Here is a 164,449-nt window from a genome sequence, read left to right on the forward strand (position 1 = left end):
TACATAAATAGAGATAAATCACCGCTACCTGTTTCAAACTTAGCAAAGTCTCCACCCTCCCAATCGGTATGAAGTCCTAAGGTATCTCGATAAAATTTGACCATTGTGTCAATGTCACCAACAAGTAACCCTGTTCCTGTTGTAACTTTCTTTCCGTCCAAAATAATTCAGCTCCTTTATCTCTTTTCGCTTATTCCCCCTCAGTATATCATGAAAGCTCTTACCTTTGAGTCCATAAAACCCTGAGTTTATCTACTCCTCTTTTATCCTTTTTAAATGAACAATCACGATCCACTTTTCAAAACCTTTTGTATCCTTAGCAAAGATACACACACCACTATAAGTTGTCCTGCAGTGATGGCATAGCTCAATGGTTCTTGCATTTTGGGTATAAAAATTAATAGTAGCAACATGCCGCCCCCGCTGACAATCAGTAAAAATATGCCTAGCTTGAACCAAATTTTTCCGAGCATTTTTTGAGCGAGGTCCCAATTTTTTTGATTTTTCATGGAAAGTTTTGTGCGATAGCCAAAGGTCTTGTTGATCTCCCGTGGTGGTTCGTTTTTAAAAAGGACACCAAAAATAATCAACAAAACCGGCATAATTAGATTGACCACTAATAAACCAAGCCACTGCAACATTACTTTTCCTCCTTAATAATTTCACTTTGCTTCTCTATTGCCACAGAAATTTTGTCGCCCTACCAAATTTCATAAGTTTCACCTTCATTCACTTCCATAAGAACTCCAAAGGGTTTTGCACTTAGTTACATTTCCAACTGAATCCCCTACTAATAAGAGAGAATTAGCGTATTTTCTCCCAACTGACTTTTAACAATTGGATTGCCTATTTCTGTCAGCAGAGCAGCTGTCAGCTCTTGATCATTAAAGATTAATTTGGTTTGCTGATATTTTATGACAGGCACAATGACTTCCTCATCATTTGTCTCACTAGTCCATTGAACAATCAGCTGACCGTCTTTTACCTGTTTTGAAAATTGTTTTTCATTGAATAAAATATATTCCTCATAAAGATCATAATTGTTTTTCTTCTCAGTGGAATATAACGGCAAATAATCTGGTGTTGATTTTTCAACCAAGGCCAACGACAAGGACAAATCATCACAATAAAACGAAGCTTTAATCTGCTGAAAATCATCTGTTGCTAAAAAAACATGCTGGCCGCTGTTGATAAACGAAGCATCTTCATTGTCCCAATCTGACAAAGTCACCGTGTATAAAATCAACGAATGACTAATACATAGGCCAATCACAACAGGTGCCAGCTTTTGATATTTTTTCAACCAAGTCAGCTGGTCTTCAGAGATTGATAAGGCCAGCCCACTTAACAAACAAATCGTTGCTGGCACAAAAAAACGAAAAGGAAATTGGACTGTCTGCACCATGACAAAATCCATTTCATATAAAAACTTCCAGGGAAATAAATTTGACGACAAAACGGTAAAGAAAACAAACGATAGCGTAAAGAACTTATTTAACGGTGAAAAATTTTTAAATTTTTTGAAGCTAAGCAGCAGAACAAGCAGTATGATAATCGGCAAAATAAATGGATTAATCAACCAATACCAGCTGCTACTCGTAATTGTTTGGTTATAAATCCCCCGATTAATAAAGGGCTGCACAAGCTGATTTTCGCTATAAATCTTTCCCAATGAGTACCAGACGTTTGCCGTCAGCGGCAAAAAAATTACTACAGAGAGTAGCAGTTGGAGCAGTAACCGTTGTTTATTTCCCCTTTTAGAAAAACAATATAGATAGGCAAATAAATACAGTATCGCCAGAAAAACACTAGATAAAAAATGCAACTGAAACATCACTGCCATTGAAAATGCGATTGGCAGCGGTCTAAATTGCTGCGCCTTGATTAAATCAATCAAAGGAATCAAGCACAGCGGCAGCAAAGCCGCTCCCCAGCTCGAATACCCCTGCCGGATAACCCAATAAGAAACTGCGTAGGTTGTCATATAAATTAAACTGAAATTCCGTGCTAGCTGCTCTCTTATTGCCATTTTTCTTAATAAAAAAAACAGCGACAAGCCTGCCGTTAAAAAGAGCAGGAAATTAGTAATAATTTGAAACTTATACCAAGACTGACACAGCAGCAAAATCAGACCAAAGAAATAAGAAAATATCTGTGAATACAAGGGCGTGACTATTCGGCCGGTCTGTTGAAAGCCATAGAGGGAAATGAAAAACTGGAAGTCCTGCTGTTCAATCTGCTGCGCCGTGTCAAAGAAGCGATTGAAATGGAAGAGGGCATCCGACCCGATAATCATCTTACCGGAAATAGTTTGCGGCAACACTAAAATCAGGCTAACAAGAAAAATAATCCCGATATTTTTTGACAATGACTTTTTGAAAAATTTATTCAACCCATTTACTCCTTAAGAATCATAGTCGCTCAGTTTCTATCCTTACTTGATTTATTATACTATAAAGGTGCGTGGGGCTTTTTGATGCTAATACTTTTTTCATATCACATCTGACAGCTTAACGAAATTTATTGGTCTACAAAAAAAGCCCAACGACAATAGCCGCTGGGCTAAAATTTTGACTTGTTTATTAATGATAATTTTATCGAACTTCTTAGGCTAAGCTATTGTATAAGAAAAATAACATTTCGCTCGTAACTGGATGGCTGTATGTTAAATTCGTCAGTGATTCATAAGGCAAATTTTCTCTCATAGCTAAGCTGAGTAAGTTAATAACCTCAGGTGAATTTTCAATATACAACGTTGCGCCTAAAATTTGGTGAGTCTCCTTGTCCACCACCGTTTTCATAAATCCTGTGGTGTCACCGGTAATTCTTGAACGCAGGGTGCCAGATGCCGGTAAAAAGCTCGTTAAAACATTGGCTTTGTCAACTTGTTCTTCATGGACACCGATTGAAGCCACTGGTGTGTTTAAAAACAAAACTAATGGATAGACCGCTTGTTCTTTGGAGACGGTCAATTGCTTTTCACCATATAAAAAGTCCGCAATAATGCGATTATCAGAAAGAGAAATATAGGTGAATTGGCCACCACCTTTGACATCTCCTTCAACAAAGATGTGAGGAATATTAGTCTGCAGGTGGTCGTTGTATTTGATACCTTTGTCATCGTACTCGACACCTGCCGCTGCCAAATTTAAGCCCTCGGTTTGTGGACGCCGGCCGGTAGCAACTAGAATTGCATCGGCTTTAATGCTTAGAGGTTCTTTTTCTCCAAGGGTAAATAGCACCTCAGCATCATGGGAACCATCAACAATTTCTTCAATCGTTGCGCCTGAGAAAATCCGAATGCCTTCTGCAGTCAAATTTGCTAAAATTGCGTCGGCGGTTTCCCGGTCATATTTCGGCAAAAAGCTTGTGTAAGTGTCTAAAACGGTGACTTGCGTACCAAAGTTATTATAAATCGTCGCCATTTCTAAACCGATGGCGCCGCCGCCGATAATAGTTAAACGATCTGGCAAATCAAATAATTCCATAATACTAGTGCTATCATATGCGTATTTACTGTCTTTTAATCCGTTGATTTCTGGATAAGCGGTGGTGGCGCCGGTATTAATAATAATTCGTTTTCCAAATAAGACGGTTTCGTTATCAGCCACATCCGTCACCTTTACATGATGCTCATCAACAAAAGAGCCTTTGCCATTAATAATATCTGCTCCGCCATCAGCAATCATATGGTAACCGACGGAACGTAAATTCTCAACGGTCGCCATTTTTTCTAGCACGGCTTGACGATAATTTTCTTTTTGCGAGAGTGCTTGATCAGGATGTTGTGAAGCATACAAAAGTTCTTTAGAAGGAATACAGCCTATTGTGAAACAGGTACCTCCATAGCGCTCACGACTTGCCTCAATCACAGCCACACTTTCTCCGTGGGCGGTCATGGTATTAGCTAATACTTTAGGTCCTTGGCCGAAGCCGATAATAATATTATCATATTTTTTCATGGGTCATCCTCCTGTCCTGATTCGTGTTGCCAGTATACTACCAAAATAAAAAAGAAGTAACTCATTAGCCTTAGCCAATGAGTTACAGGTGGGTTGAAAAAGGAGACTCCTCTCTCATTTTTTATTTAATAACAGGTCTGATTAGTTCAAGTCATCTTTGACTTCTGTGTAAAGGTCAGCCCGTTTACCAGAGGTTGCCAATGTAGAAAGAGCAGCAGAGGCAGTGTGGTCAAAGCTAGTTTCTTTCATATCAGTTACTTCCCAAACACCAGAAGAGAATGGCGTTTCGTAGTCGCCAGTTGAAGTGTTTTCAACGGTGATTACATACATATCATTTTCCATTGTAACAGTAGCTTTCAAGTAGTTATCAGAAGTGCCATACACTAAATCGCCATCGTTAGCTGTCACAGCGGTTGAGGTTGTTGCATCAGGAGCGGCAAACAAAGCGATTTGATCAGTGATGTCCACTGTGTCAGTATCATCAAACATTGAAGAGCTCAAAGCAATACCATCTTCAGATTCAGGAGCAAAGTACCAGCCTTTTTCACCAGAAGCTGCGTGCATGAAGGCAAAGTGTAAATATTCTTCGCTGCTAGAAACCGGCACTTCAAAAGTTACTGTATCGCCTGGTAATGTAATTTCTTTAGCAGAACCATCTGAACTGGTGTCGCTACCGATAATTTCACCAGCTGTTGCGCTAGTAACAGTTGCTTCACTAGAAGAGCTGGTGCTCATGGAAGAACTCATAGAAGTCGATTCACTTGTGCTGCTTGAGCTGGAAGAAGTTGTGCTTGATCCACAAGCTGCTAATAAAACTGTTAAGGCTGCAAGGCTAACCCCGCTAATAATTGCTTTTTTAAACATAAATAAACATCTCCTTTATTTTTGTACGACTGAGTACGTTCATTAGTCTATTCCCCGGCTCTTTTTTCGTCAAAACCTTGACTTGCATCTGCTTTTTAGCAAATTGGTTTTTTCTTACTCTCTAGATTCAACAGCATAAAAATTATTGAAATATGAAAAAAACAAAGCGGTTTTCTTTAAAAATTTTCGAAAAAGAATAATTCAACTAAAAAATGAAACCTGTTAGTCACCTCTGTCATTTTTAGCTAAATCTATAAAAAAAGTGAACGTATACAACTCGATTCAATGCAATTTAAATAGAAAACGTTTTAATTACGGTCATTATTATTTATTATCCCTTGTTTAAAAGAATACTAATTTTGAATTCAGTTGATTTGATTAACTGATGAGACGATAATTTCTTTTAGCTGCTTAATACTTCATCGTAAAACCAACAGATGTACTTGATTGCAATAACCTTTTATATTCAGACAAGTGGAGCTCATCCTGCCGATATATCAAATAAAATGATTTAAATTTTCAACGTCTAGCAGAGCAACTTAACTCAACACTACAAAGTAAGCGGATTCTATTTTATAATAGAGTTATCAATGAAAGGAGCGTTTGCATGAATACTTTTCCAAAGGATTTTTTATGGGGGGCGTCCACCAGTGCTTATCAAGTGGAGGGGGCTTGGAATGAAGATGGCAAGGAGCCGTCCGTTCAAGATGTTCGGCCGCCAGTTCCGGGGACCACGGATTTTAAGGTTGCCTCTGATCACTATCATCATATGAAAGAAGATGTTCAATTATTTAAAGAGTTGGGCTTGAAGGCTTATCGTTTTTCGATTGCTTGGACGCGAGTGCTGCCAAATGGCAAACTCAATCCTGCCGGGTTGCAATTTTATCAGGACTTAATTGATGAACTGTTAGCTAATGGCATCGAACCTATTCCAACGGTTTTTCATTTTGATTTGCCGGCCTCGCTACAAGCGCAAGGTGGTTGGAGCAATCGGAAAACAATTGATGCTTTTGTCGAATATTGCCAAGTGCTTTTTGATACCTTTGGTGATCGAATCAACTATTGGCAGACCATTAATGAACAAAATATGTTGGTGTTTGCCGGTGCAGCCATCGGCGGAGAGCAAGCCGATTGGAAGGATGTCTTTCAGGGCAATCACCATATGCTAGTAGCGCAAGCCAAAGTGATGAAGCTTTACCATGAGGGCCATTATCCTGGCAAAATTGGCCCAGCGCCAAACATCGCCTGTGTGTATCCCAAAACAGAAGCGCCAGAGGATATGCTGGCGGCAGAATATATGTCGGCTATTCGCAATTGGTTGTTCTTGGATGCAGCTGTTTTTGGCACCTATAATACAATGGCATGGCATATTCTAGAAACGCTCCACGCAGCACCTGAAGTGACCGAAGAAGATCGCGAAATCATGCTGGCGGGCACTGCTGATTTTATCGCTTTTAATTATTATAATTCGATGACCGTTTCCGGAGCGAATACCAAAGGAGGCGGTGCTAAAGATCAGCAATCTGGTTTTTCACTACCGGGCTTTTTCCAAATGGAACAAAACGAGCATCTGCAAACCACGGCTTTTTCTAAATGGGCCATTGATCCAGTGGGCCTGAGAACCACAGCACATCAAATTTATAGCCGTTATCGGCTGCCGTTGTTAATTACAGAAAACGGCTTAGGTCAAGAGGATGTCTTGACTGAAGATGGTCAGGTGCATGATGATTACCGAATTGATTATTTGAATGACCATATCCAACAGGTCTACTTAGCGATTCAAGACGGTGTCGAATTATTCGGCTATTGCCCGTGGAGCGCCCTTGATTTGATTAGTACCCATGAAGGCTACAAAAAACGCTACGGCTTTATTTATGTCAACCGTGATGACTTTGATTTGAAGGATTTAAAACGCTATAAAAAAGATAGCTTCTATTGGTATCAAAAAGTCATTCAGGATAATGGCTTAGCTTAATTTATTAAAATAAAAACCAGCTGCCGCTGTGGAAACCTAAATTGCTTTAGGACCACAGGAGCAGCTGGCTTTTTATTTGCCGGCGTACTTATCGATATTTTCTTCAATTTTCTTTTGCGGCACCGCCCAGATAAGCAGCACCAAAGTATTGATGACAATCACCAGAATTGGCGCCACAAAGTAGCCTAAGAGCAAACCTAAAATATTAGCCCCAATCGAAATAAATAATTTCGTATGGTCGCTATTCAGCACACCAATCGCCGAATTTTTACCATTAGCCTTCACCAGAGTCGTATTTAAAATATAATACGCCACATTAGCGCCAAGGGTAACAAATCCGTAAACAGCTTGCGGCGGCCAAGCGAAAAGGCCTTCTCCTACCCAAGCCGTCGCAAAAGGAAACAGTGACAAGGTGAAAATCAAAAAGTTGTTGGCCCATAAGACTTTGCCGTTGATTCGATGAACAATTTGAAACATGTGGTGGTGATTGTTCCAATAAATGGCTAGGGTGACAAAGCTGATGACATAGACCAAAATCTTATGTTCTGACTCAAAAAAAGCACTCCAAGTTGGCTCGCTGGGGGTAGCAATTTCTAACACCAGCAAAGTCATGACAATTGCAATCACCGCATCGGTAAACGCCTCAATCCGTGTTTTTGACATTTTTATCTCCTCACATCTCTCTCTTATCTAATTTAATATTTTAGGCTTTTTCAGCTTTTTTTGCGAGATTTTACTCTTTTAAGAGGTCTGAGAAGAAAATCAGTCTTTAGATGGATGTCGATAACACTCGTTCTTGTTAAAGTATATATATACTAATTCAAGAGAAATGAGGCAGATTATTATGAGAAGTTCATCCCCTATTGTCAATATATTAAAAGTTATTGGTTTGTTTATCGTAGCAGGTATTGTCTTAAATATCCTCTTTGGTTTAATCGGCGGTATTCTCTGGGTGGCTGTGAAAATTGCTCTGCCAATCGCTCTAGCTATTTGGCTGGTTCGCTGGCTGACAACACCAAAAGATTCCCGCCGCAGATATTATTAAACACTGCGAGCCCGGTTCACATAAAATTTAACTCACATACTTCCTTCTAGCGGGAGTACGTGAGTTTTTTTATTCGCAACAGCCTTTTTGTTTCAGCGAAAAATTCTCAGATTTTGCAAACAACCTAAAATAATTTAAAAAAATGTTTGCGTTTCCAAATAATTGTGCTATGATACATACATATTAATTACAGGCATGTGACTGGTAATGCAGGCAGGACCTAAATAAGTTGTTAGTCTAATTCTCTAGGGATGGACTGTCGATTTATTTAAGTGCTGCCTTTTTTGCGTCCATTCGGCCAAGTGGATGCAAAAAAATTAGAAAAGAGGGATTGTATGAACTACCAAGAAACAGCAAAAGAAATCGTTCAAGAAATTGGCGGGAAAGAAAATGTCTCCCATTTGGAGCACTGCTCCACTAGATTGCGTTTTACATTAAAAGACAGCAAGAAAGCTGATAAAGCGGCGCTGGAAAATATCGACGGTGTGATGGGTGTGCGCCAAAATGTGCAGACCCAAGTTATCATCGGCAATGAAGTTGTCGAAGTTTTTGATGAAGTCAAAAAAATAATCGGTGACACAGTAGACACTGGCGGCTCAGAAAATAATGGCCCCAAAGAAAAACAAAAAATCGGCGCCGTCGTGCTTGATTTTATTATTTCCGTTTTTCAACCTTTGATTCCAGCGATTGCCGGCGGCGGAATTTTACGTTCGCTTTTATTGTTAGCTTCCCTGCTAGGCGTGATGAGCGACCAAAGCTCGACTTATCAAGTCTTGTATCAAGTCGGCGGCGCTCCCCTTTACTTTTTACCGATTCTCGTGGCGATTACGACCGCCAAAAAATTAAAGGTCAATGAACTTGTTGCGGTCTCAGTTGTCGGCGTGATGATTTTACCAAGCTTGACGGCGATGATTTCAGAAGGAACCTCAGTGTTATCCTTTGGTATTGAAAACATTGACTATGGCTCTCAAGTATTTCCAGCCATCTTAACGGTTCTGTTTTATTCTGTTATGGAAAAATTCTTCACCAAATATTCCTTCAAGGCCATTCGGATTTTCTTTGTGCCGATGATGAGCTTGTTGATAACAGCGCCAGTTGCCCTATTGATTTTAGGCCCACTTGGCTTTAATGTCGGAACGGCCTTTTCTAGTGTAATTGTTGCCTTGTATGAAAACTTAGGCTGGGTGGCAACTGGTTTACTGGCTGCCGTTTTACCATTGATGGTCGTAACCGGGATGCACAAAGCGATGATTCCTTATGCGGTTTCTTCTATGAGCGAGCTGGGGATGGAACTGCTTTATCTGCCGGCTTCATTGGCTCATAATATTTCTGAATCTGGTGCCTGTTTTGCTGTCAGTTTGAGAACAAAGGATAAAAAATTACGGGCAACAGCTATCTCAGCCGGAATTTCTGCTTTGTTTGGTATTACTGAACCCGCTTTGTATGGGGTGACAATTCTTCATAAACGTGTGTTATACAGCGTGATGCTTTCCAGTTTAATTGGTGGCGCTGTTGCTGGAATTACAGCTATTCGGGCCTTCGCTTTAGTCGGACCTGGTTTAGCTAGTATCACGATGTACGCTGATCCAAGTAATGCGATGAATCTAGTTTGGGCTTTTGTCGTCTTCGGTCTTTCCTTTGCGCTATCCTTTGTCTTTGTCTTAGTTTCCTTTAAAGATGCCAAAGCAGCAGAAGCTGCGCCGGAAGAAACAACTTTGCCGCAAAATTTAACAGCTGATTATACAGAAACATTGATGAGTCCCGTGACTGGTAAAGTCATTCCCTTGTCAGAAGTCAAAGATGATGTGTTTTCCAGCGGCATGGTCGGCGGCGGTGTCGGCATTGTTCCAGAAGAAGGAAAATTATATGCCCCAGCTGACGGTGAAGTGACGATGGTTTTTGAAACTGGTCATGCCTTAGGTTTACGCTTAGACTGTGGTGCTGAAATTTTATTCCATGTCGGCCTTGATACCGTCCAAATGCAAGGCACTGGCTTTACTCCAAAAGTTCAAGCGGGCGACCGGGTGACCAAAGGCCAATTGCTGATTGAATTTGATATTCAAGCGATTCAAGCAGCCGGCTTTGATGATACAGTCATCTATGTGGTGACCAATCAAGATAAATTTACGGTTGAACCACTGCAGGAAGATACCAATGTCACCAATGAATCAAAATTATTAACGATAAGTTTAGCTTAAAAAAAGAATCTCAATAGTGTAAAATACAAAGGAGAAATATTATGACAAACAATGCATTTCCAAAAGGATTTTTATGGGGTGGCGCCATTGCCGCGAATCAAGTTGAAGGTGGCTGGGATGTTGACGGCAAAGGCATGTCTGTAGCTGATATTGCCTCTTACAAGCCCAATGTTGACAACACCAATTACGCGGCCCACTGGGAAGTGACCACTGAATCAATTGAAGCGGCGATTGCGGATAAAACCGACAAATGGTATCCCAAACGCCGAGGCATTGATTTTTATCATCGCTACCAAGAAGACTTAGCTTTGTTTGCCGAAATTGGCTTTAAAACACTGCGTTTATCAATCGCTTGGACGCGTCTCTTTCCAACTGGCGAAGAATTGGAACCAAATGAAGCCGGTGTTGCTTTTTACGAAAATGTTTTTAAGGAAATGAAGCGGTTAAACATCGAACCGATTGTTACCTTGTCCCATTATGAAATGCCCGTTGCCTTAAGCTTAAATTACAACGGCTGGGTCAATCGTCGGGTGGTTGATGACTTTGTCCGCTTTGCGAATGTTTGTTTTGACCGCTTTGGAAAATATGTAAAATATTGGCTGACCTTTAATGAAATTGACAGCATCCATCGTCATCCCTTCACCACCGCCGGCATTATTCCTGACAAAAGTGCGGCTGGCCAATATGAAGCGGACATTTACCAAGCTTTGCATCATCAATTTGTAGCCAGTGCGCTGGTCACCAAAGATGCCCATGCAAAAATTCCTGGCAGCCAAGTTGGTTGTATGTTGACCAAACTGATGACCTACCCATTAACCTGTGCGCCGCTGGATGTCGAGCTGACATTGAAGAAAAATTTAGAAAATGATTTCTATGCGGACGTACAAGTCTTTGGCGAATATCCAAAAATGATTTTGAAGGACTTGCAAAAGCGCCACGTTATGCCAGAAATGGTTATTGGTGATTTAGAAATACTAAAGGAACACACCGTTGATTTTGTCTCCTTCAGCTATTACATGTCGATGGCTGAATCTGCTGACCCGAATGCGGAAAGAACTCCGGGCAATACAGTATTGGGCGTGAAAAATCCTTATCTGCCTTCCACTGAATGGGGCTGGCAAATTGATCCAAAAGGCTTGAAAATCTCCTTGATTGAATTATACGATCGCTATCATTTGCCGTTAATGATTGTTGAAAATGGTATGGGGGCTGTCGATAAAGTCGAGGATGGTAAAGTTCATGATGATTACCGGATGGAGTATTTCACCGCCCATTTCAAACAGATGAAAGAAGCGATTGATGAAGGTGTTGATTTGGTCGGCTACACTAGCTGGGGCCCGATTGATTTAGTCAGTGCAGGTACATCGCAAATGTCTAAGCGTTATGGTTTCATCTATGTCGATGCCGATGATGAGGGCAATGGTACTTACGACCGACTGCGGAAGGACTCTTTTTACTGGTACCAAAAAGTAATTGAAACAAACGGAGCTTCTTTAGCAGACTAATTTTTTAAAGGAGGTGAACTGGTGAGCGTTATCAAAAAAGTTCTCAACAGCAGTGTGGTCCTCGTCGAAAAAAACGGCCAGGAAATGATTGCGCTGGGCAAAGGTATCGGCTTTGGCAAAAAAGCCGGCGAAGAAATTTCTGATGAACAGGTGGACAAGATTTTTTTGGAGGCCGACGAACAGAAACCTTCCCAACTTGCAGAACTGGTGGGGGAAATTCCCTTTGAGTTTTTTGAATTGACCCGTGACATCATCCAAGATGCCCAAGAAAAGTTGGCAAAGGAGCTAAACAGCAATCTTTATTTAACTTTGACCGACCACCTGCATTTTGCCGTTGAACGGGGCCAAGAAAACTTGCCGATTACCAACCGCCTCCATTGGGAAATTAAAAGCTATTATCCAAAAGAGTTTGCCGTGGCTTTAACCGCCTTGGAAAAACTTAATCAGACCTATCAGATTGACTTGCCAGAAGAAGAGGCCAGCAACATCGCCTTTCATTTGATTAATGCCCAAGTCAGCCAAACTGATGCAGCTGATGGCTTTCGCTATGCCAAGATGACGGGCGAAATCGTCAACCTAGTTCGTTACTCGATTCAAAGGGAATTGGATACAAATTCCCTGCATTACACGCGTTTTATCACCCATGTGCGCTTTTTCGTGGAACGTTTCTTCTCAGAGAGCCTTTTACACGAAGGCGAAACAGCCCTCCACGACCAAATGTGGAATCTATTTCCTGAAGCGGCCGAAATTGCCGTCAAGGTCCGGGACTTTTTGGAGAAGACTTACAAAAAGACGATTCCCAACGAAGAAACATTTTATCTGGCTGTCCATATCAATCGCTTGTTGAAGCATATGGGTTAGTAGATTTATAAAAAACCATCCTAGAACAGATCGGCTAAGCTGAAAGCCAATGTTCTGGGATGGTTTTTTTATGAAATTAAACGTCTGTATTGAAAAACTGTGTAGCTGAATGCAACCAGGCCTGTCATTAGCAAACAGGTTAATAAAAACACCTGCCAGTTGATAGGATTTAGAATAAATAAGAAGGTTAAAAGTGGCATCAATACCATCAAACTTACCGTCGCAATTTTCTGTCCCAAATAATCAGAACGCTCATCATCGCCCATTTTAAATAGCAGGAAAAAAATTGCTAAAACTAACATAACTACCGCAAAGATGATGCCTACAATTAGTAGTCGGTTTTGATTCTGATTAAGTAAACTAATTCCTTGATCAACGTGAGCTATCACTTTTATTTCCTCCCTCGTATTTAAAAATATCATTAATATCCGCTTCAAAAAAAGCTGCTATGCGAAAAGCCAACAATAACGACGGCAAATAATTGCTTTTTTCCATCGATAAAATTGTCTGCTTTGAAACGCCGACTGCTTCTGCTAATTCCCGCTGTGAGAGTCGTGCCAAAACACGGTATTCATAAACTTTATTTTGAATACCATCGCCAAAATCTTTTTTCATAATTTCGCCACCTAATTAATATTACTTTACTATTATACAAGTTTACTTTACCTATGTAAAACTTTATTATATAATTTTGTAAAAAGGAGTCCAATTATGGCTGAATACGAAAAAGATTTTATTTTGCGGCAACACAAGGATTTGGCAAAAGCTTTAAGTGCTTTTTTAGAGGATACTTCGGTGGATGATATTATGCAGTGGGAACAAGAAAATGGACAGAAATACCAGTCTGATACCTCTGAAAAAAGTAAAACTGTTCCTCAGAAAACTGACGAGAAAATCGAATCTGACAAAAACGATTAACTAGGTGAGTTAAGAAAAAAAACCTCCCGAATTGCTTTCACCAACTCGGGAGGTCAACACTAATTCTATTCGACTAAGCATTGATTGCCATTAAAATATCCCGCAGTACATAAATAATAATCAAGTGTAGCGGGTAAAAATAATAAAACAAATTTTTCTGCCACACAGCACCGCTGCCCCCCCGCTGGCCATTGTAGAAATAAATAAATGGCAACACGGTAATCATCATAAATTCATTGTCAAAGGTTAAAACTTGATAGAGACTGCCCATATCTGGCAACGAAAGAAAATTGAAGATGCCATGGGCCAAAAGCAGTCCGCTAAACAAAGAAACGCCAATGGCAATCTTGCCGAATTGCCCTCTAAAGAAATAGAAAATCAGCGCCATCACCAGCTCATAGGGACCGCCTTCGCTAAGCAGTAAAAATGGCAGTATCAAAATCAGTACAAAACTCAGCAGAATTCTTTTTTGCCAACAGAGACCCTTTTTCAAAATGATCTCTAAGAGCCAAATCAGCGCAAACAATAATGCCAGTGTCATAAAAATATTTTGCCCCTGCAGCAATAGGAAAACATCAAACTCACCTGTATAGGGATTAACAAAACTGGTTTGTGTTATCAAATTGTGGGCTATATTGATGCCATACATGCCGATGCCGCCGATAAATAATCGTAGAAAATATCGCTGGCGATTACTGGTATGATGAAAGCCCTCAACAAGCATAAACACAAACAGTGGTGCAACAAAGCGGCCTAGTAATGAAACCCAGAGTGGCCAGCCTAAAAAATTTCCTAAATAACTATTTACATGGTCAATCACCATAAAGATGATGCCAATTATTTTCAAATCAAAACCTGATAAAAACTTCTGCATAAATTTCCTCCTGCTGTTATTTAACTTTCACAGTGTAGCATGAAGTCTCACCTGAAAAATCCTTTTCTCGGCTGATTTTTAAATCAGCCTTAAGATGGAGCTAGCGGAAATACTTTGCTTCAAAGCAAGCGCTGAAAAATCGGCCAAGACAAAAAAAGTCTGGTGAAATGTTGCTATCATTTCACCAGACTTTCTTATTCATTTTTACCCTAAAGCTACATCCAAAATCATCATAATCAAAAAGCCGACCATCACACCAAAGACCGCAAAGTGACGGCGGCTGGTGATGCTTTGTTGGGCTTCGGGAATTAATTCCTCCACCACTACATAAATCATTGCGCCGGCCGCAAAGGCTAAAGCATATGGCAGTAAAACCGTCACTCGGCTGACTAATAAAGCACCAATGACACCGGCAATCGGTTCAACAATACCTGAAGCCTGACCGTAAAGAAATGATTTCCAACGGCTGAGACCTTCTTGTCGTAAGGGAATCGAAACGGCGGCACCTTCTGGAAAGTTTTGAATTCCAATCCCTAAAGCTACTGAGATGGCGGCTAGAACAGCTGCGTTTGGATTATCCGCAGAGGCTGCTGCTCCAAAGGCCACTCCAACGGCCAGCCCTTCAGGAATATTGTGGAGTGTAATCGAAAAAACCAACAAAATGGTTCGTTTTAAATGAGTCGGAATCCCCTCAGTTTCATGATTGGGCCCAAAGTGCATATGGGGAATCGTCTTATCTGAAATATAAAGAAATAATCCGCCAAAGCCAAAGCCGATTGCCACCACTAACCAAGCGATGTCACCATTTTCCTCCGCCCGAGCGATGGCCGGATCAAGAAGTGACCAAAAACTGGCTGCAATCATCACGCCGGAGGCAAAGCCCAACATAAAATTCAAGACTTCTTTTTTGATATTTTTAAAAAAGAAGACCAGCCCCGCTCCAAAAGCGGTCATTAAATAAGTAAAACCTGTCCCCACCAGCGCCTGCTGCCAAGGACTTAACGCAAATAACCATGCTAACATAATTTCCCCTCCTTTTTCATTTTCATTTCTTAAAAATAAAAAGTCAAAATAATCGCTAACCCAAGAGTACCATATTAGAAAACGAATTTCTAGGCTCGCCTAAACTATTCAAGAGCATTTGTTTTCTTTTAAAAATTATCCGCGTTATAATGACCTCAGAAATCCTAAAAAAGATATTGGAGTGATAGAAATGGCAAACAAAATTAATGCCGGTGTCGCAATGATCAAAGTCTTCGAATCTTGGGGAATTGACCATATCTATGGAATACCTGGCGGCTCATTTAATTCAACGATGGACGCTTTGTACAAAGAACGGGAATCAGTTAAATACATTCAAGTACGTCACGAAGAAGTTGGAGCTCTTGCTGCTGCTGCTGATGCCAAATTAACTGGCAAAGTTGGCGCTGTCTTTGGTTCAGCTGGACCAGGCGCTACACATTTAATCAACGGCTTATACGATGCCCAAATGGATCATGTACCAGTCGTTGCTCTATTAGGTCAAGTCGCTTCAACAGCAATGAATTATAATTCCTTCCAAGAATTAAATGAAAATCCAATGTTCGCTGACGTCAGTGTTTACAACCGCACTGTTATGACGCCAGAAAGTCTGCCCCACGTTGTCGATGAAGCCATTAAAGCAGCTTATAAATACAACGGCGTGGCAGTGGTGACCATCCCTGTTGATTACGGCTATGCAGAAATTGACGATTTAGAAATTTCAACTGCTAAAAATCATAAAAAAGGCGTGATTCAACCAGACGATGCTGATTTGAAAGCTGTCTTGCCTTTGATTGAAGCAGCTAAAAAACCTGTCTTGTATGTGGGTCAAGGTGTCCGCGGCGGAGCGGATGCCGTGCAAGCCTTCTCTGAACATTTTTCAATGCCGGTGGCTGCCGCTGTTTTAGCCAAAGGAATTATTCCTGACAGCTACCACAACTTTTTAGGCTTTGCGGCTCGGGTCGCAACCAAACCCGCCAACGAAGCGTTAGCCGATGCTGATTTTATTTTATTTGTCGGCAGTGATTTCCCATTTGCTGCTTACTTCTTTAACCCAGCTGCCAAATTTGTTCAAATTGATATTGATGCTTCCAAATTTGGTCGTCGCCATAAAACTGATTTAACTGTGCTTGGTGATGGCGCAACAGCTTTGCGTAAATTGGTAGAATTTGGTAAAGCTCGACCAGCGGATGCTTGGTTAGCTGCCAATCAACAAAATATTGTCAACTGGCGGGCTTGGTTACAAAGCCGCGCGGATGTGACTGAAGGTGATTTATCACCAGAACCAGTTTACAAACAAGTCAAACGCATCGCTGAAGACAGTGCCGTCTTTGTCACAGATGTTGGTAATTCAACTATTCAATCGATTCGTAATTTAGATTTAAACGGCCAACAATTGCACACGACTTCTGGTTGGTTTGCAACTATGGGAAATGGTGTACCAGGCGGGATTGCCGCTCAATTAAGTTTCCCTGACCGCCAAGTCTTTACCTTTAGTGGTGACGGTGGTTTTGCCATGGTGATGCAAGACATCATCACCCAAGCCAAATACAAATTGCCAATCATCAACATCGTCTTCTCGAATAATTCCTTTGGCTTTATTGAAGCCGAACAAGAAGACAGTGGCCAAAAAGAATTTGGGGTCTTCCTAGAAGGCGCTGACTTTGGTAAAGCCGGCGAAGCCCTCGGCGCAAAAGGCTTCACAATTACCGAAATTTCTCAATTGCCAGCCGCCTTTGATGCAGCTAAAAACAGTGATGGCCCAGTCGTAATAGATGTTAAAATCAAAAACGATCGCCCATTACCGGTGGAAGATTTGCATTTAGACCCTGACAAATTCCCAGCAGACGAAATTGCCGCCTTCAAAGAACGTTATGGCGTGCATGACCTGCCAACATTAAATGAATTCCTAAAATAATTCTCTGAAAATAAAAACAAAGCACAGCGGGTAAAATCGCTGTGCTTTGTTTTTTTATCTATTCTTCAAAATCAAGGCAAACCCGATTTTTTACTACACTACTGGCCCAATTACTCACCCGCACATGCTCCGGATGAATTTGGTAGGCTGCCAATGCCTCAGCACTTTCAAATAAGCTGTAGACTGCCACATCATGATTACTAGTTGGCAATAAATCCAGCACCACCTCAAAGGAAATAATCCCAGGAATAATCGCCTTTAACCCTTCTAAATTCCGCTTCAACTGCTCTGCATTTCGGCGCTTTTCAGCAGCCGAAAATTTCTGTTTTAAATTCCAGCTGACGATGTGTCTGATCATAGTTTTAACTCCCTCCACCACTTGATAATTTATCTTAATTTCCAATGCTTTCACTATACTTAATTTTTAACTGAATGAATAGCTGTGATGCCCTAATGATAGATCTGAATCAATTTCTCAGGGAATTTTCCCGGCCAAATGACACTTATACCAAGAAAAACAGTCGTTTCCCAGAAAGACGGCAAACTATTGTTTCTGACCTTTTTTGGCTCTATACTGCAAATTGTAAACGATCACAAAATAAAAAATCTGTTAACCAAAAAAATAAAAAACAGATTTAAATCAAAGGGGAAATATAATATGGGACTAGTATTAGCAAGAATCGATCAGCGTTTAATTCACGGAATTGTTGTTACCCAGTGGGCCGGTGCTACTAAAGCAAAACGTTTAATGGTGGTGGACGATGAAGTCAGCAAAGATGAAGTCCAAAAGGCAGCCATGCGCATGAGTAAACCAGCTGGCACTGGCATGTCAATCATTGATGTTGAGACTGCGATTACGAATTTTAATAGCGGCAAATACGATAGCCACAATGTCTTTATGATTGTTAGGGAACCGGAAACTTTAATTCGCTTGGCTGAAGGCGGTGTCAAAATTCCTAAAGTCAATATCGGGATTATCTTTGACGGCGAAGGCAAAGAAACCGTGAAAAAAATGGTTTCTGTGGATGAAAAAGAAGTTGCTGATTTGAAAAAATTAGAAGCAATGGGTATTCCTGTGACCTTCCATTTTGTTCCGGGTGATGCAGAAGAAAGTTTAGCAACATATATTAAATAAAAAAGTAAGGTGGCCTTCCCATGGAAATTATACAAGGACTATTAATTATCGCATTATCAATCTGGATGGTCTGGGACCAACAGGGCTTGGTTGTAACAACTTGGTTCCCAATTATGGTAGCGCTCTTTGCAGGCATTATTATGGGGGACATGGCAACGGCTATGGTCATCGGCGGAACTTTCCAGCTAATGGCATTAGGCGTAGCAAATATCGGCGGCTCCTCCGTCCCTAACTGGGGCTTAGCGGCTTTAGTCGGCATTTATGTTGCCATCCGAACAACAAATAATATTGAAGAAGCTAAGGCTGTTGCATTAGCAGTTGGCGTACCGGTTGGGATGTTGGGAATTCAATTAGATGTTTTAGCCAAAATTTTAAATACCTATGTGACTCATGCGGCTCAAACTGCTGCCAATCAAATGAATTTCAAAAAAATGAATCGTATTTTATGGTTGGGCCCCGTTATCTTCGGTTTAACAACCGCTGTACCGACCGCTCTCTGTGTGTTATTCGGTGACCGGATTGTCAATTTGATTTTGAACTTCGTACCAGAATGGTTTACTAACGGCTTGTCAATTGCCGGCAGTATGCTCCCAGTTGTCGGGATTGCATTATTGCTCCAAGTAATGCCAGTCAAAAAATATCTGACGATGCTTTTATTGGGCTTCGTTTTAGCGGCTTACTTGAATCTGCCAATTCTTGGTGTTTCAATTGTCGGTTTCGCTTTGGCCTATTACTTCTTCACGACTGAAATGAAGAAGAGCAGCCCAGAAGCAGCCACAGAAGTCGGCACAGTTGATGAAGGAGATGACTTTGATGAATAATCCCGAAACAAAATTAACTAAAAAAGATATCAATCAAGCCGCTTTTCGCTATATGTTTATGGCTTGTAACATTTTTAATTACGAAAATCAACAAGGTCCGGCTGTTGTTTACGGCTTGGAAAAAGCGTTGCGGAAGATTCATCCTAATGATGAGGATTATGTCGCTTCAATCAACAATCAGTTTAAGTATTTCAACACAACCACTTGGATGGCCAACCTATTATTAGGGGCCAGTTTGGCAATGGAGGAAAAAGACGGTGTCGATTCATTGGAGGCCGTGCAAAACTTTAAAACCGGTATGATGGGGCCATTAGCCGGCGTCGGTGATACCTTAGTTTGGGTCTTGTATCCAACAATCATGGGTTCAATTGCTGCTTACATGGGGCTTGAAGGTAATCCAACAGGAGCGATTATCTGGCTGCTGCTAAACATTTTCTTCTTGTTTTTCCGCTTTAAATTATTTTCTATCGGCTATACATCCGGTATCAAATTGGTAACAGCTTTAGGCGCAAAGATTTCAGTCTTCACCGAAGCGGCATCTATTATGGGGCTGACAGTAGTGGGGGCATTAATTCCCTCAGTTGTTAAAATCAATGTCGGCCTGGTCTTTCAATCTGGTGAAGTCGAATTACCGATTCAATCGCAAATTTTAGACAGCATTATGCCAGCTTTATTGCCAGCCTTGTTAACCTTTGCAGTATACAAGCTGATTGCCACCAAAAAAATGAGTGTCATTCAAATCATTTTCGCCGTGATTATTTTAGCTTTAATTCTGTCGTTCTTCGGTGTCTTAACCGTTTAAAAAAAATTAGGAGCCTGTGACATTAGTCTTTTAACAGTTAACATCCCAAACTATCTTATACATGTCTTTGTGGCCTATGACTCCGCAAGACAGAAAGCACATTTGCTGATGCGGACCCGTGGATTCGTACTGCAAATTGACCATATTTAATGGCTCTTGCCAGAGCTTGTTCAAGAAGTTTGATTCTATTTTAACTAATGGCAATGTCACTTTTCATAAAAGGAGTAGCTTATGCGAAAAATTATTTTAGCCAGCCACCATAATTTAGCGGTGGGAATGAAGGATACTTTAGAATATATTATGCCTAACGTCGGTACAATTACAACCATCGCCGCTTACACCACTAATACGCCGGTTGATCAAGAAATTGCTGATGCATTGGCAGACATCACTGCTGCTGATGAAGCCTTAATTTTTACCGATTTACTCGGCGGGTCCGTCAATCAAAATTTCACTAAATATCTAAACCAACCCAATATCCATGTGATTGCGGGGATGAATTTACCGGTGATTATGTCCTGTTTGCTGCCTCTAAGTGATAGTCCAATTGAGCCTGCTCAGTTGCGGCAAGGGGTCGCAGAAGGTCAGCAGCAAGTTATTTATGTGAATGACTACTTAGCCCAACAAACAATCGATGAGGATGATGAATAATGACAGCTGAATGGTGGAAAAATAGTGTCGTCTATCAAGTTTACCCGCAGAGTTTTAAAGACAGTAACAATGATGGCATTGGCGATTTTCAAGGCATCATCGAAAAATTACCTTATCTAGCACAGTTGGGGATTGATGTGATTTGGTTGAATCCGATTTTTGATTCCCCTTTAATCGACAATGGCTATGACATCGCTGACTATGAAAAAATTTTACCCCAGTATGGCACGATGGCTGACTTTAAAGAATTATTAGCGAAGGCTCATGAATTAAAGATTCGCATTATTTTAGATTTAGTCGTCAATCATACGAGTGATTTACATCAATGGTTTGTCGAATCCAAAAAAGATCAAGACAATCCCTATGCTGACTACTATATTTGGAAGGACCCGCAGCCAGATGGTTCTACGCCAAACAACTGGGGTTCAACCTTTGGCGGCCCTGCCTGGGAATATGTTGAAAGCCGCAACCAATATTATCTCCATTGTTTTGCCAAAGAACAGCCGGATTTAAATTGGGAAAATGAAACACTTCGTCAAGAAATCTATGCTATGATGCGCAAATGGTTTGAATTAGGCATTGACGGCTTCCGCATGGATGTTATCAGTTTAATCAGCAAAGATCCAGCTTATCCCGATGCTCCTGAGACTTTGGCTTACACCAAATCTTATTACGCCGGTGCTTCAAATGGTCCCCGTGTCCATGAATTTTTACATGAGATGCACCAAGAAGTCCTCAGTCATTACGATGTGATGACGGTTGGCGAAACGCCAAACACTAATAGCAGTCAAGCGCAACTTTACACCTTACCTGAGCGGGAAGAATTAAACATGCTTTTCCATTTTGATCATATGCATTTAGACTATGGCAAATACGGCAAGTTTTCTGATATTCGTTTCAAATTAAGCGATTTGCGGGATACTTTAAGCGAATGGCAGGAAAAATTAGCTGACGGCTGGAACTCGCTATATTGGAGTAATCACGATCAACCGCGGGCGGTCACCCGCTTTGGTGATGATGGGGAATATCGGGAAATTTCTGCTAAAATGTTAGCCACGCTACTCCACATGATGAAGGGGACCCCTTTTATTTTTCAAGGGGAGGAATTAGCGATGAAAAACGTGCCCTTCACCGATATTTCTGAGTATCAGGATATTGAAACCAAATATTTTTATCAAGAAATGACTGCCGCTGGTGAAACGCCGGCAGCTATTCAAAAGGCTATCTATCTAAAATCCCGGGACAATGCCCGCACGCCGATGCCTTGGAACAGTGAAGCCAATAGCGGCTTTTCCGACGCCAAACCGTGGATTAATTATTCCCCGGACAATCGTTGGATTAATGTTGAGGACACCTTAGCAGATGCAAATTCTGTCTTTTATTATTACCAAAAATTAATTGTCCTTAGAAAAGAATATCCCATCATTCAAATGGGTGATTATCAGCTGATTAATGACAATGATTCAGCAGTCTATAGTTATCTGAGAACCTATCAAGGGGAAACTTTGTTGGTGCTATGTTCCTTCAGCAAAGAAAAGGTCAACGTCACTGTTCCTCCAGAGTTAATACTTAAAGATGCACAACTATTAATTCATAACTATTCTGACGTTGCCAAAAAGCCAACCGCTACTATGCCCCTTCGACCATATGAAGCGCTTGTTTATCTTTTAAAATAACCCCCTAAAAACCTGTGGGAAATCTGCTTGATTTCTCACAGGTTTTTTTCTAGTATGGAGGTGAGAGGAGCTGAGCGCTGATGAATTTCGACCAACATATTAAAATAAATTACGAAAGCCTATCTGAAAATGAACAAGAAATGGTTTACTACATTCGCAACCATCGTCAAGAAGTGATTAAATTATCGATTGTTGAGCTTGGGGATGTGCTGTTATCTTCCAAAAGCTCGGTTTTACGCCTAGCCAAAAAATTAGGTTTTCGCGGCTTTTCCGAGATGAAATACTCAATTGAGCAATCGCTTTTTCAAGCGACGATTGCGCCGACTGATTTAGTTGCCTCCTTGAAAAAAGAAATTGAGCAAACCTTTCAATACGCTGAGCAAACCAATTTCCAGCCTTTATTGGATAAAATCAAACAGGCCAAGCAGCTGCATCTCTATGCGACTGGCTTCACCCAAAATAATTACACTAAAGATTTTGCTAATGATTTATTTTTATCTGGCCGACCAAATTTTCTGATTTCTGGTGAGACAAATTTCGAAATGATTAGCCAGACGCTCACTGCAGATGATTTAGTGATTGTCACCTCTCTAAGTGGAGAAACGCCGGCCATTAAAGACACCATTCGTAATTTACAGCTGAACAAAGTACCCATTTGCAGTATCACGGCCTTTGGCAAAAGTTTTCTCGGAGAAGCCGCTGACTTTCAACTGTATTATGAAATCACAGACCTGCCTAGTCCGGTAATCGGCGGCGGCAATTCCATGATTGGCTTAAATATTATTTTGACTATTTTAGCCCGAAAATATCGTGAATTTGTCCTATTTGATGAGTAAATGAATAACTGCCTGAACTTACAAAGAACTGCTTTGATCCTGCAAGACTCCTCTTAAAAGTGAGCTTGAGAATCTGTTAGCAGAAGTTTATCTTTGTAAGTTTTTTTACGATTTTCCTCTACTACCCCTTAAATTTCTTGATTTTTCCTTAAGAAAACTTTTCCGCGTTTATTTTCTTCCGTTAAAAATTGTGTTTATTGTGAAGACTAATTTTGAAAGGAATGAAGAAAATGTTAGAACTTCATTTAGAATTTGAAACAGCTAGTGGGGAGTCGGAAACTTTGGTGGTGTATCAGCCAAACCCTGATTTGACGCCTAAGAAAATCATTGAGCGGATGCGGGAAATTTGCGACTGGCATGGCTTCCAGAAAAATTGCCAACCGCTTTTCACCGGTATTATCGGTGCCAAATATGTTGAGCGCAAGGAGGAACCGGTTTTCAGACTGCTGGGTAAAGATTTAGACCTGTGAGGCTAGGCGCCTTGAAAGTTTCCCTTTTCCCCGCTATAATGCTTAGAGGCCCTGTGCCCACTATGAAAAAAAGCGAGGAAAATAATTCATTGATTACTGTAACTGATGTAAGTTTACAATTTCCTGATCGTAAACTTTTTGATGATGTCACGATAAAATTTACTCCCGGCAATTGCTACGGCTTAATCGGTGCCAATGGTGCTGGTAAATCAACCTTTTTAAAAATTCTTTCCGGCGAATTACAACCGACCACCGGTAACATTTCTTTAGGACCAAATGAACGGATGGCGACATTGCGTCAGAATCATTTCGACTATGAAAATGTTCCTGTGATTGAAACGGTGATGATGGGCCACAAGCGCCTCTATGAAGTCATGAAGGAAAAAGATGCCATCTATATGAAGGAAGATTTTTCTGATGAAGACGGCATCAAAGCCGCTGAATTAGAAGGCGAATTTGCGGAATTGAATGGTTGGGAAGCTGAACCAGAAGCAGCTGTCTTGCTGCAAGGTTTGAATATTCCAGAAGACTTGCACCACCAAAACATGAGCGAACTGACAGCTGGTCAAAAAATTAAAGTCCTGCTGGCTCAATCACTTTTCGGCAAACCTGATGTCCTTTTACTAGACGAGCCGACTAACGGCTTGGATATTCAGTCAATCAACTGGTTGGAAGAATTTTTAATTAATTTTGAAAATACGGTCATCGTCGTTTCCCATGACCGCCACTTTTTAAACAAAGTCTGCACCCATATGGCCGACCTTGATTTCAGCAAAATTAAACTCTATGTCGGCAACTATGACTTCTGGTTGGAATCTAGCCAACTGGCAGCTCGCCTGCAAGCTGATTCCAATGCTAAAAAAGAAGAACAGATTAAAGAACTGCAAGACTTTATCGCACGTTTTAGCGCAAACGCTTCGAAGTCAAAACAAGCGACCTCCCGGAAAAAAATGCTGGATAAAATCACCTTGGATGATATTCAACCATCATCCCGCCGCTATCCTTTTGTCGGCTTCAAACCCGAAAGAGAAATCGGCAATGATTTATTGCAGGTGGACAATGTCAGCGTAACGATCGACGGCAAGAAAATCTTGGACAATATTTCCTTCACTTTAAATAAGGATGACAAAGTGGCCTTTGTTGCCGAAAATGATATTGTCACCACGACTTTATTTAAAGTTTTGATGGGGGAAACTACCCCTGACACCGGCTCTGTCCGCTGGGGTGTTACCACCAGCCAAGCTTATTTACCGAAGGATTCGACTAGCGAATTTAATTCTGAGATGACGATTTTAGATTGGCTGCGGCAATTTGCCTCAAAAGAAGAAGATGACAATACTTTCTTGCGCAGTTTCTTAGGTCGCATGTTATTTTCCGGCGATGAAGTCTTGAAACCAGTCAATGTTTTATCCGGTGGCGAAAAAGTTCGCTGTCTATTGTCCAAAATGATGCTGTCAAAAGCTAATGTTTTGGTTTTAGATGACCCGACTAACCACTTGGACTTGGAATCAATCACTGCTTTAAATGATGGCTTAATTGCTTTCACCGGCTCACTGTTGTTTGCATCCCATGACCATCAGTTTATTCAAACTTTGGCCAATCGGATTATTGCCATCTCCGATAAAGGCGTGGTTGACCGGGCGGAAACAACCTATGACGACTTCTTAGAAAATCCTGAAGTCCAAAAACAATTAGCCACAATGAAATAAAAAATAAACGAGGAGTGAAGTTAGCCTAAAAGCTAATTTTCACTCCTCGTTTTTATTTGCTACTGTCTCACAGCACCATAGGAAAATAATGCGATACAACCATACCCCGTATGGCTGGTAATCGTTGGGCCTAATGGATATAAATCAAGGCCTTTGACCGGTAGCTGAGCTAAGACCATCTCTTTGACCTTCTCAGCACTTTCAAGGTCACCGGCATATGCTAATAATAATTGCTGTTGTTCTGGATGTTCAATCAATGCAGTAGTTTCTTCGACAACTTTTTGCAGAGCTTTATTACGCCCGCGTGTTTTGCCGACATTTTGTAATTTTCCAGCAGCATCGACATTAATAATCGGTTTGACGTTCATCAAACCGCCCAGTGTTGCTGCTGTTTTAGAAATCCGGCCGCCCCGATGCAGATGGTCCAAGTCATCAACGGTCACCCAAGATTGCACTGTCATTTTAATTTTTTCAAGTTCTGCCACGATTTCCGCTAAAGCTAAGCCACTATCCCGCAGTTCAGCTGCCTTCAAAACCAACAGGCCCTGCCCTAAACTGGCCGCTAGCGTATCTAAAACATAAACTTGCGGGTCTTTATCATATTCCTCCCGCAGCATCTCTACGGCCTGCAGAGCGCTTTGATAAGAACCGCTCAACCCGGAAGAAAAGCACAGGTACAGCACCGGAATATTTTGATCCACATAGCCTTTAAAAAATTCTAAATAGCGTCCGACATTAATTTGGGAAGTCGTCGGCTGCGAGCCCCGCTGAATCTCCGCCAAAAATTTCGGATAATCAAAGGTTTCCCCTAAGTCATCAGGATATTCATGTCCATCCATCTGCACCAGCATAGGAATAAACGTGACCGCCTTCTCCTGCAGAATTTGATAGGGAATATCACAGCAAGAATCCGTCATAATCTGATACATGGTTTCCCCCCTAAATACTTATTTGTAAATATCATACCATTTTGCAGGTGATTTTACTTCTAAAAAGTTGTTCAACCGTTTGCAGGCGAGCTTCTTTACTAGGAAAATTTTAAAAGCTCTGAAAAGCCGTCTCACGATGACTCTTCAGAGCTTTCTGTTTTAAATCTGTGACCAAACACTTTCCAAAATATTGGTTTGGTTACGGTCAGGTCCGACAGAGAAGGTTGAAATACGGACGCCGACTAATTCAGAAATGCGGCGCACATAGTTACGGGCATTTTCTGGTAATTCACCTAATGTGCGACAGCCGGTGATATCTTCAGACCAGCCAGGCAATTCTTCATAGACAGGTTTACAGCGATTCAATTCCTTCAAGCTCGCAGGGTAATGATAAATCAATTCCCCATCCAAATCATAAGCGGTACAAATTTTGACTTTGTCTAAGCCGCTCAAGACATCGATTGAATTTAAAGAGAGATTGGTAATGCCTGATACCCGTTTAGAGTGACGCATCACAACAGAATCAAACCAACCCACACGCCGCGGACGTCCCGTTGTTGTACCATATTCTTTGCCGACTTCACGAATCTGCTCGCCAGTTTCATCAAATAATTCAGTCGGAAATGGGCCATCTCCTACCCGAGAGGTATAAGCTTTACACACGCCGACCACTTTATTGATTTTCGAAGGGCCAACGCCGCTACCGATAGTTACCCCACCAGCCACTGGATTAGAAGAAGTCACGAAAGGATACGTCCCTTGGTCGATGTCCAACATCACACCTTGGGCCCCTTCAAACAATACACGACGGCCTTCATCTAAAGCATCATTTAAAATCACGGAAGTATCCGTGACATATTTTTTAATTTGTTGACCGTATTCAAAATATTCTTCAAAAATATCGTCAAAATTCATGCCTTCGCAGTCATACATTTTAGTAAACTGGCGATTTTTATCTTCTAAATTCACCTGCAGGCGCTCTGCAAAAATTTCTTTATCTAGTAAATCAGCAATCCGAATCCCCACGCGGGCGGCTTTATCCATGTAAGCCGGTCCAATGCCTTTGATGGTGGTACCGATTTTATTATCACCCTTCGCATCCTCTTGCAGTTGATCCAATTTGATATGATAAGGTAAAATCACATGAGCTCGATCAGAAATTCGTAAGTTTTCTGTTGTCACGCCTTGTTCATGCAAATAAGCCAATTCCTTCACCAACGACTTAGGATTGACCACCACGCCATTACCAATGACACTGATTTTATCTTTGTAAAAAATCCCTGACGGAATCAAATGCAATTTGTAAGTCACGCCATCAAATTTGATAGTATGACCAGCGTTGTCTCCACCTTGATAACGGGCAATCACTTCAGCATTTTCACTGAGGAAGTCAGTAATCTTTCCTTTACCTTCATCTCCCCATTGCGTTCCAACAACTACGACTGATGACATACGAACACCTCGTTCTAATTATTTTGTCCTGCATTATTGTAACAATTCTCTATCCCATAAGCAAATAAAACTCGAAAATTATTCGGATTTTTTTCTTCAAACGGAGTAAAACACGAACAATTTTATTCGTTTCAAATTTTTTTGAAACTTAAAGGTGAACGAGCGTCGGATTTAATAGATTTATTTTAATAAAACGACTAACCCTTTAAAAATTTCTTTAAATCGGTTACAGTTAATGAAAGGAAAAGTTCACTTTAGTGGGCAGTTTAAAGGGGGGAAATCATGCCCAAGGGTAAAAAGAAACCAGCAGCAAGAAAAAAAGCAACGAAGAAAAAAAGAATCATTCGCTGGGTGGCCAACATACTAGCCGTTTTACTATTATTAATTGGCTTAGCTTTGATTTTTAATGATTACATAAAAGATTGGCTGATTCAGCAAAACACGGACAGATATGCGTTAGAAACGGTCACGAGGGAAGATATTTTGCGCAATCAAAATGCCGATGCAACCTTTGATTTCGATGAAGTGATTCCCATCAGTTCCGAAGCGGTCATTCGAGCGCAATTTGAAAATAATGAATTTGCGACATTAGGGGCGATTGCGATTCCTAGCGTCAACATCAATTTGCCAATTTTTAAAGGGACGAATTACGCCGCATTATTTTATGGCGCCGGTACCTTAAGGGAAGATCAAGTAATGGGGGAGCGTAATTATGCTCTGGCCAGTCATAAAGCCGTCAACAATAGTTTATTGTTTGGCCCATTAGAAAATGCCCAACTCGGCGATTTAATTTACCTGACCGATTTAGATCGGGTCTTTACCTACGAAATTTTTTATTCTGAAATAGTATCTCCCTATTCCGGCTACTTAATCGACGACGTGCCGGATGAAACGTTAGTCACTTTGGTAACCTGTAACGCCTCTGGCAGCATGCGGCTAGTGGTCCAAGGACGATTTGTGGAGGCTGTTTCGGTCGATGATGCCTCACAAGCCATGAATGACGCCTTCAGTGTTAGTTTGAACACTTATTAAATGAAAAGCGCCAGCTAGAAGTTAGTTTTTGAAGCTAACTTTCAGCTGGCGCTTTTTTATGCTTAATTATTAAAATTCAACTCTTGGCGAGAGGGAGGAGAATTTATTATATTCCTTGATAAAAAGCAGTTCGACTGTTCCCCTGGCACCGCTCCGGTTTTTTTCAATGATAACCTCGACAATATTGTCATTAGCTGGTGGTTCCGGCACATTGTTGTCGTCCTCGCCACCTTCCCGATCATAATAGTCATCCCGATATAAAAATGCCACGATGTCCGCATCCTGTTCAATCGAACCCGATTCCCGAATATCACTCAAGACCGGCCGTTTGTCCTGTCTTTGTTCCACACCACGAGAAAGCTGAGACAAAGCAATGATGGGCACCTTTAATTCCTTGGCGAGCTTTTTCAACTGCCGAGAAATTTCCGAGACTTCCTGTTGACGATTTTCCCGACCGGTACCTTCAATCAATTGCAGGTAGTCAATTAAAATCAAACCAAGATTGCCCCGCTCTTGAGCTAACTTGCGGCATTTCGCACGAATCTCGGTGATTTTTATCCCAGGAGTATCATCAATGAATATATTGGCTTTTGAGAGGCTTCCCATCGCCATAATCAAATTGGACCACTCTTCCTCTGAAAGCTGTCCTGTCCGCAAATGAGCCGCTTCTATGGAGCCCTCAGCACACAACATCCGATTAACCAGTGACTCTGCTCCCATTTCCAAACTGAAAATGGCTACCGAACGATCCGTCTTCGTGCCGACATTTTGGGCAATGTTCAAGGCAAAGGCCGTTTTACCAACAGCCGGTCGGGCAGCTAAGATAATCAGCTCTTCCGCTTGCAAACCTGCTGTCATTTTATCCAATGCTTGATAACCAGTTGGCAAACCCGTGATTTCTTCATTATTTAAAGACAGGCGTTCAATATTTTGGACAGAGGCGGTTAAAACATCCGCAATTTGTAAAAAACCGCTGCGATTGCGTTTTTCCGCTACTTCCAAAATGCGGGTTTCGGCATCATCTAAAATGGATTGAACATCTTCCCCTTGCTCGAAGCCCTTAGTGACAATAGAGGTTGCTGTTTGAATTAAATTTCTTAAAAGAGATTGTTCTTCAACAATTTTGGCATAATAGCCAATGTTTGCTGCAGTCGGAACACTCATCACTAATTCCGATAAATAATCCAGTCCACCAGCATCTTCTAAAAGATTATTTTGCTCCAGCTGAGCTTTTACCGTCACAAAGTCAATAGCTTCATTGCGATCACTCAACGTGTTCATCGTTTCAAAAATAATCTGATGACTGCGACGGTAAAAATCTTTGGCTTCAATAAATTCTAAAGCATCCGGCAAAGCATCCGCTTCTAAAAAAATGGACCCTAAAACGGCCTGCTCTGCTTCAATATTCTGTGGCGGCATACGATCTTGCCAAACTTCTGCCATTTTAAACGCTCCTACTCAGTACCTTCAAATCGTACTGCAATCTAGTGTACCTATTGTAACGAAAAAAAAAGCAATCCGCAACGAGGCAGGATTGCCGGAATCATTAAGATTTCCTTTACTCTTCGGTCACATGAACCGTGATGGTTGCTGTAACTTGCGGATGTAATTTGACTGGGACTTTTGTATAGCCCAGCGCTTTGATTGGTTCATTCATTTCCATTTTACGTTTGTCTAATTTTAGTCCAAACTGCTTATTGAAGGCATCAGCAATTTGCTTAGAGGGAATGGAGCCGAACAAACGGCCGTCTTCACCAGCCTTAGCTTTTAGTTCAACCACAGTCTCTTCTTTATCAATCACAGCTTTTAATGCTTCTGCTTCTGCTAGAATTTCTGCTTGATGTTTTTCTTGGGCTTTCTTTTGACCGGCAACCTCACTTAAAGCGCTGCGGTTAGCTTCTTTAGCCAAATTATTTTTTAGCAAATAATTTTGCGCATAGCCAGTGGGAACCTCTTTGACTTCCCCTTTTTTCCCTTTGCCTTTTACGTCTTGCAAGAATACTACTTTCATAATCAACTACTCCTCTTCATATAATTCATTGATATTTTCATTAATCGCTTTCAGTAGAACTTCCTTGGCCTGATCAATGGTCATATCACTTAATTGGGTAGCGGCATTGTTAAAATGGCCGCCGCCGTTTAATTTCTCCATAATCATCTGCACATTAATTGTACCAGAACTGCGGGCACTTATGCCAATCAATCCGTCAGTTCGCTTAGTAATTACAAAGGCCGCATTGATTCCGTACATCGAGAGCAACGTATCTGCGGTCTTAGCAGCCGTCACACTGTCGTATTTGGCCGTTTCAGCCCCATTTGCGACAACGATATCAGATGTGACAAACTCGCTCTTAGCAATCAATGAGCTGATTTCTAAATAGTTGCTTAAATCAGTTGAAATCAAATAGCGAATCATCGGAGCATCTGCACCTACACTGCGCAGATAACTGGCAAAATCAAACGTTCGCGCGCTAGTCCGCACTTCAAAACTCTTCGTATCGACCACCATCCCAGCTAACAATAAAGTCGCTTCCATCTTGTCAAGGTAATTTACTTGACTGCTCTGTTGTTGAACCAGTTCAGCAACTAATTCAGAAGCTGAAGAAGCCGAAGATTCGATATATGTCAACAAAGGATTTTCAGGAAACTCCTCGCCTCTGCGGTGGTGATCAATGATGACGATGTTTTGAAATTTCTCATAGAGCTTCTCGGAGATGGATAGCGATGGCTTATGGTAATCAACCATCACCAGCAATGAATTCTCCTTAACATTTTTCATCGCATCCTCTGGCGAAACTAGACGTTGCTCCAATTCAGGGACCTTATGGATTTCCTGCAAACAACGTTGTACATCCGGAATAATTTCCGTTTGATCTAAAACAATCCAGGCTTCCTTCTTTGAAAATTCAGCTAAGGCATAAACGCCATACGCCGAGCCCAAGGCATCCATATCTGGATAACGATGCCCCATGATGTAGATATCTGTTGCCTGTGAAAAAATCCGTTGCAAAGCGGTACTAATTGCCCGACTACGAACACGCGTTCTTTTTGTCTTAGCTGAAGATTTCCCACCAAAATACATTGGCTTCGCATTATCAGCTACATCTTTAATCACAACCTGATCACCGCCCCGTATCAAAGCCATATCCAAGTTATTTTGGGCAACATCACCAATTTTGTCCAAGCTGCCTTCGCCAAAGGAAATCCCGATACTGATAGTTATTGGAAAATTTTGATTCTCAGCTTCTTTTCGCAAGATATCCAGCAGATCAAACTTTTTCTCCTTCATCTTAGTCAGATCTTCATAGCGGCTGATAAAAAAATACTTTTCTGCATTCAGCCTTTTGACATAAACACCGAAGTCCTCCATCCAATCAGAAACCAGCGTGGTCAAAAAGGAATTAAAATAAGAAATTTCTTTGTCATCCATTTTATCTACAGCATCATCATAATTATCAAAGGAAAGCACTCCAACAACTGGCTGGCTGTCATGAATTCGGGCCTTTATAGTTTCTTCCTCAGTAATGTCAAAAAAATAGGCCAATTGCTTTTCCGCGTCAAAACTTACTCGATAAGTGTTTCGACCTAACTTGAAGGTGTCTTTATTGGATTTCAATAACTCAATCAAGGTTGTTGCAAATTCTTTCCCGTCGATATTTTTTTCAGTAAACATTTGATCCGCATAAGAATTCAACCAATCAATTTCTCGTTTATCATTCCAAACAACAATTCCCATCGGCATTTTTGAAGAAACATAGGAAACCGTATCTACCGCCTGCCGATTGGCTTCTTTAATCTTTTCATCATCCTTCAATTGTATTGAACGTGTGACAAAAAAATAGATGACCAGCATCAATATATCTAGTAAGAAGAGAATGCTGGTGATTAAAACCTGATAATTCACAAAGAAAACGTTGACTAAAACCAACTTGAGAATGCATAAGCAAGCCAACAGGATTAAACTATTCTTGATTCTCTTTTTTATTTTATTCATGGCCTCGCCTCTCAAAATATATGCTATATTTTATCATAAAACCTTATCTCTGACGAACTTTACTCTTCAAATGTTTCACGTGAAACATTTGAAGAGTAAAGAGTGGAATTATTTGGTTTTGATTCTTGTTGAAATGAATGTGGATTGTATTTTGGATTCGGTGTTTGTAAGAGTGAATAAGTTGTGTTGGTGAGCTTATCTTTCAAATTCAGCCAAGTTTGTTTGATTTCTTTGTGGAATTCAATTGCCAATTTTGTTTTCCTCTATTGAACGCTTTAGAACTCGAAATCATTTTAAAAAGCCCATAAAAACAAAACTCTTAATCAAATTAGTTTTAATTCTATCTATTTCAATCTACTTTTTTTACTTTTCTTATTGAAGAAAACTTTGATTGCAAAATTTCAATGTAACTTAGATTATGTAAGTAGGATTCCTTGTATAATGCCAACTTACAATGAAAATAATTTATTTACTAAATAATCTAAAATTAACTAATACTTGCTTTATGTGTTAATCTTTCTTTTACAGATAATGAAAAGATTCCCTATTATGCATGTAGTAAAAAATAAAATTATCTAATAATAAACGTTTGTTTGATTTTTATCTTGATGATAATTCTATGACGTTGAGATACATTACTTTACAACTATTAGAGTTGTCGCTTAAATCTTAATATACTTCTCTAAGCTTGTAACAAGTAAGATTGTTTTATACCTCAAGCCTATATTACTTATCTTATAATACTACAAATGCAATGCTACACTATACTATTTTCAAAAAAAAAGAACTTTTGTATTCTTTTTCAAATTGTATCAAATGATCTTTTTCGAACTCGTTTCCACAAATCAGTTTAATCGTTAATAGTAAATTCGACAAATTTTTCCATAAATTGTCGTTACCAAGAACTCTATAAAATCAAAAAGCTTTTGTATGATGCAAATTATTAATAATATCCCGATTCCTTATACCGTCAGTTTCTGTTTATAAATGAGGCTATTCTTTCGAATAAATAAAATTTCAAATATCTCTTTCTTGAGAAAAAGGTATCTGCTATAAAAATATAAAGCAATTACATCAACACATATACTATTTCTAATACTACCAGAGCTGCACCATTCAATTCCTTACAATTAAAATAATCTCCGTACCACAAAAAAAGAACAGAAATTAATTTCTGTTCTAGAAGTATCTTATATTGTTAGAAAAATGAACTATTATTCTTCCCCTACGAAAGGTAAAAGACCCATGATTCTTGCTCTTTTAATTGCAACAGTTAATTTACGTTGGTTTTTAGCGCCAGTACCTGTTACACGACGTGGTAAAATTTTGCCACGTTCAGAGATAAATCTTTTTAATAATTCAGTATCTTTATAATCGATGTATTCAATGTGATTAGCTGCGATATAATCTACTTTACGACGTTTACGTCCGCCTCTTCTTTGTTGTGCCATCCTATTTCCCTCCTATCAAAAATTTTTAGAATGGTAAATCATCATCCGAAATATCAATGCTTGAATTATTTTCAAATGGATCAGCATCGCGGCTGAAGTCCGGCATTGTATTTTGTGGTGATGATCCTTGAGATGTTTGATTAAAACTATTTCCGCTATTGTTAAATTGATTGCTTTGATTACCACCAAAATTAGCATTGCTGCTATTGTTGTTGTAACCGCCACCTGATGAGCCTGAGCCTTGACGCTGCTCAGAAGCATTACGAGATTCTAACAATTGGAAATTGTCTGCGACAACTTCAGTTACATAAACTCTCTGACCTTGTTGATTTTCATAATTGCGGGTTTGAATGCGTCCGGTCACTCCTAAAAGAGTTCCCTTACGGGCATAATTAGCCATTGTTTCCGCAGGCTTACGCCAAATCACACAGTTAATAAAATCTGCTTCACGATTCCCATCTTGGTTTGTAAAATTGCGATTTACTGCTAGAGTAAAAGTCGCAACAGCCGCACCATTTGATGTGTAACGCAAATCAGGGTCTTTGGTGAGTCTACCAACTAGTACAACGTTATTAATCAACTAGTTCATCTCCTTCTCGTAAAAATGAATGTTTCACGTGAAACATTACGCTTCGATTTTAACAATCATATGACGAATGATATCTTCATTGATTTTTGCAAGACGATCAAATTCATTGATTGCATTTGCATCTGAAGCAGCAGAAACGTTCACGATGTGATAGATACCTTCACGGTGACCATCCATTTCATACGCAAGACGACGTTTTTCCCAATCTTTAGATTCTAGAACTTCTGCTCCATTATCTTTTAAGATAGTATCGAAACGTTCAACTAATGCAGTTTTTGCTTCTTCATCAATGTTCGGACGAATAATGTACATAATTTCATACTTCGTAACTTGGCTCATTGATTTTCACCTCCCTATGGACTTTAGGCCTTTATTCTTTGATAAAGGCAAGGAGAGTTTTCTACATTGTAGACTACTCACAATTTATCATTATACACAAAATTCTCCATCATTACAACAAATAAATTTTTTTCTTGCTTATTAATAAATTCGCAATTTGAACTATTTTTCTTGAAGAGCAGCATAAAAAAACTGTGAAATTAGTTTTGCAAAGAAAAGTAATTTTCTGAAATGATCATCCAATTAACAAAATTGCTAATCAATTCTATTTCGAAAATTTTCTTTGCGTTTACTAATCTCACAGCTGTCTTACTTAATGAAGAATAGTTGTGTTACTATTCTTCATTCGTTTCAGTTGTATTTGAATCAGAATCAGTTGCTTCTGTTGACTCAGCCGCTTCTTCTGGTTCAGCAACTTCAGCATCAACAATCGCCATTGTAACAACTTTGGCTTCATTTTCCATCTTCATCACCCGCACGCCTAAAGTAGCTCGTCCCGTTTGAGAAACATTGCTGACGTTAAAGCGAATAATAACACCTTTATCGGTAATCAACATGATGTCTTCGTCGCCGGAAACAGTTGTTAGACCAGCTAAAGGACCATTTTTACTAGTGATATTGGCGGTTTTAATTCCTTTACCACCGCGGCCTTTGACTGGATACTCACTGACAGCAGTGCGCTTGCCATAGCCATTTTCAGTGATCACTAAGACTTCTTGGTTTTCATCCATGATAGCTGCGCCGACAACAAAGTCGCCTTCCCGCAGACGAATACCACGAACACCAGAAGCGGTCCGACCCATATCACGGGCTGCCGTTTCTGCAAAAGTCACAGAATAGCCTAAGTGAGTCCCGATGATAATATTTTTCTCACCGTTTGTCTGGATAACATTTACCAGCTCGTCATCATCCTTCAGACCAATGGCAATTAAACCATTGCTACGGACATTTGCGAAGGCTGTCACACTGGTGCGTTTCACGGTTCCTAATTTAGTAGTAAAGAATAGGTAGTTGCCTTCTTTAGCTTCTCCGGTAACCGCAATGATTGCCTGAATGCTTTCGTTGGAATCAATTCCCAGTAAATTAATAACTGGAATTCCTTTGGCAGTCCGACCGTACTCAGGGATTTCATAACCCTTCGCCCGATAAACTTTCCCAGTGTTGGTGAAGAATAGCAATGTATCATGGGTAGAACAGCTAATCAGATTTTTTACAAAATCATCATCGTGAACACCCATCCCTTGAACTCCACGACCACCGCGTTTTTGCGCTCTGAATTCAGAGTTCGCTAAACGTTTGATGTAGCCGTTGTTAGTTAAGGTAATCACGATATCTTCTTCTTCGATTAAGTCTTCGTCTTCTAGACTCAAGACCTCTCCGACTAATAATTCCGTGCGGCGGGCATCGCCGTACTTGCTATTGATTTCACCTAATTCTGTTTGAATAATTTCAACAACCCGTTGCGGATTGTCCAAAATATCTTTCATGTCGGCAATGAAGGCCAATAATTCTTGGTATTCATTTTCGATTTTTTCCCGTTCCAAGCCGGTTAGACGACGTAAACGCATATCCAAAATGGCTTGCGCTTGCCGATCAGAAAACTCGAAACGCTCAATCATGGTTGATTTAGCTTCATCATCAGAATTTGAACCGCGAATAATTGCGATAATTTCATCGATGTGGTCTAGAGCAATTCTTAAACCTTCTAAAATATGCGCTCTAGCTTCCGCTTTTTGCTTATCAAATTCGGTCCGGCGTACAATAACTTCTTTTTGATGTTCGATGTAATTTTCTAAAATCTGTTTCAAATTTAGAATTTTCGGCACGCCTTTTTCAATGGCTAACATATTGAAGCCAAATGAAGTTTGCAGTGAAGTCATTTTATATAAATTATTCAAGATAACAGAGGCGCTGACATCCCGACGTACATCAATAACAATCCGCATGCCTTCCCGGGAGGATTCATCCCGCAAATCGGTAATGCCTTCAATTCGTTTATCCCGGTGCAGCTCAGAAATCCGTTCAATCAGCCGGGCCTTGTTAACCATGTAAGGCAGTTCCGTCACCAGAATCCGTTCCTTACCGTTAGGCATCTCTGTGACCTCAACACGAGCTCTCAGGGTAATGGAACCTTTACCTGTTTCATAAGCTCGGCGGATACCCGATTTACCCATAACTAAACCAGCTGTTGGAAAATCTGGCCCAGGTAAAACTTCCATCAGTTCAGCAATTGTCGTTTCCGGATTTTCCATTAACAAATCAATAGCGCTGACTACTTCTGATAAATTGTGGGGTGGAATATTGGTGGCCATCCCTACAGCAATCCCGGTCGTTCCATTGACCAAAAGATTTGGGAAACGTGCCGGCAAAACATCCGGCTCCCGCTCAGTATCGTCATAGTTGCCGTGGAAATCAACGGTATTTTTATTGATATCCCGCAGCATTTCCATCGCAATTTTACTCATGCGGGCTTCGGTATACCGCATTGCTGCCGCACCGTCGCCATCGACTGAACCAAAGTTACCGTGACCGTCAACTAATAGATAACGGTAGCTAAAGGTTTGCGCCATCCGCACCATGGATTCATAAATGGCACTGTCGCCGTGGGGGTGATATTTACCCATAACGTCCCCGACAATTCTGGCAGATTTTTTATGGGGTTTATCAGGGGTTACACCTAATTCATTCATTCCGTATAAAATCCGGCGGTGGACCGGTTTCAGACCGTCCCGCACGTCCGGCAAAGCCCGAGCAACAATGACGCTCATGGCATAATCAATGAAGGATTCCCGCATTTCACTGGTTAAATTGACGTCATGAATATTCTCTTTAAACTCTTCACTCACGAAATTCTTCCTCCTATTTCGTTCGCACAATTTGTGATTGTAATTACTGGAAAAAAATTATCCAATTAAAACTTGGAACTGCTCCTTGAAATAAACAGAGCAATTTTTTTGTTAAAATTTTTAAACTTTTTTCCAGCATTGCCAATCACATTTTGCGCAAATTTAAACTTAGACTCTGTCCAAATTAAATATCCAGATTTTTCACGTAGTGGGCATTTTCTTCGATGAAGGCCCGTCGTGGTTCTACCCGATCACCCATCAGCATTTCAAAGACTTGGTCGGCTTCAATCGCATCATCAACACTGACCCGCAGCATCATGCGGTTTTCTGGGTCCATCGTGGTTTCCCATAATTGATGGTCATCCATTTCCCCAAGACCTTTATAGCGCTGTACGTTGGGTTTTGGTGAAGCCGGTAAAGCTTCAATTGTCTGCTGTAAAATTTCCTCAGCCTTTTTCCCTGGTTGCACGTAGGTAATTTTCTTGCCTTGTTTCACCCCATATAAAGGTGGTTGAGCAATGTAAACATAACCGGCTTCCACGATTGGTCGCATGTAGCGGTAGAATAATGTCAACAGCAAGGTCCGAATGTGGGCACCATCGACGTCGGCATCCGTCATAATAACTAATTTATGGTAGCGGGCTTTTGCCACATCAAAATCGGCGCCAAAACCAGTGCCCATTGCGGTGAACAGTGAACGAATTTCTTCGTTGGCCAAAATTTTATCCATGCTAGCTTTTTCAACGTTTAAAATTTTACCGCGAATCGGCAAAATCGCTTGGAATTCCCGGTTACGCCCCTGCTTAGCAGAACCGCCGGCGGAATCTCCTTCGACGATAAACAATTCGCATTTTTCCGGATCGTTTGACGAGCAGTCAGCTAATTTACCTGGTAGATTGCTGATTTCTAGAGCCCCTTTGCGGCGGGTTACTTCCCGCGCCCGTTTAGCTGCTAAGCGGGCTTTTGAGGCTAAAATCCCTTTTTCCACGACTTTGCGGCCAATGGTTGGATTTTCAAATAAGAATTTTGAAAAATATTCAGAGAATAAACGATCAGTAACTGTCCGAACTTCTGAGTTGCCTAACTTAGTCTTGGTTTGTCCTTCAAACTGTGGTTCTGGGTGTTTGATGGAGATGACAGCTGTCAACCCCTCCCGGACATCTTCGCCGGAAAGATTTTCATCATTGTCCTTCATGATTTTTTGCTTGCGGGCGTAATCATTAATCACCCGGGTCAAGGCTGTTTTAAAACCAAATTCATGGGTTCCGCCTTCATAGGTATGGATATTGTTGGCAAAACTCATTAAATTGGTGTGGTAGCCATCGGTATATTGCATGGAAACTTCCACGATAATATCTTGAGATTCCCCTTCAATAAAGATGGGTTCTTCAAACAAGACGTTTTTATTTTGATTTAAAAATTCAACGTAGCTCTTGATTCCGCCTTCGTAATGGTATTCTTTGAATTTTGGTTCAGCTTCCCGTTTGTCGGTAATCGAGATTTTCAAGCCTTTATTTAAAAAGGCTAGTTCTCTGACACGGGTTGCAAGTTTATCAAAATTAAACTCAACACCCTCTTTGAAGATTTCGGGATCTGGTACAAAGTGGACCGTTGTTCCGTGACGATCAGTTTCGCCAATCATTTTTAAATCGGCTACAACTGCGCCTCGTTTGAATTCTTGGTAATAAACTTTTCCTTCTTTATAGACTTTGACGTCTAAATGAGTGGACAGAGCATTTACCACGGAAGCTCCAACACCGTGCAGACCGCCGGAAACTTTATAGCCGCCACCGCCGAATTTCCCACCGGCGTGCAATACGGTAAAGACGGTTTCCACTGCAGGACGACCAGTTTTCGCTTGGATATCAATCGGAATCCCCCGGCCATCATCGATAACGGTAATACTGTTGTCTTCTTCAATTACTAGATCAATTGTTTTAGCAAAACCAGCGAGGGCTTCATCAATACCATTGTCGACAATTTCCCAAACTAGGTGGTGCAGGCCTTCTGTGCTGGTGGAACCGATATACATACCAGGCCGTTTACGCACGGCCTCCAAGCCTTCTAAAACTTGGATTTGACTGGCGTCATATTCTTTTGCTTTATCTAATAAACTTTTTTCTTCTTCTGTCATTCAGACTCTTCCCTTTCTATGCTGCCTTGGGTCACATAAAAAATTTCCGGTGTGACCGCCATCTTCCCTTTAATATGTTCTAGGGTGGTAGTAGTTAAAAATGTTTGAACCTTCCCTTCAATCGTCTCCAGCAATTGCATCTGACGCTGATCATCCAGTTCACTCATCACATCATCTAATAATAAAATCGGGTATTCTCCCGTTTGGGCCTTCATTAAATCAATTTCGGCTAATTTAACGCTGAGAGCAGTTGTTCGTTGTTGGCCTTGAGAACCATAGGCCTGCACATCCTGCTCATTGACGCGAAAAATCAAATCATCTCGATGGGGACCTACCGAAGTGGCGGTTTTAAAGAGTTCCCGTTGCCGATTTTTCGTTAGCGTGGCAAGAAAAATTTCACGAATCTCTTCGGTGCTCTGTCCTTTGGTAATTCCTAGCGAGCTGAGATACTCAATTTTTAAGGTTTCCCTTTGATTGCTGATTTTTTGATGAATTTGGTTCGCCCAAAATTCCAGCTCCTCGATAAATTTTAGCCGCTGAAAAAGAACCTTGCTGCCAAAATCCGCCAGCTGTTCCGACAAAATATCTAAATACAATAAATCCTTTTGCTTTTTATCAGCAAGTTGTTTGAGATATTGATTGCGTTGCTTGAGAATTCCCTGATATTGCACCAAATCATAGAGATATAACGGATTGATTTGACCCAGTTCCATATCGAGGAATTTGCGGCGTAATGCGGGGCTGCCCTTGACTAATGAGAGGTCTTCGGGGGCGAATAAAATCACATTCATCTGGCCAATATAATCGCTTAATTTTTTCTGCTCTAAATAATTGACCTTTGTTTTGCGACCTTTTTTGGATAATTGAATTTCTAAAGGGATTTTGCTGGTTTTCTTTTCGATAACGCCTTTGACGGTGGCTAAATCAGCGCCCCAGCGAATAATCTCCTGCTCGTGACTCGTGCGGTGACTGCGGGTCATGGCTAAAAAATAAATGCTCTCCAATAAATTGGTCTTGCCTTGAGCATTTTCCCCTAAAAAAATAGTGAGGGAACGCTGAAATGTCAGGTCGACTGTCTGATAATTGCGATAATTTTTTAAAGACAGTTCAGTCAGCTTCATTCTCAGCCTGTTCCTTTTTTACCATAAAAAAAGTACCTATTTCAGGTATCTCCACCATCATATTTGGATAGAGTTTGCGGCCCCGGCGATTTTCCGGTTCGCCGTCGACAAAGACAGCTTTCTCCGCTAAAAACCATTTCGCTTGACCGCCGCTGGAAATCACGCTGATTTCCTTTAAGAGTTGGCCTAACGTCATGTACTCAGATTCGAGATAGACATTACTTTTCACAAGCATCCCTCATTTTCATAAATCTTACATATATTATACCATTTTACAGAGAGAAAACCAAATTATCCCGCCATAAAATTGCCTATGAGCAGATTTAATTCATTTAAATAGTTTTTAACCCAAAATAAAAAAAAGGCTTAAAATTGAATTTAAGCCTTTTTAAACGATTTTATTAAAATATCAGCTAGTTCTAACAGGTGTAATCAGCTGTGTAAATTGTTGACTGTCTTCTGTCGGTGTTAACGTGAAGGGACGAATTGGTGAAATAAAATTGACGGTGATATTCATATCGCCAAAAGCCCGCAACGCATCCTTCATATAATCAGGATTGAAGGAAATTTCCAGTGGGTCTCCCGTGACAGCTTCATAGTTTAAAGCTTCTTCAACTTTCCCAATTTCCGGACTATTTCCCGATAAAACTACGGCTTCAGAAGTAATCGATAATTTCACGATGTTATTGCGGCTTTCATGGGACAGTAACGACGCCCGTTCAATGGCCGACAATAAACTTGGAACGGAAAATTCGATGGTCGTATTGAAGCTAGTCGGAATCAAGCGATTGGTATCAGGATAATTCCCTTCTAATAAACGAGAGTAGAAGGATAAGGTCTGGGTTTTAAAGAGCACTTGATTTTCCATGATGGAAATTTCCACCATTTCCTCATCGTTTGCTAAAGAGCGGGATAATTCCGTTAAACTTTTGCCGGGAATCACGATATTAAAATCTTCCCCTTGGTGAATCGGAATAATCCGTTGGCTCATCCGGTGGGAATCCGTAGCGACAGCCAATAAAGAATTATCCGCTAAAACAAAATGCACCCCAGTTAAAATTGGGCGGCTTTCATGCTGTGAAACAGAAAAAACTGTTTCGCTGATTAATTTATTTAAGACATGGACCGGCAATTGCATTTGGTTGGTTGTACTAACTACCGGTAAATGCGGGTAATTGTCAGAGTCCAAGCCGTTGATGGTGAAATTCGCTTTACCGGAAGTAATCGCAACTTGGCGACTTTCTAAAACTTCTAAAGTAAATTGATCCTCTGGCAGCTTGCGGATAATTTCTCCGAAGAAGCGAGACATTAAGACGATTGCGCCAGTCGATTCAATCGTTAAATCAGCTTTTTCAGTTTCGACACTGAGAAAGGTTTCAATGGAAATATCGGCATTGCTCCCGGTTAACGTCAGGCCCTCCGAATCTAAACTAATTTTAACCCCAGTTAAAATCGGAATTGTAGTTTTACTGGAAATTGCCCGTTGAACAGTTTGCAATTCAGCGAGGAAAACATTGCGGGACATAGTAAATTTCATTTTCGACACTCCTTGTTGTAATAAATTCATGATGCAATTAAAGCCACGCTCTGTTTAATGGAACATAGCAAATTTATTGATAGCTTTTTTATTATAAAGAATTTTTCAAGATTAAGCGAATCAAGTTCGTCTGTTTTTTTGGTTTCAATATCCTGCTGACAAGCAGTCTGTTTAGTTAATTAGTATATAAAATAAATAAAAGTAGTAGTAGGCCCTGTTTATATTGTGGAAAACTCTGGAAAGCCTAAGCAGAATCAGATTTATCCGCTGTGGAAAACTTGTGGATAAGATTCAGCAGTTTTCATTACTTTTCCACAGACTAATTGATTAGCAGATTTTTGATTTCGCTGATTTCCCGTTGAATCGCAGGATCTTTGTTTAAGAGCTGTTGAATTTTTTCGTGGGCGTGAATCACAGTTGTGTGATCTTTGCCGCCAAATTCAGCGCCGATTTTCGGCAGCGAATTATCCGTTAGCTCACGGGATAAATACATGGCAATCTGGCGAGGGACTACGATACTTTTGACCCGCTTCTTGCCTTTTAAATCTTTGACTTGCACATGATAGTATTTAGCGACCTCTTCTTGAATATTTTGAATCGTCAGCTGAGCCGAAGTTGTAGTGTTCAATAAGGTTTTCAAAGCTTCAGCTGCTAAACTCGTGGTGATGTCAGAGCTTTTAATAGTAGCATAGGCCTGAACCCGCACCAAAGCCCCCTCCAACTCACGAATATTGGAATCGATTTGACCAGCGATATAACTCAAGGTATCTTCGGGAATTTCCAGACGTTCCCCTTCGGCTTTTTTCCGCAAAATCGCAATCCGCGTTTCTAAATCCGGCGGCGTAATATCAACGGACAATCCTTGGGCGAAACGAGAGACCAACCGATCCTGCAATTTAGGAATTTCATTTGGCAGGCGATCGCTACTTAAAACGATTTGCTTTCGTTCATTATGCAAAGCGTTAAAGGTGTGGAAAAATTCCTCCTGCGTCCCTTCTTTATCCGCAAAAAATTGAATATCATCGACTAATAGCAAGTCGACATAGCGATATTCCTGGCGAAATTCCTCAGACTTCCCATTTTTAATTGAATTGATGTAGTCATTGGTGAAGGTTTCGCTGCTGACATATTTTACTTTGGCATTCGGATTATTGGCCAACATCTGATGGCCAATGGCGTGCATCAAATGGGTTTTTCCTAAACCAACGCCGCCATAAAAGAAAAGAGGATTGTAATCAGAGGCCGGATCTTCCGCAACGACTAAAGCAGCTGCATGGGCGAACTGATTCCCTTTTCCGATGACAAAGGTGTCAAAGGTATATTTGGGATTGAGGAGGGCTTTATGGGCCGAATTATTTAGGACGTCTTCTGCTACTGGCATTTCAGCAGCTTGTTGCTCCATTAAAGCATCCGGCGTCACAAATTGCGGAATAATTTCTTGACCAGAAAGACTAAAACCGACTTCAATTACTTTTGAAGCCAGTTTGGTTTCCCAATAATTTTTATGTACTTCACTAGGTACTTCAATTGTTAATTGATTATTTTTTAATTCTAAAGGCGTAGCCGACTGAATCCACGTGTCATAGCTGGCAGCATTCATTTTTTGCTGATATTCAGCCTTGAGCCGTTCCCATAATTCATCTAAAGTAACCATTCTTTTCTCCTAATTAAAAAGTGTCGCAAACAGATATGTTTAATTTAGCACGTTTAGCAAAAGTTTTCCACAGAAATCAATTAAAAAAATCAAGACTCTAAAAAGATATCCACAAGGGTGAAAAAGTTAAAAAAGACTGTTCACAACTGTGGCAAAAAAATTATCCACAAAGCAACTTTTCGTGTGCATAATTCGCATTTTACACAAGTCTATCTCAGTCGCTTGTGGATAAGAATTCCTGATGCAACAAGCTTTTTTAGAGTTTTTAACACCCTTTTAAAAACCTGTGGAAAACTTATAAAGAGTCTTTTTGCATGTGGATATCTTTTTGGTTAACTAAAATAAAACTTTTTCCACAGAAATTTTTTTCACAGATATCCCCAAGCAATTTTTTCAATCTGTGGATAAACTTTGAAAAATTTTTTTACTTGGAATCAGAAAAGTTGGGGATTTCTAACAAAATTTGATTGACAAAGAACTTTTCTACCTTGTATAATGTCAAGGTATGTCTGTATAGATAGATAGTAGGTATAGTGGAGGTGGATTACAGTGAAAAGAACATACCAACCAAACAAACGTAAACGTCAAAAAGTTCACGGTTTCCGTAAACGTATGAGCACTAAAAACGGCCGTCGCGTCTTAGCAAGCCGTCGTCGTAAGGGCAGAAAAGTTCTTGCAGCCTAAGTCACTGATTATAGTGACTTTTTTTATGCGCTTTTTTCTCTATTAATAAGCAAAAAGGGAATTTCGATGCTGTCATCGAAATTCCTTTTTTTGGTTTAATCTAGCGGCCGTACTTTTTAATCAGGCCGCGGGAAGCATAAATCTGTTGAGCGTAGCTGGGATTTTTACTGATATAGCTGTAAAACAAAATATCCACCAGAAATAATTGTGTGAAAAGTGAATTGGTGGCGGCACTGCGAAAGGCGGTTTCTTTTGGAACAGAGGTGGCCAGCTGGAGGTCACTTAATTTCGCCAGTGAATTAGTGCCAATCTGAGTCAGCGAGATGACGGGCACATGAACTTCTCTAGCAGTCTTGGCTAAATGCAAAATATCTTTGGTTTCGCCAGAATTGGACACCAGCCAAAGAGCAATATTTTTGCGATTGATTAATTGTGGTAACAGGACATGGACGTCCCGCTCAAAAATCATGCTTTTGCCGATGCGAGTCCACTTTTGCTTAATATCTTCGGCAATGATGCTGGAGGCCCCGACACCAAAAACAAAACAGGTGTCCACCTCCTCTAATTGTTGAACAATAGCCATGATTTTTTTCTCGTCTTGCAGATCATTGGATTCATCAAGGGCCAGCTTGGCATTGTTGAGCATTTTTTTGCTCATTAAATGAAAGGGCTCGCCAAAGGCAATGTCGTCGTAGCCACTACTGGTTTCAGCGGATTCTTCTGCTAAAATTGCCAATTTAAAATCCGGCAGGCCGTGATAGCCGATTTTTTTGATAAAACGAATGACTGTGGCGGCACTGACTTCAGCAGCATCGCCGATTTCACTGGCGGTCATTTTAGGAATTTCAAAAATATTCTCGGTCAAAAAGTCAGCAATCTTTTTTTCTACCTTCGTATACTGCTCCTTCATCACATCAATTCGAGCGATTATTTTCATAAAAATCCTTCTTTCTTGAAATGCCATTTCATAAATTTAATTAAATTATTGATTTTTTATTTCTTTTCAATTATTATTATAGCAAATGAAAACACATTCAAAAAGAGGAGAGGCCAGAAAGATGCAAGAAAATTTGAGTCAGCTCTCGACGGAAAAAAGCAATCCCGAAAGCGCAGCTCTTGATTCCCTAACCGTGGAGCAGGCATTGGCGCTGATGAATCACGAGGATCAAAAAGTTGCGCCGGTTATTCAAAAACATTTAGCGGAAATTACACCATTAGTTGAAAAAGTGATTGCTACTTTTAAAGCTGGCGGCCGTTTAATTTATATGGGGGCTGGTACCAGCGGCCGCTTAGGTGTTTTGGACGCAGCCGAATGCGTCCCGACCTTTGGCGTTGAGCCGACGATGGTTGTCGGCTTGTTAGCCGGTGGAGAAAAAGCGATGATTACCGCCGTCGAAGGCGCTGAGGATTCCCCTGAACAAGGTGCAGCGGATTTAAAAAACATTCAGTTGAAGAAAAATGATTTTGTTTTAGGAATTGCTGCCAGTGGCCGCACGCCTTACGTGATTGGCGGCCTGCAATATGCCAAAGAAATTGGTGCCGCTACCGGCAGTTTGGCTTGCAATTTGCAGGCGAAAATCAGTGAAGCTGCCGATTTTCCTATTGAAGTGGATTTTGGTCCTGAGGTGTTGACCGGCTCTACTCGCTTAAAAGCCGCCACCGGACAAAAATTGATTTTAAACATGATTTCAACGATTAGCATGGTGGGCATCGGCAAGGTCTATAAAAATTTGATGGTGGATGTCAAACCCACCAATGAAAAATTGAAAAATCGGGCCCGCCGCATTATTATGGCGGCCACGGATGTCGATTTTGAAACAGCCGATCAAGCTTATCTAGCAGCAGATCGCAATGTTAAAGTCGCGATTATTACCTTATTAACTGGTTTAGACGTGGCAACCGCCGCCGATCATTTAAAAACGGCTGACGGGTACGTCAAAGAAGCTTTAAAACTGTAAAAAAGAGGAGGGGGGACCTATGCTAGCCATTGGTTTAATGTCCGGCACTAGCTTAGATGGTGTTGACGCTGCATTGGTGGAAATTCACGGTGCTGGTCTGACAACGAAAGTCCAGCTGCTTGATTTTTTGACGCTGCCACTGACGGAAGCAACAAAAGCGCAAATTAAACTAGCCTGCGACCCACTTGCTTCGACAACACCTCTAGTCAGTCAGCTAAATTTTAAATTAGGGGAGATTTTTCTAGAGGCCTGTCAAAAACTGATTGAAAAAAATCAGCTCAGCAATCAAGCTATTGATTTTGTCGCCAGTCATGGGCAGACGATTTGGCATCAGCCGCAAAAAACGGTGGACAATATCCCCAACACATTGCAAATCGGTGAAGCTTCCGTGATTGCTTATGGCTTGCAGACGACGGTTGTTTCAGATTTTCGGGTGATGGATGTGGCGGCTGGTGGAGAAGGGGCGCCTTTAGTTCCTTATTCTGAGTATTTGCTGTATCACAATGCCCAGCAAACCCGCCTGCTGCAAAATATCGGCGGCATCGGCAATGTCACCGTCATCCCCAAAGAAAATGATTTTTCAAAAATTAGCGCCTTTGACACCGGACCGGGCAATATGATGATTGACGAAGCGATGGGGCAATTATTTCAAAAGGCCTTCGATGAATCAGGCCAGACAGCCGCTAGCGGTGAAATAATTCCTGCCTTGCAAAAAGAATTACGCAACCATCCTTATCTTAACGAGCTACCCCCCAAAACTACCGGGCGGGAGGTCTTCGGCAAATTTTTTGTCGAGGAACTTTTAAAACGCTATGCAGCAGAAAAACCAGCCGACATTATTAGAACATTGACGGACTTCACGGCCTTTTCAATTGCGGATAGTTATCAAAAATTTATCTTGCCGCAAACGGGTCCAGATGTTGAAGTGATTATCGGTGGCGGTGGCGCCTACAACCAATTTTTATTGGCTTGTCTGCAGACTTATCTGCCAGATATTTCTGTTAAAACCCAAGAATCACTAGGCTTTTCCAGTGAAGCTAAAGAAGCGATTGCCTTTGCAGTTTTAGGCAATGAAACGTTGCAGGGCAATCCTAGTAACGTGCCTTCAGCGACCAATGCTATACGGCCAGTGATTCTCGGCAAAATAATTTACAGTCCATTTTGATTGTGACAGGTCTAAGCGACTAGCTGACTTGAACCAATTTTTAGGAAATATATTTTAGGAGGAAGAAAAAATGTTAGAAAAGTTTACCAATTTTGTTGAACTGCATTTAGGTGGTCCAATGGAAAAGCTAGCGAATCAACGACATTTGCGTGCGATTCGTGATGGGATCATTGCTACTTTGCCATTAATTATTGTTAGTTCTTTTTTCATGATCTTAGCCTTTCCGCCATTGCCGCAAGACTGGGGCATCTACAAGTTCTTGTCTGAAAATGCTGCAACGATTCTCTTGCCATACCGCATGACGATGTACATCATGAGTTTGTACGCCGCCTTTGGGATTGGCCACAGCTTGTCGAAATCTTATAAACTAGATGGCTTGTCTGGTGGGATTTTAGCAACGATTGCCTTTCTATTAACCTTTACACCCGTGAATATTCCCGCAGAAGCGGCCGATGCGGCTGGCGCAGTTGGTTTTGTTTTACCGATGGCCAACTTAGGCGGTTCAGGAATGTTTGTGGCGATTATTACGTCAATTTTAGCGGTTGAAGTCTATCGCTTAACTGACAAATCAAAATTCAAAATTACCATGCCGGAGCAAGTACCACCGGCAGTTGCCCGTTCGTTTGAAGCATTGACGCCTACTTTAGTAATTATTTTAGGTATGGGCATCATCACGTATTACATTGGCTTTGACTGGCATTCATTTATTTCCACTTTAGTGAGTCCTTTAGTGAAGGCCGCTGACTCGTTACCAAGTGTCCTGTTGATTACCTTCTTGACAACTTTCTTCTGGTCCTTTGGGATTCATGGGATGTCAATTATCGGCTCTTTGGCTCGGCCTTTATGGCTGCAGCTTTTAGAAGGCAATACCACAGCTCTAGCCAATGGCGATGTGTTACCAAATATTGCCGCAGAACCTTTTTACCAATGGTTTATCTGGATTGGTGGTGCTGGTTCAACAATTGGTTTGGCTATTTTACTAGCCTTCCGCACCAAATCACAATACGGTTCAAAATTAGGGAAGACGGCTTTAATTCCAGCAATTTTCAATATCAATGAACCGTTAATTTTCGGAACCCCAATCGTTTTAAATCCGATTTTAATTCCGCCATTTATCTTAGCGCCATTAGTAAATGGTACGATTGCTTGGATTGTGACTTCCCTTGGCTGGGTCAGCCGGGTTACCGTCACTGCACCGTGGACACTGCCTGGGCCAATTGGTGCTTACTTGGCAACCGGTGGTGACTGGCGCGCAATTGTTTTAAACGTTGTTTTAATTATTTTATCTATTTTGATTTATTATCCATTTGTTAGAGTGTATGATAAAAATGAATTGGATAAAGAACACAAGTCAGAAACAGTTACTGAATAAGCTAAAGCGGCTGGGTCGATGCAGGGTGCATAGTCCAGCTGCTTTTTTTAAAGAGGTGGAAAAATGTCTTATGTGATTGGAATGGATTGCGGCGGCACCAAGACCAAACTAGTTGCCTATCGAGCCGGAGTGCCTTTTTATTCTTTGACCGGCGGACCGGGAAATATTATTTTGCAGCCGGCAGCCACGCAGGAAGAAATCAAAGGGCTTTTGAAACAGACCTTAGAGGAAATCACAGGTGAATTGTCTGGTGTAGTCATCGGCATTGCCGGTTTGGCAACATATGGTAGACAAGAGGCAGTCAAAGACTATTTATTGCAGGAGCTGCCGCTACCTCCTGCAAAAATGAAGCTGATGAGTGATGCGCAATTGGCATTATTGGCAAACTTTAAAGGTGCTGACGGCATTTCTGTGATTGCCGGCACTGGTTCAGTTGTCTATGGCTATTTAGCAGGTAAATTTTATCGGGTTGGCGGCTGGGGTCATCTATTTGGCGACCAAGGGAGTGCCTATTGGATTGCCAAACAATTGTATCTTGAGTTGACCGCTCAGCTGGATCAAAATTTGCCGCTAAAAGCTTACCAGCAGCTTTTTTTAGATTACCTGGAAGTCGCAACGGCACCACAGGCAATTGCAAAAAGTTATTCATTTTCCAAGGATCAATTTGCTCAAGCCACGCTTTTTTTGGCGACTTTAACTGAGCAGTACCCAGAAATTCAGCAAATTTTTCAGCGAGCCGGCCAAAGTCTGGCCCAGCAAACCCGTCAGCTTTTAAAAAATGCTGACTATCGACACGAGCAGCTTGCCGTTAGTTTCAGCGGCAGTGTGCTGACGAAAAATCCCGTGGTTGCCAAAGCTTATCTGGCTGATTTGCAGCAGGATTTTGTCGTGGAGCAAAAACCAACAGGGACCGATCCGACAAGAGCGGCCTTGGTTTTATTTAAAAATTAAAGAAGATTGCGGCGGCTGGCTAGCATTTTAGCGGTCGCCGCTTTTTTATTGTCTGCGGCGACGGTTAAAGTCAGCGGGCAACTTTAATAAGTTTTTAGCTTCAGCTTTTAAAAAATGCTGAAGCTACCTCTTGAATATGTTATTATTGTGAAGTGAATGCAAGAAAGAAACGAAGGAAATTAAATGAAGAAGGCTTATCGAGTTAAACGTGAAAGTGACTTTCAAAAAGTTTTTAAACAGGGGCAGTCTTGTGCCAACCGTAAGTTTGTCATCTATACCCTTGATAAACCTGACAATCAACATTTTAGAGTTGGTCTTTCTGTCGGGAAAAAAATTGGCAATGCGGTGACCCGCAACCGAGTGAAACGCCAAATACGGGCGGCAATTTATCAGCTGAAGGATCAGTTAAAGCCTCAGCAGGATTTTATCGTGATTGCCAGACCGGCTGTCAAAGATCTCCCCATGGCAGAAATCCAAACCAATTTGCTCCATGTTTTAAAACTTGCAAATTTAATAGAAGCAAAGGAGAAATAATAATTTGAAGAAGAAGCATCGACGTCTCTTACTTTCGCTGGCTTTGGTCGGCTTAGTAATCGTCTTATCAGCCTGTGGCGCAACTGGTGAGGTTAATTCCAGCAGCACCGGCGTCTGGGACCGTTTTATCGTCTATAATTTTGCCCGGGCGATTCAAGCTCTGTCCTTTGGCAATATCGGGGTCGGAATTATTTTATTCACGATGGTCATTCGGATCATCCTCTTGCCGTTAATGCATTTCCAAACGAAGAATATGCGAAAGACCCAAGAATTGCAGCCGAAATTAAAAGAACTGCAGCAAAAATATTCCTCAAGAGATCCTGAAACGCAAAGTAAAATGCGGGAAGAACAGCAAAAACTTTACGCAGAAAACAATGTTAATCCTTACATGGGTTGTTTGCCATTACTAGTGCAAATGCCGATTTTAATGGCTTTGTGGCAATCCATTTCGCGAGTGCCAGAATTGAGCCAAGGTACTTTCTTATGGTTGAACTTAGGGGAACGGGACCCTTACTTTATTTTACCGGTCCTAGCGGCAATCTTCACCTTTGCCAGCACCTATTTATCCAGCATGAGCCAATTGGAATCCAACATGTCATTAAAGATTATGAACTTTGCAATGCCTGTGATGATTTTAGTCATGGGGGTTAACTTGGCCAGCGGGTTATCCTTATACTGGGTGATTTCCAATGCCTTCCAAGTTGGACAAACTTTATTAATTAACAATCCATTTAAAATTCGGGCAGAGCGGGCAGCAGAAGCTCAAAAAGTTAAAGATCGTCAACGGGCCCTTGAAAAAGCCCGCAATCCGAAGAAAAAACGGAGAAAATAAAGGAGCGAAGAAGCATGGCAGTTTTTGAAGGAAAGACAGTCGAAGAAGCAATCGAGAGCGGCTTACAGCAACTAGGCATTTCCAAAAAAGATGCAAAGATTACGATTATCGAAGAATCTAAAAAAGGCTTTCTCGGTTTAGGTAAAAAAATGGCGCAGGTGGATATTTCACCGAAGGAGCCAGTTGTTGAAGAGGTTATGACAGAAATTGTAACAGAAACCGCCGATCCAGAAGCTGTTGCAGTGATGGAAACGGAAATTTTCGAGGCGGAACCGCAGGCAGCAGAAGAAGTTTCAGCACCGCAGATGAAGGTTTTTGAAAACTTGAATGATGACGAAGCTTTGACTGAATTAGCTTTATATATGACGAATATTTCGCAGGAATTAGGCGTGCCGGCCTTAGTAAAAATTTCCCGCAAAGCTGATGTGGTTACATTAAATCTTGAAAGCGACAAGCAGGGGATTTTAATCGGCAAGCACGGCAAAACTTTGAACGCTTTACAATACTTGGCCCAAGTCTTTATCCACCGGGCAGCGGCTAATAAATTATCCGTAGTCATTAATGTGGGGGATTATCGAGAAAAACGTCAGGCTATTTTAGAAAAATTAGCCAAGCGGACAGCCGATAAAGTTAAACAAACTGGTCAGGCGGTCTTTTTAGAACCGATGCCCGCCTACGAGAGAAAACAAATCCACTCTGTTTTGAGCCAAGATGAATACATCAAGACCCATTCTGAAGGGGAAGAGCCTTATCGTTACTTGGTTGTCGAACCCGCCAAAAAATACTTTTAATTTTTAGTTTACTGGCAAATGTGATTGACAAAGCCTGTGAAACAAAGTATATTTTACTAGAAATCATTCTTATCAAAGTAGTATACGACGCTGAAGTAATCATACTTTGATATTAAAAAAGCCCCCGGGAGACTGGGGGCTTTTTTATGTCTAGAATTATTTTTGCAGAGGAAGCTTCCGCAAGCTACATTTTCCTTTATAATGAAGTAAATGCTACTTAGTAATTTAGTAACTTAGTAAGGCTAAAGGAGAGTCGTCGATGAAGGTTGAAATCAAACACTTATCTGATCAGCAGCAGGAGGAGTCGGCTCTCTTGGAAATTTTTGAGCTGACGGCCAATATTGAAACGGCCGTTACGCTACTGCAAGAGGATGATTTTTTATTTGAGGCAAAAAATATCGAAACAGAAGCCTTCGTGAAATTAAAATTTTCCCAGCTGGTCTATGCGGAGTATTTAGAACGGAATATCTTTTTATATACAGCTGAGGCTGGCTATTCAATGCGGCTGTCTTTAAGTAATTTTCTCAAGCAGCTGCCGCAAAATTTTGTGCAGATTTCTAAGAGTGTTGTCGTCAATTTATACGGTATTCAAAACTTTTCGGCAACCGGCAGCGGCAATCTGATTATCACCGTGACAACTGGTGAAAAGCTGGTGGTCAACCGCCGCTATGTTAGAAATTTAAAGGAATTATTGCACAGTCAGTCATAAAAAAGCCGGATGTGCAGCGGAAAAAACCGGATGTGTCTGAGGCTCTTCTTTTCTTTTACAACCCCTTCTATACTAAAAGTGACCAAAGAACTAGTCACTAAAATGAAGGAGGAAAAGAAAATGATTGCTTTAGAAATGTTAGGAATGATTGTACTCAATACACCGTTGTGGGCGTGGCTTTTATTATTATTTTTTATTAAGAGAGGTTTGGCTGCTAGAAAAGATCGCCCCGTCTCATTGAAAAATTCCATCTTGATGCCAGCAATTTTTATGCTGCTGGGACTGCAACAAATCATCATGGATTTTCGCTATTCAAAAGAAGCTCTGCTGGTTTACTTAGGGATGCTGCTAGTTGGTTTAGCGGTCGGATCCCTTTTATATGGAGCCACACAAAAATTTTATTGCCAAGCAGGTCAGCTGATGAAAAAAGGCAGCAATGTTCCGATGATTGTCAGCCTCTTAAACTATCTGGTGCGCTACGGTTTAACCGCAGCCAAAAGTGTTGACCCCGGACTTTTAAATCTGCTCGTTTTCAATATCGCCTCGGCAATGATTTCTGGTTTTACAGTCGGATTATTTATCGGCGGCATTTTAAATACGTTGAAGCATAAAAACTTACTGGAGGAAAAACATGAAATGGCATAAACGCATTATCGGCGGTCTTGAGCTGGGCTCATTTGTCTATCTGCTGCTCTGTCTTTTGGGAGATGGCGTTCTGGTCAGTCCAAAGACCGTCCTGATGGTCTTTGCTATTTCGGCTTTTGTCGGGCTGACAACGGTACTCTTTGATTTGGAAAAATTAAATTTCCTGCAGGCTTTAATTATCCATTATCTGTTAGTCAGTGCTTTTGTGATTGCCAGCTTTGCAATCTTTTACCGTATCGAAAATTTACTGCAATTTTGGCTGAATCTGACAGGAATTTATTTGATTTCTTATCTAGTGATGATGGTCAAAACCAAACTGACCGCCCGCCAGCTAAATGAACAGCTGACGCAGCTTAAAAAAAATCAATAAAAAAATGAAGGCCGTTTTGCCAGCAATCCAAAATTTTCCAGATTGCTGCTAAACCTGCCTTCATTTTTTTTAGCCAATGGTACTTTGAATAAATTGCACGACGGTCCCATAAGCCAAGACATCAATTTTATCTTGATGGCGATGATAATCAAAGTGACAATTGATAACTGCATCTGCTCCATAGCTTAGGGCCTGTTGTTTTAAATCATTTTTTAAGGGAGTTAAAATAGCGTTTAAATCCGTTTCCGGGGCAAACAAATTGGTACTTGTTTCCGTTCCGCAAAAAATTATATCCCGCACGATGTATTTCCGGTCGACGTCGCCAGTGGACAGTACAATTTCTTCCAGGCGGTCAAAGTTTTCTTCAGTTGTCATAATGCATCATCCTCTCCTTCTAATTTTACCTAAGGGCAGGCGAGGCGTAAAGGAAAAGGTAAGAAAGGCAGAACTTTGTTGAAAATTTAGCCATTCTGTGATAATCTATTGCCAGTCAAATAAACAAGCAGTCAAAGTGCTTAATCCATTTCGTTTTTTCAAGGGGTGGAGTAGGCACTTTTTTGTGTCCAAAAATAATTAGGAGGCCCAATTCATGGCGAATATTACCTTAGAATTTGATACGATTGCCGCAATTTCAACCCCACCAGGCGAAGGGGCAATCAGCATTGTCCGCCTCAGCGGAGATCAGGCAATTGCGATTGCTGATCGGGTGTTTAAAGCCAACCAGACGTTGGCACAAGCTAACAGTCATACGATTCATTATGGTCATATCTATGACTCGACATCCGGAGATTTGTTGGATGAGGTGATGGTATCGGTGATGCGGGCGCCTAAAACTTTTACTAGAGAAGATGTCATTGAGATAAATTGCCACGGTGGCATCTTAGTCACCAATCAAATGCTACAGCTTTTATTACGAGAAGGCGCACGGCTAGCAGAACCCGGCGAATTCACGAAGCGGGCCTTTTTAAATGGCCGCGTGGATTTATCTCAGGCTGAGGCCGTGATGGATTTGATTCGGGCGAAGACCGATAAGGCGATGAGTGTTGCCATCAACCAATTGGACGGCAATTTAACCAAATTAATCCGCAGCCTGCGACAAGAAATTTTGGAAACCTTGGCACAAGTTGAAGTCAATATTGATTATCCGGAATACGATGATGTTGAGGAATTGACCACAAAATTATTATTGGAAAAAGCTTATTTTGTTCAAGAGCAGATTAATGCTTTGCTCTTGACCGCTAAGCAGGGCAAAATTTTGCGGGAAGGCCTCAGCACGGCAATAATCGGCCGGCCAAATGTCGGCAAATCTAGTTTGCTGAATCACCTTTTGCATGAGGAAAAAGCGATTGTCACCAATATTGCCGGCACTACCCGAGATGTCATTGAAGAGTATGTCAATGTCCGCGGCGTGCCGTTGAAATTAATCGACACGGCTGGTATTCGGGAAACCGAGGATATCGTGGAACGCATCGGCGTTGAACGCAGCCGCAAAGCCTTAGCAGAATCAGATTTAATTTTATTAGTTTTAAATCAAAGCGAAGCCTTAACTAAAGAAGACCGTGATTTACTGGCGGCAACCCAAGGCTTGAAACGAATTTTATTATTGAACAAAAATGATTTGGCTAATCAATTAGACTTGGTCGAGTTAAAGGAACTGGCTACTGGCAATCCGATTTTTCCAGTATCGGTTTTAAATAATGAAGGGCTGGCGCCATTAGAAGAAGCGATTGCCGATTTATTCTTCGGCGGCAATGTCGGGGAAAAAGATGCGACTTACGTTTCTAATACTCGCCATATTGCCTTATTAGATCGAGCCAATCAATCTTTAACAGAAGTTATCAGTGGCATTGAAGCCGGCATGCCGGTGGATTTAGTCCAAATCGACATGACCCGCTGCTGGGATTATTTAGGGGAAATCGTCGGCGACAGCGTCCAAGATGAATTAATCACCCAATTATTCAGTCAATTTTGTTTAGGAAAATAATCAACAATTTTATGGAGGAATTTAAACATGCAGTATCAAGGAGATACTTTTGATGTGATTGTCGTCGGAGCCGGCCACGCTGGTTCAGAAGCGGCCCTAGCAGCAGCTCGAATGGGCAGTAAGACATTGCTGTTGACAATTAATTTAGATATGGTTGCCTTTATGCCTTGTAATCCGTCAGTCGGCGGACCAGCTAAGGGCGTTGTTGTGCGGGAAATTGATGCCCTCGGCGGTGAAATGGGAAAAAACATTGATAAAACCTATATTCAAATGCGGATGCTCAATACCGGTAAAGGCCCCGCAGTCAGAGCCTTGCGGGCCCAAGCGGATAAACATGCCTATGCGACAGAAATGAAGCATACGATTGAACAAACGGAAAATTTAACGTTGCGCCAAGGAATCGTGGAAGAATTAATCGTCGAAGATGGCGTTTGTAAAGGCGTTGTGACGGCGACTGGCACACGCTATACCGCTCAAGCGGTGATTATTACTGCCGGTACAGCTTTGCGGGGAGAAATTATTATCGGTGAGCTGAAATATTCTTCCGGTCCGAATAATTCGCAGCCTTCAATTGGTTTGGCCAATCACCTAAAAGATTTAGGTTTGGAGATTGCCCGCTTTAAAACCGGCACACCGCCCCGGGTTAAATCCAGCTCGATTGATTATTCTGTAACAGAAATCCAACCCGGTGACACCACGCCAAATCACTTTAGCTTCAGCACACCGGATGCTGATTATAAAACCGATCAAAAGCCCTGCTGGCTGACGTATACGAGTGAAACGACCCATCAAATTATTCAAAATAATTTGCATCGGGCACCGATGTTCACCGGGATTGTCGAAGGTGTCGGCGCCCGCTATTGTCCATCGATTGAAGATAAAATTGTGCGCTTTGCCGACAAGCCCCGCCATCAATTATTTTTGGAACCAGAAGGCTTAAACACCGAAGAAGTTTATGTACAAGGCTTATCGACTTCTTTACCAGAAGATGTGCAGGTGGAAATGCTCCACTCAATTCCCGGTTTAGAAAATGTTGAATTGATGCGAACAGGCTACGCCATTGAGTATGATGTCGTCGTGCCCCATCAATTACGGCCAACTTTGGAAACGAAAGTGATTGACGGTCTATTTACCGCCGGCCAAACTAACGGCACCAGCGGCTACGAAGAAGCTGCCGGTCAAGGCCTGATTGCCGGCATCAATGCGTCATTAAAAGTCCAAGGTAGAGAACCTTTTGTGATGAAGCGCAGCGATGGCTATATCGGCGTGATGATTGATGATTTGGTCACTAAAGGGACGCAAGAACCTTATCGCCTTTTAACCTCGAGAGCAGAATATCGATTAATTTTGCGCCACGACAATGCTGATTTACGTTTAACAGAAGCAGGTCATCAAATCGGTTTAGTTAAAGAAGAACAATATCAGGCTTATCAAAATAAAAAAGTGGCCGTCGAAGCCGAAATTGCCCGCTTAGAAAAAATCCGCATAAAACCGACAGCAGAAGTCCAAGCCTTCTTAAGAGAAATCGGCGGTGCCGAATTAAAAGATGGCGTCTTAGCCAGCGACTTCTTAAAACGACCAGAAATCAGCTACCAAGATTTGCTGAAATTTATTCCTGCTGACGAAGCTTTAAACAATAAAGAAATCGAACAAGTCGAAATCCAAATCAAATACGATGGCTACATCAAAAAAGCCCAAGAAAAAGTCGAAAAACTCAAACGGATGGAAGCTAAACGCATCCCCGATAAAATTGACTACGAAGCCATCAACGGCCTGGCGACAGAAGCCCGGCAAAAACTAACCAAAATCCAACCAGAAACAATCGCCCAAGCCAGCCGCATCAGCGGTGTTAACCCTGCTGATATCAGCATTTTAATGGTGTACATTGAACAAGGGAAGATTGCGAGGGTAAATGAGGAAATGGCCTGATATAGAGCCGTTTCTTTTCTTTTTAACTACCCTTATTTTAGTTATTGACTGCATTTTGACTGCATTTGATTTAAAAAGCCATATATTGAGCAAATTTTTCGGCTGTTTCATCTTGCTTAGATTGAGTAACCTTGATGTAAATATCCATAGTAACTTTGGTTGATTTATGGCCAAGTCTTTGAGAAACATCTTTGATAGTCGCTCCACTTTCAAATAGCAAAGAAGCATTTGTTTTCCTAAAGTCATGAACCTTGATAATTTTAAATTCTGGAAAGTGGCGATGAATTCTAGCCATAACATCATTTGCATAGTTCTTATACAAATATTGCCGGTCACGGTATAGAACTGAATTTCTAAAGACTACAGTTTCTGAAAAATTGTCATCACGAATACCCAATTTTAGTTTTTCTTGGATAATATGATTACGCCAGTCTTTCAAAATCTCAACTGTCCGATCATCAATAGTTACTACACGATTAGAGCTTTGTGTTTTAGTATCTTGTACCAGCGGTTCCCCATTTTGCATTTCAGCTAACGTTTTGTTGATGGTGATACTTTTATTGCTAAAATCAATATCTTTCCAAAGCAAGGCTTGAGCTTCGCCTTTACGCAAGCCAGCAAAAGCCAATACTCTAAAAAAGGTATAAGCTCTTTTATCATTGAGTTGAGCTAAGCGCTCAAAGAATTGTTTGAGCTCTTCTTTTGTATAGTAGCTGTCAGCAATCTCACGCTTGTTAGTATTTCGTTTAGGTATGATTGTCCGCTCCATAGCATTATCAGTTAACGCTCCTAATAAGAGGCCATAACCCAGCACCATCTTAGTATATATTCTGAGCTGCTTATAGGTTGATAATTCATCCGCCCATTCGTTTAAAGCTTTTTGGCAATATATAGGAGTTATTTTGCTGATGATTAAATTACCGAAAACTGGTAAAATATGATTATCAAAATGTATACGGATGCGCTGCTCAGTCGTTTCTTTAATACCTTTTTTGTGTTGCTCAAACCAGAGGTGGTAAAGCTCTTCAAAGTTCATTGAGCTTGCATCTCTATCTAATGTTTTATTTTTATCGAAGTCCACTTGCATTCTCGATAGTGCAAGCTGGGCTTCTTTTTTTGTGCTGAAATTCCTTTTTGTAACATTGATTCTTTGGCCAGTGATTGGATTTACGCCAAGATAAGCTTTAAACATCCAATATTTGCCATCCTTCTTTTCATACTGCTTGAATGTTGCCATTGTGTTTTCCTCCCAGTACCTAGCGTGGGGCGCTTATGTATGGAGGTTATTCAGTATAATCAGAAATTTTAGTTAAATTTTCAACTTGTTTAAGCGCTTCTTTCTTTCCTTCTCCATTGAGCTTGTTGAAATCTAGAAGTAAAGATTTTATAGATAAATCTTCAAAATCAGTTATATCTGTTTTACTAGGTTGATTATTGTGAGAATTCATTTTTCTAGCAAGTGTATCCCAACTTGCAGCATAGTTACCATTGTTGATATTTAGCCTTGAATCACTTTCACCAGTGATATATGCCACTGAAGCAGTAAATATTTCAGCCATTTTTTCTAACTTATCAATTTTAGGAATCATCATTCCTTTTTCATATTTATTTATTGAAGCATCCGAAACGCCAATTTTTGTTGCTAGTTGAGCCTGCGTTAGGTTTGCTTCTTTTCTCAATTCTTGGATTCTATTCATAAAAACACCTCCTATGTAGAAGTTTAGCATTAAAATTAACATTTGTTAATAAAAAGTTCTTGCAATCTAACATAAGTTAATATATGATGTGCTTAAGCTAACAAAAGTTAGTTTTCGATAGGGGGTGAATTTATGTTTGAAGTGTCAAATGATCTTTCTTGGCAAATCAGAAAAAAGAGAGCGTTTAGATTACTCAGTATATCAGATGCGGCTAGAGAGATTGGTATTTCTCGACAGACGTTGAGAAAAATAGAATCAGGTAAGTTAAAAAAAACTACAAAGACCGTTTTTGTGAAGCTTACTGATTGGTTAGTAAAAGAAACAACAAAATGAAAAAAATATAAGGAGGGCAAACCAATGCAAGAATTAACTTTTGATGTCATCATCAGAAACAGAAATGTTGTTGTCAGTAGTTTAAATGCGGCAGATATCTTTCAGAAACAGCACAAAAATGTATTACAAACTATTGATAATCTGAAAGATGATTGGAAAGAATTATCTAAAGAGCTGGGCTTAATTTTCAGCCCAGTGAAAAATAAGCTGGGCTCAAAACTGGGGGCAGTTCCAATATTCAAAGACTTTTTTTTCGAGAGTAGCTATTTAACGAAAGATGGTCGTACCGTAAGAAGCTATAACATGAACCGAACAGGGTTTACATTACTTGCTAATGGATTCAACGGAAAGAAGGCACTACGCTTCAAACTGGCTTATATCGCTCAATTTGATGCACTGGAAGAGGAGTTAATAAAACGAAACACTCTTTACGACTTAGAAAAACGACTTAGAGACCAACTGAGAGACACCATCAAAGCTTCATACGGTGATAACCCACCAGATAGGATTTATATGTTACTTACCAATCTGTTGTACATTGCCGTAGCTGATCATACTGCTGAGAAAATTAAGCGTGACAGAGGTTTTGAGCATGAATGCTCTGTGTTTGCAGATATATTCACCAGTGACGAAAGAACGGCTTATATCGATAAAGAGAACGAGTTGATACGTCATTTAAGAAATGGTGAGCTTGATTACTATAACTTAAAAGACCAATTATTAGAGAAAGCTCTTTAGGAGGTGAGAGTATGGCCAAGTTGAGCATTGATGAATTAGACCTTTCACCAGCGCTTAAAGAAATGGTATTAGAAGCAGCTGCAGAGGAAGGACGGCAACAAGCAAGTATCTTTATTGATGAGTACAAGAAGAAGCTAGAAACGCCCGTAGCAATGAATTATACACAAGCTGCGAAGTATTTAGGCACGAGTTACAACACATTGACAAAAAAGCTCATTCGCAAAGGATTAATAAAAGTAATCTTAATTGATGGGTACGAACGGATCAGCAAAAAAGAAGCTGATAGATTTTTAAATGATAATGCAAAATAAATAACCATCGAGCGTGGGGCGCTGGAAAACTCCTCAATCATGAGGGCACATAATATCGAGATGTCACAAAGTCAATTGTAAGTCGCAAACAGATTTAAAGGAGGAATCATCAAATGAAAATCAATGAAGAAAAATATGATCAAGAATGGGTGAACTGGGAAAAAAGTATAGAAACAGCTAAAGCGTATCTTGAAGCTGCCAGTGACCTAAGTTCTGCCATAAAAGAAGATGACAAGCTTATTCAACTCAGTAGTGAAAAAATTCAGATTGCAATTGATGAACTGCAAGCAGCTAAACAGTTAGTCGAGAAGCTAGAGTTTGTGGAATTTATAGAGGAATAACATGAAAGAGAGAAAAGAAAAAAAGCCTTTTGCTGTATATAACTTTGGCGAGTTCAGCAAATGGCTACACGATAGGGTTTCATACCTATTATTCTTTTCTCTATTATATCAAATTTTAGGAGGAAAGACCATGAAAACAATTAAAAAAGGTGATTTTTGCCGAGTGATAAAGTCAAAATATTTAAGTACAGGTGCGTTCGTTGAGATTGTAATGGAGATTCAAGAAGGAATTTTCTTATGCCGTAACGAACAAGGGAACACGATTGTAGTAGAGAAAAATCTTGAATTGGTAGGTAGTTGAATTGATGAATATTGAACAACTATCCAACAACGAACTTACCGAATTAATTAGAGAAGTATTAATTTGTGCTATTCAACTAGATGATGATGGGAAGATTCTTCTAGCAAATTCAATTCGGAATAAAGTACAAGAAAATGATACTCCAGCTGTCAAAGGATTTTTAAACAGACTAGCGAATATTATCGAGAGTGAGGCGGTGGTTAAATGATTTATAAAGGAAAAGTTATTCCGTCTATTATGGAAGAACCTACTCAAAAAAAGGTGATTGAGTTTTTCAAGGACTATCAACCAATTACAGTACAAGTACCTGATGACCCAGAAGAACAAAAGAAATTAAAAACAATGGGCGTAGATGGGTTTATTGCTGGTAAGATGTCGGCACGTGTCCGTAAGAATGAAAATTTAGTTTATAGGGATTGTTTAATATTAGATTTAGATGATGTGGTTGTATCAGAAGAAACTTTAATTCAAACGATCCATAAATTATTAAGTGATGTCTCTTATGTCCTTTATCCGACTATCAGCCACGTTTTGAAAGGTGTCCGCTATCGGTTAGTTATTCCGCTAGATGGTGCGGTAAAGGAAGCAGATTATAAGCTGTTAGTTCGTTTCTTCTCTGAAAAGCTGCTTAAAAGCGTGTTAAAGAATGTGGACTTATCCAATGGCACTTGGTCACAGATTCAATTGCTACCAGTTTTTACTCAACACGTCCACAAGGGGCAAGTTATTATCCACGAAATAGAAACACCATTCCCGTTAAGTCAGACGTTAGAAACAGCTAGGAATTGGGTTGTACCGCAAACTAAAGGGAAACCGGTTAAGAACCTAAACCAGTTTAAAAAAGGTGGGTCACGTTACCGCAATGCCACCACAGAACTGTTTGAAAGTCTAGTGTCTGGTGGCGAAGTGGGAAACCGCAACAATCGAATAGCAGCCATTACAGGCGGGCTATTAGCAAGGGCGGTAAATGTTACGGCTGTCTTTGAATTGGTGAAAGTAGCCAATCAATATTTTGACGAACCACTGCCAGAAGAAGAAGTGGAAGAAACCTTCTTTTCAATTTCTAGGAAGGAGCTTGGTGCTGATTGAGTGAAATAGTAGATTTAATGGAACTTCAAAAGAAACGCCAAGAAGAAAAAAGCAATCTACCAAAATGGATTTACTATGATGAAAACGGCACTATGAAAGTCAACGCTCAATTATTAGGCTATGAAGTCATAGAGGAAATTCCTATGATTCGAGCTAGTGAACTATCTTATGGCGCAAGATTCGATAAAAAAATCGGGTCTTGGCGCTTAGATAGTTTGAGTGACTTTCTAGATGGCTATATCACAAAAAAGTTAGAGTCCGTTGGCAAGTGGAGCCAGCAGAAATTAAGTGAGACAAAGAAATTTATCTTCATTAAAATATTTGATTCCAGTTTAAAAGAAAATCCATTCAATCGTAGTAAGCCATACTTAGCAAACTTTAAAAATGGCACGTATAACATCAAGACAGGCGTTTTAAAGCCCCATGATACAAAGGACTATATTTTGCAAAGTCACAATTATTCTATTGACCTAGCCACCAAACAAACGCCCATCAAGACAATTGAATGGCTGAGAGCCTTAACTGGTGATAGTGACAGCGCTAAGTATTTAATGGAAATAATCGGCTACTGTTTTTATCGGAGTTATGCCCCTTTTCAGACTATCACCATTTTACAGGGATCAGGGGAAAATGGAAAATCTACTTTCTTAGAAATTCTAACGAAACTACTAGGGGCGGATAATGTTAGCAACATGACTTTGCAAGACTTAGGCAATAAGCAGAATAGGTTTGCCAGTGCGAATTTATTTCAGAAAGAAGCCAATCTCTTTGCGGACGTTGATTCAGAGTTTCTCAAGTCAACAGGGTTACTCAAAGCCCTTACTGGTGGAGATCGTTTATCTGCTGAGTTTAAAGGGAAAGACCATTTTATGTTCGTGAACTTTGCGAAGCTGATATTTTCAGCCAATGAGTTACCAGCGTTTAATGACTTCACACACGGCTTTGAAAGACGGTTGTACGTTGTTCCTTTTGATTGTGTGATAGATGACGACTTCAAAGTAAAACATGATTTAAAGGCGATTGAAAAAGAGATTCCACTATTCGCCACCTATTGCATAAGTATGTTTAAAGAGGCGTTAGACCGTAAAGAACTGACCGTTTCTGACAAGATGAAACAAGCAAAAGAAAAATGGCTGAAAGATTCTAATCACGTCTTACGGTTTATTGAAGAAATGTGTGAAGTAGATATGGAATCTAAAGAAGGTGATTCGTCCAAGATGATTTATGAAGAATATAGAAATTTTTGTTATAGAGAAAATCTAAAAGAATTATCGCAACCAAGATTTACTAAGCAATTAGAGAAGATGGGAATATACAAAAATAATGCTCGCCAAAATGGAACTAGAGTATGGAGATATATTCATTTAAAAATTAAAAATCTTTACGAGAATGAATAAAAAATGTGTACCCTATCAACAATTAATAAAATGCTGTACCGCTTGTACCGGTCTCGAGGAAGCTTGATATTACAACATCTCTAGTAATGAGAAAGCTGAAAATCGTTGTACCAAACCCATACCAGTAGTTGTACCACCTAGAAATGGTACGGGTTGTGGTACAGGTATGGTACGAGTAAATCCATCTTAATTATGAATCGAAATGCTTTTATATCAACGTTTAATAAAGGTGGTACGACTGGTACAACAATAGACAACTTTTCACAGGGGTACACATATTTTAAGGAAGGCTTTTTTCAAAAAGAATCCACGTATAAATGGACAGCGAATGAAACGGTATATTCATTTGTTTTTGAAGCCAAAAGATTTACTAATTGACTAGTATACCCCACTTTAAAATAAAAAATGGCGAACCACCCGAACCATAGTCAATTAACGTTGATATAACAATGTTTCAAACTCGAACCATACCCGAACCAGAACCGAACCACCCGAACCGATAATAAAAAATACTAGTGAATGGTTCGGGTGGTTCGAGTAAGGTTCGGCATGGTTCGGACAAATAAACTCTTATAAACGTTGATATGCCAGTGTTTTCAAGTAGTGGTTCGAATGGTTCGGGTATTTCATACTTAGTGGGGTACACATATTTTTATGCAGTTGATTTTACCGTGTTGGACAAAAAAGTCCATGACGTGTTTCCCCAGCATTATATATAAATAAAACTCGGTGGGTTTGAGCCACCTTGAAATTCAAGATTATTCTGTGTGATTTAACAAAAAAAATATCTTTAAACAAGGTAGCTATTTGATACTCTGTAAGTCATAGCAATATGTAGCCCGATATTATCGGTGTACTTCAGTCCCCGCGAGGACAACAGAATAAGTATACCCTGTCTAGAAAGTAAAAATACTGGCGACATTAGCGACACTAGCTAAAAACACTGGTACAGAGGGCTTTATAAGGATTGATATCCAGCTAGTCGCAAAAAACACTGGCGACACTACCGGCGACAAAAAGTAAACCCTCTTTTCTGTCGCTAGTAGTGTCGCCGGTTGAAAAGTAAGAATGGATTTTTTTAACAGTTTTAAACGTTGATATAACAGCGTTTTGAAAGATGTCGCCAGTGTCGCTAGTAAATTTAACTTTTCACAGGGGTACACATATTTTATGCAGTGAATTTAGCCGTGTTGGGATATTGAAGAATCTATCGAGTAGGTCCGAGGAACCACTCGGTAATACTCGATAGCCCCTGCAGGTGCCAACGAGAATACACCTTTGACCCTGCAGGGTCAAAGGTCAATACATTATCAGCGTTTTAATGATTTTTGAAAAAACGGCTCAAAGCCTTGTGCGGCATAGGATAGAACGAATAAGAAGGAGTATTGATTATGTAGTATATTCAATACTAAAAATTGGAGAGAAGAACAAGCTGAAAAATAGAATTTTATATTTTGATGGAAAGAGTCAAGAAGCTAACAGAATACGAGGAGAACCTATTCTGTGAACAATATCAATATTAATCTTAAAAAACAAAGGAGAATCATCATGAAAACATTAAATCAAATTAAAGAATTATTGAACGACAAGCTAGACGAGAACAAGCAAATCATAGACGCAAAAAAAAATAATATCATGCGGACGGAGCAATGTATAAAAGCTATCAATGATGATTTAGTTAAAGCTCAAGAAAATGAGGATTTTAAAGCGTATGATGAGGCGAAAAAAGCGCTATGGACTGAGGCAAATACAAAAGATTTACAGATTAAACAATTGGAGAAGATGCAGCAAACAAAAATAATCTCACCAGAAGAAGCTAAAGAACTGCACAAAGAGGTATTAACACTTGCGAATGCTGCTAGAAAAATGCAATTCAGACGAGCGTCTAAACTTTTACAAGAGCTGAAAGAGATTTCTGATCAATCGCTTGAATTAAAAGAGTTGACAAATGAACTATTGAAATTAATCAAGTATGACTTGCGAAGTGATTTTGCCCCTGTATATAGTATCTCAGACGAGTACAAGCCGGATATGGTTTACGGACTGTATGGACAAATTAAAGATACCCCAATGTTTGAACCGACAATGAAGGAAGGCTTAGACGATGATAGAACATAAACAAGGCAATCCGTATAGTTGGTATGACAACATGGTAAGTGGAGCAGAGTACGAATAGCAAGAGAAGACAAAGGAGAATAGATTATGAAAGAACGAAAATATATCGATATTGAAGGCATGAAAAAACGTGCTGACGCTGAGCTTCAAGCGAGGGTGGAGGAGTCTAAGAATAGAATGCGTAAGCAACAAGAAGCTTATATAAAGAAGAGAGAAGAAGACCAGTCACTCTTCAATAAGTCGTTGGAGTCAATGCACGCTAAGAATGAGAAGAAGCGAGAGATTGAGGCGGAGAAAGAAAAAGCCAAAGCAATTGCTGAGGTTGAAGCAAAGTATGAAAGTAAAGGTGTTAAGTCAACAAAACAAATGGAATTAGAAAATTCTTATAGAAACTTGTTAGGTGGTCTAAAAGGATTGGACGATTAAATAAATCATCAACAGTAGTGAGAGAAGCTATGGAAAGGGGGGGGGGATACCCACCCCACCGGCGGTTTGTCCGTACTTCACGCCGTCACTGTACATTTCTTCTCGCGTCCTATGTCAATACAAAGAAAGAAGGCATAAATTTGGCATTTAAAACATGCGCAGTATGTAGTAATACATTCTCCAACAGCCGAAGTAATGCCGTATATTGTAGCTCTGTATGTAGACAAAAAGCACGCAATAAAAGGCGTTCCCATAAAGGCAACGAAAAAACTAAACGGCCTTCCAAAATAGTTGATAACCCTAAAAATAATATTCTTCCATATAGTAGTATGACACCTTTAGAGTATTGGCGGAAATATAAAGAAGAACTTTTAGAATCTGAAAGAGAATTCAATTTCAAAGGATTTCATCTTGTGGGTGGTATAGATATTCATGAAGAGAATTTTGAATCTCTAGTGGTCGAGCAATTAGAAAACAAAAAAAGAAAGTAGGAAGTTGATTATGCAAAGAGGAACAGTAAAGTGGTTTAATTCTGAAAAAGGTTACGGCTTTATCAGTGGAGAAAATGGCGAAGACTACTTCGTTCATTATTCAGAAATCGTAGGTGAAGGATATAAAAATTTAGAAGAAGGGCAAAAAGTGGAATATGTCCTTGGTGAAAACCAAAAAGGAGCTGTAGCAACTAACGTTGTGATTTTATGACAATTAAATTGGACTACTAAAATACCAGCCAATTATGGTATAATTAAACTACAAATAAACGTTTATGGGCTTGACTGGAGTAGCTGCCATAAAAGCCAAGACATAGCTTTGTCGAGCTTCTTATCGGACTGAAAATTGTAGGCGAGGTTGCAAACTTGCTGGACTAGGAATGATGAGAAGTTGCAAGTCCATTTTAGAAAAAAATTTTGGTATAATTAGATGGCCATCTCTTTTGAGGTGGCTTTTTTGGTATACTATTTTTAGATGATATTTAAATAAAAGTATAAGAAGGAATATAAATGGATAATAATAAATTTATAAAGTATTTGAGTTGGATAGCTACAGCGATGTCTATCATGATGTATGTTTCCTATATCCCGCAGATTATGGATAATCTTTCTGGATCTAAAGGAAATCCAATTCAACCATTGGTAGCCGCAATAAATTGTAGCCTATGGGTAGTATATGGACTATGCAAGAAACCTAGAGACATCCCACTAGCAACAGCTAATTTCCCTGGGATTATCTTTGGAATCGTAACATTCTTAACAGCAATATGAATTAATAATAAGTGAGGAAAAACCTTGAGTATAGAAACGATTTTTATGACATTTATTGTCTACGCTTTTGTAGGGTGGATTTGGGAAAGTATTTTTTGTTCAATTAAGGACCGACATTTTGTCTATCGAGGGTTCTTACTTGGGCCGTACTGTCCTGTATATGGCTTTGGTGTAACTGCAGTATTGTTGTTAGTACCGGAGAACGCAGGAACTTTGCTGAACTTGTATTTTAACGTTGTTGTCATTGTGACAATCATTGAATATATAACTAGCTGGTTACTTGAAAAAGTTTTCAATATGAAACTTTGGGATTACACAAATGTCCCTTTAAATATTGGAGGTAGAGTCGCAGTGTCTGTCTCTCTTTTCTGGGGAATCGGATGTCTCATTCTGATAAAAATTATCAACCCATTTTTCCAAACGTATATTCAGCTATTCATAAATAATACAAAAGGCATTGGACCAATTATTTTGGCAATCTTGTTTTTAGCGGATGTCGTGACAACATTTACATTTACTATGACTACTAAAAAAGAAGTCGAAGCCAATATAGACGAATCGGACACAGAGAATGCAGCAATCAAGGAATATAGATTAAAGCATTTATTTGAGAATAGAAAATCCTCTAAGGGTAGAACAAGAATCCTTCAAAGATTATCTCAAAGACCAAAGAACCTACGACTTCATAACTTGAACAGGATTGTTAAGAATTATCCTAACTTGACTTTTAAAAAAATGAAGAGAAACGAAAAATAAAAATTAAATTATCTTCAATATATGTAGACTTTTAACCTTATTTTTTTCTAACTGAATCAGTTGTTTTAACAGGGCAAGTTCGATTTAGAAAATAAGTTTGGCATACTGGATTATCTATCTCTGTGAGGTGGTTTTTTTATAAACGAAAGAGCTATTTGATACTCTGTAAGTTAAAGTAGTAGGTAGCCCGATACAATCGGCATACCCTGTACTTTTTGGTACACCTTATTAAAACGAATGGGGCTGAGTTATTTAAAAAGTGAGGTCAATTTGATTGACCTTGAATCATTGCAACAAAACAGATCACTTTGAGTGATGTGTTTGACGATTGATAATTTGTTGCGTAACAGCGTCGAAAATATCGACAACGTTGTTATGTTCATTAATAGCAGCTTAAATTAGCCGCAGTCAACTTTGCTAGGGCTTAAGAATAGGTAAGAGTAAATTTGCGCTGACGACACCGAAAATAACGGCGTTGTTCAACAATAGTGGCGAAATACGTTAGTTGCAAGGGGAACCTTGGCTATTTTTTGTTTGCCATCTCTTATGAGGTGGCTTTTTTTGGTATAATCTTTATATTCAAATAATGTAGTTGGAGTGAAAGTATGGAAAAAGAGTACGTTGTTTATCAAAGTAAGAGCAAACAAGTTGGGTTATCGCTGCTTGGCTTATTGATGGTATTAGTTAGCCTTGTATTATTACTTATAGGAATAACAGAAGCTGAATATTGGTTTTTAGGGATAGGTATAATAGGTTTTTTATTTTTCGGTGCTTGCGAGATTTACATAGTAAAGCAGGTTTTTTTAGGAAAGAAATTGATTGTTTTATCAAAGGTTGGATTCAATGATTATAGTAGTGCGTTAGCAACTAAAGATAAAGTTATATTATGGGACGATGTTAAAAAAATTGAGAATAAAGATATGCTGAACCAGTCGTTTGTATCAGTGTATTTGAAAAACCCAGAAGAATTTTTGTCTGATCTATCCAGTTTCCAGAGAAAGGCAATAGCTGCAAACGTAAAAATGGGTTTTGGAGAAATAAATATAACTTTACAAAGTGCAAAAAAATGCACTAACGATCAGTTAATAGAAAGGATGCATAGCTTTATAGATTCATCAGGAAATAATAGTCTATAAAGGAGTCTATACTATGAAAATCATACCTACTAAGAAAGCAATTCCTCTGTTTTCGTATATCCGTGATTCGCAGAAGAAAATAAATGATGACGAACGGTCTTTTTATTCATGGCACGCAAATTACTTCACAGTCAATCGGAAGAAAATTCTTGTTTTAGATAATGACCTAACACTTTCGCCAGTAGTGTTAGCCGATATAAATGCAAAAAATAAAAAGAACTTGGAAGAGCATATCAAACTTGGAATTGAAGAAATTTTTAGCTATAGTGATGTTTCCTCATCGCAAATTAGTTGCTATCTTTTAAAGGCTGGGCAAATAGAATTAGCCTGTAATTATAATCGCTCAATGATTGGCGTAGTAAATAATATGATTCAACTCATCAAACTTAATCCGGAAGATATTGATTTTAATTCAATCATACAGCCGAAAATTATGCAGTGGCTATCAGAAATACCATTTAAAAGCCAAACACCAGAATATATCGTTAGTCAAGATGCTACTAAAGAACATTTAAGTAAGTTAGTTTAAAAAGAAAAGGGGAAAATCAATGTCATCAATTGAGTTGGAAACAGGTAAATTAACGATTGACCAATTAAACGGTATTTTTAAAGTTATCCCACAAGAATTTGATTTTATAGATGAAAACGACATTGTGAGGTGGTACTCTAATAACTCTATGCGTTTGTTTGACAGAGATAAGAGTGCTTTAAATAAGCACGTTTTAGATGTGCATCCAGGAAAAAGTAGCAGTCGAATAACTAAACTTCTTGAGCAAATGCATAGTGGAGAAATCAGTCAACAAATTATGGTCATTCCAGCAAAAGGAAAACAAATTCAAATTAGTTTTTTCTCGGTGAGAGACTCAGAGAACAATTATATCGGTTGTATTGAAGTGACTCAGGACGTTTCACATTTAGTTGGGAAGTCAAAAATTGGACATTTCTTTAATTTGATTAAAAAGGGTTTTAAATAATTGAGCTGAATGGAGAATAAATTATGAAGAAAAAATTAGTAGTAGCCATAGGAATTATTGTGTTAATCATAGGAGGAATTTTAGTCATCAATCATTTAAAAAACGATGATTCACAATGGCTTGTAGGGAGCTGGGAATCTTCTGATAGTGAACTTAGCAGCACATTGGATATAACATCTACTAATAGCGATGAGATAACATTGGCTATTGATGATCAAGAAGCGATGCAACTCAGCCGTGTAAATAAAAATACTTCTGAAGCATTAGTATACAAATCAAGCGATGGTACCACCTATAAATTTATCAAAGTATCTGATACTAAATTGAAATTTATATTGACCGCAAAAGAAGGTTTGCTAGGTCAAACTGATGCCTTGATTTACAACAGAGTAAAGTAGAGGACTTAACGTTATTTTAGATAATCTCTTTATACGAAAGAAGAACTTGTTAAAGTAAAAGAAAGGATATTTTATGAATTTATTATATATATCAATCTCTGGTAATACTCGTTCTTTTTTAAAAAGATTACAGAGTTTTGCAGAAGAACAAAAAAGAGTGAATACTAATGCTGTAACCTTTACTCTGAAAGAAATTGATGACAACTGCTTATTCGAATCAGAACTAGAACCTTTTATAGCTTTTGTACCTACCTATTTAGAGGGGGGAAACGGAGTAGATAATGGAACTCAAGAAATATTAACAGAAACTTTGAGAGAATATATCGAGTTTGAGAATAACGCTTCTCGTTGCCTTGGTGTAGTAGGTAGTGGAAACAAGAACTTCAATCGCCAATACTGTTTAACAGCAAAACAATACGCTCAACAGTTTGATGTTCCAATGTTAGAAGATTTTGAATTAAGGGGAACTTCTGCGGATATAGAAAGAATTTATGCTATTTTATCAGAGCTTAGAGACAACTCATAGATCATAACTAAATTGTTAAATGTAAGGTAATAGCGCCCCACGCTAGACGAGTATTTTTTGACTGCATATTGACTGCATTTGAAATAATTATATGCAATTGAAAGAAATATAAAATTGGTAGAAATGCTGATTTAACAAGTATTTTAGCATGATATAAAACACCAGAAAATGCAAGCTGTAATATACATCGAACAAGGGAAGATTGCGAAGGTCTAACAAAAAAACGGCGTGAGATAGCGCCGTTTTTTTTACATTCTATTTACAGAGACGGCTAGATTGTGAAGGCTGGTCTAGTCAGTCACTTACTTAACTATCGGATGAAATCTGAGACTGATAGTTAAAAAGCGACCTACGCAAATTTTTTATTTACAGTGTACGTTTAATTGGATTTTTACTTGTGAGCGTTCTGAGGAAATAGCAAATTTAAGCTACGGGATGCGTAAAACGGGTAGGAAGAACGAATAAGATCAACAAAATCAATTTTGCATACTAAAAGCAGCATCTGAAAATTTAGCTGCCAAACTTTCATAAGTTCTAAAGGCTCTAGGATTCAGGCGTTCATAATAGTCGGGCTTATCTTCTAACAAAGTTGCTAAAGAAGCAGGGTGAATATAATACGGCTCATCATTTTTGAAGGCTTCTATCCAAGGAGCATAAAAGAAACAACCAAATTCCACAAGTTCCTGTTGCTTCTTAGTCAAATCAGAATATTTTTCAGCCTGCAAAATAGCTTCAACGGTTAAGTATTCTTCTTCTGTGCTAAACATTTGAGGTCCTCCTTATCATTTTTAATGGTTACCACCAGTATAGCATGGAAAGAAAATACTCTTTTAGCATAAATTTAGCCAATATAACAAGATAAAGATTGATAATTCAACTTTAATGAAAACTTTTCAATTAAATTCTTTTAATTTCTCGATTTTTAATAATTTTATTTCTTATATTGAGAAATAAAAATAAAATCAGCCAGTTTTGTTAAATGAATTCTATCCTTTTCTGGCTCAATTTACTTTTCAAATAGATTGAAAGAGGAAATAATTTTCAACAAATTTCTGAGTTCTGTTACAGAATAATTGACAATTAGTAATTCGACACGTATCATGTAACCAATGGTTAGGTTTTAATTTGAAAGGATTATTAGATGAATAATACAGAGAAAAAAATTTTAAGTGTATCCCGAAATTTATTTGCTGAAAAGGATGCGAGTCAAGTTACCGTGAGGGAAATCGCTGAAAAATCTGGTATTTCCCATACGACGATTTATTTGTATTTTAAAAGTAAGGAAGAAATTATTCGGGCAATTGCTTTGGAGCCCTTGGAAAATTTATTTGAAGAACTTTTGGAGATTACCAAAGATGACCAAGAGCCAGCGGAAAAATTATTCAGCCTCTGCAATCACTACATTTCTTTCGGCTTTGAACAGAAAAACATCTACAAATTGGTTTCGCTATATGAAGGAGAGCGGGTGGATTTGCCAAGCTATTCAGCTCTTTTGAGTAAAAATCGCATGAAGAGCCTAGAGTTATTGCGGGAAGCAATTTTTGAATGGCTGCCGGCGGATTTGGCGGAAGAGAAAAAAATCAATATTGTGCGGGGTGTTTTCTTTTTTCTCCATGGCATAATTATGACCTATGAAAATGAAGAGCAACAAGATTTGAAACGAATTCAAACGATTGTGAGGGACTATCTTGACTACACTATTTTATCCAATCATCACGAAGAAAAAAATTATTAGCCAACACATTGAAAAATTTGAATTCAACTTAGGCATCATGGTAGTTAGTTGTTGGCGAGTGGAGCAGGAGGGGCGCTATTACCTAATCGATTCTGGCATGGGCCAGATGGCCAGCTACCTGCTAAACAACTTTATGGAAAATCAGCAGCTTGAGGCTGTCTTTTTAACGCACGGTCACTCTGATCATATCAGTGGAGTTGCCACAGTAAAACAGAATTTTCCTGACGCACCTGTGCTTATTTCTCAGCTGGAATTCGCCTATATTAGCGGGGAGAAACCATATCCCAAAAGGAAAAAAACAGAGAAAAAAGTTTTTCCTTTGTCGACCTTTTTGAGTTTGGAAAGTGAGTCGGGTCAACAGCTGCAAAAAGATGCGGGTATCGAGGCTGTCTTCACGCCCGGCCATTCACCAGGACACCATTGTTTTTATCATGCCGAGGATGATGTACTAATTGCCGGCGATTTATTTACAACAAATCGTGCCGGCCAGTTAAAGCCACCAATGAAAAAATACACAGCTGATTTACCGTTGGCGCTGAAAAGCGGGCGTACTATTTTAGAAAACTATCCAAAGTCGCTTTTAAGCATATGTCATGGGACTGAGGTTGAAAATAATTTTGGCGAAAGCGAGCAATTATCGTGGCTGACTAACCCAACCAATAAGGAGCAGTGACAAGCAGATGGACATCATTTTTTTAATCAATTCCGGACTAAGGTTTCTGCTTGAAATAGGCAGCGTTGTGATTTTAGTCATCGCTGGTTTTTCAAGACAAAAATTTCCGCTAAATATTTTGGTTGGCCTTATACTGCCGACGCTTTTTATTCTTTTATGGGCCTTTTTTGTGGCACCGGCTTCGACAACTAGAGCATCGATTCCAATTCGGTTATCTATTGAATTTGTGATCTATCTATCAACGGCACTGGTGATTTACAAAAGTTATACTGTTAGGCTGGCAGTCATGTACCTTATTTTTTCTCTGCTCAATAGCCTATTAAATGTGTTCAGTGATACTTATTTTTGAAAATTGCTGGAGCTTTAGCTTAGTTGCGGAAACTTCCATTAGATTTCTTCTTGGTGGAACTCAGTAAAAGTTTGAGCAGTTATAAAACAAGTGGACATCAATAAATAAATAAAAAGAAACGGCCTGAGCAGCCGTTTCCACCAATATTCAGATATTAATTTATTACTATTCTAGTGCTCAACGTATCATTCATCAACCACGAAAAAATTAGAACATCAGAAATTCAAACTCCGCTACCAAACATGATAACTAAAGCAAACCCACTCAGCGCTGTTCCTCAACTATTCTTACTAAAGCTCAAAAATAGCTACTTACTGACTCTGGCTTTTCTAACATAGAAAAAGCTGTTCAAAATTGCATTCAGTAAAAAAAGCACGCCAGCAATTTTTGTAAGGTTTCCCGGCAAAATCATAATAATAATCGCAGCAACCAGATTAATCGCGGCAGTAACTCCATAGTAATTTTTCATATTAGCTTCTCCTCTCAGTCTAGCGAAAATTGCCTAGTGCAATCACCAACTATTTGAACTGGGTAAAAATAAAGCTAAGATAATGTACGGAATCACCAATCCGGGCAACAGAAAAAGCAGACGAAACATGATGGCCGGGGCTCCAAAGTATTCTGCTAAACCACCGCAGACACCCGCAATCACTTTATCAGTAGAAGATCTTCTTAGTTGTTTCATGCTCATTTCCCCTTTTAGATAATTATATCATAATGGCAAATAGCTGAAGTGGGCTGAACAATAAGTCATTTGGCAGGTAAATTAATAGCGGCTGCTTTAAACTGTGCGTTTTGATAGCTTTTTTGCAGGAGTATGCCGATTTAATTTTTTAGAAAGATATTTTTATACGAATAGGCTAAAAGCACAAGGCCTGTCAGCGTACTAAAATTTAACGGAGTTACTTGAAACACAAAGAAATAAAGGATTTGTAAGGTTAAAATACTCAAGGCAATGACAAAAATGAATTTATAAAGTAACGGAACTAAATCTTTGTTTTTTTCTGGTTTATTCGACATGCAGCTCACCTCTTAGTTAAATTCTATCATAAAAGAGCTCGCTGGTTTTGCATTTAAAAAACAATGCAAAAATTTGTTAGAATAGTAGAAATTTTAAAATAGTTACACTAAAAAACATCCTGAACTGGATTGCAGCAATCAGCAAATGCGAATTGTTGTAGTAAGTTCAGGATGTTTAAATATATTTTGGCTAAAATTTATTCAGGAATAATCACGGCTTCATCAAGTTTCAGCTTAGAAAGCTTGGAGGTCATGATGGTAAAAATAATGAGTAGTAAGCCTGTTGCGACAAAAAGGATACTGCATAAAACAACAGTCGAAACAGCTGTCAGATCAAACAAGTAACCAAAAAGTAAAATACTAATCGGCATGATGGCCATCCCGCAAGTGGACATGACGCTGAAAACCCGACCTTGCAGTTGGTGAGGAATGTTTTTTTGCAACCAGACAGTATAAGGCACATTTAAAGTTACAATTAAATAACCGCTAATAAACATCAAACCGTAGACAGCTAGAATGCCTAGGAAATTAGCAGGTATCAAAACGACAAAGCCAAACAGAGTGATTAATAAGCCTAACTGCAAACATTTATTGTAGAGATGCTGGATTGGCTCTGAAACATCCTGTTGTTTTTTGATTAGGATGCCGCCGATTAAAAAACCGAAACCGTTAATGGCTTCACCAAAACCAAATTGTAAATTGCTGGCTTTTAAAGCTTGGAGAAATAAAACCGGTAAGCCAACACTGAAAATGCCTAAGAAAAAGTTGACTGATAACGCTAAAGTCATTCCGAAAAGTAGGTATTTTTGCCCCTTGATAAATTGCAAGCCTTCTTTAAAGAGGGTTAGCTGGGATTGTTTTACTGGAGCGGCTTTTTCAGCCGCTTTTTGGAAGTTGAAATTTAGTAAACTTGTAAAAATTAGGGTTAGGATTTCAGTCATTAATTCTAATAGGATAAATAAATAAAAAGGTAGCAACGTGTAAAAAAAGGCACCAAAGATTGACGAAATAACACCAGCGGTTGAAGAAGTCATCTGCGAATAGGCGGATAATTTGCTCAAATGTTTTTCAATCACTAAATGAATGGTGGATGCTTGACGTGCAGTTGAAGTAAATTGATCGCTGATTTTCAAAATAGCGATTAAGAAAACGGACGCTGCCAATAGATGATTTTGAATATAAGGAAAAGCCATCCAATAAGCAAGCAACCCAACTATTGTGAAGGATTGACTAAGAATAATAATTAATTTTCTTGAATACTTATCAATCAGCGGTCCTACAAAGGGCAAAAGAACCAAGCCAATAATCGGAGAAATAATTGCTGATAATGCGAAGCTATAGACGGAGCCCGTTCGCTCTAATAACATAAAGCTCAAGCCAAAAGTAAAAATACTGCTGCCAAAATCGCCAAACAAACTGCTCAAAACGGTTAAATGAAGTTGCCGGGCTGATTTTTTTTCTAAAGTAATGGTATTCATAGGTCTTCCTTCTCTCTGTTTTCTTCTTTGATTTGTATTCAGTGTACAGCTTTAATTCAATTGAAAAAAATTATGTTTCAGATTTGAAACAAATTAATGGGAAGTAAATTTGAATTTTTCGCATTAGTTAGGAAAATGTCGCCATGTCCTCTAGTATAGTCAGAGGATTTTCTGCAACTGTTGTTGTAATGATAGCTTTTTTTACCTCTTTTAAAATTTATTAATCCGCAAAAGGTTGTTTCTCTTCTTTAACGTTCCATAAAATATTTTGCTTTTTCCAAATCACCGCTTTTTAAGCCGAATGGTCATGAAAAAAATTGCTTTGCAGCATTTTATGTAATTTTTGATTTAAAGTTTTCAGGAACTTTAGTAATATATGAATAATTTAAAATTTTTTTGGAACTGGAAATTCAAAAAATGGAGGTAAAAAAATGAAGAAAATCATTGTCAGTGATTTAGATGGAACGCTTTTAAAAGAAGATAAAACACTAAGCGAATACACAAAAATGGTTATCGAAAAACTTAAATCAGCGGGTTTTATTTTTGTGATAGCTACTGCTAGACCGAAGGATGCCGCTTTGAAACTGATAGGGGAGTTGCCCTTTGATGCGGCGATTTTTCAAAACGGCGCCCACGTCTTGTTGGCAGACTCCAAAGATGAATACGCTGTAATCGAGCAACAAGCTGCGTATGCTATCATTCAAAATATCAGTGAGGTGACGGGCCAAGCAAATGTGGCCATCGAAACGATCACAAATCGTTATGCTAATTTTGACTGTTCTTCATTATGGCCTGATGTCACCTTTGCCAAGGAAAATTTCAGAACTGCTACTCATGATGATATTTTGAAAATATTAGTACCATTAGGTGAAAATCAATTTTTCGATAAAAGTTGGCTAAAGCGAGGACTGCATTTGTCTATTGCTGAGGGAAAATTGGCTATGATAACTAAAGAGCAGGCTACCAAATGGGGTGGCTTAACGAGGATTCTCGCCTATTACAATTTGCCTACGGAAAAGCTAATTTCCTTTGGCGATGATTTGATTGATTGTGAAATGCTTCAAAAAGCTGGCAGAGGCGTTGCTATGAAAAATGCTCTGCCTGAGGTTAAGGCGGTGGCAAATAATATTACCGTGGATGATAATAATCACGATGGGGTAGCAAGATGGTTAGAAGAAAATATTTTGAAAGATGAACTGAAGTAAAAATGAGAAGCTGTGATATTAATGAAAACAGAACTGATTTTTCCGAACAGAATCTAGCAAGCATTACTAAATGTTGAGAAGTTACGATGAAGACTTACTTACCAGTAGTTGTACACGCACATTCTGTCTCAAGGACCCACTGGACCACAGAGACAAATACAATACAATTCGGGATTCCATCTGTTAACAGGATTAATGTCACAGCCGCTCAAGGTATTTTCAAGTAAAAATTTTTTTAGCAAATCTATTTTTTCCAAATGAAAAAAGCCTTAAATCAGTTTTGTGTGCTTAAACATCTAGTTAGATATTTTCGCTAGCTTAGCTCAAAAAGCATGATTTTAAATATCAGGCTACAGATTATCTATCCTCTTCTCTGCACAAAAGCAACATACTCTAAAAACTTTTTCACCTCTCGGCTGGGATGCAAGGGGTAAAGTAAGCCGAAGATATTTTGATAAGACCAATTGATAGGCAGCGTCACAAAATTCGGCTGCACGTATTGCCATTGGGGTAAAGAAAGTAATAATTTGTCGGACTGGTCATATTTATTAAAGACATTCATGTCGTAAAATTCTGATGTGATTTCCTGTTGAATTTCGGGATATTTTTCCGCTAAGTCTGCCTGCAACTGGCCGACGGGGCGATTAGGCGAACTTTTTCCTGAGACTAGCGTTTCACCAAACAAGTCGCTGATTTCTAGTTTTTCCTTTTGGGCCAGCGGATGGCTTCTGGGCACGGCGATAGTAAATGTGACAGGATATAATTCCAAATAATTAGCCAGTTTTTCGGTGATATCGGCGGTATAGGAACCGGGAATGATGTCGTAAGTTTCTCCTAGTTGATGCAAAACCGAGATAATTGTTTCACGATTATCATCGAAGGGGACAATTTCAAAGGAAAAACGATTATTTTCCTTTAGCACTTGATTCAGCAGCTGAGAAATTTGCTGGCTGGGATTCAAAATAGAGCTGCCAATTTTTATTTTCCAAGGATTGTCCGTTAATAAATTATCTGCACGAGTCATTGCTTCTTTCGAAAAAGCAATGATTTTTTTTGCGTCTGTGTAAACGGATTGCCCGACCTCGGTCAAGGTAATGCCTTGATGGGTCCGCTCGATTAATTGCAAATCCAATTGTTCTTCTAATAAATTCATCTGCTTCATCACAGCAGGGGCGGAGATAAACAGTGCTTCAGCCGCTTTGGCAAAACTGCCGGTGTCGGCCACTTTGATAAAGGTATCTAAGAGATGATTATACATAGCTAACTCCTTTGCATTAACTGTTAGTTAACGCCATCTTAACATTTTTCAAATTCTCAGACAAACGAGAAGGTGTTAATCTAAGTTCATAGCAACGAAGCAACACAGAAAGGAAGAAAATAAAATGGATTATGTCACTTTAAATAATGGTATCAAGATGCCGCAGCTAGGTTTTGGCGTGTTTCAAATCCCCGATTTAAAAGAAAGTGAAGCAATTGTCAGCGCCGCGTTAACAGCTGGTTATCGCTTGATTGATACGGCGGCAACTTATTTAAATGAAGAGGCTGTCGGTAAAGCAATTGCCAAAAGTGCGATTCCCCGAGAAGAAATTTTTGTTACAACGAAACTTTGGCTGCAGGATGCCGGTTATGATGCCACCAAAAAAGCTTTTCAAACATCATTGGATAAGCTGGGCTTAGATTATGTTGATTTGTATTTAATTCATGTCCCCTTTAACGATTATTACGGCTCATGGCGGGCCATGGAGGAATTATATAAAGCCGGCAAAATTCGGGCGATTGGCGTCAGTAATTTCAGTGAGGATCGTTTAGTCGATCTGATTATGAATAGCGAAATTAAACCGGCCGTCAATCAAATCGAAATTCATCCTCTGCGGCAACAACGCCGAGCTTTGGAAGTTATGAAGGAATACGATGTGCAGGCGGAAGCTTGGGCACCATTTGCAGAAGGAAATGGCAATATTTTTCAAAATGATACCTTAATAAAGATTGCTGAAAAATACGATAAGTCTCCAGCACAAGTTATGCTTCGCTGGCAGCTGCAAAGGGGAACAGTCGTGATTCCCAAGTCAGCCAATGTCCAACGGATGCAGCAAAATATTGATGTCTTTGATTTTGAATTGAGCTCAGCAGATATGGAGGCAATTCAATTATTGGAGACTGGTTTTAAAATTGTCGATCATTTAACGGCAGACATTGCCCAATCATTTAATGAAGTCAGAATGTAAAAGGAGAAATTTATTATGGAATATGTAATATTAAACAACGGCATTCAAATGCCTATTATTGGTTTTGGAGTTTATCAACTAACAGATGATAAGGAAACTGAAAGAATTGTCGGTGAAGCTATCAAAGCTGGCTACCGTTCCTTTGATACATCATCAGCCTATTTCAATGAAGAAGCTGTCGGCCGGGCCATCGCTAACAGCGGCGTGCCTAGAGAAGAGTTATTTATCACCTCAAAATTATGGGTCCAAGACGCCAGCTATGATAAAGCAAAAGCGGCTTACCAAGCCAGCTTGACTCGTCTAGGCTTAGACTATTTAGATTTATATTTAATTCATCAACCCTTCGGCGACTATTATGGTGCTTGGCGGGCCATGGAAGAATTATATGCAGCCAAAAAAGTGCGGGCAATTGGTGTCAGCAATTTTGATGATGCCCGCTTGGCTGATTTGATTTTAAATAATCAAATCACTCCAGCATTAGACCAAGTGGAAACCCATCCCTTCTTCCAACAAAAAACAGCTCTGGAAACCATGAAAAAATACGGTGTTCAAATTGAATCATGGGGACCTTTGTCACAAGGTGGCCAAGGCATTTTCACTCAGCCGGTTTTGGTTGACTTAGCAAAAACCTATCAAAAATCTGTCGGCCAAATTATTTTACGCTGGCATGTCCAACGGGGCGTGGTTGTAATTCCTAAATCCACCAATACTGAACGCATGAAGGACAATTTAAATGTCTTTGATTTTAACTTATCAGATACCGATATGGAAAACATTGCTGCCCTTGACTTAGGCCACAGTGAAGCTATCAATTATCTAGACGCAAGTGCCGCAGAAATGCTGAATGGTCTAAAAATATACGATTGATGTTAATGGTTTAAGAATAAGTGGATAGGTTGTTACGCAGTTTGTGATGGCGATTGTAGTGTTGATAGGAACAAGTTAAAAAAATGCAGACCCTTTTGTCTAAAAATCTCAGTTTGCCACACAACGCAACCCACAAAAAAACTCAGCTTAAGGTTTGAAGAAACCGAAGCTGAGTTTTTTTATTCTGCATGTAATTGTTTCCGATAATATTTCAAAGCGTTAGCCTTTTGATAGCGGATTTCATTTTGTTGGACTTTTTTGGCTTGTTGCAACATTCTTTTGGCCGTGTTAACACGGACTACTTTAACAACGAGCATAGTCACTGCCAGCATGAGCAGGGCAAGTATCAATTCGATTGAGGTCATTTCCCTCACCTCCTGTAAGTTCATGATAACGGAAATTGTTTTACAACAACTAGGACATATGTCATACTTTTTGCGAGGTGATTTGATGAAACGAGAGAAATTTTCAAAAAAATATGAAAATGTGTTAACTCGCTGGCAGTTAAATCCAATTGATTATCAAAAATGTGAAATTTTCACCTATAAACCACGGGAAACTGTTTTAGAAGAAGGCAGTCAAGTCGATTATGTTTTTCTGGTGGTTTCTGGCCGGGCCAAGGTCTGCAACTACACCACAAATGGTAAAAATTTGGTGCTAAGTTATTTCATTTCTTCAGGGATTTTTGGTGATATCGAATTGATTTCAGAGCATCAAACCGCTACAGCGACGATTATCACTGTCTCTGAATTTGTCTGTATTGGTATTCCAAAAAATATTTATCAACAGCGGTTGTTGAATAATTTAGGATTTGTGACTCTAATAGCCAAAGGTTTGGCGGAAAATGTTGTGACCACCTCTAAAAATCAGCTGGCCTCTTCTTTTTATGCTGGTGAAGAGCGCCTGGCCTTTTATCTCTGGCAAAATGCCTACAAAAATTATTTTGAAGATAATTTAACAGACACAGCAGCCTCTGTGGGCCTCAGCTATCGCCATCTATTTCGGATTCTCAATCAATTTGTCGCGGAGGGTTACTTGAAAAAAAAGGGCAAAGGCTATCTGATTTTAAATGAAGCGGCTTTGAAGGCGTTAAGTTTTCCGGAGAATTAACGAAGAAAATTCACAGCAAGGATGGAAATTTTTTGACTTTAGTTTCTGTTCACAACTCCCAGTTGAAAAAGTCAAAAAGAATTGCTAATATAAAATCAGTTAGTTACTTACTTTTTGAAACCAAGGAGAAGATGCATGCTTACAAAAGATGAATTACCCTATTGTCCGGTAGCCACAACGGTGGACTTGATTGGAAATAAATGGAAATTATTAATTATGCGGGAGTTGTTGAAGGGAACGCAGCGCTTTAATGCGATTCACAAGGCAGTTGATGGCATCAGTCAAAAGGTGCTCACGGAAAATTTAAGAAAAATGGAACAGGACGGGATTGTTGCTAGAGAAGTTTTTCCTGAAGTTCCGCCCCGTGTTGAGTATTCTCTGACGGACTTAGGCGAGTCATTACGGCCGATTATCAGCTCAATGAGTGATTGGGGCACGGCCTATATTCAAGAAAATTTAATGTAAAAAATTGTGAGACAAGCGTAAATATAAGCTTGTCTCACATTTTTTTGTTTTAAGGGAGCACTACCACTTTGCCGAAGCTTTGGCTGCTCTCTAAATATTCATGGGCTTTGGCAGTATCTTTTAAAGAAAATATTTTTTCTGGAGTGACAGTAAGCTGATAATTATCAATGAAAGCAAAGAGTTGCTGCATACGGGGGGCATCGACATCGCCGGAATGAAAGCCGGTCAGATATGCGTTATTGGTGTCAAAAATCGGATCAAAGCCCTCTAGGTACCATTGACCGCCTAATAATCCGGTGTTGCAAACAATGCCCTCCGACAAAATATGCTGAAAACTATTTTTGATTGTGGCCGGGCCGATTAGTTCAAAAATTTTATCGAATTTTTGCTCTGTTTGCAGTTGGCCTTTTTGATCCAAAATGACCTCGGTAAAACCAGCAGCCAAGAGACTGTCTTTTTTGCTGAGGCTGCGGCTGGTGCCGACAATTTCGATATCGGGAAATTGGCTTTTAACTAATTTTAAAAAGGCCAAGCCAACGCCGCTAGTACCGCCACGCACTAAAATTTTATCTTCAGCTTTGATTTTCAGGCGTAAATAGGAGCCAAAAGCGGTGTAATAAGTCTCTGGCACTGCGGCTAGGTCGGCCCATGATAGCTGAGTGGTCACTGGAAAAATTTGTTTATTCGGCAGTAAAACATATTCGGCATAGCCGCCATCAAATTCTCGGCCCATTTCCCCCATAATCGAGACGACTTTTTGGCCAACAGGAAGGTGCTGCTCATCGGTGGTTGCAGCAATTTCCCCGACTGCTTCAATACCTAAAATGCGGGGGAACTTTACTGACGGAGAGAGACCTTGGCGGGTGAAAATTTCCGAGTGATTGACACCGAAGCCCTTCACTTTGATTAATGACCAACCGGGTTTGACTTTGGGCGTAGGCACTTCTGTGTAAATTAATTTTTCCGGTCCGCCGGCTTCGTAAACGACAATAGCTTTCATTTAAATTTCCTCCAGTGCTAATTTTTTTATGGTGATATATTCGATAATTTTTAAGATGCTGCTGCTTAAGAGGCACAGCAAAATTGTTAGCAACGTTCCCCAAACAATTTTTATCAAGCTTTGTGTTCGCAAGCCGTCAAAAAGAATGGTGCCTAATCCGCCGGCATTAATGGTGGCGGCGATAGTAGCGATGCCGATGATGGAGGTCAAGGCTAAGCGAATGCCGCTGAAAATTCCTCTCGCAGCTAAAGGCAGTTGAATTTTTTTAAAGACTTGCTTCTCAGTCATACCCATACCGGTGGCCGCTTCAAGTAAAAGCGGGTCAATTTGCTGGATGCTGGTGACAAAGGTGCGTAGCAAAATATATTCGCTATAAAGACTTAAGACTATTATAGCAGTTGTGCTCCCTAAACCGGTGAAAGGAATCAGCAGTGCAAAAAAGGCGTAGCTGGGGACTGCATATAAAGCGGAAAAGAAATAAGTAAAAGTAGTCAGCCATTTAGGTTTGGCTGAGAAAAAAAGAATCAACAGGCCGGCCGCCACCAAAGCCACTGCTAATGAAAACAAGACTAGTTGTAAATGTTGTACAAGGGCCGTCGTTAAATGCCCGTGAAAGTTTACCCAATAAGCAATCATTGATACTGCCTCCAAATTTCTTCTTCGGCATAGACAGTGGCCAAAAGATTTTTTACAAATGTTGTTTTCGGCTGGCGAATGATATTTTCAGGGGTGTCAAATTGTTCGATTTGACCAGCCTGCATAATCATCACCTTCGTGCCGAGGAAAAATGCTTCGGTGATATCATGAGTTACAAAAAGAAACGTCTTGCTTGCTAAACTTTGGTGCAATTCTTTTATCTGCTTTTGCAACTCTTTTCTAGTAATCGCATCGACAGCTCCAAATGGTTCATCCAGCAAAAGGATGTCGGGATTTGCCGCCAATGCCCGGGCCACGCCGACTCGCTGTTGTTGTCCGCCGGAAAGCTGACGAGGGAAACGCTTGGCAAATTCTTCGTAGGGTAGTTGGATGGTCGCCATCAATTCTTTGATGCGAGCCGTTGTTTTTGTTTTTTCCCAATTTAATAAATCAGGAACAGTGGCGATATTTTTTTCGATTGTGTAATGGGGAAAGAGGCCAATTTGCTGGACAACATAACCGATTTGCCGCCGCAGTTGATTGACATCAAAACTTGCGACAGCTTGACCATAGACTTCAATTTCACCAGCGTCTGGTTCAATCAGGCGATTGACCATTTTTAAAGTGGTGGTTTTTCCAGAGCCGGAAGTGCCAAGAATGGTGACAAATTCTCCTTGATGAATCGTAAAGGAGAGTTGGTCAATAGCCGTTTCTGCGGCTCCGGTAAATTTTTTTTGAACATGTTTAAAGGAAACTGCTACATTAGACATAATTTTTTTTCACCTTTCTAATCATCAGGTCAAAGAGGGCAATGCAAAGCAGCGACAACAGAGTGACTGAGCCGCCGCCAATCAAAAGTAAATCCATACGATACAAACCTAGTCCGGTAAAAATTAATGTCCCCAGTCCACCAGCACCGATGTAAGTTGCTAAAGTGGCACTGGCTAAAATTTCCACCAAGGCTAATTTTAAGCCGTTCAAAATAAAGGGCAGGGCCAACGGGATTTCAATTTTAAAAAATAATTGCCGCTGATTCATGCCAAGACCGCTTGCGACCTCTTTGGTAATTTTGGACACTTCATGAAAGCCCAATGCAGTATTAATCAAAATTGAAGGGATGGCCAAAAAAATTAGCGCAATCAGCGCCGGCAATTCCCCCACGCCGATTAGCGGAATTAGCAAAAAAAGCACCGCTAAACTGGGAATGATGCGCAATAATTGTGACATCGTTTGAAATAATTCAGCCAGCGGTTTAATGCGATAACTTAAAAAACCAAGGGGCAAGCCGATTAGAGCTGCAAAGAAAAGAGCCTTACCGCTGATGAGTAAATGGGTAATAAGGTAGCCGCCATATTGCGGGCTGCTGGTTTCAAAATAGGTTAAAATTTCTGACAACATGACTAATAGCCTCCATAAAATTGATGTTCCTTTGACCAGTTCAGCAGCTGGCCGACAATTTTCAAATAGTCTTGGCCCGTGTCGGTTAGCTGATAAAAACAAGTGGTAGAAGTTAGTGTTTTGCTGACTAAACGAGCATTGCAAAGCTCCCACAAGGCTTGCGAGGCTTCTTTTCTATTTCGCCAAAAATGCAATTGAATAGCCTGCAGACTTTGAGCCGGCTGATAAGCTAAAAAATTTAAAATGAAAAGTTTAATCCGCGGTTCAATCATCGTAATAAAAAGTTCCTCTGGCTTCATGTGCCTGCTCCTTAGTGCATCTATTTAGTAGCAATGCTAACTAATTATTTCCTCCAATAATTTCAGCGGAAAAAATCGTTGAGTGAATTAAAGAATTAAATCAATACATCGTATTCGTTTAGCTGAAATTTTTACTAGCTAGCTATTGTTGTTCTCAGCATAACTTGAAAATAATCAGAAAAATAGTAGGCACTTTTTTATTAGATAGTTACTAAAAGGTAAGTGACTAATAAAAAAGTGCCTACTTCTCAAAATATTTTCCACCGGTTAAGATGATTTTAGCGAAACGGAGGAGTAGAAATGGAAATGAAAAAATTAATCATCAGCGGGCTTGTCACCCTAGCAGTAATGGCTTTAGCCGCCTGCGGAAATAGCGCCGGTACTGCCAGCAGTTCAGCTGCTGAAAAAGGAACGATTAAAGTTGGTTCAAAGGATTTCACTGAAAGTTTGGTAATCAGCGAAATTTATGCCGATGCCTTGGAGGACCACGGTTATACAGTGGAGCGGGTCCAAAATATTGCCAGTTCCGTTATCCCCCAATCAATTGAAGCTGGCGAGGTTGATATTTATCCTGAATACACCGGCACGGCACTCTTGAGTATTTTTGATTTACCTTTAGAAACGGATCCAGATGCGGTCTTTGAAACGGTTAAAGCAGCCCATGAAGCAGATGGCGTGTTGACTGTTCTAGATTATGCACCGGGAAATGACGGCCAAGGGATCGCCATCAAAACTAGCGTGGCCGAGGAGTACGGCATTGCCACCATCAGCGACCTACAAGCTAATGCTGATAAAATTCGCTTTGCCTCTCAAGGAGAATTTGACGAACGGGCAGATGGACTCAAAGGTTTAGCGGAGGCTTACGGGGAATTTAATTTTGCTTCTTCAACGGTCTATGACAATAGTTTGAAGTATCAAGTTTTATTAAGTGATGAAGCCGATGCGACCCCCGCCTACACCACAGAAGGCCAACTATCAGATAAATCTGAGTTCACCGTTTTGGAGGATGACAAACAATTTTGGCCGCCTTATAATTTAATGCCAGTTGTTCGCCAAGCTGTTTTAGCAGACAATCCAGAAGTCGCCGAAATTATTAACCAGATTGATGCGGGCATGGACACTGATACTTTAATCGAACTCAACGCTAAAGTTGATTTAGATGGTGAAGATTATGCCACGGTTGCTAAAGACTATTATGAATCTGTAAAATAAAGGAGCTATTCAAATGAAGGACCAAGTATTGTACGGTATTGAATTTGCAGTAGCGGCGGGAGAAGAAGCGGAGATGAGCCAGCTGATTGAAGCTTTAATGGCGAGTACAGCTAAAAAACGGGTGTCCTAAATTATCATTGGGCCAAATCTTAAGCACAAAAGTCTATGGCAATCCTAATGTAGCAGTTAAAGAAATTTTGGTTGGTTTTGGCGCAGTCTGCGAAGAAACTGTCGCAAGTTATGCAAAGGTGTTAAACTAATTTTGAAATGTTAAAAGGCTTTTAGTTACAGATTATTTTTTGCGGAATAATTCCGTAACTAGCAAAATAAGAAAATAAATTTAAGGAGCGAGATTATGAAATCAGAAAAAATTCCCATGAAGGCTGAGCTGTTTACTGCCAATGATGTATTTTTCACGGAAGAAGTTTTAGCAGGAGAGCAAGTGTTGCGGGTCACGAAAAATCCCGAAATTTTAGCGGATGATGAGGCAACTTTTGCCCAGTTTGAAACAGATTTTAAAGATGGTACCATTGAGGTTGATGTTTTGAGTCGGCTTTTGCCAGATGCGCCAGAGCATGCCCGGGGCTTTATCGGAGTTGCTTTGAGAATTGATGGCCAGAAAAATTTTGAAGGCATTTACGTTCGTCCGACAAATGGCCGAGCTAAAAATCAACTGCGGCGCAACCGAACTGTCCAGTATTTTTCTTATCCAGAGTATAAATTTGATCGCTTTCGGGCAGAAAATCCCGGTGAGTATGAAACCTATGCCGACATTGATATCGATCAATGGATTCATCTCAAAATTGTAGTTAAAGGGACGACTGCTGAATTATTTATCAATGATGCCCAAGAGCCTTCCTTCATCGTCACAGATTTAAAACACGGCGAAAATCAACATGGTGCTATTGGTTTGTGGGTAGATTTAGGCACAGAAGGATTCTTTAAAAATTTAGTCGTGTCAAACTAATTTCTGTAGACTTTAACATGGATTTTTATTAAAAATTTCTTTGGTGGACGAAATATTAGCTGGCTGTTAAAATTTTGATATCAAAAGGTATTTGCAGGCGAAACCTAAGTCAAACATTGCCGTTGTTGAGAAAGGATGCTTATGCGAATTGCTATTTTGCAGCACACACCAAACGAAGGCCCCGGATCGATTAAAGACTGGGGACAGCTTCACGGACACGAGTTGTCTATTTATCATCCCTATCAGTTTGGCATTTTGCCGACTGCCAATCAAATTGATTTGTTAATTATTTTGGGCGGACCCATGAGTCCCAATGATGAGTTCCCATGGATTATTGCAGAACGAACCTTAATCCAAGAACTAATTGAACAGAACGTCCCTATTTTTGGAGCCTGCTTTGGCGCTCAACAAATCGCCAAAACTCTTGGCGCCGCTATCACCAAAGCCCCTTATAAAGAAGTCGGTTGGGCTCCGGTGTATCTTAAAAGTCAGAAAATTACCGGCCTTTCAGAGAAGTTCACTGCTATACATTGGCACGAAGAAATGTTTGAGATTCCTGATGGAGCTGAGCTGTTATTCAGCAGCGATTTAGTTGAAAATCAAGGCTTTATTTTAGGGGAGAAAATCCTGGGGCTGCAATTTCATTTTGAACCGCAGGCAACAGACGTCCGAGAAATAGCCTTGAATGATGTGGATTATCCACAGGAAAACAATGCTTTAAATCAGACTGCCGCTGATATTTTACAGACGGCAGTGCCTAAAGAAAATAAAGCGCTGATGTTTACCTTGTTGGATTATCTGGTGAAGTAGACTATAGAATTTTTACGCCATCCAATTTTTGGATGGTTTTTTTGTTGGGGATAGGGGGATTGGGAAATATTTTTCAGAATTAAAAATAAACCGCTGAGATAGTCCATTCTAGAAGAATGACAAATGCAGCCAGCACCACGGAAAGTAAGTGGATAATCTCCCAAGTTCCTGCACTTATGCGTTCATGCTTTGGTTGGAACTCGGGATTGACGCTCCGTGTCTGGTAATCGACACTGGAGGAAAATAGCCCACCTTTGGGAATTAAAAAGAAGATGAAAATCACAAAGATAGCCATAGTTGTCAGGTGCCAGTCCTGATTTATTAGCAGTGAAAGGATGATGCCGATTATTATTGGAATGATAGCGTAGAGCAGGCAAGTTCCTACTTGCTTTAAAGAATTATTTTTCATAAGCGCCCCTTAAATGAGATATTAATAAAAATTCTACGCATCATTTTAATCGTAGTCAAATTTTTTTGTTAAAGTTAAATGAAATCGTTAGTCCATGTGGGATGCAAAAAGTATTTTATATGCGTTGAAGAATAGTAATTATGATAAGCAAACTGCAAGCAGTTGAGGTTTGAACTTGTTTGCGCTAAGGTCATCCATAGTCACGCTTTAAACTTTCTTACAAAATCTTCCAATAATCACTAAGCACCAAACACAAAATCTTCACAATTTCCGGTTATTATTAACTCATCCCAATAAAACAAACCCAATAAAACACTTTTTCATTTTTTACTCCTAACCCGTCAGTCCCCGCTGACGGGTTCCCTTTTTGTCTTGAGAAAAAATAAATTTTTTCTCAGATACACCGGGTCGCATACAGTTCAACTAAGAGCGAAGCAGTGAATTGTTTTAGTATTGATGAAAGTTGAACTAGCATCCTAACCCATCGGTCCCCGCCGATGGGTTCCCTTTTTGTCTTCAGAAAAGAGAGCTTTTTCTGAAAAGCATTGAGTCGCATACAGTTCAACTAAGAGTGAAGCGGAAAATTGTATAAGAGTTGATGGAAGTTGAACTAGCATCCTAACCCGCCAGTCCCCGCTGGCGGGTTCCCTTTTGTTCTTCAGAAAAAAGTTCCTTTTTCTGAAGAACAACGGTTAATTTGAAAAACTACGAACAAGCTCAATAAATTTTTCTATTTGTGGTAGCTTCAAAACAATCGGTGAAAACATTAAGTATGTTGGTCTGACGAAGGGCTCGCCGTTGGCAAATTTCAACGGTAAAATATCACCGTCAAAATCCTGCAAACAAATTTCTGGGACAATCGCCCAGCCACCATCATTTTTAACCATCTCAACACAGGTGGTAATATTATCGACGTAGAGTCCGTTTATTTGCTTCGTATAATCATTTTCATGCATCCATTGGAGCAATTCTCGCTCAAAGGCCAAGTCTGTTTTTCTGCCAATGTAAGGAAGCTCCCTAAAAGGAATCGAGCTGTTACCTTTGCTTTTAATGGCACAGATACTCTCTCGGTCTAAAAGAATTTTCTCGCCCTTCCAAGGGTAATCTCCTCTGACAATAGCGACATCAATACTGCCTTCTAAAAGCTGATTATATAATTTACGACTGTGATCTGTAGTGACATGCATGTGTACTTCAGGAAATCTTTTCCGGTATTCTGTTAAAATTTGCGGTAACTTATACAAAGAATAATTTAAGGAGATGCCTGCCTTGAGAAATCCTGAAATAATATTTTTGGATAAATCAAGTTTTTCTCTCATCAGTTGCAATTCTTGTGCAATATTTCGTAATGAGCTTAAGACGATTTCTCCCTCAGGCGTAAAGTAGACACCATTACGGGAGCGAATTAAAATCGTGATATTCAATTCCGTTTCAATTGCAGTGATTCTTTTTGATAAAGAGGATTGGGAGACATATAAAAGTTTAGCGGCATGGGTAATGTTTCTAGTTCGGTCTAGTGTTAATAAGATTTCAAAGTCTCTCTCATCCATAAAATATCACTCCTAGCTATTAGTTTTTATATTTATAAAACCACTTAATCATTCCGTTTAGTAATGGAATGATTTTTTTGTTATGCGCTTTCTTGTTTTGATTATAACTTATTTGCTTTGAATATCGAATATTTTTACAATTCTCTTTCGGAATGGCTGAAGAAGAAAAAACGGACTTTTACACTTTTTACACTTTGTTGTTTACTTAAAAGTAAGAAGAGAAAGGACTGGTAATGAATGAAAATTGAAAAGAATGCTATTGCCGGAACGTTAGAATCTAGTGATGTTCAAGTGACGATTCGCCCTTTAAATCAAGGCTTGGATGTGTCCATTCAAAGCAGTGTGATGAATCAATACGGACGGCAAATCAAAAAAGTCGCACTAGAAACCTTAGAAAAATTGGAAGTTGAAAATGCCTCGGTGACAATTGTTGATAAGGGAGCTTTGGAATGTACCTTAAAAGCGAGAATTGAATGTGCAATTTTTCGTAGTGTCAATCAATCAGAAAAAAATATTTCTTGGGGGGTAATGTAGATGATAACTAGACCAACACCTCAAAAAATCCGTTTAAGAAGAACAATGATGTTTATGAACGCCCAAAAGCCCGGCCTTATCAAAGACGCCTACATCTACGGCAGCGATAGTATCATTTTAGATTTAGAAGATGCCGTAGCTGAAAATCAAAAAGATGCTGCTCGGTTTTCGCTGTATCAAGCGTTGAAAAATATCGATTATGGTACAACGGAAGTGTTAGTAAGAATTAACGGTCTGGACACCCCCCATTGGCAGGAAGATATTCGGTGTGTAGTTGCTGGCGGAGCGGATGGCATCCGCATTGCCAAATGTGAAAGTGCGGCAGATGTTAAGCTGGTGGAAGAACATGTAGAAAAAGCTGAAAGGGAATTTGGTATCGAAGTTGGTCGCACACTTTTAATGGCGGCTCTGGAAAGCCCGCTAGGAATTCTGAATGCTTATGAAATTGTTACTGCATCAGACAGAATGTTTGGCTGTGCGATTTCTGGTGGCGATTTTAGAAAGAGTATGCATGTTCAAATTGAAAAAGATGGTATTGAGATGCTGACTGCTCGAGGACAAATGCTTTTAGCTGCCAGGGCTGCGGGTGTTCAATGCTTTGATACGATGTTTCCGAATATTGATGACATGGAAACATTTAAAGCAGAAGTGATTCAAAATAGAAAAATGGGCTTTGATGGGAAAAGCGTGGTAAATCCAAAACAAATCCGTTTCGTTCACGAAACGTTTGCTCCGACGAAAAAAGAAATTGCCTACGCTGAAAAATTAATTCGCTCATTTAACGAGCAGGCTGATTCTGGTGTCGGCGTTTATACCGTTGATGGAAAAATGGTGGATATTCCATTTTTTGAAGATGCTAGACGGGTATTGGCCTTGGCAAAAGCAACTGGTGTTTATCACGGAGACCTTTAAGAGGAGGGGAAAACAAGATGAAGAATGCTGTAAATAGAGAGATTCCAGACACGGTATTAACTAACGGTAAAGAAGTTTATCAAGGAAAATATTATATGGATGGGAAATATATTAAAAAAGATTCTCCAAGAAGCCGTCGCAGTGTCAAACCTGTCGAGACTAAACTATGTCAAAGTATTCGTGAGGCCTGCGAGCGTTGCGGTGCTCATGATGGTATGACTTTTTCATTTCATACAGAATTTCGTGAAGGGGATTATGTGGCTAGCATGGTCGCAAAAGTTTTAGTGGAGGAGATGGGCTTGAAGGATATCACAGTAGCCGCCACTTCTTTAGGTAATGCCCAAGAAATTATTGCTGACTATATCGAAGAAGGAAAAATTATCGGCGTGCAAACTTCTGGCGTTCGTGGAAAAATAGGCGAAGCTATCTCTGCAGGAAAATTAGCAACACCAGCTATTATTCGTAGTCATGGGGGACGGCCTCGGGCAGTCGAAGCAGGCGAAGTTCATATCGATATTGCGTTTCTGGCCGCTTCAACAGCGGACATTTTTGGTAATGCTAAAGGTGTTGATGGAAAAAACAATTGTGGTTCAATGGGCTTTGCTGTTCACGATTCTCACTATGCAGATCACACAGTAATTATCACTGATACTTTAGTTGATTTTCCCAACCTGCCTTCATCCATTTCAGCCATTGATGTCGACTGCGTTTGTCTTGTCGAGGATATCGGGGATGCCGCAAAAATTTCGACTAAAGAAGCGCGGATGACAGATAATCCTCGGGAGCTGATGATGGCTGAAGACGTAGCTAAAGTTATCGCAGCTACGCCTTATTTTAAAGATGGTTTCTCTTTTCAAACAGGTGTTGGCGGACCGTCTTTGGCCGTCAATCGCTTTTTAGAACAATATATGGTCGAGCGTAAGATTAAGATGAGTTTCGCTTTAGGTGGCACAAGCAGTGCAATTTGTGAACTGCAGGATAAAGGTCTGGTAGGGAAAATTTTAGATACACAGGATTTTGATCAAGGAGCAATAAGTCATATTTTTAAACATCCTGATCATTTAGAAATTGATTTGAGTGAGTATGCTAATCCAGCAAATAAGGGCGCCTATGTAAATAATTTAGATTTTGTTGTACTTTCAGCATTGGAAATAGATACAGATTTTAACGTCAATGTTATCACAGGCTCAGATGGTGTCTTGCGGGGCGCCCCTGGGGGACATCCTGATACAGCAGCCGGGAGTAAATGCTGTATCATCGTTACACCACTAACCCGCGGGCGGATGGCAACTGTCTGTGACAGCGTGGTGACTGTTGCTACACCAGGTGATTGCGTGGATGTTTTAGTGACGGATTATGGCATTGCGGTCAATCCATTGCGAAAAGATTTAATTGAAAATCTTGACGCCGCAGGAATCGCCCATGTCACTATTGAAGAGCTGAAGGAAAAAGCATACGAACTAGTCGGAACTCCGGATAATTTGGAATGGGAAGACAAAGTTATCGCAGTCGTCGAATCAAGGGATGGGACAATTCTAGATGTCGTGAAACAGGTCAAACCTTTTGAATTTTAGCCCGCTGTAGGAAAATGGTGTATGAATCACTTCAGAACTTTGGCAAAGCTGAGATATACGCATCTTTCTTTTTGGATTTAAATTGAAATGAAGCTTAAGTTGCCAGCGTTTCATAAAATATTCTCTTTCAAATGTAGAGACAAAAATTAAGGTGGAGGGGTTATTATGAGTGAAGATATTATGATTCAAGAAGGGATATTCTTTGGGATGAAGCTAAAAAAGAGGCAGGACAGCTCAGAAATTTTGCAAAGAATTGAGCTTGAGGCTCAGAAACCATCCGCTTCCTCCGATAAATATTATGAATTTTTCAATCAATATATTGCAGCCTGTTCAGTCCTATGCTTGAGAGCTTCCAATCTTCTTTATCAAGCAATTGACAGCGATAATTCGAGTGAGTTAATTTTCTCATTTCTCATCGGGGCAAAAAAAGGTGCACGTTAAACTTTCTTACAAAATCTTCCAATAATCACTAAGCACCAAACACAAAATCTTCACAATTTCCGGTTATTATGAACTCATCCCAATAAAACAAACCCAATAAAACACTTTTTCATTTTTTACTCCTAGCCCATCGGTCCCCGCCGATGGGCTCCCTTTTTGTCTTCAGAAAAGGGATTTTTTTCTGAAGAGCAACGGGCCGTATACAGTTCAACTAAGAGTGAAGCAAAGAAGTTGTTTAAGTGTTGATGAAAGTTGAACTAGAATCCTAAACCCGTCAGTCCCCGCTGGCGGGTTCCCTTTTTGTTTTCTAAAAAGCAAAATAAAAAAGCAGCTCAGCATAGCAGCCCATCTCTAAAAATAATTTTTAGAAACAGAGCTATGTCAGCTGCTTTTTATATTGGCTTAGATTAAATCAAATTTTGCTGATACTTGTTGCTGTCCGTTTTCGACGAAGATTAGAAATTCTCCGGGCTCAGCGGCAAAGGCCATGCTCTTGGTGTAAAATCGTAGTTCGTCACGGGTTAAGGTAAAGCTAATAGTTTTTGTTTCGTGACCTGCTAATGTGATTTTTTTGAATTGCTTTAATTCTTTGACAGGTCGCACTACAGAACCGATTACATCTTGAATGTATAATTGGATGGTGTCAGTGCCAGCAACTTGAGACAAATTACTTACTTCCAAGCTGATGGTCAAGCTGTCGGTTATTTCTGTTTCGCTCAAAGTTAATTCAGATAATTGGCTTTGATGATAGCTTAAGCCATACCCAAAAGGATAGAGCGGTTCGTTTGGTGCATCGAGATATTTAGAGACAAAGCGACCTGAGTGATTGGAAGTTGTTGCAGGCCGCCCTGTCTTGAAGCCGTTGTAATAAATTGGTAATTGCCCAACGGTATAAGGGAAACTCATTGACAGGCGTCCGCTTGGATTGACTTTGCCGAAAATAATGTCGGCAAGAGCGCTGCCACCTTCAGTACCGGGGAACCAAGCGGCGATGATAGCGTCCATCTGCTTTTGTTCTTCAGTTAAAATTAGTGGGCGACCGCTGATAGCGATTAAAATATTTTTTTTACCGAGGGCTATCATTTTTTTCAAGAAGCGGCGTTGAACATCAGGTAAGCGTAAATCAGTTCGACTGCCGGCTTCACCACTTTGCATAGTATGCTCGCCTAAAGCATAGATAATGACATCCGCTTTTTCACCTAGTGTCAGTGCTTTTTCAAGAGCTTCGGCTTGTGCTTCAGGAGTCATTTTCAGACTGTCAATCATCTCTTTAGGGGCACCAAATTCCCCAAGAAAATCATAGGAATCCAGCATGTCGCTACCCTTTTCAAAACTTAAATGTTCGTCATCGAGATAATTTTTTAAGCCGCTTAAAATTGAAACTGTGTCTTGGGTTTTGCCATGGACGGCCCATAGGCCAATTAGTTCCTGATTGTCACCGTAAGGACCTACCAACAGAACTTTATCTTGATTGGGTGTCAGAGGCAGCAGCTGATTTTTATTTTCCAGTAAAACCATCGCTTCGCTGCTGACTTGTTTAGCCAACTGGCGATGAGAGTCATGCAATAACAGCTCTGTTTCTTTGGCGGCGCTAGCACCGCGAGTGGCATCTTCAAAGAGACCTAAGTCATTTTTTAATTTTAATACGCGGTAGACTGCTTGATTAACTAACTCTTCGTCAATTTTGCCATCTTTAATTAATGGCAGTAACGCATTGGCGTAGCAGGGTGATTTCATATCAATATCATTAGTGGCCTGCATCGCTAAAGTGGTAGCTTCAAAATTATCTTTGGCAACTCCGTGGTCAATTAATTCTTTGACCGCCGCATAGTCGGAGATAATCACACCGTCAAAGCCCCATTCATCCCGCAAAACATTTTTCAAAAGAAATTCATTGCCGGTCACCGGCATACCGTCATAAGTATTGAAGGAAGTCATCACCATTTTGGCGCCGGCATCGACACCGGCTTGGTAACTTGGCAAATAATCTTCCCGCAGCCGTCTTTCTGACAGGTCCACTGTGTTGTATTCACGACCAGCTTCTGCGGCGCCATAAGCGGCAAAATGTTTGATGCAAGAAGCAATTCCCATTGAGTCGAATTGGTGTTGAATACCATTGACCATACTTCTGGCAAAATGGCTGTTTAATAATGGATCTTCACCGGTGGATTCTAAACAGCGTCCCCAACGAGCATCCCTCACGAGGTCAACCATTGGCGCAAAAGTAACATGGGCTCCGCCAGAGCGAGCTTCTTTGCCTAAGACTTGATAGGCAGATTCAATTAATTCGGGATTCCAAGTCGCACCCAAGCCTAAGGGGATTGGGAAAATTGTGCGATAGCCGTAAATAATATCGGCCATAAATATTAATGGAATTTTATGGGTTGATTGGCTTAAAAAATGTTCTTGAATTTCTTTGGTTTTCTCAGCGCCGGTGACATTTAAAACGGAGCCGACATTGGCTAAAATTTCGTCGCTAATTCCTAATTTTTGCTGCGGACCAACTGCCATGCCTTCTGTATTAAAAAATTCACCGGAAAGCTGAATTAATTGACCAACTTTTTCTGTCCAAGTTAAGGAATCAAGTAAGGTCTGTAATTGTTTTTCCTGCACGATACTACCTCCAGATACGTTTATTCAGCGGCTTGTTCGCCAGCTTCTTGTGCCGCTAATTGTTCATTGCGATAAGTTTCATTGTCTAGGCCTTTAAACCAAGGATACCAAAGTAGCGGCGACAAGATTAATTGGATAAATAATTGCAGCAGGATAATGGAAATGCTACCTTCAACTGCTGCATGGAAGCCTAATGGTAAACCAAAGATTGCTTGGACGCCATTAAAGCGGGCGACCACACCAAATTGCGTTAAGAGATAGGCGATGACAATGGCAATCGTATTGTTCGTAATAAAAGGAACAGCTAAACGGAAGTTCATCACTAAAGGTGTTCCGAAAATAACTGGCTCGGTAATTCCAAATAGCGCTGGAACAATCGAAACTTTTGCGACTTCACGATATTGTTTGCTCTTTGCTCTGAGCATTAATATAACTAAGCCTAAAGCTAATCCGCCCCAAGTGATAATATTGAAGAAGGCATAGCCGACAATGTTTGGCGGTGTTTGACCAGCCGCCACAGCGTTTAGGTTTTCAACGTCCATCGCTAGCCACAAAGCAGAGACGATTGGCATGACCACGTTAGTTCCGTGAATCCCGAAGAACCATAAAAATTGTTGGACTAAAGAAATAATGATTACCGCCCAAATGGATCCGCCAATCCCTTGTAATGGTGATTGGATAATCGTATAAACAAATTGATGCATGCTGCCAAATGACGTCAAACCAAATAAATAAGAAACGACGATAAATAAGAAACCAACAATAAAGGTCGGCAAGAGCGCTTCAAAGACTTTGGTAACCATCGGCGGTACACCAGCTGGCATTTTGATTGTCCAGCCTTTTCTCTTAATTGCTAAGAAAAGACGAGCAGAGACGAGACCAACAATCATTGCGGAGAAAACCCCTTGGGCACTGAGCCAAGTTGTCGGGATTGCTGCAGCGTCATCAGTCGTTGTTCCCAGCGGAGTAATAATTAAAAAGTTTAATAAAGCAATAATGGCTGGAGAAATTGCATCTTCTTTCGGGTCCAACTGTCTGACTAAATGGTAGGCCATTAACACAACAACATATAATGCCATGGAACCAATTGTGATTGTATTCAGCTTGGTATAAAGTTCAGAAAAATTTGCTAGAAACGGGACATTTGCACTTAATACGGCTAACAAGACTGCAATTGATCCAATAATAATTGGTCCGAGAGTCCCCATCATCGCACCGGAAATCGTTTTTAAATAAGCATTATTTCCTAGCTTGTCAAAAAAAGGATTCACCCGCTCAAAAAAATTAATGACTTTCTCTTTCATTTTGTCGCACTTCCAATCATGATTTATTTAACACATGCTTATCATAATATGTAAGCGTTTTTTATTCTTTTCTCTTTTATACGGGAAATCGGAAATTTTTTTACCTTTGATGGGACAAGCGATATTGCTGCGGTGACATTCCATAGGCTTCTTTAAAAGCCAAGTAAAAAGATTTTACATTGCCAAAGCCGCATTCATTGGCTATATCTAAAATTGGCAGGTCCGTTTCCACTAATAGAGGAAAGGCAAAATCCAAACGAATTGATTTTAAATAAGAAACAAACGTGATACCGACAAATTTTTTGAAGTAGCGGGAAAAATAAGCGGGATTATAATTGAAATGCTCAGCAACCTCCGTCAGCTTTAAAGACTCATTCGCATGTGCAGCGATATAGTGATGCACTTCTGTAATCTTCCGCAGATTCTTTTGTGTACTGATTTCTTTAACACTGGCCATGGGAAGTTGATAATTCTCTAATAAAAGACTAAATAATTGATAAATTTCCCCTTGAACCCTCACGCGATTAACTAAAGTATTATTGGAATAAGTTTGATAAATTAACGCAATCAACGCAAACAAACTACTATCCTTCGCTAAATTTTTTTCAAAGAGAATCGTATTTCCATATTGGCCTTCTGTCAGCTGCTCAATATGAATAAAGGGAATCTGCAAGACAATCACCTCACTAGGAATTGGTGTTCTCGTTGAATGGACAACATTCGAATTAATTAAGTGGACCTGACCTGCTTTAAGGATTATTTCCTGAGTCCGATAAGTCAGCACCAACTCACCTGAAACACAACACAAAATTTCTAAGCTGGTATGCCAGTGGGGCAAAATTTGACGATTGACATTTTTCGAGTGGAATTTAAAAATTTTAAATGGATAGTTCTTGTTGGGGACGATTTTCTCATGCTGCATCTAGGGAACCTCCTATTAAAAAGAGTAATATATTGCTTATAATACCTAAACTTAGTAAATAAAGGCAACAAAAATAAGACTATCTTCGAAGACAGCCTTATTTCTTAAAAATTATCAAAAATAGTTCGTTTTTATTTCTTGAATTCTATTGATACATTAGTTGGGGATTGATAAAGGTTGTTGTGCCGGCCTGACCTTCAGCAAATAATCCAAGCTGCACCCCGGTAAAAGGTGAGCTGGCCACCTCATTTGAAAAGTGACGGGTCGCAATTTGATCGGTAAATATCAGATTATGACTAGCGTTAAACACTTCTATAGTATAAAAAATTTCAGCAGCTGTCAGTCGGATGGTCAGCTCTTCATTTCCATTAAGGGAAAGCGGCGTAACTTGTTGAAGTTGCAAATCGAAAACTTTTTTTTCGCTAAAAAGTTGATAGTCCGCTGAACTTTTTTTAATCCCTGCTTGATATAAATGGTCATCATCCTTATAAACAGCGATGCCAAATGCTCCTTCTACTAATTCCAGAAGATTTAGAGAAACTTCAAATTCGGCGGAAAGGTCTTCCTGTGAAACAGATACAAAACTGATTGCTTGAGTTTGTGTTTCACCGAGACAATCAGGATAATTCGTTAAAGTGAGAGTTTCGTCAAATTGATAGCTGACAGGAAACCGCACTGTTTGAAGCTTATCAGCGGTAAAAGCATTTGCTGCTGATTGTTTTAATTCAGCAGATAATTTTTCCGTCGCAACGATTTCTGTAGCATGACCATCTTGATTGACAATCGGCCAGCCATCTTGCCAATCTACTGGCAGTAAAATAGTCTCTCTGCCCAATAAGGTGAAATGTTTGCGGGGGCGGGTCGCTAAGGCCACTAGCCACCAATTATTAAATTTGTCGCAAAAGAAATCTGCATGGCCGACCGCTTGTAAAGGTGATTTTATATTTCGGTTTGATAAAACGGGATTGCCGGCAAAGCCCTCGTAAGGTCCGTCTATCCTTTTACTGCGTTGAATTGTTACTATATGGCCTTCCCGTGTGCCACCTTCAGCTAGAACAAGATAATACCACTCATCTTTAAAAAAGATATGGGGCGCTTCAACATCACGGCCGCCACAGCCACGACTAATTTCTTTCGCCTCTGATAATGTATCTCCTGTGAAGGGATCAATCTCTAGTTGAATGATTTGATTTTGACCAGCAGCATCGAAAACAGAAAGCTGGTAAAAACATTTTCCGTTTATAAAAGTCAAAGAAGGGTCAATTCCTTTGGGGACATCCAACCAAATTGGTTTTGACCAGCCCTCTTCGGGATTCTTTGTATGGCAGACAAAATTTCCTTGGCTGATATTAGTACAAACCAGAAAGTAAGTGCCATCATGATAACGAATCGTTGGCGCAAATAGGCCCATAGAATTTTTAATGCCAGAAAAATCTAAGTAGGTTTCATCAGTGATGGCATAGTGATTCAGCTCCCAATTTACTAAATCCTGACTTTTAAAAATCGGTAGACAAGGAAAATATTCAAAGCTGGAACAAACCAAATAATAATTTATTCCGTCAAAACAAATACTGGGGTCGGGGTGAAAACCTTTAATAATCGGATTTTGATAAAGCATCATATTCCTCTTTTCTAACAGTTAATAGCACTCTTTAAGCATTTTTTTGTTGATTGAGTGCTGCTTGTTCCAGCGCATAAGCTTCTTTATCCGCCATCTTAAACCAAGGATACCACAATAGCGGGGATAAAATTAATTGAATAAAGAGCTGTAATAAGATGATGGAGATTTTTCCTTGGAAAAAATCTCCTCAAAAGAATTTACTCAACGACAATAATCTTTTTTACTTTCTATATCAACTTCTATGCAAAAAGATCATAATCACAGGTTATGATAATTTCATTCCAAAAAAGCTTTTGCTCGCTGGATCTAGTTAAAGATAGAAGTTGTTCGGCTGTCAGCGAAAGCCAAAGGAATAAGTAAGACTCTTGTTCTTAAATTTAGGAGGTTCATCTTTACTCCTACCCGCTAGTCTCCACCAGTGGGCTTTTTTTAATTAAAGACCAACAGATTTGATTATTAGGCTGCAAGCAATTGGAGATTAAACTTATTTGTGCTAAAGTCATCCACAGTCACGCTTTAAACTTTCTTACAAAATCTTCCAATAATTGCTAAGCAGCAAACACAAAATCTTCACAATTTCCGGTTATGATGAACTCATCCCAATAAAACAAACCCAATAAAACACTTTTTCATTTTTTACTCCTAGCCCATCGGTCCCCGCCGATGGGCTCCCTTTTTGTCTTCAGAAAAGGGAGCTTTTTCTGAAGAGCAACGGGTCGCATACAGTTCAACTAGGAGTGAAGAGGAGAATTGTATAAGTGCTGTAGGAAGTTGAACTAGCATCCTAACCCCGCCAGTCCCCGCTGGCGGGCTCCCTTTTGTCCTGAAAAAAAGAATTTTTTCTCAGATACAACGGGTCACATACAGTTCAACTAGGAGTGAAGCAGTGAATTGTTTTAGCATTGATGAAAATTGAACTAGCATCCCAAGCCCATCGGTCCCCGCCGATGGATTTCCTTTTTGTCTTCAGAAAAAAATCAGCTGCGCTTCACACATGTAAACCCTACTCTTCACAGCCATTACGTTTGACTCACTATAATTAAAACCACTCATCTCATCGTCCTAATCTCCGCAATTCAAACCAATGCAAAATTGCTTTTTGGCAATCATCACTGAAATCAGCTGTTGCTTGTTTTCTTCTGAGGAGATAAAAGGCCCGCTGATATTTTTCAGGAAGAATTTGATGAGGAAAATCTTCAACGGCTAATTGCGAGATAATCGAGCGGCCGATGCCTCTATTTAACAATTGGAGGATGACTGCATTGCTATTGATTTCCATAAAGGGGCCACTGATATTATTTTCCTCCAGAAAAGCTTTAGTGTAATGAAAAACGCCGGAGGTACTTTCTCGAATCAGCCATAAATTTTGATTGGCTTGGCCGGCTAAGACTAATTGATCTTGTTGCAGCAGGGTCCGTTCAAGCTCACGGGAGACTAGCGGCTGTTCAATAAAGGCAAAATCAGCGGAGTGCTTGGTGACAGCATCAAAGGCTTCAAAGGAATTGCAGATGGTCACTTGAAATTGCAGATTGGGAAATTTTTCCAACAGATAATTTAATAAATCCGGCAGCAGATAACTGGCAAAAGTTTGCGAGACTGCTAGATTGCAGGGGGTTAAAGCTGCTTTTTCTTGTTGTAGCGACTGAACGGTACTATGCCACTGGTCCAAGATTTCCAAAGCCTTTTGATACAATAAATCCGCTTGTGGGGTAGCGATAATTTTTGAGCGACCGTTGCGCACAAAGAGGCTGACCCCCAGCTCATTTTCCAAGGCTTTTATTTGATTGGAAACAGTTGGCTGAGATAAAAAAAGTTGTTCAGCGCTGAGGGAGAAGCTTTTAGTTTCATAGACACTGCGAAAGGTTTCCAGATAATGCATCATGTAATCACTTCCATAAAAATTTTTTTCCTATTCATTATAGTAGTCTATCCAAGTGACAGAATTTTACAAGTATAGTGGTAGTCGAGGAGGGAATAGGATGATACTTTTGAAGGAAAAACCAAGCCAGTTAGTTCCGCATTTTAAAAAAATTTTGCCGGGGTTGTCCCTCGCAGTCGCCGTGGCTGTAATCAGCAAGTGGCTGGAACCAATTTTTCCCAAATTTGGTTCGGCGACAATCGCAATTTTCTTAGGCATTATTTTAGGCAATACTTTTTTTAAAGGAAAGGGACTAGCACAGGGTACAAAATTTGCAGAAAGTCGTTTGCTGGAAATTTCGGTGGTACTGTTGGGAACTAGTGTGACCTTTCAGACGATTAGCCAACTTGGATTGAGTGGAGCGACTTTTATTTTGTTGCAGATGGCGGGTACAATTATTTTTACCTATCAAGTGGGCCGCAGACTCAAATTTAATCAAGAAATGTCTTTAATGATGGCGGGTGGCAATGCCGTGTGCGGTTCTTCGGCGATTGCGTCTATTGCGCCGGTGATTCGCGCTAAAGATACTGAAAAAGGGCAGATTATTACCTTGGTTAATCTTTTGGGGACGGTGATGATGCTAGTGCTGCCAATGATTGCGACCAGTTTTTTTCAAGAAAATATCTTATCCAGCAGTGCACTTTTAGGCGGTACGCTGCAATCAGTTGGTCAAGTGGTGGGGGCTGGTAAAATGGTGAATGACTCCGTGGTGGAATTTGCGATGATTTTCAAGCTGCTACGGGTGGTGCTGATTGTTGCGGTTGTGATTTTGTTTGAAAAATTTGTCAACCAAAAACAAGCTTTACCTGTTGTAGGGCAGAAAAAAATTAATCTGCCCTGGTATATCTTAGGCTTTTTGGCGCTTTGTCTGTTTCACAGTGTCGTTGGCTTTCCTGAAATTTTGAAAGCCGGCGCCCACGATGCCAGCAGTTGGTTGGAGCTGACGGCCCTCGCGGCGATTGGATTGCGTCTGGATTTTACTGTATTTCTTAAGGAAGGGCCCCGCTTTTTAAAATACATTCTCTGTGTTGGCAGCTTCCAGATTATCTTGGCTTTGAGCCTAATCTATTTTTTCATTGTTTAAACTTTTCTGATGCAGAATAAAAGAAGACCGCTGGAGGCAATCCAAATTGCTCCGACGGTCTTTGTTTAATTTAAAATTATTGTCGTAAGAAAAAGCTGATCACAGCGAAGGCAATGATGTGCAGCGGGTAAAAATAATAGAAAAAGTTGCGCATGCTGCGGCCCTTTTCACCGTTGTATAAAATAATCGGCACGGCGGCGATAATCATCATCCATTGATAATTTTCCGTGAAGGGATTGCCGCTGCCAAGCACTAGATTTAATAAAGCTATAAATAACAGACTAGCAATTTGCCAGAATTTTTTCCCATGGAATAGATAGAACAACACCGCCAATAAGACGAACACGACGCTACCTTCTGTAGTCAGCAGTGACGGAATGATTATGCTTAAGATCAGTGTGATTCGACCGGCGATTTGATTGCCGGGAGCTATCAGAATCCCAAGAAATGGAATAACGCTAGCGACAATCGGTAATAGAAATAGCAGCAGTCCTTTTGCAATATCTTTGCCTTTTTTATGTTTGAAGCCAGCTTTAAAATAGTCAACGCTGAGCATGTAAATGGTTCCTAGGAATAATGTTTCAAAAATATTATTAAGGACAATTTCATTGTCGACAGAAAAATACGTATTGAGGATTTGATTGGCAATTCCCATAATCCAAAAGCCGTAAAGTAAGCGCAGCATATATTTCTTGCGATTGCGGGTATAGACAAATCCTTCAGAGCTTTCAAATAAAAAAATCGGAGCAGCTATTCGCCCAATCCAGTGAAACCAGAGGGGCACGCCTAGAAAGGAAAAAAATTCAGCCAGATGGTCAATCACCATTGTGACGACACCGAGCATCTTCATTTGAAAACCATTGAGCATTTTGTTCATTGTGAGCACCAGTCCTTTTTTAATCTTTAAATAAAATAACAGATTTTTCTGGTAGCTTCGATAGAATCAGATGACACGCAACGAACAATTTTGTTAGGTGGATTTTAACTTGTTAACAGCCTTTAGTTTAAAGGCGCTAATCCGTTTTAAAGATTAAAAAGCACAAGTTTGTAAATGAAATTCTTTGCAAATCAGATAGCTGAGCTGGTAAAGATTATGTCTCCTTTATCAAAACGATGGCGGGTTTGAGAGTATTCAAAAGGCCGGCCATCTTTCAGATAAGCAACTTGATTGATTTCAAGAATAGGATCTATTTCGCGACAATCTAAAAACTGTTTATCGTAAGCATCGGGGCGGTCAGCATGAATGCGTCTGACAGCTGAGCCAATTGTTAAGTGCAGGTCATTTTCAATAAAGGCATAAATGGATTTCAGCAAAACGTTTTTTGTTAAGTCAGGAATAACTTTGATTGGCATAATTGTATATTCTAAAAGAATCGGCTCTTTATTGAGTTTACGCAAGCGAATAATATCGTAAACAGGACTTTCACTAGAAATTTGGAGTTTATCACATTCTATTTCATCTGGAAAACGGACTTCGAAGGAAATAATTTCGCTGGAAAGCTTCCCTTTGCCCCGCAGTTCATTGGTGACACCAGAAAAACGATTGACTTTACTATCTAGCAGAAAACTTTCGGGAATTTCTTCCACGACAAAAGTCCCAACCCCTCTTTTAGAATAGACCAAGCCCTCTTTACTGAGAATGTTGAGAGCCTTTTGAATAGTCACACGGCTAGTTTGATAGATTTTCACCAATTCAGTTTGTTTAGGTAAAAGTTTGCCTTTGGTGTAAAAACCAGTAACAATTTTTTCCCGTAAATCTTCGGCAATTTCACTGTATTTAATCAATCGTACGCACCTCGTTTAGTTTGTAAAAGAACGACTTTACATATAACCTATTATATCATGACAAAGTCTTTACAAACTATTTTAAATTGATTAAATTAAAAGAAATTAAAGCGATTTCAAAAGAGGAGAGAATGGTATGACAAAATTTTTTTGGGGCAATTCAGTCTCAAGTATGCAAACAGAGGGCGGTTGGCAGGAAGGCGGCAAGAGTTTATCTGTCTATGATGTAAGGCCGGCAACAGAAACGAGCAGCGACTGGCACTTTGCCAATGATAACTTCCATCATTTTGAAGAGGATTTAGATTATATTCAAGATTTAGGCATGAACATGTATCGGTTTCAGATTTCTTGGTCAAGAGTAGTGGTAGATGGGGATGGTTCCTTCAATGAAGAGGGGATTGCTTATTATCAAAAATTTATCGACGGCTTAATTGCTCGCGGAATTGAGCCGATGATTTGTTTGTATCATTTTGATATGCCGCTGCATTTGGCGGAAAAATATAATGGGCTGATTCATAAAGATGTCTTGGCAGCCTTCATTCGCTATGGCAAAGAAATGATTGACCGCTTTTCCGGTCAAGTCAAATATTGGATTATTTTTAATGAGCACAATTTGTATCATGTACCGGAGGCTTTTAAAATCAGTGGGTATTTGAGGGGCGATAAAACAGCCAGCGATTTATACAAAATCGCTCATAATTGTATGGTTGCCCACGCAACACTGGCCAATTATTTACACGAAACTACCGAGGCTAAAATCGGTGGTATGCTGGCCTATAGTGAAGTTTATCCAGCCACTTGTAAACCGCAGGATATTTTAGTTGCCCGCAAATGGGATGAGTTTGTGAATTTTACTTTGTTAGATGCTTACACGAAAGGTGAGTATTCCCATGAGATGATGCATTTTGTAACGGAAAATCAAATTGATATGAATATTTTGCCGGGGGAACTTGCCGAAATCAAGAAACAAAAAAATGATTTTCTCAGCTTTAGCTACTATGCTTCGTCTACGATTGCGGCTGAGATGATTCCGGAGGGGACAGTACCGAATTTTTATATGGATTTTGGCAAGAAGGATAATCCTTACATCGCTACGACTGAATGGAACTGGCAAATTGATCCGTTAGGTTTTCGCGATGTCTTAAATAAAATGTACCAAAGATATCGCCTGCCAGTATTTCCGATTGAAAATGGTGTCGGTGTTCAAGAAGAATGGGACGGAGAAAACCAGATTGCTGATGATTATCGGATTGAGTACCACCGAGAACATCTAAAAGCCATGTATGATGCAATTGAGTTAGATGGCGTTGAAGTAATGGGCTATCTTGGTTGGGGGTTGATTGATATTTTAAGCTCACAAGGGGATATGCGTAAGCGATATGGGTTAGTTTACGTTAATCGGACCAATCATGATTTAAAAGATATGAAGAGGATACCAAAGAAAAGCTATGCTTGGTTTAAAAAAGTGATTGCGTCTGATGGGGAAATTATTCGAAAAGGAGAGGGATAATCATGATGAAAAAAGAGGGCCGCGGTGCCAGATTTCTTGACAAATTTGCAGAGGTTTCCGGAAGAATAGGTAATGAGGTACATTTGCGAACGTTGCGAGATTCCTTTGCCTTAATTATGCCATTGTTTATTTTAGCCGGTATTGCTGTTTTGTTTAATAATGTTTTGTTCCCGAAAATTTCCAGTGGAGACACCTTGATGAGCTTGCAATACTGGGGAAATACGATTACCAGGGGGACTCTCAGTGTGGCGGGTTTAATTTTAGCACCAGCAATTGGCTATTTGCTGGCAAAAAATAAAAATTTCAGTAACCCAATGGCTACCAGTATCGTTGCATTATCGGCTTTGATTATGACCAATCCAGAGTCCATTTCAATGGTTTTAGGAGAATCCGAAGTTGCCCAGACCGTTTCCGGTGTCATCTCTTTCAATAATATTGGGACAACAGGGATGTTTTCAGGAATTATTGTGGGGCTTTTAGCAGCAGAACTTTTCATGAAGCTATCGGCATTTAAAAAGTTGCGCATCAATTTAGGTAAAAATGTGCCGCCAGCTGTTTCGGCATCCTTCAGTTCTTTGATTCCAGCTACCGTTACCTTGAGCATCGTGGCTTTAGTTGCAACTTTACTTTTTGTTTTTCTTAATACAGATTTGATTACTTTGATTACCACTTTGATTCAGGAACCACTGAGACGAGTGAACACGAGCCTGCCGGGCATTATTCTAATTTATAGTACGGGCAATTTACTATTTACTTTAGGGATACATCAAACAGTAATCAACGGAACTTTATTAGACCCTTTAATGTTGTTAAACTTAAATGAAAACATGGCTGCTTATGCTGCCCACGAAACGATTCCCCACACGTTGGTGAACACGGACCAATTTGGGATGCTAGGTGGCAGCGGGTCAACTATCTGTTTGATTATTGCCACGTTATTGTTTTCAAAAATGAAAGCCAGCCGAGATGTGGCCACATTATCAGTGGCACCAGGGATTTTTAATATTAACGAACCAATGATTTTTGGTTATCCAATTGTTTTTAATATTCCCATGATTATTCCTTTTGTCTTACAGCCAGCTATTGGGTTGACTATTCAGTATGTGGCAACTTCATTGGGCTGGATTAACAAAGTAGTGGTGATGGTTCCTTGGACCACGCCGCCGTTATTAAATTCTTATTTAGCAACAGCTGGTGATTGGCGCGCACCTCTATGGCAATTGCTAGTTATTGTAATTGGCGTCCTGCTCTATCTACCCTTTATGAAGATTAGCGAACGAATTATGCAAAAACAAGCTGAGTTATCTTATGATTAATTACCTTTAAGAATCAATTTTAAACTATTATAGGCTCTTTAAAATTTTTGAATTTATAGTTACAAAAACAGCTTTCCACCTGATTGGCTTAAAGCAACCGCCAATCAGGGAAAAGCTGTTTTTACAATTTATAAAAGCTGTTAAGGAAATGATAAAATGCTCGGTAGCCATCGAGAAAGGCCAGGTTTCGTTTGGAAATCCGTCCGTAGCCACCGCTCTCTAAATCGGTGGTGCCGGCATTTTCTTTAATGTCAGTAACGAGCGCTGGGATTGCGGCAATCCAAGAATCCAATAGCTCAAAAGTTCCGCTATCTAATGTGGTGCATTGTTTTAAGTCAATGACATCCCAAAAATATTTGCAGTAGCCGATTTTTGAAATGCCGTCTTTAAGAATGCAGGAGCGAATCTTTTTTTTGCTGCGATTCTGGGTGTTTTTAGCAATCTCAAATTTATTTTTTAGATGCTTAATTTCTTTGACGCAGTCGATTTTTTCCTGATCGCCAGCCATTATCTGGGGGTCCCACGCAAATCTTTCAGGTGGTGGAGCAGTTCGTGTCAAACTGCTCTCTGTGTCAATAATATCGGCAAAATTAAATTCAGGAATGTCAGCTGAGGTCTTCAGCTGCTGATTTTCGACAGTCAATTCGCGGATTTTTAATTCCAGCTGCGTATTGACAGCTTCTAATTTTTCTACTTGTACCGTCAAATTATGCACTTGAATATCGAACTGGCGATTGTCTTTTTGCAGCTGTTGATGCTTCAACTCAGTTTGATGCTGGAGAATTTTCAGCTGTCGATTTTCAGCCTGCAGGGCCTCTTTGCGGATAATCAGCTGCTCTTGAGAAGTGGATACCTGCTGCGATTTTTCCTGTAGCTGCAGCTGGTCGGCTTTCAAAAGTGCTAACTCGGTTAACAACTCTTGCTTTTCATTTCTCAGAGCGGCGGTCTCAACGCCAGCTAAGTCTGCTTGCTCCTTTGAATTTGACGCTAAATGTTCATCTGCGTCAGTCCCTTTCCCTTGAAGGCCGCGTTCTTTTTCAGATAAGGCTACTTCCAATAAAGTTAGCTGCTGATCCTTTGTCTGCAAACGTCTTTTCTCTTCTTCTAATTGAGCCGCCATTAGCTGTAATTCATTATCAACGGCCGAATCTCCGTTTGGTGAAGAATTGCCAACTGCCAGCATTTCCTGGTTGGCAGTCTTTAACTGAAGATTTTCTTGCGTCAGGGTAATTTTTTGTTTATTTAACTCATCTAATTCGGTGTCCAACAGCGCTTTATCAAAAATCAGCTGCCGATTTTCACTGTCTAATATTTTTTTATCCGTGTGGAGTTGTTGTTTTTCCTGCTGTAATTTTTGATTTAGGCGGTCAGCTTTTTTGGTGGACTTTTGCTGTTTTTGCAGCATTTTTTGGGCATGGCTGTAAAAAAGCTGATAGAAAAATTCATAGATTTGCGGCTTGAATTCTCCTAAATTCAACGCAGAATCATCTTCTAAATAAATGATCAAAGAAAAGTCGTCGCTTTCCTTGAGCTTCCACCGGTACAAACGCAGTTGACCGTCGGCTTGATTCAGCACTTTAATTAATCGCTGTACATCCTTTTGCGTGACTTCCTGTAAAATAGTTTCGGAGGATGAAACGGTAATTTTCCGTAAAACTAGATTATCAGAACGCTTGCGGGGATGATAAATTTTTACTGTAAATAAATTCCCAATAACCATAAGCTTTCCCTCTAACGTTAAAAATTCGAAAATGATATCGCTTAGCCTCAATTTAATGGTACATGATTGGTCGTTAAATAACAAGTTAATTTTATATTTTGATAAATGACTAGCTAAATTTAATAAAATGCTGATAAAAATAATAGTTTTCTAGATTGACTTTAAAAATTTTTTACAAGAATTTAATTCAACTGGTTTAAGGCTTCTCCTACTGAATAGGCCTTACCGTTGTATTTTTAGAAAAGAACCCACTCAGCTAGGTTTTAAAAAATTATCTTTATTAAAACAGAAAATAAGAAATGTTCTCCTCTGGGTTTTATAAATAACATTATTAATAGTTTGAAAATTTTTTGTTTTGTTTCTAAAGAAGCAGCGCACCTGAATTTTATTGAAAAATTCAGGTGCGCTGAAGAGCTACTTATAATTTATAAAAGGTGCCTAAAAAGTCATATAGGGCAGTATAGGCTTCAATATAAGCGGCATTTTGGCTGGATATTTTGAAGGTACCTTTGGTTTCTGCATGCTTGTAATTGGTCTCAATCTCGATTTTTTCAATAAAATTTGGAATATTGCTAATCCAAGAATTGAACAAAATATAAGTTAGATTGTCTAGGTCGCAGATATTTTTTAAATCGACAACTTCCCAATAATACTTACAATATTCGACTTTGGACATATCACTTTTTAAAAATTGCGCCTTAACTCGCTTTTTCGTCCGCAGTTTTACCCCTTGAGCTCGTTTGAATTTTTGCTTCAGCTCTTCAATGTCCTGAGTCGTTTCTAAGCGGGACTGTCTGCTGGCAGGCTCAGTTGCTTCAACAATTTCATCCTGTTGAATAATTTCTTTGTTGGCCAATTGCAGCAAACGTGATTCAAGATCTTGATTAGTCGCTTCTAACTCTTGAACTTTTTCCTTCAAACTAGCTGTTCGGTCGGCTTTATATAGGCGGACATATTTATCATTGAGCTCTTCGAATTTTAAAACCAGCTGTTGATTTTTTGAAGCTAATAGCGAGCGCTCATCCTCCAACTGCTGTCTTTCCATTTCCCAAAATTCCCTTTCCTCCGAAAGTTTAGTATTTTCACTGAGGAGTTCGCTAGGGTCAGTTTGCAGCCGCTGATTTTCGTTTTCCAAATAGTGGCTTTCTTCGATGAGCCGTTGATTTTTCTCTTCGATGGCCTCTTTCTCTTGGGCTAATTGCAGGCTCTTTTCTTCTAGTAATTCTTTTTCAGCCTGTAATTGTTGAACGATGGTATCAAAATCATCCTTTTGTCCTAAGAGCTGCTGATTTCTGGCTGTTAGCTCTTGTAATTTTTGCTGGGCTTCCTGCTGATCTGCTGCGAGCGGCGGAGTCATTTCTAAACGTGCCGCTTCATTTGCCAATAATTCTTTTTCATCTGTCAATTGTTGGTTGGCAGATGCTAATTGTTGTTTCTCTTCAGCTAATTGCTGATTGGCATCCTGTAATTGCTGAACTTCATTTTTTAATTCTTCAACTTCAGGGTCAGCTGTTCTTGGACCAGTCACCGGCAAGAGAGCAGCAGCGGAAAATTCTTCATTTTCTGCTTGTAGCTGCTGATTAGTGGCGGCTAATTGATTTTGCGATTGCTGCAGCTGTAAATAATCTGCCTGCAATTGTTGGTAATCAGTCTCAAGCTGATTGAAATTTTGCTGTTCTGCAAGTAATTGAGTCGCCTGTTGCTGCCAATGTTCCTTCTCTTGGCTAAGCTGCTCGACAGAGGCCTGTTGCTGTTCTTTTTCGGTTGCCAAAGCTTGATTAGCAGTTTTCAATGCCTCTTTTTCTGTTGCTAATTGTTGGCTAGCTGTTTGTAAGGCTTCTTTTTCAGCGGCAATTTGTTGCGCTGCCGCTTGTAAGGTTTCTTTATCTGCATTTAATTGCTGGCGCGTCGCCTGCAAGCTGTCTTTTTCTGTTGTGAATTGCTGATTTGCGGTCAGCAAGCTTTCTCTTTCAGCAGTGAGCTGCTGATTAGCACTGTTCAGGGTTTCTTTTTCAGCGGACAAAGCTTGATTAGCAGTTTGCAGAGTTTCTCTGTCTGCGATTAATTGCTGGTTCATTAGTTTCAACGAATCGTGTTCGGCTTTTAATTGCTGCGCTTCAATGCTGTTAGGGCCGGCTTCACTTTGCAGCCGTTGATTTTCCTGCTGCAGCATTTCTTTTTCGTAGCCTAGCTGCTGATTTTTAGTTTCAAGAATTTCCTTTTCAATTTCAAATTGCTCGGTTTTGGAAGCAAAGCGTTCTACTTCGCTTTCCAATTGACTGTAATTGCGGGTCAGCTGGGCCTTTTCCGCCGTCAATTGATTAAGTTTTTCTGCCAATGGTTGACTTTCGTTTTTCAATTGGAGAATTTGCTCGGCTAATTGACTCTTTTCTTGGGCTTGCTGAGTTTTTTCTGCCTGCAAAAGATTACTCGTTTCAATCAATTGCGCTTTTTCAGTTTGCAATTGCTGAACTTGGATTTCCAAAGTTTGACCAGTCTGGGCTGTTTGCTGAAGTTCTAGCGTGAGTTGTTCCTTTTCAGCCTGCAGCTCTTGAAGCGTCTTTGTTAACGTTTGTTCAGCGTTATTCAGCTGTAAAATATCGGCAGTCAGCTGCTGTTTTTCCAGCTGGAGCGTTTCACTCTCCTGTGTTAATTGCTGAATTTTATTGGTTAAAACTTTTTCGGAATTGTCCAGCTGCAGGTTAGTCGCAGTCAATTGTTGTTTTTCCAATTGAAGCTGTTCTTTTTCCTGGGATAATTGCTGAATCGTACCGGCTAAAACTTGCTCTGATTTATTTAAGTCGTCATTGGCTGCGGCCAGCTGTTCTTTATCCTTTTGCAATTGACTGATTTGCATACTAAAGGCTTTGGTTTCAGTCTTAAGCAATTCATTTTTAGAGGCCAACAGCTCTTTTTCCCGAGTGAGTTTTTGGTTTTGCGTATCCAAGTCAGCTTTTTCGGCCTCTAGCTGTTGTTTAACTTCGTTGAGCTGGTTAGTGTCAGCAAGCGAAGCTACTGTTTCAGCCGGTAGTGGACTTAAAAGCTGCTGCTGATTTTCTGCAGCGAGGCGGTCTTTTTCCAGAGCTAGCTGCTGGTTTTTGACATCCAGCAGTTTGCGGTCTTCCTCCAATAAATCATTTTTAGTCGTCAACAGACTAGCTTTCTTTTGCAGCTGAGCCAACTCTTCCTGCGTTTTTTGGAGAGTCTGCTGATACAATTCATCAGAAAAATGGCGATAGACAAGGTACTTCAAATCAGGGGCATTCAAAGACGCACGCTCCCGTAAGAGAATCGTCAAAAAATACTCCTGCTGCTGATTGGATTCTAATTTCCAGCGATACAATTTAAAATTATTGTAGGCTTGGTTCAGTTCGTGGACCAAGCCCAGTAAATCTTCCTCTTCAATTTCAAGAAAAGCCGGGTTGGTGGACTCGATTTCGATTTTTCTAATCAATAAATTTTTCGGATTTTTCCGAGCTGAATGGACAGTTACGTGTAGAATACCTCGGTTAGGCATATAAATTCCCTCTTATTTCAAATATATCTGCGTTCATTTTCATTTATGTTTATGTTAACTTATTTGTCTTAAAATAACAAGTTATTTTAATATTTTGGACAATATTTGCCAAGCTCATTAAAATGTAAAATAATAATCCCCTATATAATTTTTAGCTAATAAAATTAACCAAAAGTAAGGGAGGGGAGTGTTATATTTCTACCTAGGGTTTCTTGTCTTGGGTATCTGTTATTTTAATTGCAACAGCTCATCATATCTCCAGTGGTTATGAAGGCGTAAAATTGAAAAGAATTATTTTTAAAATAACAAAAAAACTTAGCAATAAGCAAAAAGAAAAATACCAAATAGTTCGGCTCAAAACTATTTTTAATACTTGATTAGCTGCTGCAAATTTTTAAAAGCTGCGTAAAGAGAAATAAGTAGTTTTTATATTGTGAAGAAAAAGTGAGTATGACAGTTTGCCTTTGGGCACCCTTCGGCTGTAGAAAGTCAAAAGTAAGCCTATAAGGTTTCTTCAAAGGGTATTTGGAGTAGCGTTTCACAGAACAAACAGCTTAAAAAATTTTCTCGGCAATTTGTGGGTTCTTTTTCTGGCACTAATTAGAGACAGTTGTGTGTTTTGCTAAACACGCTTGATAAAATGAGCTATTTTGGATAATCCCAGAGAGGGGACTCTGCTAGTTATAAAACGTGATAGCAGTCTAAAAGGAGACGTATTTCTCCAGCAAATAAATTTGTCACTTCGCAACTAAAACCACCGCCAGTAGAGAGTAGCAGTTCTTTTTTGAAGCAAAATCAAAAGGTTCTACTCAAATAAACATTGTTAGTTTCAATTAATTTTGTTATAAAGGTCTAATTAGGACCTGCCTAATTAAAAGAATAAAAGGTTGCCGGGCGTATCAAATATAAAAAATAGCTCAAGAAGTTTATCGTGAAAAAATTTTTTAAGATGATGGCTCAGAATTATTTACCCCAAAAAAATTTCCGCTTAACTAAACCGAAAGCTCATTAGAATGACTCTACATCAGCAAAAATTCTGGTCATTTTTATTATTAGACTACGACTTATTTTAAGCAAAAAGATTTATTTTTGGCTTTTTTCAAGAAAACAGCCCCAACTGTGCAAGTATTCGATATAATTAAATTTATAAGAAAAAGATGAAGGACTGTATGGGGAAGCTAAATGAAAAAGGTCATTGATTTTATTGATGTTCAGAAAAGTTTCAATAAAAAAATAGTGCTATCAATCCCACAGCTGCAGATTTACCAGCAGCAGGCAGTCGGGATTATCGGGAAAAATGGTTCAGGCAAATCAACGCTATTAAAAATTGCCAGCGGTCTATTGTATCCAAATCAGGGGAGCGTGCGCATTCTGGGCAACAGTTCTCAGCATAAGCGGGTTAAGGAGAAGGTCCGCTTTGTTTTGGAAAGCGGCCAGGGCTATTATGATTATCTGACAGCTCGGGAAAATATGGATTATTTTTTAGCCATCAATGGTTTTTCTTTGCAAAAACTCAAGGCCGAGGCCAAGCGTTTGGGGGATTATTTGGATTTTTCTCAGCACATGGATAAAAAAGTTTCAGCGCTCTCACAGGGCAATCGGCAAAAAATGTCGTTGATCATTGCTTTACTGCAAAGGGCGCCGATTTTGGCATTAGACGAGCCGACCAATGGCTTGGATATTCCCACCAAGCAAAAACTAGTGCGGGTCTTGCAGCAATATATTCAAGAAAATATGGCAGTCGTTTTATTGACGAGCCATGATGTGGAATTTTTACGGCAATTTACCACACGGATTCTCTTATTAAAGGACGGGCGGATTACCTTTGACGATGCGCCAGGAATTTTATTTCGTAATCAGTCGCTGGAGAAATTTGAGTTTCAAATTCACTATCAGGAATATTTAGAAAAAAGCTCGTTGATTGCTAATCGTAAAAGTATTCGTGTTCAGCAAACAGAGGGGGGCATTACGACGCTCATCTGTTTAAGCGAAGAGGATAAGCGCTTCTTGCTAAACCACTTTGACATTTTAAACATGAGTTTAGCAGAGCGGACGATGGAGGATATTTTTAGCGAGGTTCTGACCTATGGGTAAATTTTTCTGGTATGAAGCCTTAAGGGAGCTTCGCGAGCTACAAAATTATCGAGTCAATTTAATTTTTGCTAATCTGTCATTGGTCGTTTTATTTTGGGGCTTTACGAATTATTTTAGCAGCGGCAATCCGAATGCCATGTTTTTTCTGCTGTTTGCTTGGTATTTTGCTACACACAGTACGACGGTACCGACCTTCATTATTGAAGATGAAATAAATGACCGGACAATTATTTCCCTTTATCAAAGCAAATATTCCATTGAACGGCTAGTTCTTTGGCGCTGCGGTGTCCAGATTTTTGTCGATACCCTCAAAGCGATTCCACTATTTGTCCTATTAGCCTTTATCACAAAGGCCTCCTTAGGCGACATCAGCATCTGGTCCATTCTGTCGATTTTATTTTTGGATTACCTGGTGATTATTGGACTCTATGGGCTGGGGATTTTTTTCAGCAGCTTTACGCTGTTTTTCAGTCGCACCTCTAGTGTCGTTAGTTTATTAAGTTATTACATGCTGTTTTTCAGCGGCTTAACTAATGAGCGGCAACTGTCACCGATTTTAAAAGGAATAGCCGACTTGTTCCCTTTTCAAGAGCTGAATCTTTTAATCAGCAGTATTTTGCAAAACCAAGTGCCAACGAGAATTTTGTTGATTTTATTGGCAAAAGTGGTCGCCTATTGGCTTTTAGGGCTACTTATTTTTCGCGGGGCGCTGAAGTTGGCCATCAAGGGAGGGAAACTTTTTGGGACGTAAGCTCTTTGCTGAAGTCAAACGCTTTATTTTAATGAAGAAAAATTATGGCTTGGACACACTTTTTGATTGGATTGGAGAATGGATTTTTGTGGCCGGCCTGATTGTCACGGCCCTGACCTTCCAAGAAGAAGTCGCTGTAGGCCAGCTTTTTATCTGGTATGTCGGCTGGGTGCTGATTTTTGAAGGAATTCAAGAGATGGAGCTGGAAATCCGCCGCAATCAAATGAAAAATTTACTGAGTTTAAAAAACAACTTATTTGGCACTTATCTGTATCGAGGGTTAATTTATTTAGTGTTTGGCAGCTTATTATTTGTCGGCATATTATTTTTGGTGCGACCTGCTTCACTACCGGAGTTGGGCAGTTTTCTTGTCAGCGGCAACGGTTTGAAAATGGTGCTGTTAAATGCCCCATTACTACTCTTAATGTATTTGCTGCTTTTAACGTGGGCGCAATATTTTGAAAGAATCAGCACTGCCGTTAGTTTTATCAATACGCTATCTTTGATGCTATCGGGTTTAGTTTTCCAAACTTTACCCTTTAAATACTTTACTTATGCGGCCATTTTAGAAGGTGTCATCAATTGGGAACCCCTTGAAGTCATCGTCTATCTGCTGTTGTTACTATTATTAAGCGGACTGTTGGTGAAAAGTTATCGCAGCTGCCAACGGAAAATTTATTTAGCGGGCGGCATTTAGCAATTGCCGCCTCGTTGATGAAAATAATATCTGCAAAAATTACTTAACCTGCAAATTTAGAGCTGTTTTATTTCCCGCTGAAATATTGTGTTTTTAGCTTGACCTTGTCACTATGTCAAAGTTTACAATAGGTTTAACAAATCAAAAGAAAGTTAAACGGGGTGGGGAAATGTTTCAGATTGGTGAATTTTCAAAATTGTCCGGTACTAGCACTAGAATGCTGCGGCACTACGAAAAGTTGGGCTTGCTACAACCGCAAAAAACGGATGAGTACACCGGCTATCGTTTTTACAATGCCGGACAGCTGCAAAAAATCAACCGTATAAAAAAATTGCAGGCAATGGGCTTGTCCTTAGCAGTGATTCAGCAGATTTTATCAGACGAGGACCCGCAGGTATTAAAAAAACATTTGGCAATTCGGGAAGTAGAGGCGGCGGAGGAACTAAAAAAAATTCAGCAGCAGCAAGCTTTGATGAATAGTCTGCAGGAGGTTTTAGGCTCAGAAAAAGCGCTGGATTATCATGTGGTCCAAAAAACGCTGCCCGCCAATTTTGTGATGAGCACTCGGCAGGTAATTACTGATGCCGCTGGGGAAAGCGTCTTGTGGCAGGAGTTATTTACCATTGCCGAGGAGCAAAAGGTTCAATTTGCGACACCACCTTTGGCCCTTAGCATCTACCATGATCCAGAATACCATGAAGAAAATATTGATTTAGAAATTCAGATGGCTGTCTTGGGGGACTACCAAGAGACTGAAACCATAAAATTTTTTGAAACACCAGCATTGCCAGTGGCCTCGGTTACTTTTAACGGGCCTTATGAACAAATGCCCGACGTGATGGCCGCTTTGGGTCAGTGGTTAGAAATCAATCACTATCGTTTAGCTGGCCCGATGCTGAACATCAATCATGTTTCCCCCGCTCAAGATCCCAATCCCGAAAATTGGGTGACCGAAGCCTGCATCGTTATTGCGCCGATTAATGGAGAGGATGAGAAAAATGGCTAGACCACAGGATAAAGCAACACTAATTGCCCAATCACAGGAATACTATGAGCGTCTGATAAATTTAATTGAAAGTTTTTCACCGGCGGAACAAGCCGGCACCTTTCCTTTTGATGACCGGGACCGCAATTTGCGGGATGTCCTGATTCATTTATACGAATGGCATCAGATGTATTTGACTTGGGTTCATAAAAATTATGATGAGGGCATCAGCACCAAATTTTTACCGGAACCTTATACGATGAAGATGACACCGGAATTGAATCAGCATTTTTGGCAGCAGCACCAAGAAACTTCCCTTGAAGAAGCGAAAAAACTACTGGCTGAGAGTCACCAGGCTGTGATGGCCGAGTTTGACCGTTTCAGTGACGAAGAACTTTTCACTAAAAAATATTTTCCGTGGACGGGGACCACTTCTCTGGGTAGTTATAGTGTTTCCGCCGCTTCAAGCCATTATGACTGGGCCTGGAAAAAACTTCGCAAATACCAAAAAAACTTGAAGTAAGGGAATTTGAATCATCTAATTCTAAACTAGTTGCCACTCGTTAATTTAGGTAATTGAATACTAGAAAAAGTTTTAAATTTTTAAAAGCTGGATTTTCCGATAGGGGTAAGCCAAAATTAACCCCCCTTTTCAACCAAAATAAAACATCGTTTGCTAAGAACATCTAGTGACCTTTTGCAGGTCACAGATGAAAGCAAGCGATGTTTTTTTGTAGGTAAGAGGACAAAACTTCCACAGAAATTTAAAACCAAATCGGCATCATCATACAGGAAACGGCAATGCCTTTGTATTTGGCAGCCGCAGGTTTCAGATGATTGAATAAATCAATCAAAGACCGAGGACAGTCCCGTTGATGTCCAAGAACATAAATTGCAATTTCATCACACAGCTGTGCCGCAATAAGATTTGCATCTCCCTGTTTTTCTAAATCGTGGGCAGCTGCAAAAATCATTTTTTCTAACTCGGGATTTCCCTCCACTTGGGGGTCCTGATACGTGCTACTTAAGAAATCCATCGTCTTTTCAATTTTTTCTTTTGACATAATTATCAGCTCCTAGTCTCAGCTTACTCCGATATCAAGCAAGTTCAAGGGGATGCCATTAATATGACAATAGTGTTAGATTTTTTGGGTTCAAGAAAGCTTTCCGTTTAAAAAATAAAAGACCTGAAATTTATGGATTCACAAAAATGAAAAATGCAGAAAATCCCATTCTAACAACATTGCAAGCGACTCTTGCTTGCGGGAGCAAAAGAGATTTGCTAGTATTTAGAAGGACTTTTGTTAGAGTAAAAGTAGCTAGGGAGGTATGCAGATGTTTAGCGAGATGATTAAGAAACGTCGAAAAGAATTGGCCTGGACGCAACAGGATTTAGCCGACAGATTATTTGTGACCCGTCAGACCATTTCAAATTGGGAAAATGGTAAAAATTTTCCGGACATTCCCACACTTATTCAAATCAGCGATCAGCTGGAACTTTCCCTCGACTATTTACTCAAGGGAGATGCCAATTATATGAAGAAAGTTGAACAGGACTATGCCATGATTGCTCGCGAGAAAAAAGCCAGAAAGTTGGGCAGAGTTGTTGCTGCTTTAACCATCGCCGTAATACTAATAGCTTTAAGCGGGACCACTTTGATTAATCAGCAAATTTTAAGTGAAAAATGGCTGGTTGTTATTATCTTGACGCTGTGTCTGCCGCTGGAAATTTTTAGCTACTTACTTTACAAAACCTATTTCAAAGATGACTCAAATCCGCTGCAGCCGCTATGGGTACCTAAAGCATATGGCGTTGGCCTCGCCATCAATCCCAATCATTTTATCGGCAAGTTCATCTGGTTGATCATCTTCATCTTTATTTTTGGATTGTGGTTTTATGCTTTGTTCTTTTTGTGAGTCGGGTTTTCAAAAAAATTGTTAAATCAATTTGGCTTGGAAATATTTACCTGATGAGTTAAGCGAGTTGAGTTGGTAAAGATTTTTTTATAAAAAATTTTGTCAGTAATCAACACCCTGTTAATCTGTTTGGGTTGGCAGGGTGTTTTTTTTGAGGCATTTTATTTTTGAAATCTATTTTGAATAACCTAAAAATAGCAGGATTTCAGGAGATGCTTGGTTTTCCTTCACTTTTAAGACCTTTTTAAAATACCTTAAAAAATAGACTCCTCAAATGAAAACAGCGGGAAAATTATTATTTATAAAGAGATAGTAGCGCTAAAGGTAATTTTTTTGTTAGAAAATCATCAAGAAACAGTGTTAGCCTGTTAATTAATTTTGTAGGGTTAACTTTCAAGAGGATTTAGCAAAAGATATCCAGAAGATATCTTTCGTGATATACTAAAGAAAAAAGGAGACCAATTCGATGACTAAAATTACCGTAAATAATTGGGGAAACAGTTTGGCAATTCGCATTCCAAAGGATATTTCGCAAAAATTTAATGTTGAGAATGGCGACAAGTTAAATATTGAAATTAAAGATAATCAACTAATCATTACCCATACAGTTGAAGAAGAAAAAACGCTGACCTTTGAGGAGCTTTTTGCAGATTATAATGGCGAAAGCTTTAAGACGGAATTGATTGATTTTGGTGAAAGCACAGGCAATGAGCAATGGTAATTAAACAAGGGGATATTATTAAAATTAATTTGAATCCTAAAAAAGGACATGAGCAGCAAGGGTATCGCCCTTGTATTTGTCTAAGTTATAAAGGTGTAGTTAAATATTCCAATGTGGCTATTTTTGCTCCTATCAGCAACACTAAAAGAAATTATCCACTTTATGTTGAGTTGAGAGGAACAGAGACAAGCGGCAAGGTGTTGCTGGATCAGTTGGTAACTTTAGATTTTGAAGAACGAGGCTATATCTTTGTTGAAAGTGTCCCCGATGATTTGATTCAGGAACTATTGGTGAAAACTAAAGTGATGTTCCAAAAGGATACAAATAAAGCCTGAGACATTAGTTAGAACAAAGCCGAACTTTTACGAAGGACATCTAGTGAAAACTACTTGATATTGTTAATTTGCGACGAGGATTACTGGACCGCAGGAGCAAATATGACATAGTTCGAGATTTCATCTGTAAAAAGATTAATGTCACAGCTCAGATGTGGGCTGCTATCCTCCGAATTTTCAAAACACTTCGCTACTTTTCGCCAAACTCTCCATCCATTTCGCCAACTGTCAGCCAATTTTGCTGCTGCCATAGTTCGATTTCCGCAAAGCAAGGCACGGCTGGACTCGGCTGTTCCTTTAAAATTATCTGAAGCGGTTTTTGATGAAGTAATTTTTGGCCTAAAGCATAAGTGGCTTCGGCAAAAGCAGCAGCACCGATGTAACCAGAAATACCGTTTTTTTCTTTATTATACAAATAGAAAATATCTGCAGCTTCAATATCACGAAAAAATTGTGTGAAAATTTGTGGGTACTCTGCAACTATATTATCGGTTTCCTGGGGATAATTTAACACTTGATAACCTTGCGCTTGGAGTGCCTGGGCTAAATGTTGAAAGTCTGTTTGAAAAGTGATGCTACCGGATATAATAATTTTTGTCATGGCTGAAAATCCTTTTTTTATCCAGTATAGCAAACGACACTAAGAGTTGTTGGATTTTTCTCAATAGGTTAACAACCAAAAAGTTAAGCGTGCTCAATAAATTTTGCAGTTTCGACAACAAATTAAATAGTTCGACGGAAAATAAATATTGAGTTATTGCAATGAAGCGTAAAATAATAAATTGAAAACTCTCGCGACTGTTTTTCTGTAAAAAATAGAAAAACAGTCTTTTTTCACACTCTTTTCCTTGACTTAAAATAAAAGCAGCTATATAGTTAGTCAGGTAACTATATTGAGATGAACGGAGGTGTGCAGATGAATCCGCCAAAGGAACGTCGCAACGAATTGGGCTATGAAATTCGCGAATTATCGATTTTACTGGGACGCTATATTGAAAATGAAAGTGCGAAGATGGGTGTTCAGCATATGAAGGGTCCACAGGCTTGGGCTTTAGGTTTTATAAAAAATCAAACGGGTCCGGTTTATCAAAAAGATTTGGAGGAGGAATTGTCGATTCGCAAACCTACCGCCAGTCGCCTAATTGATCGACTCGAGCAAAAAGGTTTTGTTAAACGGGTCGTTTCTACAACGGATAAACGTTGGAAGCAGATTATTTTAACAGAGAAGGCCCAAAAAGAAATGGAACAGGTGGATGGTTTTATTGCCTCTGTTGAAAAGAAAATCAAAGCAAATTTGTCTGCTGAAGAAATTGCCACATTTAAAAAAATTGCCGGAAAAATCAAAGCCAATTTTGCAGCCGATTAAATTAGAAAAAGCAATTATAGTTAGTTGACTAACTTGTTACAGGAGGAACTTATGTTTAAAATTTTTAAAAAGATGAGCCAGACCGAAAAATGGCTGGTCCTCGTCAGTCTGCTATTTATATTATTACAGGTTAGTTTGGAGTTAAAGATTCCCGATTACATGTCGGAAATAACGCGGTTATTACAAGAAGACGGCACTAAAACCAGTGATATTTTGATTCCCGGCGCTAAAATGATTTTGATGTCCCTAACCAGTTTTGCGGCATCGGTTGTGGTCGGTTATTTTGCCGCTAAAATTGCTGCCGGTTTAACACGGCGGCTGCGGGGCGAAATTTTTGACCGGGTGACGGATTATTCAGCTAAAGAAATTCAACATTTCTCTGTACCTAGTCTGGTGACCCGCACCACCAATGACTCGACGCAAATTCAAATGTTAGTTGCAATGGGACTGCAGGTAGTAATCAAAGGCCCCATCACAGCTGTTTGGGCGATTACCAAAATCGCCAATAAAAATTGGGAATGGACCACAGCAACGGCTGTCGCTGTTGGTGTGTTGCTAGTCTTGATTACAGTGATTATGACATGGGTGCGCCCTAAGTTCACTTTAGTGCAAAGCTTGACGGATAATTTAAACAGTGTGACGCGGGAAAATTTAACAGGAATTCGTGTGATTCGTGCTTATAATGCCGAAGCCTACCAAAATCAAAAATTTGAAACGGCCAATGATGAGTTGACGCAGGTTAATTTATTTACTGGACGGATGATGTCTTTTATCAGTCCGACGATGACTTTAGTTTCCAGCGGCTTAACGCTGTCGGTCTATTGGCTAGGCTCCACCTTAATTCAGAATGCCGCAGCTGCAGACAAGCTGACTTTGTTCAGTGATATGGTTGTCTTCACTTCTTATGCTATGCAGGTGGTAATGGGCTTTATGCTGATGACGATGATTTTCTTTATTTTGCCGAGGGCCTTGGTGTCTGCTAAGAGAATTAATGAAGTGCTCGATTTGAAACCTTCGATTGAATATGTTGCTGAAGCGACAGAGGATTTGCAAGAGACTGGCACTGTGAGTTTTGAAGGAGTTTCCTTTGCCTATCCAGAAGCTAGCGAAGATGTCTTGCATCACATTAGTTTCTCTGCGAAAAAAGGTGAAACAGTTGCCTTTATCGGTTCAACCGGTAGCGGAAAGAGTACCATTTTGAAATTGATTCCTCGCTTGTACGATATTACCTCTGGTACGATTCGTGTGGACGGTCAGGACATCAAAGAGTTTCAACAGGAACAGCTAAATAATATTATCGGCTATATTCCCCAAAAAGCTGTGTTGTTTAGCGGCGACATTCGCTCGAATATGGATTTAGGAACGAGCAACGATTCTCCGCTAGATGATCAAAAAATTTATCAAGCGTTGGAGATTGCTCAAGCTGCTGACTTTGTCAAAGCAGAACCGGGTCAATTAGACGCAGAAGTGGCTCAAGGCGGAACCAATTTTTCCGGTGGTCAAAAACAACGGCTGGCGATTGCGCGAGTTATCGCCCGTAAACCAGAAATTTTGATTTTTGATGATTCCTTCTCGGCTTTAGATTATCAAACAGATAAAAAATTGCGGGGCATTTTAAAAGAAGAAGTACCGGAAACGACAAAATTAATTGTCGCTCAGCGGATTAGTACGATTATGGACGCTGATCAAATTATTGTATTAAATGAAGGTCGGATTGCCGGCAAGGGTACCCATCGGGAATTACTGGCGGGCAACCAAATTTATCAAGAAATTGCTTATTCGCAATTATCGAAGGAGGAATTAGAAAATGAAGAATAGTTCAGCGGAGCATCTTAATTTCGCCAATATTAAAAAATATGCTGGCAACTATACAATTCCCTTAATTGCCGCTGTGATTTTTGCGACGGTGGGCAGTATTACTTCGATTTTAGGTCCAGATAAATTAAGTGAAATTACCGATACAATTACGGCTGGTCTTTACACGACCATCGACACTGACAAAATTATGGAAATTTGTCTGTACTTAGCTATTTTATACGGTGTGGGCTTTTTGATGAGCTATTGCCAAGGATTTTTAATGGCTACCATCACCCAACGTTTTTCCAAAAAATTACGGGGTCAGGTTTCTGAAAAAATCAATAACCTGCCACTGCAATATTTTGATTCCCATCCTCAAGGGGATACTTTAAGTCGCGTGACCAATGACTTGGATACCGTGGGTCAATCCCTCAATCAAAGCTTGGGCACATTAGCACCGTCAATTACTTTAGTCATTGGCTGTCTAGTGATGATGTTCCACAACGACTGGATGCTGAGTGTCACAACGATTCTCTCTGTCTTTTTGGGCTTTTTCATGGTGGTTGTCATCTTGACAAAATCCCAAAAACATTTTGCGGCTCAACAAACTAAACTTGGGAAAGTCAGCAGTTTTGCGGAAGAAATTTATTCCGGTCATAGTGTGATCAGCACTTATAATGCTGAAAAAGAAGTCAAAGGCGATTTTTCTAAATTAAATGACGACTTATACAGCAGTGTTTGGCGGGCGCAATTTTTATCCGGCATCATGCAGCCGATGATGGGCTTTATCGGTAACTTCGGTTACGTGATGGTCTGTGTAATTGGTTCGATTTTAGCCTTAAACGGTACGATTTCCTTTGGTGTCATCGTGGCCTTTATGATTTATGTCCGTTTATTCACTCAACCTTTGTCACAATTGGCACAGGCTTTCAGCACGCTGCAATCAGCAAGTGCAGCATTAGGCCGTGTTTTTGAATTTTTAGATGAAACGGAAATGGCTGATGAGTCGCATCTAAGCCAACGTTTAACCGATACTAAAGGGGATGTTACCTTTGAGCATGTTAACTTTGGTTACGACCCGGCACAACCGATTATCCACGATTTTTCCGTTGAAGCTAAAGCCGGCAAAAAGACGGCAATTGTTGGGCCGACCGGTGCTGGTAAGACGACCATTGTCAATTTGCTGATGAAATTTTATGAGGTCAATAAAGGAACGATTGCTATCGACAATCAGCCTTTGAGTGAAATGAAACGCGAAGAAGTGCATGATCAATTTTGTATGGTGCTGCAGGACACTTGGTTGTTCGACGGCACTGTCAAAGAAAATTTAGTCTTTAATCAAACTGGCGTTTCTGATGAAGAAATTATCAATGCCGCTAAAGCAGTCGGCATTCACCACTTTATTCGCACGTTACCAAAGGGTTATGACACCGTTCTAGACGACAGCATCGAATTGTCAGTTGGGCAAAAGCAATTGATGACCATTGCCCGGGCTTTGATTAAAAAAGCACCGATGCTGATTTTAGATGAAGCGACCAGTTCAGTCGATACCCGGACGGAAGAACTGATTCAAAAAGCAATGGATAAATTAATGGAGGAAAAAACTTCCTTTGTTATCGCCCATCGCCTTTCGACCATTCGTAATGCTGATAACATCCTAGTGATGAATCACGGAGATATCATTGAGCAAGGGAATCATGAAACCTTGATGGCCAAAGATGGCTTCTATGCTAACTTGTATAATAGTCAATTTGCCAAACACGGCAATGCTGGCGATATCGAACTAGCATAATTTAAAACGAAAAAATTGTAGGATTTAAATGGCCTGTTCATTTCTGAAATATCAGGACGTGTCTAATATCCACAGTCAAAAAACGCCAACTTGTAAAACTCACAAGTTGGCGGTTTTTTTGCGATGAGATTAATTTTTCTTTGAAGTGTTCCTTAAAACTACAGAAGCTTAACTTTCAACTTTCCATTTAAAAGAATTTTTAGAAGTAGCCTTTCGTCAGATTCTCAACTTTTATTCAGTAAAGTTTATTGCAGCAATGGCTGTACCGAACCGATGGCCATGTATAAATTTACACCGGTGAAAATCAAAAGACCTGCAGAAGTCAGCACGCTTTTGACAGCACCAGACTCTGTCGGTTGATTTTTAAAGAAAGCGGCGATTTGCTGGCGCTGTTTTATTAGAAAATAAAGGGCAATCACAAGGCCAATCACTTGGATGCCGACTAAAAGGAGCGTTTGGGTAGTGGCCGGCAGGTTAGCAGTTGCAAAACTAAAGAGGTCGCCTAAAACAAAATTATTGAACATGTGCAGCACAATGGCCCATTTCAAAGAAAAACGCAGCGCCGTATAACTAAGAATCATACCAGCGCAAAAAGCAAAGACGCCTTGAGTGAAATTTCCGTGATAAATACCAAAAAGAGCCGACGAAACAATCATGGCAAAGGGACGGCCAAATTTTTCCAGTGAATGCAGGACGGCTCCCCGGAAAACTAATTCTTCACAAATCGGCGCTGCCAGAGAAGAATAAATCAGCATCGAAAGCGTTGTGCTGCTGGCAGAAGCAGCCTCCATTTGGCTTTGCAACGAAAGGCCAAACAGATTAAATAAACTTTCCATAGCAGCGCTGAAATAAGGAAAAATAAATTGAATGCCAACAAATGCACAGAGTAAAATCAGAAAAACTTTGACATTGATTTTTTGATGGACACTGGTGATGTCTTGAAAAAATTGCTGCCGGCGAAAGCCCCAAATAATCAGCAGCCCAACTGCTAAGGCTAGCAAGTAAGGCAAGCCGCTTTCACTAACTGCTTCCCAAGCGGCTTGAGAAAGCATGCCACCATTTTCGGCCGCCGCCTGCTGAATTAAAAAATTTGTTACAAGATACGATACTCCACTGAAAATCAGTGTGTATAGACAGAGCATCCAACCGGTCCGTTTAATTTCCTGATGATTTGAATAATTTCTTGGTAAAGTGTGTTCCATATTGTCATCCTCCAATTTAATCCAGCTGCAATCCCATCCGAATTGCCCCGCAGCTGCTTGCTGTCCCAAGCCCAAGTATCAAATCCCTCCTGCTGTTTATTTTAAATTAACAGCAAAGTGTGAAGATTAATTGAAGGTAATGCAGTGATTTTTAGCTTTTCACAACAAAAAAAATCTGTTTCATGATAATGAAATGCTCATCAGTCGTTAGTTTTTCATCTAACTATTGTGAGTCAGTCAATTTACAAAACAGATTTTCTATGGAAATTTTAATAGCCGTGATCTTCTAAAATCAAAAAGATAATCAGCCTCTCAGCCTGCCAAGAACGACGGGTGACAGCGATTGTGTTGCAAATACATTCTTCAAGAAAACAATCGCCGCAGACGCCTTTTTTAACGCAAGGCGTCTTTTGTAAATTCAAACGTGTAGCATTGAGGGGCGCAGTTTTTTTACGGACCATTTGAATCGTGGTTTCTAAATCACCATAGACTTTGTTCATGCCAACAAAGGCCAAAACTTTATCTGGCCCATAGGTGATGGCTGCAACCCGATTGCCGACGCTGTCCACATTGACCAATTCACCATCTTCAGAGATACCATTGATGCTGGTTAAAAAATAATCCGCTGTCAGCGCTTTTTTCATTAATTGATGACGTTCGGCTAAGTCTTTGGCTAGCTCCCGATTGATAATCGGCTGCTGTCGTTCGTACAATGCTTCAATCAATTGGGAATCTTTTAGTGTTTCGGAGCCTCCGAAGGCTACAACTTTTTCGGGATCAATCAGAGCTAAAGCTTTTTCTCTGGCTTCAGTGAGATTTTCACAGATGACCACTTGAAAATTTCGGTGCAACAATTTTTTGCTAAGAGTTTTAGCGGCGGCTTGGTAAAAAGTTTGATGAATGGTTGTCATAGGTCCAGCTCCGTTTTTTACTTTATTGTGCGTTAAAAGCTTCACAATGACAATAGTTTTTTAAATACTTAAGCGAAAAACGCTTAGCTGCGGCGGATTTAAAAAGCGCGCATGAATCATCGTAGTACCAATACCGGTATTCACATAGAGTTGTGTGTTGTCTGCTAGCTGATAACTGCCTTTAGAATAAGTTTTGGCCAATTGATTTTTTACTTGATAAAAGGGCAGCCAAATTTGTCCGCCGTGGCTGTGGCCCGCTAAAATTAAACTGGGGGTGGCTGTCACTAAGGCGTCTGCAACATCCGGCTCATGAGTTAAAAGCAATGAAAAATTCGCTTGACTCTGATAACTAAACATTTCTTCTGGATCAGAATTACCTAGGAGAGCATCGTCCAAGCCACCGACAAAAAGTTGTCGGCCATTGGCTAAGGTCAAGGTCTCGCCACTATTTTCCAGCAGATTAAAATTCGCCTCCTGTAAAAGCTCATCGATAACCCGCGCAGCACCGCCGCCGTAATCATGATTGCCTTTGACGGCGTACTTGCCGATAGTCGCTTGGATTTGGGCCAGCTGTTGCTTGACTTCCGTTTCCAAACCAACACCATAACGGGCATAATTATCAAATAAATCTCCGGTAAAAACAACAATATCTGCTTGTTGTTGATTGATTTTTTCAGTAACAGCGGCTAGATTTTGAATGGTAAAATTTTCTGCTAAGTGAATATCAGAAACTTGAACAATTTTAAGTTCCACACTGTCTGTTTCGTTAGTTGGGGAATGATCGAGGCCCACCTCTTTGACAGTCAGCTGATAAGGTTCAATCTTAAAGGCATAAACGACAAGGATTAGAGCGAATACAATCATAAGTCCCGCAAAGATAATAAATTTGCGCATTTGTTTTCTCCGTCTTTTGTTATTTTTGTTTAGCTTAGCACAACTTTTTAGACCGGCTAGCGGTCATTACCGACTCTTAATCCTTTTAAGTAAAAATTATAAAAGGAAAAGTTTTCTTAATCATTGAAGGCCAATCCTTGCGGAGAAAAAGCTGTTATACAATTTGCGAGGCCAATTATTTTGGAAAATTAAAAAGAAACCTTGCTGGATCAAGGTTTTTGATGAATTATTTTAAAGGCCGCCTAGCGGGAGGGCGGCCCGTCTCTAAATTACTTTTACAAATTTTACTTGAGTTATTTTCATTGTAAAAGGATGAAAGAATAATTATAAAATCCCCTTGATAGATAAAATTTCAAATATTTATAAAAAATTTAACTGGTTACAACCAGATTGTTCTTTACTATCCCCATTAAGCCTGTTAAGCTACAATTAACAAGAAATGGGAGGTTCCAGAATGAAAAAAGCATTGGGAATAGATATTGGCGGTACGAAAATTGCCGTTGGTTTAATTGATGAAAATGGAAGCGTTTTAGTAGAAAACAAAGTTACCAGCAATATTTCTACAAAAGAGACGATGTTTGCCAGTTTAACTGAAGCGATTGACCAACTGATAGAAAAAATCGATGTGCCCCTTTCACAGCTGTCTTTTGGGATTGGCGTGCCGGGCTTAGTTGATCGGGAGCAGGGGATTGCTGTCTTTCAAAATAATTTACCGTGGGAAAATTTTCCAATTGTTGCCCGGCTAAAGGAAAAATATCCAGAAATTTTAGGGGTGACAATTGATAATGATGTCTATCAAGCTGCCTATGCGGAATGGAAAGCTGCTAAATTATCGGCTGGTGATACGTTAACATTTATTACGGCGAGTACCGGTATTTCTAGCGCCTCATTGACTAATGGCGCTTTTATTCGCGGGCAGGGCTTTGCCGGTGAAATCGGCCTCTTGCCTCGGCCGAAAAACGGTGAAAATTTAACACTGGAGGATTCCGTTGGCGGCAATAATTTAGCTAAAAGAGCCGCTGAAAAATTAAATCGTCCAGGGATTACCACCAAGGAAATTTTTGCCGGCTATTTTGCACAGCAGCCAGCAGAAACCGCAATTGTAACAGAGTGGATTGCCGATTTTGCCTATGGCATTTATGCGATGATTACTGTTTTAGATCCAATGGTCATCGTACTTGGCGGCAGCATCATTAAATTAAATCCAGATTTATTGCCTACTATTAAAGAAGAAATTAAAAAATTAATGATTCCGGCCCAGTACCGCAGTCTCGAGCAGATAAAAATTTCTAATTACGACAATAATGCTGGCTTGATTGGTGCCGGCTTGAGTGGCCTGGATAAATTTTAGCCATATCAGGTGCTAAGGATGTGATTTTTTAGATTTAGCAAGAAGGGGTTGGGAGCATGAAAAAAATTGAAGATATTTTAAAGCAGATGGAGCCGATTTACATCCATCATTCCATCTATGAAAAAACCGATTGGCACAGTACGCTGCATACCCATTATTTTTCGGAAATTCTTTATGTGCTGAACGGGCAGGGCGGTTTTTTGGCGGATGGCCAAATCACGCCGATTGAAAAGGGCAGTCTGATTGTCGTGAACCCTTATGTTTCCCACACGGAGGTTTCCAGTGAGAACACGCCTTTGGAATATTTTGTTATCGGGATTAATAAGGTTCAATTTACTAATGAAGATCAGCAGAAAAATTTTTATGCCATCAAGCATACTCAAGAGGTCTTTAAGAATTTAATTCCACTGATTTTAGAAGAAGCTAAAAATGGCAATAGTCATGATTTGTGTAAGCAGCCTTTATGCCAGCTATTTCTGATTGACTTGATGAAGCTTGAAGATTTTTCTGTGGAAAATGTTGACAATAAACGGCTGAACAAAGATGGCGCATTTATTAAGGATTATATCGACCATCATTTTAAAGATCAGATTAGTTTGGAATCGATTAGCAACAGTCTACATTTAGATAAGTATTACATCATTCATATTTTTAAACAGACCTACAATGATACACCGATGAATTATCTGTTGAAGGTTCGCCTGATGAAGGCCAAGGAATTGTTGATTAATACCGATTATTCAGTCGCCGAAATTGCCGAAATTGTCGGCTTCAGTTCGCAATCCTATTTTAATCAAGCCTTCAAAAAGGCCTATTCGCTAGCACCGGGCAAATATCGGAAACAAGAAAAAATAATTGCGAATTTTATTTAGGAATATTATGAAATATTACTCTTTTGGAAATTGACCAATATTTCTAAAAAAGAGTGCAACTTAACTAAATAAAACGCTTACACGTTATGTTATACTGAATTCATCAAAGGGGGTAAAACTTTATGAAAAACAAGAAAATCTTATCTTTATTGGCATTATCAGCAACAGGAGTTTTATTGGCAGCATGTGGCGGAGGCAGTGACAGTGGTAGCAGTACTGACAGTTCTGGCGGAAGTTCAAGTGATAAAACCGTTGTGAAGGTAGCCGCTTTAGAATCTGCTTATGGGGCTGACATGTGGGCTGAAATTGAATCCGCTTACGAGGCAGAAAATCCAGATGTAGACATTGAGCTTACTACTGACAAAAAATTAGAAGATGTCATCAGCCCTGATATGAAGGCCGGCAACTATTCAGATGTTATTTTGTTAGCAACTGGCCGGGAAGCCGGTTTAACAGAAACCTTTATTAAAGATAAAAACTTAGAAGACTTAACAGATGTTTTTGATATGACAGTGCCGGGAGAAGACGTGACAGTCAAAGAAAAATTAATTCCTGGTTTTATCGACACGTTAGCAACAAATCCTTATAACGATGGCAAAACCTATTTAGCACCAATGTTCTACTCACCAACTGGTTTGTTCTATAACTCAGGCTTATTAGAAGAAAAAGGCTGGGAAGTGCCAACTACTTGGGATGAAATGTGGGAATTAGGCGATAAAGCAGCCGCTGAAGATATTGCTTTATTCACTTATCCAACCACTGGTTACCTAGATTCCTTCTTCTTTAGCTTATTACCAGCAGTTGGCGGGCTCGATTTTTATAATGATGCAATGTCTTATGTTGATGGAACTTGGGCTTCAGCTGATGCTACCGAATCCTTCGACATTGCGACTAAATTAGCATCTTACACAGCTGAAACAACACCAGCAAATGCTAATGACCAAGACTTTACTAAGAACCAACAAATGATTTTAGACAATCAAACAATCTTTATGCCAAATGGAACTTGGGTAGTTGAAGAAATGAAAAATGCACCAAGAGCAGATGGTTTTGCTTGGGGCATGACTGCTTTACCAGCAGCAGAAGCTGGCGGCGACCAATATTCTTACACATTCTTTGAACAAATGTGGATGCCAACTGGTGCTGAAAACAAAGATGGCGGGAAAGACTTCATCGCTTGGATGTATTCAGATGCAGCGGCAGATATCTTTGCTAAATCCGGCGCCGTTCAACCAATCGAAGGCATGAGTGATAAATTAACTGGCGACAATCAATTGTTCTACAGTATTTATGACAATGGCGCTAAAGCAGTAATGGGCGGCTTTGAAAACACTGCGACTGTTGAAGGCGTCAGCGTGCGGGATACGTTATTCGGTACTTATGATTCAATCGTAAGTGGCACGAAGACAGAAAAAGAATGGCAAGATGATGTTATTAGTGTTACCGATCAATTGCGGGAAGCAGCAGAATAATAGCTGAATAAGTTTGAAAGTGGCTGTGACTTTAGTCAACAACCCTTAATGATTCGCGAATTTTCATAAGTGTATTCTTAGCTTGTTGGCCTTTTGCGGCGAGTAGCCACTGCAATGCAGAGGGGCAAAGCACTGACTTCGGGAAACAATTATTAAGGCGACTGGCGTCACAGTCCCTTTTTATGAAAAAAGGTGGGATTCAGATGAAAAGAAATAAAGAAAAAAGAATATTTATGGCTGTTTGCCTGGTCCCGGCAGTTTTATTAGTCTTAATTTTTATGTTTTATCCAACGTTGAATGTCTTCTATATGTCCTTGTTTAAATGGGGCGGTTTTTCACCGGATAAAACCTTTGTCGGCTTAGACAACTTTAAGACGCTGCTTGGGGATATGCAATTTATTCGTTCTTTCCAAAATACGCTGGTCTTAATCGTGCTTGTCACGGTCATTACCTTGAGCTTAGCACTCATTTTTGCGGGGATTTTAACCCGTGTGAAATTTAAAGGCGAAAATTTCTTTAGAATTGTTTTTTACATTCCGAATATTTTGTCAATCATTGTCATTGCGGCAATTTTTTCCGCAATTTACGATCCAGAACGGGGCCTATTGAATTCATTGTTCAATTTGAAAACTCTGTGGCTCGGAGACCAAAATATTGTCATTTATTCCGTTGCTGGCGCTTTGATTTGGCAAGCAATCGGTTATTACATGGTCATGTACATGGCCTCCATGTCGGCGATTTCTGAAAGTGTTTATGAGTCAGCGTCTTTAGAGGGGGCTGGGGCGATTCGTCAATTCTTTTCCATCACGCTGCCTTTGACTTGGAACACGATTTCGACGACGTTAACCTTCTTTGTGATTTCAACCATCAATTTGTCCTTCCAGTTAGTCAAAGCGATGACTAGCGGCGGACCGGATGGATCAACGGAAGTATTCTTAAGCTATATGTATAAACAAGCATACACCAATTCATCATACGGATACGGGATGGCTATCGGGGTAATTGTCTTTACCTTCTCCTTCACTTTATCTGCTGTCTTGAAACGGATTACTAAACGACCAATTTACGAATTGTAGAAAGGAGACTGGCTTATGAGTAAGGGAAATAAATTATATAAAATTTTTGTCTACGTGGCATTAATTACATTAGCAGTCTCAATTCTGATTCCGATTGCTTGGGTATTTTTAGCGTCAATTAAAGAAAATGCAGAGTTTTATGGCAACCCTTGGGCGATGCCAAAAGGCTTTTATTTCCAAAACTTTGTCGATGCCTTTGAAAAAGCCAATATGGGAGCCTATTTAATTAATTCCTTCTTGGTGACTTTCTTAGCTTTGGCGATTTTAGTCGTGGTCGCATTACCAGCGGCCTATGTCTTGGCCCGTTTTAAATTTAGAGGCCAAGGATTTTTAAATAATTTATTTATGATGGGTCTGTTTATCAACGTCAACTACATTGTGGTTCCAATCTTTTTGATGTTATTAGACGGGGATAATTTCCTGAGAAATCTGACGGGCAATGGCTTCTTTTTAAATAATCTGTTTGTCTTAGCCTTGATTTATGCAGCAACGGCGCTGCCATTTACCATTTATTTATTGTCCAATTACTTCCGCACCTTGTCTTCAGCCTATGAAGAAGCGGCTTATATTGATGGGGCGGGTTATTTTTCCACCTTTATTAAAGTCATGGTGCCTTTAGCAAAACCAAGTATTATCACAGTTATCCTGTTTAACTTTTTAAGCTTCTGGAATGAATATGTCATCGCCTTAACCTTGATCACTCAAGATGACAAGAAAACTTTGCCAGTTGGCTTGATGACCTTGATGACTGGTCAGCGGGCAGCTGCTAATTACGGCCAAATGTACGCTGGATTGGTAATTGTGATGCTGCCAACCTTAATCCTTTACATGATGGTTCAACGTCAATTAACCCAAGGCATGACCGTCGGCGGGAACAAAGAATAAGATTAACCTGAAAATTTGATTGGCTTCAGCAATTAAGAGGTGCGCCTTGTCTTGAACTTTCTAAATTATTTGCAATCAGCATTGTTTAACAGCGGGAATTTAGGACGAAATTCAACTGGATTGTCGCTAGAGGCTCAGCTAATTTGCGAATTAAAAAAAATTTGAGGCAGCTGACCAATCATTTTCTTAAAACCAAGTAGGAGGAGCAAACGCCATGAGTAAAGGACGCGTAACGATTCCCAGTGAAGCCAATTTCTTTGAAGAAACAAAGCGCTTAATGGAGCTGTGGGGTGCAGATGCCATTCGGGATAGCGATGGCACAAAATTAGATGAACAATTAAAAACGATTGGGGCCAAAATTTATACGACTTATTTTGTCGCCCGCAGTCATAATGAGTTTATTGAAAAATTTCCAGAAGAAGCTCAACAGATGTATCTGATGAGCGAACGGACGCTGGCGACTGAGACTAAATTAGTGATTGACATTACTAAAGGTTACTTGACTGAACAAGTTACACCAAATCCGGCAGTCGATGTCAAAAAATATTGGGAAGTGATTGACCGAACCGCTGGTGAGGTAGTTGCTGTTGAGCAGTGGCAGGTGTCGGCTGATTTCACAGAAGTGACAATTCAAAATACCATTCCTTATCATGAATATACAGTGGCCTATTTGGCTAGTATGATTTGGGATCCGACGCAAATGTACAATCACATCACCAACGATTGGGGAGACAAGCCCCATGAAATTCCCTTTGATGTGCGACAACCGCAATCCAATCAATTTATGTCCAGCTATTTAGAAAAATGGCTGGCGGAAAATCCTGATGTCAACGTGGTGCGCTTCACGACCTTCTTCTATCATTTTTCTTTGGTATTTAATAATCTTAAAAAGGAAAAATTTGTTGACTGGTTTGGCTATGGGGCGACGGTTTCTGTCAAAGCTTTAGAGGATTTTGAAAAAGCTAAAGGCTATGCGTTGCGTCCAGAAGATTTTGTCGACGAGGGCTATTACAATTCAACCTTTAGAGTGCCGAGTCCAGCCTATCTGGATTACATTGATTTCATTCAAAAATTTGTGGCGGATGAAGCCCGCAAATTAATTGAAATCACCCACGATGCCAATCGGGAAGCGATGATGTTTTTAGGGGACAACTGGATTGGTACAGAGCCTTATGGCAAATATTTTGGCGACATCGGTTTGGATGCCGTTGTGGGTTCAGTCGGCAACGGCACGACCCTGCGGATGATTTCAGAAATTCCCCATGTAAAATATACAGAAGGCCGCTTTTTGCCATACTTTTTCCCAGATACTTTTTACGAGGGCAATGATCCGACGATTGAAGCCAAGGAAAATTGGCTGACGGCACGACGGGCAATTCTACGCAAGCCGGTGGATCGTATCGGTTATGGCGGCTATCTTAGCTTAGCCAATCAATTCCCTAAATTTGTCGATTATGTGGGAGAGGTGACCGAAGAATTCCGCAATATTTACGATAAGATTGCTGGTAAAAAAGCTTATACGGGTGTGACGGTCGGCGTCTTGAATGCTTGGGGCAAGCTTCGCTCGTGGCAAACTCATATGGTCGCCCATGCTTTATGGTACAAACAAATTTATAGCTACACGGGTATTTTAGAATCTTTAAGTGGTCAAAAAGTCAACGTAGTCTTTATGGATTTCGAAGATGTAAAAAATGGCGCCTTGAAGGATGTCGATGTAGTTATCAATGCCGGCATGGCCGGCACCGCTTATTCCGGCGGTGACAAGTGGCTGGATGCAGAATTAGTCGCACAGCTAACTAAATGGGTGGCAGACGGCGGCGGTTTTGTCGGCGTCGGTCAACCGAGTGCCGCTTTAAAAAATGGCCGTTTCTTCCAAATGGCCCACGTCTTAGGTGTCGATCAGGAGCTTGGCTTTAGTTTGTCCACGGATAAATATTTCAAAGCCACTAGTGTCGATAGTCAAATTGATGTCTCGCAATTTACCGATGGCGAGCCAGTATGTCACATCTATTCGCTGGCAGCTGACACGGAAATTTTGCTGGAGGATCAAGATGATATCAAAATTTCAGTTCATGATTTTGGCAAGGGTAAAGGCATTTATCTTTCCAGTCTGCCTTACACAACGGAAAATGCTCAGCTGTTGTTAAAATTATTGTTTAAAGCGGCTGGCAAGTCTGCTGAATTGTATCAATGGTACGCGGAGAATCCGGCGATGGAAATTCATTATTATCCAGAGGTGCAGGAATATGCTATCGTCAACAATACCGACCTGCCGCAACGCTCAGTCATCTATGTCGATAATCAAGTGAAAGTTGTAGAATTAACGGCCGGCGAGATTCGATGGGAGGCAAGCAAAGATGAAAACAATCATTAAAGTCATTTTATTCTTTGTCTTTTTAGCGATGATGATTATGGGTCAAAAACACGTAGGCTATCCCGGCCTCGGTGTAATGATGCTGGGACTCATCGGCTTATTAGGACTGTTGTGGGATTACAACCGCAAATATCAATAATAATAATACAATCACATTAATCGAAGTGGCGCTTCTACCCGCCACTTTCCATTATACTTTGGCTCAGGAAGCCGCCCCCTTTTTTACAGAAGGCTTCCTGGGTCCTTTTTGTTTTCAATCAGTGTTGCTGAAATAAAATCAGGTGCGTAATTTAAGCAGCGGTCCCGTTTTTTTTTGAAGGCGATTTTTTCCTTAAGGGGTTATAGAATTCTAAGAAGTGAAAAGCTGAGTGTATCAAAGTTTTTTTGCGGAAATTTTGCATTAAAAAATCTTCTGGATTTACTGATGAGTAGTAGTTTGCAATTGCCAAAATAGTTTTGAACAGGAAACAGGGCTTCAGTCACAGTTTTTTCACAGGCAAGTGCTATAATTTAGAAAAAGCAGCTCTTTAAAAACTAGCAGAGAGAAGTGGTTCAAATGTTAGAAATTCCTTCAACACCGGAAACCGTACGGGTCGGCTATTTAGATCCGACGGCGGCAACCATTGCTGAGGTTGCCAGCGGGACGACTGTCAGTTATGTCAATACTTGGACTCATTGGGGCAACGGGGCGACTTACGGAATGAATTTTGCCGAGCGGGAGCCTTTGCGACATCAATTTCCGAAGGGCCCTTTTTCAATGGTAGGGCCAGTCAGTGTGACGGATGCACAGGTCGGTGATACCCTTGAAATTAAAATAAAAAAGCTGCGGCCGATTAGCTGGGGTTGGAATTCTTTTCCCTTAGGCGTTGGGGCATTGCCAGCGGATTTTACTGAACCTTATCTGCACTATTTTAAATTTAACGAGGCTAGAACCCATACTCATTTTGTCAAAGGGGTAAGTTTTCCGCTAAAAACTTTTTTAGGCTATGTAGCACTTGAACCGGCCGGTGATGAGGAAACTAGCGGCAATTTTGCAGGGAAATTTGGTGGCAATTTGATTTATCCCGACTTAGGCGTAGGCACGTCATTATTTTTGCCGGTTTTAAAACCCGGCGGTCGGTTGTGGATCAGTAATGTTAATGCTCGGCAGGCAGGGGGCGTGGTGGACCAAACCGGTATCGAAACCGCTGCTGAACGGATTGATTTGGAATTAAGCCTGCATAAAACGACAATTGATTTTCCAATTGTCGAAACGCCAACTCATTGGGTGGTCTTTGGCTTTTCCGATGACAATTTAGATGAGGCCTTGGTTAATGCCGTCAGAAATGTGATCAGTTGGTTGTCTGGGGCAACAGACTTAGATAAATCAGAAGTCTATGCGCTCTCCTCCATGTTAGTCAATTTTGAGGTTAATCAGTATGCCAATCAGACTCATAGCGCCTATGCCACCAAGCCGCCTAAAGCTGTACAGGCGTTGATTCCGAGAGATGTTTTTGACCAACATCTACAAGCACAAATCAATATTTCCTTGAGGGGAGTGGCCAAGAATGACTGACTTTGAATTGATTACCAATTTAATCAACCAAGCTGACCAATTAGCCAGCGAAAAAAATGTTGCCGCCTATCTGCAATTGTTCACGGAAAACGGAGCGATTACCGGCGCTGAAGGAACTGCACAGGGCCAAGGGGATTTGGAAAAGTTTTTAACGAAGACCTGGGAAAAAGAACCTTTGACCCAACACTTGACAACTTCTGTTATAATAGAAGACATTAGTGCGACCAAGGCCCATGCTAGTTCGGCTTTGCTGATTGTCGATGCGAAAAAGCTAAAAATTCTCGGCGTCAATCAAGTAGAGCACACCTTAGTTAAACAAAATCAGAAATGGCAGTTTAGTCACCGCCTTATCAAGTGACTAGGAAAAACCAGATGGCTGTCGGATAGATGGCCCTCTGGTTTTTTATTTGCAAAAGCTGAACCACAAGGGTTAACTGCAAGCGGAAAAAAGCTCAATGCAAACAAAACTTTTTCCCGGCAAAGCAGCGGGCCAAAAGAATTTTTAAGAAGTTTTAAAAACATTGCTTACAGCGGCAATATGCGTTAAAGTAGGAAAGAACCGTGAAACATTTTTTTGTTTCACAGAAGAAAGGAACGACTATGACACCTGAAGAATTTCGTCAGCAAATGACCCAGCAAGGCTTTACCTTGAGCGAGCGGCAGATGGACCAATTCCAGCAGTATTTTCAATTGCTGGTAGAATGGAATGAAAAAATAAATCTGACCACGATTACCGCTAAAAATGATGTCTATCTCAAGCATTTTTATGATTCGGTGATGACGGCCTTTACACCGCAATTTTCTGGTACAGGAAGTCTTTGTGATGTCGGCTCTGGTGCGGGCTTTCCTAGTATTCCTTTAAAAATTGTTTTTCCGGATTTGCAGATTACGATTGTCGATTCTCTTAATAAACGAATTAATTTTCTAAAAACAGTCGCAACGAGCTTGCAACTGGAGGGCGTGTTTTTGTACCACGACCGCGCAGAAACCTTTGGTCAAAATAAGGCGTTTCGTGAGAGCTTTGATTTTGTGACTGCCAGAGCGGTGGCCCGTTTAAATGTATTGGCGGAATTATGTTTGCCGTTAGTCAAAAAGGACGGCTACTTTTTAGCTTTAAAGGCGGCTAAAAGCCAAGAGGAATTGACGGAGGCGAAGCCGGCGATTGCTTTATTGGGGGGCAAAGTCATTGAAGAAATTGACTTGGCATTACCACAAACGGGAGATGAGCGGCATATTTTGGTGATTCAAAAGAAAAAAGTCACCCCGAAGAAATATCCCCGTAAGCCCGGTCAGCCGAATAAGCAGCCGCTTCAATAATTTTTTTACATTTTTGGATTAGACGCATTTATTCACGGGGATAAATGTTTACATAGCAGTGACGTGACATCAATATAGGAGGACGTAGAAAATGGCACGAATTATCTCAGTAGCGAATCAAAAAGGCGGTGTGGGAAAAACCACCACGACAGTCAATTTAGGGGCTTGTCTGGCGTATAATGGCAAGCGGGTTTTATTGGTAGATATTGATGCTCAGGGCAATGCCACTAGTGGTATCGGCGTGCGCAAACCTGATGTCGCCCAAGATATTTACGACGTCTTGGTGAATGAAACGCCGATTAGAGAAACGATTTTACCGACTTCCCGGGAAGGGTTGTCAATTGTACCGGCGACCATTCAGTTGGCAGGTGCGGAAATTGAGTTAACTTCTATGATGGCCAGAGAGACTCGTTTAAAAACAGCTTTAGCGGAAATCAGCGATGATTACGATTATATTTTGATTGATTGCCCGCCTTCATTAGGGCATTTGACGATTAATTCTTTTACGGCCAGCGATTCAATTTTGATTCCGGTTCAGTGCGAGTATTATGCTTTAGAAGGGTTAAGCCAGTTGTTAAATACGATTCGCTTGGTTCAAAAACATTTTAATCCAGAGCTGAAAATTGAAGGAGTGCTGTTGACGATGTATGACGCCCGCACAAATTTAGGGGCGGAGGTCGTTGAAGAAGTCCGCAAGTATTTTAGAGAAAAAGTCTACGACACAATTATTCCCCGCAATGTCCGTCTGTCAGAAGCACCGAGCCATGGTTTGTCGATTATCGATTACGATATCCGCTCCCGCGGGTCCGAGGTTTACCTATCATTAGCAGAGGAAGTGTTAGCCCATGAGTAAAGGAAAAGGTTTAGGTCGTGGAATTGATGCCTTGTTTGAGAATTTTGCTGATTTGGAAAATGTCGACGTGCAAAAAGAAGAAGTCATCAATATTCCTTTAAGTGATTTGCGGCCGAATCCTTACCAGCCCCGCAAAACATTTGAAGAGGCTTCTTTACAGGAACTAGCTAACTCGATTGAACAATCGGGCGTCTTTCAGCCAATTATTGTCCGTAAGTCGGCGGTCAAAGGCTATGAAATTATCGCAGGCGAACGGCGCTTCCGTGCGTCCAAACTAGCCAACAAAGAAACCATTCCGGCCATCGTGCGGGACTTCACCGAAGAAGCGATGATGCAAGTGGCGGTGTTGGAAAATCTTCAGCGGGAGGATTTGAACCCGATGGAAGAAGCCGAAGCCTATGACATGCTGATGAAAAATTTAAAGCTGACGCAGGCGGAAGTGGCGGAGCGCTTAGGTAAGAGCCGCCCGTACATCGCCAATTATTTGCGGCTATTGACCTTGCCTAAGTTTGTGAAGGATATGGTTCAAGAGCAGCGCTTGTCGATGGGACAGGCTCGGACTTTATTGGGCTTGAAAAACAAAGACTTGATTGTTAAATTAACCAATCGGGCCATCAAAGAAAATTTGACGGTGCGACAATTGGAACAAATTGTGACGGACTTAAATGAAAACAAAGAAAAGCCTAAAAAGAAAACGCCGCGTCTGGTAAAGGAAAAACCTTATTACCTGAGGGAGAGCGAAGAACGCCTGATGGATAAATTCGGCACCAATGTTGAAATCCAAGAAAAAGAAGGCAAGGGCCGCATTGAGATTGAATATTTATCCGCCTCTGATTTAACACGGATTTTGGATATTTTAGATGTCCATTTTGACGATGAGGCTTAAAGTAAGAAAAAGATAAATTTTTGCGGTTTTATAATGAAAAAGGAGGAGTCCTCATGTATGATTTAGGGGATGTCGTCGAAATGAAAAAACCCCACGCTTGTCAAACCAATCGCTGGGAAATCATTCGGATGGGGGCGGATATCAAAATCCGCTGTCTGCATTGTCAGCATATTGTCATGCTGACTCGACGAGACTTTGAAAAGAAATTAAAAAAAATTCTAGAGAAAAAAGAGAAAGAGTGAAGAATTCATGGCATTAACTGCTGGTATCGTTGGCTTGCCGAATGTCGGTAAATCAACGTTGTTTAACGCAATTACAAAAGCTGGAGCAGAAGCAGCAAATTATCCTTTTGCAACGATTGACCCGAACGTCGGTGTGGTAGAAGTTCCTGATGAACGCCTGCAACGCTTAACAGAACTAGTGCATCCGAAAAAAACAGTGCCGACAACTTTTGAATTTACCGATATTGCCGGCATCGTCAAAGGCGCCAGCAAAGGCGAAGGTCTGGGGAATCAATTCTTAAGCCACATTCGTCAAGTGGATGCCATCTGTCATGTGGTTCGCTGTTTTGATGATGATAATATCACCCACGTCGAAGGTCGGATTGATCCTTTAGCTGATATTGACACGATTAATTTGGAATTGGTGTTGGCGGATTTAGAATCTGTCAACAAGCGCTATACTCGGGTGGCCAAAGTTGCCAAGACTAAGGATAAAGACGCCGTTGCTGAACTGGCTATTTTAGATAAAATCAAACCAGTTTTAGAAGAAGGTATTTCTGCCCGCAGTATTGAATTTACAGAAGAAGAAGAAAAATTAGTTAAGAGCCTGTTTTTGTTAACGACAAAACCAGTTTTATATGTTGCTAACGTTGCCGAAGATGAAGTGGCGGACAGCGACAGTAATCATTATGTGCAGGAGGTCCGCAATTTTGCGACTTCTGAGAATGCTCAAGTAATTGTTGTCAGCGCCAGAGCGGAAGAAGAAATTGCTGAATTAGACGATGAAGACAAAGCTGAATTTTTAGAAGCGTTAGGCATTGAAGAATCTGGTTTGGATCAATTGATTCGAGCAGCCTATGATCTCTTAGGCTTGGCGACTTATTTTACCGCCGGCGAACAAGAAGTGCGGGCTTGGACCTTCAAAAAAGGCATGAAAGCTCCGCAAGCAGCAGGGATTATTCATTCTGACTTTGAACGGGGCTTTATCCGAGCAGAAACAGTTTCCTACGATGACTTGAGTCATTATGGCAGCATGCATGCGGCAAAAGAAGCCGGCAAAGTTCGTTCTGAAGGCAAAGAATATGTCGTTCAAGACGGCGATGTTATGCTCTTCAGATTTAATGTGTAAAAACGCGGGCACTGAGGGCTATTCTATGCTAGAATAGGCTTTACGAAATCCTGTCGGCTTGTTTGTGAAAGGGGAACAAAGAATGGAACCAGAGAAGTTACGTGAATTTGTTAGCGAAAATCGTCAATGGGAAGAACAATTGACGAAACGTAACGAACAATATATCTTTGACTTAAAAAAATCAATGAATGCGGCAAATTTATCAGAAGCAGATCAGGCGGAAGCGTTGCATGACATTTTGCCCACCTTGGTGGAAGGTCAGAAAAAAGGCATCACAGCCCGTCAATTATACGGTACAGTTTCAGAATCAGTGGAACAAATTATGAACAAACCCAAAGAATCAAAAGTCAGCGCACCTGTCATGATGTGGCTGGACAATTTCTTATTATTCTTAGGAATTTTCGCTGCCATCTTTGGTTTGATGAATCAATTTGCCGCTTCCAGCAACAGTGGCAGCTTCGGCTTAGTCACTTTGATTGTCGGTGCAGCAGCTGGGGGATGGGTGATGTATTTAATGTACAAATACGTTTACCAATATGACCGTCCCGGTGCTGATAAAAGTAAAAAACCTAAAATGTGGAAGTCCATGCTCTTGATGGTGGGAGCCACACTAATTTGGTTAGTCGCCTTTACAGCTTCTGGTCTTTTACCAGCTGTCATTAACCCAGTATTAGATCCAATCGTTATGTTAGTGCTAGGTGCTGCCGTGTTAGGTTTGCGCTGGTACCTGAAAAAACGCCTAGGCATCGTCGGCATGTTCTCGATGCGTTAAGCAGGTAATAAAAATTTTATATTGAAATAGAATCCAAAATTCTTTTTTCGCAGCTGTTGAGTGGAACAACTGCAAGGAGGGTTTTGGATTTTTTTGTTGGCGACTGCTCTCTGAGAGGATAAAGCGTTTTTCCCCATGATTTCTAAAAATAGTCCTAGATTTTCATGAAAGTTTTATCGGCTTTCTTGACAAGACTTTAAAAAGCTGATATGTTTTTTGTTAAAAAATTAATAGGGAGAGGTTCACAATCATGTCAAACTGGGAATCAAAATTTGCTAAAAAAGGCTTAACCTTCGATGATGTTCTACTTATTCCAGCTGAGAGCCACGTCTTGCCAAATGATGTCAATATGGAAGTGCAATTAGCGCAGAATATCAAATTAAACATCCCTATCATCAGCGCCAGTATGGATACCGTGACGGACAGCAAAATGGCGATTGCCATGGCCCGCCAAGGCGGTTTAGGGGTTGTTCATAAAAATATGAGCATCGCCGAACAAGCGGATGAAGTTCGCAAAGTTAAACGCTCTGAAAGCGGCGTTATCATCGATCCTTTCTTCTTAACTCCAAGCCATTTAGTTGCAGATGCAGAACATTTAATGAGTCGCTATCGCATCAGCGGTGTGCCGATTGTTGAAACAATGGAAAATCGCAAACTTGTCGGTATTTTAACCAACCGTGATCTACGTTTTGTAACTGATTATCAAATTCCCATCAATGACGTGATGACTAAAGATGATTTAGTCACAGCTCCTGTCGGCACTTCTTTAAAAGACGCTGAGAAAATTTTACAACAGCATAAAATTGAAAAATTACCAATCGTCGATAATGACGGCGCATTAAGCGGCTTGATTACCATCAAAGATATTGAAAAAGTCATCGAATTTCCTAATGCAGCCAAAGATGAACACGGTCGTTTATTAGTGGCAGCAGCAGTCGGTGTGACTAGCGATACTTTTGAGCGGGCGGAGGCTTTATTAGATGCCGGAGCTGATGCAATCGTAATTGACACAGCTCATGGTCACAGCGCTGGCGTGATTCGCAAAATCGCTGAGATTCGTAAAACTTTCCCGAAAGCAACTTTAATTGCCGGCAATGTTGCCACAGCTGAAGGCACCAAGGCGTTATATGATGTCGGTGTCGATGTAGTCAAAGTTGGGATTGGACCGGGTTCGATTTGTACCACTCGGGTAGTTGCAGGTGTTGGTGTTCCTCAATTAACAGCAATTTATGATGCGGCTTCAGTGGCTCGTCAATATGGCAAAGCGATTATTGCCGATGGCGGTATTAAATTCTCTGGTGATATCGCTAAAGCTTTAGCAGCTGGCGGCCATGCCGTGATGCTAGGCAGCATGTTGGCCGGTACGGATGAATCCCCAGGTGAATTTGAAATTTATCAAGGTCGTCGTTTCAAAACTTATCGGGGCATGGGTTCCCTTGGCGCAATGGAAAAAGGTTCTAGCGACCGCTACTTCCAAGGCGGCGTCAATGAAGCCAATAAACTTGTTCCAGAAGGAATTGAAGGGCGGGTTGCCTATAAAGGCAGCGTATCCGATATTATTTTCCAAATGATTGGCGGCCTGCGTTCTGGTATGGGTTACGTTGGAGCAGCGAACTTAAAAGAATTACGAGAAGATGCCCAATTTATCCAAATGAGCGGCAACGGCTTGAAGGAATCGCATCCTCATGATGTTCAAATTACCAAAGAAGCACCAAATTATTCAATTGAATCCTAAACAGTAAACAAAAAGCTTGCAGCATAAGTTTCCTCAGACAGTCAGTTGTCGAGGAGCTTTTGCCGCAAGCTTTTTTTTGAATTTTTTTATACAGAGCAGCTCATTTTTACGAATGGGCAAGGGCATGGCGTTTCTTTTTAATATAGGAAGTCGGTGAGACGTTTGCATATTTGGTAAATGTGCGAATGAAATGAGAATCATCGAAAAAGTCCAACTTACCAGCAAGGTCTTTTGTAGTCTGGAGATTTTCCTCTTCAATTAAATTGATGGCGCGCCAAAAACGCAACACTTGAATAATTTCTTTGCTGGAGACGCCTAGAGTATCTTGAAAAATATTGCGAATTTGTCGGGCGGAGTAATTAAATTTTTCAGAAGCGGATTTTAACGAGGTGGTCTGGGAAACAGCGTAATCGATGAAATCGTAAATTAATGTCGGGCAGGAATAATAAAAAGTCGGTTGCAATAGAGTGATGACGGCTTCTGCCTGTTGGTCTAGAGGCAGGTCAAACAGCGGAATCAGCTCTTCAATTAGCTTTTGGTCGAGGTATTTATTCAAAGAAAACATTTTGTTTTTAGTATCGTTGTCAAAGCTATGGAATTTAACACTGCCTAAAGGGTTAAAACGAAGTGCGAGGTAACGATGGTTGGCTTGATAAGTAACCGTTCTTGAAATGGTATGTTTGCCAAAAAAAATCAGATTTAGTTTTTTTTCATTTGGCGGCAGTTCGAGGCAGAGGGTTTCAATCAGGTCCGGTAATAACTCAATTTGGATATCTTTTTTCCCTACGTGATAATCTTCAAATAAAATATAATTTAATTTCTCCTGCTGGGTAGGATAGTCAAAGATTTTCCAATAAGAGGCCCGGTGGGTAAATATCTTGGAGTGAAAGGGTTGCGAGAGCGTCAAAAAATCCTTCTTCAACAGAATAACCTCCTTTATCTGTTGCAATTCAATGGGGTCAAGACGGTCTTCACCTTAACTATAAGACATTAAAAAATAACAGTCAATCGAATATGTAGAAAAAATTGCCGTTTTTTACAATAAATGGATAGCGTTTTCATTTAAACTAAAAGTAAAGAATAGGAGGGGTTAAAATGATTCGATTTAGTGCACCGACAGCTATTATTTTTGGCGAAGGGGCTGTCTTAGAATTATCTGCTGAGCTAGAAAAGCTGCAAGCAAAAAGTGTGCTGGCAATCTATGACCAAGGAATTAAAAGTACGGGACTGATTGATACTATTTTGGGCCGCTTGATTGCAGAGGGCTTGACGATTTATCAGTTTGACCAAGTGATTGCCAATCCGACAGATGTCTCAATTGAAGCGGCTGCAAATGATTTTAAAGGAAAACAAATTGATGTGATTGTTGCAATTGGCGGTGGCAGTTCGATTGACAGTGCCAAAGCAATCAATGTGCTGTTAACAAATGAAGCGCCGATTCAACAATACGAAGGCATCGATCAAGTGCCTAATCCGACGGTGCCGCTGATTGCGATTGAAACGGCGGCTGGGACAGGCAGTGAAGTGACAAGCGTTTCGGTGGTAACCTGCACAAAACGGAAAAAGAAAATGGTGATTTCCGGCAAGTATACAACTCCGACAGTTGCGATTTTAGATCCTCAGTTGACGGTAGGCTTGCCGCCGCAAGTGACAGCTTCAACTGGTTGCGATGCCTTAACCCATGCGATTGAATCCTATGTTTCGACTTTAGCCAATCCATTCACGGAAATTCATTCATTAAAAGCGATTGAATTAATCTATCAAAATCTACCAACAGCGGTCAAGGATGGTCAAAATTTGACTGCCCGTTCCCGGGTTCTAATGGGCAGTACGCTGGCAGGGATGGCCTTCAACGTGGCAATTTTAGGAATTGCCCACTCGATTGCCCATCCATTAGGGGCTCATTTTAATGTTCCCCACGGCTTAGCCAACGCCATGGCCTTAGCAGAAACCGTTAAATACAATGCCCGCTTTGCCGCTGAGAAATATCAAAAAGTTGGCGTGGCAATGGGGTTAGGTGCTGATTGTCAGGCAGAAGATGTCGTCAAAGCTTTAGAAGAATTAAATGTGGAATTAAATATTCCAGCTTTAAACACGACGGGCATTCAGCGGGCTGATTTTGATATTATCGCAAAAGCTGCCATGGAAGAACCCAGCAATGATATGAATCCGGCTCCGGTCTCTTACGAAATGTTTATGGACGTGTTGGAAAAAATTTACGAAAAATAAGGAGGGAGCCTTATGATTGATCAAAAAATTTTGCGGGCCAAACAGGCGATGGCGGAAATTAGTCATTACACGCAAGAGCAGACGGATGCGTTAATCGCCGCAATTTCTGAAACAATTATCGCCAATGCAGAAATGCTGGCAAGAGAAGCGGTGGCTGAAACGAAGATGGGCCGCCTAGATCACAAAATTGGTAAAAATACAGTGGCGGGCACCAATTTGCCGACATTTTTAAAAGGTAAAAAATCGGTCGGTGTCATCAATCGTCTGCCTGAGCTGGGACTTGTGGAGATTGCCCACCCGGTCGGTGTCATCGGGTCGGTGACGCCAACGACGAATCCAACGGTGACCTCTGTCGGTAATACAGTGGTTTCCTTGAAAGGACGCAATGCGATTATTATCTCGCCTCATCCACGAGCAAAGGCCACGACTATTCATACCGTAGAATTAATGCGAGAAGCGATTGCCGCTATCGGCGCACCGAAGGATTTAATTCAAATTATCGAAGAACCCTCTCAGGAATTAACTAAAGAACTGATGAGCAAATCAGATATGAATGTGGCAACCGGCGGCCCTGGTTTAGTTCATGCCGCTTACACTAGCGGCATACCATCCTACGGTGTGGGGCCGGGGAACACGCAAGGGATTTTGACAGAAGATTTTGATGTGGCGGCTGCCGTTGAGCTGAGTATCATCAGCCGTTCCTTTGACAACGGGCTGATTTGTGCCTGCGCCCAGACGATTATTTATCCAGAAAAACGGCAGGCGGAATTGCGCCAAGAGTTTGAAAAAAGAACCGCCGTCTATTTTGATCAGCCTGCGGATGTGGAAAAAATCCGCCGTGCGTTGTTTATTGATGGGCAGCTAAATCCTGCGGTGGTTGGACAAAGCCCACAATTTATTGGTGAACTGGCGGGATTACCGATTAAGGATGAGGCCGAAATTATCGTGGTCCAAATTGAAGAATTTGGAGCTGCCGATGTTCTCTGCCAAGAAAAAATGTGTCCGGTCTTAGCGGCGATTCCGTATCGGGAGTTTGCCGATGCTTTAGAAATTTGCCAAGCCAATTTGGAGGTGGCTGGTAAAGGCCACAGTGTTGCAATTTACAGTCACGATGATGATAAAATTTTACAATTAGGTTTGGCGATGCCGGTTTGCCGCATCATTGTCAATCAACCTAGTATCGATGCAGCCGGTGGTCCCGGTAATGGCTTAAATCCAACACCATCTCTAGGCTGTGGATCATGGGGAAAAAATATTATCTCTGAAAATTTACGCTACGATCATCTGCTAAATATTTCGCGGATTGCCTACCCGTTAGCGAGGGAAACTTATTAGCTTAAAAAGTTTAATAGGTTAGAAAGGAGCAGCTTATGGTTATTCACTCCTTTGAAGAATTGCGGCAGCGGGAGCCTCTTTCAAATCAGATTCAAACAGTTGGAGTCGTCGGGGCTGAAAGTGATGGGGTACTGGCGAGTATTTTAAACTATCGCCGACACAGGCCGCTAAATATTTTTTTGATTGGTCAAAGAGAGCCGGTGGATGCCTTAATAAAAAGGCATCCCGGTTTGGATAATTTGCAAGTAGCCTATGTTGATACTTTGGAGGCAGCAGCTACAAAAGCTGTAGAGTTAGTAAAAGCTGGTCAAATCAATTTATTGATGAAGGATCAGATTGCGACAGGAAAATTATTGCAGGCTGTTGTTGCAGAAGCGGGCATAAAAAAAGCAGCACTACTTTCCCATTTGGCCGTTTTAGAAAGTCCTTATTATCCTAAACTACTTTTTTTAACGGATAGCGGAATGCTGCCGGTGCCAACAATTGCTGAAAAGATTCAATTGACTAAGACGGCTCTCGGTTTTTTAAAAAAATTAGGTTACGCCCCTTGCCGAGCAGCCATCTTAGCGCCAGCTGAGGTTGTGCAGCCGAAAATTCCAGCCTCACTGGCGGCAGCAGCGGTCAAAGAAGCGTTGCAAGAAACTCCCGATGTTTTAATAGACGGTCCGCTTTCTTTAGATTTAGCCGTGAGTCCAACCGCAGTAGCAAAGAAAAAATATCAAAGTGCGGTGGCGGGACAAGCAGACTTGTTGGTTGCGCCGGATTTGACTGCCGGCAATTTATTGGGAAAGGCGCTGACCTCTTTAGGTGGGGCCAAAATGGCTGGCATCATCTTAGGCGCTGAAGTACCGATTGTGCTGACCTCCCGGGCGGCAGCTGCTGAAGAAAAAGAAAATTCGCTTTTTCTGGCTGCGTTATAAAGGAGGGCTGTCATGAAGACTTCAAATCGATGGATTGAATTAATAGCGGGCATCTTTGTTCTATTTAATCTGGGACTGATTTACAGCTGGTCGATTTTCAGTCGGCCGCTGAATCATTATTTTGGCAATGCTTGGAGTCAGGGACAGCTGGCGCTGGTCTTCACACTTTCAATGATTTTCTTTTGCATCGGCGGTTTTTTAAATGGCCTGCTGAGAAAAAATATAAAAAAAGTTTTAGCCGGCTCGGCCCTGCTTATCAGCGCTGGTTTTTGGCTGATTTCGCTGGCGGATACTCTTTCGCTTCCGCCGTTGTATCTGCTGTACGTTTGCTACGGCGTCTTGGGAGGTCTTGGAATTGGTCTGGCCTTTAACAGTGTGATTGCCAATGTCAGCCAGAAATTTAAAGAAAAACAAGGTCTGGCTTCCGGCGCGCTATTGATGGGTTTTGGTATTGGCAGTGTCTTTTTAGGCAGTGCTTGCGAAAAAATGATTGCCACATTCGGTGTACTGCCGACATTTCGTGCGCTAAGTATTTGGATTCTGATCAATGGCTTAATCGGCGTCATTTTTTTACATGACGCTTTGCCTACACAAGCTGAAGCCAGACTGGCGACAGGTCTGGCGCCGAAACAAATGCTCAAGCAGCCCTTATTTGGCTTATATTTTATCTGGGTAACTCTAGTGTCGGCAGCCGGTTTAATGGTGATTAACGATGCTGCCAATATTGCGCTGGCGGTCAACTTGAGTGCGACGATTGGGTTATTGATGCCTGCCTTCAGCGGCATTGGCAAATTAACTTTCGGTTATCTCTATGACCGGCTAAAAAGAAGCAGAACCATGCTTTTGGGAAGTTTATTTTTAGCGGTTGGCGGCTTTTGTCTAGCTGGCGGCAGCTACTTAGGCCAAGCAGCTTTAATTATCTTAGGCTTAATTTTCCTAGGGCTGAGCTACGGAAGCGGCTCAGCAATCACGGCAGCTTTTATCAGCCAGTATTACGGCTCAAAATTTTACGCTGCTAATTACAGCCTAGCGACGTTTAATTTAGTTTTTTTCAGCACTGATTGGCCCTAGTTTAGCTGTAAAGGTTGAAGTAAATTATGGAACATTTTATCTGTTTTTAGTCATTTTATTGCTGGCAGCGTTGGCATTCGTTTTATTACTGCTTATGAAGTTTATTGAGACAAAGGGTGAAAAAAATCGAGGAGGGGAAGTCTGTGGCAAAAAAGATTTTAGCAATTAATCCCGGGGCAACATCCACCAAAGTGGCCGTCTATGACCATGATAAATTGCTCTTTTCTGATGAAGTCATTCATGACTTGGCGACAGTCAATCAATTTGAGACCATTCCTCAGCAGCTACCGTTTCGGCTGGCAACCATTCATCAAATTTTAGAAAAGCAGCATATTCAGCTGACTGATTTGGATGCGGTTGTTGGTCGGGGTGGTGCCCTGCCTCCGGTCAAGGCAGGTGGCTACTTAGTCACGGAAAAAATGATGGACTATCTGCTTTATGAGACTATCAACCAACATGTGTCTAATTTGGGAGCTGTGCTGGCTTATCAATTGGCAGAAGAAGGTCAGGCGCTGCCGTTAGTTTACGACTGTGTTTCTGTCGATCAGATGTGGCCGATTTCCCGTATTTCCGGTTTAAAGGGAATGGAGCGCAAAAGTTTGGGCCATATTTTAAATTCCCGGGCCAGTGGAATCAAATACTGTCAGCAAAATGGCTTGGATTATCAAAAGCAAACTTTGATTGTGGTGCATATGGGGGGCGGCACGACAACTTCAATTCATGTAAATGGCGAAATTGCCGATTTGATTTCTGATGATGAGGGGCCGATGGCGGTAGAACGGACTGGTGGCCTGCCGATTCACCAAGTCATCAATTGGTGTTATCAGTATTCAAAAAAAGAAATGCTGACCTTTTACAAACGGCAAGGCGGCTTAGTATCTTATTTTGACACCAATGATGCTAGAAAAATTGAGGCCCGGATTACCGATTCGCCTCAGGGAAAAGTCATTTATGATGCGATGATTTATCAACTGGCCAAAGGAATTGCCAGTTTGGCAGCGCTAGTGGCGGGTCGCGTCGATCAAATTGTTTTAACCGGCGGCTTGTCATATTCGGCCTACGTGACAGCGGCCTTAACGAAACGAATTGATTTTATTGCGCCAGTCAGCCTTGAACCCGGGGAAAATGAGTTAGAGGCTTTGGCGATGGGGGGCCTGCGGATTTTACAAGAACAAGAAGTGCTCCATGAGTTTTAACAGATTAGTAAGCGCTAGAAATAATTTACAAAAAAGACATCAGCAAGCTGACTGCCTAAAAGCAGCCGGCTCGTTGATGTCTTTTATTAGTTTATCCAGCGCTTATAAAGCAGCTAAAATATTTTGAACAATATTGTCAACGGTTAAGCCGTTTTCTGCCAATAGTTCTGCTGGATTATAACGGTCATGAAACGCTTTTTTAAGACCATAAGTTTGCACCTTCAAATCAGAATTACCGAAGAAGCCGGCGACAGTTTGACCATAGCCGCCATCTAAAAGGCCGTCCTCGAGGGTCACAACTAATTGATGAGTTTGCTTCAAGCTGTTCAGTAATACTTGATCAAGACCTGAAATAAATTTAGGATTGATGATGGTGGCATGGATTGCTGCAGTTTCTGCCAGCTTTTCAGCGACAGCTGCAGCTAATCCATAAAAATTACCGACACCAATCAAGGCAACTTGCGCCCCCACCTGTGAGATTTGATTTTTATAGAGTTGTCCGTAATCGGTTGTGTCAGGCAGGCCGGTTTCTATCAACGGGCCGACCGGCACACGAATAGCTACGGGATGTCCTGTTTGTTCGATGGACCAGTCCAGCATCGCCAAATATTCTTCCTTATTGGTTGGTGCTAGATAGACTAGGTTTGGAATATGACTTAGAAAAGGAATATCGAAAAAGCCGAGATGACTTTCATCATTCATAGCGCTGGCGGATGCCCCGTAAACTAAAATCGTTCCCGGTAAATCATTTAAGGCCAAATCATGGGAAATTTGGTCAAAGCTTCGCTGCATAAAGGTTGAATAAACCGCCCAAACTGGTTTGGCGCCATTTTTCGCAAGACCAGCTGTCATGGTTGCGGCTTGTTCTTCAGCAATGCCGACATCGACAAATTGTTTGCCGGCCTGCAAGCGTTGTGCTTGGTTGAATAAAAGCATCGGCGTACCGGCGTTGACAGCGACAACGGTTGGATCTGCTGCCATTTTTTCTAAGAGAAAGTCTGTCGTCACGCTGCTGTAAGTTGCTTCACTGCTTGCGGCAGCTAAGTATTCGCCGGTTTCTAAACTAAAAGGGCCACCGGCGTGAAATTTTTCCCGATTGGCTTCGGCATAAGAGAAGCCTTTGCCCTTCAGTGTGTGGATGTGCAGCAAGACCGGGTGCTGGCTGTCTTTAACTTCTTCAAATAAAGCAATCAAGGCAGTTAAATCATTGCCATTTTCTAAATAATAATAATCGAAGCCTAATGCTTTAAAGAAATTATCTTTAGCTTGGCCGTTGGAATTTCTTAAATCCCTGAGATTTTTGTAAAGGCCGCCAAAATTATCGGCAATGGATTGGTCATTATCATTAACGATGACAATCGTGTTGGTGTCTTGTTCAACAATATTATTCAGCCCTTCATAGGCTAAACCACCAGAAAGTGAGCCGTCGCCAATCACAGCGACGACATTGCTGGTCTCTTTTTTCAAATCCCGGGCCTTTGCCACACCGTTTGCTAAAGACAAAGAAGTCGAGGTATGACCGACGGTAAAGAGGTCGTGCTCGCTTTCTTTTGGATTGGTGTAGCCGGAAACATCATCATAGTGAGCCGCATCGGTGAAGGCTTGGCTGCGCCCCGTCAGCATTTTATGGATGTAAGATTGATGGGAAACATCAAAGATAAATTTATCTGTTGGTGAATCAAAAACATAGTGCAGGGCGACAGTCATTTCAACCACGCCTAAGTTGGGACCGTTATGCCCGCCGTGGCTGCTGATTTTTTCTAATAGCGCAGTCCGGGCTTCCACCACAAGAGCTGCCAATTCTGTTTGGCTTAATTTTTTTAAATCGCTGGGTTCTTGAATAGTCGTGATAATTTTTTCTAATAACATAAAAAAGCTCCTTTCCTTATGACTGCCATAGAATACAACTTGAACTGGACTCTAAGTCAAGCGGAAAATGAAACTTTTTTGATTTTTTTTGGAAAAGGGCGGCTGTCACTTAAAATAATTCCCAGCAACCTTCCTAATTGACCCCTCTGTCAATTACCCTTATTCTATTTGAGAAGGGGTGATTGTGTTATGTATTCCATGCTGAAAAAAATGATTACCGAAAAAGATTTGCGGCGCCAGATTTCCCTCTTGGAATTATTGCTGAATCATCCGCAAATAACCGCCAAGGAAATCGCTCAGCAGTTGAAGACGACTGAACGAACGGTTTTTTCTGATTTGCAGCTGATTCGTGAGCAGCTGCCAGCAGGCTGGCAGATTTCCGCTGACAGTCAAGGAATTCAGCTGATCTTAACGGAAAATCAGCTAGCCAATCAGCTGTGGGATTTGTTTTTGCCTCAATCCATCAGCATTCAATTGATTAAAGCCCTCTTCTTTGAAAAGGAGCTGGCCACCAGTAAATTTTTAGCAGAAAACGGCGTCTCCTTAGAAACTTTGAAACGCCATACAAATAAAATCAATCGGCAATTAAAGCCCTATGAGATTAAAATCAAAGTCTCAGCTAAAACTGCTGAGCTAATCGGAAACGAAAGCGCCGTGCGGATTTTTTTCCACCGCCTTTTGTTACCCTTCACCCATAATAATTATTTTTTTGAAGAGTACAGTATCCATGAGGGGCATTATTTTGATTATTTAAAAAAACTCAATCGCTCGCCTCTGGCTGTTGATACGGAGCAGATTTTTGGCGTCTGCTGGTTTTTTATCAATACGATTCGGGTCAAGGCCAATTGCCCGATTGACGAATTCAAGTTCAATCAAGCAGATTTTTTGTATCAACAGTATCAAACTTCTTTGGCTGCTTTGTATCAGCTAGAAGGTATTTATTTGCAGGAGGCGGAGCGTTTTTTTGCCTTTTTCTGCTTTTTAGAAAGCTGGAATTACAACAATAGCTTCGGGGCAGCGCTGGACTTAACTCAGGCTTATCCCCAGTTGGGTAACGTAGCAGAACAGTTAGCCAGTGAAATTACCCAGCGTCAGCAATTGGATTTTCAAAAAACGCAGTTAACCGAAAATCTGCTGTTACTACTTTTGAAATATAATGAATCCACCTGGCTGTCGGAACAATTCCAATTGGAGTATCAAGAACTGCTTGCAGAGCGAAAAGAACATGCTGCCAGCGATCAAAAGCTGCTGGCACTGATTGATTCAGTGGTCCATCTGGATAATCCGCTGTATTTATTAAATCTGATTTCCTTATTGGAACAGCAGGCTGTGTTTGCCGCTCGGCCGCAAGTGATGACCCTGTACTTTATTTTCCAAGGGGAGCCGGCGTGGAAAGCTTTTTTGCAGCAGGAATTGGCGGATGCTTTTGGTCGGCGGGTGAAATTAGTCAGTGTTGAAATTTCTCAGCTGACTGAGCTGAACTTTAATGAGAACGACATCGTTGTTTCTAATTTTCCTTTGGCACCTTTAGCAGTCGAAGTCGTTTATATTTCCAGTCTGCCAACCAAAAATGAACTGCGGCAGTTAACCGAGCTCACTTGGCAGCACTATTTATAAAACTTAATTCAGATCACTTGAGGTTTGGGACTGACGGCGGGTAATCCGTTTAGTCAGTCCTTTTTCGATTTCAACAATTAAAAAGAGTAAGGCAACATTGGCCAAAATAATTAATTGTTGGCCGCCACTCAAGGCAGTCGTTCCCATCCATTGCTGCATAAATGGCAGGTAAAGGACGGCACTTTGCAGCACCACTAAAATTGCTAGAGAGATAAACAGTGGTTTGTTCTGGAACAAGCCTTTATTAATCGAAGGCTCCGTCAGCTCACGACAGTTAATCATGTAAACGGCTTGTGCGACGACAATATTTTGTAATAAAATAGTCTGTTGCAGCAGCTGGCTGTCAAATTGCATAGCTAAAAAGTAGGCCGGCAGCATGATTAATAGAGATACATAGATGACTCTAAATAGACTGTAACCAGATAGAATGCCTTCATTGACAGGGCGAGGTGGCCGTTGCATAGTGTCTTGGCTGGCTTTTTCAAAACCTAGCGCATAGGAAAGGGTAATTGTCGTGACCATGTTAACCCATAAAATTTGAATCGGACTTAATGGTAAAGGCTGATTTAGTAGAAGGGCGATGATAACAATCAACCCTTGGGCTAAGGCGGTTGGTAAGAAGAAGTTAATGGTCTTCTTCAAGTTGTCAAAAATGCGGCGGCCTTCTTTAACGGCCTTAGCGATGGTATGGAAATTATCGTCGGCTAAGACCATATCAGCTGCTTGCTTACTGACCTCGCTGCCTTTAATACCCATAGCAATTCCGATGTCAGCTTTCTTTAAAGCTGGCGCGTCATTAACGCCGTCGCCGGTCATGCCGACAATCTCGCCATTATTTTGTAAAGCTGTCACAATCCGCAACTTATGCTCTGGAGTTGTCCGTGCAAAGACATCGACTTTTTTTACTTGTTGAGCTAATTCTTGATCGCTTAGATTGTCGATTTCAATACCTTGCAAAACTTTATCCGTGTGGCGCAGGCCAATTTCTTTCCCAATCGCTCGAGCTGTATCCTTATGGTCACCGGTAATCATCTTGACAGCAATTCCCGCCGCCTGACTTTCTTTGACCGCCTGAATTGCACTTTCCTTCGGCGGATCAATAATGCCGGCTAAACCGACAAAGTCTAAGTCTGTTAAATCTTCATGACTGAGTTCAGTTTTTGGAGCAACTTGTTTAAAGGCAAAGCCTAAAACCCGTTGACCTTTTTTGGCAAATTGTGTCGCTTGATTTTGCCAAGCCTGCTTTTCAGCAGTCGTTAAATTGGTTTTGTTCAGCAAGACTTCCGGCGCCCCCTTGACAAAAATCAGCGAGTGCTCGGCTTCAGCATGCAAAGTCGCCATATATTTATAGCTGGAACTAAAGGGGATTTTACTGGTTTGTGTTTTTAAACTAAGTTCTTCGCCGTGCTTTTCAACATAATGAAGCAGGGCTAATTCAGTGGGGTTCCCTTTTAAATCAGCAGCATTTTGCTGGTCAGAAAGTTTTAACTCTTGCGTATTGTTCATAATTTCCAGCATCAATGCATCATCTTGTGTGGCGGTCTCCACAACCGTCATTTCATTTTTTGTTAAAGTACCGGTTTTATCTGAGGCAATGACTGTCATCGAGCCCAAAGTTTCCACCGAGGGCATACTCTTAATGATGGCATTTTCATTGGCCATCTCCTTGACACCCATCGACAAAATCATTGTCAGGACAGCCGGCAAGCCTTCAGGAATCATCGCGACAATCAGAGCAATCATCGCAGAAAACATCAGCTGCCAGTCCATGCCATAGCGGAAGGTTGTAAAGAAAATCAAAAAGACAATCAGGGCGATAATCCCTTTGAAAATATTTTGATTCAATTGGTGCATTTTTTTAACGAGGGGTGTCGTTTGTTGTTGGACTGATTGCAAAGCTTGATTGATTTTACCAATCTCCGTTGTATCGCCAGTTTCCACGACAATTCCTAAAGCTGAACCGGCTTGAACTAAAGTACCAGTAAAGGCCATATTTTTCTGGTCGCCAGCCGGTAAGGAGTCGTTCAGCGTGGCGACATCTTTTTCCGCCGCCTCTGATTCACCAGTTAAAATGGATTCTTCAATTAATAAGTCGTGGCTCTCTAGTAAACGCAGGTCGGCCGGCACTACATCACCGGCCTTCAAGGTGACGATGTCACCTTGAACCAAATCTTCTGTCGGGACCGTCTGTTTCACGCCAGCCATTAAAATCACGGCTTCTTGCCCCATCATCTGCTTTAAACCGTCCAAAGATTCTTCCGCCTTACGCTCTTGCCAGTAGCTGACAAGACCGTTGACGATGACCACCAGTAAAATAATACTAGCTTCAACATAATCGCCGGTCGCAAATTTCAAAATTGCGGCGACCATCAAAACAATCATCAACAAATCTGTAAAATGCTTCAGAATTTTTTGCCACGTTTTCAGCTGCTTTTTTTCCGCCATTTTATTAGGGCCAGCTTTTTCTAAACGCTCTTTGCGTTCTGCCGGGGTCAAACCGCCTGCAGCTGTATGTAAATTCTCAATAATTTCTTGTCCAGGTAATTGATACCATTTCATGGACATTCCTCCTCTTTTTTTCTTGATAAGTCTATTATAGGGGGAAATGCTGCTTAGTATCAGGCGATAATTTCAGCGGGGTCTGAAATATTTGCGGCAGCTTTTGCGCTGATTTTTCCGCAAATCAGTCAGAGTTTCTTTGCTATACTTGACCTATTAGAAAAAATTTCAATTTAGACTGTTCACTTTTTAACAGTTCACTTGTTATATAGATGAAGGGTGGGGTGAGGATGAAGCTTGGGGGCTATGAGGATATTATTTTTCAATTGCTGCAAGAGGTAACTGGCTATTTAATAAAAATCGGTGCCGAGGTTGAAGATGCTAAAGATGTCACGCAAGAAACAGTGGTCAAGATGCTGGAGGTGGAGGCCGTGATTCCCCCGGAAAAAATCCGCCCGTGGTTTTATCGAGTCGCTCTGAATTTGTATTTCAATCTTTATCGGCAGACAAAACGCCGGCGGGAAATTTTACAGCTGCACTTCAATGAAGAATTTTATTCTGAAATGCCGCTACCTAATGAAGAACTAGAAACGGCCTTGAACCAGTTGGATTTAGCCAGTGCCAATCTGCTGATTTTAAAATATCATGAGGGACTCAGCCTGCAGGAGATGGCCTTTATTTTAAATCGCCCACCGGAAAGTATAAAAACGGCCTTGTACCGCAGCCGAAAAAAACTCAGACATTTAATGGAGGAATTGGGATGAACCTACAAGATCAAGAATTTAACAAATTAATCAAGCAATCCCGCAAGAAAAATTTCTGGCGGACCTTAGGCATCACGCTGGGTGTTTTAATTGTTGTGGTAATCTTGCCAGCGCTGTTTTTTTTGCAGCGCTATAATTATCCACCCTTTGGCGAACACCAAATCAGCGGTTTACAGGACAATCATGCCCGCGTGCAGGAAGGCGATTTAGGCGTTGCCAGTCTCTTATTTAATCAAAGCTATGATATTCAGTTTAATACCGATGCAAAAAGAATTAGTTTTTTTATTGAGACTTATGACCATGGCGAATTGAGTTATTCGGAACAAGTTTTTCACGGTGTCCCTGACATGAATGGTGTATTGAGTGGCACTATGAAATTTGGTATTTTGCGGGATGCCCAGACCCTTCTAATGAATTTGCAGGTGGGGGGTGCTACCATGAACTTTGAAAAACAATTTAGTGAATTAGGATTTGCAACGGATGACCAGCTAGCCACCATGTGGTATTTAGAAGAAGGTCCTTTAGAGCTGGACCAAAAGTATTATTTCTTTTATGGAAACAATACTGATCACATGCAGGGCGGTGGTGCAGAATCCTTTCAAGAAAATCTGCAGGATGAAACAATTCCGCTGGGGATTGTCTTTTACTTTATTTTAGAATAAACCAAAAACTCAACTGGAACAGGAGCTGTAACAGCCCTGGACCAGTTGAGTTTCTCTTTACGCTTCTTTTTTAATCACAGTCACGCCGCCCATATACGGCACTAAAGCTTCTGGAATCGTAACAGAGCCATCAGCGTTTTGATAATTTTCTAAAACGGCTGCGACGGTCCGGCCGACAGCTAAGCCAGAGCCGTTTAAAGTATGCAGGTAATTCACTTTATTATCGGCATCACGATAGCGAATCATTGCCCGGCGAGCCTGAAAGTCTTCAGTATTAGAGCAAGAACTAATTTCCCGATACATGTCTTGAGCGGGAATCCAGACTTCCAAATCATAGGTCTTAGCAGCACTAAAGCCCATGTCGCCAGTGCTTAAAATAATTACTCGATAAGGTAAGCCCAATTTTTGCAGAAGAACTTCGGCGTCATTGGTCATTTTTTCTAATTCTTCATAAGAATGTTCCGGGGTGCTGAATTTAACCATTTCAACTTTGTTAAATTGATGCAGGCGAATCAGCCCACGGGTATCTCTGCCGGCACTACCAGCTTCAGAACGGAAAGATGGGCTCAAAGCGGTGAAATAAACCGGTAATTGCGCTTCATCTAAAATTTCATTGGCAAAATAATTGGTCAAAGGGACTTCCGCTGTCGGAATTAAAGTCAAATCTGTTTCAGCCAGTTGGAAGACATCTTCTTTAAACTTCGGAAATTGACCGGTGCCAAACATTGATTGGCTGTTGACAATATAAGGAGTCATCATTTCAGTATAGCCCTGCTCATAGACGTGCTCATCCAACATAAAATTGTACAAAGCCCGTTCTAAGCGGGCGCCTAAGCCTTTGTAATAAACAAAGCGGCTGCCGGACACTTTAGCGCCCCGTTCAAAGTCAAGAATTCCCAAATCCTCCGCAATTTCCCAGTGGGGCTTTGGTTCAAAATCAAATTTGCGGGGTTCACTCCAGCGGCGAATTTCAACATTATCATCTTCACTTTCTCCCACAGGCACATCTGCATGGGGTAAGTTTGGCAAGGTCGTCGCAATATCGGTGATAGCTTCATCAATTTCCGCAATTTCCGTATCGAGTGTTTTAATTTCAGCGCCGACTGTTTTCATAGCGGCAATTTTTTCAGCGGCATCTTCTTTGGTCCGCTTTAATTGGGCAATTTCCTCAGATACTTGGTTCCGCTGCTTTTTCAATTCCTCTACGACAACTAATTTTTTCCGCCGAGCTTCATCCAATTCCATAAACTTGACTAAGACTTCTTCCTTCACTCCGCGGGTCTTTAATTTTTCAGCAACTTCTGTAAAATTCTGCCGTAAAACTTTGACATCTAACATTTCCATTCCTCCTCTGTAAAATAAAAAAAGCCACTCCATCCCATAAATCTTGGGACGAAATAGCTGTAATCGCGGTACCACCCAAGTTCAGCCGTAGCTGCCCTTGAAACAAAATAACGGTTGTTAACCGAGCTGACTTACTCATTGTTTTCGTCAGTGACCTTTAGAAAATGGATTCTTTTACTCCTGCTATTGGCTCGCACCTGCCGCCAACTCTCTAAAAACAGAAAATAAAGTACTAGTTTTCCAGTCATATATTAAGTTTAGTATAGTGAATTCCCACTAGCTTGTCAATTTCGAGTTTTAGGATTCTTCAATTTTTGACCCTGCTGTTTTTTAGGCAGGTGAATAATGAAAGAAGTCCATTTGTCATTGGATTGGGCGTAAATATAACCGCCGTGGAGTCCGACAATATTTTGCGAAATTGCCAAGCCCAGACCCGTGCCGCTGATTTCTTGGGAACGGGATTCATCCACACGATAGAAGCGATCAAAGAGCTGATTCAACGACTCTTTAGGAATCGGCGTGCCATTATTTTTAACGGTAATCACGACTTCATTGGGCTGCTCAAGGGCTTCAATCACGACTTGATTGGCCCCTTTGCCGTATTTTAAGGCATTGGTCAGCAAATTATTAAAGACCCGCACTAGTTTATCCGTGTCACCATCCATCATCAGATGCTCAGTATTAGAAATGACATTGATGGCAATGCCTTTTTTATCGGCCTCCAACTCAAAATCAACTGCCAATTGCTCAATCAGCTGAATCATATCAAAGCTTGTATAATTTACCGGTACAGAAGGCTGACGGACCCGCGTATATTCAAAGAGGTCATCCACTAAATATTTCATCTGTTTGGCTTTCGTGTAAGCGATGTGGGCGTATTTTTTCAAATCCTCTTCACTGTGATACTGTTGGTCCTCGATTAATCCCAGATAACCAATAATCGAAGTTAACGGTGTCCGGATATCATGGCTGACATTGGTAATCAGTTCATCTTTAGATTTTTCAATTTCCCGCTCATCTTCAATGGCCGCCGCCGTACTATCCACCAGCGCATTAATACTCAAGATAACCTTGCTTAAATCCCCCTTTAATTCAAAGGGAATTCGATGGTCATAGTTTCCGTTGGCAATATAATGCAGCTCACTGATAACATGGCGCATCTGCATCTGCCGGTAGCGACGAATCAAGCGCCAGTATACAATAATCGCATCAATAATCGCAAAGACTGGAAAAATAAAATTGCGGCCGCTGTAAAAAATGTCCGAGTTTAATTGTTCCATAAAAACATTCTTCGTGCCCCAGACAGCTCCCTCCAAATTAGGAGAGTTTTCGATGACCGCCGATAAGATGACCATAATTGCTACATTTAATAGTAGCAAAAGGACAATTGTAATAATGCCCTCTGCCAATAATTCGCTGATTTCCTTAGAGGTCAGCGTAATCCGCTTGCGTTTTTCATTTTGCTTTACGCGGCTATCTTGCATCGATCTTATAACCAACACCCCAAACAGTTTGAATTATTTTTTCCCCGTTGGTAGCTTCTTCAATTTTGTCCCGCAAATGACTAACATGGACCATAACTGTTTTCGCAGAAACAATGCTTTCTTGTTTCCAAACCCGTTCAAAAATTTCATCGGCGCTAAAGACTCGATTAGGATGGCTGGCCAACAAATACAAAATCCCAAATTCTAAGGCAGTCAATTGAATATCTTTGCCATCGACTGTTTTCACTTCGTGGGAATCACGGTTAATGATTAGCGAATTAATTTCTAACACATCCGGTTCATCCGCGGTCACCTGCATTTGCGTGCGGCGCATCAAAGATTTTACCCGCGCCATAACCTCTAAAGGATTAAATGGTTTGGTTACATAATCATCTGCACCAGCCACCAAGCCTTTGATTTTATCCATGTCAGTTGTTTTAGCAGTCAACATGATAATCGGAATTTGCGATTCCTTCCGCAGCTCTTTCACAACCTGCATCCCATCCATTTCCGGCATCATAATATCTAAAATCAACAATTCAATATCCTGATCCGTGCGAATTTTCGATAGAGCTTCTTTCCCATCATAAGCTTTGACTACTTCATAACCTTCGTTGTGGATATAAATACTCAGTAACTCAACAATTTCTTTATCATCATCTGCTACTAAAATCTTCATCAGTGAATCCTCCAATTATTCTGTTTTATTCATTTTAGCAAATAATCAAGAATAGAAGAAATTCAACCATCCGCTTTAGGAAAAAGTTTAAAAGTGCTAAGTTTAGCGTAAGAACAGAACTTAAAATATCGGCTTTTTTATTGCAAAAAGGAAGAAAAAAATCACTCTTATAGGAAAGTAAAAAAAATCTGCAAAAACTTCATTTTTTTCACAAAATTATCTTGACGGGTTCATGCTCCCGTGATAGACTAACAAAGTCGCTTAGGACAAGAGCTTCTAATTGCTTTTCAAGCAAGAAGATTCCGATGTTTTGCAGCGAGTTTCACAACTTTTATCTCAATTGAAAATACAAACTTTTCTAAAAAAACTTTTTGAAAAGTTGTTGACAATCAACTGGAAAGCTGATAAGATATAAAAGTTGCTGAAACAACAGATTCACTTCTTTTAAGAAGCTGAATCGCAACATGTAGACCTTTGAAAACTGAACAAAGCAAACGAACCAATGTGTAGGGCGTTCTTGATATTCAAGAACAAAATAAACATTGCAAGCAAAAGCTAGCAAACAATTAATGAGCTAACAATCGCAAGATTGTGCAAAC

The 164,449-nt window shown here is 40.4% G+C and carries 164 protein-coding genes, 1 pseudogene and 1 other annotated feature; of the genes and pseudogenes, 101 read left to right on the forward strand and 64 right to left on the reverse strand.

Translation table 11 applies throughout. From position 1 onward, the window contains the following. From AC1Z3S_RS16180 to AC1Z3S_RS16200, 5 genes are all read right to left on the reverse strand, one after another. Window positions 1–161: VOC family protein (locus tag AC1Z3S_RS16180; RefSeq protein WP_461741336.1), on the reverse strand; the 161-nt coding region annotated here is incomplete at its 3' end. A gap of 123 nt (window positions 162–284) precedes the next feature. Next, window positions 285–641, reverse strand: coding sequence for an SdpI family protein (locus AC1Z3S_RS16185; RefSeq protein WP_461741221.1), 357 nt, complete (start codon window positions 639–641; stop codon window positions 285–287). Window positions 642–790: 149 nt separating this feature from the next. After that, the gene (locus AC1Z3S_RS16190; protein ID WP_461741222.1) at window positions 791–2,392 is read right to left on the reverse strand and encodes a hypothetical protein; all 1,602 of its coding nucleotides are present in this window, start codon (window positions 2,390–2,392) and stop codon (window positions 791–793) included. A 214-nt stretch (window positions 2,393–2,606) separates the two neighbouring features. Continuing rightward, window positions 2,607–3,962: a dihydrolipoyl dehydrogenase family protein gene (locus AC1Z3S_RS16195; protein ID WP_461741223.1), complete on the reverse strand. Its 1,356-nt coding sequence runs from the start codon at window positions 3,960–3,962 to the stop codon at window positions 2,607–2,609. Between the two features lie 141 nt (window positions 3,963–4,103). Further along, window positions 4,104–4,826 (reverse strand): hypothetical protein, encoded by a 723-nt coding sequence (locus tag AC1Z3S_RS16200; protein WP_461741224.1) that lies wholly within the window; start codon window positions 4,824–4,826, stop codon window positions 4,104–4,106. Between the two features lie 607 nt (window positions 4,827–5,433). On the opposite strand from AC1Z3S_RS16200, the gene AC1Z3S_RS16205 reads away from it, so the two are divergent. Further along, window positions 5,434–6,801 carry a glycoside hydrolase family 1 protein gene (locus AC1Z3S_RS16205; RefSeq protein WP_461741225.1) on the forward strand — a complete coding sequence of 456 codons (1,368 nt, stop codon included), beginning with the start codon at window positions 5,434–5,436 and terminating at the stop codon, window positions 6,799–6,801. A 72-nt stretch (window positions 6,802–6,873) separates the two neighbouring features. On the opposite strand, the gene AC1Z3S_RS16210 is transcribed toward AC1Z3S_RS16205, so the two are convergent. Further along, window positions 6,874–7,464 (reverse strand): TMEM175 family protein, encoded by a 591-nt coding sequence (locus tag AC1Z3S_RS16210; protein ID WP_265459408.1) that lies wholly within the window; start codon window positions 7,462–7,464, stop codon window positions 6,874–6,876. A 181-nt stretch (window positions 7,465–7,645) separates the two neighbouring features. On the opposite strand from AC1Z3S_RS16210, the gene AC1Z3S_RS16215 reads away from it, so the two are divergent. From AC1Z3S_RS16215 to AC1Z3S_RS16230, 4 genes are all read left to right on the forward strand, one after another. After that, window positions 7,646–7,846, forward strand: coding sequence for a hypothetical protein (locus tag AC1Z3S_RS16215; protein WP_265459409.1), 201 nt, complete (start codon window positions 7,646–7,648; stop codon window positions 7,844–7,846). Between the two features lie 335 nt (window positions 7,847–8,181). Beyond that, window positions 8,182–10,044, forward strand: a complete 1,863-nt coding sequence (locus AC1Z3S_RS16220) for a beta-glucoside-specific PTS transporter subunit IIABC (protein ID WP_461741226.1) — start codon at window positions 8,182–8,184, stop codon at window positions 10,042–10,044. A 41-nt stretch (window positions 10,045–10,085) separates the two neighbouring features. After that, window positions 10,086–11,549: a glycoside hydrolase family 1 protein gene (locus tag AC1Z3S_RS16225; protein ID WP_461741227.1), complete on the forward strand. Its 1,464-nt coding sequence runs from the start codon at window positions 10,086–10,088 to the stop codon at window positions 11,547–11,549. A 21-nt stretch (window positions 11,550–11,570) separates the two neighbouring features. Further along, window positions 11,571–12,410: a PRD domain-containing protein gene (locus AC1Z3S_RS16230; RefSeq protein WP_461741228.1), complete on the forward strand. Its 840-nt coding sequence runs from the start codon at window positions 11,571–11,573 to the stop codon at window positions 12,408–12,410. Window positions 12,411–12,478: 68 nt separating this feature from the next. Here AC1Z3S_RS16230 and AC1Z3S_RS16235 read toward each other — a convergent pair whose 3' ends face one another. Beyond that, window positions 12,479–12,799 carry a hypothetical protein gene (locus AC1Z3S_RS16235; protein WP_461741229.1) on the reverse strand — a complete coding sequence of 107 codons (321 nt, stop codon included), beginning with the start codon at window positions 12,797–12,799 and terminating at the stop codon, window positions 12,479–12,481. Beyond that, window positions 12,783–13,025, reverse strand: coding sequence for a helix-turn-helix transcriptional regulator (locus AC1Z3S_RS16240; protein ID WP_461741230.1), 243 nt, complete (start codon window positions 13,023–13,025; stop codon window positions 12,783–12,785). The genes AC1Z3S_RS16235 and AC1Z3S_RS16240 overlap by 17 nt, the downstream gene beginning before the upstream one ends. 96 nt (window positions 13,026–13,121) lie before the next feature. Between AC1Z3S_RS16240 and AC1Z3S_RS16245 the strand changes: the two genes are divergently transcribed. After that, complete coding sequence (locus AC1Z3S_RS16245) at window positions 13,122–13,328, forward strand: hypothetical protein (protein ID WP_461741231.1); 207 nt, start codon at window positions 13,122–13,124, stop codon at window positions 13,326–13,328. Window positions 13,329–13,401: 73 nt separating this feature from the next. On the opposite strand, the gene AC1Z3S_RS16250 is transcribed toward AC1Z3S_RS16245, so the two are convergent. Both AC1Z3S_RS16250 and AC1Z3S_RS16255 read right to left on the reverse strand, forming a co-directional pair. After that, the gene (locus AC1Z3S_RS16250) at window positions 13,402–14,202 is read right to left on the reverse strand and encodes a TraX family protein (protein WP_461741232.1); all 801 of its coding nucleotides are present in this window, start codon (window positions 14,200–14,202) and stop codon (window positions 13,402–13,404) included. Window positions 14,203–14,406: 204 nt separating this feature from the next. Beyond that, window positions 14,407–15,225: a ZIP family metal transporter gene (locus AC1Z3S_RS16255; RefSeq protein WP_461736033.1), complete on the reverse strand. Its 819-nt coding sequence runs from the start codon at window positions 15,223–15,225 to the stop codon at window positions 14,407–14,409. Between the two features lie 190 nt (window positions 15,226–15,415). On the opposite strand from AC1Z3S_RS16255, the gene spxB reads away from it, so the two are divergent. Further along, the gene (spxB, locus tag AC1Z3S_RS16260) at window positions 15,416–17,140 is read left to right on the forward strand and encodes a pyruvate oxidase (RefSeq protein WP_461741233.1); all 1,725 of its coding nucleotides are present in this window, start codon (window positions 15,416–15,418) and stop codon (window positions 17,138–17,140) included. Between the two features lie 58 nt (window positions 17,141–17,198). On the opposite strand, the gene AC1Z3S_RS16265 is transcribed toward spxB, so the two are convergent. Further along, window positions 17,199–17,498, reverse strand: coding sequence for a Dabb family protein (locus AC1Z3S_RS16265; RefSeq protein ID WP_461741234.1), 300 nt, complete (start codon window positions 17,496–17,498; stop codon window positions 17,199–17,201). Window positions 17,499–17,798: 300 nt separating this feature from the next. Between AC1Z3S_RS16265 and AC1Z3S_RS16270 the strand changes: the two genes are divergently transcribed. The 8 genes from AC1Z3S_RS16270 (at window position 17,799) to AC1Z3S_RS16305 (ending at window position 25,240) form a co-directional block, all read left to right on the forward strand. After that, entirely contained in the window at window positions 17,799–18,275 is a 477-nt protein-coding gene (locus AC1Z3S_RS16270; protein ID WP_461741235.1) for a PTS sugar transporter subunit IIB, read from the forward strand. Window positions 18,276–18,295: 20 nt separating this feature from the next. Beyond that, on the forward strand, window positions 18,296–19,096 hold the full coding sequence (locus tag AC1Z3S_RS16275) for a PTS mannose/fructose/sorbose/N-acetylgalactosamine transporter subunit IIC (protein ID WP_461741236.1): 801 nt from the start codon (window positions 18,296–18,298) through the stop codon (window positions 19,094–19,096). After that, window positions 19,089–19,898 carry a PTS system mannose/fructose/sorbose family transporter subunit IID gene (locus AC1Z3S_RS16280; RefSeq protein WP_461741237.1) on the forward strand — a complete coding sequence of 270 codons (810 nt, stop codon included), beginning with the start codon at window positions 19,089–19,091 and terminating at the stop codon, window positions 19,896–19,898. The genes AC1Z3S_RS16275 and AC1Z3S_RS16280 overlap by 8 nt, the downstream gene beginning before the upstream one ends. Before the next feature lie 231 nt (window positions 19,899–20,129). Beyond that, on the forward strand, window positions 20,130–20,549 hold the full coding sequence (locus tag AC1Z3S_RS16285; RefSeq protein WP_461741238.1) for a PTS sugar transporter subunit IIA: 420 nt from the start codon (window positions 20,130–20,132) through the stop codon (window positions 20,547–20,549). Further along, window positions 20,549–22,225 (forward strand): glycoside hydrolase family 13 protein, encoded by a 1,677-nt coding sequence (locus AC1Z3S_RS16290; RefSeq protein ID WP_461741239.1) that lies wholly within the window; start codon window positions 20,549–20,551, stop codon window positions 22,223–22,225. The genes AC1Z3S_RS16285 and AC1Z3S_RS16290 overlap by 1 nt, the downstream gene beginning before the upstream one ends. 80 nt (window positions 22,226–22,305) lie before the next feature. Continuing rightward, window positions 22,306–23,061, forward strand: coding sequence for a MurR/RpiR family transcriptional regulator (locus AC1Z3S_RS16295; RefSeq protein ID WP_461736041.1), 756 nt, complete (start codon window positions 22,306–22,308; stop codon window positions 23,059–23,061). A gap of 230 nt (window positions 23,062–23,291) precedes the next feature. Further along, entirely contained in the window at window positions 23,292–23,531 is a 240-nt protein-coding gene (locus AC1Z3S_RS16300; protein ID WP_461741240.1) for a DUF2922 domain-containing protein, read from the forward strand. An 89-nt stretch (window positions 23,532–23,620) separates the two neighbouring features. Further along, on the forward strand, window positions 23,621–25,240 hold the full coding sequence (locus AC1Z3S_RS16305; protein ID WP_461741337.1) for an ABC-F family ATP-binding cassette domain-containing protein: 1,620 nt from the start codon (window positions 23,621–23,623) through the stop codon (window positions 25,238–25,240). Between the two features lie 59 nt (window positions 25,241–25,299). On the opposite strand, the gene AC1Z3S_RS16310 is transcribed toward AC1Z3S_RS16305, so the two are convergent. Together AC1Z3S_RS16310 and AC1Z3S_RS16315 are read right to left on the reverse strand one after the other, a co-directional pair. Beyond that, window positions 25,300–26,169, reverse strand: coding sequence for a DegV family protein (locus AC1Z3S_RS16310; protein ID WP_461741241.1), 870 nt, complete (start codon window positions 26,167–26,169; stop codon window positions 25,300–25,302). A gap of 159 nt (window positions 26,170–26,328) precedes the next feature. Continuing rightward, window positions 26,329–27,621 (reverse strand): adenylosuccinate synthase, encoded by a 1,293-nt coding sequence (locus AC1Z3S_RS16315; RefSeq protein ID WP_461741242.1) that lies wholly within the window; start codon window positions 27,619–27,621, stop codon window positions 26,329–26,331. A gap of 282 nt (window positions 27,622–27,903) precedes the next feature. Between AC1Z3S_RS16315 and AC1Z3S_RS16320 the strand changes: the two genes are divergently transcribed. Next, window positions 27,904–28,653, forward strand: coding sequence for a class A sortase (locus AC1Z3S_RS16320; protein ID WP_461741243.1), 750 nt, complete (start codon window positions 27,904–27,906; stop codon window positions 28,651–28,653). A gap of 69 nt (window positions 28,654–28,722) precedes the next feature. Here AC1Z3S_RS16320 and dnaB read toward each other — a convergent pair whose 3' ends face one another. The 13 genes from dnaB to dnaA form a co-directional block, all read right to left on the reverse strand. Further along, window positions 28,723–30,096, reverse strand: coding sequence for a replicative DNA helicase (gene dnaB, locus AC1Z3S_RS16325; RefSeq protein WP_461736046.1), 1,374 nt, complete (start codon window positions 30,094–30,096; stop codon window positions 28,723–28,725). 115 nt (window positions 30,097–30,211) lie between these two features. Further along, complete coding sequence (gene rplI, locus AC1Z3S_RS16330) at window positions 30,212–30,664, reverse strand: 50S ribosomal protein L9 (RefSeq protein WP_265459425.1); 453 nt, start codon at window positions 30,662–30,664, stop codon at window positions 30,212–30,214. A gap of 6 nt (window positions 30,665–30,670) precedes the next feature. Beyond that, complete coding sequence (locus tag AC1Z3S_RS16335; RefSeq protein ID WP_461741244.1) at window positions 30,671–32,647, reverse strand: DHH family phosphoesterase; 1,977 nt, start codon at window positions 32,645–32,647, stop codon at window positions 30,671–30,673. 59 nt (window positions 32,648–32,706) lie between these two features. Then, a complete protein-coding gene (locus AC1Z3S_RS16340) occupies window positions 32,707–32,898 on the reverse strand; it encodes a hypothetical protein (RefSeq protein WP_461741245.1) in 192 nt (63 codons plus the stop codon). Window positions 32,899–33,861: 963 nt separating this feature from the next. Beyond that, a complete protein-coding gene (gene rpsR / locus AC1Z3S_RS16345) occupies window positions 33,862–34,098 on the reverse strand; it encodes a 30S ribosomal protein S18 (RefSeq protein WP_265459427.1) in 237 nt (78 codons plus the stop codon). 25 nt (window positions 34,099–34,123) lie between these two features. After that, window positions 34,124–34,678 carry a single-stranded DNA-binding protein gene (gene ssb, locus AC1Z3S_RS16350; RefSeq protein ID WP_265459428.1) on the reverse strand — a complete coding sequence of 185 codons (555 nt, stop codon included), beginning with the start codon at window positions 34,676–34,678 and terminating at the stop codon, window positions 34,124–34,126. 45 nt (window positions 34,679–34,723) lie between these two features. After that, window positions 34,724–35,026 carry a 30S ribosomal protein S6 gene (gene rpsF, locus AC1Z3S_RS16355; protein ID WP_265459429.1) on the reverse strand — a complete coding sequence of 101 codons (303 nt, stop codon included), beginning with the start codon at window positions 35,024–35,026 and terminating at the stop codon, window positions 34,724–34,726. 335 nt (window positions 35,027–35,361) lie between these two features. Beyond that, a complete protein-coding gene (gene gyrA / locus AC1Z3S_RS16360) occupies window positions 35,362–37,872 on the reverse strand; it encodes a DNA gyrase subunit A (protein ID WP_461741246.1) in 2,511 nt (836 codons plus the stop codon). Window positions 37,873–38,056: 184 nt separating this feature from the next. Beyond that, the gene (gyrB, locus tag AC1Z3S_RS16365) at window positions 38,057–40,006 is read right to left on the reverse strand and encodes a DNA topoisomerase (ATP-hydrolyzing) subunit B (RefSeq protein ID WP_461741247.1); all 1,950 of its coding nucleotides are present in this window, start codon (window positions 40,004–40,006) and stop codon (window positions 38,057–38,059) included. Continuing rightward, on the reverse strand, window positions 40,003–41,127 hold the full coding sequence (gene recF / locus AC1Z3S_RS16370) for a DNA replication/repair protein RecF (protein ID WP_461741248.1): 1,125 nt from the start codon (window positions 41,125–41,127) through the stop codon (window positions 40,003–40,005). Before recF ends, gyrB begins: the two co-directional genes overlap by 4 nt. Further along, a complete protein-coding gene (gene yaaA, locus AC1Z3S_RS16375) occupies window positions 41,114–41,356 on the reverse strand; it encodes a S4 domain-containing protein YaaA (RefSeq protein ID WP_265459433.1) in 243 nt (80 codons plus the stop codon). Before yaaA ends, recF begins: the two co-directional genes overlap by 14 nt. A 180-nt stretch (window positions 41,357–41,536) precedes the next feature. Continuing rightward, the gene (gene dnaN, locus AC1Z3S_RS16380; RefSeq protein ID WP_461741249.1) at window positions 41,537–42,664 is read right to left on the reverse strand and encodes a DNA polymerase III subunit beta; all 1,128 of its coding nucleotides are present in this window, start codon (window positions 42,662–42,664) and stop codon (window positions 41,537–41,539) included. 319 nt (window positions 42,665–42,983) lie between these two features. Continuing rightward, on the reverse strand, window positions 42,984–44,318 hold the full coding sequence (gene dnaA, locus AC1Z3S_RS16385) for a chromosomal replication initiator protein DnaA (protein WP_461736053.1): 1,335 nt from the start codon (window positions 44,316–44,318) through the stop codon (window positions 42,984–42,986). Window positions 44,319–44,867: 549 nt separating this feature from the next. On the opposite strand from dnaA, the gene rpmH reads away from it, so the two are divergent. Next, window positions 44,868–45,002, forward strand: coding sequence for a 50S ribosomal protein L34 (gene rpmH / locus AC1Z3S_RS16390; RefSeq protein WP_006703104.1), 135 nt, complete (start codon window positions 44,868–44,870; stop codon window positions 45,000–45,002). Window positions 45,003–45,102: 100 nt separating this feature from the next. Here rpmH and AC1Z3S_RS16395 read toward each other — a convergent pair whose 3' ends face one another. Next, window positions 45,103–45,939 (reverse strand): MurR/RpiR family transcriptional regulator, encoded by an 837-nt coding sequence (locus AC1Z3S_RS16395; protein WP_461736054.1) that lies wholly within the window; start codon window positions 45,937–45,939, stop codon window positions 45,103–45,105. A 121-nt stretch (window positions 45,940–46,060) separates the two neighbouring features. Between AC1Z3S_RS16395 and murQ the strand changes: the two genes are divergently transcribed. The 10 genes from murQ (at window position 46,061) to AC1Z3S_RS16445 (ending at window position 54,329) form a co-directional block, all read left to right on the forward strand. Beyond that, window positions 46,061–46,960 carry an N-acetylmuramic acid 6-phosphate etherase gene (gene murQ / locus AC1Z3S_RS16400; RefSeq protein WP_461741250.1) on the forward strand — a complete coding sequence of 300 codons (900 nt, stop codon included), beginning with the start codon at window positions 46,061–46,063 and terminating at the stop codon, window positions 46,958–46,960. 19 nt (window positions 46,961–46,979) lie between these two features. Continuing rightward, on the forward strand, window positions 46,980–48,125 hold the full coding sequence (anmK, locus tag AC1Z3S_RS16405; protein ID WP_461741251.1) for an anhydro-N-acetylmuramic acid kinase AnmK: 1,146 nt from the start codon (window positions 46,980–46,982) through the stop codon (window positions 48,123–48,125). A gap of 70 nt (window positions 48,126–48,195) precedes the next feature. Beyond that, entirely contained in the window at window positions 48,196–49,497 is a 1,302-nt protein-coding gene (locus AC1Z3S_RS16410) for a PTS sugar transporter subunit IIC (RefSeq protein WP_461736057.1), read from the forward strand. A 63-nt stretch (window positions 49,498–49,560) separates the two neighbouring features. Then, window positions 49,561–50,448 (forward strand): BadF/BadG/BcrA/BcrD ATPase family protein, encoded by an 888-nt coding sequence (locus AC1Z3S_RS16415; protein ID WP_461741252.1) that lies wholly within the window; start codon window positions 49,561–49,563, stop codon window positions 50,446–50,448. Window positions 50,449–50,631: 183 nt separating this feature from the next. Beyond that, window positions 50,632–50,982: a ribonuclease P protein component gene (rnpA, locus tag AC1Z3S_RS16420; RefSeq protein WP_461741253.1), complete on the forward strand. Its 351-nt coding sequence runs from the start codon at window positions 50,632–50,634 to the stop codon at window positions 50,980–50,982. Window positions 50,983–50,986: 4 nt separating this feature from the next. Then, the gene (locus AC1Z3S_RS16425; RefSeq protein ID WP_461741254.1) at window positions 50,987–51,814 is read left to right on the forward strand and encodes a YidC/Oxa1 family membrane protein insertase; all 828 of its coding nucleotides are present in this window, start codon (window positions 50,987–50,989) and stop codon (window positions 51,812–51,814) included. 14 nt (window positions 51,815–51,828) lie between these two features. Next, a complete protein-coding gene (jag, locus tag AC1Z3S_RS16430; RefSeq protein ID WP_461741255.1) occupies window positions 51,829–52,605 on the forward strand; it encodes an RNA-binding cell elongation regulator Jag/EloR in 777 nt (258 codons plus the stop codon). Window positions 52,606–52,864: 259 nt separating this feature from the next. Next, on the forward strand, window positions 52,865–53,314 hold the full coding sequence (locus AC1Z3S_RS16435) for a LytTR family DNA-binding domain-containing protein (RefSeq protein ID WP_461741256.1): 450 nt from the start codon (window positions 52,865–52,867) through the stop codon (window positions 53,312–53,314). A 120-nt stretch (window positions 53,315–53,434) separates the two neighbouring features. Next, window positions 53,435–53,959 (forward strand): CcdC protein domain-containing protein, encoded by a 525-nt coding sequence (locus AC1Z3S_RS16440; protein ID WP_265459443.1) that lies wholly within the window; start codon window positions 53,435–53,437, stop codon window positions 53,957–53,959. Beyond that, window positions 53,946–54,329 (forward strand): DUF3021 family protein, encoded by a 384-nt coding sequence (locus tag AC1Z3S_RS16445; protein WP_461741257.1) that lies wholly within the window; start codon window positions 53,946–53,948, stop codon window positions 54,327–54,329. The genes AC1Z3S_RS16440 and AC1Z3S_RS16445 overlap by 14 nt, the downstream gene beginning before the upstream one ends. Window positions 54,330–54,398: 69 nt before the next feature. On the opposite strand, the gene AC1Z3S_RS16450 is transcribed toward AC1Z3S_RS16445, so the two are convergent. Beyond that, window positions 54,399–54,704, reverse strand: a complete 306-nt coding sequence (locus AC1Z3S_RS16450) for a heavy metal-binding domain-containing protein (RefSeq protein ID WP_265459445.1) — start codon at window positions 54,702–54,704, stop codon at window positions 54,399–54,401. Window positions 54,705–54,918: 214 nt separating this feature from the next. On the opposite strand from AC1Z3S_RS16450, the gene mnmE reads away from it, so the two are divergent. Together mnmE and mnmG are read left to right on the forward strand one after the other, a co-directional pair. Next, a complete protein-coding gene (gene mnmE, locus AC1Z3S_RS16455; RefSeq protein ID WP_461741258.1) occupies window positions 54,919–56,313 on the forward strand; it encodes a tRNA uridine-5-carboxymethylaminomethyl(34) synthesis GTPase MnmE in 1,395 nt (464 codons plus the stop codon). A gap of 27 nt (window positions 56,314–56,340) precedes the next feature. Then, on the forward strand, window positions 56,341–58,242 hold the full coding sequence (mnmG, locus tag AC1Z3S_RS16460) for a tRNA uridine-5-carboxymethylaminomethyl(34) synthesis enzyme MnmG (RefSeq protein WP_461741259.1): 1,902 nt from the start codon (window positions 56,341–56,343) through the stop codon (window positions 58,240–58,242). 70 nt (window positions 58,243–58,312) lie between these two features. On the opposite strand, the gene AC1Z3S_RS16465 is transcribed toward mnmG, so the two are convergent. Both AC1Z3S_RS16465 and AC1Z3S_RS16470 read right to left on the reverse strand, forming a co-directional pair. Then, a complete protein-coding gene (locus AC1Z3S_RS16465; protein WP_265459448.1) occupies window positions 58,313–59,479 on the reverse strand; it encodes a site-specific integrase in 1,167 nt (388 codons plus the stop codon). Between the two features lie 46 nt (window positions 59,480–59,525). Continuing rightward, complete coding sequence (locus AC1Z3S_RS16470) at window positions 59,526–59,939, reverse strand: helix-turn-helix domain-containing protein (protein ID WP_265459449.1); 414 nt, start codon at window positions 59,937–59,939, stop codon at window positions 59,526–59,528. A 132-nt stretch (window positions 59,940–60,071) separates the two neighbouring features. On the opposite strand from AC1Z3S_RS16470, the gene AC1Z3S_RS16475 reads away from it, so the two are divergent. The 19 genes from AC1Z3S_RS16475 (at window position 60,072) to nrdI (ending at window position 72,042) form a co-directional block, all read left to right on the forward strand. Beyond that, the gene (locus AC1Z3S_RS16475; RefSeq protein ID WP_265459450.1) at window positions 60,072–60,272 is read left to right on the forward strand and encodes a helix-turn-helix domain-containing protein; all 201 of its coding nucleotides are present in this window, start codon (window positions 60,072–60,074) and stop codon (window positions 60,270–60,272) included. 24 nt (window positions 60,273–60,296) lie between these two features. After that, window positions 60,297–61,010 (forward strand): Rha family transcriptional regulator, encoded by a 714-nt coding sequence (locus AC1Z3S_RS16480; protein WP_461741260.1) that lies wholly within the window; start codon window positions 60,297–60,299, stop codon window positions 61,008–61,010. Window positions 61,011–61,021: 11 nt separating this feature from the next. Further along, window positions 61,022–61,321 carry a DNA-binding protein gene (locus AC1Z3S_RS16485; protein ID WP_461741261.1) on the forward strand — a complete coding sequence of 100 codons (300 nt, stop codon included), beginning with the start codon at window positions 61,022–61,024 and terminating at the stop codon, window positions 61,319–61,321. A 113-nt stretch (window positions 61,322–61,434) separates the two neighbouring features. Next, window positions 61,435–61,662: a hypothetical protein gene (locus tag AC1Z3S_RS16490; protein WP_265459453.1), complete on the forward strand. Its 228-nt coding sequence runs from the start codon at window positions 61,435–61,437 to the stop codon at window positions 61,660–61,662. A 1-nt stretch (window position 61,663) separates the two neighbouring features. Beyond that, the gene (locus AC1Z3S_RS16495; RefSeq protein ID WP_461741262.1) at window positions 61,664–61,963 is read left to right on the forward strand and encodes a hypothetical protein; all 300 of its coding nucleotides are present in this window, start codon (window positions 61,664–61,666) and stop codon (window positions 61,961–61,963) included. A 4-nt stretch (window positions 61,964–61,967) separates the two neighbouring features. Continuing rightward, the gene (locus AC1Z3S_RS16500; RefSeq protein ID WP_265459455.1) at window positions 61,968–62,171 is read left to right on the forward strand and encodes a hypothetical protein; all 204 of its coding nucleotides are present in this window, start codon (window positions 61,968–61,970) and stop codon (window positions 62,169–62,171) included. Further along, window positions 62,168–63,052, forward strand: a complete 885-nt coding sequence (locus AC1Z3S_RS16505) for a primase C-terminal domain-containing protein (RefSeq protein ID WP_461741263.1) — start codon at window positions 62,168–62,170, stop codon at window positions 63,050–63,052. Before AC1Z3S_RS16500 ends, AC1Z3S_RS16505 begins: the two co-directional genes overlap by 4 nt. Continuing rightward, complete coding sequence (locus AC1Z3S_RS16510) at window positions 63,049–64,449, forward strand: DNA primase family protein (protein WP_461741264.1); 1,401 nt, start codon at window positions 63,049–63,051, stop codon at window positions 64,447–64,449. The genes AC1Z3S_RS16505 and AC1Z3S_RS16510 overlap by 4 nt, the downstream gene beginning before the upstream one ends. A 1,548-nt stretch (window positions 64,450–65,997) precedes the next feature. Further along, entirely contained in the window at window positions 65,998–66,567 is a 570-nt protein-coding gene (locus tag AC1Z3S_RS16515; RefSeq protein ID WP_461741265.1) for a hypothetical protein, read from the forward strand. An 84-nt stretch (window positions 66,568–66,651) separates the two neighbouring features. Then, window positions 66,652–66,990 (forward strand): hypothetical protein, encoded by a 339-nt coding sequence (locus AC1Z3S_RS16520; RefSeq protein ID WP_461741266.1) that lies wholly within the window; start codon window positions 66,652–66,654, stop codon window positions 66,988–66,990. 140 nt (window positions 66,991–67,130) lie between these two features. After that, the gene (locus AC1Z3S_RS16525; protein ID WP_265459460.1) at window positions 67,131–67,481 is read left to right on the forward strand and encodes a hypothetical protein; all 351 of its coding nucleotides are present in this window, start codon (window positions 67,131–67,133) and stop codon (window positions 67,479–67,481) included. A 10-nt stretch (window positions 67,482–67,491) separates the two neighbouring features. Next, window positions 67,492–67,692 (forward strand): cold-shock protein, encoded by a 201-nt coding sequence (locus tag AC1Z3S_RS16530; protein ID WP_265459461.1) that lies wholly within the window; start codon window positions 67,492–67,494, stop codon window positions 67,690–67,692. Between the two features lie 299 nt (window positions 67,693–67,991). Then, window positions 67,992–68,252: a SemiSWEET family transporter gene (locus AC1Z3S_RS16535; protein WP_265459462.1), complete on the forward strand. Its 261-nt coding sequence runs from the start codon at window positions 67,992–67,994 to the stop codon at window positions 68,250–68,252. A gap of 30 nt (window positions 68,253–68,282) precedes the next feature. Next, window positions 68,283–69,008, forward strand: a complete 726-nt coding sequence (locus tag AC1Z3S_RS16540; RefSeq protein WP_416207867.1) for a putative ABC transporter permease — start codon at window positions 68,283–68,285, stop codon at window positions 69,006–69,008. 605 nt (window positions 69,009–69,613) lie between these two features. Then, the gene (locus AC1Z3S_RS16545; RefSeq protein ID WP_461741267.1) at window positions 69,614–70,144 is read left to right on the forward strand and encodes an STM3941 family protein; all 531 of its coding nucleotides are present in this window, start codon (window positions 69,614–69,616) and stop codon (window positions 70,142–70,144) included. 13 nt (window positions 70,145–70,157) lie between these two features. Beyond that, the gene (locus tag AC1Z3S_RS16550; protein ID WP_461741268.1) at window positions 70,158–70,673 is read left to right on the forward strand and encodes a DUF6933 domain-containing protein; all 516 of its coding nucleotides are present in this window, start codon (window positions 70,158–70,160) and stop codon (window positions 70,671–70,673) included. A 19-nt stretch (window positions 70,674–70,692) separates the two neighbouring features. After that, window positions 70,693–71,118, forward strand: a complete 426-nt coding sequence (locus tag AC1Z3S_RS16555; protein WP_265459465.1) for a PAS domain-containing protein — start codon at window positions 70,693–70,695, stop codon at window positions 71,116–71,118. A gap of 23 nt (window positions 71,119–71,141) precedes the next feature. Beyond that, window positions 71,142–71,516, forward strand: a complete 375-nt coding sequence (locus tag AC1Z3S_RS16560; RefSeq protein WP_265459466.1) for a hypothetical protein — start codon at window positions 71,142–71,144, stop codon at window positions 71,514–71,516. A gap of 73 nt (window positions 71,517–71,589) precedes the next feature. Next, the gene (nrdI, locus tag AC1Z3S_RS16565) at window positions 71,590–72,042 is read left to right on the forward strand and encodes a class Ib ribonucleoside-diphosphate reductase assembly flavoprotein NrdI (RefSeq protein WP_265459467.1); all 453 of its coding nucleotides are present in this window, start codon (window positions 71,590–71,592) and stop codon (window positions 72,040–72,042) included. Window positions 72,043–72,518: 476 nt separating this feature from the next. On the opposite strand, the gene AC1Z3S_RS16570 is transcribed toward nrdI, so the two are convergent. After that, the gene (locus tag AC1Z3S_RS16570) at window positions 72,519–72,809 is read right to left on the reverse strand and encodes a hypothetical protein (protein ID WP_461741269.1); all 291 of its coding nucleotides are present in this window, start codon (window positions 72,807–72,809) and stop codon (window positions 72,519–72,521) included. A 374-nt stretch (window positions 72,810–73,183) separates the two neighbouring features. On the opposite strand from AC1Z3S_RS16570, the gene AC1Z3S_RS16575 reads away from it, so the two are divergent. Genes AC1Z3S_RS16575 through AC1Z3S_RS16585 form a run of 3 tightly spaced genes read left to right on the forward strand, consistent with a single transcriptional unit; the run spans window position 73,184 to window position 74,799 of the window. Further along, a complete protein-coding gene (locus tag AC1Z3S_RS16575) occupies window positions 73,184–73,777 on the forward strand; it encodes a TetR/AcrR family transcriptional regulator (RefSeq protein WP_461741270.1) in 594 nt (197 codons plus the stop codon). Then, complete coding sequence (locus AC1Z3S_RS16580) at window positions 73,731–74,450, forward strand: MBL fold metallo-hydrolase (RefSeq protein ID WP_461741271.1); 720 nt, start codon at window positions 73,731–73,733, stop codon at window positions 74,448–74,450. Before AC1Z3S_RS16575 ends, AC1Z3S_RS16580 begins: the two co-directional genes overlap by 47 nt. A 7-nt stretch (window positions 74,451–74,457) precedes the next feature. Continuing rightward, entirely contained in the window at window positions 74,458–74,799 is a 342-nt protein-coding gene (locus tag AC1Z3S_RS16585; RefSeq protein WP_461741272.1) for a YrdB family protein, read from the forward strand. Window positions 74,800–75,106: 307 nt separating this feature from the next. On the opposite strand, the gene AC1Z3S_RS16590 is transcribed toward AC1Z3S_RS16585, so the two are convergent. From AC1Z3S_RS16590 to AC1Z3S_RS16600, 3 genes are all read right to left on the reverse strand, one after another. Further along, on the reverse strand, window positions 75,107–75,268 hold the full coding sequence (locus tag AC1Z3S_RS16590) for a hypothetical protein (RefSeq protein WP_461741273.1): 162 nt from the start codon (window positions 75,266–75,268) through the stop codon (window positions 75,107–75,109). A gap of 42 nt (window positions 75,269–75,310) precedes the next feature. Continuing rightward, window positions 75,311–75,484: a PspC domain-containing protein gene (locus tag AC1Z3S_RS16595; RefSeq protein WP_461736089.1), complete on the reverse strand. Its 174-nt coding sequence runs from the start codon at window positions 75,482–75,484 to the stop codon at window positions 75,311–75,313. 532 nt (window positions 75,485–76,016) lie between these two features. Beyond that, on the reverse strand, window positions 76,017–77,297 hold the full coding sequence (locus AC1Z3S_RS16600; RefSeq protein WP_461741274.1) for an MFS transporter: 1,281 nt from the start codon (window positions 77,295–77,297) through the stop codon (window positions 76,017–76,019). Window positions 77,298–77,728: 431 nt separating this feature from the next. Here AC1Z3S_RS16600 and AC1Z3S_RS16605 point away from each other — a divergent pair, with 431 nt between their 5' ends. After that, window positions 77,729–78,502, forward strand: coding sequence for an HAD-IIB family hydrolase (locus AC1Z3S_RS16605; RefSeq protein ID WP_461741275.1), 774 nt, complete (start codon window positions 77,729–77,731; stop codon window positions 78,500–78,502). 361 nt (window positions 78,503–78,863) lie between these two features. Here the strand turns inward: AC1Z3S_RS16605 and AC1Z3S_RS16610 are convergent, their stop codons facing one another. Next, window positions 78,864–79,760: a LysR family transcriptional regulator gene (locus AC1Z3S_RS16610; RefSeq protein WP_461741276.1), complete on the reverse strand. Its 897-nt coding sequence runs from the start codon at window positions 79,758–79,760 to the stop codon at window positions 78,864–78,866. A gap of 124 nt (window positions 79,761–79,884) precedes the next feature. Between AC1Z3S_RS16610 and AC1Z3S_RS16615 the strand changes: the two genes are divergently transcribed. After that, window positions 79,885–80,727: an aldo/keto reductase gene (locus tag AC1Z3S_RS16615; protein ID WP_461741277.1), complete on the forward strand. Its 843-nt coding sequence runs from the start codon at window positions 79,885–79,887 to the stop codon at window positions 80,725–80,727. Between the two features lie 15 nt (window positions 80,728–80,742). Beyond that, complete coding sequence (locus tag AC1Z3S_RS16620) at window positions 80,743–81,594, forward strand: aldo/keto reductase (protein WP_461741278.1); 852 nt, start codon at window positions 80,743–80,745, stop codon at window positions 81,592–81,594. 179 nt (window positions 81,595–81,773) lie between these two features. Here the strand turns inward: AC1Z3S_RS16620 and AC1Z3S_RS16625 are convergent, their stop codons facing one another. Continuing rightward, on the reverse strand, window positions 81,774–81,959 hold the full coding sequence (locus tag AC1Z3S_RS16625) for a hypothetical protein (RefSeq protein WP_461741279.1): 186 nt from the start codon (window positions 81,957–81,959) through the stop codon (window positions 81,774–81,776). An 85-nt stretch (window positions 81,960–82,044) separates the two neighbouring features. Here AC1Z3S_RS16625 and AC1Z3S_RS16630 point away from each other — a divergent pair, with 85 nt between their 5' ends. Both AC1Z3S_RS16630 and AC1Z3S_RS16635 read left to right on the forward strand, forming a co-directional pair. Further along, window positions 82,045–82,704, forward strand: a complete 660-nt coding sequence (locus tag AC1Z3S_RS16630) for a cyclic nucleotide-binding domain-containing protein (protein WP_461741280.1) — start codon at window positions 82,045–82,047, stop codon at window positions 82,702–82,704. A 135-nt stretch (window positions 82,705–82,839) separates the two neighbouring features. Then, complete coding sequence (locus AC1Z3S_RS16635) at window positions 82,840–83,169, forward strand: winged helix-turn-helix transcriptional regulator (protein ID WP_265459489.1); 330 nt, start codon at window positions 82,840–82,842, stop codon at window positions 83,167–83,169. 49 nt (window positions 83,170–83,218) lie between these two features. On the opposite strand, the gene AC1Z3S_RS16640 is transcribed toward AC1Z3S_RS16635, so the two are convergent. Genes AC1Z3S_RS16640 through AC1Z3S_RS16660 form a run of 5 tightly spaced genes read right to left on the reverse strand, consistent with a single transcriptional unit; the run spans window position 83,219 to window position 86,502 of the window. Beyond that, window positions 83,219–84,169: a zinc-binding dehydrogenase gene (locus AC1Z3S_RS16640; protein ID WP_461741281.1), complete on the reverse strand. Its 951-nt coding sequence runs from the start codon at window positions 84,167–84,169 to the stop codon at window positions 83,219–83,221. Beyond that, window positions 84,170–84,805 carry an ABC transporter permease gene (locus tag AC1Z3S_RS16645; protein WP_461741282.1) on the reverse strand — a complete coding sequence of 212 codons (636 nt, stop codon included), beginning with the start codon at window positions 84,803–84,805 and terminating at the stop codon, window positions 84,170–84,172. After that, window positions 84,802–85,575, reverse strand: a complete 774-nt coding sequence (locus AC1Z3S_RS16650) for an ABC transporter ATP-binding protein (RefSeq protein WP_461741283.1) — start codon at window positions 85,573–85,575, stop codon at window positions 84,802–84,804. Before AC1Z3S_RS16650 ends, AC1Z3S_RS16645 begins: the two co-directional genes overlap by 4 nt. After that, entirely contained in the window at window positions 85,568–86,203 is a 636-nt protein-coding gene (locus AC1Z3S_RS16655; RefSeq protein ID WP_461741284.1) for an ABC transporter permease, read from the reverse strand. The genes AC1Z3S_RS16650 and AC1Z3S_RS16655 overlap by 8 nt, the downstream gene beginning before the upstream one ends. A 2-nt stretch (window positions 86,204–86,205) precedes the next feature. Then, a complete protein-coding gene (locus AC1Z3S_RS16660; RefSeq protein WP_461741285.1) occupies window positions 86,206–86,502 on the reverse strand; it encodes a hypothetical protein in 297 nt (98 codons plus the stop codon). Between the two features lie 300 nt (window positions 86,503–86,802). On the opposite strand from AC1Z3S_RS16660, the gene AC1Z3S_RS16665 reads away from it, so the two are divergent. From AC1Z3S_RS16665 to AC1Z3S_RS16675, 3 genes are all read left to right on the forward strand, one after another. Next, complete coding sequence (locus AC1Z3S_RS16665; RefSeq protein WP_461741286.1) at window positions 86,803–87,714, forward strand: glycine betaine ABC transporter substrate-binding protein; 912 nt, start codon at window positions 86,803–86,805, stop codon at window positions 87,712–87,714. Window positions 87,715–88,069: 355 nt separating this feature from the next. Then, window positions 88,070–88,681 carry a 3-keto-alpha-glucoside-1,2-lyase-like domain-containing protein gene (locus AC1Z3S_RS16670; RefSeq protein WP_461741287.1) on the forward strand — a complete coding sequence of 204 codons (612 nt, stop codon included), beginning with the start codon at window positions 88,070–88,072 and terminating at the stop codon, window positions 88,679–88,681. Window positions 88,682–88,822: 141 nt separating this feature from the next. Continuing rightward, window positions 88,823–89,491, forward strand: coding sequence for a type 1 glutamine amidotransferase (locus tag AC1Z3S_RS16675; RefSeq protein ID WP_461741288.1), 669 nt, complete (start codon window positions 88,823–88,825; stop codon window positions 89,489–89,491). Between the two features lie 79 nt (window positions 89,492–89,570). Here the strand turns inward: AC1Z3S_RS16675 and AC1Z3S_RS16680 are convergent, their stop codons facing one another. Continuing rightward, window positions 89,571–89,900, reverse strand: a complete 330-nt coding sequence (locus AC1Z3S_RS16680; protein ID WP_461741289.1) for a hypothetical protein — start codon at window positions 89,898–89,900, stop codon at window positions 89,571–89,573. 692 nt (window positions 89,901–90,592) lie between these two features. Then, on the reverse strand, window positions 90,593–91,450 hold the full coding sequence (locus tag AC1Z3S_RS16685) for a LysR family transcriptional regulator (RefSeq protein ID WP_461736113.1): 858 nt from the start codon (window positions 91,448–91,450) through the stop codon (window positions 90,593–90,595). A 237-nt stretch (window positions 91,451–91,687) separates the two neighbouring features. Between AC1Z3S_RS16685 and citD the strand changes: the two genes are divergently transcribed. The 4 genes from citD to AC1Z3S_RS16705 all read left to right on the forward strand — a co-directional run bounded on the left by citD (window position 91,688) and on the right by AC1Z3S_RS16705 (window position 94,911). Next, the gene (gene citD, locus AC1Z3S_RS16690; RefSeq protein ID WP_461736114.1) at window positions 91,688–91,984 is read left to right on the forward strand and encodes a citrate lyase acyl carrier protein; all 297 of its coding nucleotides are present in this window, start codon (window positions 91,688–91,690) and stop codon (window positions 91,982–91,984) included. Then, window positions 91,985–92,896, forward strand: a complete 912-nt coding sequence (locus AC1Z3S_RS16695; RefSeq protein ID WP_461741290.1) for an aldolase/citrate lyase family protein — start codon at window positions 91,985–91,987, stop codon at window positions 92,894–92,896. A 17-nt stretch (window positions 92,897–92,913) separates the two neighbouring features. Beyond that, on the forward strand, window positions 92,914–94,470 hold the full coding sequence (gene citF, locus AC1Z3S_RS16700; protein WP_461736116.1) for a citrate lyase subunit alpha: 1,557 nt from the start codon (window positions 92,914–92,916) through the stop codon (window positions 94,468–94,470). A 165-nt stretch (window positions 94,471–94,635) separates the two neighbouring features. Further along, a complete protein-coding gene (locus tag AC1Z3S_RS16705; protein WP_461736117.1) occupies window positions 94,636–94,911 on the forward strand; it encodes a hypothetical protein in 276 nt (91 codons plus the stop codon). Window positions 94,912–95,313: 402 nt separating this feature from the next. Here AC1Z3S_RS16705 and bglX read toward each other — a convergent pair whose 3' ends face one another. The 6 genes and pseudogenes from bglX to AC1Z3S_RS16735 form a co-directional block, all read right to left on the reverse strand. Beyond that, window positions 95,314–97,524: a beta-glucosidase BglX gene (bglX, locus tag AC1Z3S_RS16710; protein ID WP_461741291.1), complete on the reverse strand. Its 2,211-nt coding sequence runs from the start codon at window positions 97,522–97,524 to the stop codon at window positions 95,314–95,316. A 20-nt stretch (window positions 97,525–97,544) separates the two neighbouring features. Next, entirely contained in the window at window positions 97,545–98,828 is a 1,284-nt protein-coding gene (locus AC1Z3S_RS16715) for a PTS sugar transporter subunit IIC (protein WP_461741292.1), read from the reverse strand. A gap of 100 nt (window positions 98,829–98,928) precedes the next feature. Next, complete coding sequence (locus tag AC1Z3S_RS16720; protein ID WP_461741293.1) at window positions 98,929–99,750, reverse strand: AraC family transcriptional regulator; 822 nt, start codon at window positions 99,748–99,750, stop codon at window positions 98,929–98,931. 145 nt (window positions 99,751–99,895) lie between these two features. Then, on the reverse strand, window positions 99,896–101,368 hold the full coding sequence (locus tag AC1Z3S_RS16725; RefSeq protein ID WP_461741294.1) for a glycoside hydrolase family 43 protein: 1,473 nt from the start codon (window positions 101,366–101,368) through the stop codon (window positions 99,896–99,898). Between the two features lie 34 nt (window positions 101,369–101,402). Beyond that, a pseudogene (locus tag AC1Z3S_RS16730) lies at window positions 101,403–101,546 on the reverse strand (PTS sugar transporter subunit IIC); the annotation flags it as partial. An 879-nt stretch (window positions 101,547–102,425) separates the two neighbouring features. Further along, window positions 102,426–103,253, reverse strand: a complete 828-nt coding sequence (locus tag AC1Z3S_RS16735; protein WP_461741295.1) for a LysR substrate-binding domain-containing protein — start codon at window positions 103,251–103,253, stop codon at window positions 102,426–102,428. Between the two features lie 106 nt (window positions 103,254–103,359). Between AC1Z3S_RS16735 and AC1Z3S_RS16740 the strand changes: the two genes are divergently transcribed. Further along, window positions 103,360–104,373 carry a YeiH family protein gene (locus AC1Z3S_RS16740; protein ID WP_461741338.1) on the forward strand — a complete coding sequence of 338 codons (1,014 nt, stop codon included), beginning with the start codon at window positions 103,360–103,362 and terminating at the stop codon, window positions 104,371–104,373. 76 nt (window positions 104,374–104,449) lie between these two features. Here AC1Z3S_RS16740 and AC1Z3S_RS16745 read toward each other — a convergent pair whose 3' ends face one another. Both AC1Z3S_RS16745 and AC1Z3S_RS16750 read right to left on the reverse strand, forming a co-directional pair. Beyond that, a complete protein-coding gene (locus AC1Z3S_RS16745; protein WP_461741296.1) occupies window positions 104,450–105,250 on the reverse strand; it encodes a TraX family protein in 801 nt (266 codons plus the stop codon). 191 nt (window positions 105,251–105,441) lie between these two features. Beyond that, window positions 105,442–106,158, reverse strand: coding sequence for a GntR family transcriptional regulator (locus AC1Z3S_RS16750; protein WP_461741297.1), 717 nt, complete (start codon window positions 106,156–106,158; stop codon window positions 105,442–105,444). Window positions 106,159–106,294: 136 nt separating this feature from the next. Here AC1Z3S_RS16750 and AC1Z3S_RS16755 point away from each other — a divergent pair, with 136 nt between their 5' ends. Next, window positions 106,295–107,668, forward strand: coding sequence for a glycoside hydrolase family 1 protein (locus AC1Z3S_RS16755; RefSeq protein WP_461741298.1), 1,374 nt, complete (start codon window positions 106,295–106,297; stop codon window positions 107,666–107,668). A gap of 2 nt (window positions 107,669–107,670) precedes the next feature. Next, window positions 107,671–108,984, forward strand: a complete 1,314-nt coding sequence (locus tag AC1Z3S_RS16760) for a PTS sugar transporter subunit IIC (protein WP_461741299.1) — start codon at window positions 107,671–107,673, stop codon at window positions 108,982–108,984. 121 nt (window positions 108,985–109,105) lie between these two features. Here the strand turns inward: AC1Z3S_RS16760 and AC1Z3S_RS16765 are convergent, their stop codons facing one another. Further along, window positions 109,106–110,704 (reverse strand): coiled-coil domain-containing protein, encoded by a 1,599-nt coding sequence (locus AC1Z3S_RS16765; RefSeq protein WP_461741300.1) that lies wholly within the window; start codon window positions 110,702–110,704, stop codon window positions 109,106–109,108. A 418-nt stretch (window positions 110,705–111,122) separates the two neighbouring features. After that, window positions 111,123–114,221, reverse strand: coding sequence for a coiled-coil domain-containing protein (locus AC1Z3S_RS16770; protein ID WP_461741301.1), 3,099 nt, complete (start codon window positions 114,219–114,221; stop codon window positions 111,123–111,125). A 1,182-nt stretch (window positions 114,222–115,403) separates the two neighbouring features. Here AC1Z3S_RS16770 and AC1Z3S_RS16775 point away from each other — a divergent pair. From AC1Z3S_RS16775 to AC1Z3S_RS16795, 5 genes are all read left to right on the forward strand, one after another. Beyond that, window positions 115,404–116,315: an ABC transporter ATP-binding protein gene (locus AC1Z3S_RS16775; protein ID WP_461736123.1), complete on the forward strand. Its 912-nt coding sequence runs from the start codon at window positions 115,404–115,406 to the stop codon at window positions 116,313–116,315. Next, window positions 116,308–117,066, forward strand: a complete 759-nt coding sequence (locus tag AC1Z3S_RS16780; protein ID WP_461741302.1) for an ABC transporter — start codon at window positions 116,308–116,310, stop codon at window positions 117,064–117,066. The genes AC1Z3S_RS16775 and AC1Z3S_RS16780 overlap by 8 nt, the downstream gene beginning before the upstream one ends. Further along, a complete protein-coding gene (locus AC1Z3S_RS16785; protein ID WP_461741303.1) occupies window positions 117,056–117,763 on the forward strand; it encodes a hypothetical protein in 708 nt (235 codons plus the stop codon). Before AC1Z3S_RS16780 ends, AC1Z3S_RS16785 begins: the two co-directional genes overlap by 11 nt. Window positions 117,764–117,932: 169 nt before the next feature. Beyond that, complete coding sequence (locus tag AC1Z3S_RS16790; RefSeq protein WP_461741304.1) at window positions 117,933–118,769, forward strand: MerR family transcriptional regulator; 837 nt, start codon at window positions 117,933–117,935, stop codon at window positions 118,767–118,769. Next, complete coding sequence (locus AC1Z3S_RS16795; RefSeq protein ID WP_461741305.1) at window positions 118,762–119,271, forward strand: ClbS/DfsB family four-helix bundle protein; 510 nt, start codon at window positions 118,762–118,764, stop codon at window positions 119,269–119,271. The genes AC1Z3S_RS16790 and AC1Z3S_RS16795 overlap by 8 nt, the downstream gene beginning before the upstream one ends. 241 nt (window positions 119,272–119,512) lie before the next feature. On the opposite strand, the gene AC1Z3S_RS16800 is transcribed toward AC1Z3S_RS16795, so the two are convergent. Then, on the reverse strand, window positions 119,513–119,812 hold the full coding sequence (locus AC1Z3S_RS16800) for a bacteriocin immunity protein (RefSeq protein ID WP_461741306.1): 300 nt from the start codon (window positions 119,810–119,812) through the stop codon (window positions 119,513–119,515). Between the two features lie 271 nt (window positions 119,813–120,083). Between AC1Z3S_RS16800 and AC1Z3S_RS16805 the strand changes: the two genes are divergently transcribed. The 3 genes from AC1Z3S_RS16805 (at window position 120,084) to AC1Z3S_RS16815 (ending at window position 121,721) form a co-directional block, all read left to right on the forward strand. Further along, window positions 120,084–120,665 carry a helix-turn-helix domain-containing protein gene (locus AC1Z3S_RS16805; protein ID WP_461741307.1) on the forward strand — a complete coding sequence of 194 codons (582 nt, stop codon included), beginning with the start codon at window positions 120,084–120,086 and terminating at the stop codon, window positions 120,663–120,665. Window positions 120,666–121,131: 466 nt separating this feature from the next. Further along, a complete protein-coding gene (locus tag AC1Z3S_RS16810; protein WP_461741308.1) occupies window positions 121,132–121,386 on the forward strand; it encodes an AbrB/MazE/SpoVT family DNA-binding domain-containing protein in 255 nt (84 codons plus the stop codon). Then, window positions 121,380–121,721, forward strand: a complete 342-nt coding sequence (locus AC1Z3S_RS16815) for a type II toxin-antitoxin system PemK/MazF family toxin (RefSeq protein WP_461741309.1) — start codon at window positions 121,380–121,382, stop codon at window positions 121,719–121,721. Before AC1Z3S_RS16810 ends, AC1Z3S_RS16815 begins: the two co-directional genes overlap by 7 nt. Window positions 121,722–121,911: 190 nt before the next feature. Here AC1Z3S_RS16815 and AC1Z3S_RS16820 read toward each other — a convergent pair whose 3' ends face one another. Then, window positions 121,912–122,322: a hypothetical protein gene (locus tag AC1Z3S_RS16820; RefSeq protein ID WP_461741310.1), complete on the reverse strand. Its 411-nt coding sequence runs from the start codon at window positions 122,320–122,322 to the stop codon at window positions 121,912–121,914. A 315-nt stretch (window positions 122,323–122,637) separates the two neighbouring features. Between AC1Z3S_RS16820 and AC1Z3S_RS16825 the strand changes: the two genes are divergently transcribed. Genes AC1Z3S_RS16825 through AC1Z3S_RS16835 form a run of 3 tightly spaced genes read left to right on the forward strand, consistent with a single transcriptional unit; the run spans window position 122,638 to window position 126,676 of the window. Beyond that, entirely contained in the window at window positions 122,638–123,087 is a 450-nt protein-coding gene (locus tag AC1Z3S_RS16825) for a MarR family winged helix-turn-helix transcriptional regulator (protein WP_461741311.1), read from the forward strand. A gap of 51 nt (window positions 123,088–123,138) precedes the next feature. Beyond that, window positions 123,139–124,905, forward strand: coding sequence for an ABC transporter ATP-binding protein (locus AC1Z3S_RS16830; protein WP_461741312.1), 1,767 nt, complete (start codon window positions 123,139–123,141; stop codon window positions 124,903–124,905). Continuing rightward, complete coding sequence (locus tag AC1Z3S_RS16835; RefSeq protein ID WP_461741313.1) at window positions 124,895–126,676, forward strand: ABC transporter ATP-binding protein; 1,782 nt, start codon at window positions 124,895–124,897, stop codon at window positions 126,674–126,676. The genes AC1Z3S_RS16830 and AC1Z3S_RS16835 overlap by 11 nt, the downstream gene beginning before the upstream one ends. Before the next feature lie 245 nt (window positions 126,677–126,921). On the opposite strand, the gene AC1Z3S_RS16840 is transcribed toward AC1Z3S_RS16835, so the two are convergent. The 3 genes from AC1Z3S_RS16840 to AC1Z3S_RS16850 form a co-directional block, all read right to left on the reverse strand. Then, entirely contained in the window at window positions 126,922–127,953 is a 1,032-nt protein-coding gene (locus AC1Z3S_RS16840) for a CPBP family intramembrane glutamic endopeptidase (RefSeq protein WP_461741314.1), read from the reverse strand. A gap of 194 nt (window positions 127,954–128,147) precedes the next feature. After that, window positions 128,148–128,789 carry a lactate utilization protein gene (locus AC1Z3S_RS16845; RefSeq protein ID WP_461741315.1) on the reverse strand — a complete coding sequence of 214 codons (642 nt, stop codon included), beginning with the start codon at window positions 128,787–128,789 and terminating at the stop codon, window positions 128,148–128,150. A gap of 60 nt (window positions 128,790–128,849) precedes the next feature. Next, window positions 128,850–129,683 carry a metallophosphoesterase gene (locus AC1Z3S_RS16850; RefSeq protein ID WP_461741316.1) on the reverse strand — a complete coding sequence of 278 codons (834 nt, stop codon included), beginning with the start codon at window positions 129,681–129,683 and terminating at the stop codon, window positions 128,850–128,852. A gap of 454 nt (window positions 129,684–130,137) precedes the next feature. On the opposite strand from AC1Z3S_RS16850, the gene AC1Z3S_RS16855 reads away from it, so the two are divergent. The 16 genes from AC1Z3S_RS16855 to guaB all read left to right on the forward strand — a co-directional run bounded on the left by AC1Z3S_RS16855 (window position 130,138) and on the right by guaB (window position 146,181). After that, window positions 130,138–131,034 (forward strand): ROK family protein, encoded by an 897-nt coding sequence (locus AC1Z3S_RS16855; RefSeq protein WP_461741317.1) that lies wholly within the window; start codon window positions 130,138–130,140, stop codon window positions 131,032–131,034. A 56-nt stretch (window positions 131,035–131,090) separates the two neighbouring features. Continuing rightward, window positions 131,091–131,906 (forward strand): AraC family transcriptional regulator, encoded by an 816-nt coding sequence (locus AC1Z3S_RS16860; RefSeq protein WP_461736139.1) that lies wholly within the window; start codon window positions 131,091–131,093, stop codon window positions 131,904–131,906. A 122-nt stretch (window positions 131,907–132,028) separates the two neighbouring features. After that, window positions 132,029–133,378 (forward strand): carbohydrate ABC transporter substrate-binding protein, encoded by a 1,350-nt coding sequence (locus AC1Z3S_RS16865; RefSeq protein ID WP_461741318.1) that lies wholly within the window; start codon window positions 132,029–132,031, stop codon window positions 133,376–133,378. A 203-nt stretch (window positions 133,379–133,581) separates the two neighbouring features. After that, the gene (locus AC1Z3S_RS16870) at window positions 133,582–134,454 is read left to right on the forward strand and encodes a carbohydrate ABC transporter permease (RefSeq protein WP_461736141.1); all 873 of its coding nucleotides are present in this window, start codon (window positions 133,582–133,584) and stop codon (window positions 134,452–134,454) included. A gap of 15 nt (window positions 134,455–134,469) precedes the next feature. Further along, on the forward strand, window positions 134,470–135,339 hold the full coding sequence (locus AC1Z3S_RS16875; RefSeq protein WP_461736142.1) for a carbohydrate ABC transporter permease: 870 nt from the start codon (window positions 134,470–134,472) through the stop codon (window positions 135,337–135,339). 214 nt (window positions 135,340–135,553) lie between these two features. Then, window positions 135,554–137,713 (forward strand): 1,3-beta-galactosyl-N-acetylhexosamine phosphorylase, encoded by a 2,160-nt coding sequence (gene gnpA, locus AC1Z3S_RS16880; protein ID WP_461741319.1) that lies wholly within the window; start codon window positions 135,554–135,556, stop codon window positions 137,711–137,713. Next, window positions 137,697–137,852 carry a DUF6903 family protein gene (locus AC1Z3S_RS16885; protein ID WP_265459537.1) on the forward strand — a complete coding sequence of 52 codons (156 nt, stop codon included), beginning with the start codon at window positions 137,697–137,699 and terminating at the stop codon, window positions 137,850–137,852. Before gnpA ends, AC1Z3S_RS16885 begins: the two co-directional genes overlap by 17 nt. Window positions 137,853–138,269: 417 nt before the next feature. After that, window positions 138,270–139,268, forward strand: coding sequence for an acetamidase/formamidase family protein (locus AC1Z3S_RS16890; protein ID WP_461741320.1), 999 nt, complete (start codon window positions 138,270–138,272; stop codon window positions 139,266–139,268). Continuing rightward, complete coding sequence (locus AC1Z3S_RS16895; protein ID WP_461741321.1) at window positions 139,261–139,626, forward strand: nuclear transport factor 2 family protein; 366 nt, start codon at window positions 139,261–139,263, stop codon at window positions 139,624–139,626. The genes AC1Z3S_RS16890 and AC1Z3S_RS16895 overlap by 8 nt, the downstream gene beginning before the upstream one ends. Before the next feature lie 242 nt (window positions 139,627–139,868). Next, on the forward strand, window positions 139,869–140,585 hold the full coding sequence (rsmG, locus tag AC1Z3S_RS16900; RefSeq protein ID WP_461741339.1) for a 16S rRNA (guanine(527)-N(7))-methyltransferase RsmG: 717 nt from the start codon (window positions 139,869–139,871) through the stop codon (window positions 140,583–140,585). 91 nt (window positions 140,586–140,676) lie between these two features. Continuing rightward, entirely contained in the window at window positions 140,677–141,438 is a 762-nt protein-coding gene (locus tag AC1Z3S_RS16905) for a ParA family protein (RefSeq protein ID WP_461741322.1), read from the forward strand. Continuing rightward, the gene (locus AC1Z3S_RS16910) at window positions 141,431–142,324 is read left to right on the forward strand and encodes a ParB/RepB/Spo0J family partition protein (protein WP_461741323.1); all 894 of its coding nucleotides are present in this window, start codon (window positions 141,431–141,433) and stop codon (window positions 142,322–142,324) included. Before AC1Z3S_RS16905 ends, AC1Z3S_RS16910 begins: the two co-directional genes overlap by 8 nt. Window positions 142,325–142,377: 53 nt before the next feature. Beyond that, a complete protein-coding gene (locus tag AC1Z3S_RS16915) occupies window positions 142,378–142,566 on the forward strand; it encodes a DUF951 domain-containing protein (RefSeq protein WP_265459542.1) in 189 nt (62 codons plus the stop codon). A 7-nt stretch (window positions 142,567–142,573) separates the two neighbouring features. Continuing rightward, on the forward strand, window positions 142,574–143,674 hold the full coding sequence (gene ychF, locus AC1Z3S_RS16920; RefSeq protein WP_265459543.1) for a redox-regulated ATPase YchF: 1,101 nt from the start codon (window positions 142,574–142,576) through the stop codon (window positions 143,672–143,674). 82 nt (window positions 143,675–143,756) lie between these two features. Then, the gene (locus tag AC1Z3S_RS16925) at window positions 143,757–144,446 is read left to right on the forward strand and encodes a DUF1129 domain-containing protein (protein ID WP_461741324.1); all 690 of its coding nucleotides are present in this window, start codon (window positions 143,757–143,759) and stop codon (window positions 144,444–144,446) included. Between the two features lie 250 nt (window positions 144,447–144,696). Then, window positions 144,697–146,181: an IMP dehydrogenase gene (guaB, locus tag AC1Z3S_RS16930; RefSeq protein WP_265459547.1), complete on the forward strand. Its 1,485-nt coding sequence runs from the start codon at window positions 144,697–144,699 to the stop codon at window positions 146,179–146,181. A gap of 106 nt (window positions 146,182–146,287) precedes the next feature. Here guaB and AC1Z3S_RS16935 read toward each other — a convergent pair whose 3' ends face one another. Continuing rightward, window positions 146,288–147,103: a helix-turn-helix domain-containing protein gene (locus AC1Z3S_RS16935; protein WP_461741325.1), complete on the reverse strand. Its 816-nt coding sequence runs from the start codon at window positions 147,101–147,103 to the stop codon at window positions 146,288–146,290. Window positions 147,104–147,276: 173 nt separating this feature from the next. Between AC1Z3S_RS16935 and AC1Z3S_RS16940 the strand changes: the two genes are divergently transcribed. From AC1Z3S_RS16940 to buk, 5 genes are all read left to right on the forward strand, one after another. Continuing rightward, on the forward strand, window positions 147,277–148,410 hold the full coding sequence (locus tag AC1Z3S_RS16940; protein ID WP_461741326.1) for an iron-containing alcohol dehydrogenase family protein: 1,134 nt from the start codon (window positions 147,277–147,279) through the stop codon (window positions 148,408–148,410). 12 nt (window positions 148,411–148,422) lie between these two features. Further along, complete coding sequence (locus tag AC1Z3S_RS16945; RefSeq protein WP_461741327.1) at window positions 148,423–149,745, forward strand: aldehyde dehydrogenase family protein; 1,323 nt, start codon at window positions 148,423–148,425, stop codon at window positions 149,743–149,745. Window positions 149,746–149,780: 35 nt separating this feature from the next. Next, on the forward strand, window positions 149,781–150,665 hold the full coding sequence (locus tag AC1Z3S_RS16950) for a phosphate acyltransferase (RefSeq protein ID WP_461741328.1): 885 nt from the start codon (window positions 149,781–149,783) through the stop codon (window positions 150,663–150,665). Between the two features lie 12 nt (window positions 150,666–150,677). Beyond that, complete coding sequence (locus tag AC1Z3S_RS16955) at window positions 150,678–151,736, forward strand: MFS transporter (protein ID WP_461741329.1); 1,059 nt, start codon at window positions 150,678–150,680, stop codon at window positions 151,734–151,736. A gap of 143 nt (window positions 151,737–151,879) precedes the next feature. Beyond that, window positions 151,880–152,932 (forward strand): butyrate kinase, encoded by a 1,053-nt coding sequence (buk, locus tag AC1Z3S_RS16960; RefSeq protein ID WP_461741330.1) that lies wholly within the window; start codon window positions 151,880–151,882, stop codon window positions 152,930–152,932. A gap of 102 nt (window positions 152,933–153,034) precedes the next feature. On the opposite strand, the gene AC1Z3S_RS16965 is transcribed toward buk, so the two are convergent. Continuing rightward, window positions 153,035–154,801: a 1-deoxy-D-xylulose-5-phosphate synthase gene (locus AC1Z3S_RS16965; RefSeq protein WP_461741331.1), complete on the reverse strand. Its 1,767-nt coding sequence runs from the start codon at window positions 154,799–154,801 to the stop codon at window positions 153,035–153,037. Window positions 154,802–154,990: 189 nt separating this feature from the next. On the opposite strand from AC1Z3S_RS16965, the gene mafR reads away from it, so the two are divergent. Further along, the gene (mafR, locus tag AC1Z3S_RS16970; RefSeq protein WP_483548163.1) at window positions 154,991–156,418 is read left to right on the forward strand and encodes a global transcriptional activator MafR; all 1,428 of its coding nucleotides are present in this window, start codon (window positions 154,991–154,993) and stop codon (window positions 156,416–156,418) included. Window positions 156,419–156,421: 3 nt separating this feature from the next. On the opposite strand, the gene AC1Z3S_RS16975 is transcribed toward mafR, so the two are convergent. Further along, window positions 156,422–158,977, reverse strand: coding sequence for an HAD-IC family P-type ATPase (locus AC1Z3S_RS16975; protein ID WP_461741332.1), 2,556 nt, complete (start codon window positions 158,975–158,977; stop codon window positions 156,422–156,424). 230 nt (window positions 158,978–159,207) lie between these two features. Between AC1Z3S_RS16975 and AC1Z3S_RS16980 the strand changes: the two genes are divergently transcribed. After that, complete coding sequence (locus tag AC1Z3S_RS16980) at window positions 159,208–159,681, forward strand: RNA polymerase sigma factor (protein WP_461741333.1); 474 nt, start codon at window positions 159,208–159,210, stop codon at window positions 159,679–159,681. Beyond that, the gene (locus tag AC1Z3S_RS16985; protein ID WP_461741334.1) at window positions 159,678–160,343 is read left to right on the forward strand and encodes a hypothetical protein; all 666 of its coding nucleotides are present in this window, start codon (window positions 159,678–159,680) and stop codon (window positions 160,341–160,343) included. Before AC1Z3S_RS16980 ends, AC1Z3S_RS16985 begins: the two co-directional genes overlap by 4 nt. Window positions 160,344–160,400: 57 nt before the next feature. Here the strand turns inward: AC1Z3S_RS16985 and serS are convergent, their stop codons facing one another. The 3 genes from serS to croR form a co-directional block, all read right to left on the reverse strand. Further along, window positions 160,401–161,681 carry a serine--tRNA ligase gene (gene serS, locus AC1Z3S_RS16990; protein ID WP_461741335.1) on the reverse strand — a complete coding sequence of 427 codons (1,281 nt, stop codon included), beginning with the start codon at window positions 161,679–161,681 and terminating at the stop codon, window positions 160,401–160,403. A gap of 47 nt (window positions 161,682–161,728) precedes the next feature. Further along, window positions 161,729–161,937, reverse strand: a binding site (T-box leader). Between the two features lie 34 nt (window positions 161,938–161,971). Then, the gene (locus AC1Z3S_RS16995) at window positions 161,972–163,171 is read right to left on the reverse strand and encodes a sensor histidine kinase (protein WP_461736161.1); all 1,200 of its coding nucleotides are present in this window, start codon (window positions 163,169–163,171) and stop codon (window positions 161,972–161,974) included. After that, window positions 163,161–163,850 (reverse strand): response regulator transcription factor CroR, encoded by a 690-nt coding sequence (gene croR / locus AC1Z3S_RS17000; protein ID WP_265459560.1) that lies wholly within the window; start codon window positions 163,848–163,850, stop codon window positions 163,161–163,163. The genes AC1Z3S_RS16995 and croR overlap by 11 nt, the downstream gene beginning before the upstream one ends. Window positions 163,851–164,449 lie beyond the last annotated feature (599 nt).

This window comes from Enterococcus sp. LJL90, assembly GCF_056924355.1.

What these genes read in the sequence shown, in the direction of transcription:
- AC1Z3S_RS16240 (WP_461741230.1), bottom strand. Translation starts at nt 13,025, where the DNA reads ATGAAAAAAGATTTTGGCGATGGTATTCAAAATAAAGTTTATGAATAC.
- AC1Z3S_RS16965 (WP_461741331.1), bottom strand. Translation starts at nt 154,801, where the DNA reads ATGTTATTAGAAAAAATTATCACGACTATTCAAGAACCCAGCGATTTA.
- AC1Z3S_RS16320 (WP_461741243.1), top strand. Translation starts at nt 27,904, where the DNA reads ATGCCCAAGGGTAAAAAGAAACCAGCAGCAAGAAAAAAAGCAACGAAG.
- AC1Z3S_RS16465 (WP_265459448.1), bottom strand. Translation starts at nt 59,479, where the DNA reads ATGGCAACATTCAAGCAGTATGAAAAGAAGGATGGCAAATATTGGATG.
- AC1Z3S_RS16550 (WP_461741268.1), top strand. Translation starts at nt 70,158, where the DNA reads ATGAAAATCATACCTACTAAGAAAGCAATTCCTCTGTTTTCGTATATC.
- AC1Z3S_RS16485 (WP_461741261.1), top strand. Translation starts at nt 61,022, where the DNA reads ATGGCCAAGTTGAGCATTGATGAATTAGACCTTTCACCAGCGCTTAAA.
- AC1Z3S_RS16845 (WP_461741315.1), bottom strand. Translation starts at nt 128,789, where the DNA reads ATGACAACCATTCATCAAACTTTTTACCAAGCCGCCGCTAAAACTCTT.
- AC1Z3S_RS16435 (WP_461741256.1), top strand. Translation starts at nt 52,865, where the DNA reads ATGAAGGTTGAAATCAAACACTTATCTGATCAGCAGCAGGAGGAGTCG.
- AC1Z3S_RS16660 (WP_461741285.1), bottom strand. Translation starts at nt 86,502, where the DNA reads ATGAAGCCAGAGGAACTTTTTATTACGATGATTGAACCGCGGATTAAA.
- AC1Z3S_RS16335 (WP_461741244.1), bottom strand. Translation starts at nt 32,647, where the DNA reads ATGAATAAAATAAAAAAGAGAATCAAGAATAGTTTAATCCTGTTGGCT.
- citF (WP_461736116.1), top strand. Translation starts at nt 92,914, where the DNA reads ATGAAGAATGCTGTAAATAGAGAGATTCCAGACACGGTATTAACTAAC.
- AC1Z3S_RS16225 (WP_461741227.1), top strand. Translation starts at nt 10,086, where the DNA reads ATGACAAACAATGCATTTCCAAAAGGATTTTTATGGGGTGGCGCCATT.
- AC1Z3S_RS16685 (WP_461736113.1), bottom strand. Translation starts at nt 91,450, where the DNA reads ATGGATGAGAGAGACTTTGAAATCTTATTAACACTAGACCGAACTAGA.
- AC1Z3S_RS16395 (WP_461736054.1), bottom strand. Translation starts at nt 45,939, where the DNA reads ATGAAAATAATCGCTCGAATTGATGTGATGAAGGAGCAGTATACGAAG.
- AC1Z3S_RS16585 (WP_461741272.1), top strand. Translation starts at nt 74,458, where the DNA reads ATGGACATCATTTTTTTAATCAATTCCGGACTAAGGTTTCTGCTTGAA.
- AC1Z3S_RS16210 (WP_265459408.1), bottom strand. Translation starts at nt 7,464, where the DNA reads ATGTCAAAAACACGGATTGAGGCGTTTACCGATGCGGTGATTGCAATT.
- AC1Z3S_RS16705 (WP_461736117.1), top strand. Translation starts at nt 94,636, where the DNA reads ATGAGTGAAGATATTATGATTCAAGAAGGGATATTCTTTGGGATGAAG.
- gyrB (WP_461741247.1), bottom strand. Translation starts at nt 40,006, where the DNA reads ATGACAGAAGAAGAAAAAAGTTTATTAGATAAAGCAAAAGAATATGAC.
- AC1Z3S_RS16775 (WP_461736123.1), top strand. Translation starts at nt 115,404, where the DNA reads ATGAAAAAGGTCATTGATTTTATTGATGTTCAGAAAAGTTTCAATAAA.
- AC1Z3S_RS16955 (WP_461741329.1), top strand. Translation starts at nt 150,678, where the DNA reads ATGAAGACTTCAAATCGATGGATTGAATTAATAGCGGGCATCTTTGTT.
- AC1Z3S_RS16870 (WP_461736141.1), top strand. Translation starts at nt 133,582, where the DNA reads ATGAAAAGAAATAAAGAAAAAAGAATATTTATGGCTGTTTGCCTGGTC.
- AC1Z3S_RS16265 (WP_461741234.1), bottom strand. Translation starts at nt 17,498, where the DNA reads ATGATCAGACACATCGTCAGCTGGAATTTAAAACAGAAATTTTCGGCT.
- AC1Z3S_RS16950 (WP_461741328.1), top strand. Translation starts at nt 149,781, where the DNA reads ATGGTTATTCACTCCTTTGAAGAATTGCGGCAGCGGGAGCCTCTTTCA.
- AC1Z3S_RS16655 (WP_461741284.1), bottom strand. Translation starts at nt 86,203, where the DNA reads ATGTTGTCAGAAATTTTAACCTATTTTGAAACCAGCAGCCCGCAATAT.
- AC1Z3S_RS16925 (WP_461741324.1), top strand. Translation starts at nt 143,757, where the DNA reads ATGGAACCAGAGAAGTTACGTGAATTTGTTAGCGAAAATCGTCAATGG.
- AC1Z3S_RS16745 (WP_461741296.1), bottom strand. Translation starts at nt 105,250, where the DNA reads ATGAACAAAATGCTCAATGGTTTTCAAATGAAGATGCTCGGTGTCGTC.
- recF (WP_461741248.1), bottom strand. Translation starts at nt 41,127, where the DNA reads ATGAAGCTGACTGAACTGTCTTTAAAAAATTATCGCAATTATCAGACA.
- AC1Z3S_RS16760 (WP_461741299.1), top strand. Translation starts at nt 107,671, where the DNA reads ATGATGAAAAAAGAGGGCCGCGGTGCCAGATTTCTTGACAAATTTGCA.
- AC1Z3S_RS16800 (WP_461741306.1), bottom strand. Translation starts at nt 119,812, where the DNA reads ATGTCAAAAGAAAAAATTGAAAAGACGATGGATTTCTTAAGTAGCACG.
- AC1Z3S_RS16250 (WP_461741232.1), bottom strand. Translation starts at nt 14,202, where the DNA reads ATGCAGAAGTTTTTATCAGGTTTTGATTTGAAAATAATTGGCATCATC.
- AC1Z3S_RS16555 (WP_265459465.1), top strand. Translation starts at nt 70,693, where the DNA reads ATGTCATCAATTGAGTTGGAAACAGGTAAATTAACGATTGACCAATTA.
- croR (WP_265459560.1), bottom strand. Translation starts at nt 163,850, where the DNA reads ATGAAGATTTTAGTAGCAGATGATGATAAAGAAATTGTTGAGTTACTG.
- AC1Z3S_RS16680 (WP_461741289.1), bottom strand. Translation starts at nt 89,900, where the DNA reads ATGAAAAATAATTCTTTAAAGCAAGTAGGAACTTGCCTGCTCTACGCT.
- AC1Z3S_RS16280 (WP_461741237.1), top strand. Translation starts at nt 19,089, where the DNA reads ATGAATAATCCCGAAACAAAATTAACTAAAAAAGATATCAATCAAGCC.
- AC1Z3S_RS16995 (WP_461736161.1), bottom strand. Translation starts at nt 163,171, where the DNA reads ATGCAAGATAGCCGCGTAAAGCAAAATGAAAAACGCAAGCGGATTACG.
- AC1Z3S_RS16915 (WP_265459542.1), top strand. Translation starts at nt 142,378, where the DNA reads ATGTATGATTTAGGGGATGTCGTCGAAATGAAAAAACCCCACGCTTGT.
- AC1Z3S_RS16755 (WP_461741298.1), top strand. Translation starts at nt 106,295, where the DNA reads ATGACAAAATTTTTTTGGGGCAATTCAGTCTCAAGTATGCAAACAGAG.
- AC1Z3S_RS16605 (WP_461741275.1), top strand. Translation starts at nt 77,729, where the DNA reads ATGAAGAAAATCATTGTCAGTGATTTAGATGGAACGCTTTTAAAAGAA.
- AC1Z3S_RS16590 (WP_461741273.1), bottom strand. Translation starts at nt 75,268, where the DNA reads ATGAAAAATTACTATGGAGTTACTGCCGCGATTAATCTGGTTGCTGCG.
- AC1Z3S_RS16985 (WP_461741334.1), top strand. Translation starts at nt 159,678, where the DNA reads ATGAACCTACAAGATCAAGAATTTAACAAATTAATCAAGCAATCCCGC.
- AC1Z3S_RS16220 (WP_461741226.1), top strand. Translation starts at nt 8,182, where the DNA reads ATGAACTACCAAGAAACAGCAAAAGAAATCGTTCAAGAAATTGGCGGG.
- rnpA (WP_461741253.1), top strand. Translation starts at nt 50,632, where the DNA reads ATGAAGAAGGCTTATCGAGTTAAACGTGAAAGTGACTTTCAAAAAGTT.
- dnaA (WP_461736053.1), bottom strand. Translation starts at nt 44,318, where the DNA reads ATGGTTACTTTAGATGAATTATGGGAACGGCTCAAGGCTGAATATCAG.
- citD (WP_461736114.1), top strand. Translation starts at nt 91,688, where the DNA reads ATGAAAATTGAAAAGAATGCTATTGCCGGAACGTTAGAATCTAGTGAT.
- anmK (WP_461741251.1), top strand. Translation starts at nt 46,980, where the DNA reads ATGCTAGCCATTGGTTTAATGTCCGGCACTAGCTTAGATGGTGTTGAC.
- AC1Z3S_RS16475 (WP_265459450.1), top strand. Translation starts at nt 60,072, where the DNA reads ATGTTTGAAGTGTCAAATGATCTTTCTTGGCAAATCAGAAAAAAGAGA.
- AC1Z3S_RS16635 (WP_265459489.1), top strand. Translation starts at nt 82,840, where the DNA reads ATGCTTACAAAAGATGAATTACCCTATTGTCCGGTAGCCACAACGGTG.
- AC1Z3S_RS16415 (WP_461741252.1), top strand. Translation starts at nt 49,561, where the DNA reads ATGTCTTATGTGATTGGAATGGATTGCGGCGGCACCAAGACCAAACTA.
- AC1Z3S_RS16875 (WP_461736142.1), top strand. Translation starts at nt 134,470, where the DNA reads ATGAGTAAGGGAAATAAATTATATAAAATTTTTGTCTACGTGGCATTA.
- mnmG (WP_461741259.1), top strand. Translation starts at nt 56,341, where the DNA reads ATGCAGTATCAAGGAGATACTTTTGATGTGATTGTCGTCGGAGCCGGC.
- AC1Z3S_RS16790 (WP_461741304.1), top strand. Translation starts at nt 117,933, where the DNA reads ATGTTTCAGATTGGTGAATTTTCAAAATTGTCCGGTACTAGCACTAGA.
- AC1Z3S_RS16255 (WP_461736033.1), bottom strand. Translation starts at nt 15,225, where the DNA reads ATGTTAGCATGGTTATTTGCGTTAAGTCCTTGGCAGCAGGCGCTGGTG.
- AC1Z3S_RS16440 (WP_265459443.1), top strand. Translation starts at nt 53,435, where the DNA reads ATGATTGCTTTAGAAATGTTAGGAATGATTGTACTCAATACACCGTTG.
- AC1Z3S_RS16290 (WP_461741239.1), top strand. Translation starts at nt 20,549, where the DNA reads ATGACAGCTGAATGGTGGAAAAATAGTGTCGTCTATCAAGTTTACCCG.
- AC1Z3S_RS16715 (WP_461741292.1), bottom strand. Translation starts at nt 98,828, where the DNA reads ATGAAAGAGAAAGTCATTAATTTTTTTGAGCGGGTGAATCCTTTTTTT.
- spxB (WP_461741233.1), top strand. Translation starts at nt 15,416, where the DNA reads ATGGCAAACAAAATTAATGCCGGTGTCGCAATGATCAAAGTCTTCGAA.
- AC1Z3S_RS16520 (WP_461741266.1), top strand. Translation starts at nt 66,652, where the DNA reads ATGAAAGAACGAAAATATATCGATATTGAAGGCATGAAAAAACGTGCT.
- rsmG (WP_461741339.1), top strand. Translation starts at nt 139,869, where the DNA reads ATGACACCTGAAGAATTTCGTCAGCAAATGACCCAGCAAGGCTTTACC.
- murQ (WP_461741250.1), top strand. Translation starts at nt 46,061, where the DNA reads ATGCAAGAAAATTTGAGTCAGCTCTCGACGGAAAAAAGCAATCCCGAA.
- AC1Z3S_RS16285 (WP_461741238.1), top strand. Translation starts at nt 20,130, where the DNA reads ATGCGAAAAATTATTTTAGCCAGCCACCATAATTTAGCGGTGGGAATG.
- AC1Z3S_RS16795 (WP_461741305.1), top strand. Translation starts at nt 118,762, where the DNA reads ATGGCTAGACCACAGGATAAAGCAACACTAATTGCCCAATCACAGGAA.
- AC1Z3S_RS16595 (WP_461736089.1), bottom strand. Translation starts at nt 75,484, where the DNA reads ATGAAACAACTAAGAAGATCTTCTACTGATAAAGTGATTGCGGGTGTC.
- AC1Z3S_RS16500 (WP_265459455.1), top strand. Translation starts at nt 61,968, where the DNA reads ATGAATATTGAACAACTATCCAACAACGAACTTACCGAATTAATTAGA.
- AC1Z3S_RS16245 (WP_461741231.1), top strand. Translation starts at nt 13,122, where the DNA reads ATGGCTGAATACGAAAAAGATTTTATTTTGCGGCAACACAAGGATTTG.
- rplI (WP_265459425.1), bottom strand. Translation starts at nt 30,664, where the DNA reads ATGAAAGTAGTATTCTTGCAAGACGTAAAAGGCAAAGGGAAAAAAGGG.
- AC1Z3S_RS16675 (WP_461741288.1), top strand. Translation starts at nt 88,823, where the DNA reads ATGCGAATTGCTATTTTGCAGCACACACCAAACGAAGGCCCCGGATCG.
- AC1Z3S_RS16640 (WP_461741281.1), bottom strand. Translation starts at nt 84,169, where the DNA reads ATGAAAGCTATTGTCGTTTACGAAGCCGGCGGACCGGAAAAATTAATT.
- AC1Z3S_RS16860 (WP_461736139.1), top strand. Translation starts at nt 131,091, where the DNA reads ATGAAAAAAATTGAAGATATTTTAAAGCAGATGGAGCCGATTTACATC.
- AC1Z3S_RS16195 (WP_461741223.1), bottom strand. Translation starts at nt 3,962, where the DNA reads ATGAAAAAATATGATAATATTATTATCGGCTTCGGCCAAGGACCTAAA.
- AC1Z3S_RS16535 (WP_265459462.1), top strand. Translation starts at nt 67,992, where the DNA reads ATGGATAATAATAAATTTATAAAGTATTTGAGTTGGATAGCTACAGCG.
- rpsR (WP_265459427.1), bottom strand. Translation starts at nt 34,098, where the DNA reads ATGGCACAACAAAGAAGAGGCGGACGTAAACGTCGTAAAGTAGATTAT.
- AC1Z3S_RS16645 (WP_461741282.1), bottom strand. Translation starts at nt 84,805, where the DNA reads ATGATTGCTTATTGGGTAAACTTTCACGGGCATTTAACGACGGCCCTT.
- AC1Z3S_RS16810 (WP_461741308.1), top strand. Translation starts at nt 121,132, where the DNA reads ATGACTAAAATTACCGTAAATAATTGGGGAAACAGTTTGGCAATTCGC.
- AC1Z3S_RS16725 (WP_461741294.1), bottom strand. Translation starts at nt 101,368, where the DNA reads ATGCTTTATCAAAATCCGATTATTAAAGGTTTTCACCCCGACCCCAGT.
- AC1Z3S_RS16270 (WP_461741235.1), top strand. Translation starts at nt 17,799, where the DNA reads ATGGGACTAGTATTAGCAAGAATCGATCAGCGTTTAATTCACGGAATT.
- AC1Z3S_RS16310 (WP_461741241.1), bottom strand. Translation starts at nt 26,169, where the DNA reads ATGTATCAGATTATGACGGATTCTTGCTGTGATATTCCCTATCAAATT.
- AC1Z3S_RS16865 (WP_461741318.1), top strand. Translation starts at nt 132,029, where the DNA reads ATGAAAAACAAGAAAATCTTATCTTTATTGGCATTATCAGCAACAGGA.
- AC1Z3S_RS16850 (WP_461741316.1), bottom strand. Translation starts at nt 129,683, where the DNA reads ATGCGCAAATTTATTATCTTTGCGGGACTTATGATTGTATTCGCTCTA.
- AC1Z3S_RS16625 (WP_461741279.1), bottom strand. Translation starts at nt 81,959, where the DNA reads ATGACCTCAATCGAATTGATACTTGCCCTGCTCATGCTGGCAGTGACT.
- AC1Z3S_RS16805 (WP_461741307.1), top strand. Translation starts at nt 120,084, where the DNA reads ATGTTTAGCGAGATGATTAAGAAACGTCGAAAAGAATTGGCCTGGACG.
- AC1Z3S_RS16695 (WP_461741290.1), top strand. Translation starts at nt 91,985, where the DNA reads ATGATAACTAGACCAACACCTCAAAAAATCCGTTTAAGAAGAACAATG.
- AC1Z3S_RS16895 (WP_461741321.1), top strand. Translation starts at nt 139,261, where the DNA reads ATGACTGACTTTGAATTGATTACCAATTTAATCAACCAAGCTGACCAA.
- mnmE (WP_461741258.1), top strand. Translation starts at nt 54,919, where the DNA reads ATGGCGAATATTACCTTAGAATTTGATACGATTGCCGCAATTTCAACC.
- AC1Z3S_RS16720 (WP_461741293.1), bottom strand. Translation starts at nt 99,750, where the DNA reads ATGCAGCATGAGAAAATCGTCCCCAACAAGAACTATCCATTTAAAATT.
- AC1Z3S_RS16505 (WP_461741263.1), top strand. Translation starts at nt 62,168, where the DNA reads ATGATTTATAAAGGAAAAGTTATTCCGTCTATTATGGAAGAACCTACT.
- jag (WP_461741255.1), top strand. Translation starts at nt 51,829, where the DNA reads ATGGCAGTTTTTGAAGGAAAGACAGTCGAAGAAGCAATCGAGAGCGGC.
- AC1Z3S_RS16835 (WP_461741313.1), top strand. Translation starts at nt 124,895, where the DNA reads ATGAAGAATAGTTCAGCGGAGCATCTTAATTTCGCCAATATTAAAAAA.
- AC1Z3S_RS16815 (WP_461741309.1), top strand. Translation starts at nt 121,380, where the DNA reads ATGGTAATTAAACAAGGGGATATTATTAAAATTAATTTGAATCCTAAA.
- AC1Z3S_RS16545 (WP_461741267.1), top strand. Translation starts at nt 69,614, where the DNA reads ATGGAAAAAGAGTACGTTGTTTATCAAAGTAAGAGCAAACAAGTTGGG.
- guaB (WP_265459547.1), top strand. Translation starts at nt 144,697, where the DNA reads ATGTCAAACTGGGAATCAAAATTTGCTAAAAAAGGCTTAACCTTCGAT.
- AC1Z3S_RS16445 (WP_461741257.1), top strand. Translation starts at nt 53,946, where the DNA reads ATGAAATGGCATAAACGCATTATCGGCGGTCTTGAGCTGGGCTCATTT.
- AC1Z3S_RS16975 (WP_461741332.1), bottom strand. Translation starts at nt 158,977, where the DNA reads ATGAAATGGTATCAATTACCTGGACAAGAAATTATTGAGAATTTACAT.
- AC1Z3S_RS16855 (WP_461741317.1), top strand. Translation starts at nt 130,138, where the DNA reads ATGAAAAAAGCATTGGGAATAGATATTGGCGGTACGAAAATTGCCGTT.
- ychF (WP_265459543.1), top strand. Translation starts at nt 142,574, where the DNA reads ATGGCATTAACTGCTGGTATCGTTGGCTTGCCGAATGTCGGTAAATCA.
- AC1Z3S_RS16940 (WP_461741326.1), top strand. Translation starts at nt 147,277, where the DNA reads ATGATTCGATTTAGTGCACCGACAGCTATTATTTTTGGCGAAGGGGCT.
- AC1Z3S_RS16620 (WP_461741278.1), top strand. Translation starts at nt 80,743, where the DNA reads ATGGAATATGTAATATTAAACAACGGCATTCAAATGCCTATTATTGGT.
- AC1Z3S_RS16825 (WP_461741311.1), top strand. Translation starts at nt 122,638, where the DNA reads ATGAATCCGCCAAAGGAACGTCGCAACGAATTGGGCTATGAAATTCGC.
- AC1Z3S_RS16945 (WP_461741327.1), top strand. Translation starts at nt 148,423, where the DNA reads ATGATTGATCAAAAAATTTTGCGGGCCAAACAGGCGATGGCGGAAATT.
- AC1Z3S_RS16315 (WP_461741242.1), bottom strand. Translation starts at nt 27,621, where the DNA reads ATGTCATCAGTCGTAGTTGTTGGAACGCAATGGGGAGATGAAGGTAAA.
- AC1Z3S_RS16570 (WP_461741269.1), bottom strand. Translation starts at nt 72,809, where the DNA reads ATGTTTAGCACAGAAGAAGAATACTTAACCGTTGAAGCTATTTTGCAG.
- AC1Z3S_RS16610 (WP_461741276.1), bottom strand. Translation starts at nt 79,760, where the DNA reads ATGTATAATCATCTCTTAGATACCTTTATCAAAGTGGCCGACACCGGC.
- AC1Z3S_RS16890 (WP_461741320.1), top strand. Translation starts at nt 138,270, where the DNA reads ATGTTAGAAATTCCTTCAACACCGGAAACCGTACGGGTCGGCTATTTA.
- AC1Z3S_RS16480 (WP_461741260.1), top strand. Translation starts at nt 60,297, where the DNA reads ATGCAAGAATTAACTTTTGATGTCATCATCAGAAACAGAAATGTTGTT.
- AC1Z3S_RS16630 (WP_461741280.1), top strand. Translation starts at nt 82,045, where the DNA reads ATGAAACGAGAGAAATTTTCAAAAAAATATGAAAATGTGTTAACTCGC.
- AC1Z3S_RS16770 (WP_461741301.1), bottom strand. Translation starts at nt 114,221, where the DNA reads ATGCCTAACCGAGGTATTCTACACGTAACTGTCCATTCAGCTCGGAAA.
- AC1Z3S_RS16980 (WP_461741333.1), top strand. Translation starts at nt 159,208, where the DNA reads ATGAAGCTTGGGGGCTATGAGGATATTATTTTTCAATTGCTGCAAGAG.
- AC1Z3S_RS16450 (WP_265459445.1), bottom strand. Translation starts at nt 54,704, where the DNA reads ATGACAACTGAAGAAAACTTTGACCGCCTGGAAGAAATTGTACTGTCC.
- AC1Z3S_RS16300 (WP_461741240.1), top strand. Translation starts at nt 23,292, where the DNA reads ATGTTAGAACTTCATTTAGAATTTGAAACAGCTAGTGGGGAGTCGGAA.
- AC1Z3S_RS16530 (WP_265459461.1), top strand. Translation starts at nt 67,492, where the DNA reads ATGCAAAGAGGAACAGTAAAGTGGTTTAATTCTGAAAAAGGTTACGGC.
- AC1Z3S_RS16575 (WP_461741270.1), top strand. Translation starts at nt 73,184, where the DNA reads ATGAATAATACAGAGAAAAAAATTTTAAGTGTATCCCGAAATTTATTT.
- AC1Z3S_RS16490 (WP_265459453.1), top strand. Translation starts at nt 61,435, where the DNA reads ATGAAAATCAATGAAGAAAAATATGATCAAGAATGGGTGAACTGGGAA.
- AC1Z3S_RS16650 (WP_461741283.1), bottom strand. Translation starts at nt 85,575, where the DNA reads ATGTCTAATGTAGCAGTTTCCTTTAAACATGTTCAAAAAAAATTTACC.
- AC1Z3S_RS16200 (WP_461741224.1), bottom strand. Translation starts at nt 4,826, where the DNA reads ATGTTTAAAAAAGCAATTATTAGCGGGGTTAGCCTTGCAGCCTTAACA.
- AC1Z3S_RS16765 (WP_461741300.1), bottom strand. Translation starts at nt 110,704, where the DNA reads ATGGTTATTGGGAATTTATTTACAGTAAAAATTTATCATCCCCGCAAG.
- AC1Z3S_RS16600 (WP_461741274.1), bottom strand. Translation starts at nt 77,297, where the DNA reads ATGAATACCATTACTTTAGAAAAAAAATCAGCCCGGCAACTTCATTTA.
- AC1Z3S_RS16820 (WP_461741310.1), bottom strand. Translation starts at nt 122,322, where the DNA reads ATGACAAAAATTATTATATCCGGTAGCATCACTTTTCAAACAGACTTT.
- rpsF (WP_265459429.1), bottom strand. Translation starts at nt 35,026, where the DNA reads ATGAGCCAAGTTACGAAGTATGAAATTATGTACATTATTCGTCCGAAC.
- mafR (WP_483548163.1), top strand. Translation starts at nt 154,991, where the DNA reads ATGTATTCCATGCTGAAAAAAATGATTACCGAAAAAGATTTGCGGCGC.
- dnaN (WP_461741249.1), bottom strand. Translation starts at nt 42,664, where the DNA reads ATGAAATTTACTATGTCCCGCAATGTTTTCCTCGCTGAATTGCAAACT.
- dnaB (WP_461736046.1), bottom strand. Translation starts at nt 30,096, where the DNA reads ATGGCAGAAGTTTGGCAAGATCGTATGCCGCCACAGAATATTGAAGCA.
- AC1Z3S_RS16665 (WP_461741286.1), top strand. Translation starts at nt 86,803, where the DNA reads ATGGAAATGAAAAAATTAATCATCAGCGGGCTTGTCACCCTAGCAGTA.
- nrdI (WP_265459467.1), top strand. Translation starts at nt 71,590, where the DNA reads ATGAATTTATTATATATATCAATCTCTGGTAATACTCGTTCTTTTTTA.
- AC1Z3S_RS16615 (WP_461741277.1), top strand. Translation starts at nt 79,885, where the DNA reads ATGGATTATGTCACTTTAAATAATGGTATCAAGATGCCGCAGCTAGGT.
- AC1Z3S_RS16215 (WP_265459409.1), top strand. Translation starts at nt 7,646, where the DNA reads ATGAGAAGTTCATCCCCTATTGTCAATATATTAAAAGTTATTGGTTTG.
- AC1Z3S_RS16185 (WP_461741221.1), bottom strand. Translation starts at nt 641, where the DNA reads ATGTTGCAGTGGCTTGGTTTATTAGTGGTCAATCTAATTATGCCGGTT.
- AC1Z3S_RS16780 (WP_461741302.1), top strand. Translation starts at nt 116,308, where the DNA reads ATGGGTAAATTTTTCTGGTATGAAGCCTTAAGGGAGCTTCGCGAGCTA.
- AC1Z3S_RS16670 (WP_461741287.1), top strand. Translation starts at nt 88,070, where the DNA reads ATGAAATCAGAAAAAATTCCCATGAAGGCTGAGCTGTTTACTGCCAAT.
- serS (WP_461741335.1), bottom strand. Translation starts at nt 161,681, where the DNA reads ATGTTAGATGTCAAAGTTTTACGGCAGAATTTTACAGAAGTTGCTGAA.
- AC1Z3S_RS16910 (WP_461741323.1), top strand. Translation starts at nt 141,431, where the DNA reads ATGAGTAAAGGAAAAGGTTTAGGTCGTGGAATTGATGCCTTGTTTGAG.
- AC1Z3S_RS16560 (WP_265459466.1), top strand. Translation starts at nt 71,142, where the DNA reads ATGAAGAAAAAATTAGTAGTAGCCATAGGAATTATTGTGTTAATCATA.
- AC1Z3S_RS16410 (WP_461736057.1), top strand. Translation starts at nt 48,196, where the DNA reads ATGTTAGAAAAGTTTACCAATTTTGTTGAACTGCATTTAGGTGGTCCA.
- AC1Z3S_RS16830 (WP_461741312.1), top strand. Translation starts at nt 123,139, where the DNA reads ATGTTTAAAATTTTTAAAAAGATGAGCCAGACCGAAAAATGGCTGGTC.
- AC1Z3S_RS16205 (WP_461741225.1), top strand. Translation starts at nt 5,434, where the DNA reads ATGAATACTTTTCCAAAGGATTTTTTATGGGGGGCGTCCACCAGTGCT.
- AC1Z3S_RS16295 (WP_461736041.1), top strand. Translation starts at nt 22,306, where the DNA reads ATGAATTTCGACCAACATATTAAAATAAATTACGAAAGCCTATCTGAA.
- AC1Z3S_RS16495 (WP_461741262.1), top strand. Translation starts at nt 61,664, where the DNA reads ATGAAAGAGAGAAAAGAAAAAAAGCCTTTTGCTGTATATAACTTTGGC.
- AC1Z3S_RS16275 (WP_461741236.1), top strand. Translation starts at nt 18,296, where the DNA reads ATGGAAATTATACAAGGACTATTAATTATCGCATTATCAATCTGGATG.
- AC1Z3S_RS16905 (WP_461741322.1), top strand. Translation starts at nt 140,677, where the DNA reads ATGGCACGAATTATCTCAGTAGCGAATCAAAAAGGCGGTGTGGGAAAA.
- gnpA (WP_461741319.1), top strand. Translation starts at nt 135,554, where the DNA reads ATGAGTAAAGGACGCGTAACGATTCCCAGTGAAGCCAATTTCTTTGAA.
- AC1Z3S_RS16515 (WP_461741265.1), top strand. Translation starts at nt 65,998, where the DNA reads ATGAAAACATTAAATCAAATTAAAGAATTATTGAACGACAAGCTAGAC.
- AC1Z3S_RS16885 (WP_265459537.1), top strand. Translation starts at nt 137,697, where the DNA reads ATGAAAACAATCATTAAAGTCATTTTATTCTTTGTCTTTTTAGCGATG.
- AC1Z3S_RS16470 (WP_265459449.1), bottom strand. Translation starts at nt 59,939, where the DNA reads ATGAATAGAATCCAAGAATTGAGAAAAGAAGCAAACCTAACGCAGGCT.
- AC1Z3S_RS16735 (WP_461741295.1), bottom strand. Translation starts at nt 103,253, where the DNA reads ATGATGCATTATCTGGAAACCTTTCGCAGTGTCTATGAAACTAAAAGC.